Origin of the sequence: Erwinia sp. PsM31, assembly GCF_030433775.1 — a bacterium.
GTDB classification, from domain to species: domain Bacteria; phylum Pseudomonadota; class Gammaproteobacteria; order Enterobacterales; family Enterobacteriaceae; genus Erwinia; species Erwinia aeris.
In genome coordinates, this window is sequence record NZ_JARUWZ010000002.1 from 1 (window position 1) to 230686 (window position 230686).

The window sequence follows — 230686 nt, forward strand, 5'->3', positions numbered from 1 at the left end:
GTGCCTGAAGTGCCTGAAGTGCCTGAAGTGCCTGAAGTGCCTGAAGTGCCTGAAGTGCCTGAAGAACCGGTGGCGCCGGCTCCGCCGCTTTATCCGCTTTGGGAAGCCGGTCGCATATACGTCGGAGGCGACAGGGTGACGCACAAAGGACGAAACTATCTGGCTAAATGGTGGATTGGGCAGGGCACCGAACCCGGCCTGGAGAGCACGACCGGGGCGGCAGACGGCGACGGCCGTCCATGGACAGAGATCTAACCCAGGTCTGAGTCAGGCAGCCTGAAAAGTATTCATTTCGGGCTGCTGTTAAATGGCAACGCAGAGCACATGGGAAGGGTACTCTGCGTTTTTTACCTTTATTGAAAGTAACCAGCGGTTCAACTAAACCGCCGCCATCCTGCAACGGCTTTCTCCCGTGCCTGCTACTTACCTGTCTGCTTCAAAATCTCAGCCAGCTGCGCGCGGTGCTCGCCGTCAATCTCCCGAGCGGCGGAATAACCGGCGTTCAGCAGAATGGTTTCATTCAGCCCCACCAGCCAGTCATAGATATAGTAGGCGGCATGGTTATTAGGCTTCAGCGCCAGCTTTGTCAGCCGCTGGCCCGGCCCCAGGCTGGCGGCCTGGGTTTCCGGACGGGCGAAGATCTTCTGGCCACGATTGATTTTACTGTCGGGGCGCGCCGACTCTGGCAGATGCTGGAAGCCGAGCCAGGCGACGAAATCGCCCAGCACGCTCAGCGCGCGGGAGACCTGGCGATCGGCCAGCATCTCGGCCGGGGTATTCGCCGCATCTTTATCCGTCAGGATTTTCACCAGCGCGCCTTCAATATCCAGACGAATACTGGCCGTGGTCAGCTCTTCGGTCAGCATCTCCAGCGTGGGGCGCGTCACGCCCAGCAGCTCCAGCAGCGCGTCCTGTTCGGGCAGCTGTCCCAGCAGGTTGATCCAGTAACGGTAGACCTGTTGCGCAAAGCCATTTTCCGCTTCGCTCTCCTCGCCCGTTTGCTGCGCATCCAGCGGCAGCGGTAAAGGATCGTTGCTCAACAGATCGATACTCATTCCAATGCCGAAGGGATCCTCTTCCGTCAGGGCATACTCTTCGTTGCTGCGGCGCTCGGCGGGGTGTTGCTGCTGCATAAACAGGTGACGCAGCGTTTCGCGCGTCGGCAGCAGCCGCTCCAGCAGCTCGCCGTGCACGCCGGTTCTGGTTTGCAACGCCTTCAGCAGCGATTCGGCAACGCGCAGGCGGGCCTCCGGCTCCTCTTTTTCCGCCGCCAGATACCAGCGGCCCAGCAGGTTATCGCTCAGCTCGCGACGGATCTCGCTGAGCTGTTCCTGCAAGCGCGTCATTTTGTTTTCGCGGCTGACTTCGCTGGTCAGCCAGCCCGCCATCCGCTTCACGCCCTTATCGTCCATCGTCAGCATGGTGCCCCAGGCATCGCCGGGATTGCCCACGTAGCGCTGTACGGCGGCGTCGTGGTTCTGACCGTGCGTAATACGCTGGTCAAAAGGCGTCAGCGCCCAGATTAGCGCAGGTTTGCGGCCGCTGTGCGGCTGGCCCTGGGTCTGCTTCACCCAGTTGTCCAGCACACGGCCCACGATGCGGGTATCCGCGCGCTGGCTGGAAGCGTTACAGACCATCAGCAAGTCGACATCCTGCCGTTCTGCGGCGCGGGTTAACAGGAAAGGACGCTTGGCGGTGGTAAAGGCCAGCGCCAGTTCGTGCGCGCTGTCATCCGGCAGAACTGACGGTTCTTCAAAACCGGGAAAGTCCAGCAGATCGACCTGTTCAAACAGGTTTTCACGCGGCGCGCTGTAGAACGGCAGCAGCACTTCGCGGCTCAGCAGGTTCAGCTCGCCCAGCGCCAGGTTAACCGGCCTCAGGCTGCGGCCGTTATGCTGCGGCACTACCTGAATAACGCGATCCGATGAGGCGTTAAAATAGCGCAGGCCGCTGCTGTTTAATACGCTCAGGCCGGGATCGTCCACCGTGCTGATGGGCGCCAGCACGCGTCGCGCGCCGGAAAGATGATGCAGCACGTGCGCCAGCTGGCGATAAAGCGCGGAAAGATCGCGGTCTTCATTCCACAGCAGGGAAAAGAGGCGGGCGCGATCGTCCACGCCCAGCATCGGCGCCAGCTCCACGGCCTGCGGCCAGAAATGACTTTCCAGCGCCTTGCTGCGGCAAATCTGGGCGGCGTTCAGACGGTGCCACAGCGCCACCACGTTATTGCTGCTCATGCCTTCCACGCTCTGCGCCTGGCGATAAACGGCGACGCTTTTCATGCGCTCGGCAATCTGCTGCTCATCCAGCGCGATGGTTTCGCTGCCGCTGCGTTTGGCCCAGATTTGCGCCAGCACGCCGGCGATCTCTTCTTCGCTCATCAGCGACAGCTGCACCGGCCATTCGTTATCGGTGCTGGTCTGCCGGCCGCTGAAGCGCATCACCATGGTGGCGCTCTGCTGCTGCGGATTAAGCTGCGCATAGTCAAAGGTGGTATTGCCCAGCGCCAGCTCCATCCGGCCTTTTTCACTGGCGGCCAGCGCGGCGATCAGCCAGGCTTTGCCCGCCTGCGCCAGGCCGAAAAAGCCGACCGCGCACTCATTGCTCGCGGCCTCATTCAGCCGGGTTGCCTTGTTATGCTGATGCCGCAGCCGGACGCCAAGGCGATCCGCTTCCATATTAAGACGTGGGGCGGTGGTACGGGCGCTTTCCAGCCAAATCAGCGCGCGATCGATACCCTTGGTCACGTTTTCCAGTTTTTTGCCGAACTGCCCCGATGGCTTAGGCGTCAACGCTTTCATTTTTTATATACGCTCCCACTGTCAATCCAGTAATGGGTTAATCCTGAGCCGCTGCTGGCCAGCGTATTCAGCCTGAGCCGCAGATGTTCCAGCGGCACGCGGCTGCCGTCGTCCAGCGTTGCCTCGGCAATAGCAAATCTTTCCGGGCCGAATTCGCCTTTGGTTTCCGCCACCGCCAGCTTGATCTTCAGCACCTTGTCGCCTGCCACGCTGCGGGCCAGCTGCGGATCGGCGATCGACAGGGTGTAAAGCGGCGAAGCGGGCCAGCGATCGTTATCCAGCTGCCGGAATCCCAGCGTCAGCGCGCCGCGAACCTGAAAACGCTCGCGTGGGTCGAGCCGGAAATTATCGTCATCCAGATCGATATCGGCATACCAGACGTTCTCGGCGCTCAGGCTGCCGTTACCGTCCAGCATGCCCAGATAGCGAATAGTGGAGTACGGCTGAAAATCACCTGCCTTAAACCAGAAGTTCGCCAGCCTTAAATCCAGCGACAGCAGGCACAGCATAGCGCCGACCGCCGCCGTGGATTTCGGGTTCTCAATCCGGCCCTGTTTGTTAAAGGGATACCAGTCGTTGGTGTGGTAGCCGTCCAGCGACAGAATACGGCTGACCGGCAGCGGCTGGAGATGGCGGAACAGCGCCTGCACGCCAGGGAAGCGCGAAGGGCGACCCGTCAGCAGCAGCACATCGCAGTCATACACGGCGACCACTTCCGACATCGAGCGCAGGCTCTGGGTAATATTCATACGCGGCGACAGGAACTCCGCATGAAGCTTGCTCAGCCTGACCACCAGCGGGACACGCAGCAGATCGAAAGCTTCCGCCTCGTTCGGCAGCTCGCGCTGGATCTCGCGGTTGATATAGTCGAGCAGCTTTTGCGTCGGCGCCTGGGCCAGCAGCTCGCCAAAGCGGGCATCCAGCTCGGCGTTCAGCTCCAGCGGATCGAATTTTTCATAGGCTTCCAGAATCGCCTGGCCTACCGGAATGAAAATTTGCAGCGTAACCTGCTGACGCAGCGTGGAATGTCCGTCCAGACGACCTTCATGGCCGAAAAGCCGCGTCATTACGCCTTCCGGGTTCACCATACCGGCTTCTTTGAACGCGTGCTGCAAGGCGGGCAGCACGTAAAGCTGGATCACATCCAGCAGAATGTCGTCGCCGGCCTGCTTAAAGCCTTCGCGGAACAGCAGGCGCGGCATAATCTTCACGTTGTTACCGACGCCGTCATCCAGGCGATACTGGGTGATCGCCAGATCGGTGGTGCCGCCGCCGATATCAATGGAGGCGATACGCAGCGTTTTGCCCACCGGCTCGTCGGGCGCGCGAACGCGATCGGGGCGCGCCATGCTGACAAAGAACGCCTCGGCGCGACCGCCGAAGTTCACCTGCGTTTCGTTATAGAGATAAACCATCTGGCCGCAGGTCGCTTCGTCCCATTCCATCTGGACTTCCGGTACCGGCACGCTGCTTTTTGCCTTGTCTTTGGCGCTGGTAAAGTCGTCATCCGCCGGATGCCAGCCCATCGCTTTCCAGATCAGCGCGATCGCTTCCTGCATCCGACGACGGAAAATCTCGCGCTCCGGTTTAGGCATAGCGGAAGGCAGCGTCAGGATAATATTACGCAGCTGGCGCGGCGCGCTGCTGTGCAGCATCTTCTGGCGCTGCAGCGCGCTGTTCATTTGCAGCAGCGCCTGCGCCAGCAGTTCGCCAAGCATAAACGTCATTACGGAACTACGGCTGTACTGCGGCGTAAAGACCGGCAGGCGCTCCTCCAGCGGCTGGCTGAACAGCGGCTCGCCTTCGTCATTAACCAGATTAGTCAGCGGCGCGGCGGTTGCCAGCGGCTCCAGCGCGGCGTTGCCCGGCGTGCGGCTGAAGCGCCAGCCTGGCGTGTAGGCATCCTCATCCCAAAGATAGCGGCGCGGGCTGGAAATGCCGGTTGCGCCTTCCGTGCCTAAACGCTGCAGCGCCAGGTTGCTCGCCTCGCGGCCTACGCGGGTAATCGAAGGCCAGATAAAGGCGTCATCGCGTCCGCTTTCCATCGAGAAGTTCTGCTTGCCAAAGCTGGCCTGGGCAAATTCAACGCGGCTCTCGAACAGCTCGTTATAGACGCGGTGCGGCGTGCCCAGATCCCGCAGATGCAGCTCATAGGTGTGCTTGAGGCCGTGATGATCGTCAACGTGATCTTCCACCATAATGCCGCAGGTATGCGAGTTGCCAACATCCAGGATCAAATCGACCGGGATGGCCGGCTCCTGTAGCGTGGCGGCGCTGATCTTCAGCTCCGGCATCGCCAGCTGGTGGCCGAGCATATGCAGAATATTCAGGTAATGGGCCTGGTATTCGAATTCGCGCAGCGCTGTGCGGATATTAACCTGCGGACGCTGCTCGACGGCGGCGGCCTGCTGGCTGAAGACCTCGCGCAGCCAGCCGTCGATCCAGGTATGATCCAGAAACTCGCCCAGCTCGTTGCTGCGATAAGCCAGCGCGAAGCTGACGCCGTTTTTGACGTCGCTCTCCACCAGCGCCAGCGACTCGTCTTCGCCTTCCTGCCAGGTGCGGGTTTCGAAAGCCAGGCAAATACGATGCGTCTTGCCGTTTTGATCGGGCTTATCCAGCGCGACAATCTGCACGCGCGCCCAGTTATCAGGCCCGCCGATAAAAGTGCGGGGCGGATTAAAGCGAAAGAAGGGCAGCGGCAGCCACACGCCGTCCAGCAGCGCCAGCGACTGCGCCAGCGGGAAACTAAACTCGGGCTTCACCACTTCCGGCATGCCGCCCACCGCGATCGGCAGCAAATATTTGCCGCTCTGCGCGTTAAAGTTCAGACGCAGCAGCGGGCCGTTGGCCGTCTGACGGACAAATTTGCCCGGCAAATCGTTTTCCGGATCCGGCGTCAGGGCAAAATCCAGGAACTGGATGCCGCTGTTCTGAATCAGCGTCATGTTCGGTTTAAAATCTGCGGTCGCCAGCATCATTATTTACTCTCGCGCTTCATCGTCATCGGTAATACGGTATCGGCATCATATTGGCCGCTACAGGCGGCGGCGGTGCCTTCGGCGCCCTGTACACAGGTCAGCTCGGGCATGTGGTAGCGCGAACCGTCGCTGCATTTTGCTCGGGTGCGGCTATTAATTACCAGGTTGCCGGATTTCATCACGCCCGCGTAGACCTCCACGCGACAAACCGTGCCGTCGCCCTGGGTCATCTGCGCCTGGCCTTTGCCGTTGCGCAGCTGATAGCGCAGCACGGGCGGCTTGCCGGTGAGCGGGGTTTTAATGCCGACAATCACGCGCCAGTTGCCGTTAAGGAAACGGGTAGAGCCTAGCTTGACCGCGTCCGCAGGCAGCACTAAATCATCTTTACCCGCAGGCACGGCAGGCGGCTGTTCAACCGGGGCTGGCGTGGTCTCAGCAGCGGACTGCGCCGGCGTCACCGTAACGGCCGCGACGCTGGCGGGTGCTACCGGCAGCGCAACGGCAGACTGCTTAACCGCATCAGCAGCAGGCTGCGTTTCGGCAGGTTGTTTAGCCGCATCGGCAGCCGGCTTCGTCTCAGCGGTTTGTTTAGCCGGTTCGGCAGCAGATTGCTTGATATCAGCAGCGGTTTTCTCGGGCGCAACCGCAGGTTTCGGCTCATTTACGTTCGCGGCTTGTGACGCTGTCACTTCCTGACGCATGGCGGAAAAATAGTTTTTCATCTGCACGCCAAACACAACCAGCAGCGCGGCAGCAGGCAGTATCCAGCCATAGCGCAGCAGGTTTTGCTTAGCCGTATTTTTCACAGGCTCGGGTTTAACGGGCGCTGATGCAGCGGGCGGCGGCTCAGGCGCATTTTCCGGCTCGGCGGAGGTCTGATAAGCCGCAATGGCAGGTGTAACGACAGGCGTAACGACAGGCGCGACGGCGGCAGCGACAGGCGGCGCGCTTACCGCAGGCGCGACGGCAACCACCGGCGCGGCCGCCGTCATTTTCGACAGCGTCAACGGCACTTCTTCTTCGACGGCGCGCAGACAATCCAGCGGATCCAGCTGGCCTTTTTTCTCAAGGCTGACAAATCCCCAGAAGGTCAGAACGGGTTTGCCGCCGACCAGATAGACAAAGTTTTGATCGGGAAACTGAATCGCTTTAGCCAGCAGCGCGCCAAAAAGTTTCTGACTGTTTTTATCCGACTGCAGCGCACGCTGGCACAGGTCGGCCACCGTTTGCTGACAGGCAACCAGCTGATTTAACGCGTGCGCGCGTGCGCTGTCGCTGGCCGCAGCCCAGGAGATAACTTTGCCGGAAATGGGCGAATACCAGTCCAGACGGTCACCGGCATCGTTGGGTTGAGGGATAGCCAGGCAGTCAGCTATCTGCTGCTGTTTCCGCAGGCGCAGCGTCTCGCGCAGCTGCAGGGCTGATAAATAAACGGGCTGACCGTTTTCGCCAAGAGGCAGAACCGCGTCCAGGCTTCCGCTGCGTAAAAATAGTTTAGCCACGCAAAGACCTTTTTTAGTCAGGATTCAATAAGTTTTAATCCAAATTTCTATTTACTGTAGTCGAGTGGACTTAAATCAAATGCAGAAATAAGAGGGTAAAGCGTGTTTTACTCAGCTCATGACGCAAAAAAAAGTCAGGAACAGGTTAATTTTTAAGGAAAATAGCTGGAAAAAGCAGCGCCTATCGCAATAACAGGCGCGGCCGAGGTTAATTTTTTACCCAAAGTGCCGATAACGATTTTGTGACGAATACCATAAATATGACAAAAGGTTACAACATGATCGGCTCTACCAAATCGGGGATATTATCCTGGCTGAAATCCAACGCCAGCCATTTACGCGCAACGCTCAGCTCGCTGAACAACGCCATCGCCATGATCGAATTTACGCCACAGGGTCATATCCTGACGGCAAATGCACTTTTTTTAGAGACAATGGGCTACAAACTGAGCGAAATCGTTGGCAAGCATCATCGGCTTTTCTGTACCGACGAGCTGATTCACTCGCCGGAATATGGTCAGTTCTGGCAGCGCCTTGCGCGTGGCGAAAGTTTCAGCGATAAGTTCCTGCGGCTGGCAAAAAATCAGCGCCCGATCTGGCTTGAAGCTAACTATGTGCCGGTACAGGATCGCCACGGCCGGGTGATTAAAATCGTTAAGCTAGCCTCCGATATTACTAGCCATATTCAGGATGCGCAGGAGCAGCGGGCGATGACGACTGCTATCAGCCGCTCAATGGCGGTGATTGCTTTTAACCTGAAGGGTGAAGTATTACGCGCCAACCAGAACTTTTTAAAAACCACCGGCTATAGCCATGAGCAAATTATCGGGCGTCATCACCGCATGTTTTGCGCGCCGGAAGTGTATAACAGCCGTGAATACAGCGAGTTCTGGCACAAGCTGCAAAAGGGCGACTTTGTCGCCGGGCAATTCCCCCGCGTTAACAGCAAGGGCGAAACGATTTGGCTACGCGCCACCTATAACCCGATTTTCGATGCTAACAACGAGCTTTATGAGGTTGTCAAATTCGCTACCGACGTAACGGCACAGGTAGAGAAAAACCAGCAGGAGCGCGAAGCGGTCGATCACGCGTATAAAGCGGCGGTGGAAACCAGTCAAAACACGCGGCTCGGCGTCAGCGTGATTGAAAACAGCGTGGCGCGCATGAACGAAGTCGCCAGCGAGATGCATAAAGTCTCAGGAGACATCAACGGCCTTAGCTCCCAGTCCGCGCAAATTGGCGAGATAGTGGAAACGATCCGTTCTATTGCCAATCAGACCAACCTGCTGGCGTTAAACGCCGCCGTTGAAGCGGCCAGAGCGGGCACGCATGGACGCAGCTTTGCGGTCGTGGCTAACGAGGTGCGCAGCCTGGCGGCCAATATCAATAGCGCCAGCCAGGAGATCGCGAGCGTGGTCGATCGTAACCAGCAGCTGGCACAGCTGGCGCAAAAAAATATTACCGCAAACCTGGCGCGGGCCGACAGCGGCGTGGCGCTGGTAAAAGAAGCGGGCGACGTTATCGTAAATATTCAGAACAACTCCGAGCAGGTGGTTGACGCCATCGGCAACGTGACGCAGCATCTGACCAAATAGCGGCTTCATCTTCCGGCGGGCTGCCGCAATAGTGGACATATTGCGGCGCAGATCGTCAATTTTTACATCCTGATACACTCCCTGCCGCTAATGACTCGTTTCGCTCCCTGACCATCCGGCGAGCTTTGCTAAACTCAGTCCGTTAACGAAACAGAGGAAGAGAGCATGAAAATCAAAAGCTATGCAGCGATGGAAGCCGGTAAGGCCCTGGAGCTGTATGAGTATGATGCGCCGGAGCTGAGCGCCGAGGAAGTGGAAGTCGAAGTGGAATATTGCGGCGTCTGCCATTCCGATCTCTCAATGATCGATAACGAGTGGGGCATCTCACGCTATCCGACTATTGCCGGCCATGAAGTGATTGGTCGCGTGTCCGCCATGGGCGAAGCAGCGAAGTCCAAAGGGCTTTCCGTTGGCCAGCGCGTGGGCATTGGCTGGACGGCGAAAAGCTGTCAGCACTGCGACGCCTGTATTAATGGCGAGCAGGTTAACTGCGAGCAGGGTTCAATCCCTACCATTCTGAACAACGGCGGCTTTGCCGAGAAGCTTCGCGCCGACTGGCAATGGGTTATTCCGCTGCCGGAAAACCTGGACGCGGCGACCGCTGGCCCGCTGCTGTGCGGCGGCATCACCGTCTTTAAACCGCTGCTGATGAGCAACGTCACGGCGACCAGCCGCGTGGGCGTCATCGGCATTGGTGGCCTGGGCCATATCGCTATCAAGATCCTGCGCGCGATGGGCGCGGAAGTGGTGGCGTTCAGCTCCACGCCAGATAAAAAGCAGTCCATCCTGGAAATGGGCGCTGACGAGGTCATCAACAGCCGCGATCCGGAAGCGCTGAAAAGCCAGGCGGGCCGTTTCGATCTGATTATCAGCACTGTAGCAGTGGATCTGGACTGGAAACCTTACTTCGACGCGCTGGCGCCGCAGGGCAAATTCCACACCGTGGGCGCCGTGCTGAAACCGTTTGAAGTCTCCGCTTTCCAGCTAATTATGGGCGATAAAGCGTTGACCGGCTCGTCTACCGGTTCTCCGGGCCAGCTGCGCTCGCTGCTGAAGCTGGCGTCACGCCGCGATATCGCGCCGCGCGTGGAGTATTTCCCGATGTCAAAAATCAATGAAGCGCTGGATCACGTGCGCGCCGGTAAGGCGAACTATCGTGTGGTGCTGAAAGCGGATTTCTGATGCGGTCTTTTAGCTGCTGATATGCTGAACGGCGACCCTGCGGTCGCCGTTTTTTTTAGCCTGCCCTGGCCGGATACAACCATGATGTGTACTTAGCCCTGGCCTGCGTCCGTTTCAGTAAAAGCAGGGGTCTTCAGGCCGGTGGAGTAGGCTACCTTTTTTACTTTTTCCGGCGTGGTGGTCACTTTTACCGCCGGGATAGTGACACGCCCAAAGCCGAGCAGGGTAGGGACATAGCCGCCAACCTGGTGCTCGCCTGCGGGCAAATGCAGTTGCAGGCTCTGACCGCGGATCAGCGCGCCGGCATCTTTACCGTCCACTGTGACATAAACGGCAGAGCCGTCATCGGTACGGCTGGTCACGTGGGAAACGTCAACCTGAGTTGGCCCCGTGGAGAAATCTTCGGCCGAAACCACGGCCGGGCCTTTAAAGAAATCTTTAGCCGATGCCGTTATCGATGTTGTGGCCGGTTCATCTTTCTTGTGGCTGGTGCAGCCGGTCAGGGTTATGGCGGCCATCGCTACGGCCAGGGTGAAACGACAGATCATTATACCTCACTATCCTCTACGGCTTTTAAGGCGCTATTTTAGCGCCTGGCCGCGTCTGAAAACAGTCAGGTCTCTTCTTAAAATGTGCCTTATCGCATTTTTTAACCGGCGCAGACAAAGACCTGACGTGCCTGAGCAGGCAAGATCTCAGTTTTCCGATAATCGTGATGGATAAAAACCGGCTAACGGGAGTCATGATCGCACTTTAGTTACATCATACTAAAGGTGCTGATAATAATCCCATACCTGAACCCCAGAGATAACACGCATTCATACAGGCTAAAACGCAGCTAAATCAGATACAGACTATCAGTAAGAAAGGCATTTTTTGCGGGTAAAGTGCCGCTTCGAATCAGGAACGAAGCGGCAAATGGCTTAACCTATCACCTTATTTCTTCCCGCCAGCGGCGCAATCGCCACCTGTAACAGGCTTAACGCAATCATAAACAGCAGCGGGGCCGACCAGCTGTCAAAATGCTCGTGCAGCACGCCGAAAACCAGCGGGCCCAGCGCGGCCAGACCGTAACCTACGCATTGTGCCATGCCTGATAAGCGCGAAGCCTGATGATGATCGCCCGAACGCAGACCAAACAGAGAAAGGCTTATCACCAAAGAGGCGCCCGCGCCCAGTCCGGCAATAATCAACCAAAACACGGCCAGGGCAGGGAACAGATAAAGGCCGCACAGCCCGGTAAAAATTGCCAGCGAAGCCAGCAGGGCGATAGCGCGCTGATCGGCCAGGCGTTTCAGCGCCCGCATACAGGCAAGATTGGCGACGATTGCCACAATCTGATAGAGAAACAGCAGCCAGCCGGCGGCAAACTGGCTGAATCCTTGCGCCTCAGCCCAGGGCGTAAACCACGCAATCAGCGTGTAAAAGGCCAGCGACTGCAATCCCATAAACAGCGAAACCTGCCAGCCTAATGCGGCACGCCACGGCGAGCGCAGCGTAGAAACCGCCAGCGGTGTGCGCGTCGTTTGTCGTTGCCGGGCGCGTTTCAGCAGCGGTAGCCAGGCCGCCAGCGCGATGGCCGCCGGGATCAGCCAGACGGCCAGCGAAAAAAACCAGCCCGCATTCGTTAACGATGCCAGCGGCACCGCGATACCGGAAGCCAGGCTGGCGGTAATCGACATGACACAGGCATAAAGACCGATATAGCGGGCGGAATGCCGGGCGAAATCACGCTTAATCAGCGGCGGCAGCAGCACGTTGGCGGCGGCAATACCACCGCTCAGGATCGCCGTGCCCAGCCATAGCGCAGCGCTGCTGCCGGCAATGCGCAGAGCGGAACCGGATAAGATCAGCCAGACCGCGAGCCACAGCGTTTTCTCCAGTCCAAAGCGATTGCCTGACCACGCTGCAGGTGGCGCGAGCAGGGCAAACATCATCAGCGGAATAAAATTAAGCAGGCCAGCGTCGGTAGCCGTCAGGCTAAAGGTCAGGCGAATATCTTCCAGCACCGGGCCAATCGACGTCAGGGGGGCGCGCAAACAGGCTGCGGTAAGCAGTAAAACAGTAAGGAAAAAACCGGAACGGGTAAAAATTGGGGACATTATCGACATCGCAAAAAGAGCAGGCGCGGCCCGCTGATTATGCGTTGGTTGACGTTAACGCTTACGCAACCGAGCTGGCCCGGCTGTCTGGGCGCTATGTTAACGGCTAAAAAGCGCCGTTGTAAACCTTTTCAGAATGCCCTTATGTAGCCGGTTTACCCGTCATGGCTTACGTCTTACAAAATCCTGAAAAGTTCATTAATAGTCTTTTACATAAGAAATAAAAAAAATTATAGTTCTCATTCGCATTTGTAGATGGCCGTATCATTCGGCGATCGCCGGGGTAGCAGCGTCGGTAAAAGCGTTCCATAAAACAAAAATCACAGTGGCTAAACGGCTCAGGCCGTTAATGACAAGATCGAGGTAGTGATGTTTTTTGCTCAGCACATTAACAGGGAAATCCGCCGGCACGGCGGCGTAGCCACTTCTTACTCCATCGTCGCCGCGCTGGTCGCCGTGGCGTTACAGATGCCTCAGGCAGCAGCGGCGGAAACCGCAGAACAAACGCTTACGGTGAGCGCCGCGTCAGATAATGTCACCGATACCTCCGCTACCGATTACAGCGTTCCCGTCACCTCTTCGGGCACCAAAATGCCGATGATTGCGCGCGATATTCCCCAGTCAGTCAGTATTATCAGCAAGCAGCGCATGGAAGATCAGCAGCTGCAATCGCTGGGCGATGTGTTGAACAATACAACGGGCGTGATGCAGTCCGTAGCGGATATGGATCGCCGCACCTATTACTCGCGTGGCTTCCTGATCGACAACTATATGGTCGATGGCATCCCGACCGTATTTGAAGGGCGCTGGAATCTGGGCGACGCCCAGTCTGATACGGCACTGTACGAGCGTATCGAAGTCGTACGTGGCGCAACCGGCCTGATGACCGGCGCGGGCAACCCTTCCGCCGCGGTCAATATGGTGCGCAAACATGCGGACAGCAAAACCGCGACGGGCGAGCTTTCCGCCACTTACGGCAGCTGGGACAAGCAGCGTTACGTAGCCGATCTCTCTTCGCCGCTGAGCGAATCCGGCAACGTACGAGGCCGTGTAGTTGCCGGTTATCAGGACAACAACAGCTTCGTTGAGCGCTACGGCGCCGAAAAGAAATTTATCTACGGCGTGGTGGATGCCGATCTGACCGATTACACCACGCTTTCCGTTGGCTATGAATACCAGCAAACCAACGCGGACAGCCCAACCTGGAGCGGCGTGCCTCGCTGGCATAGCGATGGATCGCCCACCGACTATCGTCGCGGCTATAACACGGCGCCAGAGTGGGCCTATAACGATAAAGAAAGCAAAAAGGTTTTTGTTAACCTGAAGCAGCGTTTTGACAATGGCTGGATGCTGACGCTAAACGGCACCCATAACGAAACCTTCCTTGACAGCCGTCAGCTCTATATCGACGGTTTCTTCGATAAGAACACCGGCGCGGGCGTCTCTTCCTATGCGGATTACCCGGTCGTAGGCGGCACCGGTTATAACACCGGTAAACGCAAGGTCGACTCGGTCGATACCTTCGCCAGCGGCCCTTATGAGCTGTTTGGTCGCCAGCACGAGCTGATGGCGGGCGTCAGCTACAGCAAGCAGAAGAACACTTATTACAGCGCTTTTGACAACATTTCCTCAGAGATGCTGGGCGATTTCAACAGTTATAACGGCCAATACCCGGAAACAGAATGGAGCGAGCGAACGCTCGCGCAGGAAGACGTGACGCGTCAGAAATCCGCCTATATGGCAACCCGCATTACCCTGGCCGATCCGCTGCATTTGATCCTCGGCGCGCGCTATACGCGCTGGAGCACCAATACGCTGACCCAGGATATGGAGAAAAACAACATCACGCCGTACGGCGGCCTGGTGTATGACATCAACGAAAACTGGTCAGCCTACGGCAGCTATACCTCGGTATTCCAGCCGCAGACCTATCGTGATATCAACGGCAGCTACCTGTCGCCGGTGGTGGGGAAAAACTACGAGGCAGGCCTGAAGTCTGACTGGATGAACAGCCGCCTCACGACCTCGCTGTCGGTGTTCCGCATCGAACAGGACAACGTAGCCCAGAGCACCGGACAGATCATTGCCGGATCGACCGATACCGCCTACGTAGGCAAATCGGGCACCGTGAGCCGCGGGATTGAATTTGAAGTGAACGGCGCGCTGACCGATAACTGGCAAATGACCGTGGGCGGTACCCGTTATGTAGCGGAAGACAGCGAAGACGAAGCGGTTAACCCTCAGCTGCCGCGCACGTCGCTGAAGCTGTTCACCAGCTATCGTCTGCCGTCGCTCCAGGCGCTGACGGTCGGCGGCGGCGTAAACTGGCAGACGCACGTCTGGAAGGATGTGCCCGCGCCGGAAGGCAACGGCACCTGGCACGCGGAGCAGGGCAGCTATGCGCTGGTGAACCTGTTCAGCCGCTATGAGGTGACTAAGCAGCTGACGCTACAGGCCAATATCAATAACCTGTTTGATAAAGAATATGACACCAGCGTGAACCAATATATCGTTTACGGCGAACCGCGTAATTTCTCATTAACGGCCAGCTATAAGTTCTGATGCGGCACAGATAAAGATAGCTCCTGCGGGAGCTATTTTTTTGCCGGTAAATCAATGCGGGGATCTTTCTCTTTATACTCGGCGGTCATTAATGAACGATCCTCATTACTGCATGCTTAAAACAGTCATTCAACCTTCCTGGCGCCTCTGCTAAAACTAGTTCCCTTTAAAAACCGCTACACGTTAGTCGGGAACGGCTGATCCTTTGCTATCTGAGGCTGCGTGCGCGCTCAGGGAGAAAAACATGAAAATAAATATGGTTATTGATAACGTTATTCTGTTGGCCTCGCTGAATGACAGCGAGGCGGCCAGGGATTTTGCGGCTATGCTGCCGCTAACGCTGGAATTAAACGACTACGCAGCGACTGAAAAAATCAGCGATCTTCCTGCAAAACTCTCAGTAGAGGGATCGCCTGAGGGCACCCGTGCCTTAAAAGGCGATATCGCTTTTTATGCGCCCTGGGGCAATCTGGCTATCTTCTACAAGGATTCTGGCTATGCCGCCGGGCTTGTGACGCTGGGACAGTTGGACAGCATTGAGAAGCTGCCGCTAAACAGATCCTCCTTTATGGCCACCTTTGAGCTGGTCGAAAAAGGGTGAGGGCCGGACAGCGCCACAATTTGTGGGGCATATTATGAAAACCCGGCTTCGCGCCGGGTATATGCCAAAAAATCAGAACGTATAAGAGAGATTAACCTCATAGTTGCGCGGCTGGCCGTAAACGGCGGAGTCGCTTAGCCAGGTATACTCGGTGCGATCAAACAGATTATTGACGTTGGCCTGCACGGCCAGCTGCTTCGTTACCTGGTAGCGGGCAAACAGGTTAGCCAGCGGATAGCTGCCCTGATAAAGCCGTTTGGTTTCGCCGTCCGGGCCGGTTGCGTCCTGGAAAGTGCGGTTCTGCCAGTTTACGCCGCCGCCGACGGTCAGCTGCTGCAGCATCGGCAAACGGTAGCGGGTAAACAGCTTCAGCTGGGTTTGCGGCATCTGGCTGTTGTAGCGCCCGGTGGAGTCCGTCGCGACAAAGCGCGTCGCGCCGAACGTCATTTGCAGATTATCCGTTACCGCGCCGTTCAGCTCGAATTCCGCGCCTCTGCTCACTGCGCCTTTGGTCGCAACATAAGCCTGTTCGCTGGAGCCGTTCACATAATTGTCGCCATCCGCTTCGGCAGCGTTCTCCTGTTCAATACGGAACAGGGCAAAAGTGGCGGTCAGGCGACCATCGTCCCAGGCGGATTTCAGGCCCGCTTCGTAATTTTTACCGGTCACAGGCGAAAGATAGCCGCCGTCTTTGCTGCGATACGTTTGCGGCTGGAAGATCGAGGTATAGCTGGCATAGGCTGACCAGGTATCATTAATGTCATACACCAGCCCGCCGTACGGCGTGATGTTGTTCTTTTTCACATCGCCGCTGCTGCCGGTGGTGCTCCACTGGGTATAGCGCGCGCCGACAATCAGCGACAGCGGATCGGCCAGCGAGAAGCGGGCGGCGCTGTACAGCGCTTTCTGCCTGACCATATCGTCCGCGTTCTGATACCAGTCGCCCCAGGCAGGCTCGTCCGCATCGCCGTTCCAGCCGTCGTGGAAGCTGCCGATCTGGCCTTCGTCGTAAGGGCCGTCGGCGCTGTAGGTCGCATTATGCTGACGGCTGTAGCTTCCGCCCACCACCAGCTCGTGCTGGCGGCCAAACAGCCTGAACGGGCCGCTGGCATAGGTATCGAAAGCATCCAGCTTGCGCTTGCCTCTGTCCTTGCTGCCGAAGCCAGTCGTGCCTTCGCCCGTTTGTTCATCCGGCCACTGCTGCAAATAAAGCAGCTTGTCGTTAAAGGTTTCTTCCGCATGGGTGCCGTCGGCGCGGAAGATCCAGCCGTTGTCGAACTGATGGCTGAGATTAGCGAACACTTTGCGCGAGTCCACGCTATAGCGCGTCCAGTCCGCCGCCGTACTGGTGCTGCGATCGTAATGCGTGCGCGTGCCGTTGCTGTACCAGGTCGGCAGGCCGCCCCAGGTTGGATTGCCGGTATGGGTCTGCTGATAGTCATAGCCGAGCGAAACCGTGGTGCTGTCGGTCACATCGGCATCGATAACCCCGTAGATAAATTTTTTAGTTTTATGGTAGCGATCCAGCCAGCTGTCGCCATCCTGATAGCCCGCCACCACGCGGCCGCGCACGTTGCCGGACTCGCTCAGCGGGCCGGAAGCGTCAACCACGTAGCGCTGCTTGTTCCAGCTGCCGTAGCTGGCCGACACGTTGCCGGTAAAGGTTTTGCTGTCGGCATGTTTGCGCACCATATTAACCGAAGCGGCAGGGCTGCCTGCGCCCGTCATCAGGCCAGTCGCGCCGCGCACCACTTCAATACGCTCATAGATGGCGGTATCTTCCGCCGCATCGCCAAAGTTCCAGGTATCGCTGACGGAGGTCGGAATATCGTCGTAGGTAAAATTAGTGATCTGGAAGCCGCGTGAAAAATAAGCGGAGCGTTCGCTATCGATAACCTCGCTGGCGATGCCGGTGGTGTTATCCAGTACGTCGCCGACCGACTGCAAATTTTGATCCGCCATACGCTGCTTCGTTACCACGCTGAGCGACTGCGGCACGTCGCGCGGCGTCATCAGCATTTTTGTGCCGGCGCGCGTGGTTTTAACGCTGTAATCCTGCTGTTCGCTGGCGCTGCCGTCGTCAGAAGCCGCGTTAACGACCATAGCAGACTCTTCGGCCAGGGCCGGAGTGAGCAGGGCGTGGATAGCCAGCGCCAGCAACGAGACGGTAAATACCGGCGCTCGCGCACCGTTTCCCCTGAGGTTTAAAAACATAAAATTCTCACAATAGGCCACTGCTTTTTATTGTCCGGTGGGACGTGCATTCACGGCGCTCCGGCTGCGCCACGCAGCGGGGAGATCGCAGTGAGAATGTTAATGATAAGTATTTGCTTTTAAGTAGTCTCTAAACAACCTGTCAGCAAAGTGTAACAACTTGTTATTTTTACAGGGAAAACTCATTAGCCGTGCCGCTTCATCCCGTCTGACGCATGGCGCAGATTTACATCTCCTTTGCTAATGCGTATGCTTCTCATTCTTTTTATCGGCTATCAGGCCGTTTATCCATTGATGGAGTCCTGCATGAAATCTTTTAGCCCGCGTAAAGCAGCCCTTGCGGTCGTTGCTGCATTCAGTCTGACCGCCTGTCAGACCCCGGCAAAAAAACCAGAAGCGCCCGTTAATTCTGCCGCGACGGCCAAAGCGCAAGCGCAGCCTGCCGAGCGCGCGCTGGGCGATGGACTGTATGAAATGGCCTGGACGCCGAAAGCGCTTTACGTCGCCAGCGCGCAATCTTTTAAAAACGTTAACGGCGGCATTCTGTATCGTCTGGATCCCGCCACGCTGGCAACCACCGGTGAAACTCACACCGATCTGAAAAACTTTGGTATGGCGGTCGAGCCGGACGGCAGCGTGTTCTACACCACTAACTCGCTCGACGGTACTATTTCTAAGGTGGATGCAGAGAGCGGCAAAGTGCTGAAACGTCTGGCATTCAGCGAGAAGGGCAAAGACGGCTCGCCTTACGGTGCGCGTGAAATTTTCTGGCACGAAGGGAAGCTTTACGTGGGCGGCGTGGGCGATCCGGGCGTCATTTGGGTGGTGGATGCCAAAACGCTGAAGCTGAGCAAGACCATCAGGAACGCCGGCAAGTGGGTGACGGGCATTATTTATTCGCCGGTGACCGATCGTCTTTATGCGGCTAACGGCGGCGGCGAAGTGCTGGTGATCAACCCGCGCACGCAGAAAATTGAAAAACGCTGGACGGCGGGCGATGGCAAAGCTTATCTGCTGCTGAACCTGGCGGAAGATCCGGCCACCGGCCGCCTGTTCGTCACCGACAACTCAAAGGCGAAAACCACGCTGGTGTTCGACGAGCGCAGCGGCAAAGTGATCAAACGCATCGAAGGCGACGCGCTGGGCATCAAGTTCAACGCGAAGCGCAACGAGCTGTATATCAGCCAGCGCGAATCCAGAAAGGTGTTGCAGCTGGACGCCACCAGCTATGCGGTGAAAAACAGCTGGTCGTTCGACAGCAGCCCGAACAGCCTGCTGGTTTCGCCGGACGGGCAGACGCTTTACGTCACGCTCAAGCAGGATTTCAACAAAGATGATTCGACTAAAGGCAAGGACAGCGTAGTCCGTATCGCGCTGAAATAAGAAAGAGGCGGCCTGCGGGCCGCCTGATTATCACACCTGCGCCATACCGCCATCGACAAACAGTTCGCTCGCGTTGATAAAGCTGGCCGCATCGGAAGCCAGAAAAGCGACCGCTTTAGCAATCTCTTCCGCTTCGCCCAGACGCCCCAGCGGCACCTGAGCCGCCAGATAATCAAACAATCCCTGGCGCTCCTCTTCACTGACTAATCCACCCAGGCCAGGCGTTTTTACCGGGCCGGGGCTGATGGCGTTAACCCGAATACCGCGTTCTTTCAGATCCAGCGACCAGGATCGTGCAAAGTTGCGTACCGCCGCTTTGCTGGCGCTGTAGACGCTGAAGCCGGCCGTCCCCTGAACGGAAGTGGTGGAGGCGGTCAGGATCACCGAAGCGCCATCGCTCAGCAGCGGCAGCGCTTTTTGCACGGTAAACAGCACGCCGCGCACGTTGGTGCCAAATATCCGATCAAAATGCGCCTCGGTGATGGCGCCCAGCGGCAGCATATCGCCGCCGCCCGCATTGGCGAACAGAATATCCAGACGGCCCGCTTTTTCCGCGATAGTGGCGTAAACCCTATCCAGATCGGCCAGCACGGCGGCATCGGCGCGAATGCCCGTTGCCGCCGTACCGATGGCGGCGACGGCCGCGTCCAGCTCGGGTTGACGCCTTCCGGTAATAAACACGCGTGCACCCTGAGCTGCCAGTTCATGCGCGGCCGCCAGGCCAATTCCCGATGTGCCGCCGGTAACTAACGCGATCTTGCCATTCAGTGCGTTCATCTTCTTCTCCGCTGTGGACAGATAGTGGCCCGGCTTGTCCGGGTGAGAAGGCACTGTAGCCTTCCGCCTTTTGTTGATAAATCCTGTAAAATGAAAATAACTATCCCTGCACGGAAATAATCAGGACAAAAGAGATGGATCAGCTTATGGCGATACGGGCTTTTGCCCGCGTAGTGGAAACGGGGAATTTTACCCGCGCGGCAGATTCGCTTTCGATGCCCAACGCGACGCTAAGTAAACTGGTGCAGCAGCTGGAGGCACATCTGGGTATCAGGCTGTTACAGCGCACCACCCGTCGCGTTACCGTCACGCCCGAAGGACGCGAGTATTATGAAAAAACCGCCCGGATCCTGAAGGATTTGGAAGATATTGACGGCGCTTTTACCGCTATTCGCGGCCAGCCGCACGGGCAGTTGCGTATTGATATTGGCGGCTCTACGGCCCGTGACGTGCTGATCCCGGCGTTGCCTGAATTTATGGCCCGCTATCCGGATATCCGTATCGATCTGGGGGTATCGGATCGCGCAGTCGATCTCATCGGCGACAGCGTGGACTGCGTTATTCGCGGCGGCCCGCTTGCGGATTCATCGCTGGTTGCCAGGCAGATTGGTTTTGCCACGCTGATTACCTGCGCCACGCCGGGCTATCTGAAGCGCTACGGCGTACCTGCCAGCCCGCAGGAGCTGAACAATGGCCATCGGCTGGTTAGCTATCTCTCGTCGGACAGCGGCAGGGCTTTTCCGTTTCGCTTCGCACGGCAGGGAGAAAAAATGGAAATCAAAGCGCCGTACCGGCTCGGCGTAAACGAAAGCAACGCGCACCTGGCGGCAGCGCTGGCCGGACTGGGTATCGTACAGACGTTTACCTACGCGGCCTGCGAAGCGTTGAGAACCGGCCAGCTCCAGGAAATCCTGCAGGCGTGGCGGCCAGCGCCTTATCCTTTTCATGTGGTTTATCCGCAAAATCGCCACGTCACGCACCGTCTGCGCGTTTTTATCGACTGGTTAACAGAGACGTTTCCGGCTCGTATCAATGTGGGAAGTGAATGAAATACTGATGTTGAGACGGATTAAACGATAAAGCCTCGGGTCAGAAAATTACCGGGGATATATAACGGCACAATTTAATTTTACTCAACAAAGACAAAGATATAGCTTATTAAATAAGCATCGCCTGCCGATTTTACCGGCAGGCAGAAGGAGAAGGATTAGCGTGACGCCGAATCCGGCTCTGAAATAATGCGGTGGCGCTGCGCCTTTTGCGATTCGCTCTGAATGCGGTTCAGCACGTCGCCCTCATGTTCCGCCTCATCGCTGCCGTAAACATACTCATGACCGCTCATCAATGCATACCAGGCGCGTTCGGCCACTTCCGCCGGTTTGGTCGGCTGACTGGCACCGACTTTGGTATTGGCCTGGCCCGCGTTCTTAAAGAAGTTGGTTTCCGTCGCGCCGGGCATCAGCAGCGTCATATTCAGGCCCGAGCCTTTCAGCTCGTTGCGAATGGCCCAGAAGAAGGAATTGACGAAGGCTTTGCTCGCGCCATAAATCGCCTCGAAAGGGATGGGCGAGGTGCCGGAGATGGAAGAGGTCATCAGGACGTGGCCGCTTTGACGTTCGATCATCGCAGGCAGGAAAATTTTAGCCATATGAACGTAAGAATCGACGTTAAGGCGGATTAGCTGTAGCTCTTTTTCCAGCGCCGTGCCGCCAATAAAGCGGCCGCCCAGCCCCTGACCGGCATTGACAACCAGCGCATCCAGCGCCAGCCCGTCGTTATCGACGCGCTGCTTCAGCTTTTCGATCTCATCATAGCGGCTTAAATCCACGCTTAGTGCGTGGATCTTTGTGCCGTAGCCGCGCAGATCCTCGCAGGCCTTGTGCAGTTTTTCCTCATTGCGCGCTACGGCCACAATGTCATAACCATTTTTCGCAAAAATTCTGGCCAGTTCCAGCCCGATCCCGTTGGAAGCCCCGGTAATCAATGCAATTTTATTCATGCCCGATCCTCTTTTTATATTCTGCGTTAGCGGTCTTTTAACCGTAGCAGCAAAAAAGCGGGACGCGGGCAGCCTGCGCACGTTCAATGGCGCGTTGTCGCTGGCTTCTCAAATAAACTATTTCAAATCAACATCTTATTTTGGTTGAATGCGATTCAATGACGCGTTGAGTCAACATTTTCGCCCAAAAACCAGTACCAGAGCGGAATAGCCAGCAGGCCGGTAAAGACCAGCGAATAGACGGCGATCATAAACAGCTGTGGCGCCAGCATGCCCGCTGACCAGTCGTGTAAAGGAATATGGTATTCGTCAATCGCGCCGCCGATCATTACTTTCGACATCACGGTAAGTGCGATAACCAGCACAACAGCCAGCGCGGCGATAAACCGCTTTGTTTCTTTCCGTTTCATAACCCGTTTCCACAAGCAAATAGTGCGCCGCAGTATAACAACTCCCTTTGCAAAACGTTCCTGAAACTCGGCAAAACCGTCCCCTCAATTCAGCCGCGTGCGGTTTTTCGCCGTCGGGCGGAATTATGTACAGTTATAGCGGGGCATTTGCAGTAGAATTGCGGGCTTAACGTCATTTATTTAGCAGGAAACTTATGAGGGAGAGTTCGTTAGCCCGCCATCGGCCTTCGGTATGGTGGGGCGCGATGATCATCTGCGGAACCGTGGTTGGCGCCGGTATGTTTACGCTTCCCGTGGTCATGGCCGGCGCCTGGTACGGCTGGTCATTGCTGATCCTGATGGTCAGCTGGGTCTGCATGTTGTTGACAGGATTACTGTTTGTGCAGGCCAGCCAGCATTATCCGCTGGGCGCCGGTTTTGATACCATCACGCGCGATTTGCTCGGACGCGGCTGGGCGGCCGTAAACGGGCTGAGCATTCTGTTTGTGCTGGGCATTCTTACCTATGCCTATATCTCCGCCAGCGGGCCGGTCTACCAGAGCTCTTTAAATCGCGCGGGTCTGCATCTTTCCGTGGCGGACGCCAAAATCATGCTCACGCTGTGCGTGGCGGCAGTGGTCTGGCTGGGCACCAAAGGCGTCAGCCGACTGATGACCTTCTGCGTGCTGGCGAAAATCCTGCTGCTGGTGACGCTGTTTGGCGGACTGTTGACGCAGCTGGATATTGCCACGCTGGCTAACAGCGGCGCCTCCGGGCAGGCCTACTGGCCTTATACGCTGGCGGTGCTGCCGTTCTGCCTTGCCTCCTTCGGCTATCACGGCAATATCAGCGGCCTGATCGGCTACTATGCGGGCAATAAAAAACAGGTAAATCGAGCGCTGATGCTGGGGACTTTTATGTCGCTGGTGATCTATCTGTTCTGGCTGACCGGCACGATGGGCAATCTTCCGCGCGCCTCTTTCCCTGCCATTATCGATGCGGGCGGGGATATCGAGGCGCTGATGGCGGCCTTACGGCGCTATCTGCACGTCAGCGCGCTGGCGCTGCTGATGGATGTCTTCTCGCACTTCGCGGTGATCTGCTCGTTTCTTGGCGTGACGGCAGGGCTGTTTGATTTTATTGCCGACCGATTGCAGATGGCGGATACGCGGCTGGGCCGATTAAAAACGGCCTGTCTGACGTTTTTACCGGCGCTGTGCGCTTCCCTGTGGTTTCCGAACGGCTTTATCGCCGCGATTGGCTTTGCCGGTCTGTTCGCCACGCTGTGGGCGGTGATTGTGCCTGCGCTGCTGGCGCGAAAAGCGCAGCAGAAGTTTCCGGAAGCGACCACGCACGCCGGCAGGCAAAATGTAGCCATTGTCGTTGTAATGCTGTTTGGCGGGCTGAACGTGCTGGCGTGGACACTGAGCTGGCTTGGCTGGCTGCCTGTTTTTCGCGGTTAACTATTTATCCGGCCCGGTATTAACCGGGCCGTTTTTTTAGTGATGCAGCATCTCATCAACCACCTGAGCGTTGGTCAGCTGCCACGGATAAAAAGTAGGCCAGTTGTCCATTTCCTTCAGCAACGCTTCCTGAGAGGTGTTGCCCATAAAAATATGGAAGTGAGCCGATTGGCGGGGCGCAATGGTGTGATCGCTGAACTGCACGTATTTTGGTGCCTTGCTGTTGGCGTCGCGGCATTCAAACAGATAGCGAACGCCTTTTTTTCCCGAAGCATACGTCAGGATCTGATGACCCTTGTAGTGATAGTGACAGCTGCTGGCCTGGTCGCCGCGACGAAACTCGATAACATCGTTTTCAATCGCCAGCGTATCGATATCGGTGGCATAGCCCTTGCGGTAATACGCTTTAAGCTGCTCAACGGTTTTGCTTTTATCTTTTTCGGCTTTCTTTTGCAGCACGGGATCAAGCTCGCCGCTGTCCAGCAGAGGGTAGACCGACTGCCAGACGCCGTCCCAGTCCGTCAGGCTTCTTTCCTTAACGTCCTGGTTATTAAAAACGCCTTCCGCCGCTTTCTGTTCGGTTTCGCTCAATGGCTTACCGTGCGAGTGGGCACCATGTGCAAAAACCTGTCCGCACATCAGCAGGGCGCCTAGCGCCAGGCCCACGTTTTTTACTTTTGCCGCCAACATACCATCCTCCGTCCCGTAATTTTTAAATGTTATAACATAACATTTGGGCGGACAGCAATGAAGTTGCGCCGCCAGTAACGGAGGCCATAGCTGGCTATTACTCTTTAGCAGAAAGAACCGCGGTCATATGAACGCCGTTGTTATAATTGGCTTCGGTAATGCGGTAAGAGGCGTTGGCCGCTTTTGCCTGAGCTGAAATCTGCGCTTCGGCGGCGTCCAGGGTGGAAGCACAGGCGGTGACGCTTTGGGCGAAGCTCACGGAAGAGATCAGTGAAAGGGCGGTAATAACAACTAATTTTTTGATGGCTTTCATGGAAGGTTCCTTACTTTAATTATCAGATTTAAAGGCATGTCGCCTTGATGTAAGGAATGATAAGCGCGTTGGTGCGGGTTTGAAAGCCGATAGTTTTGCCATTCTTAATCAATAAAACTGAAAAAGAAGAGGGCGCGTACGCCCTGTAAATAAGGGTTATGGCTGTTCTGAAGCGCGGCAAAGATAAAAGATAAGAAAGATACCCGGCGCGCTTTCCACTTCCAGCGCGCTATAGGTGTAATGACTGATTTTTCCCTGGCTATCGATAATAGCCTTGTTGCCCGTGCCGAACTTGCTGACGTCCTGACGATGCCACATCTCCCGGAACGCCTCGCTGCGGGCGGTAAGATCGTCAATCACCCGCCCGAAATCTTCTGCATAGTTGCTGGCAGCGTAATAGGTGCGAAAGGCGGCAATAGTATGCTTCGCGGCCAGCTCCCAGTGATGGATTTTTTGCTTATAGTCGTCGCTGATAAACATCAGCTTCAGCGAGTTACGATCGTCTTCGGGGATAGTCGACCAGTCAAAAATCTGGCTTCTGGCCGCTTCGTTCCAGTAGAGAATATCCATATTGGCGCGCCGGATAAACGCGGGATGCGGCGCCAGCGCGTCCGCCATCACTTTAACCTCATGCGGTATTGCGCCCGGTTTCGGTGCATTTTTCGCGCCGAAAATCAGCCTGTCCAGATAATCCTGTTCGGTGGTGGAAAGCTGCAGCACGTTGCCGATCCGCTTCAGCGCGGCGGGCGAAATACTGATATCGCGTCCCTGCTCAAGCCAGGTATACCAGCTGACGCTGACGGCGGCGAGCTGCGCCACTTCTTCTCGTCGCAGGCCTTTTACCCGCCGCTGTTGCAGCGTAAAACCATAGTCTTCAGGATTAAGCCGTGAACGGTGATGCGTCAGGAAGTTTTTAATATCCTCGTTGCGTTCCCGGGTATGACTGCCTGTCATAGGATAATTCGCCCCATTTTTCATTCAGCGATTGCGAAATAGTATGGCCGCCAGATTAAGATATTTCGCAGGAGCAAAGCAAAAATTATGTCTACTCAGGCCTCGCAATATACCGGCGCGCCCGGCGTCATGCTTACGGGGATCATTACCCTTGTCGCCGTGATGGGCATTGGCCGTTTTTCTTTAACGCCACAAATCCCTTTAATGATTGAGGATGGCTTTCTTACGCTTTCCAGCGCGGGGATCCTGGCGGCGATGAACTACATCGGCTATTTGCTGGGCGCCATCCACGTCAGTAAATTAAAACGCCATCATACCTTTTATTTAAAAACGGGCCTGATGGCGACGGTGCTGGTTACGCTGCTCTCCGCCGCTACCTCCAGCTTTATGCTGCAATGCCTGTTCCGCTTTGTTTCTGGCGTGGGCGGCGCGTGGGCGCTGATTATCGTGACTTCCTGGACACAGCTGGTGCTGGCGGGCAAGCAGGCGCCAAAACTGTCGGCGGCGGTATTTACCGGCCCCGGCGTGGGGATTACCTTAACCGGCGTGCTGGCCTGGGCGATGGCCTGTCTGGGCTTTCATGCCTCACAGGCCTGGCTGGTTTACGGCGTGGTGGCGACTATTGCCGCCCTGATGATTTTTACCCGGCTGCCAAAGACGCTGGCGACCACCAACGGCAAAATAAAACCCGAGCCGCTAAACCGCAACCTGAAGCTTTTGCTGGCGGCCTATAGCCTGGCGGGCTTCGGCTATATTCTGCCGGCAACGTTTTTATCGCAGATGGCGCACGCTATTTTTACGGTCGGCAACCAGGCCGCCTTTTTCTGGCCGCTGTTCGGGCTGGCGGCGGTAGCGGGTGTGCTGCTGGTTATTGCCTTTGCCGCGCGTATCCGTACGCAGCCTGCGCTGGCTACGGCCATGATAGTGCAGGGCGCGGGCGTCGCCAGCGTGGTTTTTTTCCATGACGCGAAAGGGCTGCTTATCGCCACGCTGTTAACCGGGCTGGGTTTTCTTTCCATCATGCAGCTTTCGATGCGGCTGGCGCGTGAAGTTACGCAGGGTGCCTTGGCGCGGACGGTAGCGGTACTGACTTCCGGTTACGCAACGGGGCAGCTGATTGGCCCGCTGATTTCGTCGTTAAGCGTGAAATATGCCTGGGAAAGCCGTATCGTAGAGGCGCAGCCGGGTGAGATTATTGCCTGGCAGTCGCTGGAAGGCGCTGATATCCCTAACGAGGGCAAGCTGGTGCTGACGCCGGCGCCCGGCGAATGGGGAACCGAGCTGGCATTAACTCTGACTTTCACGCCGCCTGGCGGCACCCTGGGTAAAAAAGTGACCACCTTTTTCGATCTGCTGCCTAAAGAGATTGCCAGCATCGCGCTGCATCGCTTTAAAAGCCTCGCCGAAACCGGAGAGATCCCTACGATTAACGGTCAGCCCGCTGGCCGCCATGCCGAACGTCAGGATAAGGAGAAATAAATGCGCGCACTTTGCTGGAATGGCGTTAACGATCTCAGCGTTGAAACAGTGGCGGATCCCGGTCTGCTTAATCCTCACGATGCCATTATTCGCGTTATCCTGACCACCACCTGCGGCTCCGATTTGCATGTTATCGACGGGCTGATCCCCAGCATGCGCGAGGGCGATATCCTTGGTCATGAATTTATGGGCGAGGTGGTTGAAGTAGGCAGCGCGGTGAAAAATATCCGCCGTGGCGATCGGGTGGTGGTTCCTTCCTTTATTTCCTGCGGTTCCTGCTGGTATTGCCAGCATGAGCTGCCTTCCTGCTGCGATAACACCCATCCCCAATGGGAAAAAGGCGAGACGGTGCTGGGCCATCCGACCGGCGGCATTTATGCCTACAGCCACGCTTTTGGCGGCTACGCAGGTTCCCATGCCGAATACGTTCGCGTACCTTTTGCTGATAACGACTGCTTTGTGATCCCGGATGGCGTAACCGATGAGCAGGCGCTGTTTCTGTCCGACGCCGCGCCCACGGGCTATATGGGCGCGGATTTCTGCAATATCCATCCTGGCGACACCGTGGTGGTCTGGGGCTGTGGCGGCGTTGGCCTGATGGCGCAGCAGAGCGCATGGCTGATGGGTGCGCATCAGGTTATCGGCATCGATCGCTATCCGGAGCGGCTGGCGATGGCGCGCGACTATGCCGGCAGCATCACGCTGGATTATACCCAGGTGGATATCAACGAGGCGCTGCTGGAACTTACCGGCGGACGCGGCCCGGACAGCTGCATCGATGCGGTCGGTATGGAGGCGCGAGGTGAAGGTTTAAGCCAGGTATACGACAAAACCAAACAGCTGCTGCATCTGGAAACGGACGTCGGCGCGGCGCTGCGTCAGGCGCTCTATGCCTGTCGCAAAGGCGGCAATATCGCCATTCTTGGCGTATATGGCGTGATGGATAAATTTCCGCTGGGGCTGATGATCAATAAAAGCCTGACTATCCGCACCGCGCAGCAGCATGGCCAGCGCTATATGCATCGGCTGCTGGATCACGTGGCGAAAAACGAGCTGAATCCGGCCTTTATGGCGACGCATCGTTTTTCGCTGGAGGATGCGCCGCGCGGCTATGAAATGTTCAAGCACAAGGAAGACGGCTGCGTCAGAGCGATTTTCGTTCCCTGAGCATTTTCCGTGCGGTATGGCCGGGAATGTTGTTGCGGCTGATGTAGCAGTATACCGGCATGAACGGGGTGATATTAATGAAAGAAAAGGGCGCCGCTAACCGTTTTTGGCGGCGCCTTACATTTTTTTGCAGTGCCTCAGGCGATAAAAGAAGCCCGTGTTGGTGTTTTCAATGATAAAGCGATCGTCATATTTAGCTCGCCTGAAAAATGTCACCCCGTTAACGGTGGCCTGCTGTTTGACCCCGCCCAGAACGCTTGCCAGTTTCGGCGACGCCACTTCGTTACCGAGCATTTTCACCTGATAGTCACTGCCATGATCCTGAACAAGCGCCGCTTCCGGCAATACCAGCGTTTCAGTTCGGGAACTGGTTATGCGGATATCACACACATATGTTCCCGGTCCGGGATCTACAGCAGCGGAACTGCAAAAGGAAAAGCCTAAAGCGAACAGTGGAAGAATTTTATTCATGCAAACACCATCAAGGGTTAAACAGCACTGTAGAGGTTATCGGCAACGATTTGATAGACTTCAGCCGCCAGGGCTGATGCAGCGAGCTAAGCTTTGCGACAAGCTGGTTTTCATCGTATTTTTCCAAAACGTATTGATGAACCGCCGGTAAGTCATAGTTTTCACGTAGCGTTATCCCGGTGCGCATAATGTATATTATGTTAAATATACCTTCTGGCATTTATCTCAAGTCGGCAGATTATTTCGATGATAAATATATTAATTCAACAAGTGATAGTTGGGTATTCGATTATTCAGGCAGCCGCTGCTATGCCCACTTCCGACGGGATAAAATCAGCAACCAATTAACCAAATATATTTGCTTCCGTTATGCATTTGCCAAGTGTCCAGCCCAGATTCCTGGTGTACTCCATGCCTGGTCTTTGGCAACTGATCATTGCATAACCCAATCTGCTTTCTCGTTTACGGTGTTGAAAGATTACCTTGAATCTCAGGAAATTGATCCTCGATATTTCTACTACATCATTTTCGGCCTAAAAATCCTCTGTGCCGAAGCATTCCCCGGTTTCACCCTCGACGATTACGAAGACCTCGAATTTATCCCTCGCCCGCATTCCCACGACTGGGACATCTATCAGGAAATCGACCATGTTCTGGATCCGCTCGAAAAAAGCATGATCAGTAAAGGCTTGTTTGAAATGGCTACGTCGATTCGGCATGGCGAAAACTACAGTCTGAACACCATTCGAGATGCAGCAATTCTGGGACTGACTTATGTCACCGGAGCCCGCCCGGCACAACTGGCCAAGCTGGCAACAAAAGATTTGCGTATTGATACCCGAAACTCCGAAACCGGGTTAATACGCTATAGCTTACTTCTGCCCTACGTCAAACAGCGGCGCGTAACGACTGAACGTCTGTTTTTGGCGATTCCAGCGAAAATCGGCGCATTGATTAGGCACTATATCGAGCGAGCGCAACTAAAACCTGATGGCAAGCTATTTGAATTTAGTCACTCTGCACCATTTTATGTGTCCAAGGCGATTAGCAAGGCCATCCTCAGTTTCAGTCCTCCAGATTATCAGGCTGCCGTAGCGCGTGGCGAAGCGGCTTTGCCAACCATTACGCCGACCGAATTGCGCCACAACGTGGGCCATTCACTGGCTATGCAAGGGGGCAGCGCCGAAGAAATTGCGCATATTCTGGGACATACCTCACTTACTGTTGCCAAGTATTACATTCTGGCGACGCCTGCGCTGGCACTGATTCGAGCCAAAGCATTGGGTACCAATCCGGTAAGGCAAAACATGGTAGCTATGATGTTGACAGGTGAACTGACCTCTTCAACGGAATGGCAAGGCCAGCGCGTGGTCGGCATAGTCGGTGATCAGTTGCATGATGGGATTGGCGGTTGCACCAGAAGTGATGGCGAATGTCCGTTCTGTGAGGTACGCTGCTGCTACGGTTGCCTGTATTACCGCCCCTTTACTGATGGTGACCACCAGGCGGTGCTGGAGAGTGTAGTTAAAGAAGTCGATGAATTGATTTCCATTTCAGACAGTGTTGGCAACGCCCGCAATCCACTTATTTCCATCCATGAAACCACACAATTTGAAATTCAATCCGTGATTGCCCGTTGCCGCTTTCATCAAGAAAAAGGCGGTGTGCGATGAAAAAACATTTTGCGCAGTTTCACGCCTTTATCACCGAGCAGCAAAGCTGGTTTGAACAGCATCTGGCGGCAGACTTCGAGCAGTCATGGGATGACCCTGTTTGGGTCTGCGGCAGCAATGGTAGTGGCTGGTTACGTGGTAATGGCAAAAATAAATTACGCTTTGATGAAATCAGCCGTACCAAAGGTATTGAGGGGCGCCATGCCGTGGAAGAAGACTATGCCCGGTTTATGAAAGCCCTGCTGGTACTGGTGTATCGGAGGCGAAATCGAAGTATATCCCCAGCGGTGGCTGTGGCAACACTGATGATTTTGAAGCGCTGGTACCACTCACTATTTGAGTTGACTGGGCAAACCCACCCAGTGTATCTAACCACAGGGGTAATTCAACGGTCGATGGATAACCTCAGCGCAGCTTCATCTCTAGGGGATCCCAATACCGCCAATTACAAAGGACGTTGTGTCAGTCTGCAAAAACTGGTTAATCACCAGTCATTCACACTGGTGACATTGCAATATGTGTCCGATGGGCAATATACCAATCAAACCAACCTCACCCGCAAAGCCCGGGAAACCATGGCGCTGAAACAGCAGTACACGCTGGCTGATGCCACTACCGATGGTGAAGATGCGTTGATTACCATTCGTGGTTTTCTGAACATAGTTGCATTAATCCAGCGGGTGGAAAGTGATGCTGAGAAAATTGCGTTAAATTGCCTGTTGTTATTGGTTATCACCGGCTTTCGCTCCATTGAAGCGTTTAATCTCAGACAGGATGCGCTGTTTAAACGCCAGATTGATGATCCGGCAATCCGCAAGCGGTTTCAGGACAAGGGATTACCCGATTATTTCCTTGGTATCCGTTATGTTGGTGTCAAAGGTGCTGGGTGCTGGGGAGCGAACGCATTGGGTAGAACCGCTGGCAGCACCTCTGGTCGAGAGTATATTCAGTTCCGTTAAAATATTGACCGCACCAACACGCAGTCATCTGACCTATCTACGGGCGAAATCTTTTACTGATTACCTGCCACAGGCCATCAGCGCCCTGCCCGGTGAACGAGTCGAACTGGATGATGTGGTGACGTACATCACACAAACCACCTCAAGTTTTCGTGGCCGGGCAGGACAACGAGACAAAACATCCAAAGCCCTCAGCAAACGAGGTGTACTGCCCGTTCAAGAAATGCCAGGGCCAAAAAACAGCAAATCTATCTATTATTCCAAGACTGACCTTAATCATTACATCAAGACCGAATTTGGCCTGACGAATGCCAACGAACCCTGTACGCACGCCTGGATGGAAAATGGCAAACGCTACGAAGTTAACTATGAAGACCTGTTATTTCTACATGAGAAGGGTTCGCTGGCATTAAAGCGCACACTGGCTTTGCTGGCTATACCGATACCCTTCACTAACACACTTATGAATAAATTTTTAGGCAATGTTGAGCCTGATGGATCAGTATTCAGCAAATATCAATTACTGGAAGAGAATGGTACCCCCACCCGGATGCGTACCCACATTCCCCGGCACAACATCAATACCTTTCTTGCCATTGCGGATATCTCTGACCACTTACAGGCAATGCTGATGGGGCGAGTGGACATCACGCAGAATCAGCACTATCAACATCTGGCGCTTGCAGAACGGCGAAAAGCAGCCTCGTTGGTACCCTTGCAGCCGATATCGACAGCAGTAACTGCCGCGCCCTCTTCGTCCTCAGTTGCTACGCCACTGGAAATCGTCAAAAGGACCGGCCAACTGGCGGTCACAGAACACATGACTTTGGACAATACCATCAAAGCCAACCTGCATACTTTTGACGATCGGGATGATGTAGCCAGGTTTGTCGAGGCGTCATTTGCTGACGGCCTCTTTGAAGATGTTGCTGCTGCCTTTGAAGAAATCCGCGACGCAGAAGGACCAGAGCAAGCCTCTGCCATGGTGGCAAGACATGCCGTGCTGTATCCGCTGAAATTTGGTTCCTGTATGCGGGAAGTTAACCTCTGGGGATGTCCTTATCGACTGAAATGCCAGAGTGCTACCTTTTGTGAACATTTCACGCTGACAGGCCGGATAGATGAGCTACCTAATCTGATTGCCAAAAAAAAGGCGTTACAGCAAGCACATTCGAAGTTGACCCAACTTACACAACATCAGCTTGACTACCAGACCAGACTGGCCGACATCGAACGACGGTTACAGCAACTCGAGGCAATACAAGCACAATGGCAGCGTCGTGCCAAGACTCAACAACTGGTTACTGCGGAGAGTGTGTTGTCTGGTGGAGTAATCACCGAGGGCAAAGTCCGTACACTGGCCCAGCTTTTTGCACTTGAATACCAACAATTGATGCAGGAGAACGACTGATGCGCGGCAAGGAACTGGACACACTGATCGAGCACGAATTACAGCTGATGCTGGTTGAAGGCTTTGACAAGTCCCCTATTTCCGCTAAGGCCCTGCATATTCGGCTCAAGGCAAAAGGTATCGTTAACGGTGGTTTAAGTACGCTGAGCAGCCTTGAGCGAAAACGCCTAATTGCTGCCTATGTTGATCAGCAACTTGGCCCATTGAATCTACGCCCAAAAGAAAAACAGCAATACGTCAACCGCAAAACCCGTCAGGCCTTGCTGGCCAGAAACCAGCAGTTGCAGGCTGAAGTAAGTGAATTGCGAGACCAATTAGCGCAGAATACCCTTTCGTTGATAGAAATTGTCAAAGCGGTAAAAATCAATTCGGTTATACCGGTGGAAAGTCTGTTGGCCAAACATGTGATTCGGGAACTACATAAGTTATCATAATTCTGACATGGAAGATTTAGCCGACAGCTTCCCGGTTGTCAGCGGAATGCTGGATGTATTGATAAACATATATTCAAGTCTCGTATCCATCACTTTTTCCAGGATAAGACAGTGTGTCTATCTCTGGAAATGGAAATTTTAAGCCTTCATTTCTGTAATGCACGACTGGTATTCGTTCGAGCTCTCGCCCGCGATATTTGAGAATGTATTCGTAAAGGTATGGTTGCTCAATACCAGTCGTTGACCACCAGTGCTGTCCTCCGTGTTCTCTCTCACTATTATCGATATAAATGGAATAACCCGGGTCAAGTCGATAGTAGGCCTCATTGAAGCCATCGTACTCCCAGTTGTCATAGTCAAGAAGTAGTTTGACGATGCGGTCTGTTGGTGCCAAGTCCAGGTCAAAGCGCTCTTTCCACATTGCCATGACATCTCCAGGGCTCGCACAGCCATTTACGGGCGTATTGGCATCTTGTTGCCGGGTGTAAACGACACCGGCTCTGACAGTTTTTCCCTCTTTGCTATAGTCCTGTGTTAGATAGTAAGGTTTCATTCTGACGTTACGAATTTGTAGAATAGCCAGCACCTTATGCTGGAGTGTGATGTGGTGCAGCTGAATATCCGGACAATGGTGCTCTGCAAAACTCACTTTTCTTAACAGATCGATTAAATTTGCCTGGTTAAGTTGCTTACCATCTTCCAGCACGCCGGTAATCAACCCTTCATCAGTCACGCCAAAAATCAGATACCGGTCACCGTCATGCAGGACGTTTGCCATGCAGAGGATATCGTGAACAAGGGCTGCATTGTTTTGGTGGTAGGTTTGTTTAAAGTCCCACCATGGCCCTTCCTTTCCACTGGCAATCAGTTTTTCGATGGTTTCGTTCATAGTCCCCTCTATCCGATATGGCGTGCGTTTGCTTGCACCAAGTATTCCTCCAGTCTGCTCAAATTGGTAGTGTGATATAGGTGGCAAGTCAGCTGAAAAATCGAAAATAGCATTGGATATGAAAATTGCAGACTTTCAAAATGGGCTCGAATAGAAATACTTTCAGGAACCTAACACGTTATCTCAAGGAGTTGTAAGTTGGCAACATCACGTGCAGGCTCTCATGCTGGTCGGGGTTTTCGATATCAAGATGCTGCTGGCGTCTGGCTGGCCATTCGCTGCTGGGCTAACGAACTCCCCTATGGGGCTGTGATTCCCGAAGGGAAAGATGATTACGAACTAAGTAGTACTATAGGCTCTGCTCTCGTGCAGGTGAAGTCACGGCGTGACCATCTTGGACCATTTCCCGTAGCGGTTGCAGCCGGGTTTATACGAGCGCTCTGGGCGCGCGTTGAAAATGCCGCCTTCCATACAAATCTAATTCTTGTTCTTGAGCATCCTGTTGCCGAGGGGCCAGTGGTTGATCATTTGTTGGCTGAGCATCCAGCTCTGGTCAGCACACTTCAGGATGACCCGCAGTGGGCAGCCCTTGCCGCACGTACTCAAATCTGGATTGCACCAAATCCTTTTGAGGCTGCAGTGGCAAGTATTCATTGCACCATGCCCTGCTCAGATTTGGCGGCTCAGATTCATTATGGTGAGTTGTTGAAACAGATTGCCGCGCTGGCGGACAAAAATGGTCTGGTGAGGGATGGTCGCTTTGAAGGGCTGGGTATATCTGATGTGGAAACCACTCTTCGTCGAATAGAGCCAGCGCTGGACATGGTGGGAATGGAATCAGCTTTACGCGACGGTTACTGTGATGTAGTCGATTTTCTGACACCATTCAATGACCCGTCCTTCTACCAGGGTGTGAACACACGGCCCGGCCATCTGGCTGCAGGTCTTGTTGCCGAGCGTCCGAATGCACGTCATGAGGTACTCTCCGCATTAGAATCTGCTGGTGCGGCTTTAATTGTTGGTCTGTCAGGGGCTGGTAAGTCTGCTTTGATGTGGGAAACCGCGCGGGCGAGTCGACATACTACTCGATGGTTTGAGATGAGAAGAGGTGATGCGGCTGATGTTCATCTTCTCATTCAGTTTACCCGTGCATTAAGGGCTTCTCCTGACGCGCCTGTCGGGTTTGTGTTCGATGACGTTGGTGGACGTTTTAGTCAGCTTTGGAATGCGCTGCTTAAAGAAGTTACCGTTGGCAGTGGCATACTACTGTTGGGTTCAATCAGGGAGGAAGACACTCTTATGTTGGCCTCGCGTTCCCGGGCTCGCGAAGTACGTCCGCTCATGGAAGAGGCTGTTGCAGAAAAGATTTGGCGCCAATTAGTGGAACAAGGTCAGACAAATTGGGCGGGATGGCGCGAGCCATGGGCTAAAAGTGGCGGACTTCTTCTGGAATATACGCATATTTTGACCCGTGGGGAACGACTGAAGTCTATCCTCGCTGAACAGATAGATCAGCGGCTCCGCGAGTCCAGGGATGAAGAACTGGCGGTTCTCAGTGTTACTGCCCTTGCCGGGGCGGCAGGCGCGGCGGTTGATGTCAGCCGATTGCCGAAGGTTCTTGGCATTGAACAAGGCGCACTTACGCGAGCGTTACGTCGACTCATTGATGAACATCTGGTTTCCACACCAGTGGATGGTCAGCTAAAAGGACTTCATCAACTCCGTTCAAAGACGCTTTTTGAACTCTGTCATACGCATTTATTGCAAACACCGTCACATGCGGCCATTAGTTCCGCACTTACTGTCAACGATGACAGCCTGAGCAGCTTTGTAAGCTATGTTTCTGTTCATATTCCAGATGCAGCAACGTCTCTGATTGAGACACTGGTGACTCGACTTGAAAAAGAACTTTCCCCTGTCGCATTGAACGGTTGTCTCTTCGGTTTGGGACAGGCTCATATCGAAACAACGCTGAGTGCCTGGATACCCCAGGCACGGGTGATTGGCGTGGAGCCAACATTGATTACCCTAGCCGTCATGTTTTTTGTGGCGGGGCAAAATACATCAATAATTCCCTTTCCTGAGCGCCTGCAAAAAGCCATGGGTGAGTTACGGGTACGTTCGGCCACAGATCCGCGACAAGTGTTACTGTCCGCACTTTCCCCGGACACAATAAACGCATTAGTCGTACGCGCTGATACGCCACGCTTATGTACCTTCATGGGTACTTTGGTCGGCATGGATATTCCTGACAGTATCAGGGCGGCGCTAAGCAATTTAAGGCCTGATTTTGATGCGATCAACCTCAGCAACGCCGCAGAATTACTGGGCGCTGCGCGACTTATCGATCCACAAATTGCCATATTCTGGGGAGCGGATGATGTTCGTGAACGGTTATTGGCACGCCTCACAGCTGAAATTCCGTGGACGGATAAAATTGAGGTTGAAGCGCCCACCGAAGGTCGTTTGCTGCGTAGTCGCATTTTTCACGTCGCACCTTCTGTCCAGAGCAATGTGCATGAAGAAGTCGTGCAACTTTGTGAGCTATTGCTTGGGCTAGATCCTACTGCAGCAGTAGTCGCCGTTGATGCCATTGCTGCCGATAACCTTCCGTCAGGTCTGTCGGAATACGCTGTTGCTACCAAACGCATACATCGAGAAAACCTACCCACCAAGGCTCTGCCAGAATGGAATAAGCGCTGGATTGCCGCAGCGGCAAAACTGGTTGGAATAGAAAGTTACTCCGCTTACCTGCAGCGTGCGTACGCTTTGCTGGAACAGCTTATGCCAGTATTGGAGCGTATTGTAGACTGTGTACTACGGGGCAAGGTACCACCACCAAAAATTCTTGATCGTTTCGGTGAGGTTTTTGAGGGGGCTTGTAACCTGACTTCACCACAGGAAGGTCTTTCAACTGGCGAGGCGCCGGAGCAGCATGTTAAACCGTTACAAAATTTACTACATTCCTGCTCGGCTGATTTGGTCAGGCGCTTTAACCGATTACCAGAAGGTTATGGTGCATTCGTCATATGGACAGGGGATCTGCTAAAAAATGTCTGGGAAGCACGCAGCGAACCGTGGTCAATCGTGGGGATGGACCCTGAGCCATTATTGATGCGGTTGGAAAATATCCTTGCCTCTTTGCGGCTGTTAGCCGCCGAGGCTGGTATCGAATCTTCCCATCCAACAAAGATGTGGATAGCGAAAACCCGCAAGGCTCAGCTTGGAAATGCACTGCGTCTGGCTAAAGTTGAAGCTGAACAGCAGTTGAAAACGCGTTCCGGCAGGTACTTACGCCAAACCGAAGCCAGACTGCAGGCAGCCGGCATCGAATTAACGCTTTATACTCGTCCGGATTGGAAGTCCCTCCTGCCTTGGCCAAATGTAGAACTTCTTGCAGTGGTCGACCTGGAAACGCCTGCTGATTGGCTGATCTGGTTCAATGAGCATGCAGCGCAGATTCGTGCTGACGTTGGTGAAAGTCGCCAGATGTGGATTATCCCACGCATCGCTGGATTTGCGATTTCAAAATTAACAGTCGGTGGTATTTCCAGTTTCTTTTCCTCGCCACATAGTGTTGATGATTGGCTTGATACGCTATCCATTCCTCAGCTAGACGATGCCTTGGTGCGTGCAGCACAACCCATTATCGACCTGATCATAGAGCTTGATGGATTACGTTATTTCAGACTGGGTGGTGACAAGCGCCCTATTCTTGAACAGACCGTGCGACAAACCGATGAACACAAACTTGAAATGGCTCTACTGGCCTTCGATGCCAGTTCAGCGGGCACCTCTGTTCATAATCTTCTTCGAATGTTGAGCGACGACGTTGCATCTAGAGCTGTTAATCTTGCTCGAGATGTCGCAGCACTTACACATGGCAGGTCAGCTCCCGGCGCTGAGATACTGGTGAACATTCAAAACGCATTACTGGCGCAAGATATTGCCAATGCAATATCTAATCAATGAAACTGTCTTCTCAGCAGAGCCCAATGATTCAACAGACACTGTCTGTTGAATCATTTATGCCAGGGCATTCAGCTGATTACTTAATAAATATCGTTGTCAGCAGTTAAACGGCAGTTCCTCTTCTCGTAAAACTACTGGCGCCTTGTCTGCCCGGTACTGGAGCCAAGTTTTCAGGTCTATTTGCGAGCCGTTACGGCCAGCTAAATCAAAATATCCCCTGTTAGCAAAACGGCGATATATAAGTTCTTCACCTGTTATGGACAGGTAGGCGTTCAACGCCGAACGATGAATGAAAAGTCCGCTTTGTCTTACACCTTTATGATGGAAGGCGATAAGTTTGCCAGAACGATCAACCCAACCGTTTTGACAATCCCATAAAAGTTCGAGTTTTTGAATGATTCCCTGGCATGGCGCAATGAGGTTATCCTGGCGCTCGGGCGTGGTATATGAGTAGTCATATTCCCATTCGCTTCCGCGTATTAAACTGACTTCTGTAAAATTAAATGCTTCACTATCTTCCTCATTATTAAGAAGTTGTTTGTACACTGGGATGTCAGGATATTCAGCAAGATAACCGCGATAACAGCTATTCCCCTGATTATATTGGAAAATATCGCGCGCACTTTTCTGTTTAAAGTTCTGGATGCTTTCATTTATGAGTGCGCTTGAATAATAAGCACGCACTGCCAGGTAAGGTGAATTCCAGCTATTTTCATTCGGCGCTTTATCATCGTCCCAATAGCTGTGTGAAAGCGCTACCCACTGTTCCCCTTCCTTGTCAGTTCGAATCAGACAGGTTTCATAAGGTGACAAATCATCGGTCCGAACCCAACCTTTGATATCTGAATTGCGGTCAGGGAATGCGTAATTTGTTTCTTCCATCAGTACTGGATACACACTTTCTGCGGCGATGTCGCGTACATCGGTCAGGTCGACTTTACGGACGTCGACTGACCATAGATGATCGCTTGTGGGTTCGTAGTCGGAATATGGGTCTTCCACGGCAGGAACATTACTGGCCAGAATGCCCAGTAGTCGATGTAGGGCGATCCAGTAATATTTTTTACCGAGCCGATCAGCATACCCTTTTCTACCCCGTCCCGCGCCATACAGACTTCCGATATGGCGATCATAATTGAGCGCGCAGTGGTTATAACCGGGATATCCTAAATTAAGTGCTTCTCGCATTAACCAACAGGCAATATTTTCATGACTGATATTGGCACTCTTCAGGTCAAAGCCGGAAATCTTCGACTCCACCTGATAACGCCAGAAGTCCGGGGCCATGGACTCCCCCCAGAGCACCATGTTTGATGGTAAATGTTCCAGATCCAAGAGGGGTTTGACATCCGCCAGTACAGGCCATCGTGATGGTAATGATACGTTTGTCTGGTAATGCTGTAATTGACTTGTTACGGCTGTGGGAAATTCTCCTGTTTTCAACAAGTTTACTAATAGCTGAACCGTATCCCGGAGCAGAATATTCTCGCTATCGGACGCAATGCTTAATAGACCAGGGAGCGCTGGCATAAACGCATTTCTGCGTTGGCGTGACAATAAGCATGCACTGTAGATAGCAAGGCTAATACGCTCTAATACGTAATCATCATCACAATATGCAAATTCACTGATTACTGTTTGGCAGTTTTCCGGGTAGTTTGCCAGGATTCTGCTTAGCCCTTTTGAGGATAAATCCCTGATTCGGCGGTCAGCACACGAAGTGAGCCAGGCAAGTGTTAGACTGGCCAGCCTCCGGCTTTCAGCAGGCCAATGGGTTATGTCAGCAAATAGTGCTGCATGGATGAGTGAATAGACAGCAGTCTTGTTATCAAAGGATCCCAGCGCAGCTAATGACAAGTAGGTGTCACGTTCAGCTAAGGATGACTGCCGTAAAAATGGCCCCAGCCAGTTAGTTGCGTTTAGACGATGGTCAGGAACCAGACTAAGTGAAAACAGCGCTTCATAAACCGACTCCCATAATCCAGGTGTATGCAGTGCTGCATGGATGTGTTCATCAATTTCTTCCACTACACTTTGTCGGGAGCGCCAAACCAATGACTGGATGAACAGCTTATGGGCTTGTTCGGATGGTAATCCTACTTCTTCAGCAGTAATTTCAAGAGCAGTTTTCTCTGGCAGCACGGCGGCAAGAGCTTCCAGCAATCCAGCATCTTCTTCTGTTAACGCTGCAATTTTCTCCGCTAGTTTTGCTGTATCCGAATCAAGAGCTTCCACAAGGCTGATAGCACGGAGTATGTCACCGTAGCGTTGATAACCCAGACGGATCAGGAAGGTATCCTCATCTACAACAGAAAGGATAATGAGGCCTTCATGTGCCAATGCATTTAAAAAGGATTCAGGTGTGGTCTCAGTTCCCACTATTTTGCTCAGTGCTTCGCAACAGGTTTCCCAGGTTCGGTTCTGCGGCAACTCATGTGTCAGGGTATTCGAGAGTGCCATCATTGCAGCCCTTACCAGATTGCGAGGGTTTGCGTAGTGGAGGCGTTCTCGAATTAAAACATCGCTATGTTTGAGATGTCCTTGAAACAGAGAGGTAAAACCCGGCAAAGAAATATCCAGACTGTCACGGCCTTCGCCCTTTAGCGTTTTACAGGCCAAGTGTAAAAATAAAGGATTACTGAGTTCGGGTGAAAAAAGTGGTGTAATCTCTGCATCCAGCCCATAGTAGGCTGCGAAAGCTTGTACCGCTTCGAATTGATGTCCTGAAAAACCGATGTGTTCGAAAGCAAACCCTGGAAAGCGTGAATCGACCACAAGATTGCGATAGGTATCTCGGGTTGAAACGCAGATTTTGATGTCTGGATAGGACTTGCATTGAGCGAGCAATTCGGGAAGCTTGTCCTTCCAGCGCACTTCTCGCGGGCTTTCGTTCAAGGCATCGATATAAATGACAAATGGTAAGCCACTATGTTCGGCGCAGGCCTGTATGCATTCAAATAATGTCGAACGATCGATGGCGGCACCCAGCCCTATTTTACTGCGTAGCACTTCCCAAGGCTCTGCTTTGCCAAAGTCGTCTCCAAAGACGACCAGGGAAAAACCACCATGTTCCAGTCGACGCAATGCTGCGCTGACAATCGCGTGGGTTTTGCCGATACCCGCTGGCCCAACCAGCAGTAAGGAATGTGCTGTTGCGGCACCAATGACCTGAGAAATCAGCAAATTTTGCAGTTGCTGCGCCTGCTCTTCCCATTTTCTCGCCGCATCCATATCTCCGGCAGGAAATGCACACATATACTCTGCGTGGAACTGTCGGAACGATTCTGTATCACTATGCTTGCCATGCTTTTCATAAAATTTATCTTCTTGAGCATGGCGGGCATCAGCGAAAAGTGTCAATAGGGATGACAGAGCGACGCAAAGATCTGTAACCGATGTGGCCGTGACATTGTTATCTCTCATGCTCTCACAGTAGGCAATTATTTCTTCAATCAATGCCGTGGCAGATGTAGCACGGGTTTCGCCGAGTATATCCAGCGATTTGCGTCCGTATCCATTCAGTGAATGGAACTCTCGAACGATTGGTGTTAATGATGTTTCGTACCACTCGCAAAAGTCACCAGTCCCACCAAAGAAATCCAGGCCGACATGAGCATTCGTCACCACATCTAGCATTGAAGTATATCTTGGCCCGGCAAAAGCAATGGCGTCATCCAGACATTGTTGAATTTGAGCTGCTGTCAGCAACGTGTCATCAAACCAATACCTGCGCATCCCTCCGTAAGGATCTATCTCAAGTAATTGATTGCAGATAACTGCAGCGGTACAAAGGACAATAGAAAGTGACTTCCCTTGCTCTGACGCTTCCGATTCGACTTTACTTTTCCATTCTTCAAAGCGTTCCGCTTGGCTTTTTCCTCGCTTTCCCGCAGCAACACGCCCGGTCAGGTCAAACGGTATATAAATCCAGTATTCGGTTAGTGTGGGATGGTTGCTTAGTGCGGCTTTAAGGGAACTATCAATCTGTGTAAGTTCTGCGGAAGCAAGCTGGAAAAAGTATTTTGCCTGAACACCGAATACGGTACCGTCCGGTGAGCGGAAATATGCCTCAACGCCACCGTCTCCACCATCTCCACGCAGACTAATAAATGTTGAGTCCGCCGATGCACGGCAGAATTTCCGAAACAATTGTACGGCAAGCGCTTCAAAACTATCGTTACGACTTTTTGGGGCACTTCGAATTAACCCGAAATCAATATTCATAACCAAATCCCTGTTCCAGCCACTTATGAATTAAAAGTAATGGCATATTATACCCAGTTAAATTTCGATAGCATCAAAGCGGCGATCTGAATGGCGCTACGTCCGGTTAGCAGTTACGAATACTGAACTCTAAATCTGAGGTGATATGGGAAAAGCGACTAAAGATGCTTTGTTAGTTCATGAAGTGAACATGGGAAAAATGCGTGATAGACGTAAAAAAATTGCAGAACAACCTGTAAGTAAATTTTTAGTTTGTGAACTAAGTTTTTACCCAACATAGGTTAAATAACCTACAATATTGACCATTTGGTGGACAGACCCCTCCCCGGTAGACAAATTCTGTCCTCGCAACGAGGCCTGTTCAAAGGCCTCTGGCCTGACGCCGCCGAGATGAATGTGGCGCCTGGCCCGGTTATTTGTGCTCTTCCCCTCCGGATTTGACAACCCTTAAGTCAATTTAATAAGCGACAGTCCAATATCACGGGTTAAAGCTACAGAAAGTTCAATGCAAATTAATAACACGGAATATGCGCTTCCAGCATTAAACTCTGCGCCATTCTGATGCTGGCCGAAGTTGCCAAACTCATGTGCTGCATCCATAAGGACACATGTTTCTTTTGTGATATACTTGGCACACGCCCTGCTTTTCTCTGTGCCCGTCATCAGCCTGAGCAACATAACTCGCCGGCCCCCCTGAGGAAATCCATTTTTAAATTTATCGATGTCGTACTCATTGTTAGATTCCCATACCTGTATCCATCTGGCAGGAATCTGTCTGTCAGGAATTTCCACCGACCAGATGAGGTCAAAAACACAATCCACTATTCCTCTAACATTCGTCAAAAACATCTTTGGCTCTACAGGCAAATCATTCAATGCGCGGACAAGATAACGTTTGAGTGAAGTATCTATACCTGAGATTTGATCAATACGACGTTCGAGTACCGTTTTAAAATGCAGCATCCAGCTATCCTGAGAGCTGAACAACCGATTCATAGCGTTCCCTTCGTCAGGCTGCTGAGTAAGATAACGTTCAAGTAGGCGGCATGGCCTCTGTATTTTTCTGGTTGCTACCTGGATAAAACCCCGTTCATGTAATCGCTCATAATCATGCAGTGCCGCTTCTACTTGTGGAATGGTTCCCTTCTCCAGCACCAGGCGGAACAGATCCTGTGATGTCACTGGACAATCACTCCACAGAACATCCAGTTGATCCCTGATGGCGTAAAATACAGCCTGAGCAGCAGCAATCGTCATGTCTGGGCTTATCATTTTACTGGTTGTATCCTGGCTAACATGATTCAGGATCGGTAGCATAAGCACTGGGAAACCATTACTTTCATTCCAGAGCTCTGTCAACGCCCCACGCTGAAATTCTTTATCAGGCATTCTTTGCTGTAGGCAGGACAAATCATGTTCATCAAAGCAGCCTACATGTACCGGAGTGGGGTCGAAAATATTCCAGAAATCACTGGTCTGTGCTTCAGGGTGTCGGATAAGCTCACGAAGCCTCAATCGGCTGGCGACAACCAGACGGAGTGCCGGACTTAATGCAAGTTCACGCAATTGATCCCATAAATTCCGGGTAAGTTGACCATTTCCGAGAGGCTTATCGAATCCATCCATAATAAGAAGAATGCTCCTCCCCTCAATCCTGATAAGCTCAAGTACCTCAGCAATATCCTGATAGGCATTGTCTTTAATATTTTTTAAATGTTCAGCATAATCGGGATATTTTTCATCTAGTGCTGATGACAGCTTTTGAGCCAGCATAAGCATAAAGCTATCATCTGTTACCGGTGTTCGATGACCAAGATCCCATAAAGAAACCGCACTATAACGGCTATCGGGAAGGCGCATTCGCGCAGCCAGTTCATGTAAAATTACCGTTTTTCCGGCGTAACGAGGCCCCGTCATTTGTATATGGTCAGGAAGCGCTTTTGTGAGCGAAGCAATCATTTTTTTTATAATGGCCTGTCTTCCCATCATCGGGGGAACGGAGGTACCAAGTACAGGGAAAGGGAACTCAGACATTTTCTTCCTCAGATTCAGTTCTGGCCTGACTTACAATCACATCCGCATCCTGATGTTGTTCTATCCAGTCAGCCATTAGCGGTATCGTTAATGCGTATTCACTGTCATAGAGATCACCTGAAAACTCAATCAGCTCCAGCTCGCGCAAATAAGTTAAATCTATATCCAGCGCTTCATCAGTAATCTCAATACCGGACTGAATCAACAGTTCCTGTAAGGATGTAAAATTCAGGTGTTCTCTATGTTTAACAGCCTGTGCACAGCGCAAGAGTATTAAGTGCCTTCGGTGTCTGCCAGTTATAGGCCCCTGGCTGGAGTAATCCCACAGGCTGGCAAAATGCTCATTATCCCTGACCAGTTCACGGGCAGCCTCATCCACAACTGTTACACCAACTGAACGGCTTCGCATTTGTACTGCAAAATCGAAAATTCGGTTACACAAACATTGCATCAGATAAGGATGGCGGGCTGTTAATTCTAGAAGCCGTTCAATAGCTCCCCTGGAAAAAGCCAGTCGTCCTTGAACAGGCTCTGTTACAACTTTACGGGCGCTTTCAACATCCAACGCAGTAACAGGAATACTGGTGCCCAGCCCATAAAGAGCAGACCAGTACTCTTCCCGTAACCTTTTCAGTCTGCGACTCCCGGTCAGAATGGCCGAGAAACGGGCATATGTCTGGATAAGAAAACGTATATTTTCAGGGACCTGTGGTGATGTTACCCCATTATCAATCCCCTCCTGTAACTTATCAAACTCATCTAGCATAAGGAGGATCCCCATATTTTCTAGGACAGGGGCTGTGAGAATGAGCTCAAGATAATCGCGAAAATCAGAAAAAGAGGAATCATTTCTAATCCCCGCAACGCATGCAGCACTAATAATTCTGGCCCTTCCCAGCACAGGTGCGTTTGACAGAATGAGCCCCCCGTCCGGTAGCGGAACATCTATAGCCATTTTATTAAGTGAAGATGCAATACTGTGTGCTATGCACCTGAAAACCTCCACTGTTGGAACCCCGGTTTTTTGGGCATCACCATTCCCCCCCTGTAGACTGCAGTATACCGCCAGCCAGCCTGGAATGGCTTTTAAGCCTTCAAGATGCTTAAGAATGGATGTTTTTCCGGCCCGTCGGTTTCCCTCCAGAAGTACAACATTTCCCTGAGTGGCAACCTGACGGCACACTTTATCAATCAATTCCTCACGGCCATAAAACACACTATGTCCGTGAGCGGGCTCCAGAGGACTCCCTGTCACATAGGGGCTCCCGCCGAGTTCAGACTCAAAAGCCCTGGTGCGATGGGCTGAGTCAGATACAGGTAAAACCAGTTCCTTTTCACCTTTCAGGTTCATACCGGATAATGATACTGCGTGCCATGTGATCCGCCAGGACAATACGCCTTCACGTTTTGGAGTATCTCCATGCATGGGAAGAACAAATGGTTGTTTTTCTGTTAACCATGGGATTGCTAACCCTCCCCAGTCAGGTTCTGTCCTGATCACAACATTGCGTAAAGGCAATACTCCCCGATTCTGAAGTTCAACTGAAAACTCTTCGAAACTGCCGGTATTCAGGTATTCTGGATGAGTGACCAACTGGATACAGTCTTTATCAACCATGTCACTGATCGCCGCTCTTAGCCAGATACGCATACGCTCACTAATCATTCGGGCTCTGGATTCATGAGGGAAATGCCCTGTAGCACTGTCCATTACCTGTTTAAAAGAACGTTCGGCATCCATCAGGACTGTCATTAACCCGGCTCCGGGGGGGATTTTACTTACTCCTGCCAGTGAGTCCAGGCTGCGAATCATCAAGGGTAGCCAGCGAACAGTCGTTCCTCGTTCATGTAATTCTGAAAGTGCACCTCCAACAACCAGCGTCTCCATATGATTTAGAGAAGGCGTGTCATCAATACCCACAATATACTTTGGCAATCGTCCCTCTGTGTCAGACAGCCATTGAGTGAGCTGTTCCGATGAACTGTTGCCTGCCATGTGCAAAATAAAGGCCTGCGCACTGGTTCCAAAATCATGGAACTGTGCAGCCGCGTGATTTTGTAGTTCATGAGGCAGAACAGGGATCGGCAACATTTTGAGGGCTTCCCTGTGTATATGCTGAATCGCAGTACCACGGGAACGGGATAACAACCACGTCTGACATACCGGACTGTGCAGATATGCCAAGAGATATCCGGGTTCAATTTTACCGGAATTTACGCGCAGAACATAAAATCCGTGTGACGCAACAGAACCTGCTGAGGCACCATCAACCATTGCGGCTTTTCCAATCGTACCTGAACGGGAAAAAAGGATATCACCTTCCCTGAGCCTTTCATCAGCACTCAAACTGGACGCTGAGATCCAACTTGAGGGGCGGGTAATTTTACCCTGGAATAAATTTTTTATTCGTATATATCCAACAGCATCAGTTTTATTTAAGGGACTGTCGAATAGCTCAGTTGATTTATGTACACGCCCCGGGAAGACTTCAGAAATTGAAACAAGTGAGGCTATTTTACTCGTTTCGTCCAGTGTATCGTTAAAAAACTGATACAGTTCTTTATCGTTTCGCCTCCGGGGGGTCAGATCCCAGCCCGTAAGCGAAAGTTCATCAACAGTAACATCCCACGCAAAGTCCTCAAGACTGCTGAAAATACGCTCCGATGGGGAACTGATGTCAAAGAAGCTATAAGTGCCATCCTGTATAATGTCATAAGTCCGACGAACGTCTCTGTCTGTACTCGCATTTACCAGAATGTCGGTATTTGCCTGTGTTATGGATAAGGTCTTACTACCTGGTGAGCGCTCAAATAAAAGGCTGGCATCAACCATTCTGATTGACTCTGTACGTTTTACCCTATTCTTCCTGAGTATCAACAGGTTGCCACGAAGAGTTGAATGGCGGAAAAGGGTTCCGGCAGGAAGAGCAACAACAGCCTCAACAACACCTTCCTTAAGCAAATATTGTCGGAGTTCTCTGTCTGCGCCTCCCCGAAACAAAAAGCCATCCGGGACAACAATAGCTGCGCGTCCCTCTGTTCTCAGGCTGGAAAATACGTGCTGTATAAACTGACCTGTACTGTCCGTATCAGGAAACAGAAATTCATTTTTTGACGCTTCTGATGATATGTATTTTGCGCCAGTCACTGGCGTGGTCATAACAACATCATACTTATCACGGGAAGTATGAGTACCTTCTGAAGGAAGCTTAGTCATTAAATGGATGTTTGTGGCACCGGCTAATATCAGTCTGGTGATACCATACAAAAATACATCAGCACGAGCTTCACATCCGATAAAAGAGGTCCCGCCATCACTTATTCCTGTATCGGGTCTGCTTCGTCGAACTTTTTCGAACGCGGAAAGCAAAAATCCCCCCGAACCGGAACAGGGGTCATAAACTTTTTCGCCCGCTTCAGGCGACATAATTTCAGTTACCAGATAAGTGGTGACATCCGGAGCTGTAAAATACCCTGCCCTCATGTCTTCGGTTTCATCAAGTACTGTTTCAAAGATCGTGCTCAGCATCTGCCTTTCATCCGGCATTCCACGGGCATATGATGCTATCCAGTTAACAGTTGCAGTAAACTGAGCCAGATGTGTTTCATGTAACTTCTGCACTATTTCATTTAGCGCATTCAGGACAGGGATCTCTTGCCTGTCATGCCGCGCCAGATAAGCGACGAGCGAACTAACAAACGCCGTAAGATCTGTTAAAGTTATGGGATGAGGCCAGTTCTGGAAACGCAGATAAGAAGGTAATAACGGATGATAATCCTTTTCCTCAAAGAGAGCGACAGCCTCTCCCTCGGCATCGTGTATATCAATCCACCTCAGCAATAAAAATGCAGAGAAAAAATCACGAACAAACGTTCTGAATATCACTTCTGGCATACCGGCGGTCAATGCTTTCATGGACATGATGCATTGCATGGTTTCTTCATTAACTCTTTTTTTATCTTTTATGCCGGATTCAGTATTCATAATTCCTCATGAAATATAAATAACCACACTTAATAAACACGTTCAAATATCAGTGCAGCTCGCTGGTATAAAGTAGCTCTTTTATTTTTTCAAAATCTTCCCTAAGTCTTGCTGCCCCACCATAGCGCCTGGCCATTTCCGGAAAACTGCCAAACTGTTGAGTAAAGGGAGGAGTCATATAAATCTGAGCATTCTCAAGGTCATCGATCCCAAACAGACAATAGTGATCAAGCGCAGTTTGCCAGACCTGAAGCTTTATACTGGCTGTACTACCTTCATTTTCCAGCCAGGACATCCCTTTGTCCCAGAGTGATTCAACCCGTTCAACACGATTTGGTACCCAGTCGAGCTGGAAACCTACTTTTGCATAAATATCTACATCATCAATATCAGGCAGATTAAGTATTACCCTTAAAACTTCCGCAGAAATATTATTGAATCTGAGATTCTCCCGAAGGTATTGACGTTGAACTCTGTTGACCCATTGAGCATATAATGTCCCTTTGTTGTTCTGACAAAGACTCAGGATCCCTCTCCGGCAATCATTAACATAAATATCTGAAGGGAGCTTTTGGCCGTCCGGTAAGTGAACATGCCCTTTTCCGTCCAGATCCGTTTCCACTGAGAATCCCGCCCCAACAGACAAAAATGAACGAAAGTGCCTTTCATCGGTCTGAAGTGTCCAGTTCTCACCACTTTCCAGCGCAGTGCCACGCTCATCAAGCCTGTGGACACCAGTGTAATCATATATTGTGTAAAAACGTTTATCAGATGCAATGCTGAGATGCGCACCACATGCTTTCATCTTTTGATAAAGCGTTTCGCTATGAACAGGTCGCATGAACACAAGATTTCTGACATCAGGAACAGGCGGACCCGACGTCAGAAAGTCAACAGTAACAGCAGCTCTGGGAGAATGTGAGTCAGCCACGATGAACTTTTGCACCAGTTGATTTCTATTTTCATCATACCCGGTTATGCGTACAGCATATCCGGGATCTCCGGACAAATGCCCGAGTTCCCTCACCATAAACTCAGCCTGAGTACTGTCAGCACAGAATATGATTGTTTTTTCTTTCGTTCGGCCTTCCTGACTTAATAAAGTCCAGAAATCATCAGCAATAATTCGGATGTAGTCAGGCGAACGAACATTATAAGATTGTTGATTAGTGAACGGGTTATTGGAGGAGCGGCCATAAACTGTATCCAGATGCCTTATTACCATTCGGTATGGAGCAAGGAATCCCTCATCTATAGCCTGCATACCACCGTAAATAAATACGGGATTTCCAAACCATTCCGCCTGCGTAGTACTGGCACCACTCTCAGCCAAACTACGCATATAAGATCCCGAGAATGAACTGACGCCAAGCTGCATGGCATTCGCAAAATGCTTAAGCACCGGGAGACCACGGCTAAATCCAGGCCCTGTACTGTCATCAATGATAATCAATCCAAAAGTGTCAGGCGGGAGATCTCTGAAATATTCCCTTCCTTCATACTGATTTACTAGCATCTGCACCGTTGCAAGGTGAACAGCTTCCTCATCTGCTGAAATCATCATTTCCCGATTAAGTACAACAGAATTTATATCCGGAAACTGTTCAAAAATAAACCGTAATTCTTCCAGTCGGGCTGCTCTATCTGTAATGAAAAGAACTCTGTTGCTAGAAATTACCTTGCCAATTAACATTTTTCTGACCAGGTGGAGAATCACCTGGGTCTTACCTGTACCAGTGGCCATAATGATACCCGCACGTCTGTGCCCCAGAGCGAAGTGCTGAAGTACCTTGTTAACCGCAATTTCCTGATAGGGTCGCATCTGACGAACTAAAGGATAATCAGCTTGGAAAACTTGATCCCAGCGTTCCTGGTTCAGGGGAAACTCCATACGCCTCAGTAATGTTTCAGGTTCAGGAGGTGAAGTCAGGATTTCCAGCCCTCCCGTTTCGTTGTCTTTTAACACCCAGTCAATACCGTTAGTTGCAACAGAATATCGAAGCGAGAGCCTGCTCGCATATCTTGATGCCTGTTGTATACCGTCTGCAGCACTTTTTACTTTATTTTTAACATTGACAACAGCCAGAGGTATTCCCTGAAATCTCAGCAGATAATCTACGGTAATGGCACGCATATCATCATAGGCAGTGGAGCCAGAGATGCTGATTTGACCTGGAGCAATCTGCACCTTTGCCTGCCATGCCCAGCCAGCAGTAGTGAGTGCATCTTCAATATTGCTATTCCTGAGCAAATGCTCGTTACGCGTCATAATCAGCCCTTTCGCACATCTCTCATCGATTCTTTGCCTTATATTAACATCAATGTTTATACCTTAAACAGGCGTTACTAATCAGATTTCGAGCCACCGACAAAGATATGGGTACAGCCACAGTTTTACGGCATTGCCCACCAATTACGGGGATTCACCAACAGTGCAGAAGGATGCTGTCCCCTGCAGGAATAGAACAAAAAACCCAAATAGCGAGCATTCAGGATGGGCGGTATCAGTACACCAAACTAAAACAGTAAGCAGAAGGGCCGCTCAGAGCTGTGAGTTCAACGAGTCGAGGCAACGCAGTCATGAATGAACTCACGGCGCAGAGTGGACTCCCAGCATTCATTCTCTTCGAATATTAAAACAGTCTAAAAAGCGGTTATGTGGGATTGGTTCATGAAGTAAATTTTTAATGAAATGACTATTGGTTAATACAAATTACGGCAAAATCAATGCATTATAAAAGCTAGCGCCTGTGAACTAGATTTTAGCTCGACATAAGTTAAATTAACGACGTACCAGACAGTCCGGCTACCTTTCCTCGCGTAATCAATTCCCTGCTTTATCCAAAACTGGTCATGTGGATCGTCGCCGTAAGGCGGCTCTTTGTACCCTGTTCCCCAGTTGACGTTCCCGCGCGCCTTTGAGCAAATCCGCCGCCCGTATGCAGCGTTTCATCATGGGGCAACACGGGCTACGTTACCGGGCAAGGCGCTTCACGCTGACTCGTTTTAATTCAATGCTCACTCTTCTCGCCACGGCACGACTTCCCCAAGAAAAGTATGCGTGCAGCAACGGCACGTTACCGGGATATCCTCTGCTGAAATTTGCGGATTAACCTGTTGGAGCATTCCCTGTTCATCAATAAACAAGCCAGGGAAAAAGCTAAACTCGCCGCAGCAAACATACTCGCGCTGCTGGTGCTCATGCTGCGCCACCATCCAGAATATGGGCTCGGGTTTATCTAAGCGGCTTTTTGCCTCGCTGTACACCTCATCCCAGCATTGCCCAAGCTTGCTGAGCAGAAAGTAAAACAACGGGGAATAATCCAGCCCGCGCTGATGCCTGCCGTGCATAGATTCGCGCTGCGGCAGCATTTCAGCAGGCAGCTTTTTTTTATTCCTTTCGTGGCGATACTCGGCGCCTGGGTGGTTCGAGCGATGCCGCGTGGTCGTGTTGACCCGGCGGTAAAGTCTTTGGGCTTTATTGTCGTGATGAATTCTCAATGTGCGCTCCTTGCTATTAGTCCATGCAAACCGGCTCACCGGTTTTAAGTGAAAGCCGGAACGGCTGCCAGCCTCCCGGCGGATCCCAGTCGCCCTCGCCTTCAATCACATCATTTTCAATTGCTGACAGCGTCACGCCATCAATTGCGCATCGTGCGGATTGCCAGAGAATGCCTTCAGTCAGGTGAACCAGAAAAACATAGCTGTAGGTAGCGACAAGGAAATGCTCATGCAGCCTGACAGAATTAATATCAGGAACAGCATAAATGTGTCCAACGTAGTCATCAAGCGGGAAACTACGGAAATGGCCTGGGATAATGTGTAGATGGTCGCCGCAGATTATCGCTATAGAGTGGTCATTACACAGAAAGTCGCAGAACGCGCTGGAAACCAAAAATCCTTCTTCATCAGCGCGGATATAAAGCTGTAAAACCAGGACTGGCACGCCATTATCACTAATAAGCACCCTTCTGTCTTTTTTTCCCTGTCCGGCAAACGGATTGATATGAACTATGTTAACTTCACCGGCCGTTATCGCTTGCTCCATAAAGCGGGCTTGATATCTCATTATTTATCCATAAAAACGCTTATTTGCCCATTGAATCGCTCGCGCTACGTAAAATCTACAGGGCCAGAGCCTTGCAGAATTCACGTAGCTGGCTTTGATACCGTCTTTTTCAGGCGCCGATATCCCGCAGCGCTTTGCCTTTCATCAGGTTACGTTCAATATGCTCCAGCGTAACGTGTTTGGTTTCCGGCACCAGCCATATCGTCAGCAGGATAAACGCCAGGTTAAGCGCGGCGTAGAACCAGAACGTATTGGCATTACCAAACTTCTCCAGCATGGTCAGAAACGTCGCGCCGACGATCATATTACCTACCCAGTTAGTGGTCGTGGAGGCGGTAATGCCAAAGTCGCGGCCTTTCAGCGGCTGGATTTCCGAACACAGCAGCCACACCACCGGGCCGGCTGCCATCGCAAAGCCGACGATAAAGATCAGCAGCATCGCAATTGCAAAGTACTTACGAAAATCGGTTTCAACGCCCAGATGCAGCAGCGTGCCCAGCACGCCCATACCGATGGCCATCACCAGGAAGCTGGTCGTAAGCATCGGCTTGCGTCCCCAACGGTCGACCAGACCAATAGCGATTAAGGTTGCCAGCACGTTGACCATGCCGACGATCACCGTTCCCCACATTTGCTCGCCGGTGCTGGAAAAACCGGCGATGCCGAAAATTTTCGGCGCGTAGTACATCACCACGTTCATGCCGGTAAATTGCTGCATCAGCTGCAACAGCATCCCCAGCCATACTGCACGGCGAAAATTGCCGTTGTTTCTGAACAACGACCAGCCGTGCTGTTTAACCTTCAGGCTTTCCCGGATGTCGTCCAGCTCCTGCTTCGCCTGCTCGCTGGTATTACGCAGACGATCCAGCACGCGCTGCGCCTCGTTAAAACGCCCGTGCGAAGCCAGCCAGCGTGGGCTGTTAGGCAGAAACAGCACGCCGATAAACAGGATCACCGCCGGGATAGCGATAACGCCCAGCATCCAGCGCCAGCTGCCGCTATAGCTAAAGGCGGTATCGGAAAGATAAGCCACCACGATGCCGGTGGTCAGCATTAGTTGATACATGGAGATCATAGAGCCGCGAATGCGTTCCGGCGCAATTTCAGCAAGATACAGAGGCGCGGTATAAGATGCCACGCCCACTGCCAGCCCAAGCAGAACGCGGGAAAATATCAGCGATTCCACATCCGGCGAAAGCGCCGACCATAGCGAGCCGATAATAAACAGCGTGGCCCCGGCCAGCATGCTTTTTTTGCGTCCCAGCTTCGAGGACATCCAGCCGGCGGCCAGCGCGCCAATGGCTGCGCCAAACATCATCGAGCTGACCACCCATTCCTGCTCGTGATTGCTGATATGCAGATCTTTCGCTAAAAAAGGCAGCGCGCCTGCAATAACGCCGATATCAAGCCCGAACAGCAGGCCCGATAGCGCCGCCATCATGCAGACAAACCAGGTAAACCGATTCCCTGAAACTTTACTGGCCTTCATGCCGTACCCCCTCGCTTAAGTCAATTTACATCAAGAATGTTAACTTTATGTAAATAAGCGGGGTGTCGATGCGTTACCGGTCACATTTTCAGATACGACCGGCGGCAGGATAATGCGGAAGGCAAAACAAGGCAGCCGCTGCCTACTCTTCTTTTTTGCTTTTCCAGTTGGCCCACGGGCTGTCGGCAGGCGGTTCAGGTTCGGCAGAATCGCTTAGCGATTCAATATATAACGCCTCAACCTCTGCCCGCGCCCACGGCGTACGACGCAGAAACTTCAGGCTGGATTTAACGCTGGGGTCGCTTTTAAAGCAGTTGATATTAACGCGTTTGCCCATTTCGTCCCAACCGTAGCGTGCGACAAGCGCATTGATAATGGCTTCCAGCGTCATGCCATGCAGCGGATCTTTTGAAGTGTGGTTAGTCATAGCGTTCTCTCAGCGAAAATAATGCCGCTACCATACTGACTGTCATAGTCAGGTGCAAACCGGGCGTGTTTATTACGCGGCGCTGCTTTATGCAAATCTTGCTCAAAGCGCACATTTTGAAACATCTTACTCAAATTTTTCTCCAGCCTGCCGATAGTGGTTTATAGACAGGCTTATTGGCCCGTTACTACACATCAGGAAATTTACCAAGACAGAATCCCGGCCTCCGCACCGAAGTGCGAGAAGAGACACGGTTCTTTGCTCTGTAGAGTCAAAGGATAAAACGTTCCACCCGGGAAAATCATGCGTCACCGCGCTGGCGGTCGGCGCACAGTATTCATTGGCGAGGATAAAAGGCCCGCAATGGATCATTGAGATCATGAAAACTTCCTGGGGTTGTCTATGTTTGGTGTAAAAAAATCGAGTTTTTCCCTGTCTTTATCTAAAGGCAGCGCCGTTGTTAAGGACATTAACGCGATTAAGCAGCATGTGGCGTGGATTGAGTTTTTGCCCGATGGAGAAATTCTCAGCGCCAATCAGCAGTTTCTGGAGATGACCGGCTATTCGCTAAGCGAAATCCAGGGCAAGCATCACCGTATTTTTTGCGATACGGACTATGTCCGCTCATCGGAATATCATCATTTCTGGCAAACGCTGGCATCAGGCGAGTCGGTCACGGGTATCTTTGAACGTTTCAGTAAACAGCATCAGCGCTTTTACCTTAGCGCCACCTATTTCCCCGTTTGTGATGATAAGGGTGAGGTTTATAAGGTCATCAAGATAGCCTCTGATATTACCGCTCGCCATCAGGAGCTGGAGCAGAAAGAAGCGGTGATCACCGCGCTGGATCGTTCTATGGCGGTGATAGAATTTACCACTGACGGCAAGATAATCACCGCTAACAGCAATTTCCTTACCCATATGGGCTATGCGCTGTCGGACATCGTTGACCAGCACCATCGTATTTTTTGTTATGACAGCTTTTACCGGGAAAACCCCGATTTCTGGCAAAAAATCAGCAAAGGCCAGCATTTTGTCGGCCGCTTTGAGCGTAAAACCGCCAGCGGCGAACGTATCTGGCTTGAGGCAAGCTACAACCCCATCTATGACGCCGACGGCAAAGTCTGCAAGGTTATCAAGCTGGCTTCAGATATTACGGCCCGCGTTGAGGCGGCGAAGCGCGTGGCAGATATAGCGGTCACCACGTCGGAACAAACCTCGCAAATCACCCATAACGCTAATGAAGTGCTGGACGAAACCGTGCGGAACTCCGGCCAGGTCGCGTTGCAGGTAAGCGCCGCCACGGAAATTGGCACCCAGCTGAACGCATCGGCAAAAAGCATCAGCGAAGTGGTCGATACGATTAACGTTATCGCCTCGCAGACCAATATCCTCGCGCTGAACGCCGCGATAGAATCCGCTCGTGCCGGTGAAGCTGGCCGCGGGTTTAGCGTGGTAGCGGCGGAAGTTCGCCGTCTTGCCGCTTCAACCGCCAGCGCCACGCAAAAAATTACCGCCGTGGTGGACGTTAATACGCAGCTGATTAAGCAGATGTACCAGGAGCTGGATTCAGTCAAACAGTTTATGGTCACCGAGCAGGATAAAATCAGCGAGCTTTCGCGCAGCCTGCGGGAGATCAACAGCGGCGTGCACCAGTTTGTCAGCGTTATTCATCGGCTGGATGTGTAGGCACAGGAAAAGGGAGCAAGGCGGCTCCCTGCTCTTCTTATTCTGCTGCTTTCACGGGCAGTGATAACCTTTGGTGCGTAAGCGCACCATTAAAGCGCTAACGGGCGTGATAAATAAACCTGCCTTATGATTGCAATCTTTAGGCTTCGGGCTTAGCAAACTTCCTCCTGCGCCGGAAAACAGGCTTCTGCAGCTATTACATGATGTTAACAAATGGCGCTTGGTCATCTGCCGCGGAAACTGGCATAATTACTGCATTCTCCTTTTCGTCATCGATTAAAAAGGAGAATGTATGATGAATGTAATGGTGAATGATCACGAGGCCGTGGATGCAAAACGCAGATCCTTACTGAAGCTTTCCGGCATCATGGCGGGCGGCGCGGCGCTAACCGCCGGATTTAATGCTGCGACCTTTGCCGCCGCACCGCTCAGCAAATCAGTCTTTACCCCGCCCACGCCGGATCGTCCTGTCCGCATTAATTTCAACGAAAACCCGCTTGGCATGTCGCCCAAAGCGCAGGCTGCCGCACGTGATGCCGTCTTAAAAGCAAATCGCTACGCTAAAGCGGAAATTATCGGGCTGCGTCAAAAAGTTGCTGAACATCACCAGGTTTCTCCGTCAGCCATATTGCTTACCGCCGGCTCATCAGAAGGGATTCGGGCGGCGGTGGAAGCCTGGTCACCACAGGGATCGCAGCTGGTTATCCCGGAATTGACCTATGGCGATGGCGAACATTTCGCAAAGATTGCCGGTATGAAGATCGCTAAAGTTAAGATGCTTGATAACTGGGCATTTGATATTGCGGCAATGAAGGCGGTCGTAGCCAATCATCGTGGCCCGTCGCTGGTTTATCTGGTAAACCCTAATAATCCGACGGCGACTATTACCCCAGCCGACTTGATTGAACCATGGATAACCAGCAAGCCTGCCGATACGATGTTTATTGTTGATGAAGCCTACGCCGAGTTTGTTAACGACCAACGTTTCCGCTCCGTCTCGCCGCTGATTGCGCAAGGCATGGATAATATTATTCTGCTGAAGACCTTTTCTAAAATTCACGCTATGGCCGGAATGCGCGTCGGCTATGCGGTGGCGCACCCGGATGCAATTGCGCGGCTCGAAAAGCATGTTGCCGGAGAAAAGATAAATTTCTGCGGCGTTGATGCGGCGTTGGCTTCTATGGATGACCATGCGTTTATCGCATACAGCAAAAAGAGCAACGATCTTTCCCGTCAGATTTTAGTGAAAGCGCTGGACGAGCTACAGCTCCCTTACCTGCCGTCTGAGGGAAACTTTGTTTTCCACCAGCTCAGAACGCCGCTGCAAACGTATCAAAAGCGGATGGCAGAGTCTGGCGTACTGGTCGGCCGCGCTTTTCCACCAGCCGACAGCTGGTGCCGGATTTCGCTTGGCACACCGGAAGAAATGCAGTGGGTCGCCGATAAGCTGCGTGAATTCCGTAAGAAGGACTGGGTATAGTTTTTGGCTATTCTTGTATAGTTCAGGGGAGCGATGAGGCTCCCCCTGTGCTATTTATATCGCAACGCAGTTTCAACAAGCGTTTCAGTAAAATCATAAATTTCATCAAGCGTAGTAATCGGATGTCGGGTTTCAACTTTGTTTGCGTCAAACAGGCTAAGATATTTTTGGCTGCGATTCAGGTGCAAACGACATATCGGCTTTCTGTTATTATCATCTATCAGAATGCCAAAATAGCTTCGTGTATCCCTGTAAGATATCCTTTCTGAAGAGATATGTTTTCTGATAATAGATTTAACTATATGGAACCCCTCAATTTCCTCCGCTGTTGTGATAATACCGTCATCATCTTCAGGCTGAGGAGTATCGCCTTCATTAAGTAGACCATTAGAATCCTTTTCAGACTTCGTTGTTACACTACCGCTAATGGCAGATTTAAGTCTCTCATTAACCTGGTCATTCAGCCATTGGCTTGCCGCTTTTTTTGTCAAGACAAAGAAAAGTTCTTTAACCTTTTGCGTAAAAACGCCTTCGTACACGCGAGATCCTACAAGTTTAACAAAATCGTCTTCAGGATTTTGAAACTGGGCTGAGATTATCTTTTTGATTTGGCTTACATACTTAAGTTCCCCAGCGGCATTCACTATAGATTCGACATCGAAAGCGCTTCTGGTTAGCTTTAATAGCTCGGGAACAACATGTTCGTCAATGTTAAGGAGATCCAACTCAAGGAAAGGTTTCTCATCCATCTTATTAGGCGCATCCAGGTCAGTAAAAAACTTGTAGACTTGCCCATTGGTGAGGATGGATATCCTTGCAGTAGTAACATGGAAATATCTAAAAAGTTGGGAAGCATGTTTAATGTTAAGCGAGTCGCCTATTTTCTTACACTCAACAAGCATCTGAATTTCATCATCCCTGACAATTGCATAGTCAATTTTCTCCCCTTTTTTTGTGCCTACATCGCAAATAAATTCTGGAATGACCTCTGTTGGATTAAACACGTCATACCCTAATATCTTGCTTATAAAGGGCATAACTAATGCACTTTTGGTTGCCTCTTCTGTTTGGATTAAAAGTGATTGCTGCTTTATTTTTGCTGCGAGTGCGTTCAATTCATCTAAAATTTCCATTCATCACCATTAGCGTTTTAAGCCTGGACCCAGCCCCGGCTGATACTGTATTGAGATATGGTTTGATGTTAATTAAATATAAATGGCGTTTTTGACTAAAAAATTTTAAAAATGCTAAATTTTATCTTCAGCAGAAACATAAAGCTGAATATTGCTTATGATATAAGCGATGGCGCAATCTTTGTCAACAGATATAAGCGAGACGATTACCACTTATTGCGCATGACGTTAAGAGTTTGGCCGAAGATCATTACTCAATTTTTTTACACTAAGGGGAGTGCCGGCCCCGATCAGGAACCGTGCACTGGGCTGATGATTTATGTAAAGCCGTCATATTTAACAGATACCGCTGGTTACCAAATATTTTATAAATGCAGCTTCAGTGAGTACAGGAAAAAATTATCTATATAAATTGAATCCATTCCCTGTCTCTATGGTGTCCTGTCATTAATCCAGCCGGATCCAGCGCCTTCCCGCCAGCACGGTCACGGCGATAATCGTGATGCCCGCGGCCAGGTGCATAATGAAATCCAGCATATGCAGATGCGTTTGATGGCACAGCGACAGCAGCATGGATGACATAAAGGCGATGCCGCCGCCCGCCAGCGCCAGACTTTTGCCCGGATAAAGCGAGCGGGAACGATGCAGCGCCGCTACGGCAATCACCATCATCGGCAGGCTGGCCGACAGCATAAACAGATAACAGTGTACGCCCTCGCCAAACTGTCCGCCGCCCGGCGGTAAGGTGGCCGTCATATTACCTAAATTAAGCGCCAGCCAGATGAGCGCCAGCAGGCCCAGCCATTTCAGACGAACAGGTGGTCGCCCGGCCAGGCTGAGCGTAAACGCGCCCGCCATAGCGCCGCTGCCAAGAATAAAAGACAGCAGCAGGCTTAGCAGCGCAGGCAGCGCATCGGGCCGTGACCAGTCGGTGAATCTGCTGTGCAGCGCCCAGCTGCTTACCATGCCGCAGGGCAAGGCCAGCGCTATCCAGGCAGCCACGCGCCAGCCCGTAGGCCAGAGGCGTTTAACCGGCCGCGCCGAGTCGCTAAGTTGATCGATAAACCGATCATGATTTCTCATGATTGCTTTTTCCTGATTTGCGAAGGTTAAGCATTGCGCGATGCAAAAGCGACTTTACGGCGGCTATCGACAGATTGCTTTCCGCCGCGGCCTGAGCAAGGCTCTGTTCGCGCAGATGAACGGATTCCACAATTTCCCGCTGCCTTACCGGCAGGCTGTCCAGATAGCCATTCAGTTCATGACCATCGGTATCCGTTTCCGGCAGGACAGCAGCCTGGCGGTTTACCGCCTCCTCGTCCTGAACTTCCTGACTTCTGCCGCGCTGCCGCAGAGCGTCAATCGCCCTGGCCGAGGTAATCGCCGCTACCCAGGGCAGAACGGGACGCTGCGGATCGTAGGTATGGCGGACGCGATGGATCGCCAGCAGCGTTTCCTGAATAACATCTTCAAGCAGCGCTTCATCACTGATTTTTTGACGCGCAAAGGCGCGGATGGCAGGTACCATCGCTTTCAGCAGCCGGTTATAGGCTTCGCGGTCGCCGGCCTGCGCGCGCGCCATCAGCGCAGGCCAGTGCTGCGTCTCAGTGATGGGCATTGCCCGCCTGCAAAACGTTATCTGCCGGGCTTGTAGTCACTACGCTTGCTCACGATTTTTTCCCGTGTTCAGTGGCGCGATCCAGCGCCGAGATAACAATATTGGGCGTCAGCACCTGCGGCAGCACGACCGGTTTGCCACCGTCTGCCGGATAAACCACATAAAGCGGCAGTCCGCCCCGACCGAAATCGCTCAGCGCCTGTTCCACATCCGGATTGTACTTAGTGGAATCCGCAACCATATAGATGGTATCGGTACGCGCCATTGCTGCTTTAACAGCCTGGGTAGAAAGCGACGTGCGATCGTTTACCTGGCAGGTAATACACCAGGACGCCGTAAAGTTTACCAGAATCGGTTTGCCCTGCCCTTTAATCGCCTCGACATTCTGCGGCGTCCAGGCAACGGCTGCCGCAGCCTGTGCGGTTTCGGCGCTGTTTTGCGGCGTGGCGGTGGCGTTAAGGTTAAGCAGCGGCACCGCCACCAGCAGCAGAAATACCACGGTTGCGCTATGCAGCGCCCAGTGACGCCTGCCCATCATCTGACGTTTTTGCGCCATGCCATACAGCCAGGCGGCAAAGCTCAGCAGCAGACAGCAGGCCAGGATAGCCGCCAGCGCCGCCGAGCCGACCTGCCGCTCCAGCACCCAAATCAGCCAGCCGACCGCGCCCAGCATCGGAAACGCCAGCCCCTGTTTCAGCGTCGACATCCAGGCGCCGGGCGCAGGCAGCACTTTCGCCAGCACCGGAAAAAAAGAAATCAGCGTAAAAGGTGCAGCAAATCCCAGCGCCAGCGAGATAAAGATAATCAGGCTGACCACCGGTGGCTGAGTCAGTGCATAGCCGACCGCGCTGGCCATAAAGGGCGCGCTACAGGGCGTCGCCACAATAATTGCCAGCGCGCCGGTCAGCGCAGAGCCGGTCAGACCACCGCGATCGCCGCCTATTCCCCCTACCCGCTGCACCGAAAGCCCGACCTCAAAAAGCCCAAAAAGATTGAGGGCCGAGCCAAGCATCACCAGGATCAGCAGCGCGATCACCAGCGGCGACTGAAGCTGAAATCCCCAGCCGACCGACGATCCGCCCGCCCGCGCCAGCAGCAGCACGCCCACCAGCGCCACCATGGTCACCACCACGCCGAGCAGAAACGCCAGGCCTTCGGCACGAGTCTGTGCAGGCCTGTCATGATGGCGCAGCAGGCTCAGCGCCTTCAGCGAAATCACCGGAAACACGCACGGCATTAAATTCAGGATAAGGCCGCCCAGGAAGGCGGCAGCGATAGCAGTCAGCATGATAAACCTACTCCGTTATGCCGGGTTGGCCTGGCGATATTTTTTCACCGCGTCCATCGCTTTTTGAATATGCGCGTCCGGATTTTTGTCGGTATAGCTGAGCAGGATCTTGCCGTCCGGCGCAATCACATAGGAAGTGCGGTCGGAATAGGTTTTCCCTTTCATCTCCAGCGTATTTTTATATTCCGTCGCGACTTTCGCACCCGGATCGGCGGCTACGGTAAATTTATCGCGGCATTCCAGCTGGGAAAATTTAGCAATCTGATCGGTATTGCCTGCCGTCACGCCAATCACCGTCGCGCCCTGCTTGTTAAACTCATCGGTCGCTTCGGCAAAGTCATGCGCTTCCAGTGTACAGCCTGCGCTAAACGCGGCCGGGAAGAAATAGAGCACCACCGGGCCTTTTTGCAGCGCCTGATGCAGCGAGAACGTGGTCGATTTACCGGCCAAAGCGGCATCAAGCTTAAAGTCCGGCGCTTTTTCACCGACCTGCAGGGCGGCAAAGGCGCTGGTCATGGGTAAGGTAAGCGCCAGCAGCGTGGCGGCGGTCAGGGCTTTCAGGTTCATACGCATAAACATCTCTCCATTATTCGACAGGTGAAAGGAAACCATCTCCTTAACCAGAGGTTCGTCGAACAACAGGGAAAAGTTTCGCTGAGATAAAAAAAATTTTAGCAATTCGCCTGACTGAGGCGAATTGTGTGATCGCCTTAACAGAACTACCCTTTCCTGCACGCCATTCAGGATCGGGCCTGCTTTGAACGCCCCGATACTGTCAGCCACATCAATTTTTACAGGGATACTATGACGCCGACCAGAACTGAACGCGCCGCTCAACAGAAAGTCGACAGCACTGACGTAAGCGTACACGGAGCGAGAACACACAATCTGAAAGATGTCTCACTCTCTTTCCCTCGCGATGCCATCGTCATCTTTACTGGCGTCTCCGGCTCGGGCAAATCCTCACTGGCTTTCGATACGCTCTATGCGGAAGCGCAGCGAAGGTATCTGGAATCCGTCGCGCCACACGTGCGCCACCTGATTGAGCAGGCTCCGGTGCCGGACGTGGACAACATCGACGGGTTGCCGCCGGCCGTCGCGCTCCAGCAGAGTCGCGCAGGCGCTCAGGAGCGCTCCACGGTAGGCAGCCTGACCCGTATTTCGGTCACGCTCCGCCTGCTTTTTTCCCGTGCCGGGCATTACCCTGAGGGGATCCCGTTTATGCCTGCCGAGGCGTTCTCGCCCAATAATCCGCAGGGTGCCTGTACGCTGTGCCAGGGCACGGGCAGGACGCATGAAGTGAAAGCCGATGCGCTGGTGCCTGATGAGTCGTTAAGTATTCGCGAAGGCGCGATAGCCGCGTGGCCAAACGGCTGGGGAGCAAAAAACCTGCGCACCATTCTTGAAATGCTCGACTACGACGTGGATGCGCCGTGGAAAACCTTATCGGCAAAGGATCGGCAGTGGATACTGTTTACCGATGAGCAACCCTCCGTGCCCGTGTTTCCGGATATGAATGCGAAGCAGCAAAAAGCGGCGATCGCGGCCGGGATGAAACCTGACTATACCGGCACCTACACCAGCGCCAAAAGATATCTGCTGCAAAGCTATGCCGGCGGAAAAGAGTCTGTTAAAAAGCGGCTTTCCCCCTTTATCGCCACGGCGCCTTGTCCCGCCTGTCAGGGGAAAAAGCTTAACCCAAACGCCCTGGCCGTCACCTTTGCCGGCTACGATATCGCCGGGATAGGCGAGCTGACCCTGACACAGCTGAAAATGCTGTTGCTGCCGTTTGCCGAGGGCGAGGCTGCTTCTTTGCCAAAGGAAACGGCGCTGCGGGAAGCCACCACAAGAATGGCGTCGGACATCTGCGGCCGTCTTGATCAGCTTGAGAAGCTGGGGCTGGGCCACCTTGCTCTGGGACGGCAGACCACCATGCTCTCTTCCGGAGAGCTTCAGCGGATACGGCTGGCGACCCAGCTTATTTCACAGCTTTTCGGGGTGCTGTACGTGCTGGATGAGCCTTCCGCCGGGCTGCATCCGGACGATGTGCAGGCGCTGCTGCATTCCCTGCGTTCGCTGCTGGAGGCCGGCAACTCGCTGGCGATTGTAGAACACAATCTTGATGTGATTGCCGAAGCCGACTGGCTGATTGAGGTGGGGCCAGGGCCGGGCCGCCAGGGAGGCGAAATCGTCTATAACGGTGTGCCGGACGGGCTGGAGAAAGTGACAGTGTCACGTACAGCGCCTTATTTGTTCAGCCAGCAGCAGCCGGGTTTACGCCAGCGTAACACCCCGGCCAGCTGGCTCAGGCTGGAACAGGTTAGCTGCAACAATATTTCCGCGCTTGATGTGGCCATTCCCCTTGAAAGCATGACCGTGATCACCGGCGTATCGGGTTCGGGGAAATCAACGTTGCTGACCCGCGTCCTGCCGGGCTTGCTGGCACGGCTGGATAACACGCCGGGGGATGAAGAGGCCGGGGAAGAAGACGAGACGTCAGATGTGCAGGGGAACATTGTTGCCGGAGGCGACAGCCTTAAAAGGCTGATCCGCATCGATCAGCGCCCTATCGGACGCACGCCTCGTTCCAACCTGGCAACGTACACCGGCTTTTTTGACACTGTGCGTAAGCTGTTTGCAGAAACCGACGAGGCAAAACGGCGAGGCTTTACCGCGAGCCGGTTCTCTTTCAATCTGCCCGAGGGGCGCTGTCCGGTCTGCGAAGGCCAGGGGCAAATCACCATTGAACTGATGTTTATGCCGGGCGTAAGCGCGCCCTGTTCCGCCTGCGGCGGCGCCCGCTACAACGAGGAAACGCTGAAGATACGGTGGCAAAACCGAACAGTTGCTGACGTCCTCGATCTGACCGTGGATGAGGCCGTTACCGTTTTTGAAGGCAATGACACCATTCAGCGTTCTTTAACGGCGCTTACCGCCCTGGGGCTGGGATACCTGAAATTAGGCCAGCCCGCCACGGAATTATCCGGCGGCGAATGCCAGCGCATCAAGCTGGCCTGGGAGCTTCAGCGCGCGCAGCGGGGGAAAACGCTTTATCTGCTGGACGAGCCATCTTCGGGCCTCCATCCTTCCGATACGGATAAACTGCTGGGCGTGCTGGATCGGCTGGTGCAGCGTGGCGATACCGTTATCATGGCCGAACATGATATGCGCATCGCCGCCGAGGCGGACTGGGTGATCGATTTAGGGCCGGGTTCCGGGAGTAACGGCGGCCGCGTCGTGGCGGCTGGAACACCTGAAACGGTCAGCCAGGCGGCTGAGAGCCTGACCGCGCCTTATCTGGCCAGCAAGCTGGAAAAAAGAACCGCCGATCCGCAGTAAGCCTTAAAGGAGGAAGGAAAGTACCCCTTCCTCCTTTATCACTCCGGTCAGACCAGCGCCCACACCAGCCACGTCAGCGCAAAGCCGCTCAGGCCCATCACCGTGGTTAACACCGTCCAGGTTTTCAGACCGTCGACCACGGACAGCCCCAGATAGCGCGTTACCACCCAGAAGCCCGCATCGTTCACGTGCGACAGGCCCAGCCCGCCAAAGCAGGCGGCCAGCGTCACCAGCACCCTGTCCATCTCGTTTGCGCCGCCCACCGCCGACGTCAGCAAGCCGCTGGTGGTCAGGATCGCTACCGTGGCCGATCCCTGCGAGGCGCGCAGCGCCAGCGACAGGATAAACGCCGCCGGCACCAGCGGCAGATGCAGCGTTTCCAGCGTTAACGCCAGCGCTTTACCTACGCCCGACTCTACCAGCACTTTGCCAAATGCGCCGCCGGCGCCCGCTACCAGAATTACGCTGGCCGATCCCGGAATGGCGCGGCCGGTCAGATCTTCCAGCTTGTCTTTGCTCCAGCCGCGACGCAATCCCAGCAGCCACGCGGCCAGCGCCAGCGCGATAAGTAACGCTATCGGCGGCGTGCCGATCACCGTCATCACCTTACGCAGCAGGCTCTCTTCCGCCAGCAGCGAATGCGCCAGCGTACCCAGCACGATCAGCGCAATAGGCACCACGATCAGGCCAGAAATCATCAGCGCGCCCGGCGTCTCGCTCTTTTTCTCTGCGCCTTCCGGCTTCGCCATTTGCAGGCTTTCCAGTACCTCCACCGACAGCTGGAAGCGCTGGCGATTCATCGCCTTCGCCACCAGGTAGCCGACAATGCCCACCGGGATCGAAATTACCAGGCCCAGCAGCATCAGCCAGCCCATATCAGTGTGCAGGATCCCGGCCGCCGCCGCCGGGCCAGGATGCGTAGGCAGCGCCACGTGCACCGTCAGCATGACGCCCGCCATCGGCAAACCGAACTTGATCGGTGAGACGCGCGCAACTTTGCTGAAGCCGTAGATCAGCGGGATCACGATAATAAAGCCGACTTCAAAAAACACCGGGATCCCCAGGATAAACGCCGCCATGGTCAGCGCCGCTACGGTGCGCCGGATGCCCAGCGTCTTGCTGAAACGCTGCGCAAGCGACTCTGCGCCGCCCGATGCCTCAATAATCGCGCCGAGCATCGCGCCCAGTACGATGATAATAGCGATATGACCGAGCAGCCCGCCCATGCCGCTCATAATGATTTCCATGATTTTTTCAGACGGAATGCCGGTGGCGATAGCGACCAGCAGGCTCACAATCAACAGCGCAACGAAGGGATGGACTTTGGCTTTAATGACCAGCAGCAGCAGAACAACGACGCTGGCGGTCGCGATGGCTAACAGCATAGCGGTGGACATGGTAATCCTTCTATTCTTATCGTTTTAACAGACCCGGTGCAGGTAAAGGGTGAGGTAAACCGGCGCGAAGGCGCCGGGTAACACAGGCTTAGCGTTTTTTCGCCCAGGGTTTAAACCAGCCAAGCCCGGCGAGCGTGCCGTTGCGTGGAATATATTCGCAGCCTACCCAGCCGTCGTAGCCCACGTCATCCAGCAGGGTAAACAGCCACGGGTAGTTGATTTCGCCCTCGTCCGGCTCGTGGCGATCCGGTGCAGAGGCGATCTGCACGTGACGATAGCGCCCAGCGTTTTCCCGGATCAGGTGGCTCAGGTTGCCGTCCACCATCTGCGCGTGAAACAGGTCGAGCTGGGTGAAGACGTTTGGCCGATCGATACGCGCCATCATCGCCAGCGTCTGATACTGGCTGGCATAGAGATAGTTGGGCTTGATTTTGGGGCCGAGCGCCTCCAGCAGGATGGTGATGCCGTGCGGCGCAAAACGGTCGGCCGCATAGTGAATATTGCTGATAAACGTCTGCTCGCAGGCCGCGCGATCCATGCCTTCCTGCACCACGCCAGCCATGATATGCACCTGCGAGACGTTCAGCGCCAGCGCATACTCCAGCGCGCTGTCGATATCGGCGCGGGCATCGGCTTCGCGCCCCGGGATCGCCGTTACGCCCCATTCTCCTGACTGCACGTCGCGCGGCGCGGTGTTAAACAGCACCAGCTTAAGGTTATGTTCATCCAGCCGCGCTTTTAGCTGTTGCGCCGGGTAGTCATAGGGAAACAGAAATTCCACGGCCTCGAAACCGGCGTCGGCCGCCGCGGCAAAGCGATCCAGGAAAGGCACTTCGGTAAACTGGGTGGAAATATTGGCTGCAAACTTCGGCATTATCGGCTCCTTAACTCGTCAACTTCGGCCTCGCTGAGGTAGCGGATCGCGCGGTCGCCCAGCGTGAAAATCAGGCGCGCCGTCTCTTCCAGCTCTTCCGTATTATCCGCCGCCTCGCGCAGCGAGCTGCCTACCACTACCGAGCCGTGGTTCGCCAGTAGAAAGCCGCGATAGCGCCCCGCCAGCGCGGCGAGATCGTCTGCCAGCCGCGTATCGCCCGGCCGGTAATAAGGCACGACAGGCACATCGCCGACGCGCATCACCACATAAGGCGTAAACGGTCGGATACAGTTCTGCCGATCCAGATCTTCCAGACAGGAGAGCGCGGTCAGATAGTGGCTGTGCAGGTGCACCACCGCTTTGCAGTCGGGATCGTTCAGATAAAGCGCCCGGTGAAAGGCGATCTCTTTGGAGGGCTTGTCGCCGGCGATCCATTCGCCCTGCGGCGTCACTTTAGACAGGCGATCGCCGTCCAGTTCGCCCAGACAGGAGCCGGTCGGCGTCGCCAGCAGATTACCGTCCTCCAGCAGCACAGAAAGGTTGCCGGCAGAGCCGGTAGCGTAGCCGCGCTGAAAAAAAGAGGCGCCCAGCTTCACCATCTCCTGGCGAGCCTGTTGTTCTGTCATGATGAAAACTCCGTTTGCGCGCGGCGGAAAAACTGCTCGTCGCCAAAATTGCCTGACTTCAGCGCCAGCGACAGCGGCTGATGAATATCCCTTACCCAGGGCACGCCGGGGGAAATGGTCGGGCCGATATGGAAAGCGGTCACGTCCAGGCTCTGCGCCACCACGCCGGAAGTTTCGCCGCCCGCTACGATAAAGCGTTGCCAGCCGCGCGCCTTCAGGTTGCGGGTCACGGCGGCGAACAGGGTTTCTACCGCCTCGCTGCTGCGCTGTGCACCGTATTGCTGCTGAATAAGCTGTAGCTGTTGCGCATCCGCCGTGGCGTAAAGCATCGGCGCCAGCGGCCGGGCGTTTTGATCGGCAACCCAGTCGGCAAGCTCGCGGGCATAGTCGTCTACATTGTCCAGACAGCGGCTGACCTCTACTTCACGCGCGGGCGCCTGCTGACGATAGGCGTTGACCTGCCGGTTGGTCATCTGCGAGCAGGAGCCGGAAATCACCACCGCGCGCTCGCCGCGTGGACGCCCTGCCGTTTCGGCCTCGTTACCAAGGTTTTGCGTCGTGGCCCAATGGCGCGCCAGCCCGATAGCCAGGCCGGAGCCGCCGGTGACCAGGCGCATCTCGCGCAGCGCCTCGCCCTGGGTCAGTAAATGCTGTTTGCTGAGCGCATCCAGCACCACATAATTCACCCCGGCGGCCTTCAGCTCGCTTAGTTTTTCGCGCACCGCTTCGGCACCGAGGTCCAGCGTGGCGGCGGCAATCAGGCCCGCTTTGCCCTTAGCCTGACGCGCCATCAGGCGCAGCAGATTGCTGTCCGTCATCGGCGTGACCGGATGATGACGCATCCCCGACTCCGACAGCAGCTGTTCGCCGACAAACAGATGGCCCTGATAGACGGTGCGGCCGTTCACCGGCAGCGCCGGACAGATAGCCGTCTGCGTTTCGCCAAGCTCATATAGCAGCGCGTCGGTGACCGGGCCGATATTGCCTTTCTCCGTACTGTCGAAGGTGGAGCAGTATTTAAAATAGAAACGATCGCAGCCCTGCTCCCGGAGCCAGCGCAGCGCGGCCAGCGACTGGTCAACCGCCTGCTCAACCGGGCAGGAGCGCGACTTCAGGCTGATAACGATCGCCTGCGCGGCAAGGCTTTCCTGCTGTTCAGGCACGCCGTTAAACTGGATGGTGGCCAGGCCGTTCTGCGTCAGAAAGCTGGCGATATCGGTCGCGCCGGTAAAGTCGTCGGCAATCACTCCTAAACGCGTCATGCCTGCTCCTTGCCCTGAGGCAGCGTGATACCGCTGAAAATCTTGATCACCGCGCTGTCGTCTTCACGGCCATAGCCGGCGTTGCTGGCTTCGGTAAACATGTTCAGCGCGGTAGAGGCCAGCGGCAGCGGAAACTGCAGCGCTTTTGCCGTCTCGGCCACCAGGTTGAGATCTTTCACAAAGATATCGACTGCGGATTTCGGGCTGTAGTCGCCGTCGACCACGTGGCGCATCCGGTTCTCAAACATCCATGAGTTGCCCGCCGCATTGGTGACGACCTCATACATGGTATCCAGTGGGATACCGGCGCGGGCGGCCATCGCCATCGCTTCCGCTCCCACCGCGATATGCACGCCAGCCAGCAGCTGATGAATAATTTTTACGGTGGATCCCAGGCCGATTTCGCTGCCGACGCGGTAGACTTTTGCCGCCACCGCCTCCAGCACCGGCTGCAAACGTTCAAACGCGGCATCGCTGCCGGAGGCCATCACCGTCATCTCACCGGTTGCCGCTTTGGCCGCGCCGCCGGAAACGGGCGCGTCCAGCATCAGCAGCTGATGCTGCGCCAGCCGCTGTTCAATCTGCTGCGCGTCCTGCGCAGAGATAGTGGACGACACCATCACCACCGTGCCCGGCTTCAGCCTGGCGGCCAGGCCGTTATCGCCGAATAAAATAGCGTTAACCTGTTTAGCGTTGACCACCAGCAGCAGCACGGCCTCAAGCTGATCGACGAACCCGTCGGCGGCGGTTTGCGCATCGCGGGCGCCCGTCTGGCGCAGCGTTTCCAGCGCCGCTGGATTAAGATCGACGCCCCAGGTGTTCAGCCCCGCACGAATGCAGGAGGCGGCTGCGCCCATCCCCATCGACCCTAAACCGATTACGCAAACGTTTTGAATTGGCACCGTGGCCTCCGTTGTTAAATTAAGTTATTATTTGTTCAATGTTGTTAATCGTGCCAGCTTATCGGATGAATAAATGTGCCGCGCATCACAAATTGAAGGCGGCGAACAAAAAAGAACATTTCTTCACAAGCGCTGTCAGCACTGAATCCTGAGGCGAAAAGGCGGAACCACACCGCAGAACCGGCAAATTTTCTATTCGCGCGGCCATCCCTTTCCATTACAATGTGAAAAATTGATAATTTCACAGGAGCAGACGTGATCCCGGTTGAACGACATCAGCAGATCCTGGCGATGGTGGCCGAACGCGGCGTGGTGAGCTTTTCGGAACTGAGCGAACGGCTGGGCGTATCGCATATGACCATTCGACGCGACGTGCAGAAGCTGGAGGAACAAGGCGCGCTGCTGGCGGTATCCGGCGGCGTGCGTTCGGCCGAACGGCTGGCGGCGGAACCGTCGCACCAGACCAAAACCTCGCTCTATAACGCGGAGAAAAATGCGATTGGCCGCCGCGCCGCGCAGCATATTCCCCGCAACAGCTGTATTTATATTGATGCGGGCACCACCACGCTGGCGCTGGCCGGCGAGCTGCTGGATCGCGACGACCTGCTGGTGGTGACCAACGATTTTATGGTGGCGGCCTTGCTGATGGAGAAAAGCCGCTGTCGGCTGATCCACACCGGCGGCACGGTATGCCGCGAAAACCGTTCCTGCGTCGGGGAAAGCGCGGCGCGCAGCCTGCGCCATCTCGCTATTGATATCGCTTTTATCTCTGCATCCTGCTGGGGGCCGCGAGGCCTCTTTACCCCGGACGAGGACAAGGTCACGGTAAAGCAGGCGGTGTGCGACGTCAGCAGCAAGCGCGTACTGCTCAGCGACAGCTCCAAATACAATAAAATCGCCACGTTTATGGCGCTGCCGCTGGAGATCTTCGACACCATCGTCACCGATAGCCGCCTGAGTGCTCAGGCGCGCGAAGCGCTGGGCGAAGGAAACTGGAAGCTGGCTCTCGCGGATTAACCTGCGTGGCGGTCAGGCGGCGGCTGGTGCGCTATAGTGCGGCCAAAGGAAAGCCGGACAACAGTGGAGGCTGGTATGCCCGCCAGAAAAAGGAAAAAAATCACCCGCACGCCGCACGATGCGGTTTTTAAGCAATTTCTGACCGATCCCGCTGTCGCGAAAGATTTTATGGCGCAGCATCTGTCCGAGTCGGTGCGGGCCGCCTGCGATTTTTCGACTCTGCGGCTGGCGTCCGGCAGCTTTGTTGAAGAGAGCCTGCGCGCCTGCTTCAGCGATGTGCTTTATAGCCTGAAAACCGCCGGCGGCGACGGCTATATTTATGTGCTGATTGAACACCAGTCGACGCCCGATCGTCATATGGCCTTCCGGCTGCTGCGCTACGCGGTTGCCGTGATGCAGCGCCATCTGGACGCCGGTCACACTAAGCTGCCGCTGGTGATCCCGGTGCTGTTTTATAACGGCAAACGGTCGCCCTATCCTTTTTCGACCCACTGGCTTCATGGATTTACCGATCCCGATATGGCGGGCAGGATCTATGGCACCCATTTCCCCCTGGTCGACGTCACGGCGATCCCCGATGACGAGATTGTGCATCACCGGAAGATGGCGGCGCTGACGCTGGTACAAAAGCATATTAACCAGCGCGATATGACGGACCTGTTGGACAGGCTGACCGCGTTGATTTTAGCGGGAGATCTCACAGAACAGCATTTGATTTCACTGGTAAACTATTTATTGCTTGCAGGTGAAGCTTCAGACGCAAAGGTATTTGTACAGCAGCTGGCACAGCGCGTGCCGCAACACGAGGAGAAACTGATGACTATCGCACAGCAGCTCAAGCAAACAGGCGTTCAGGAAGGGATGAAAATGGGCGTCGAAAAAGGAATGCGGCTCGGTCGAAAAGCGGAGGCGCGCAATATCGCTCGGGCGATGCTGCGGCAGGGATTTGACCTTCAGGCCGTGGCAACGCTAACCGGGCTGAGCAAGGTTGAACTGGCGCAGCTTTACCCGTGATTTTTCCACCAGGCCTGCAATAAGCACGTCCGGGCCGTCGCCAGGCCCGGCAAAACCCAACCCCATCCTGCTTTTTGCGCCCTGCCGCATACCCTTCACTTTCTACGCAATAGTCTATGATTTCTTCAAAGCTTACATCGCACTCCTTGCGATGTCGTCTATCGCTCACCGCTGTGCTTAAAGAGGCTATTGAATGGGATCCGGAACATTTAGTAAGAGCTGGGGGGCCGAGTATGTGGCCGACGGTAAGGTTCGTTTTCGCCTTTGGGCTACGGGGCAAAAAAGCGTCACGCTCAGGCTGGCCGGAAAAGATATTGCCATGTCCGCCAGCGGCGACGGCTGGTTTGAAGCGGAGGTCAGCGAGGTAGCGCCCGGCGCGGAATACAACTTTGTGCTTGCCGACGGCATGGTGGTGCCGGATCCGGCATCGCGTGCGCAAAAGGCGGACGTTAACGGCCCCTCTGTGGTTATCGATCCCGCAAGCTATAGCTGGCAGCATGAATGGCGCGGTCGTCCGTGGATTGAAACGGTGGTGTACGAAATGCATATCGGCACCTTTACCCCGGAAGGCACCTTTCGGGCCGCCATAGAGAAACTGCCTCACCTGGCGGAGCTGGGTATCACCATGCTGGAAGTGCTGCCCGTTTCGCAGTTTGGCGGCAATCGCGGCTGGGGCTACGACGGCGTGCTGCTTTACGCGCCGCACTCCGCTTACGGCACGCCGGACGATTTCAAAGCCTTTATCGACGCCGCGCACGGTCATGGCCTGTCGGTGGTGCTTGATATCGTCCTGAACCATTTTGGCCCGGAAGGCAACTACCTGCCGCTGCTGGCGCCTGACTTCTTTCATAAAGAGCGCATGACTCCCTGGGGAGCCGGAATCGCTTATGACGTCGCGGCGGCTCGCGACTATATGGTGGAAGCGCCGCTGTACTGGCTACAGGAGTACAATCTGGACGGGCTGCGTTTTGACGCCATCGATCAGATTGAAGACACCTCGGAAAAACATGCGCTGATCGCTATCGCCGAACGTATTCGTGCAGAAATCACCGACCGGCCGGTTCACCTCACCACCGAGGACAGCCGTAACGTCATTTTCCTGCACCCGCGTGAAGAGGACGGCAGCGTGCCGCTGTTTACCGGCGAGTGGAACGATGATTTCCATAACGCCATTCACGTTTTCGCCACCGGCGAAACCCACGCCTACTATCGCGACTTCGCTAACGAGCCGGAAAAGCTTATTGCGCGCATTCTGACGGAAGGCTTCGCTTATCAGGGCGAAGTCTCGGCGCAGTCGGGTGAAAAACGCGGCGTGAAAAGTTCAGGTCAGCCGCCGGTCGCTTTTGTCGATTTTATTCAGAACCATGACCAGACGGGCAACCGCGCCCAGGGCGACAGGCTGATCCAGCTGGCGGGCGCCGATCGCACCAAAGTGCTGCTGGCCACGCTGCTCTGCTCGCCGCATATTCCCCTGCTGTTTATGGGCGAAGAGTACGGCGAAACCAGGCCTTTCCTGTTCTTTACCGATTTCCACGGCGATCTGGCTAAAGCGGTGCGCGAAGGGCGCGCGCGTGAATTCCAGGGCCATGCCGGACATGAAGACGAAAGCGTGCCCGATCCTAATGCCAAAAGCACGTTTGACGCTTCAAAGCTGGACTGGCAAAAAACGCAAAGCCCGCAGGGACAGGCGTGGCTGGCATTGACCAAAGAGCTGCTGGCCGTGCGGCAGCGCTATATCGTGCCGCTGCTCACCACTGCAGGCGGCAACAGCGGCAAAGTGCTGCAAACCGCCGCCGGTTTCGTCGCTGTCAGCTGGACGTTCCCTCAGGGCACGCTGTCGATCGCGCTGAATATCGGCGAGAAAACCCAGCCCGTGCCGGACATGCCGGGCGAGACGATTTTTAGCTGGCCGCAGGCCATCACCGAGCTGCCCCAGCATGCCATCCTTGTTCGCCTTGCTCCGGGAGAAACCGCGTGACTATTCCAGCCTCGACCTACCGTATCCAGTTCCGCAGCGGCATGACTTTCGATCGGGCCGCCGCGCTTGTTCCCTATCTGAAACAGCTGGGCATTAGTCATCTCTACGCGTCGCCCATTTTTACCGCGCTTTCCGGCTCTACCCACGGTTACGATGTTATCAACGCCAATGAAATCGATCCGGCGATTGGCGGCCGTGAGGGCTTCGATCGTCTGGTGAAAACGCTGCAACAGGCTGGCCTGGGGCTGATCATCGATATCGTGCCGAACCATATGGCCTCATCGCTGGAAAACGCCTGGTGGCGCGACGTGGTAGAGCACGGCGAAAACAGCCGCTACGCCCACCATTTTGATATCGACTGGTCACGTCGTCTGACGCTGCCTTTCCTTGGCGATGATTTTGAGGTGGAGCTTGAAAACGGCGCTATCGCGGTTAAACCCGATCCGCAAACCGGGAAACCGGCGCTGGCTTACTACGAACATTTCTATCCGCTGACGCCTGCAAGCTGGCAGGATCGGGTGGAGGCGGTGCTGCAACTCACCGACAAAGCCGATATCGCTGCGCTGCACGACAGCCAGCCCTACAGGCTGATGTCCTGGCGGGACGCGCCGCGCGACCTCTCCTTCCGCCGCTTTTTTGAAATCACGGGGCTGGCCGGCGTGCGGGTGGAAGATAAGGCGGTGTTCGATGATGCGCACCAGCTGATCCTCGAGCTGGTGCGCAGCGGCGCGGTGCAGGGCCTGCGCGTTGACCACGTCGACGGGCTGGCCGATCCTAAAAGCTATCTGGAACGGCTGCGTCAGGAAGCCGGACCGGATTGCTATATCACGGTAGAAAAGATCCTGGCTAAGGGCGAGCATCTGCCTGCCGACTGGCCTGTCTCCGGCACCACTGGGTATGAATTTATTGCTTCCCTGTCCGAAGCGCTGGTGGACGGCAAACATATTCGTCAGCTGCGGCAGGCCTATGAAACGCTGCTGGGCAAGCCGGTTGACGTGCAGGCGGAGCTGCGCGCGGCCAAAATGCTGATGGCGACCCGCAACTTCGCCGGTGAAGCGACCAGGCTTTTGCAGCTTGCCACCACTATCGCCGCCGCCGATAACGAGCCGCTGGAAGAGAAAGCGCTGTTGACGGCGCTGCGGGAGCTGCTGGTCGCCTTCCCCGTTTACCGCACTTACGGCACAACAGAGGGGCTGCCGCCCGAAGATGCCGACCTGCTGCTGAAAGTAGCGGACGAGGTGCGCCAGGGCGTTAAGGCACCGGATCCCGAGGCGCTGGGCTTTTTAACGCGGATTATGGCGGGCGAAGTTTCCGCTGCCGCCAGTGACGACGCCGCCAGCTTCCGCACCCGCTTCCAGCAGCTGACCGGGCCGCTGATGGCAAAATCGGTCGAGGACACGCTGTTTTTCCGCCTGCATATGGCGCTGGCGCTGAATGAGGTCGGCGCGGAGCCGATGCCGGATGACTTCTCGCCGGAACGTTTCCACCAGGAGATGCAGGAGCGGCTGGCCCGTCAGCCGGACGCCCTTTCCGGCACCTCTACCCACGACACCAAGCGTGGCGAAGATGCGCGAGCGCGCCTCTATACGCTGAGCGAAGCGCCGGAGCGCTGGGCGGAGTGCGTCTCTCGCTGGCGGCAAGGCAACCAGTCTCAGGTGGTGCAGCTTAAGGACGGCCCTGCGCCAAAACCCGCCGTGGAGTGGATGCTGTACCAGTCGCTGGCGGGCGCATGGCCCACCGATCTGGCGCCTGATGATGCTGAAGGCCTCAAGGCGCTGGAGGAGCGCTTTACCGGCTTTGTAGAAAAAGCGCTGCGTGAGGCGAAGCTGCGCACCGACTGGGCCGACAGCAACGAAACCTATGAAAATGCCGTGCTCGACTATGTGCGTCATCTGCTGTCGCCCGATAATCAGGCTTTTTTGCAGGACTTCACCGCGTCGCTCCAGCCCTTTATCCACGCAGGCCTTGTTAACAGCCTGACCCAGACGGCCATCAAGCTGACCGCACCGGGCGTGCCGGATATTTATCAGGGCAGCGAAACGCTGGATCTGAGCCTGGTGGATCCCGACAACCGTCGCGAGCCGGATTTCGCCGCGCTGGAGCAGCTGTTAAATCAGGTTGAGCAGGTCGATCCCGCTAATGAAGCGCACTGGCTGGACGGTCGCCTGAAGCAGCAGCTGATTGCTAAAGTGCTGCCCCTGCGTCAGCAGCTGCCGGATCTGTTTCGTAAAGGCGACTATCTGCCGCTGAGCGCCACGGGTCAGCAGGCGGAGAACGTGCTGGCTTTTGGTCGAGCCAACGACGAGGCGGCGCTGATTGTGATCCTGCCCCGCCTTGTGTTTAACCGATTGCAGGAGGCGCACTGGGCGCCGGCGGAAATCGCCCTGCCGGAGGCGCTGGCTGGCCGACGCTATATCAATCTGATCAGTGGCGCAGAATCTGCGCTGGAGACAAGCTTTAGCCTGGCGGGAGGCGATCGGCGGATGCCGGTTATTCTGCTTAGCCGGTAAAGCTGACTCTACAGCACAAGGACGTGCTGCTGTAACTTATCCCTATAGTTAACGCTGGTATTACGGAAGCTGCCGCTAATTTGCATTAACGCTTGCCGAAAGCGGCATGTCTGAACCATCTCGTAACAGATGCTCCGCTTTTTCCTGCCCATTTGTAACTAAATTAACTAAAATATGACATTTTTTAGTTTTGTAACTAAAAACACATACAATCTGCCATAACAATATTTTAATATTTATGGACACTTTTTAACTAATGTCAAATCCCGACTATCGACACCTGCCATGATTAAATCAAAAAAACTGATTACCTCAGTTTCGCTGTCTGCGTTACTGATTTCTACAGCGATCCATGCTGAAACTGCACCAGAGAAAACCGACGTTCTGCTGATCGGCGGCGGCATCATGAGCGCCTCGCTGGGCACGATGCTGGAAGACGTTCAGCCAGACTGGAAACAGATTATGGTTGAGAAGCTCGACGGCGTCGCCCTTGAGTCTTCCAACGGCTGGAACAACGCCGGTACCGGCCACTCCGCCAATATGGAGCTGAACTATACGCCTGAGCGTGCCGACGGCACCATCGACGTCAGCAAGGCGCTGGAGATCAACGAAGCCTTTATGATCTCTCGCCAGTTCTGGACTTCTCAGGTGAAAAACGGCGTGCTGAACAACCCGCACTCCTTTATCAACTCTACGCCGCACATGAGCTTTGTCTGGGGCGACGACAACGTTGAGTTCCTGAGCAAGCGCTATGCTGCGCTGCAGAAAACCACCCTGTTCCAGGGCATGAAGTTCTCTACCGATCAGGATCAGATCAAACAGTGGGCGCCGCTGGTTATTGAAGGCCGCGATCCTAAGCAGAAAGTCGCGGCCACCTGGACGCCGGTAGGCACCGACGTTAACTACGGTGAGATCACTCGTCAGCTGACCGCCAGCCTGAAGAAAAACAGCAACTTTAAGCTGGAAACCTCTTCAGAAGTGACCGACTTTAAGCGTAACAGCGACAACTCCTGGCACGTGACCATCAAAGACGTGAAAAACGGCGGCGAACGCGCGATTGACGCGAAATATGTCTTTATCGGTGCTGGCGGCGGCGCGCTGAAGCTGCTGCAAAAAACCGGCATTCCGGAAGCGGACAACTATGCAGGCTTCCCGGTTGGCGGCTCTTTCCTGGTCACCGAGAATCCGGCCATTACCAGCCGTCACCTGCAAAAAGTGTACGGTCAGGCTTCCGTAGGCGCACCGCCAATGTCCGTTCCGCATATCGATGCGCGTAACCTGGACGGTAAGCGTGTGGTACTGTTTGGGCCGTTCGCGACCTTCTCTACCAAGTTCCTGAAAAACGGTTCGCTGTTCGATCTGCTGAGCACCACCACCACCAGCAACTTTATGCCGATGACCCACGTGGGCATGGATAACTTTGACCTGGTGAAATACCTGATTGGTCAGGTCATGCTGAGCGACGACGACCGTTTTGCCGCGCTGAAAGAGTACTATCCGGACGCGAAGAAAGAAGACTGGAAACTGATCCAGGCGGGTCAACGCGTGCAGATCATCAAGAAAGATGCGGATAAAGGCGGCGTGCTGAAGCTGGGTACAGAAATTGTGACCGATCAGCAGAAAACCGTGGCGGCCCTGCTGGGCGCATCGCCAGGCGCTTCGACTGCGGCACCTATCGCTATCAACGTGATGAAGAAGCTGTTCCCGGAGCAGTTCAACTCGCCGGAATGGCAGGAAAAGATCCATAAAGTGGTGCCAACCTACGGCCAGACGCTGAACGGTAACACCGAGCTGACGCAGCATGTCTGGGATGACACCGCGGCCACGCTGCAGCTGACCAAGCCACCGGTTATCAAGATGCCTGCTCAGGAGCCTGCGCAGTCCACCATTACTGGCCAGGCTGAGAAAACGCCAGCCCAGCACGATATGGCGCTGTAAATCCTGTTTCCCGCGCCGGATGGCGCGGGGATCTTTTCAATGATGTGTTTAGAAAAAATGCTGATTGATCGCCTCCTTAAACTATTCTGATTATTTTGCCGAACGTCCCTGAATCCCATTTTCAATAGTATCGATTAAACACCTGGATTTTCTCTTTTAACTCCACCAGCCTAATGATTTTCCCAAAACGTACAGCGCGTTTCCTAACGCTGCGCCTATCGCACCGCTTTGCCAGCCATCATAATCTTTAATTCCGCCGCGGGTTGTTAGCGTTGTTTCGGTTTCAGTCAGGCCACTGGTAATGCTATCGCTTCCTCCGTTTACGTAAATTAACTCTGAAGCATCAAGTTCTCTCATAGAAGTATCCTTCAGGCTGATGGCAACCAGCAGGTATAATGTTCGAAAGAGACACTATCCCTGCGTCTGCGCGCAAAAGCGCCTGTAGCACAGGCTATCGTGAAATTAAGAAAGCCTGTTGAAAGAAAAAGTAGTGGTGAAAAATCAGTTTGTGAAGCAAGCGAAAGTAAAAATTTTAGTTAAGGAAATATTTAACAGATAATTTTGATTTTAATCAAAAATAAGGGGGCTCACATCCTAATAAACCGGGCTAGCGGCCGGGCAGGCCGCTAAATAAGCCCCTTGCGGGCAAATGTGATACGAGTCGCTTCATTCAGATCCATAGCTTTCAAGGTTTCAGGGGGGACCCATGCGATTTCCTGAAACTCCTCGTTAAAAGTAATATTTCGATTAGTACTGATGCAGTCAAATATAAGATAAATCATATAAATTTCTTCAGTTGTGCCATCCGGGTACGTTTTGGTTCGGATGTCATCACGAAAAGTCCAGGGCTGAATATCTGTGATGCATAGCTCCTCGCCTAACTCTTCATTTATTTCGCGCCTCAGGGCTTCTTCCAGTGTTTCGCCCGCCTCCATCCCTCCACCAGGCAAGGCCCACTGCCCCGGAAAAACACCACGATCCGCAGCCATTTTACAAAGCAAATACTCACCTTCGTTTTGAATCACAGGACATACGATTATCCTCTGCCGCATTTTATTTCCTTAATATCGTTATTTATCCATTAAAGTATCAGGAGGTTTTAATATGTTATTGACCTCAACTGAGGTCAATTTTCCGGAAAGCTATCCGTAATTTCCCGTTTTGATATCTATGCGATTTTATCCGAGTTATGTTCTTTATTACTCTGTGCTGATTACTCGTTTTATTACTGCGGATATTCGGGAAGCTCAGTAACCTCGCAGGAGAAAGGATTGCGTGCTCAGGGTACGCTCAGCTGAAGCAATTTTAAAGCCATTACGTTTATTTTTGCGGGGTCAGGAAGAAAAGGAGAGGTCGCCCCCTCCTTCCCATTTTTAGCGCAGCGTGCCCGACGTTTCGGTCGCTTCTGCGTGCTCCAGCGCGACAGGAATGCTTTTATAAGCCGGAATACCGCTTTCGGTATCGAAGCTGTCCAGCGGCACCAGCACGTTGGCTTCCGGATAGTAGGCCGCGACCGAGCCAGGCGCCATGTCGTAAACCACTATCGTCAGATTATCCAGGCGTCGCGAGGTCTGCTTGCCGTCCGGATCGAGCGCCACCATATGCACCTTGTCGCCGACCCGCAGGCGGCGTTTTTCTGCCTCATCTGCCGAGATAAACAGCACGTCCCGCCTTCCCGTCACGCCGCGATAGCGATCGTTCAGCCCGTACAGCGTGGTGTTGTACTGATCGTGACTGCGCAGCGTCGTCAGCACCAAATCGTGGCACTTCAGCGAACGCGGATCCTCGTTAATGCCCTGCATGATCTTAAACTGCGCTTTACCCGACGGCGTCAGCCATTTGCGTTCCGACGCGGCGTTGTAAAGACGGAAGCCGCCCGGCTGTAGGATCTTGCGGTTAAAATCCTCAAAGGCCGGGAAAACGGCTTCGATAGCCTGGCGGATAAAGCTGTAGTCGCCGATCATTCTGTCCCAGTTCACCTTAGTGTTGGGCAGCGTGGCTTTCGCCAGACCCGCTACGATGGCCGGCTCCGACTTCAGCCATTCCGAAGCGGGCTTCAGCGAGCCGCGCGAGGCGTGCACCATCGACATGGAATCTTCCACGGTCACGCTCTGCTCGCCCGATGCCTGCCTGTCGATTTCGGTTCGGCCAAGCACCGGCAGCAGATAGTTATGTTTGCCCAACAGCAGATGCGAGCGGTTCAGCTTGGTCGCCATATGCACCACCAGATCCAGCTTGCGCATCGCCTCGAAGGTTTGCTGCGGATCGGAGATCGCCTCCGCCAGGTTGCCGCCCAGGCAAAGCAGTGCTTTGGAGTGGCCGTCGCGGATCGCCTGAATAGCCTGCACCGCACCGTGTCCATGTTTCTGCGGCGGCTTAAAGCCAAACACTTTTTCCAGGTTGTCCAGCAGCGACTGCGGCGGGATTTCAGTAATGCCGACGGTACGATCGCCCTGTACGTTAGAGTGGCCGCGCAGTGGGCAGATGCCCGCGCCTTTCTTGCCGATATTGCCACGCATCAACAGCAGGTTAGCGATTTGCTGTACATTTTGCGTGCCGTACTGGTGCTGGGTGATACCCATGCCGTAACAGATAATGGTTCTTTCTGCTTTGGCATACAGGTGGGCAATATTCTGGATCTCTTCAAACGTCATACCGGAGACTTTCAGAATATGCGGCCAGTCGGTGGCATCCAGGTCCGCCTTCAGGGCGTCAAAACCTTCGGTATGTTCGCTGATAAAGCTTTCGTCCAGCACGCCGGGCTCTCCGGCCGCCAGCGCCCGCTCGTGCATCACCAGCAGACACTTCATCACGCCTTTCAGCATGGCGGCATCGCCGCCAACGCGCACTTTGTAATAGGTAGAAGCGAGCGTGGTGGAGCTGAGCGACAGCATTTCTACCGGGCTTTGCGGAGAGGTAAAGCGTTCAAGCCCTCTTTCCCGCAGCGGATTGATCGCCACGATGGTTGCGCCGCGTTTGGAGACTTCACGTAGCGTACCCAGCATGCGTGGATGATTAGTGCCGGGGTTATGGCCGATACACAGCACCAGATCGCAGTGATCGAAATCTTCCAGTTCGATGGTGCCTTTGCCTATGCCGATGGACTGCGGCAGGCCGACGCTGGTCGGCTCATGGCACATATTGGAGCAATCCGGGAAATTATTAGTGCCGTATTCGCGCGCGAACAGCTGCCAGAGAAACGCTGCTTCGTTAGAAGCGCGGCCTGAGGTATAGAACTCCACGCTATCCGGATCTTCGTAGCTTTGCAGCTTTTCGCCGATTTCACGGAAGGCGGTTTCCCATTCTATAGGCTGCCAGGTATCGGTGGCCGCATCGTATTTCATCGGGTGAGTCAGACGGCCTTCGCCTTCCAGCTCAAAAGCGTTGCGTTGCCAAAGCTCACTGACGGTATGGGCAGAGAAAAATTCCGGCGTGGTGCGCTTGCTGGTGGCTTCCCAGGAAACGGCCTTGGCGCCATTTTCGCAAAATTCAAAGGAGGAACCGTGCTGAGGATCGGGCCACGCGCAGCCGGGACAATCGAAGCCCTGCGGCTGGTTGACTTTAAACAACGCGATCACGTCCTGTTTGACCGACATCTGGCCGCGGATCGCGTCGGCAACGGCCTTTAACGCTCCCCAACCCCCCGCTGAACCACCGTAAGGCGCTATTCCAATAGTCTTATTTTGTTGTTTCATACGACTCCGCATCACATTACAAACCAATTTTTAGCTTAGAACAGCATGCGGCTTCCGACCGGTTTTTTGCTTTCAGAATGTTACCGAATGGCGCTATTAATAACCCATAGCGGCCAGCGACCTGAATCCACAATGGTGCTGAGCCTGCGCATTGTAAACAGAAAGTAAATACCGTATAACAATACGCACCGAGGGGTGTCCTGTTACGGGCTGAGATGGCGCAAGCCGAACCCTTTGAACCTGATCTGGGTCATGCCAGCGAAGGGACGGCTGAGCCAGATAACGCACGTTCCCGCGCCTGACCGGATCTCAAGTATTGAGGAGGTTCCGTGTTTGACGGTTTCTACGGACGGCTGCGTCAACAGACCGGCGATCGCTGGCTGCACTATATCCATCACCCTTTTGTTCGCCAGCTGGCTGACGGCACCCTGCCTGCGTCGGCTTTTCGCCGTTACCTTATCCAGGACTATCTGTTCCTTATCCATTTTGCCCGCGCCTACGCGCTGCTGGTCAGCAAATTTCAAACGCTGCCGGAGATGCGTGCGGCAATCCGCTCGCTGAACGCCATCGTCGACGAACTGCCGCTCCACGTGCGCTACTGCGCGCAGTGGGGCCTGACCGGGAAGGCGATGGCGGCGGAAACCGAGGCGCCAGAAACGCTAAATTATACCCGCTATGTGCTGGATATTGGTCACGCGGGCGACGCGCTCGATCTGTTGACCGCCCTGATGCCCTGCGTGGCTGGCTATGCCGAGATCGGCGTCGGCTTGCTGAACGATACGCAAACCGTATTGACCGGCAATCCCTACGCGCCGTGGATTGAAAACTATGGCGCTCCGCTTTACCTGAGCGGCGTGCAGGCTTCGCTGACGCTGTTTGAAAACCTGGCCGCCCAGCGCGGCGGCGCGAGCCGCTTTGAGGCGCTGGCGGGAATATTCGCCACCGCGACACGGCTGGAAACGGCATTCTGGCAGATGGGGCTTGATGCTGCCTGCGCTACGCCGGAAGCGCGATGACGCCGGGTATAGAGGTGAAGGCGGTCAGCCTGCATTTTAGCGATCGTACGTTATTTAAGCAGCTAAGCTTTACGCTGGCAGGTGGCCGCTTTACTTCTCTGCTTGGCCCCAGCGGCGTCGGTAAAAGCAGCCTGCTGAAGATCATTGCGGGGCTGCTTGCACCCTCGACAGGATCGGTGCTGGGTAGCGATGGGCTGCCGGTTGCCGGACGCATCGCCTGGATGGGACAGCGGGATCTGCTCTATCCGTGGCTTAGCGCGATCGACAATGTCGCGCTGGGTGCGCGTTTACGCGGCGAGAAAGCTGACAGACAATGGGCAGAACATCTGCTTGAACGCGTGGGCCTGGCTGGCAATGCCGGCGCGCTGCCCGCCACGCTGTCGGGCGGGATGCGTCAGCGTGTCGCGCTCGCCCGGACCTTGTACGAGCGACGGCCCATTGTGCTAATGGATGAACCCTTTTCCGCTCTTGATGCCATTACCCGCGCCCAAATTCAGGCGCTGGCCGCAGAGCTGCTGGCCGACTGCACCGTGCTGCTGATTACGCACGATCCAGTAGAAGCCTGTCGCCTCAGTCATCGCCTGCTGATCCTTTCTGCTGCCGGGCTTAGCGAGCTTCCTGAGCTGGCTGGTCAGCCGCCGCGAGCGCCCGACGATCCCAATTTATTGCGTAGCCAGGCGCAGCTTATGCGCCAGCTGACAGAGGACATGGCATGAATGCAGCAACGATACGCCGTGGCGTCACGGTATTTGTCGGGCTGATGGCGCTGTGGCAGCTGGCCACGCCTGGCAGCATCCCGGCTTTTCTGTTGCCCTCGCCCATCGCCGTGGCTGCGGCTATGCGGGATAACGCTGGCTATCTCGCTTACCACACGCTTATTACCGCTACTGAAATCGCCGGCGGGCTTATCGCGGGCGTGCTGCTCGGCGCCCTGCTGGCGCTGCTGATGACCTTTTCGCCCGGCCTGCAACGCTGGCTGATGCCGCTGGTATTGACCAGCCAGGCGATCCCCGTGTTTGCGCTGGCGCCGCTGCTGGTGCTCTGGTTTGGCTTCGGCATCAGCGCCAAAATTGTGATGGCGATCCTGGTGATTTTTTTCCCGGTTGCCTCCGCTTTTTTTGATGGCTTACGGCGGGTCGAACAGGACTATCTGGATCTGGCGCGCACGATGGGTGCCTCTTCCGCTTCGCAGCTGCGGCATGTGCGGCTGATGGCGGCGCTGCCGGCCTTTGGCTCAGGGCTGCGGATGGCGGTCGCCGTCGCGCCCATTGGTGCGATTGTCGGCGAATGGGTGGGCTCCGCCGAAGGATTGGGGTTTGTAATGCTGAATGCTAACGCGCGAATGCAGAGCGATCTCTGCTTCGCCGCCCTGTTTGTGCTGGTAGCCATGACGATTGCGCTCTGGCTGAGTACCGATATCCTGCTGCGCCGCCTGATCCGCTGGTCGCCGGAGCGTTAATCACCGTAAGGACAAGATAATGAAAAAAGCTTTAGTTTGTGGGCTGGTGGTAGCAACGTTATCTCCTTTCGCCAGCGCGGCGCAAAAGCTGACGCTGATGCTGGACTGGTATGTTAATCCCGATCACGCGCCGATTATGGTGGCGCAGCAGACTGGCGCGTTTAAGGCTCAGGGGCTGGATGTGACGATTATTCCGCCTTCCGATCCGGCGTTGCCGCCACGTCTGGTCGCGGCCGGTAAGGTGGATCTGGCGGTGACCTATCAGCCACAGCTGCACTTTTTTGCCGACCAGGGCTTACCGCTGGTACGCGTCGGCACGCTGATTGATTCCCCGCTCAACACGCTGATTACGCTTGATAAAAGCGTGCATTCTCCGGCAGACCTGCAAGGGAAAACGGTGGGGTATTCCGTCAGCGGCATCGAACAGGCCACGCTCGCCGCTATGCTGCAGCACGACCAGCGGCAACTCAGCGACGTTAAGCTGGTTAACGTCAATTTTCAGCTGACCAGCGCGTTGCTGACCGGCAAAGTTGATGCGGTCATCGGCGGCTACCGTAATATTGAAGCGCTGGAAGTGAAGCTTCAGGGCAAAGATCCCGTGGTGTTCAACGTCGAGGACTACGGCGTGCCGGCCTATGATGAGCTAATTCTGGTGGCGAATCGCGATAGCCTGAACAAACCCGCTATCAAAAAGTTCCTGATAGCGCTCAAGCAGGGCAACGACTACTTGCAGGCCCATCCTGAAGAAAGCTGGCGGGCATTCGCTAAATTGCATCCTGAGCTGAACACCGGGCTGAACAGACAGGCATGGGTAAAAACGCTGCCGCTGTTTGCCCGCGACCCGGCCCGCCTGGATCGCCAGCGCTATCGGCAGTATGAAACTTTTCTTTTTAACCATGGGCTGATTAAAAAAATTACGCCGGTTAACGACTACGTCGTCGAAATCCAGTAAGCTCGCGGACTGACGCCACAAGCTGAATTTTAATCGATTTCAAATTGCGCTGGACAACACCGCAAAGGCATCTGGTAAGGTATGCATAAAATAGCGAAAAATCTGGAAGCCCCCATGCTGTCAACCATCATCTATCGTAGCCATATTTCCGATGACGTCGCGTATAAGACGTTGGGGAAACTGGCCGAACAAGCCAATCAGGTCAACGAATCACACAGCGTGACGGGCATTTTATTGTTCAACGGCACCCACTTTTTCCAGGTGCTGGAGGGCCCGGAGGACGCTGTGACCGCTATCTATGAGGAGATCTGCAACGATCCCCGGCACCATAATCTGGTAGAACTGATGCGCGATTACGCGCCCGCCAGACGTTTTGGCAATGTCGGCATGGAACTGTTCGACCTGCGTGAATACGACCCGGAAAACGTGCTGCAGGCCGTGCTCGATAAAGGCACCTCTAAATATCAGCTGACTTACGACGATCGCGCATTGCAGTTCCTGCGCGTGTTTGTCGACGCCACCGAACGGGAAAACTATTTTGAGATCCCGCCGGGCGACTCCTGGGAGTTCGTTGTCGATCGCGAGGAAGCGCTGCCCCGCGAGGCTGTTCCCTCGGCCACGGCCGACTACAGCTTCGCTTTTCAGCCGATTATCGATCCGCTTTCCCGCCAGATCGTGTCGCTTGAGGCCGTTATGCGCCCAACGTCGGGCATGTCGGCGGCCGATTATCTCGCCGGGCTGCCGCGCAGTGAAAGGTATAGCGTCGATCTTAAATCCAAACAGCACGTTTTTGCGATGGCGAAGCAGCTGGGCATTAATGGCCTGACGCTGTCGATCAACCTGCTGCCGATGTCGCTGGCGATTGTGCCGGATGCGGTCGATTTCCTGCTGGAGGCGATCCATGCTAACGGGCTGGTGCCTGAGCAAATCGTTGTTGAGGTCACGGAGAACGGCACGGTATTCCGCGCGGACGAATTCGAGGCGGCGATTAAAAAACTCAAGGCTTCCGGTATCAGCCTGGCGATTGATGGCTTTGGCGCCGGTTCTGCCGGGCTGGTGCTGCTGACCCAGTTTCAGCCTGACAAAATCAAAATCGATCGCAACATCATTGCCGACGTGCATAAAAGCGGCCCGAAACAGGCTATCGTGCAGGCGATTTTGAAATTTTGCTCCTCTTTGCAGATCGCCGTGATTGCCGAAGGCGTTAACAAGCCCGAAGAGTGGATGTGGTTGGAGTCGGCAGGCATTTGCAACTTCCAGGGCGCGCTGTTCGCGCCGTCCACGCTGAACGCTTTCCCTGTCGTGGCCTGGCCGGAAAAACTCGAAAACGATTAACCTTCGGCCTGCGAACCGGCAGCCCATGCCGCCGGTTCGTTCACCCTCAGGCAAATTTTTTTGCGCCCGCCACGCAGCCCAGCGCGGCCAAAGCGCATGCCAGCATTACGCCGCTGATGCTTTCGTGCAGAAACAGTGCCGCAAAACCAAAGCCGATAAAAGGTTGCAGCAGCTGCAGTTGCCCTACCGCCGCCGTGCCGCCCTTCGCCAGGCCGTGATACCAAAAAATAAAGCCGATCAGCATGCTGAACAGCGAGACGTAGCCTAATCCCATCCATGCGGAAAACGTCACCGCCTGGAACGAAGCCGGCCAGGTCAGCGCAGCAATGGGCAGCGCTACCGGAAGAGCCAGTGCTAACGCCCAGGCAATAGTTTGCCAACCGCCCAGTCCGCGCGCCACACGAGCGCCTTCCGCATAGCCCGCGCCGCAGACGATCACGGCCGCTATGGTCAGTAAATCCTGCCATGAAGCATGACTTTCTTTAGCGGCCAGCGCGTAGCTCGCCACAACAGCGCCGCCAGCCAGCGAAAATAGCCAGAAAGCGGGCTGCGGCCTGCGCTCGCCGCGAACCACGCCAAAGGCGGCAGTACAGAGCGGCAACAGCCCAAGGTACATAAGCGAATGAGCGGCGGAAACGTCCTGCAGCGCAAAAGCCGTCAGCAGCGGAAAACCTATCACTACGCCCATAGCAACCACCATAAGCGAAAACAGATCCGCACGCTGCGGCATTCGTTGACGACCGAGCGCCAGCAGCAGCAGTGCCGCCACCGCCGCAAGGCTGGCGCGCGCAGAAGTTAAAAACAGCGGCGTGAAGTCCGCCACCGCCAGCCGCGTTGCCGGTAGCGATCCGGCAAAAATCATTACACCCGCCAGCCCGCTAAGCCAGCCGTTCGCTTTATTTTTCATGCTTTCTCCCGTTGGACTTCGCTCAGTTAAGCATTGGCAGGATCGCTTACGCCAGATACAATCCAGTACAATTAATCTGAACTGTACTGGCTGTGAATGCAGTACAGGCGTGAGGAACGCCATGCCGCGTAGCCAGACACGTATCGCTTCGGTAATGGAGCAGGTGCGCAAACAGATAGCCGCCCGCGCTTATCTTCCCGGCGCGCGCTTGCCCTCCGTGCGCCAGCAGGCGCGCCTTTCTGGCGTATCGGTTTCTACCGTAGTGGAAGCTTATGAACGGCTGGCCGCTGAAAACCTCATTGCGGCCCGGCCCGGCGCCGGTTTTTTTGTATCAGGCCCGGCGGCTCCGCTTGATTTAACGCAGCTGACGGCCGATAAAGAGCGCGATATCGATCCTTTATGGATATCGCGCCAGGCGCTGGAGGCGGATCCACAGCTGCTTAAGCCCGGCTGCGGCTGGCTGCCACCCTCATGGCTGTACGAAGAAGGCGTACGCAAAGCGATGCGCATGGCGGCACGAGCGCAGAGCGCGCTACTGACCGACTACGCCTCGCCCTATGGGCACGCAGAGCTACGCCAGTTTTTAGGCCGCAAGCTGGCGAAAACGGGGATTACCGCGACGGCAGATCAGATCATGCTGACCGAATCAGGCACCCAGGCCGTAGATTTGATCTGCCGTTTTTTACTCCAGCCGGGAGACTGCGTGCTGGTTGACGATCCCTGCTATTTCAATTTTCACGCGCTGCTTCGCGCTCACCCGGTAAAGATCGTCGGCGTGCCGTTCACGCCGCAGGGGCCAGATCTGACGGCGTTTGCCCAAATCCTGCAAAACCACGCTCCCCGGCTTTATATCACTAATGCAGGTATCCATAATCCTACTGGCGTATCGCTTACGCCAGTGGTTGCCCATCAGATGCTTAAGCTTGCGGAAGCGGCCGGGCTGATTATTGTGGAAGATGATATCTTTGCCGATTTTGAAACCCATCCCGCGCCAAGACTGGCGGCGTATGACGGTTTACATAACGTTATTCAAATCGGCAGCTTTTCCAAAACGGTTTCGGCGGCGGTGCGCTGCGGCTATATTGTCGCCCGGCGAGACTGGACGGACAGCCTTGTCGATTTGAAAATTGCTACCAGCTTCGGCGGCGGTCAGCTTGCCTCAATGCTGCTGCACAGCGCGCTGACAGGCAGCGGCTATCGACGCCATATGGAATCGGTACGGTTACGGCTGGCGGTAGCGATGCAAACCACGCTGGAAAAGCTGGCGGCGCTGGATATCCTGCCCTGGCATACGCCACAGGCCGGTATGTTCCTCTGGTGCCGTCTACCTGAAGGTGCCGATGCCGCACGGGCGTCACGCGCCTGCTTAAAAGAAGGCGTCGTGCTGGCGCCCGGTAACGCGTTCAGTCAATCCGGTTCGGCAGCGGATTTTTTGCGCTTTAATGTCTCACAGTGTAATGATCCTGCCATCTTCTCCGCGCTGAAACGTGCGCTTAAGCAGGGTTGATTGACTTTCCTTCGCGGCGCAACTTTTCCTTTTAACGCTATGAATAACCAGGATACTTTGTTTCTGTTGAGCAATCATGCTTTACACCGTCTGATGACGGCCGCGGATCGGCTATAAGGAACGCTTTCGTGATGCAATTTTCCAGCGGTTTTTTTCTCAGCCTGTCGCTCTGCCTGGATATCGGCATCGCCAATATCGCTATGATCACGCTGGCCATGCAGCGCGGCTATTTTCATGGCTTCTGGCTTGGGATCGGCACCTGTGTGGGCGACCTGGCGTACGCGCTGCTGGCGCTGGCCGGTATGACGGTGCTGTTACAGTTTGCCGCGGTGCGCTGGGTACTGTGGATTGGCGGCGGCGCGATGCTGCTGTGGTTCGCGCTGAAAATGGCGCTGGCCGCGTTTCGTCGTCAGGGTGAACTGCGTACTGACGAGCCGCAGCAGGCCAGGCCGCTACGCAACGAGTTTGGCCGCGGCGTGCTGCTGGCTATGTCCTCCCCCACGGCAATCCTGTGGTTCGCAACCGTCGGCGGCGCGCTGATTTCTCGTATGGGGCAGCACAGCACAACGGATTCGGGCTGGTTTCTGAGCGGTTTTTTCCTGGCGGGCGTCTTCTGGACCTGCGTTTTATGTCTGGTAGGCAGCTTCGGCGGCAGGCTGCTGGGTGCTCGTCTGCTGAAATATTCCTATATGGCCTCTGCCATAATCTTCAGCTATTTCGCGGTTTACGTGATTATTTCGGGCTATCGCGAGTTTATTATTGTCTGAACAGTACAACGCCGCCGGTAAGCTGCCGGCGGCGGAGCTGGAAGCAGGAAAGTTAGTGCTTAATTTGCCGAAGATCGTCCTCTGACAGTCCGGTCACTTCCATCACGGCTGCGCGATCGAATCCTTTTTCCAGCATGGTGCGGGCGATTTTCAGGCTGGCTTCGCGCTCGCCGTCCTGATGGCCCAGACTGCGGCCCTGTTCGAGTCCCACCTGTAATCCCTGTTCCCTGCCCATCTCTTCAAGTCTTTTTGCTATGGTCATCAGTTCATCCTTATGCTGCGGCAGCGCCTGTGCCAGTTCGTGGAGAAATCCTTTTACATCGGGCGTCTCTCCTGCCTGAATCATATAGTTTATCAGTGCGGCCTGCTGTTGTCCGCTCAGTTCGTCGCTCTGCATCAGCTGGGTTATTTCATTAAACAAATCGTGCAGGTCGCGAATGCGAATATGTTTTTGCAGCAGCGTCAGCAGCGCCACCCGGCGGTGCTTTAAAATTTCATCATCCGGGATAACGGTAATATCCACTAGCGGAAAACGGCCGCCGTAGAGTTTTGCTGCCAGCCTGGGTTCACTAAAGAGATCCAGCCAGCTCATGCTGTAAGGATAAGGCGAGCGGCCGCCCTGGTAAAACAGCTCCGGTATTACCAGCGGCAACATTTTATGACCGGCGTCCATATGCCGCTGCATAGCCGCAATGGCGTAGCGAAGCAGACGAAAAGGCATCATTCTGTCCGGCGAGCTTTGATGTTCGATTAATATATAGGCGTAGCCGTCGCCACGGGTGGTTTTAAGTGAGTAAAGGATATCGCTGTAGCAGGCTCGCAGATCGTCTTCAACAAAACTGCCCGACTCCAGCCTGAGCGTGTCCAGATCGCAGATTTCACGCAGTTCCTCAGGCAGATGCAGCTCCAGAAAATCCTGAGCGTGGAGCGTGTTGGACAGAAACGTTTTAAAGATTGCGTCGTGCGGTGTAGGCGTACTGTTTTGCATTGGGGCCATCCTGTGCCGTTATGATGAAAATTCAGGCAAATGCTGGCACAGGATAAAAACAAAATAAAGATATTTTTATTATAATTTTCAATACGTTACGATAACGCGTTACGGATTTCAGCGCTAAATTAGCGGTTAACCTTAGCGGGATGCCTGGCCGCACCCTTCAGGATGCGGCTTCAGATATTATTTTAAGGCATTTTTAAAGAATGAGGTCAGCTTAGCAAATGGGATAAGATCGGTACGGTCATACAGATCGACATGGCCCGCGCCCGGTACAATATATAATTCTTTCGGTTTTCCGGCACGCTGGTAGGCATCTTCGCTAAATTCTTTGGAATGCGCTTTATCGCCGGTAATAAACAGCATCGGACGTGGCGAAATGGTGTCAATATCATTGAACGGATAGAAGTTCATAAACTTTCCGATACTGCTCAGCATCGGTTTTGTCGTCAGCGCTTCTTTCTCGCCCTGCGGCGTATAACCACCGCGTGATGTGCGGTAGAAATCGAAGAATTCCCGTTGGATAGCAGATGTTGTATCGTCAAGCTTGTTCACCGTACCTGGAATATAGACCGTTTCTCCGCCTTTAAATTCAGCAAGACGCTGTTCCGCTGCCGTTTTGATAAATGCCTGGCGCTGTTCAGGCGTTACGGAATGCTGCAATCCATTACGGAAAGCGGCCCCCATGTCATACATGCTGACCGTCGCGATGGCCTTCATACGCGGGTCTATTTTGGCCGCGCTGATAACAAAGCTGCCGCTGCCGCAAATCCCCAGCACGCCAATTTTTTCTGCATCAATATAGGGTTGCGTACTCAAATAATCGACGGCGGCGCTAAAATCATCCGAATAGATTTCCGGAGAAATCAGATGGCCGGGTTTCCCCTCGCTTTCGCCCCAAAAAGAGAGGTCTATCGCCAGCGTGACGAATCCCTGCTCCGCCAGTTTTTGGGCGTAAAGAGTTGAGCTTTGTTCTTTTACCGCGCCCATAGGATGACCAATAACGATAGCCGGATTTTTACTTGCCTGCTTCATCCCTTTCGGCATAAATAAATTACCGACCACGTTCATTTGATACTGATTTTTAAAAATCACCTTTTGACGGGTAACCTTATCGCTTTTATAAAAGTTATCTGCGCCGTCAGACATATCGGCTCCGGTTGCAGCAAACGAGCTGATTGCCAGCCCTAATAACAAGGTTAATATTCTCACTGTAGAGTCCTCAATAGCTTTTATTAATATTTACATGAAGCAAGCCGCTATCGCCAAAACGCTTTATAGTCATCAGGATTAAAAACGACTCGCGGGAATAGCACAGAAAAACGCGGCGTTGATTCATTCTCAATGCTGGCCTGAGGAAATTTTACAGGTGGCGCACAGCATTACTAGCTAATGAATGCTTAATAGGTTTATAACTACAGCTTATCAATGATTGAGATCTGCACCTGGTGAAACGCAACCTGAACGACCTACTCTATTTTGTTACCGTCGCGCGTGAAAAGAGCTTTACCCGCGCCGCCGCGAGACTGGGCGTGACTCAGCCTGCTCTCAGCCAGGCGATTTCCGCACTTGAGGAGCGTATGCAAATTCGCCTGCTTACGCGTACGACCCGTAGCGTCTCGCCAACGGTGGCCGGCGAGCGTTTACTGCTGACCATAGGTAACCGTATCGATGAAATCGAAGCCGAACTGGATATGCTTACCGAGATGCGCGATAAGCCAGCAGGCACGGTTCGCATTACCTGCGGTCCCAACGTTTTGCACAGTACGCTACTGCCAAAGCTGACGCCGCTGCTGCGCCAGTATCCTGACATCACCCTCGAATTTGATGCCAATCACGGATTTCGTGACATTGTCACAGATCGGTTCGATGCGGGCGTGCGGCTTGGCGATACCATAGATAAAGATATGATCGCGGTACCCATCGGCCCTGAGCTACGCATGGCCGCAGTGGCAACGCCGGAGTATTTTACACGTTACCCTCTTCCCGAAACGCCTCATGATCTCACGCAGCACGCCTGCATTAACCAGCGTATGGTTCGCTCTGGCGGGCTATACGTCTGGGACTTCGATCAGGACGGCGGCGATTTGAACGTACGCGTCAGCGGCCAGCTTATTTTCAATACTTCTGAACACATTGTTGCCGCAGCGCTGGCAGGACTTGGCATCGCTTTTTTACCCGAAGAAGAGTTCGGCAATCATATTGAAGAGGGACGGTTGATCCGTGTGCTGGAGCAGTGGTGCAGGCCTTTTCCCGGCTACTACCTCTATTATCCCAGCCGGAAACAGCCTTCACCCGCCTTCTCTCTGGTAGTCGATGCACTTCGGGTAAGCCGAAAGCGTAGACCTGCCAGCGGGTCGCCTCAGGGTTAGCGCAGCCCCTTCCCCGGCAGCGTCAGCCCTTCTCCGCCCTGGCACATGTAATGGAATGCAAATAACTTCCTGCGGATCGCCTTTAAATGTGAACGAAGATTTCTCCACGCCTGATTAGCAGCAATAGCTAAATACAACGTGGCGGAAAGGCGTTGTATAGCTCCTGAGGTTTACTTTTTATTAACAATAAATCCAAATGCGTAACACTGTGCGCCACGGGCGACCTTAATGAGGAGTGAAGTTATGAAAGCGTTAGTTCAGGATGTGCTCTCTATTTTTTCAGCGAAATCGATCGAGCCGGTGCTGGTTCGCTCAGGCCTGTCTCAGCGGGAAAAAGCCTCGATCGCGCCTTTCGGCGTAACGGAAGTCAGCTGGGCAACCTCGCTGGAAGATCTCCACGACGCGCTGGTGCAAAAGGCGCTGGCCGCAGGCGCGGTCGGTTACCATATTACCCATGTGGAATCCCATAAGCCGGGCCAGGAGACGCAGTCGGTGCTGGCTGCCACCGCCACGCTGTATAACATCAGCGACAGACAGATCGTTGATAACGCGGCGCTTTAAACGGATCGTGCCGAGGTCTGCATTTTCTGAATAGCGAGTGTGCTTTACCGGAATCCAACTATGGCAATCTCCTGAAGGCTGGTAGGCTTTCTGGCCAGCCTGACGGGGCGGCTGTTATCTCAGCCGGCGCGGCGCATTTTTAGCCGCTAAATAAGCGGCGCCGCAGCCTGGCGCGCCAGGGGCAACGCCATAAATGAAGTCCCGTCCTACAGAGTCGCTGGCTAACCGGGAGAGCATTATGACGCAACTTGTAAATTATCTGCACCAGGTACGCCACCATCTGCATCGATTCCCTGAACTTTCGGGTCAGGAAGTCGCCACCACGGCTTATCTGCGCGAGCAGCTGGCTAACCACGATATTACCGCGCTGGATCTGCCGCTGGCGACAGGCCTGGTTGCGGAAATTCGCGGCGATCGGCCAGGCCCGCTGGTGGTGGTACGCGGCGATATCGATGCTTTGCCGATTGAGGAACAGACCGACCTGGCTTTCCGCTCGCAAACGCCGGGCGTGATGCATGCCTGCGGCCATGATTTCCACGCTTCGGCAGTGCTGGGCGCGGCGATCCTGCTGCAGCAACAGTGCGACCAGCTGGCAGGAAGCGTGCGTATTCTGTTTCAGCCCGCCGAGGAAACCGGCCAGGGCGCGCCAGCCGTACTGGCGAGCGGCGCGCTGGATAAAGCCAGCGTCATTTTCGGCCTGCACAACGACCCAGGCCTGCCGGTCGGCGTGGTGGGTTGCAAAGCGGGCGCGCTGACCGCAGGCGTTGACCGTTTCGCCATCCGCATTACCGGCACGGGCAGCCACGCCGCGCGCCCGCATGAAGGCAACGATCCGATCGTGATTGCCGGCCAGCTGATTACCGCTCTGCAAACGCTGATCGCCCGCAATCTCCCCTCCGAGCAAAACGCCGTGGTTTCCGTAACGCAGATCCACAGCGGCACGACCTGGAACGTGATCCCGGCAGAGGCATGGCTGGAGGGCACGGTGCGCACCTTTAACGCCGAAAGCCGCGCCCTGCTCGAACGCCGCTTGCGCCAGCTGCTTAGCGGCCTGGCCGTCTCGTTTAATGCAGAACTCAGCCTGGACTGGCAGCCGGGGCCGCCTTCGGTTAGCAACGACGCGCGCTGGGCGGCTTTCGCGCTTGAACAGGCCAGCGCCAGCGGGCTGGAAGCGCGTACCGTTGCGGCCAGCCCGATAGGCGAAGATTTTGCTTTCTATCAGCAGCGGATCCCTGGCGCCTTTGTGATGGTCGGCTCCGGCGGCCCCTGGCCACTGCATCATCCTGAATTTCGCGTTGATGATAACGCCCTCTTTCCGGCGGCTCGTTATCTGGCCAGGCTGGCGTTTACGGCCGGCAAAACGCTGGCGGCAGAAGCGGGAGTGACAGCCTGAGAATTCAGCTCAGCCTGTCAAACAAAGAGGATGGCCGATGCTTAGCTTTTTCTTTCTGAAGCAGCCTGGTGGATCACCATTTTTCCTGCCTGGCGAGCTAACGCAATGTTTTCGGCCTGTTGTAACACCTGCTGTAGATCCTCTTCATCTATATCAAGGAACTCCCCTTTCATTAACGCTTCGTGCAGATCCTGCCGTGAAATGGCCACATCCATCTGTACGGGTTTTGGCAAGGTTTCAGCGGCAGAAAGCGTATGCGGGTAACGACGACCGATCAGATTATTGAAAAGGATGGCCACAAACGTCAGCGAGACTGAATTAAGCAGCACCGGGACAAAAGCGAAATGGTAGCCACTCATTCCTGCCGCGTGGCTGCCCATCACTGCAGTCAACGCTATTGCGCCGCCCGGGGGATGAAGACAGCGCAGCTTAAACATCAGCACCACGGACAGGCCAGCAGCGAGTGCAGCCCCAATCACGGGCTGTTCAATATAGTGCGCGACGGTCAGGCCGGTTAATGCTGATACAAAATTACCACCTATTACTGACCATGGCTGAGCCAGCGGGCTGTTAGATGCAGCAAACAGCAGAACGGCGGAGGCACCCATTGGCGCAATAAACCAGACGTTAACTTCGCCCAGCGTCCAGTGGCTGAACAGGCTGGCGAACAGCAAACCGGTGAAAGCCCCCAGGCTGGAAAGGATTATCTGGCGGGGTGCCACTACCACCGGGCGCGGCCAGAATCTTTTTATAAAATGCTTTATTTGAGAAATAGTTATCATGCAGGCGATATCTTATCTGATAAAAACGGCGCGCGAATAGTCTCTGAATTTACGGCGAAACACAATGCCCGATCTTTTGCCAATCCTCTGGCGTTCAGGGCCCTTGCTGGCCGCAGCGTAGGCGTCGCTGGGATCGACACTGGTCCCAAAACGATAACGATGTAATCAGAATTTGGCCTTATACTCCCAGCCTGGCCGGTTATTGATTAGCCTGATTGATAAAATTCCCTTTTTCCTTGGTTATTGTACGCATCTGCTATGCCTGACTTAGCGTGCCCTAAGGCCTGCCGGATGTACCCACAAAAAATAGAAAAATTACCCAGCCGGAGTCGCGGTGTTAAAAATGAATTTTATTGCCGGTAATGTTAAAACCACGGTAATTCTGGCATTTCCCAGAGCAAAAGCGCCTGCCTCAGATTTTAAATCAAACGGCATCTCTTTTTTTTCAATTGCCCGAGAAAAAAAGGAAAAGACACCTGTGATTCAATTGTTATATCGATAAGGCGTGATTTTTTCATTAAAGAAATTAAAAGTGACACACACCCCCTGTCAGGGCTATGATTTAAAGTAGATCTATTTTTTTGCGGCAATATACTTCTAAGTCGTTATATTTTCCCCGCTTTATTTTAATGCTTAATTTGCACCAGAGTCAGGCTGGCGCTGAGGCCCCAATGATTATAAACAGTGACAGCAATAACGGCCCTCGTCTCCGTGCATTACAGGCTCTCCTTAGCGCTGATGAAAGCAGGGATGAGGTGCTCAGGAAATTTGTTCAGCTTTCCAGCCAGACGCTGGGCATTCCGGGTAGCTTTATCTCCGTACTGGATGATGATACTCAGTACGTTCGCGCTTCCCACAATTTTTCCCTGTCACACTCTTCTCGTGAAGAGTCGCTGTGTCGTCACGTGGTAGACAGCGATAATCCGGTTGTGGTGCCTGATACCCTGCTCGATATTCGGTTTGCCACTCATTCTCTGGTCATCGGGGCGCCATATATCCGCTTTTACGCTGGCGTGCCGCTAAAAAATAGCGAAGGGATTGTGGTCGGCACGCTGTGCGTAACCGACACGAAGCCCCATCCTTTTAGCGCCAGCCAAATTACCACGCTCAGAATGCTGGCTGCCCTGGTGATCTCTTTCCTTGAAGCATTAAATTCCGCCAGTTTTACCGATCCGGTTACCGCTCTGCCTAATCGTCAGCGCCTTATCCAGGATCTGCAAAACCTGACCGCAGCAGAGAATCAGACGTCGCGTCGGTTAATCATTATTGACTGTATTGATATGCCTCGCGCCTGCGAACTTGCACGCTCAATGGGCATGGGGCCGGTAGAAAATCTGCTTAAAGATGTGGCGACGCTGCTGCCACTCCGTCTGAGGCTGGCAGCAGGTGACAGGCTTTATACGGTTGCCACCGGCCGTATTGCCCTGTTGACACGTCAGGGCAGCCACCTCAGCGCTGAGCGGGTCGTCGAAAAGCTGGAGGGAATTAGCGTCGATCTGGGCGACGGTCTTGCTATCGCGCTAACAATTTTTACGGGCGAGACGGACTTTATTCCAGGGGAGGTCGCTGCTCAGGAGATACTCCGCCGCGCAGTCAGCGCGCTGCATGAAGCTATCGCACGCGGTTTGTCATCGCTCCATTTTGTTGAGGTGGTCAATGAACGGCATACGCAGGATCCTGCGCTGATCAGCGATCTGGCTTCTGCGCTGCGGGAAGGCCAGGGGCTATGGCTGGCCTGGCAGCCCAGAATTTGTCTGCACAGCGGTAAGCCTGTCGGGCTGGAGGCGCTTATCCGCTGGCGCCACCCCACTCGGGGCGAGCTCTCTCCTGCTTTTTTTGTCCCACAGGCTGAACAGGGGCAGTTATTATCCGTCCTGACGAACTGGATGACAGATCGCGTGATTAGCCGGCTGGCAAGACTGAAAAACAGCCATATTCAGTTACCGATAATCATTAATGTCAGCGCACGCGACTTCTCGCATAAAGGCTTTGCTACCATGCTGGAAAATAAAATGCTGAAAGAGAAACTGCCTAATGCCCTGCTCGGCATTGAATGCCTCGAAACCGAACGTATGCTTGAGAACCCGGCGGCACTGAGTGGGATGGAAATGTTAAAACTCAGGGGGTTTGGTATTTCACTGGATGATTTTGTCACAGGCTACCGCAATATCAGCTATCTGCGACGTATGCCACGTGATGCAATAAAAATCGATCGATCTTTGATCCGAAATATTTCCTCGGATACCTCTTCACGGATCATTTCCCGCAGTATTGTAACCATGCTGAAGGAGCTGGATTACACCGTACTGGTGGAGAATGGGGAGGCGGATACGGCGTTAACAGAATATGGCAGTAACCAGGAACAGGACTATTTTTATGCCAGGCCGTTGCCAGAGGCAGAGCTGGATCAGTGGCTGGAATGGCGGCTACGCGATCTGGGCAAGTCGTCTTAACCGGTAAAAGCGGATGAAAAAATGAAAGTATTTAAAGGCAATAAAAAAACGTTGCCGGTGCGTTTCTGCAAATATTGTAATAAGCCAATGACATGGCGTAAAAAATGGGAGAAGTGCTGGGACGAGGTGCAATATTGTTCTGAACGCTGCCGCCAACACGCGAAGCGCCCCCTCTCCCGCAAAGATGAACATTCCTGAACTCAGCTCAGCGGCTGCGAACGCGCTGACCGACTTCGTATCACCCGCTGGTTTTTTCCGTTTTCGCCCGATCGTTTAACACGCCGTTTTGCCTGGTGTATTTCGACAGTACCAGGCCGCGTTTGTCGCATGCTCTGTGCACTTATGCCCGAATTGTTCAAAACGGCCTTATCCCTCACCGTCCTTCCGGCCCTTTCCCTTCAGATTATTCCTAAGAAAATTCGTCTTTTGCCGCCGCTTAATGTGATTTGCATCACACTTTTAGCATCAGATAGTGAGACGGGTGATTTGTACCGCCAAAAATGTTGAATGATAATGATTGTTATTTATAATCGCATTCAAACAAAATCTGTTAACAGTAATTTAACCTATGGGTTGCACGCGGGATATTGTCTTTACAACGAGTAAGCATGACTCCCTGTTTTTTAAGGTGTTTCTCCTTTTTGCATCTCTTGATTTTTATTGGAATTTTCGAGCTGGTAATCCTGCCTGGTTAACCCAGGCAGAGTCTTTGCGTCTTAAAGTACAGGAACTAAATATGGTCTTACGCTCATTCGCTCAATCAGTCCCCTCTTCTGCTGTCGGTGATGTTAGCAGCCCTGAAAAATACATTTTCAATAACCAGCAGCTGCCTGCCTGGAATCAGCAAACCCAGGACGTGCTGGCGCTAATGTCCAGAACACTGGAGGCCGTTGAGAAGCCATTTAGCGGCATCCTTCCCCATGAGCTGGCCACAGCGTTCAGCGAGGTCGATTTGGATCGCCCGCTGGGCAGTAACGAAGAGGCGCTGGCAGAGCTTAGCCAGCTCTACCTCCGTGACGCTGTCTGGTTCCATCATCCTAAATACCTGGCGCATCTCAACTGTCCGCTGGTCATGCCTTCTCTTATGGCTGAGCAGATCATGGCCGCCGTAAACAGCTCGGTAGATACCTGGGATCAAAGCGCAGGCGGCACGCTGATTGAGCAAAAAGTTATTGACTGGACTTTGGGCCGTATTGGCCTGCCTGCTGAATCGGATGGGATTTTTACCAGCGGCGGCACCCAGTCTAATTTGATGGCCATGCTACTGGCACGAGACAGCTGGTGTGAAGCCCATCATCCCGGCCACCTTATTAAACAGCGGGGGCTGCCTGAAGATGCTGCTAAGTGGCGAGTATTCACTTCAAAACTCAGCCATTTCAGCATTCAAAAGTCGATGGCGATCCTTGGATTGGGTTATGACGCCGTTATCCCCGTTGATTACGATGCACATTACCGCATGGACGCGAAACAGCTTGAACAGGAGATCCTGCGCTGCCATGAACAGGGATTAATCCCGATCGCCGTTGTTGCCACCAGCGGCACCACCGATTTTGGCAGTATCGATCCGCTTCAGCAGATAGCGGGCCTTTGCCAACATCACGGCTTATGGATGCATGTTGACGCTGCCTATGGCTGCGGCCTGCTGGTATCAGAAAATCATCGCCACCGCCTGAACGGTATTGAACAGGCCGACTCGGTGACCGTCGACTATCACAAATCGTTCTTTCAAAGCGTCAGCTGCGGCGCTTTCTTCGTGCGTAACCGCAAACATCTGAAGCACGTTACCCACCATGCTGACTACCTTAATCCGTTAAGCGCCCAGCAGGAAGGCACGCCAAACCTGGTCAATAAAAGCATTCAGACTACGCGTCGTTTCGATGCCCTGAAGATGTGGCTGACGCTGCGCATCATGGGGCCGCGCATGCTGGGCGAAGCTTTCGACAGCATTATCAACCTGACGCAAATCGCCCATCAGCTGCTGAACCAACATCCCGCTATCGAGGTGCTCCATGCGCCTGAGTTGACCACGCAGATTTTCCGCTACGTTCCCGAGTCAGCGATGAGCGAGGCACAAATTGATGACATTAATGTAGCGATTCGTAAGGCGCTGTTCCGTTCCGGAAATGCCGTCGTTGCCGGTACCAAAGTAGAAGGACGTCAGTATCTGAAATTTACCCTGTTAAATCCCACCACCACCCCTGCTGACCTCGAAGACGTGGTCAGCCTGATTGCGTATTACGGGCGGGAGCAGATGCGGCTTTCTCTATTGACCCCGGCAAACCAGTGAGAGCGTTAAAATGAATAAGACTGTTTACGATTTTATCGGTATTGGTATTGGCCCTTTCAACCTGGGGCTGGCCTGTCTTAGTGAACCGGTTGAAGGCCTGAACGGCTTCTTCCTCGATCGGAATCCTGGATTTGACTGGCACACCGGCATGATGCTGGAAAACGCGCATTTGCAAACGCCCTTTATGGCCGATCTGGTGACCCTGGCCGATCCTACCAGCCCTTACAGTTTGCTTAACTACATGAAGGAAAAAGGAAAGATATACTCATTCTATATTCGGGAAGACTTCTTCCTGATGCGCAAAGAGTATAATCAGTACTGCCAGTGGGCCTGTTCGCGACTCAGCAATCTGCGCTGGAATACGCATGTTGATTATGTCAGCTACGACGAAGAAACGGGCGCCTACCGTATTTCCGCCACCGATACCCGCAGCGGCACACGGCATGAATGGTTCGCGCGCCGTCTGATCCTTGGCACGGGCCCTACCGCCTGGTTACCCGAATGCAGTATTCCGCACCGCCAGCGCCTTACGCATTCCAGCGAATATCTGCTGAACAAAGCAGAGCTGCAGAAAAAACGTTCGATAACCGTGTTGGGCAGCGGACAGAGCGCCGCAGAAATTTATTACGATCTGCTCACTGAAATCGATCGCTTTGGTTACCAGCTCAACTGGATCACCCGCGCGCCGCGTTTTTATCCGCTGGAATATACCAAACTGACGCTGGAGATGACCTCGCCTGAATGGGTGGACTATTTCCATGATTTGCCGCCGGGCAAGCGCGACGAACTGAATGCCCGCCATAAGAACCTCTATAAAGGTATCAACAGCAGTCTTATCAACGACATTTACGATCTGCTGTACATCAAGCAGCTTGACGGCGAACTGGACGTGAATCTGTTTACCCACTCGGCGCTGACGGATATGCGCTGGCTGCCGCAGGGAGAATTCGAACTATCGCTGCATCAGCAGGAGCAGGATTGCACATTTACCCGGCGCACCGAAGGGTTGGTTGTGGCTACCGGCTATCAGTATCGTCCGCCGGCGTTTCTTGAAGGCGTGACTCAGCGTCTGCGCTGGGATGAAAAGGGTCGTTATGATGTTCAGCGCAACTACAGTATCGATAAGCATAACCAGATCTTTGTGCAGAACGCCGAGCTTCATACCCATGGGTTCGTAACGCCCGATCTGGGTATGGCCTGCTATCGCAACTCGGTTTTGCTGCGTGAGCTGACCGGGCGAGAAGTCTATCCGATCGAACGGCAAATTGCCTTCCAGACCTTTCCTGCACAAACGGAGCGATAACATGTCATCGCCTACAATTTTTAGCGCCGACCGTCCGGCCGGCACGTTCAGCCTCCGGCCTATGCGCGCAGAAGACGCTGTGTTGATCCATAGCTGGGTTACGCGTGAATATGCGCGCTTCTGGGGGATGCAGACACATAGCCCTGAGCAGGTTGCCGCTTTTTACCAGGATTTAACGTCCTCCGATCCGCACGCAGCGCTGATCGGCTGTTGCGACGATCGGCCTGTGTTCCTGATCGAATGCTACCGCGCCAGCGACGATGAGGTAGGTAAGTTTTATCCTGCCGCGCCGGACGACTATGGCATGCATATTTTGATCGCCCCTGCCAGCCAGCCGGTCAGGGATTTCAGCTGGCAGGTTTTCACCCTGGTGATGGATTACATGTTCAGCCGACCGGAAGTGAACCGCGTAGTGGTTGAGCCAGACGTACGTAACGACAAAATTCATGTGCTAAACAAGCGTGCGGGTTTTCGTTATCAGCAAACCATTGATATGGCACACAAAACAGCCTGGCTGGCCTTTTGCCAGCGGGAAGATTACCAACACGCTCTACTGCAGGAACAGCTGAATATGACCACTGAAACGACCTCACTGCTGAACGGCGCTCATCTGACGTGCGATAACTGGACCCAGGCTAACCGTTTGCTGATCCGCAAAGCTATTGCCGAATTTGCTCATGAAAAAATCGTAACGCCTGTTGAAACGGGTGATTGCCGCTATATGTTGTCCGTACCGGGAAGCGAATTAACTTATCATTTCCGGGCGATGCGCCTTGCGCTGGATCATTGGGAAATTGAGGTTGAGTCGCTGAGCAAACAGGAGAATGGTCGTGCTCTGCCGCTGGATGCGCTGCAGTTTATCGTTGAGTTTAACCAACAGATTGGCATCCCACAGGCGCTGCTGGCAACATATATGGAAGAGATTAGCAGCACGCTGTGCAGCAGCGTTTTCAAGCTACAAAAAAACCAGCCTGACAGTCAGGCGCTGGTAAAAGCGGATTTCCAGACTGTTGAAGCCTCCATGACCGAAGGTCATCCCTGCTTTGTTGCCAACAATGGCCGTATTGGCTTTGATGCCCGTGACTATCTTGCTTTTGCGCCAGAGGCCGCTACGCCTGTCAGGCTCATCTGGGTAGCGGTTCACCAACGCAATGCCCATTTCTCCAGCCTGAGCAACCTGAGCTACGAGCAGCTGATGCGCGATGAGCTGGGGGAAAAAACCGTGGAGCACTTTACCCAGCAACTGATTAAAAAAGGGCTGTCGGCTGATGAATACATTTTCATGCCCGTTCATCCATGGCAGTGGCAAAACAAGTTGCTGACCGTTTTTGCGGCAGATATTGCGAATAACGATATTGTCTATCTGGGCAGCGGCGACGATAGCTATCAGGCCCAGCAGTCTATTCGCACTTTCTTTAATCGTAGCCAGCCCGGCAAACGTTATGTTAAAACGGCTTTGTCCGTGCTTAATATGGGTTTTATGCGCGGCCTGTCGCCTTACTATATGGCTACCACGCCAGCGATTAACGAGTGGCTGGAAAAGCTGGTTGTCGGTGATGCATGGCTGCAACGCTGCGATTTTCGCATCCTGCGTGAAGTGGCGGCAGTGGGTTATCACAACCGCTATTACGAGCAGGCTATCAAGGGCGATTCCGCTTATAAAAAGATGTTTGCCGCGCTGTGGAGGGATAACCCGGCCGCCAGCCTGAAGCCCGGCCAGCGTCTGATGACTATGGCGTCTTTCCTGCACAGAGACCATCATCAGCAAGCCCTGCTGCCGGCACTGATAGCCGATTCCGGTTTACCGGCTAAAGAGTGGGTATCACGCTATCTGACCTGCTATCTCAGCCCCCTTCTGCACTGCTTTTATCAGTACGATTTGGTATTTATGCCGCACGGCGAAAACCTGATTATGCTGTTAGAAAACAATGTTCCGGTTAGCGCCTGTATGAAAGATATCGGCGAAGAAATTGCCGTAATGGATCCCGATGCGGTTCTCCCTGACAAGGTACAGCGACTGGCGGTGGACGTGCCGGAAAACCTCAAACTGTTATCGATCTTTACGGATGTTTTTGACTGCATCTTCCGCTTTATCAGTGCGATCCTGCATGAATCGGGCACCTTGCCGGAGGAAGAATTCTGGCAGGCAGTGGCACAGTGCGTTAAAGACTATCAACAGGCACATCCTCAATTCGCAGAGAAATTTTCTCGCTACGACATGTTTGCGCCGGAGTTTACCCGCTCCTGTCTGAATCGTCTGCAGTTGGCAAATAATCAACAGATGATCAATCTCTCCGATCCGGCTGAAAATCTTAAATTTGCCGGAACGCTGATCAACCCGATAGCGCGCTGGCGTTAACGACCCCATTGTTTGCCTTAACAAAAACTTTACTGACGCGACCGCTCTGGCGGCCGCGTTTTCCTTTTTTTATTCCGGGACAGTATACAGATGGCTCTTTATCACCCCCTATCGCAGTTGACTCGCCGACACCTGATTTTCCCGCTGTCGCTGGTGTTATTTGAGTTTGCAACCTATATAGCCCACGACATGATCCAGCCCGGCATGCTGCTGGTCACCCAGGAATTTGCCGTCGGCCCTGAGTGGGTCTCCACCTCACTGACTGCCTATCTTATCGGAGGCCTGATGCTGCAATGGCTGCTCGGGCCGCTTTCCGATCGGGTTGGGCGCCGTCCGGTATTACTCTCCGGCGTGGCTTTTTTTATGCTCACCTGTGTGGCTACGCATTGGGTACAAAGCATTGAACAATTTGTGTTACTGCGCTTTCTGCAGGGAATTAGCCTGTGTTTTATCGGCTCGGTCGGCTACGCCGCCGTACAGGAAGCGTTTAATGAATCACTCAGCGTGAAGATAATGGCATTGATGGCAAACGTCGCTTTACTGGCGCCGTTAGCCGGGCCGCTGGCAGGCGCTGCTTTTCTCTCGGTGGGCGACTGGCGCACTATGTTCTGGCTGTTTGGCGGCCTGTCGGCGATTGCGCTGGTCGGACTGTGGCAGGCTATGCCTGAAACCGCTGGCGACAAAGGAACACCGCTCTCGCTGAAGTCGATTGGTAAAGGCTATTTTGCGCTTCTGCAAGATCGTCAGGTGATGAGCGGATCCCTGGCAATAGGGTTAGTGACTATCCCTTGTCTTTCGTGGGTGGCTTTATCACCAGTGATCCTTATTCATGATAGCGGGCTTAGCCGCATGGGGTATGCGCTGCTGCAACTGCCGGTCTTTATGGCCATGATTGCCGGCAATTTCACGCTAAGCCGACTTGCCAGCCGTGTATCTATTGCGCAGCCGCTGCGCCTGGGTGCCTGGCCTGTCGTCAGCGGGTTAGCCATGGCGGCGGTCGCCACCACCCTTAACGAGCACAGCTACCTGTGGCTGACGGCCGGGCTAAGCATTTACGGTTTCGGGACTGGTCTGGTCAGCGCCGGGCTTTACCGCATGACGCTGTTTTCCAGCAGCGCCGGAAAAGGGAGCGTGGCGGCAATGGTTGGCATGGTCACTATCCTGGTTTTTGCTCTGGGAATTGAAGCCGCAAAGGCCTCTTACTTCAGCGTCGGCAGCCGAGGATTCAGTCTGGTAAACCTTACCTGCGGCCTGCTGTGGCTGGGGCTGGTACTGGCATTTCTCCGCGAAAATCAGCGTCGACAGTCGGTGGTTCGCCCGTAATAAATACCGGCAACGGCGCGGCTTTCTCAACCTTCCCGCCGGTTGCCAGGACGAATCGATCGGCGCTTTGTTCGGGATCGACCAGAGCAAAGTGCCGATCGACTGGGCATCGCCGCATAAAATAAAATCGCTTTTCACGTGTAGCCAAAGCGTTGCGATATTCGTTAACGGCGTCATTCTGAACACATACAGCTGCGATCCTTTCTTACTAAATTCATATAATGGGCATTATATAAACCCAGGAAAGCAGGCGATCCGCCTGAAGAAGAATAATGGGATCCAGGGCGATCGGGATCGGGCTATTTTATAAGCATCAGGATCGATAAAAACGATCGCGCTATGTAAATTCTGCAGCATATTACCCCTGCACATCCCACAGAATTCACGTAGCGCAACCAGATTAGAATTGCCGGAAAAATGTACGGTTCAGGACAGATCCGTCATCGAAACGCCGATAATTTAATCAGGGCAACAAAGCTTCCCCGCCGGTGTCGTTTGAACAGGACGGCTGGGAAAGCATTTTCAGGAAGGCGATTTTTGATGAGCCGTTCGCGAGTACGGCCTGACAGAGGAAAATAAATGAGGCTCAGCCGGGCAAAAATGCTGGGGGAACGCGATGCGCCCTGTCGCCTGGATTTGGCGGAAAGGCGCAATCACGTTTCCCTCACCCACGCCGCTATATCTGTTCCCATTCAGGCAGGTGGTTAGCTTTCTTTCGCCACAGCTGAAAAACGGACATCACAAGGCTAAACAACAGGCCTGCGCTCAGTATGGTTATGGAAGCAGAGAGTAAATCCACATACTGTGCTTTCCAGAACACAAACCACATCACGATCCCCCAGAATGGCGTATAGACAATCGTAAAGCTGAATAAATTAGTCATGAAAGGCGATAAAGGCGGCGGCGCCACCTTGAAGCCAAGGTTCCACAAAAGACGATGGCACGGCGGAGCGTAAGTGCTGTGCCACATCCCTTTCGCCCTCATCATTGCAAAGGCACGCCTTTTTTTTCCATCGAAAATCGGGGAGCTTTTCATAATAAATCCCTGGAATTTTTGTTGTTATTTGAGTGTAACAGTTTCCGAAAGGAATGATTTCTTATTAGCACCGTTTTACTGAAACAGACAGTTAAACCATGTCAAAAGGCATAACGCCGGAGAATATCGCGTACTCAGCGGGCTGGCAGCCGACACAATGTGCATCAGGGAGGATGATTTACCGCGGATGACAGGAATTTATCAGTATAAGCGTGAAACCATTAAAGCGCCCGTTCAGGCACTATGATTATTACGCTGTTTACTGCTCCGCACCATGCCACGGCAGAAGTAAGCACCGGCCGAAAAATATCGGCAAGCTTAACGCTGACCGGCCTCTACGGTTATGCCCCGATAAAAGGTCGGCTCAACCCGTAGCGGCCTGGCGATCAGCCCCTGCTGCTGATAAAAATCGGCCGTTGCCTGCTGCTGAGCCACCGTTTGGGGATCGATAGCCTGCCAGTGTGCTTTCCTGCGGCTGAATGAGAGTTTTACCGCCTGCTGAGGAAAACCGATAATATGGGCCAGCGTTGCCGAATAGCCGTCAATATTGTTGTAGGCCAGCTGCTCAGCATGGGCCAGAAGATTCACATACTGCTGTAATGCCTGGCGTTTTTCCGCATTGCCGAGCGCGCTGTCGGTAGCAGCCAGAAAACTGTTACCTGCGATCAATCCCTGGCCATTAACCAGTACGCGGCCGATGCCGGAGGTTTCCGCCAGCGCGGTATAAGGATCCCACGTTGCCCAGGCATCTATCGCGCCGCTGGCCAGGGCGATTTTCGCGTCGCCAGGCGTAAGATAACGAAAGCGCACGTCTTCTGCCTTAATCCCTGCCTGTGCCAGCGCTTTCAACGCCACGAAATGGCCAATAGAGCCTCGCCCCGTTCCGATACTTTTTCCTTTAAGATCGGCCGCGCTGTGCAGCGTAGAATCCTTATTAACCACGATAGCTGTTCCAATTGGGTCAGATTTATCTACGGCGATAGCCTTTACCTGCGAGCCAGCCGCTATGGAAAATAACAGCGGCGCGTCGCCGATAATACCTGCATCTACCGCGCCGGCATTAAGCGCTTCCGCCAGCGGCGCGGCGGCCGGGAATTCCGCCCATTCAATATGGAAAGGCAGGTTTTTAAGCAAGCCGGAGGCCTCAAGCTGCGCGCGCATATTGCCTTTCTGATCGGCAATTCTTAATGTAGTCACGCCATCAGCATAAACCGACCCGCTTACGGCCAATGCCAGCAATACTATTAAATTTTTCATCTCATCTTTTTCCCTGTCAGAAATCGTTCTAAGTATTTACCTAAGCCAAAATAAGATTAATCCCGCAGAGTACCGATACGCCGCGCAAAAAATCTTATTCTCACTGCCAGATTCAGATGAAAGCATCTTATTGTTTTTTGCCTGATAAATCCGACCGAAACTTATAACAATACTTCCATTACATTACTGAATAATAACTTTTATCAAAATTTACCTACGATAAGGTGCCGCTCCCCAGGCTTATCCTGGGCGTATGCACAAATCGTAAAAAGTCAGCCATAGCTATTTTATCCATATACGGGTGTTTTGGAGTAGTAAAGCTTTCTCAAGAAGGCTTTAAGCGTATTTAGCCATTAAATTCAAAAAGATACTATAAGCCTGGCCATACTTATCAACTGGTCGAATTTTCGACCACACCATACGCTTGCTGGCCACTTTTATCCACAGAAAATGGGGATTACCTGTGCATAAAAAAGTATAAATCGCTCTGAAAAGCGCTACCGTTGCGGTGAAACGCCCTAATTCTGTTGATAATTTTTGCGAAACGCCGCCTCAGGCGTAAAAAATGAGCATCGCCAGGCAGCAAAAGTTCAGGGAGAAAGAGAAAGCGGCCATGCAGGCGCTGTGCCTGACGCTCGGGCGATTTATCTACAGCAATAAAAAACGCTGTAGCCAGCGGCCATCCAGTAGTTCGTCTTGAAGTTGTCCCTGGCTCAGCCTGATAAAAACGCAGCATACGGCTAAAAATGGCCCCCTTTGTTTTATTAGCCAACCGGCCGCAGGCTGTAAAACTACCATTACTTACCAATAAATGATCATTCCGTTTTTTTACGGACTATGTTACAGCAAGAATTATCTTTAAATAAAAGGTGTTAATATTTTATTTTACTGAGAAAGGCTAATGAAAATAAAATTTGAAAAGTCTCTTATAAACACAGATAAAATAAGCGCAGCAGGAAAATTCTTTTGATTTTAATCAAATGCAACGCTGTTTCTTATTTACCACCTACGTGGCGATCTTCATTGCAGCGTCTTTAAATTCCACCGCTTTATCAATCAGCATGGTTTATGCATGAGGTGATATGTTTTTCACTACGAAAATTTTTCTCATAATTAAAATACTCCGCTAAGATAGTTTTCTTTTACGGTAGCCGCTCTCTTTCTTATAGAAATTATTTCCCGTGAATGACGCTAAATGATTTTTCCGATGATTTACGATCCCCTGTCAGACAGCCTCTTTTGCTGGATGGCATGCCCTCCGATCACCTACCTAAACCTGGTTAACATCTCGCTGTCGCGCGCGTTCTCTCCCCTGCCCTGTCCTTAAGGATCCTTCAGGCTTGTCTGCCCGGAAGGCTTATGGGTAAGCAAAAGAAGCGCATTAAGCCTCTGCTAAGCGCCAGCTGCTCGGTGTCTATTTGGGGTTATTGATATTGAAAATAAATGTATGTTGTAACTATTTTAGGTAACTCAGCCAGCTTACAAACCATAAGATGAACCGGCAAAGCAGAAAGGCACGCTCTGTAGCGGCTAAAAGCCGTACGACGGGATTGCCAGTTTTCGATGGAAAAAAGCGTGCCTTTGCAAGGATGAGAGCGAAAAGGATGCGGCACAGCACTTAGCAACAAGGTTGTATTGCGCGTAATAAGGTAGAGAAGTGCCATACAGGCGAGACAAAAGGGAAAACGTTATGGCCCATCGTTTACTGAGAAAGTTCGGCATTGGGTTGATTTTATTTTGCCCGGCTCATGTGCCACCGGCTATTTATTATTCTTTGGATATCTGTCTTTAACTATTACCTTCCCTGCCAGGTTTAAGCGAAAAATTTTTGTGATACAGCCATTGGCATAGCTGAAATACGTTTAAATGGAGGTGCTGACCGTCGCCACAGCCAGCACCTTTTCTGCGCTTAAAAGGATTACTTTTCCGTCGCTAACAGCGCTGCCTTTAACCGGCCAGGTTGCCCTGGCTCAATGCTACCGCCAACCCAGCTCCGGGGCGACATATTTAAGGATTGCTTCCAGCACGTGCGTGCAATATGCCACGCCAAGCTGATTAGGGATGGTCAGCAGCAACGTATCCGCCTCGGCAATCGCTTCATCCTTCGCCAGCTGGGCAATCAGCTTCTCCGGTTCGGCGGCATAGCTGCGCCCGAAGATGGCACGCGTTTTTTCATCCAGGTAGCCAATCTGATCGCCACCCTGCCCGCTGCTGCCAAACCAGGCACGATCCTGTTCGCTGACCAACGCAAAAATACTGCGGCTGACCGAAACGCGCGGTTCGCGCTGATGACCCGCTTCCCGCCAGGCGGCGCGATAGGCACGGATCTGTTTTGCCTGCTGAATATGGAAAGGCTCGCCGGTTTCGTCATCTTTTAGCGTCGAGCTTTGCAGGTTCATCCCCAGCTTCGCGGCCCAAACCGCCGTGGCGTCCGAACCCGACCCCCACCAGATCCGTTCACGCAGCCCGGAGGAAAAAGGTTCAGGCCGCAGCAGTCCCGGCGGATTAGGAAACATCGGCTGCGGATTAGGTTTTGCAAACCCTTCGCCCTTCAACACTTCCAGCAGCGCCTCGGTATGGCGCCGCCCCATATCAGCATCGCTTTCGCCCTCCTGCGGGCCATAGCCGAAGTAGCGCCAGCCTTCAATGACCTGTTCCGGTGAGCCGCGGCTGAGGCCCAACTGCAAACGCCCGCCGCTGATTAAATCGGCCACGCCGGCGTCTTCCGCCATATAAAGCGGGTTCTCGTAGCGCATATCAATAACGCCGGTACCAATTTCAATTTTATTGGTACGGGCCGCAACGGCCGCCAGCAGCGGAAACGGCGCGCTAAGCTGGCGGGCAAAGTGGTGCACGCGAAAATAGGCGCCGTCGGCGCCCAGCTCTTCTGCGGCTACCGCCAGATCGATAGATTGCAGCAGCGCATCTGCTGCCGATCGGGTGGCCGACTGTGCAGAGGGCGTCCAGTGACCGAAAGAGAGAAACCCAATTTTTTTCATAGCATAATGACCTTTAGCGGCGCGCATCTGGCGCGTTGAAACCGTCATACTAACGCTGAAGCCTGGGCTTGTCTGCCGTCAACCGGTTAAAACTCCGCAGGCTCGCCGGGCAACGGCTCCGACAGCGGCTGTCCCTCTGCGCCCGCGTAGAAGATCACCAGCTCAGCGGCTTCGTCGGTGGTATAGCCGCGATGAATATCGCCCGTTGCCTCATTCAGCGCTTCGCCAGCCTTTACCTGATGCGTTCTGCCGCTCTCTTTATCTTCAATGGTCAGCTGGCCAGAGAGCAAATAAGCCATATTTGGCATCGGATGCGAATGCCAGGGCAGCGACGTATGCGGCGGAATAGTCATCTTCATTACCGTAAGCTGGGGTTTACCGGCGGGATAAGCGGTATAGGGCGTACCGTTCCAGGCTTCGCTGGTTTGAAGCAGTTCGGTCGTCTGGATCGTTGCTGAATCATTCTTTTGGTCAGTCAAGGTGGCCTCCTTTATAAAATAGCGTCCTCCTGTTTAACTTAGTAGAAGATCGGCCGCCGTGTCACAAAGGAGATGCCGCGAGCTGATTTCAGGCAGAAAAGTGGCGGGTAAAGGACGCCGGGCCTCACGCTGGTGAAGAAACATTGCCGGAACAACGACGTTGCGAAATGACCGTTACCTGCCAGGCTTTTACTGACATTTTGTATCAGCATTAAACAATTTCAGACACTTTCAAGTTACGGAGACAAAATGAAAGGAACCCTGCCTCTGATCGCCCTGCTGCTGTGCGGCTGCGGCGCGCACAATTCGCCCTCGCAAGTTACCAGCCCTGGCGCCCCGACCTCGACGGAAAAAAAGCTGCTGGATACCGGCGCGGCAGCGATGCAGTCCCGCCCGCCCATTGACGCTATTAACGCTTATCTGGACGGCTTTCATTTCTATAACGGCGACCACAATGGACAGATGGAGGCGCACCATTACGTCACCATTCTCAACGACGACGTGATGCAGGCGGTAATTTACGATGGCAACACGCGCGACGCCAAGCTGATGGGCGTGGAATATATTATCAGCGAAAGACTGTTTAAAACGCTGCCGCCGGAAGAGAAAAAGTATTGGCACAGCCATCAGTATGAGGTGAAATCCGGCACGCTGATCGCGCCTGGCCTGCCGCCGCTGGCGGAAAAAGCGCTGATGTCGCGTATCGTTAATACCTACGGCAAAACCTGGCATACCTGGCATACCGATCGTGATAAAACGCTGCCGTTGGGCATTCCGGCGCTGATGATGGGCTTTACCGCCGACGGCCAGATGGATCCGCGTTTGCTGATCGATCGCGACAAAAGATTCGACGTGGACACGAAGAAAATCAGAGAGTCACGCAAAGATATCATTGCGCATCCGGCAGCGGCAGGCGCCAACGCCTGGGAACATGGCGATACCGTCCAGCTGAAAAGCGTCAAGGGCGGCGGCGATATTGCTCATGGCGAAACCCATTTTACCACCTCAGAGCAGACCCGCAGCGGCAAGCTCTAGGCAAGGCGGGAAACGGAACATGTGCGCCATCGCGCATGTTCCGCGCTCGCTAATCCTGTTCTTTGTCCTGCCCTGCGTAGTTAAACAGCCGATCCCTCGCCAGGTTCTTCATTTTTACTTCGCACATGATATCGAACTCTTTGAACGATAAAGCCCAGTCGTTCAGCGTATCGTTAAAATAATAGTCGGAGTGCGCCCGCAGCTTAGTTCTTGCCACGCCTAACTCTTCCTGATTTGGCCAGCCGTGTGGCGGAATGATACCTTCCTGCGAAATCGAATAGTGCAGCACCGGCCTGACGCCGCGCCAGGAGGCTTTAATCTGCGCGATACGCGGATCGTCGGGCTGGATAAATTCGTTCTCTTTTACCCAATGGTGATGAATATCCAGCACGATGGGACAGAGCTCTTTCGCCTGAAGCACGTCATCCAGCGAACAGGAAATCTCATCGTTTTCCACCGTCAGCATGTTTTTCGCTTCCGGGCTGAGGCGGTGAAACGCGGTTTGAAATCCCTCAAAACCGCCCTTGCCGTTCATATGGATATTGATTTTAAAATCCTGGAAGGTTTTGCCATAGCCCATCAGCTTCGCGCACAGCGTGTGATATTCCACGTCTTCAATGGCGCGTTCCACCACCAGTGGATTATCTGACGCCAGCACGGAATATTGTCCCGGATGAAAAGAGAGGCGGATATGATGGGCCCGGGCGAAATCGCCGCATTTCGCCAGCGCCGAATGCAGTTCCGGTAAATAGTCCTGATACAGCTCGTTCGCTTCCGGCACCGTAAACAGAGGCAGCAGATCGCTTCCCAGCCGCATCATACGTAGCGCTTCCGGCTCTTTCGCCAGCGCTTCCAGCGTCAGGTAAAGATTGCTGAGATTATGCTGCGATATTTCGCTGATTAGCGCCAGCCGCGCTGCTTTATCCAGGCTCAAAAATCGGGTGCGCGTGGTGGCTCTTAATGGAAAAGGCTGTTTTGCCTCAGCATTAAAATATTTACAAGCAAAGCCCAGTTTCATGATTACTCCTGTTGAGACACCAGAACTGAGTGTAACAACTCAGGAAGAATTGTGGGGCGGCAGGCTGCCAGCCGCGCGGTTTTTCAACAATATTAGGAAAGCAGGAACGCCAGAAGGAGCATTAATAAGCAAGTCGCTGCCCAACCTGCCGTCTGATTCACTGTTACGGCATTCTGAAACCGACTGTCAGCCGGATCTCGACCGCAATGGCAAGCAGCATTAAAAATTATCAAGGCGGAGAACAGGCAATAGTAGCGGCCCGGCCAGGCAGATGGCGAACACCAGGAATAGTCTTAAATGAAATTTAATGCTGTTAAATCAGAATGTTATTATATAGATTCAGGATGGATCCCAGCCTGAATTTGCCGGAGAAAACACTTTGCATGACGGTCTGTTAATTAGCGTCGGCGAACGGGTACGTCTGTTCCGCAAACGCAAGCAGCTAAGTCAGATTGCCCTGAGCGAGCGTAGCGGCATCGATCGTACTTATCTTAGCGATATTGAAAACGGCAAGCGTAATATCAGTTTGCTTACCCTGAATAATCTGGCTCTGGCGCTCGATGTGCCGATTGAAATGCTGGTTTCTCGCCCGCCAGTGACGCTTTAATAACCAACACGCCTGCGTCATGCTATTTGCGGCCGCGCTTATTACGCTATTTTCCCCAATGTTGCCGCCCGGGCGCCGTCATGCCGGGCGCTTTGCCTGCGCAAGCTGAAAACTTATCTATACTTTTCAATCCAGAGCCTGATGTCATTCGGTGAGCCATCATCGTTTTATGGCTCAGGCCGTCTATATATTCTGAACAAGGGACGTCGAGTGAAAAATAAAACCTACCGCTCTCCCGTGCGTAAAGAGGGTTTTGCCGGTCTCGGCGACTATGCGGCTATCGGCGAGGGGCGCTCCGTGGCGCTGATCGCGCCCGATGGCGCCATCGACTGGTGGTGCGCGCCCAATCTGGACTCGCCGCCGCTGTTCGATCGCATCCTCGATCCCGGTATCGGCGGTTTTTTCCAGCTGGAGCCTGAAGGCAGCTACCGCGTCGAGCGGCGTTATCGCGAGGAGAGCAACGTCCTTGAAACGCTATACAGCACAGAAAGCGGATCGGTTCGCCTTACCGAATCGCTGAACAGCTCGCTGGCGGGCCGTCTGCCGTGGAGCGAGCTGGCGCGACGTGTGGAAGGCGTTGAAGGCGAAGTCGTGCTGAACCTGCGCCTTAAGCTGGGCACGATGGCGGAAAGCCGCTCGCCGTGGGTAGCGGATACCCATCACGGCGCGGTTTTTCATATCGGCGATCTGATGACCATGCTGCGCACCAGCGAAGACGTAACGATTAGCTGGCTGTGCGATGAAGCGGTCGAAGGACGCCTGGTCACCTCTCCCGGTTCGCATTCGCTGATAGCGCTGCTGGCGAGTGAAAAAGAGCCGTTAGCCGTGCCGGATCTCGCGGCGATCGACGACAGGATTGAAACCAGTCATACCGCCTGGCGCGACTGGGTCAACCACCTTTCTTATCAGGGGCTGTTCTCACCGCACGTTAAGCGTTCCGCGCTGTCGCTAAAATTTCTCTGGTACTCGCCAACTGGCGCGCTGGCGGCTGCGGCGACGTCATCCTTACCCGAAGGCTTTGGCGGCGAGAAGAACTACGACTATCGCTACGCCTGGGTGCGCGACGCCTGCCTGATCATTAAATCCTTCGTCTACCTGGGGGCGCTGGAAGATTGTAAGGCCGCTTTCTCCTGGCTGACGCACACCATTATTCGCCACGGCGTTAAGCTGCGCGCCTGCTATACCCTGGACGGTAGTCTGGTGCCGGAAGAGCGTTACCTGCCGCTCAGGGGCTATGAAGATTCACAACCCGTGCGCGTGGGTAATAATGCCCGCGATCAGGTACAGCTCAGCATGTATGGCGATATGCTCTCTACCGCCCGGCTGTTTATCCAGGCGGGCCACGTGCTGGATATTGCTACCTCACGAATGCTTGGCGAACTGGCCAACTGCTGTGCCGACAGCTGGCGGCAAAAGGATTCGGGGATCTGGGAGCTGCCCGACGAACAGCACTACACCCACTCCAAAATGGCCTGCTGGCTGGCGCTGGATCAGGCCGTCGCGATGGCCGAAGGCAAACATATCGAACCTACCTGGGTCGGCCGCTGGGAGCGCGAGCGCGATCGTATTCGCGACTGGATCGAAGAGCACTGCTGGTCGGAGAGCCGCCAGGCCTATCTGTTCTATGTCGGCTGCGAAGACAGGCTGGACGCCTCGCTGGCGCTGATGCACCATTATGGCAACAGCGTCAATCCCGAACGCATGCTGAAAACTTATGACGCCATCCGCCGTGAGCTGGGCCACAACAGCGCCATGCTGTATCGCTACAGCGGCGTGGAGCAGGAAGAAAGCACCTTTGTGGCCTGCTCTTTCTGGCTGGTGGAAGCCTGCGCTTCAATGGGGGATACAAAACGCGCGGAGGCTTCCATGCATGAAATTCTGGAAAGCCTGTGCGACAGAGGCAACGTAGAAATCTTTAACGAGATGTTTGACGTCAGAACCGCCAGCTGGCGCGGCAACCTGCCGCAGGGGCTGAGCCATCTGGCGCTGGTCTGCGCGGCCCAGGCATTAACCGAAGCCAAAGGCGAATAAAAAAAGGTTAAGGCAAGGATGGCTCGCCCGTGGCCATCCTTGCCGCCATGCGCTGGCTTACCTGATTGACGCAGCGCTAAGGCCTCCCTTCATAGCCATCCCGATAGGTCGCTGCCAGCGCATCCGCCAGGATCTTACGCTCTTTTTCTGGCCGATCGGCCAGGTAGGTCTGACCAAGAAAAGTATGGGTAACGGCCTCATCCGGCAGGTTTTCAGGCTTGAGCAGACAGGCGGCTTTTTCTTCCATTTGCGCTTTACTTAAGCCGGCAGCCCTGTCCTTTACGCCTGCCTGATAAACAGCCTGAAAGCCGGGCCGCATCACGCGGATGGAGTCGGCCAGCAGCATACGCGTATTAGGATCGAAATTGGCGTCCGCAATTTGATGGACGGCATGGGTGGTATGGCGTTCTACGCTGCCCTGAGGCGCGCAGGCACAAAGCAGCAGCGCCAGCGCGCTGACTAATCTTTTCATCTTTTTCATCCCTGTTTTAACTGATTGCTATTTCCCTGAATATTGCCGGGTAAATTTTGCACAATCCGTGTCTGGCATGCAAGCCATCACGATCGAAAGCTGTGACCTGTTTCCATTTTTTACCCCAGCCGCCTTCAATGCCAATATGTTTTTTCATGCTAAGGACAGTAGATTTACTCGCTAAGCGCTGCGTAACCAATTTGCTATGGTGCGCTGATGACTTTTACGGGGAAAACCATGAAAAATTATCTTGTTAGCAGCCTTGCCGCGCTGGTTCTGGCGGCCACTTCACAGCAGGCGCTGGCGGCAAGCCAGCCGGAAACGGTCAATATCGGCTATCAGAAAGCGAATATTTTCGCGCTGCTGAAATATCGCGGCACGCTGGACGACGAATTTAAAAAACAGGGCATTCAGGTACGCTGGGTGGAATTTCCGGCCGGGCCGCAAATGCTGGAAGGACTGAACGTCGGCAGCATCGATCTGGCCGCAACGGGCGACGCGCCGCCCGCCTTTGCTCAGGCCGCACAGGCCGAACTGGTCTATCTGGGCCACTCGCTCGCTAACCCTAAAACCGAAGCCATTGTGGTGCCGCAGGCTTCTTCCATTAAAAATGTCGCCGATCTGAAAGGCAAACGCGTGGCGCTGAACAAGGGCTCGGACGTTAACTATCTGCTGATTACCGCGCTGGAAAAAGCCGGGCTGAGCTATAAGGATATCAAGCCGGTTTACCTGCCGCCTGCCGATGCCCGCGCCGCCTTCCAGCGTGGCGCAGTGGACGCCTGGGTTATCTGGGATCCTTACCTGGCGGAAGTAGAGACTAACGCCAGCGCCAGAATAGTGCAAAACGCGGAAGGACTGGTGCCGCATTACACCTTCTATCTGGCCAGCCGTAAATTTGCGGAAGCGCACCCGCAAACGGCGGAAAAAGTGCTGGGCGAATTGGGCAAGCTCAGCGACTGGGCTAACGGCCATCCCGAAGAAACGGCGAAGATCCTCTCATCCTCAACCGGCCTGCCGCAGCCGATCTGGCAAAAAGCCCTCGCCAGAATGCCTTTTGGCGCGCAAAGGATGACGCCGGAAGTGTTCAGTCAGCAGCAGGCGCTGGCCGATAAATTCACGCAGATTGGCCTGCTGCCGGTGAAGGTGGAAGTCAGCAGCGCCACCTGGACGCTGGATAAGAAACCACAGTAGGCCCGGACACGGGCGGCACGACGCCGCCCGTCATCAATCTTATTGGTTTTCAACCAGCTCCGGCACCGGCTCAGCGTAACGATTGACTTTAAACGGCAGCCCCAGCCTGCCGCGCAGCGTGGTTTCGTCAGAAGGCTGCCAGTAGCCGCGCGCCGCCAGTATCGGCAGCACATCACGCGTGATATCGCGTAGCGACTCCACCAGCACCGGGCCGCTGAGGATAAAACCGCTCGCGCCGCCCTTTTCTACCCATGCAATCAGCGCGTCGGCCACCTGCTGCGGCGTACCGAAGAATTCGCCGCGCGGCAGCGTGGTTTCATAAGCTACCTGACGCAGCGTCAGTTGCTCTTCCCGTGCCCGATGCTTGATGCTGTCGGTAGTGGAACGGAAGCTGTTCTGCCCCAGCTCGCCAACGTCCGGGAAAGGCCCGTCCGGATCGTACTGGCTGAAATCATGATGCTCAAAGAAGCGACCCAGATAGGCCAGCGCATCGTCGAGGGAAAGCAGCGACAGCAAATGCTGATATTTCGCTTCGGCCTCTTCCGGCGTTTTGCCAATAATGGGGCTGATGCCGGGAAAGATAGCTACCGGATCGCGCCCGTTAGCGGCAACGCTGGCCTGTAGCTTCCGCGAATAGCTCTGCGCTTCCGCAAGCGTGCGCGCGTTGGTGAATACCGCATCGGCGGATTTTCCGGCCAGGCCGATGCCGGTATCGGACGCGCCCGCCTGGAAAATCACCGGCTGCCCCTGCGGCGAACGCTGAATATTCAGCGGCCCGGCTACCGAGAAAAATTTGCCCTGGTGATTCAGCCTGTGCAGTTTGGCCGCGTCAAAAAAAACGCCGCTGTCGCGATCGCGCACGAAGGCGTCGTCCTCCCAGGAGTCCCATAATCCCTGCACTACGTTGATATATTCCTCGGCAATCTCGTAGCGCAGCGAGTGCGCCGGATGCGCTTTACCGAAGTTCTGCGCCGAGCCTTCCAGCGGCGAGGTCACCACGTTCCAGCCGGCCCGGCCGCCGCTGATATTATCCAGCGTCGCCAGCTGACGGGCAACGGTGAAAGGATCGCTGTACGAAGTAGAAATCGTGCCCGCCAGCCCAATTCGCTGCGTGACCGCGGCCAGCGCCGACAGCAGCGCCACGGGCTCGAAGCGATTAAGGAAATGCGGCAGCGACTTCTCGTTGATGTGCAGCCCGTCGGCGACGAAAAGGAAATCGAACCCTGCCGCCTCCGCCTGCTGTGCCAGATCGGTAAAGTAGCGGAAGTTTACGCTGGCATCGGCCGGCGCGCTGGCATGACGCCATGCATTCATATGGCCGCCCGCGCCGTGCAGCATCAGGCCGAATTTGATGTGGGTGCTCATACGATCTCCTTAATGCTGGCCCGCCAGCAGAGTAATGGAACGCAGACGCCGCGCGGGATTGCTTAGCGGCGTATGCAGAATAAATTCGTCGACCTTAAGGCTTTGCTGTAACGCGGCCAGCCGCTGGTGGATAACGTCGGCGGTGCCGTGCAGCACGTTCAGCGCCTGCTTTTCAATACGGTAATCCGCCGCGCCCGCCTGCTGGACAAAAGCCAGCGCCTGCGCTTCGCTGCCGACGGTCACGTGCCGTTCGCCAAGCGTGACGCGATAGTTATGCTGTTCGGCCAGTAGCGAAGCCGCTTCCTCAGTGGTGTCGGCCGCCAGCGCCGCCAGGCTGATCAGCGCCTTACCCTGCTGCGCGTACTCGTGAAAGGTCAGCACCGCTTCCCGCATCGCCTGCTCAGAGGCGTTAATAAAACCGGCATAGACAAAGTTCCATCCCAGATGCGCGGCCAGCCGGGCGCTTTCCGCACTGGCACCCAGCAGAAAGCGCGACGGCGAGTGTGATGGCGCCGGCAGCGCTCTGGCGGCTTCACCGCTGGCCGGTTCGGTCACGGCGTCAAGATAGCGGGTTAACTGCGCCAGCAGCGCGGGAAAATCCTTTTGCCCTGCCAGTTCACCCTGCAAAGCTTTGGTGGAAAGCGGCAACCCGCCCGGCGCTTTGCCAACGCCTAAATCGACGCGCCCGGTTGCCAGCGAAGCCAGCAAATGAAAATTTTCCGCCACCTTGTAAGGACTGTAGTGTTGCAGCATCACGCCGCCGGAGCCGATGCGTAACCGGCTGGTGTGGGCCAGAAGCCAGGCTATCAGCACTTCCGGCGAGCTGCCCGCCAGGCGCTCGTTGTCGTGATGTTCAGACACCCACAGCCGGTGGTAGCCCAGCCGCTCCGCCGTGCGGGCAAAGGCAAGCGTCGCCGCCAGCGCGGCCTGCGGCGTTTGCCCTTCGTCCACCGGGCTTTGATCTAAAAGACTTAACTGATAAGACATAATTTATTCTCTCTGAATACTTTCAGCGAGAATTCCATATAAAAACGGCGACGCTAAATATTAATTACAGCTTAGCTTTTGCATAATAATGAAATTATTACGGCTCACGGGAAAAGATTATTTCCCGCTATCTTTATTTGTTTTTGTTGTTTTACTTGCCCTGCCGCATCCTGAATAGTGCAGAAAAACAAAACGCAGGGATAAAATGATGAATAGCAACCGCTTAAGCGCGCTGGCGCTGCTGCTGGGCCTGAGCCTGAGCGCCCAGGCCGCGCCGGGAATAGATTTAATCGCTAATGAAAAGCCGGTGCATACGCCGTTAAACCCTCAGGCGGCTTCGCTGATCCCGGCTAATTATAAATTTGTTACGCCCGGCACATTGACGGTGGCTACGGCAGTGTTGGGCAGCGCGCCGCCGTTCGGCCTGTTTGCCCGCGATAATAAAACGGTTATCGGCAGCGAAGCGGATATAGCACGACTGGTTGCCGATGGGCTGGGATTAAAATTAAAAATCGTTCCGGCTTCCTGGGAAGACTGGCCGCTGGGCGTCGCCTCCGGGAAATATGACGCGGCGATTTACAATATAACCGTGACTAAAGAACGCAAAGCGCGGTTTGACTTCGCGACCTATCGTCAGGACACGCTGGGCTTCTACGTCAAAAGCAGCAGTAAAATCAGCAAAATTGACGCCGCGCCGGATATTGCCGGCAAACGTATTATCGTGGGCTCCGGCACCAATCAGGAAGCCATCCTGCTGCAGTGGGATAAAGAAAATCAGGCGAAAGGCCTGCCCGCTATGCAGCCGCTTTACGTGACCGACGATGCCGCCGCCACGCTGGCGATCCAGTCCGGCCGCGCCGACGCCACTTTCGGCCCTAACGTTACCGGCGCCTATAAAGCCAAACTGACCGGCACCACCAGGCTGGTCGGCGTGGTGGCCGGCGGCTGGCCTAAAACCGCCAATATCGCCGTGACGCTGAAAAAAGGCAGCGGGCTGGTGGAAGCCGTACAGGCTTCACTCAACGGCGCCATCGCCAGCGGCAGCTATTTACAGGTGCTGGATCGCTGGGGCGAGAGCATCGAAAAAATCGACCATTCCGAGATTAACCCGCCGGGTTTAGGCGACTGAGTACGGGAGCACGCCATGATTGAAGAAACCTTTATCCATACCACGCCGGACGATCCGCGAATTGAGCCGATTATCGACGGGCTGTTCGCCGAATACCGCGCCCGCTACGGCGACTATTTTGGCGAGCAGGAAGAAGAGCCGCCGGGAATTTATGCACCGCCCGACGGGGCGTTTATCGTACTGCTGCGCCATGAAACGCCGATAGCGATGGGGGCCTTCAAGCGTTACAACGTCACGACTGCAGAGCTGAAGCGTATCTGGACGCACAGCAGTATGCGGCGTCAGGGCCTGGCGCAGAAGGTTCTGCTGGAGCTGGAGCGGCTGGCGGCGCTGCAGGGATATGACGCGCTGTATCTGACCACCGGCTTTCGTCAGCCGGAAGCGGTCAGGCTCTATCTGTCGCAGGGTTATCAGCCGCAGTTCGATCCGGCGGTCGATCCCGAACGCTATGCGCTGCCGCCCTTTGACGGCCGCCTGCCCTTTACCAAAACGCTGCTCAGCCAGCCTGTCCGACGCAGCGCCTGAGGAGTGACCATGAAAAACCCGGATGCTGGCTGGCGTGACAACGCCGACGCGCCGAACGATGTCGTCCTGAAAGTTGTGCCTGCCCGCTACCCGTGGCGCATGGCGGGCGCAGCGTTCGCGCTCTTTATTATTACCGGCGTGGTGCAGTCCATTGCCACCAATCCGCGCTGGGAGTGGGGAGTATTTGCGCAGTGGTTTTTCGATCCGGCCATTTTAAACGGGCTGGGGAAAACGCTGCTGCTGACCCTGCTGGGCACGCTGTTCGGCTCGATTCTCGGCACCGGCCTGGCGCTGGCGCGGCTCGCCAGGTCCTGGCTGCTGAACGCGCTGGCGTGGAGCTATATCTGGCTGTTCCGCTCGCTGCCCCTGCTGCTGGTGCTGATTATTCTTTATAACTTCGCTTATTTGTATGACAGCCTGTCGCTGGGCGTGCCTTTCACCTCCATCACCTTCTTTACCCACGCCACCACCGATCTGCTGGATCAGTTTTCGGTAGCGGTGCTGGGGCTGTCGCTGGTGCAGGCCGCCTATACCGCCGAGATCATTCGCGGCGGCATCGTCGGCGTCGATCAGGGCCAGCACGAAGCCGCCGCCGCGCTGGGCCTGCCGCCGTATCGCCGCACCTTCCGTATTATTTTGCCACAGGCGCTGCGCGCTATTCTGCCAACCGGCTTCAACGAGGTGATTAGCCTGGCGAAAGGCACCTCTATCGTTTACGTGCTGTCGATGCCGGAACTGTTTTATACCGTGCAGGTTATTTATAACCGCACGCAGCAGGTCATCCCGCTGCTAATGGTGGCGAGCGTCTGGTATCTGTGCATCACCACCGTCCTGTCGGTGTTGCAACACTTTGTCGAAAACTATTTTGCGCGCGGCGTGGTGCGGCAGAGGCGCCCCGCCCGCTTAACGCTGTTCCGTCGTTCGGCAACGCTTAAGGAGAGTTCTGATGTCAGAAGCGCTTGAACTAAATCGCGACGAGAATGCCGCCAGCTGGCGCGATCGCCCGCAAACCCAGGCCGGAAAAATTGAGATCGCCAATATCAGTAAAAGCTACGGCGCCTTTAAAGCGTTGGATGATGTCAGCCTGACTATCGAACCCGGCACCGTCACCGTGATCCTCGGGCCATCCGGCTCCGGCAAGTCGACGCTTTTGCGCACCATTAACCATCTGGAACGCGTCGATAAAGGCTTTATTCAGATCGACGGCGACTACGTAGGCTATCGCCGCAGGGGCGATAAGCTGTACGAGCTGAAGGAAAAAGCGATTCTGAAACAACGCATTCAGGTCGGTTACGTATTCCAGAACTTTAACCTGTTTCCGCATATGACCGTGCTGGACAACATTATTGAAGCGCCCATCGTGCATGGTTTGCTGAAGCGCCGCGAGGCAATTGAGCGGGCTTACGAGCTGCTGGATACGGTCGGCCTGCGCGAAAAGGCGCACGCCTGGCCCCGACAGCTTTCCGGCGGCCAGCAGCAGCGCATCGCCATTGCCCGCGCGCTGGCGCTGAACCCAAAGGTGATGCTGTTTGACGAGCCGACCTCCGCGCTGGATCCTGAGCTGGTGGGCGAAGTGCTGGAAGTGATTAACAGGCTGGCACGCTCGGGCGTTACCCTGGTAGTGGTAACGCATGAGATAGGCTTTGCGCGGCAGGTCGCCGATCGCGTGGTGTTTATGGTGGATGGCAAAATTGTCGAAAGTGGCAGCGCCGAGCGGGTGCTGAATCGCCCTGTTCATCAGCGTACCCGCCGCTTTCTGGAAAAAGTACTGTAGGCGAAAGGCAAATATCCTTTTTCTTTTAGCCCCGATGCAGCTCGGCCACGGTCATCGTAAAGATCAGCAGGCTCTGAGTCTCGTTGGCATAGCGGTGCGCCATATCCGTTCTGGCGACGGCCGAGCAGCCCGCGTTAACCGTCAGCGCGGCGCTTTCGGTTTGCAGGTTTAGCGTGCCTTCTTCGACATGCAGCAGCTCCAGCGTGCCCGCCGGATGACCCGTAGAGGAAAAGCTTTCGCCCGGATGCATTTCCCAGCGCCACAGCTCAATCATATCCGGCCCACGCGTGCCGGCCAGCAGCCGCGCGGAACCGCCCTTTTCGCCCTGCCATAGCGTAGGGATCTCCTCGCGAGTGATAAGCCATGCAGAAGGCGAATCGGTAACGTTGACGATATCCGCCACCGACAAGCCAAGCGCGGCGGCGATTTTACATAAAATACCGATACTGGGGTTCGCCGTGCCCTTTTCGGTTTCCACCAGCATCCCTTTACTGACCCCCGCGCGGCGGGCCAGCTCGTCCAGCGAAAGCTTTTGCGCCTTGCGATGGGTTTTAATACTGCGCGAGACGGCAGCGCTGACGCTGTCGATATCGGCCCCTGCCTCGGTCGTTTTATTGACTTTTTTGGTCATCGGTCATTACTATAGGATAAATTAGTCACCGAAGGATTATGGAATGATTTCAGTCACCCCGTCAATCGCCCCGGCTATTGCCGACCTTGCACCGGGCTTTCGCGCCCTGAGTATCACCGTAAAAGCCGCGCCGCTGGCCGATCCCTCGATCGCACAAGCGTTTGTTACCCAGGCCTGCGAGGCGGTGCTTGCCGATTCGCCTGCCTGGGCGGCAGCGCACCTGGCCGACTGGGCGGAAACGTTTAAAAAGTTCGGTGCCAAACCCAAGCGCACACCCTGTTCGGCGGAAGCGCTGAGGAAACGCGTGCAGCGCGACGGCACGCTGCCGGGCATCGATCCAGTGGTCGATCTGTATAACGCTATCAGCCTTCGCTACGCCATTCCGGTCGGCGGCGAGAATATTGCCGCCTATGTGGGCCAGCCGCGCCTGGTAATAGCCGACGGCAGCGAGCTGTTTGATACGGTTAAAGAAGGCAGCGCGGCCGTGGAATCACCGGAGGTCGGTGAAGTTATCTGGCGTGACGACCAGGGCGTGACCTGTCGCCGCTGGAACTGGCGTCAGGGCGTGCGTACCCGGCTGGATGCCCAGGCCACGCAAATGTGGTTTGTACTGGAAAGCCTGCCGTCAATGCCGTATGAGGCGCTGCTGGAAGCGGGTGATGAGCTGATCCGCGGCCTGACGCTGATGATGCCGGGCGTGCAGACGGAGGTAAAAACGATTGGGTCGGGCTGTTTGAATAGCGGCATCTGATTTTGTTGCCGGCAGCGCCAGATTATTATGGCGCTGCGCTTTCATATAAAAGCCGCCGACGATACTTTTCATAATTATCAAAAAATAAGTCGTAAACCAGTGCATAAAAAAGAGAGATCGCCCTCCCGAAAAGAAAGATTCTGCTTTTGCTGTAAAAGCAGGGAATGATAGAGTTCTTCAGCTTATATCAGATACTGGATCCCCATTGACAGTGACACTGGCGCATCAAACTCCAGCCAGAAGCCGTCCGAGTTCAGCCGAGCCAGAACCCGCCGCCGGTTTCTTAATTGCTCTCTTTGCCGCCCACGCTGCACCCTTGTAAGAACTGTTTTTATACACAGCAGTTTTGCCATCGCAATCTGACAAGCAAAACAGTAATGCCGCTGAGTTCCATGTTTACATAATGACCAAAAAACCACATAGTAACTGAGGCATTCAAAGGAGATAACGCACAGGAGTGAGCATGAGTTATAACGCAGCAATAATAAAGAAACTGGAAGCCGAGAACTATCTGGCTTTAGTTCTGGAAAAAGGAGTCAAGGAAGTAGGTAGAGAAGCGTTAAAACAAGGCGAATTGATATACAACGGAGTCGAACGTCTAAGTTGGTATTCATCATGTTTAACAGAAAATTATCAGGATGTTTGTGAGAAAATCAGAAAAGAAGATGTAAGGTTTATTAGGTCCATCTTGAAAATTATTCCGACCTTTCATTTTAAATTACCGCATATTGGCTTTGAATTCGGAGAAAAGAAAAATAATTACTCCGACGTACAGGTCAAAGATAATGTTATAAAATACATGCTAAAAATATTTACTGAAGACGTATTTAGCGAGATTCATTATGAGAGGAGATTAAATTTAAACAGAATCCTGACAAAGCTTAGCGCCGATTATGCAACTGTGAATTTCACAAATCGCTCTATTGCTTACTCTATTGCGTCTGCAATTTATATGAGCGCAGGACTAAGGGCAACGCTGGAAAGCACATTGACCAGCATATCCAGGAAAAGCATCACCGTTTTAGGTGGTTATGGTTACGTAAAAATTGCTATTGACGCTGCAGACCGGCTAAAATTAATCAACCCTATCCTGTACACAAAATTTTATAATGCTGAAGTAGAAATGCTCTATTTTCTGATAGAGCCCGTCGTCACAAAAATAGATCATAAATTTCGGCACGCATTAACTGACGAACAAATCGCATCGGATATAGTGAGGCTCATAAAATGAAAAAGGCATTTAAATTCCTATGGAAGGATATTTTATGGGATATTTTCTGCTTTCGCTTACCGTTACTTTTGACTTTTATATTTTCATTTATCGTTTTTAATTTTTGGGATGGTTATGAACTAATTAAAATAATTATTTTCTTCATCACCTCAAATATAATATGTGATATATTTTTTAATAAAATCATAAAATAAACCCCGTCGTTTTCCGGGTCTGGTGTAGTCGCAAACGCTATAACCCCATCAGAAAAAAGGAGATAAAAGAAAAAGCAGTGACATCCAAAAAATCAATACAGACCACAAAACTGCTCGCCCCAGGTTGCGAGTATTTTGCCTGAAACGGTGTTTTTATGCTGTTCCTTTATTCTTGCCTCGCCACCGCCAATACTCTTGAGTTCAGGTTAGAAGCTCAGGCCTGCATCATTGCCGACTATTTCTGGCTAATAACATTTGGCCGATCGAATTTTGAAGCGGTAGCTAACTTCGAGGGTCTTATCGGGCCCGATCTTCTTGCTAAGTATGAATGGGTAATGCGGGGATTTCTGAGCGATCCTTCAGCTAAAAGGAATTTACCATGATAAAAATAACGCTAGCCTGCGTGCTGCTGGTAAGCGGCTGTCACCTTGAAAAGCCTTACTTTTACCCGCTGGATGTCGTGCTAAAAGAAAACATGCCTTGCTTTTCCCCGCCTTATAATATTCAAAAAAAAAGCGCCTGCTCCAAAACAGAGGCGTATCCGTAACAAAAATCACCGGAAAAAAAGGGCAAACCTTCTGGCAGTCTGAACCTCAGTCTACCTTGCCTGTGATTCCGGCAGGCGAATGCGTTTCTTATCCTGACATTAACTGGCAGGAGGGCGATTACGCCATACTTATGGGAATATCCACGAATAACGATGCTGAAAGATACAGGTTAAGCAAGAGTATCCGGCTGCAAAAAGATAAAGCAGGCAATTTTATGCTGCAGGAGATCCGGCAGCCTGATTTATAATATCGTCGTTCCTTTAGCCATATACAACAAAGGCACTGCCCGTTTTCTGTGCTGACTGATGGAGGTTCTGTAAGTGTGCGAGCGCCAAAAAAAGGCCGGTTTCCCGGCCTTTTTTATTAAACAGCAATCAGTTATTAACAGGAATAACCGCGCCTTTATATTTGGTGCGGATCCAGTCCTGGATTTGCTTAGAATGCAGCACCGTCACCAGCGCTTTAATATCCGGCTTGTTTTCGTCGCCGCGATGCACGGTAATAATATTGGCGTAAGGGTTATTTTCGCCGCTCTCAACTGCAATCGGATCTTTTACCGGATCCAGGCCTGCGTCGATAGCGTAGTTAGCGTTAATTACTACCGCATCGCCTTCGTCGTTATTATACATTTGCGGCAGCAGTGCGCCTTCCACGTTAGCCAGGAACTTCAGATGTTTCGGGTTTTCCACGATATCGCTGATGCGCGCGTCAACTTTGCTCACGCCCGGCTTCAGTTTGATGACGCCTTCTTTCTCAAAGATAGAAAGGATACGCCCTTCTTCCGATACCGCGTCGCGCATAATAACTTTGCCGTTCTGCGGCAGGTCTTTCAGCGATTTGTACTTTTTAGAGTAGATGCCAATCGGCTCGATATGGATTGCGCCCGCGCTGACAAAATCATAGCTCTTGTCGTCGGCATGATCTTTCAGCACGCTGTTCAGATAAGGTACGTGCTGGAAATAGTTCGCATCGATATCGCGGCTGGCCAGCGCGGTGTTCGGCAGGATGTAGTCCTGGAAAGGTTTGATTTCCAGATCGATGCCCTGCTTCGCCAGAATCGGCTTAGCCTGCTCCAGGATTTCCGCGTGCGGCACGTTGGATGCGCCGATGGTCAGGGTGTCTGCCCATGCGCTCAGGCTCAGCGCCCCCAGGGTTGCCGCAGCCAGCAGCGTCAGTGTCTTTTTCATTATTACTTCCTTCGTGAGTTAGCGTTTGTCGAGCCGTGTTGTGATGAAATCGCCAATAAACTGAATAATAAAAACGATAATCAGGATCATAACCGTCGCCACCAGCGTGACATCGCTGTGGTTGCGCTGGAAGCCCTCCAGATAGGCCAGGTTACCCAAACCGCCCGCGCCGATCACCCCGGCCATCGCGCTGTAGCTGACCAGCGCAATCAGCGTTACCGTCATACCGGAAACCAGCGCCGGTGAAGATTCCGGCAGCAGTACGCGAAAGATCAGCGTGCTCAGCCGCGCGCCCATTGAGCGGGAAGCCTCAATCACGCCTTTATCCACTTCGCGCAGGCCAATTTCGACCAGTCGGGCATAGAACGGTGCCGCGCCGACAATCAGCGCGGGCAAAGCCGCATCCGCGCCCAGAATGGTGCCGATTAACGTTTTGGTGAACGGGATCAGCAAAACAATCAGGATAATAAAAGGAATGGAGCGGAAGACGTTAACCAGTACCGAAATCACCGAATAAACGGCGCGGTTCTGAAACAGGCCGCCGCGCGCGGTCAGAAACAGCGCCAGACCGAATAAAATGCCCAGCACAAAGGTCGCCAGACCGGACAGCGAGGTCATATACAGGGTTTCACAGGTTGCCGCCCAAAGCTGATCAAGCTTCAGATGGGGAAAAAGAGTCTCAGTCATGAACCACCTCGGTCGTAATGGCGTGGGCGTGTAAATCGGCCAGGATGTTTTCCAGCGCGCTGCCGGTGGCGGCAACCTGTAACCACAGCTCGCCGAAAGTGCCGTTGGTGGTTTGCGTCATCTTGCCGTGCAAAATATTAAAAGGCGTGCCGTATTTCAGCGTCAGTTCGCCTACGATCGGCTGCTGCGTGTTCTGGCCGACAAAGGTCAGCTTCAGCACGCTGCCCGCCGTGCGGTCAATCAGTTCAGGGTTAAACGGCGTCTCGGCGCTGCTGTACTCTGCCGTTTGCTTGACGAACTGTCGGGTAATCGGCTGCTGCGGATGAGTAAATACCGACAGCACTTCGCCTTCTTCCACGATTCTGCCCGCTTCCATCACCGCCACGCGGTGACAGATTTTACGCACTACGTGCATTTCATGCGTAATCAGCACGATAGTCAGCTTTAGCTTGCGGTTGATATCCAGCAGCAGATCGAGAATGGCGTCGGTTGTCTGTGGATCCAGCGCCGAAGTCGCCTCATCGCACAGCAATACTTCCGGATTATTGGCCAGTGCGCGAGCGATACCTACGCGCTGCTTCTGCCCGCCGCTCAGCTGAGCAGGATAGGCGTGCTCTTTACCCTTCAGGCCGACCAGTTCGATCAGCTCCTGCACGCGCGTTTTGATGGCGGCTTTGGGCGCGCCGGCGATTTGCAGCGAAAAGGCAATATTTTCGCTGACGGTACGCGACCAGAGCAGGTTGAAGTGCTGAAACACCATGCTGATTTTCAGACGCGCCTGACGCAGCGCCTCGCCCTTCGCCTGCGCGATATCTTTACCTGCAATAGTGACGCTGCCGGAAGTCGGTTTTTCCAGTCCGTTCAGCAGGCGGATCAGCGTACTTTTCCCCGCGCCGCTGTAGCCGATAATGCCGTAAATCTGCCCCTGTTCGACGTTGAGATTCACATCATCAACCGCCGTCACCGGGCCAGCCGCGGCGTGAAAGGTTTTGGAAACATTACGCAAAACTATCATTTGTCGCCTGTTTTATCCCGTGTTGTGTAGCCCGCAGGCTGGTCAATAAACTGACTATTTTTAATATGTTATTGGTGATGCTTATGATACGGGATAGCGTCAGGCCGGTCGCGGGTCAGCAAAGACCCAAATACCATGATATATAGCCAAAAGGCATAACGTGGCGGCCTGCCCGTTTCATCATCATTGTTACAGCTACCTTACCGTCAGGGCGTTTTCCAGCGGTTTTATTCAACAAACGAGCCGGTTATTAACAGTATTAACTGGAGCGTAATGTTACCAGCTATTAATGCAATTTGCCGGTATTGCCGTCTGGATGGCTATCAACCGCGCAATAAACAACCGCCTCTTAAGGGAAACGCAGATCAAAAAGCAGCCTCCCTGGCTGCCAATAGCCAACGGTAAGATTTTGAGACAATAATCTTTACATGCTAATCAATTGAAAAATAGAACTATTAAAGACAAGCACACCGTTCTCTCCACCCGCTATCTTTGCAAAACTTTGCATCCTCTATGCTTGCCTTACCTGTTACTCACTTATCAAGACCTTATGCAGAAAAAATTTTGGTTCACCCTACCTACCATCACTGGGATCGTCGTTAGCCTGTTCGGCCTGGCTTTCCTGGTGCTCGGCGGCTGGCTGGCAACGCTGGGCGGCACGCCCTGGTACCTGATTTTCGGCGCCGGTTTCTTCCTTAGCGGCATTTTTATCGTTAAACGCCGTCCGGCCGGTCTTTGGCTTTACCTGCTCTCCTTTCTGATTTGCGTAGCCTGGTCGCTGTATGAAGTCGGTCTGGACGGCTGGAAGCTGATGCCGCGCCTTTTCGCGCTGGCCGTACTGGGCGTCTGGTGCAGCCTGCCGTGGATCGTCCGACCGGTGATGCACACGCAGCGCCGCGCGGGCACGCTGGTTGGCGTGGTCTATCTGGCCGCTATCGTGCTGGTCTTCTGGTCAGGCTGGCACGTAACGGCAACGCGCTTTGTGCATCATCAGCCCGTGCCGGCAGCTCAGGCCGCGATCGCAACCGATAACGATAATGACTGGCAGCATTATGGCCGTACGCGCGATGGCCAGCGCTTTTCGCCACTGACGCAGATTACGCCCGCCAATGTCAGCCAGCTGCAGCCCGCCTGGCAGTTCCATACCGGCGATACCCTGCGTAAAGGGGAAGATAAAGCGGGACGCGAGTTCAGCTTTGAAGTGACGCCGATTAAGGTTGGCAACACGCTCTTTATCTGTACGCCGCATCGCCAGGTGATTGCGCTTGACGCCACCAGCGGCAAACAGCGCTGGAAGTTTGATCCCAAAGTAGACACCTCGGCCAATGAATATCTGGCCTGCCGCGGCGTGGCTTACAGCAAGGCGGTGGATGACAGCACCTGCCCGGAAAAAATCATCACCACCACCAGCGATGCCCGCATGGTGGCGCTGAATGCGCAAACCGGCGAACCTTGCGCCTCGTTTGGCAACAAGGGCTATGTCAGCCTGACCGACCATATGGGCCAGGTGCCGCCGGGCTTCCATTTTATTACCTCGCAGCCGATGGTGATGGAAGGCCGCATCGTGCTGGGCGGCTGGATATACGATAACCAGACCACCGGCGAACCTTCCGGCGTGGTACGCGCTTATGACGTAAAAACCGGCCAGCTCTCCTGGACCTGGGACCTGGGCAGAACGCCGCAGAACGCGCCGCTGAAGCCTGGCGAAGAGTATACGCACGGCACGCCTAACGGCTGGGGAACCTATACGGCGGACGAAAAGCTGGGCCTGATTTATATTCCGCTGGGCAACGCGACGCCGGATTATTACGGCGGCAAACGGCGACCTTTTGACGAGAAGTATTCCAGCGCGCTGGTGGCACTGGATATTCATACGGGTGAAGAGCGCTGGCATTTCCAGACCGTGCATCATGACGTCTGGGATTTCGACGTGCCGGTTGGCCCAACGCTGGTTGACCTGCCGGGCAAAAATGGCGAAACCGTGCCTGCGCTGGTGCAGACCACCAAAATGGGCAAGCTGTTCCTGCTGGATCGCCGCAACGGCAAACCGCTGGCGCAGGTGGATGAGAAGCCGGTGCCGACCTCGCCCTCGCTGCCGGGCGAGCATTTGTCACCTACGCAGCCGGATCCGGTCGGCATGCCGAGCCTTGCACCGCCAAATCTGAAAGAAACCGATATGTGGGGCGCGACGCCGATCGATCAGCTGATCTGCCGCATTCAGTTCCACCGCTATCGTTATCAGGGCCAGTACACGCCGCCTGCGGAAGGCACCTCTATCGCCTATCCTGCGTTTGACGGCGTGATGGACTGGTACGGCGCTTCGGTGGATCCGCAGCGGCATTTACTGATTGCCAACACCAGCTACATCCCTTTCACCATGGAGCTGATGAAGCATGACGAGGCGATCAAACAGGGCCTGATGAAGCCGTGGGCAGGCTGGGCCAGCGGGCAATCCTATCCAAAACCGAAAGAGTTCGCCGTAGGGCCGCAGTATGGCACCGGCTGGGCGGCCGTGGTGAAACCCTGGCTGACGGCACTGGGCGCACCTTGCAGCGCGCCGCCGTGGGGCAAGCTGATCGCCATCGATCTTAACACCCGTAAAATCGCCTGGGAAAGACCGGCGGGCACCACGCGTAATATGAATATTTTCGGCACTCATACCAACGCGCCGTTGCCAACCGGCATTTTTATGATGGGCGGCAACATCATTACCCGCAGCGGGCTGATATTTATGGGCGCTACGGCGGATAACTACCTGCGCGCTTTTGACGAAGCCACGGGCCACGAGCTGTGGAAAGCCAAACTGCCAGCGGGCGGCCAGGCGACGCCGATGACCTATACCGGTAAGGACGGTCGTCAGTATGTGGTGATTGCGGCAGGCGGGCACGGCGGGCTGGGTACCACTTCCGGCGATGCGCTGGTCGCGTACGCGCTACCGAAAGAGTAAGCATAAAAAACCCCACGGCATCGTGGGGTTTCGTTCAGTTCGTCCCTGCATCCAGGCGTTTTAGCGGTCAGGATATCTCTTCCGGAAGCAGCACATGTCTTTGCTTTTTCTTGCGTTCTTCCTCGTCCGGCGGCGTTTTGCGCGTGTGTTTGAGCATGGCAACGTGGCGGGCGAAATCCTCATGGACCTCTTTGCTTTGTAAATTCACCGACGCCGCACCGTCTTCATCGATCAAAATACGTTCGCCGTCATCTTTAGCTTCCTGCATATCATTGCGGGACATGGCGTTAAGCAACCTTTCCGGGCTGGTAAATACGCTGGCGATCATTTTTAACACGGGCTCTCCTTTTCTGAGCGGGCATTAGCAGATAGCGCTTATTGCAAGCTTTACTGCCGATAGCGGTTATTCTTCTTCTTAAACCAGTATAGAGGAATATTCAGGGCTGAGTTATCAGGAGACGGAAGTATCAGAGGGAGTGAAAAAGAGGGGAAGCACAACCGCCACCGCCCGGAGGGCCGATGGCGGCGAGCCTGCGCGCGGCAGGCGCATTACTTTTTAGCTGCGGCGGCTCTTCTCGCCACCTTTTTTACCGGCTTCAGAGGCTTTTTCACGGTCGTTTTTAAAGCTGCCGCTGCCGCTACTGCTCTGTCCGCCTTTTTTGCCTGCTTCTGACGCCTTTTCACGATCTTCTGCGAAATTACCCGAATTTGAATTACCACGATGCTGAGTCATACAAATGTCCTCTTCGTGTTAAATAATACTCAATGGTTTTTTCTCAATTATTTAATCCCGGGGGGAATTAAAAATCAGTGAAGGTGCTACGTAGTTAAATCTAGCAGCCACGCTTATAATTGCAAGGAAACGGCGGCATAAAAATAAGTAAAAATTATGGCTAGTTATCTCATTGATTAATAACAACAATCAGGAAAAATCTTAATCAATTTTAATTTTATATTTAAAAAATACTTATCCCGTTTCAGGAATTATTAGCTTACCCACTGAGCAAATAAATAAATATTAATCGTTCATCAATTTCTGCCGCTTCGTTATAAGCCACTGCCGCTTCGTTCTTTTTTTACTTTCTTCTGCGTAACAGCTTTGCTGATGCTTCTGCCTGGATACTGACCAGGCGCATTCCTGATAATGCCAATAACCACACAAAGAGCTGGACTTAATTAACGAATTTTTACAAAATCGGTTGAACCGCCAGTGGCTCCGCGCCAGTAAAGAGCGGACACCATTTTTTTCTTCGGCCACGGCCGGACGGCTTCAGGGAATAGCGATTCTGGTTCAGCGCGCAGCACGACTGCCGCACAATCAGCCCCTTAACTGTGCATAGTACGGTGGAGCATGGAAAAACAACATTTTCTGACCCGTGTGGGACAATGGCCGAAGATCCAGTTTTCCGAAGTGTGTATCACCGCCTGCGGCGGCAGCATCCAGCCTGAACTCTACGTGCGTGACCGCGCCGATCCACCACGCTGGCTGTTTATCCGCCGCCTTGGCGGCAGCGAGAACCATGACGGCTTACTGACCATTTACAGCCAATGGCTGGCGGAATTTCATCAACAGCGTGGCACCGATTTCTGTTTGCCGCCGCCCTTTGACAGGGCTTTTGAGAACGAGCTGCCAGCGGAAATTTCGGACGCGCCGCATAGCGCTGCATTGCGGCCATCGCTTATCGCCGAACGTTAAACGCCTGTGGCCGCCTTCTTCCCGTAAAAATTTATCTATACTTTTCAGCGGACGCCTGACGCTCAGGCCCGGTAGATAAAAAAGGGAGAGCCTATGAAAGCACTAGTCTGGCATGCTGTCGGCGACATTCGTCTTGATGACGTCCCGGAGCCAGCGATAGAAAAACCAACCGATGCGGTGATCCGCCTGACGGCTTCCGCTATCTGCGGCACCGATCTGCATTTTGTTCGCGGCACCTTCAGTAAAATGCAGCCCGGCACCATTCTGGGACACGAAGGCGTCGGCGTGATTGAAGCGCTCGGCGACGATGTTCGCAATTTCGCTGTCGGCGACCGCGTGGTGGTTTGCTCGACCGTTTCCTGCGGCACCTGTCCGCCCTGTCGGGAAGGCAATACCGCCCAGTGCGACAACGCCAACCCCAACGGGCCTGCCGCCGGCACCTGCTTCTTCGGCGGCCCGGCCGCAACCGGCCCGGTAAACGGGCTTCAGGCGGAAAAAGCGCGCATTCCCTATGCCGCCAATACGCTGGTAAAAATTCCCGATAACGTCAGCGACGAGCAGGCGCTGATGGTTAGCGATATTTTCCCCACCGCCTGGTTTGGCGCGGAAGCGGGCGAAATCAAAAAAGGCGATGTTGTGGCGGTCTTCGGCTGCGGGCCGGTCGGCCAGTTCGCTATCGCCAGCGCTTTCCTCAAGGGCGCCGCCCGCGTGATTGCGGTGGACGGCCATGCCGATCGCCTGGCTATGGCGCGTCGTCAGGGTGCATTCACGGTAAATTTTGAAGAAGAAGATCCGGTAGAAACCCTTAATCGCCTGACGGGCGGCGTCGGCGCGGACTGCGCTATTGATGCAGTCGGCGTAGACAGCCAACATGCGCACCACGGCCCGGCAGCGGAAGAGGCGCAGCAAAAAGCAGAAAAATTTGCGGCGGAAGTGGATCAGGTGGCACCGGAAACGCACCCGCAGGCAGGCAACTGGGTGCCGGGCGACGCGCCCACTCAGGCGCTGGAATGGGCTATCGCCACGCTGAAAAAGGCCGGTCGTTTAAGCATTATCGGCGTTTATCCGCCGGAAGCGGAAACTTTCCCTATCGGCAAGGCGATGAATAAGAATCTGACCCTTAAGATGGGCAACTGCAACCATCACACTATTATTCCGGGCTTGCTGGAACTGGTACGCACCGGCGCCATCGATCCGGTCAAGGTATTAACGAAAGTAGAGCCGCTTAGCGACGTACTTGACGCTTATAAAGTCTTCGACAAGCGCCAGCCAGGCTGGATTAAAACCGAACTCGTGCCACAAAGCTGACAACTCTGCCCCGTCATCGCGGCGGGGCCACTAGCAACTGGAGTCTCTCAATGGATAAGGAATTACTTAATACCGCCGAAAGACTCGGCAAAGTTTTACTACAGGCCGGGGCCAAAGTGGCTGCCGCCGAATCCTGCACGTCAGGTCTGGTCAGCTCTGCACTGGGCGCGGCAAGCGACAGCAGCAGCTATTTCACCAGCGGGTTTGTAACCTATACCGACAGCGCCAAACAACGCATTCTGCACGTCAGTGAAAAAACGCTCCAGGAACACACGGCGGTAAGCGAGGCGACCGCGCGCGAAATGGCAGCCGGCGCGAAAGAAGTATCGGGCGAAAAAGCCAGCATTGCGGTTACCGGCTATGCCGGGCCGGACGGCGGCGAAGATGGCACGCCTGCGGGTACGGTGTGGTTTGGCTGGGGCCTGCCAGATGGCGAGGTACGCGCGCTGAAGCAGCATTTTTCAGGGGATTGCGAAGAGGTAGTAAGAAAAGCCGCCCTGTTTGCTCTGCAACACCTTACTGAACTGCTGCAAAGCCAACGCTGAACGGCATTGGGCGAACCTTAGCGTTCGCCCTTAGAGTGTTACGGATCGCCAATCTGTTTTACTGCGATTTCCGTTTGCTTATTTTTATGTTTTACAAAACCGCTCACCCGTACCAGATCTTTGGCATCGTACTTCTCTCCGCCCCAGGCTGATTCGGGAATAACCAGATTAATATTGCCTGATTTATCCTGGAAGGTATAAATATTGCCAGAAACCTTTTTGATGATATTCCCTTCCATCGTCACCCAGGAACCTTCCTTCAGCGTACGGACCGACTTCACCTGGCTCTCGTTGGTATCTTCCGAGCCTTTGTAGCCTGCATCCTGCTTGTGCGGCGGTGGCGGCGTTTCTCCCGCTTTAAATCCCCCTTTGTCCTCGGCCATCACGTTCAGGCTAAGGGCAAGCAGCGCGGCCAGCGTAAGCACTTTTTTCATAAACACTCCTTTCGTTTAAAAAGTCCGATCTTGATTCTGCATAACTTAAGCCTGGCAGAAAGCCGCTACTTTTCAGGTACAAAGTGTAAAAAAACCTGAATTAATCAGGTTTTATCAGACGAATCGCGTGTTCCAGCACCTTCTGCTCGTCCCGATCCGCATCCGTTCGCTCATGGCGCGTTCTGACCAGCAGGTTTGCCAGGATATCCCGGCTGGTATTGTGTCCGCTTTCAGCCAGCACAATGGCCGCGTCGCCAATCACCCGACAGACTTCGTCATAATATTCTTCGCTCAATACATCACGTTTCATAAGACCTCACTTTTTAAACCGGCTTGAAGGAAAAGCCGACCAAAAGTATTAATCCTGAAACGTTGTATCGCCATTGGGCCGCCTGGCGCGGGCGACTTATTGTGATGCCGATCACAATAAATCGCCGACGTGTCCGGAGGGTTAGCGGCTGTAGAACGGGAAGGCGCCAAACAGCAGGCCGCCTACCAGCAGCGCCATACTGACCAGGATCCCCCACTTAATGGCAAAGCGCTGATGGTCGCCGATATCCACTTTCGCCAGTCCAACCAGCAGATACACCGAAGGCACCAACGGGCTGAGCAGATGGAAAGGCTGGCCGATGATTGACGCCCTGGCGATTTCTTCTGCGCTGATACCATAGTTCAGCGCCGTCTGGGCAATCACCGGCAGGATGCCGAAATAGAACGCATCGTTAGACATAAAGAAAGTGAATGGCAGGCTGACCAGCGCGGTGAAGATCGCCAGATAAGGCCCAAAGCTATGCGGGATCACCGCCAGCAGGCTTTTCGCCATTGCATCGACCATGCCGGTGCCGGACAGAATGCCGGTAAATACCCCGGCGGCGAAAATCAACGAGGTGACCGCCAGCACGTTGCCTGCATGGGTATTGATACGCGCTTTCTGCTGTTCCAGCGAAGGGTAATTCAGCATTACCGCAATGGCAAAAGCCAGCATAAACAGGATCTGAATAGGCATCAGCCCGGTCACCAGCAGCACCAGCAGCACGGTAGTGAGGATAAAGTTAGGCCAGAACATTTTTGGCCGCCGGTTCGCTGCGCACTCCTGCGCGTCGCCCAGACCCAGCTCGATATTATCCAGATGATCGTTATCGAGCTTCATCACGCCCAGCCTTCTGCGCTCGCGGATGCCGAACAGCACCGCCATACCAACGAGCGTGACGCAACCCAGAAACATGGCGGGCAGCATAGGAATAAAGATGTCCAGCGCATCGATATGCAAGGCCGCCGCCGCGCGCGCCGTTGGGCCGCCCCACGGCGACAGATTCATAATACCGCTGGCAAGGTTGACCAGACAGGTCATTGCCAGCACGTTCATGCCCAGCTTGCGGTAGAGCGGCAAAAACGCCGCCACGGCAATCATATAGGTGGTGGAGCTGTCGCCGTCCAGTGAAACCAGCAGCGTCAGTACCGCCGTGCCTACCAGCACCTTAAGCGGGTCGCCGCGCACGATTTTCAGGATAAAGCGTACCAGCGGGTCAAACAGCCCGGCGTCGATCATCAGGCCAAAATAGAGAATGGAAAAGGTCAGCATTACGCCCGTCGGCGCCAGCGCTTTTACGCCATTCAACATCATTTCGCCAAGCCCATGATAATAACCCGCCGCCAGCGCAAAGACCGTCGGCACGATAATCAGCGCGATCAGCGCCGACATCCTTTTGGTCATAATCAGGTACATGAAACAGGTCACCATCGAAAAACCCAGTATGGTCAGCACATTACTTCCCCTCTTTCGGATGCATATCGCAGGCTGCGGCACGACGGCCATCAGCAAAAGTTATCGTTCAGGTCCGGGCGGGTATAAAAAGTAAGACGGGCGTTTCCGCCTGTCGCGTTAAGCTATTGTTTTATGGCTGTACCACCCGAATATTGATAATAATATGTAATAAAAAATCATCATTTTTTTAACAAAGAAGAGTGACGGCGATCGGCTTTACCGGCCGTGAAAACGGGTTATTGTGATTGCGATCAAACTAACCGTGGCCCTGAAAGAGTGGAAGAGAAGAAAGGGTAAACCGTTGGTGTTGCGTAGCGCCTGGATGCCTGTTCCTTTTTTGTGACAACGTAACAGATGGCTGTGAATATAGCATTGCATCCAAACCTGAAAGGTGACAACGTAACGAGCAGCATTAGCACTACTTTTAATGTTGTCCTGTAATAACCCTGCTTTTTGAAGGCTATGGATGCCCCCCTACGAATACGAAAGCCTCGCGTTACAGCGTCACGCATAGATAAATCCTTGATTTGCATAATAGCCGACATATTCCTCTACCCTACCGGCCATAAAACTAAATCTTTACCGCAATTTGCCGATACAGAAAGCATCCTATTTCCTTTAAGGCTAATCAGATGTCCCTGAAAAGATCGTCGCTTTTGGTTCTGCTGTTCCTGTTTATTATTTTTTTCACCAGCATGATCGCTAACGTCTGGCTGCTGACCCGCAGCAATACGTCGCTGGATGCGGTGAATAGAGAGATCCGTGTAGTGCTGTCTATTATCGATCCTATTAACCACAGCCGTACCCTGCGCGTGCGCCTGATGGAATATATGAAAACGATGGAAAACAGCGGCGGCCTGCAGTCTGAGCAGACGATTAGCGGGCTGAATGAAGTGCTGGGCAAAGCGGACAAGGCTTTCCAGGCCTATCTGGCCGCGCCGAAGCTGGATGGCGAAGCCAGCCTGGCCGATGAGTATCGCACCACCTATGAAACTTACCGCCGTCAGGGTATCGACCCGCTGCTGGACGCGGCTAAAACCAATGACCAGGCGCGCTTTAAGGCGCAGCTGCCGACCGTCATCAGTCTGGATCACCAGTACGAAGTGGTGCTGGACAAAGTGCTTGCGCTGCACGAGCAGTACGCGAAACGCCTGAACAGCGACGCGCAGGATCACTTCACCTTTGGTATCGGCCTGATTGTCGCCTTCGGCGTGCTGTTCCTGGTTGTTATCGCAGGCGTGTTGATGTTCCTGAAGCGCTACGTGCTTAGCCCGCTGGACAGCGCCAAAGCGCATTGCAGCCAGATTGCTCAGGGTATTCTGGATACGCCGGTGCCGGTGGTGGCCTCTTCCCGCAGCGAAATACAGGATCTGATGGGCACCATGGAGCAGATGCGCCGCTCGCTGACCGATATCATCAGCCAGGTGCGTAACTCCACGCAAACCGTGTCGCACGCCTCGCAGGAAATTGCCGCCGGTAACGTCGACCTGGCTTCGCGTACCGAACAGCAGGCCGCCGCGCTGACGCAGACTGCCGCCAGCATGGAAGAGCTGGGCGCCACGGTGAAACAGAATACCGAAAACGTCTTTGAAGCCAGCCGTCTGACCAGCGAAGCGGTGAAGAACGCGAAAACCGGCGAAAAAGTCTCGCAGGAAGTCATCGTCACCATGGGCAAAATCAACAGCAGCTCAAAGAAGATTGAAGACATTACCGGCGTGATTAACAGCATCGCTTTCCAGACCAATATCCTGGCGCTGAACGCCGCGGTGGAAGCGGCGCGCGCGGGTGAACAGGGGCGCGGCTTCGCGGTCGTGGCGGGCGAAGTTCGCAACCTGGCGCAGCGCAGCGCGGTAGCGGCAAAAGAGATTGAAAGTCTGATTGCCGAATCGGTCGCCAATATCAAAGCCGGTTCCGATCAGGTCAGCCGTACCGGCGACGCTATCGGCGCGATTATTGCCTCGGTCAGCCAGGTCGATGTACTGATGGATCATATATCGACCGCGTCTGACGAGCAGAGCCGCGGCATCAGCCAGATTGAACAGGCGGTAACCGAGATGGACAGCGTGACCCAGCAGAACTCCGCGCTGGTGCAGGAGTCGGCAGCGGCTTCCGCCTCGCTGGAAGAGCAGGTGCACTTCCTTAACCACTCCGTTTCTACCTTCCGCCTGTCCGACGCGTAATTTTCTTACCCCCGGCATCCCGCCGGGGTTTCACTATAACAATAAGCATTAATGCGCCCACGCAGGCGCTCTACTTTTATGAGAACACCATGGCAAAATTATCTGCATTCTGGAACGCACTTATTCCAAAAAAACTTAATCCGCTGGCCGGTCGTCCGGTCAGCAACACTTATGACTGTCGCGCCCTGCCGACCGCTTTCGGCAGCCTGGGTACCGGCGGCGGCAAAGGCCTGCTGATGGTCTTTGTACCGCCGGAAGCCGATTTCGCCCGCGTGAACGACGCGTGGCAAAAGATGAGCGCGCCGGGCCGTACCGTCTTCGCTATCTCCTCTACCGGCGCGCTGTGCGCGCAGAAAGGCCGCTCCGCCTACTGTGCCACCAACGGCCCTCAGGGCAGCTGGCTGTGGCTGCCCGAGCAGACGGTCGCCCGTCATGAGGTGCACACTATCGATCTGCAGGTGCCACGCGGCGCTACCGTTGCCGATCGTATCGACAGCATTCGCGCCCAGCTTGATCGCCTTCAGGTCAATATGTCGCTCTCTGCCGAAGAAACCTTCGCGATGATCTACTGCGACGGCCTCTCCTCTGCCGAAGGCTTTATGATGCAGGCCTGGTATGACAGCGGACGCTTCCCCTGCCTGGCTATCGGCGGCTCGGCGGGCGGCCGCACCGATTTTCAGAACACCTGGATGGCCACCAGCGGCCAGCTGCTGCAAAACAAAGCGGTGATCGTGTTCTGCCGCATGGCGAAAGGGAAATCCTTTGCGCCGTTTAAAAGCCAGAACTTCCAGCCCACGCAGCAAAGCTGGCTGGTGGCGGAAGCCGATCCCGTCGCGCGCACCGTAAGTTCGCTGTTTGACGCAACGGGTCGCCAGCAGCCTGCGGTAAAAGTGCTGGCCGACGCGCTGCACTGTAAGCCTGAGCAGCTGGAGCAAAAGCTGAAGGGCAAAACGTTCGGCGTGAAGGTGGCGGATGAGTACTTTATTCGCTCCGTAGCCAAAATCGACGCGGAAAGCCTGACGTTCTTCTGCGATCTGGAGTTTGGCGACCGTCTTTATCTGCTGGAGGCGGGCGATTTCGTTTCCGCCACGCGTAAGGACTGGGACAGATTCGTCGCCACGCATGGCAAACCGGCCGGACTGCTGCTGAACGACTGCCTGCTGCGCCGCCTTAACAACCCGGAAAGCCTGCCTGCGGCGGAGCTGTTCGACGGCGTGCCGGCCGCTGGCTTCTCCAGCTTTGGCGAAATATTCGGCGTGCCGATCAACCAGACGCTGTCCGCCCTCGCCTTTTTCGATCGCGACGTCAAAGCCATGAGCCGCTTCCCGATTGAATATGCCGACTACGCTGGCCACTATGCCCAGCGCTCGCTGCGTCGTTGGGAAGCGCTGCACACGCTGCAAACGGACGTTATTGATAAAGTGATCGACTATCAGCAGCAGATCGGGCCGGTAGTACAAACTTTCCCGCTGCTGGAAAAAGCCACCAGCCGCCAGAGCGCAGCGCTGGATGTGGCTGGCGTGAATATCGGCGAGATCGGCGAGGCGGCAACCGTCACGCTGCAGGCGCAGGATGAGCTGGGCCTTGAAATCGGCGAGCTGGAAAGAATTTCGCAGGGCATTACGCAAATCACCAGCGGCATCAGCACCATTGCCGACCAGACCAACCTGCTGGCGCTGAATGCGGCGGTGGAAGCCGCCCGCGCCGGATCGGCCGGTCGCGGCTTTGCCGTGGTAGCAGAAGAGGTACGCCGCCTGGCCCGCTCTTCTAAAGAACAGGCCGACGCCACGCGTGAAAGCATCAACGAGACGGTAGCGACCATCGCGCGGATTAAAAAGACGGCTTCTAAAACCGTTGCCACCACGGAAGATATGGCGCAAAAAAGCCACGCGGCACGTGGGCAGATCGCCAGCCTCAGCGAGCAAAACAGCGCCGAGCGCAGCGGGATGGTCGAAAATATCGACCGACTGAAAAACGCTGCCGACGGCCTGGACGCCATGCATAAAGCGGTGGCGCAGCTGACGGTGCTCCAGGAACTGGTGCGTTCCTGATCCTGTGCGCGGGGCCCGCTGCGGCCTCGCGCATTTTTATACTTTTTTTATATTTTCCCGCCGCATTTTTGCAAAATCTTTGCGGCCCACTTTTTACACTCATGGCGAAATGACTCTCTTAATGAGGTGAACCGTGAGTGTTGCAGTAATAACCGGCGTGCTGCTGGTAGCGTTGTTGCTGGGCTATCTGATTTATGCCCTGATTAACGCGGAGGCCTTCTGATGGCGGCTTCCGCATTGTTAGTAGCGAGCTATCTGGCGGCGCTGCTGCTACTGGCCTGGCCGCTGGGTCGGCTGATAGCCCGCCTGATCGATCCCCGTCCCTTACCTTTTGTCGGCGGTGTTGAAACCTCCCTCTGGCGCCTGGCCGGTCTGCGCGGTGAAATGCGCTGGCAAACCTATCTGCTGGCTATATTGCTGTTTAATGCGATGGGCTTTGCCCTGCTGCTGGCGATCCTGCTGTTACAAGGCTCGCTGCCTTTAAATCCGCAGCATTTTCCCGGCCTGAGCTGGGATTTGGCGTTAAACACCGCCGTCTCTTTTGTCACCAATACCGACTGGCAGGCCTATGCCGGCGAATCGTCGCTGAGCTATTTCAGCCAGATGGCCGGGCTGACGGTGCAAAACTTTCTCTCGGCCGCCAGCGGCCTGGCCGTCGCTTTCGCTCTAATCCGTGCGTTTGCACGTCGCTCCTCGGCCACGTTGGGCAACGCCTGGCAGGATCTCGGCCGTATCGTCCTCTGGCTGCTGCTGCCGCTTTCGCTGCTGTTTGCGCTGCTGCTGATCCAACAGGGCGTGGTGCAAAGCTTCTCCGCCTATCTGCCTTTCACCAGCCTTGAAGGCGCGAAGCAGCTGCTGCCGATGGGACCGGTCGCCTCGCAGGAAGCGATCAAGCTGCTGGGCACCAACGGCGGCGGTTTCTTTAACGCCAACTCGGCACATCCGTTTGAAAACCCTACCGATATCAGCAATTTTGCGCAGATGTTGGCTATTTTCCTGATCCCGGCGGCGCTCTGTTTCGCCTTTGGCGAAGCGGTCGGCGACGCCCGTCAGGGACGGGTGATCCTGGCGGCGATGACGCTGATTTTTGTGCTTTGCGCCAGCGCGATGTTCTGGGCGGAGCTACAGGGCAACCCGACGCTGCGGGCGCTGGGCGTTGACGGAACCAACCTGGAAGGTAAAGAGAGCCGTTTCGGCGTGTTGGCAAGCGGCCTGTATGCGGTGGTCACCACGGCGGCCTCATGCGGCGCGGTCAACGCCATGCACGACTCTTTCACCGCGCTGGGCGGCATGATCCCGATGTGGCTGATGCAGATTGGCGAAGTAATCTTCGGCGGCGTGGGTTCGGGGCTTTACGGCATGCTGCTGTTCGTGCTGCTGGCGGTGTTTATCGCCGGGCTGATGATTGGCCGCACGCCGGAATACCTGGGCAAAAAGATCGACGTGCGCGAAATGAAAATGACGGCGCTGGCGATCCTGGTAACGCCCGCGCTGGTACTGCTCGGCAGCGCGCTGGCGATGATGAGCGACGCCGGACGCGCGGCGATGCTGAACCCCGGCGCGCACGGCTTCAGCGAAGTGCTTTACGCCCTTTCGTCCGCCGCCAACAACAACGGCAGCGCCTTTGCCGGTCTGTCAGCCAATACGCCGTTCTGGAACCTGCTGCTGGCCTTCTGCATGTTGGCGGGCCGCTTTATGGTGATTGTGCCGGTCATGGCCATTGCCGGATCGCTGGTAGCTAAAAAAATCCAGCCGGTCAGCAGCGGCACCCTGCCCACGCACGGCCCGCTGTTTGTCGGCCTGCTGATCGGCACCGTGCTGCTGACCGGCGCGCTTACCTTTATCCCCGCTCTGGCTTCCGGCCCGATAGCGGACCACCTGATGCACATGGAGCGTACCCGATGAACCGTAAACAATTGGCTCTGTTTGAGCCTTCGCTGCTGCGCCAGGCGCTGGTTGACGCGGTGAAAAAGCTGTCGCCGCAGGCTCAGTGGCGCAATCCGGTGATGTTTGTGGTCTGGATCGGCAGCGTGCTGACCACGCTGCTGGCGATAGCGATGGCCTGCGGCCTGGCGGGCGACGCCAGATTTACCGCCGCCGTCAGCCTGTGGCTCTGGTTTACCGTGCTGTTCGCCTGTTTTGCCGAGGCGCTGGCGGAAGGCCGCAGCAAGGCGCAGGCCAGCAGCCTGAAAAGCGTGCAGAAAACCGCTTTTGCTCTGCGGCTGAAAGAGGCCCGCCACGATGCGCCAACGGAAAAAATCGCCGCCAGCGAACTGCGCAAAGGCGACATCGTGCTGGCCAGCGCGGGCGATATCATCCCCTGCGATGGCGAAGTTATCGAGGGCGGCGCGTCGGTGGATGAAAGCGCCATTACCGGCGAGTCGGCGCCGGTTATCCGTGAGTCGGGCGGCGATTTCGCTTCGGTCACCGGCGGCACCCGTCTGCTTTCCGACTGGCTGGTGATCCGCTGTACCGCCAATCCCGGCGAAACCTTTCTCGACAGCATGATCGCCATGGTCGAAGGCGCCAGCCGCCGCAAAACGCCTAACGAGGTCGCGCTGACCATTCTGCTGATTGCGCTGACGCTGGTCTTTCTGCTGGCGACCGCTACCCTTTGGCCCTTCTCGGCCTGGAGCGGCACGCCGGTCAGCGTGACCGTGCTGATTGCGCTGCTGGTCTGCCTGATCCCCACCACCATCGGCGGCCTGCTCTCCGCCATTGGCGTTGCCGGGATGAGCCGAATGCTGGCGGCCAACGTGATCGCCACCAGCGGCCGCGCCGTAGAGGCAGCGGGCGACGTCGATATCCTGCTGCTGGACAAAACCGGCACTATTACGCTCGGCAACCGTCAGGCTTCCGACTTTCTGCCCGCCAGCGGCATTGCGGAGCAGCGGCTGGCGGATGCGGCGCAGCTGGCTTCGCTGGCCGATGAAACGCCGGAAGGCCGCAGCATCGTGGTGCTCGCCAAGCAGCGTTTTAACCTGCGTGAACGCGATTTGCAGCAGCTACAGGCGACGTTTATCCCCTTTACCGCCCAGACGCGAATGAGCGGTATTAACCTGCCGGAACGCAGCATTCGCAAAGGCTCGGCCGACGCGATCCGTCGCCATGTGGTCGCCAGCGGCGGTCAGTTCCCGGCGGAGATGGATGAAAAGGTCAACGAAGTCGCGCGCCAGGGCGGCACGCCGCTGGTAGTGGCGGAAAACCTTGAGGTGCTGGGCGTGATCGCGCTGCGGGATATCGTTAAAGGCGGCATCAAAGAGCGCTTCGGCGAGTTACGCAAAATGGGCATCCGCACCGTGATGATCACCGGCGATAACCCGCTGACCGCCGCCGCTATCGCCGCTGAGGCGGGCGTGGACGACTTTCTTGCCGAAGCGACGCCGGAAGCGAAGCTGGCGCTGATCCGCCAGTATCAGGCCGAGGGCAGACTGGTGGCGATGACCGGCGACGGCACCAACGACGCGCCCGCGCTGGCGCAGGCCGACGTGGCAGTGGCGATGAACTCCGGCACCCAGGCGGCGAAAGAGGCGGGCAACATGGTGGATCTGGATTCCAGCCCGACCAAGCTGATTGAGGTCGTACATATCGGCAAACAGATGCTGATGACGCGCGGCTCGCTGACTACCTTCAGCCTCGCCAACGACGTGGCGAAATACTTTGCCATTATCCCGGCGGCGTTTGCGGCCAGCTACCCGCAGTTCGGCGCGCTGAACGTGATGCATCTGCATTCGCCTTCGTCGGCCATTTTAAGCGCGGTGATCTTTAACGCACTGATCATTATCTTCCTGATCCCGCTGGCCCTGCGCGGCGTCAGCTATAAGCCGCTCAGCGCCGCCGCGCTGCTGCGCCGCAACCTGGGGCTGTATGGCCTGGGCGGGCTGGCTCTGCCGTTTATCGGCATCAAACTTATCGATTTGCTTCTTCAGCTGTAGGAGGTTTACCGTGTCGCAACTGCGTCCCGCGCTTTTTATGATGGCTTTTTTACTGCTGCTGACCGGCGGCGTTTACCCGATGGTCACCACCCTGCTGGGCCAGTGGCTCTTTCCGCAGCAGGCGGGCGGCTCGCTGCTGTTGCTTGACGGCGAGGTTCGCGGCTCACGGCTGCTGGGCCAGGCGTTCAGCCAGGCAAAATATTTTCAGGGACGACCGTCGGCGACGGCGGAAACCCCTTATAATCCGCTGGCGAGCGGCGGCAGCAACCTCGCGCCCGGCAATCCCGCGCTGGATAAGCTGTTTGCCGATCGGCTGGCGGCTGCCCGCGCAGAAAACCCGGACGCCAGCGGTCGGGTGCCGGTCGATCTGCTGACCGCCTCCGCCAGCGGACTGGATAACGGCATCTCACCGGAGGCGGCGCGCTGGCAGACGCCGCGCGTGGCGAAAGCGCGCCAGCTGTCGCCCGAAACGATTAGCCGCCTTATCGCCGCGCACACCCGCTATCCGCTGTTCAGCTTCAGCGGCCAGCCGTATGTTAACGTGCCCGAACTGAATCTTGCTCTGGATGCGCTCCGCACAAAATAAGGAACCGGCATGGCCGATATGCTTCGCCCCGATCCCGATCGCTTACTGCAACAGACCCGCGAGCGGCCGCGCGGGAAACTGAAAATTTTCTTCGGCGCCTGCGCGGGGGTAGGCAAAACCTGGGCGATGCTTCAGGAGGCGCGGCGGCTGCATGCGCGCCAGCTGGACGTGCTGATAGGCGTGGTGGAAACGCACGGCAGGCAGGAGACGGCGGCGCTGCTGCAGGGCCTGCCGCGCCTGCCGCCGCAGCAGCGCCAGCATCGGGGCCGTCAGGTTGAAGAGTTCGATCTGGACGCCGCGCTTGCGCGTCATCCCGCCGTGATTTTGATTGACGAGCTGGCGCACAGTAACGCGCCCGGCTCCCGTCATCCCAAACGCTGGCAGGATGTGAAAGAGCTGCTGGCGGCCGGGATCGACGTGCTGACCACCGTCAACGTGCAGCATCTGGAAAGCCTGAACGACGTGGTCAACGGCGTTACCGGCATTCAGGTGCGCGAGACGCTGCCAGACCCGTTTTTCGACGCCGCCGATGAGATAATCCTGGTGGATTTGCCGCCGGACGATCTGCTGCTGCGCCTTAAACAGGGCAAGGTGTATACCGGCGACCGCGCTGACCGGGCGGCCGAGCACTTTTTCCGCAAGGGCAACCTGATTGCTTTACGCGAGCTGGCGCTGCGGCGCACCGCCGATCGGGTAGATAACCAGATGCAGGCCTGGCGGGACGGGCGCGGGCGGGACAAAGTGTGGCACACGCGGGATGCGGTGCTGCTTTGCGTGGGCTACGACGAAGGCAGCGAAAAGCTGGTGCGCACCGCCGCGCGGCTGGCGGCCAGGCTGGGCAGCGAATGGCACGCGGTCTGCGTGGAAACGCCTGGCTGGCTGCGGCTGACGCAGCAGCAGCGCCGCACCGCGCTGGCTTCGCTGCGGCTGGCGCGTCAGCTCGGTGCGGAAAGCGCCGTATTGGCCGACGCCTCTGCGGATAAGGCGATTGCGCGCTACGCTCGCGATCACGATCTGGGCAAAGTGGTGCTGGGACGCGGCAGGGGTCGTCATCTGTTCCGCTCGTCTTCGCTGGCCGATCGCCTTGCCGCCCGCGCGCCAGAACTCGACCTGGTGATCGTTGCGCCCGGCGACAGGCCAGCCGCCGCCGCGCCGCCGCAAAGACAGGCTCGACGCTGGCGTCAGGGCATACGCGGCTGTCTGCTCGCCACGGCGCTCTGCGCGCTGATTACCTTTATCGCCAGCCACTGGCTGCTGGCTTTCGATCCCGCCAACCTGGTGATGCTCTATCTGCTGGGCGTAGTGGTAGTGGCGCTCCAGGCCGGACGCTGGCCCTCGGTGTTCGCCACAATAATCAACGTTGTCAGCTTCGATCTCTTTTTTGTCGCGCCGCGCGGTACGCTGGCGGTTTCTGACGCGCAATATCTGTTAACCTTTGGCGTGATGCTCAGTGTCGGGCTGCTGGTTGGCAACCTGACGGCGGGCGTGCGCTATCAGGCGCGCATTGCTCGCTATCGTGAAAGACGCACCGGCCAGCTTTACGCCCTTTCCAGCACGCTGGCGAAGGCCCGCAGCGCGCAGGAAGTAGCGGCGGCAAGCCAGCACGCCGTTTATACTATTTTTCATGCCGACAGCGCGCTGCTGCTGCCTGACGAAAACGACAGGCTGGTGCGGCAGCTGCACGCACCAAACGTAATGAGCTGGGACGAAGGCATTGCCCGCTGGAGTTTCGTGCAGGGTGAACCGGCGGGCGCCGGAACCGATACGCTGCCCGGCGTGCCTTATCAGATCCTGCCGCTGCGCGCCGCAGAGAAAAGTCTTGGCGTGATGGTAATCGCGCAGCAAACGCCGCCCGCGCTGCCTGAACAGCAGCAGCTGCTGGAAACGGTGCTGCTACTGACCGCCAGCGCGCTGGAGCGTTTACAGCTGACGGCCAGCGAAGAGCAGGCGCGCGTAATCGGCGAGCGTGAGCAGCTGCGCCATTCGCTGCTGGCCGCCCTTTCTCACGATCTGCGCACGCCGCTTACCGTGCTTTTCGGCCAGGTGGAGATCCTGACGCTGGATCTGGCCTCGGCTAAACTGCCTCAGGCTCGCCAGGCAAGCGAAATCCGCCAGCACGTGCTGCGGCTGACGCGGCTGGTGAATAATCTGCTGGATATGGCCCGTCTACAGACCGGCGGCTTTCATCTGAAGCGTGAATGGCTGACGCTGGAAGAGGTAATCGGCAGCGCGCTGGCGACGCTGGATCCGGGCGGCAGGCAGCCCGTTACGCTGGAGATGGCCGATCCGCTGGCACTGGTTCACGTTGACGGCCCGCTGTTTGAACGGGTGCTGATCAACCTGCTGGAAAACGCCATGAAATATGCAGGCGCAGCGGCGCAAATCGGCATCAGGGCGCAGACGCGTCCGGGCGAGCTGACGATCGAAGTCTGGGACAGCGGCCCCGGCTTGCCCGCTGGTCAGGAGCAGGCGCTTTTTGCTAAATTCACTCGTGGCGATCGGGAATCGGCCATTCCCGGCGTGGGGCTGGGTCTGGCAATCTGTCAGGCGATCGTCGAGGTGCATAACGGCGTGATTACCGCCCATCAACGTCCGCAGGGCGGCGCGAGCTTCAGAATTAGCCTGCCGCAGGCGCCGCTGCCGGACATAGCAGAAACAGGTGAAGCGCTGTGACAACCGTATTGATTATTGAAGATGAAAAAGAGATAAGCCGCTTTCTGCGCATCGCGCTGGAAGGCAGCGCCCTGCGCGTCTTCGATGCCGGCACGCTACAGCGCGGCCTGCTGGAGGCCGCTACCCGCAAACCGGATCTGGTGATCCTGGATTTAGGGCTGCCGGACGGCGACGGCCTGACCTTTCTTAAAGAGTTCCGCCAGTGGAGTCAGAAGCCGGTAATTGTGCTCTCCGCCCGCAGCGAAGAGGAAGATAAAATTGCCGCGCTGGATGCGGGAGCCGATGACTATCTTACCAAGCCTTTCGGCATCGGCGAGCTGGAGGCGCGCCTGCGGGTAGCGCTGCGACGCACGACGCACGATACGCAAAGCGATCCGGTTTTCGCCTTTTCCGATGTGCAGGTCGACCTGGCAGCAAGGCGCATTACGCGCGCGGGCGAGGAACTCCATCTGACGCCAACCGAATTCAGGCTACTTGCCGTACTGCTTAACAATCACGGCAAGGTGATGACGCAGCGGCAGCTGCTGGTACAGGTTTGGGGGCCTAACGCCTCGGAGCACAGTCACTATCTGCGCATCTATATGGGCCACCTTCGGCAGAAGCTGGAAGAAGATCCGGCCCGGCCTCGCCATCTGCGCACGGAAACCGGCGTCGGCTACCGATTTATGCTCTGAGCATAATTTGTTACATTCCTTTATGCGGCGGAAAATTAATATCCGTCCTGCCTCACAGTTTATTATCCGTAGGAAGGTTAGCCTGCAAAAGCAATTCGCTTAAATGATGTTATGCATTGTTAAGGATAATGATGAAAAAGATATTTACTACGGCGGTTACCCTCGCCGGATGGCTGGCTGCTTTTATGCTTCCGGCCGACGCGGCACTTTCTGTGACCCAGCGCACCGATATCAGGACCGCAAAATTTAAATCCGCCCGCATTATTTTTAACGGCGATATTACGGCAAATAAATCGCTGGAGTTTATCGACGCGCTGGACAAGCTGCATTACGCCTCGCCAGGGCTGAAAGAGATTACGCTGTATATCAACAGCTATGGCGGTGATATGGACAGCGGCTACCTGCTTTATCAGGCGATAAAAAATGCGGCCATTCCCATTACGGCCGTTAATATTTCGATGACCGCTTCTTCGGCTACGCTGATGTATTGCGCAGCAAAAAAAAGGCTGGCTATGCCTTTAGCGACTTTCCTGTTACATCCGGCTGCGGTAGAAAACCTGAATCGCCAGTATATCAAGCCTGACGAGCTGGCATCGTTAAAACAGTTAAGCAACAAGGGCAATGTTATTTTTGAGCAAATTTATCGTCAATGTACCAATTTAAACGACGATGAAATCGCTTCTTTGCTGGCCAGTGAATCTACAAGGCTGCTACTGAATGCCGGCCAGGCGATCGAGCGCAAAATGGCGGAAGGCATAAGCGAAGGACTGGCGCAGGCCGATATTTCTGTAATCGTCACTGATGACAAAGCGTAAAATTAAACAGGGAATGGTAAATGAGAAAGCTATTAATATCGTTGACACTGGTTACTCTTTTTATTTCTGGCTGCGCCATCGAAAACTTAAATCCTGACGGGGTAAACCCCTCGTCTGCACCGACTATGCCTTCACCACTGGCGAAACCGACTAAACAACAGCGTGGCGCGATTATGTCGGGTGAAAACCCGGACTGGCGTGAAGCACCCGGCCCGGTTGTACCCCGTAGTCAAAAAAACAGGCATGGTTTTTAGCAGCAAAAGAAGCACAGGTCGTGCTGGTTTTGCTCGCTTTTTGGCGCTTATATCGGCAATTTCATTTTTGGGCAGGTCATCAGCTTACGCTGCGCCACAGGTCGTCAGAGCATTTCAGGGACACTGGCCGCAGCGTCGCTGACTTGCCTGTTACCATTGAACAGGCTGACGCTGAGCGGAGTATTTTCATTGGCCTGTGCGTTTTTATTGGGCAGACTGCTGCCAGTGGCTTATTCGTTTTCGTTGCACGGGTTATTGACGCTGGCCCGATGGCTGGCGTTGGATGGGCCATTCACCGTTGGCGTTGATTGCGCCCTGCTCTTGCCCGCATGTCTATCCTTTAATTCCGAAAATCCAGCACTACCATAACCAGTTTTATATTTACCGTTCAGCACACTTAGATTATATAAACCTCTACCAGCTTAACAGGTTGTTTCTATAAATAAACACCATCACTTGCTACAGTTAACATTGCCAGACGAAATAAAAATTTTTACCCTAACGAGACATCATTACTTGCCATGGTTAACATCATCACGCGAAATATAATATCCAGTTGACACCCTGGCTCATAATAAAAAAGAGGAACATAGCTACAACCAGCACGGAAGGCGTGATGGCCAGGATAACGCCCCATGCTTTTACCGGCCTTATCATATCGGTCAGGCAGAATATCAGTAGCGTCAGCGCAACGGCAACAGTAATGTTAATAATTGTAAATGGCAGGATAAAATATTCTGCCCTCTGTAGTTTTTATAAAAATCAAATGCAACAAGAATAAATACAGTTAGATTACCCCACCCTATTGCAATATTCAGCCAACAGGATGACGCAATATTAACCATATAATAACCTTTTCTTAAACGATAAAGCTTTAGCCTGGTACTTTCGCTTCCGCTGGCTATGCTTATGCCAAAAAAACGCAGATTTTAAGGGATGAATTAAAGGAGATATTAAAAATACAATCGTGAACCATCGTTAATTAGTGACATATCTTACCAGAAAAGATTAACTTCAGACGTAATTCATCTTAATAAAATCCAAAAATCGCGTGCTTTTACCATTATTTTTGCAGCTTAACGTGACAACCATCACATTTGTGCCAGGCTTATGGTTTCGAATCAACACCGATGAAGGAGTACATCATGAGCGAACAAACTAAAAAGTCCTTGCTGACCGTTGACTATCCGACCCCGCCATTCCCGGAACAGCCTCAGCAGGCGCCAGGCCTTGCCAGCAAAATGATCCCACAACCCGATCACGGTGAAAAAACCTATCGCGGCTCTGGCCGTTTGCAGGGACGTAAAGCGCTTATTACCGGCGGTGATTCCGGTATCGGTCGTGCCGTTGCTATTGCCTATGCCCGTGAAGGCGCAGACGTGGCCATCGGTTACCTGCCGGAAGAAGAATCCGACGCGGCGGAAGTGATTAAGCTTATCGAGGCGGAAGGCCGTAAAGCGGTTGCACTGCCGGGCGATATTCGTTCCGAAGAGTTTTGTAAAAAGCTGGTCAGCGACGCGGTAAGCCAGCTGGGCGGCCTGGATATTCTGGTGAACAATGCCGGACGCCAGCAGTATAACGAGTCTATCCGCACGCTGAGCACCGAAGATTTTGATGCGACGTTCAAAACCAACGTCTACGCCATGTTCTGGATCACCAAAGCGGCGGTGGATCATATTCCACGCGGTGGCGCCATCATTAACACCTCTTCCGTGCAGGCCTATAGCCCAAGCGCTATCCTGCTGGACTATGCGCAGACCAAAGCCTCTATCGCCGCCTTTACCAAAGCGCTGGCGCAGCAGCTGGGCGAAGAAGGCATCCGCGTTAATGCGGTTGCGCCTGGTCCATACTGGACGCCGTTGCAGTCCAGCGGCGGTCAGCCGCAGGAAAAAGTGAAGCAGTTTGGCGGCAGCGCGCCGCTGGGCCGTCCGGGACAGCCTGCGGAGATCGCCCCGCTTTATGTGACGCTGGCCTCAACGGAAACCAGCTACACGTCCGGCCAGGTCTGGTGCTCCGACGGCGGTACCGGCACGCTGTAATAGTCATAGCTAATATAATGGCCGCCTGCGGGCGGCTTTTTTGTGCCCTTCTCCGGGCATTTAGTAAAACGCCTATAAAAACGAATGCCCTTCGCAATTCACTAAAATCCCTTCAGGAAGGTTCTTAACAAGCGTATCTTCATTCATATCTTGCAACGAGTGAGGGATACACCGATGGAAGTAAATATCAAAGACATTGCAGGCAACTGGGATCGTGGTGTGGTACTGGATAAGCACAGCAAGTACAGCGTAATGACAGGTCAAAATGAGTGGGGTCACAACATTTACGACACTACACGTACTGAAGTGGGCGAAGCTCTTTATCAGCTTAAGTACAAGTCTGACTGGAACCAGGTTCAGCCGCTGGCCCAGTGCCTTTATGAAGAAGCCTACCCACTATTTGACAGAGTGGGGTTTATTCTTCCTATGGCCGCTTCTAACATTCGGGCACGACAGCCTGTAACTGAGATTGCTCAGGCGTTAGGGCAATTAGCCAGCGTTCCCTGTTTCGACAATCTTTTGTTGAAAGCGCCTGGCGGTGGTTCACTTAAAAATCTGAATACAAAAGAGGAAAAAGTAGCAGCCATTGCGAATAGCTTTTCCGTAAGCCCCGTTATCACCAATCATGGACGATGGAACGTTTTAGTGATAGATGATCTGTACCATACGGGAGCATTAATGGAGGCTGCTTGTGCGGCGTTACGCGGCTATAATAAGATCAATAATATTTACGTTGCGGCTCTGACCTGGAGATAACCATGACGACGATTTTCGTTGCTGGCTCTATAACCATCAAAGAACTTGATCCGCTCATTATTGAGCGGTTGAAGAAGATTGTAGACAAAAAATATCGTGTGGTTGTTGGTGACGCTAACGGCGTTGACTCATCAGTTCAACGGGTGCTTATGACGTTAAAATGCGAAACCACCACCGTTTTCAGCAGTTCGCTAAAACCGCGAAACAACTTAGGAGCGTGGCCCGTGAATGTTGTCAAAACAGATCACCAGCGCGGAACACGTGAGTTTTACACAGCAAAAGATCTCCAGATGGCAGAAAAGGCTGACTGCGGTCTGATGGTTTGGGACTGCAAAAGCCCTGGTACGCTTAATAACGTGGTAGAGCTGCTTATGCGAAATAAGTATTCGGTGGTTTTCGTTAACAAAATGCGGGACTTTGTTAAAGTAAAAACACCCGACGACATTGATACGTTGATAAAAATGATGAAAACGACTGATTTGGAAAAAGTAGAAGACAAAATCAGTTTAAGCGGCAAGCTGGCACGTTTAAAAAACAATCAGATGGCTTTGTTATAATAATAGACTTCTGCTCACTAAACCACCGCCATAAAGTAAACCCCGAAAGTTGGACACCCAACAATTAGGGGTTCACTTCATGCGGGCGGCTTTTTTGTGCGCGTCGGCCGATCATAAGGCCTGTTATTCACTCATGCAGATACCATTACCGGCTTCTTCGCCAGCGCCAGCGTTATCCGCCAATATTTACATAGCAAATCTGTCTCTAATCATCGCCCCGCAGCGCATCGACGGCTCGGGCAAAGAAGTCTCTGCCGCCAAAATTACCCGACTTCAGCGCCAGCGCTACAGGCTGCCTGCCGCGCGACACCATCGATGGAACGCCGGTATCTATTTCTGCGCCGATAGTCAGCGCGCCCAGCCCTAATGCGCTGACCACCGCCCCGGACGTCTCGCCACCGCCGACCACAATCCGTCGCGTGCCGGCCGCCACCAGCTGCTGCGCGGTCTCGCCGAACAGGCTGTCCAGCGCGGCCGCTACCCGCTCACGACCATACTGCTGCTGTACGCGTTTTACGGCCTCGGGATCGCCGGAGGAATAGACCAACGGCGCGCGGCCCTGATGCTCGGTGATAAAGGCCACCAGCTGCGCCGGCCCTGTTTCGCCGCTCAGCACGTCTTTGACCTCAATCATCATTACAGGATGGTTTTTCTGATGTTCGGCTATCTGTAGACGCGTCGCGCCGGAACAGCTGCCGACCAGGATAGCTTCCGGCCCGTCGATAAGGGGAGCCTGCGCCTGTTTCCCTTTTGCCCGCCCCTGAGCGATGAAATTATGCGGCAAGGCCAGCGCAATCCCCGATCCGCCCGTAACGAGTTTCGCGCCCTGGCAGGCGCGGCCAAGGGTAGTCAGATCGTGCTCGCTAATCGCGTCCACAATCAGCAGGGTGCGCGTCTGCGGCTCGTTGATGGCCTGCTGTAAAACCTGGCTGCCCTGCACTACGGTCTGCCACGCAATATGTGCAACCGGGTTGGCGCTTTGACGACGCAGCACGCGCCGCAGATCCGCATCCGTCATCGGCGTCAGCGGATGATGCTCCATGCCGGACTCGCTCAGCAGCTTATCCTGTACAAAAAGATGCCCCTGATAAACCGTACGTCCCAGCGCCGGGAAAGCCGGGCACATTACCACGCTGCGGACTTCCAGCAGCGCCGCCAGCGCGTCCGTTACCGGCCCGATGTTGCCGCTATCCGTAGAATCGAAAGTAGAGCAATATTTGAAAACGATCTGTTCGCAGCCCTGATCCAGCAGCCAGCGGCAGGCCGCCAGCGACTGCTCCACGGCCTCGCTGGCGGCAACGGAGCGGCTTTTTAACGCCACCACGCCCGCTTCTACATCCGCGTCGGCGGGCATCGTCGGTACGCCGGAATACTGCGTGGTGTTAAGTCCGCCCTCGCCAACCAGGCCTTTCGCCAGCGTCACCGCGATATCGCTGGCGCCGGTAAAATCATCTGCAATTACGCCAATTAGCATCCTTTACCCCTTAGCCGCAGCAAGTACGCTGGCCTTCATGCGTTTAACGGCGGCGTGCGGTGCGGTCAGCACCGGGATCGTGACCTGCTGACGCACGCTCTCGGCCGCGCGGGAAGTAGAAAAATGCGCCAGCATAATCACGTCGCAGTGCGCCAGCTCTTTCGCCCGCGCCGCCACCAGGCGATTATGACTCTCCGCATCGCCTCTTTTCAGCAGATCGATGGCGTCCTCCACCAGCACCGTGGTCAGCTTCGCTTTCGAGCCCTGCTGCGCCACGTAGTCATCGAATTCCTCGGTCATGGTTTTCACCGCCGGGCCAAAAGTCGCCAGCATGCCGATATGGTTACCCTGAGCCACCGCCTCCATAAACATTGCTTCATTCGGTTTATGCACCGGCACCGGCAGTTCTTCGCTTAAACGGTCGATGGCCGGGCCAAACGCGGAACAGGTAATTAAAATGCCCTGCGCCTGCTGGGCAAAGCCATATTTTCCCAGCTGCACAAAGCGGTCGATCATCCCGGCGGAAAGCTCGCTTTCTCTGGCGCGATCGAGAGAAAGCCCGTCATCAAGCAGGTTGACCGTTTCCGCCTCCGGCCAGACCTCGCTGAATGCGGTATGAATAGGCGCCATCGCTACCGGTGTGGCGTGCAGTAAAACAATTCTGTTCATGAGCTTCTCCTGGAAGGCGTCGGCCGAGCGCACGGCGATGACTTAATGTAAGGGCTTACAAATGTCGCTGTAAAGTGAACTCCGTCACATAAATCGGCGATGATGCAGCCAGACTGTTATTGAAATGTTAGAGATGATTAGCCAGAATTGAAAGCGCTTACAAAATAAATTGTCTTTATCCGTTTATGACGCTGTGCGTCTAACCCCTGGATCCGAGAACGCTTATGACTTCATCTGCTAATACTCCTTCTGCCGCCATCGTCCCGCCAGGTGCGGCGCCTACCGTCGGCAATCCGGCGCTGAAGAAGGTGCCCCGTCATTTTCGTGATTTGCTGGCGCTGGATGATTTTGAACGACACGCCCGGCGCCGCCTGCCGGATATGATTTATCAATACGTGGCGGGCGGTGTCGAAACGGGCCGTGGAATTGCCGGTAATTTCGAGGCCTACCGTCAATACACTTTTGTGCCGCGCATGTTCCGTGATGTCTCCGGCCGCGATCAGCGCACCACCCTGTTTGGCCACACCTACCACCATCCTTTCGGCGTTGCGCCCCTTGGCGGCGCCTCTTTTGTCGCTTACCAGGCGGATATCGCGCTGGCGAAAGCGGCCAGGGCAATGAACGTGCCGATGATCCTTAGCGCCTCGTCGCTAATCAAGCTGGAGGATGTCCACGCTGCCAACCCGGACGCCTGGTTTCAGGCCTATCTGGCGGGCGATCAGCCGCGTATCGACAGGCTGCTGGATCGCGTGGCCGCGGCGGGCTACCAGACACTGGTGGTCACTGGCGATACGCCGATGCTGGGCAATCGCGAGCACAACACGCGCAGCGGCTTCAGTATGCCGATTAAAATTACGCCGAAGGTCGCGCTGCAAAGCGCCATGAACCCACGCTGGCTGCTGGGCACGGTTGCGCAAACCTTTCTGCGCCACGGCGCGCCGCATTTTGAAAATACCGATGCCGAGCGCGGGCCGCCGATGATGTCCAGCAAGGTACGCAATACCCACGCCCGCGACAAACTCAACTGGAAAAACGTCGAGGCAATACGCAAAAAATGGCGCGGCAACCTGGTAATCAAAGGCCTGATGTCGCCGGAAGACGCCTTTATCGCCCGCGATCTGGGCGCGGATGCGGTGATCCTGTCCAATCACGGCGGTCGCCAGCTGGATCATACCGTGCCGCCGCTGCTGACTCTGCCGGAGATTGCGGCGAAAAAAGGCGCGATGAAGGTCATTATCGACAGCGGGATCCGGCGCGGCACCGACGTAATGAAAGCGATGGCGCTGGGCGCGGATTTTGTCTTCCTGGGCAGACCGTTCCTTTACGGCGCCGTCATCGGCGGCCAGGCGGGCGTGGAGCACGCCATGCATATTCTGCGTGATGAAATTGATCGCGATCTGGCGCTGATCGGCGTCCGCACGCCCGGCGAGCTGGACAGCAGCTATCTGCGTAAAACAGGCTAAGGAGCAGGTTATGAGCAACGGAACACTTCGTCTTTTCAGCGTACTGGCTATTCGCGCGCCCTTCGCCGCCGTGGAACAGGCCTGGCTGCGTAGCCACGGCGACCCGCTGACTATTGACTGGAAGCCAACCTCGGTTATTGAAAAAAATATTGCCGACGGCGCAACGGCGGACGCGGTCATCGTGACCAAAGAGGCGATGGACAGGCTTATCGACCAGGGCGTGGTGGCGGCCGACAGCCGGGTGGAGCTGGTGGATTCGCCGCTTGGCCTGGCGATGCTGCCCGATGCCGTTGCGCCCGATATCAGCAGCGTGGCGTCGTTTACCCGGGCGCTGCTGGCGGCGAAATCGGTGGCTTATTCGCTGGGCGGCGCAAGCGGCATCTATTTTCAGGCGCTGTTAAAACAATTAGGGATTGAAGAGGCGATCAACGCGCGCGCCACCACTATCGCAGAAGGTTTTACCGCCGCGCAGCTGCTGGAGGGCACGGCGGATATCGCCGTTCAGCAAATCAGCGAGCTGCTGATGGTGAAAGGGATCAAGGTCATTGGCCCGCTGCCGCCGGGCGCGCAGAAGGTGCTCTCCTTTTCCGGCGGCGTTTTTAACCGGGCGGCCAGGCCAGAGGCCGCCGCCGCCCTGCTCAATTTTTTACGAGAAAAAGAGGCAATGCAGGCCTTTGCGGACTACGGGCTGACGGCGCGGAACTAAGCGGCGCCTGGCAGTCTTTAGCGGTCTACGCACTAACGGCACGAGGCTGAGCGGCGCCCGGCAGACTTTTTCGGCCTGCGCACCGACGGCGCGGAACTAAGCGGCGCACGGTTTAGCCTTTGGCGGCGCGCGGTGCGGAGCCGGTGCTGCCGCGCACGATCAGCTCGGGTTTAAGCAGGGTCTGCACGGGCGCGGTTTCGCCATTCAGCGTGGCGAGCAGATAGTCTGCCGCGACCTCACCGATGCGATCCAGCTCCACGCGCATGGTGGTCAGCGGATGCTCCAGATGCTCGGCATATTCATAGTCATTGAAGCCGGTAATCGAAATATCGTTCGGGATGCGCAGATAGCGCTCGCTGGCCGCCCGCATCGCGCCAAAGGCCAGCAGATCGTTACCGCAGATCACCGCCGTCGGCGGATTTGGCCCGTCCAGCAGGCGGAACATCGCCTCGCGCGCTTCGTTCATGGTAAAGGCGCTGTTGATCAGATTGGCCTCGTCCAGCGTCAGCCCCGCCGCTGCCAGCGCCTGCCGCGTGCCGGTAATACGATCGGAAACGCGATCGTTGGACGGCGGCGTCCCGACGATCACGGCAAAGACTTTATGCCCCAGCGCCAGCAGGTGCGCGGTCAGCTCGCCTGCCGCCAGCTCGTTGTCGTAGCCCACGCTGGGATAGCGCGCGTCCACGGAAAAGGTCTGGATACAGGGAATATTCTGTTGAGCGATGCGCTCCCACAGGCGCGGGTGGTGGCTGTTGCCCACCAGCATCAGCGCGTCGATGCCGTATTCCACCAGCTTGTTGACCTCTTTCAGCTCGGTATCGGGATCGAAATCGGAGCTGGCCAGCAACATGGTATAGCCGGACTGGTGGATCTGCTGCTGGAAAGCCGCCAGCGGCCGGGAAAAGGTTTCCGTCGCCAGCGTCGGCACTACCGCACCAATGGTCATGCTGCGGCGAGAAGCCAGCGTGCGGGCGGCGCGGTTAATGACATAGCCCAGCTCTTCGCAGGCGCGCTCAACCGCCTCCCGGCGCGACGGACGGACGGAGGCGCTGCCGTTCAGCACTCGTGAAACGGTAGCGGTGGATACCCCCGCACGCAGGGCGACATCGTCCAGCGAAACGCGGGCGGATGGCGATGGCTTATCGGACATCTTCAGACTCCAGAGCGAAATTAGTGACGTTGCCCACAAAATTTACAGACAACCAATACCTCTATTTGAAAGCGCTTACTTTTTGCTTGACTGAATTTTGTAATCGCTTACTTTTAACATCATATTATCAAATACTGAAAGAACTTTACTTAACCATAACATTAAGGCGGGCGCGCTCGTGCATTACGGCCCCGAAATCATAAAGGAATTCACCATGCGTAGATACCCGCAGATCCGCTGGCTGATGATCGCGTTCTGCTTTTTCGCCATCGCCATCAACTACATAGATCGCATTAATTTAGCCATCGCCGCCCCACATATCAAAAAAGATCTCGGGCTGGACGACACCAGCATGGGGCTGATCCTTGGCGCTTTTTTCTGGACCTATGCGCTGATGCAGATCCCGGCTGGTCGACTGATTGACCGCCTGGGCGCGCGCACCGGCCTGGCTATCGCCGTAGGCTGGTGGTCGCTGTTTACCGTGTTTACCGCTTTTGGCCGCGGCTTTACCTCCATTTTCGCCTCGCGTCTGATGCTGGGCCTGGGCGAATCGGGCGGCTATCCGGGCTGCGCCAAGGTGGTTTACTCCTGGTTCGCCAAAAAGGAGCGCGCCACCGCCAGCGGTATCTTCGATGCTGGCCCGCGCGCGGGCAGCGCCATCGCCCTGCCGCTGGTCGCCTGGCTGATCAGCACCTGGGACTGGGAAACCTCGTTTATTGTCACCGGCGCGCTAGGGCTGATCTGGGTAGCTATCTGGCTGGTTTTCTACCGTGAACCGGAGGAGATGAAAGGCCTGAAGGAGCAAGAGCGCCAGAATCTGCTGGCCGACCGCAGCGTACAGACGCTGGGGAAAAACGAAAAAGTGCATATCGCCGGTCTGTTCCGCTACCGCACCGTCTGGGGAATGATGATCGGTTTCTTCTGCATGAACTTTGCTACCTACTTCTTCGTCACCTGGTTTCCGACCTACCTGACCATGGCGCACGGCTTTTCGCTGAAGGAGCTGGGCACGCTGGGCGCGATCCCGGCGCTGATGGGCATCCCCGGCAGCCTGCTGGGCGGCCTGACCTCCGACTGGCTCTATCGCCGGGGCTTTTCGCTGACCACCGCCCGTAAATCCTGCCTGATTGGCGGCATGCTGCTTTCTTCGGTGATCGCCTTCGCCGCTTTCACCAACAGTATCCCGGTGATCCTGACGCTGTTCTCACTGACCTACGCAGGCCTGGCCTTTACCGCCGCCAATATCTGGACCCTGCCCGCCGACGTCGCGCCCAGCGCGGGCTATGTCGGCACCCTGGGCGGCATTCAAAACTTTGCCGGCAATCTGGCCGGGATCGTCACCGCCTCCTTTACCGGACTGATGCTGACCCTCAGCCACGGCTCTTTCGTGGTGCCGCTGCTGGTGGCGGGCGGTATCTGCCTGTTCGGCGCGCTTAACTTTATGTTCATCATGGGCAAAGTGGAGCCGCTGGCGATAAAAAAAGACGAAACGGCCGGTAAGGTAATGACGGCCGATCACAAAATTTAACCCGGATGCGGAGAGAAGCAATGACTACTGAACAGCAGCTGCGCGAAGAGATCTGCCAGGCAGGCAGAAGCCTTTACGAGCGCGGCTATACCGTCGGCACCGCAGGAAATATTAGCGCTCGTCTGGAAGATGGCTGGCTGATCACCCCTACCGATGCCTGCCTGGGTCGCCTGGTGCCGCAGCAGATCGCTAAGGTCAGTCGTGAAGGCGAATGGCTGTCGGGCGATAAGCCTTCGAAAACGCTGCTGCTGCACCGTCAGGTTTACGACCATAACCCGGAGGTTCAGGGCGTGGTGCATACGCATTCCACTAACCTGGTCGGGCTGACGCTGGAAGGGGTCTGGCAGCCGGAATGCATTCTGCCGCCGATCACGCCTTACCAGGTGATGAAGGTTGGCCGCATTCCGCTGATCCGCTACTGCCGTCCCGGCGCGCCGCAGGTGGCGGAACAGGTGGCTCAACTCGCCTGCGAAGTGCGCGGCGTGATGCTGGAACGGCTTGGCCCGGTCGTCTGGGGCCGTTCGGTGCTCTCCGCCTGTTTCGCGCTGGAAGAGCTGGAAGAAACCGCCCGCCTGTGGCGGCAGGCAGCGGTGAAACCCCAGCCGCTCGGCGACAGCGACGTCGCGGAACTGTGCGAAGTTTTCGCCGCGCGCTGGTAAGGCTTTTTACCCTACAAGGAAATAATAATGAAAAAAATTTACGCAGGCGTGCTGCTTTCTCTGGCAGCCCTGACGGGCGCGGCTCAGGCGCAAAGCCTGGTGTATGTTTCCAATGCCGAAAGCGGCACCGTTACCGGCTACCAGCTGGATAAAGCGAAAAAAGCGCTGGTGCCGATCGGCAGTTTCCCGGCGGGCGCAAAGGCGATGTCTTCCGTTGTCTCACCCGATAAGAAAATGCTTTATGTCTCGGTACGCAGCAAGCCTTACAGCGTGGTGGCTTATCATATCCAGCCCGATGGCCAGCTGGTTAAGGCCAGCCAGTCGCCGCTGCCGGAGAGCATGGCCTATATCTCGCTGGATAAGCAGGGGCGCTTTTTGCTGAGCGCCTCTTACGGCGGCGACTTGTTCAGCATTAATCGCATCGACAGCAACGGTCAGGTGCAGGCGCAGCCGGTACAGGTCGTGCACACCGGCAAGCGCGCGCACGCTATTCAGGTCGATCCCGGCAACCATTTCCTGTTCGTCACGCTGCTGGGTGCCGATCAGCTGTTGCAATACCGCTTTGACGCCGCCAGCGGCAAGGTAACGCCCAACGATCCGCCCTTCGTCAATATTCAGAGCGAGGCGGCAACCGGCCCAAGGCATTTTGTTATTGCGCCCAACGTGGACAAACAGGGCAAGCGCAGCCTCTACGTGCTGACCGAAATGGCGGGCAATATCAGCCAGCTGACGCTGAACGCCGACGGCACCACGACGCCGGTTGCAACGGTAAATTCCGTCTCGCCCAAAGAAGATATGCAGCGCGGTGAAGCGCGACCGCTAACGGGTGACGACGATCTGCCGCCTTCGCATAAGCCACGCATCTGGCAGGCGGATATCCATATCACGCCGGACGGCCGCTTTCTTTATTCCACCGAGCGCACCAGCAGCACCCTTTCCTCTTTTTCCGTCGATCCCCATGACGGGCATCTGACTTACCTCACCAGCATTAAAACCGAGCAGCAGCCGCGCGGCTTCGCTATCGACAGCAGCGGGCGCTTTCTGATCGAGTCCGGACAAAAATCGACCCAGCTTTCGCTCTACTCTATCGATCCGACCTCCGGCGCGCTGACGCTGAACGGCCGTTATGCCACGGGCAAAGGCGCCAACTGGGTATCGCTGGTCGAAGAGTAATTACTACGGGCCCGGACGGGCCTGAATGGCAGTCATAACAGGAGAGAATATGAAACGCAGACATCCCTTCCTTTCCGCCCTGTGCGCTACGGGCCTGTTCGCCCTGACGGTACCAGCCGGACACGCCGCGGAAAAAGTGGTCGCCACCGATCTGGAGCCGCTGCATCACGTGATCCTGGAAAATCAGTACGTCACCGTGATGCGCGTCATGATCCGGCCCGGCCAGTCCACGCTGTTTCATGAGCAGCACCTGGATTATGTGAACACCCATATCAACGGCAGCCTGGTGCATATTTCCTATCCCAACGAGCCGGCTAAAGATACCGAGATGAAAACCGGCAATGTGAAGTTCGGCGCGCATCAGGGCAAATCCGATACCGATAAGGTCACCAACACCGGCACCACGCTGAACCATCAGGTGGCTTTTGAGATTAAACAGAACGGCCCGCAAAACTTTGGCGGCGCGACCCGGCCTGAGCTGCCCGAATTCCAGCAGGTGCTGGATAAAAAAACGGTCAAGGGCTGGAAAGTCACTCTGCAACCGGGCGAAAGCACCACGCTCTATAGCCAACACGGGCCGGGCGTCCGCGTCTTTTTTACCGAAGGCCGCCTGCTGGAGTCGGTGCCCGGTCAGCCTAACCACAATAAAGAAGTCTGGCTGCATCGCGGCGACGCCATCCTGACCCAGCCAGGCCAGGTAGAACTGATCAACGGCGGAGAAACGCCGCTGATCTTTAACGATTACGAGCTGCTTTAACCCGATTGAGGGCATGCGGCACGGCCGTTTGCCCCTGTCCATGATGACGAACCGCCCGGCTACAGGGCGGCAGCATTTTTCTTTTTACAGGAGCATGTCAGGTGAGACGATTAAGTCTGCCTTTGGCGATGAGCCTGATCCTTTTCACCGGGATAACGTCTGCCGCCGTGCAGCCTTCGGGTGATCAAGATCTTATCGCTAAGGGAAAATATCTTGCGCTGGCCGCCGACTGCGGCGCCTGCCACACGTCGCCACAGCAGGGCGCGCCGATGGCGGGCGGCTATGCGATCCACTCACCGCTGGGTGATATCTATGCCAGTAATATTACGCCTTCAACCCGTTACGGCATCGGCGAATACAGCGAGGCGGAGTTTGCGCGGGCAGTGCGTGAAGGCATCGATAAACAGGGGCGCCATCTCTATCCCGCTATGCCTTATACCGCCTACAACAAAATCAGCGACGAGGATATCCACGCGCTGTATCACTATTTTATGCACGGCGTTGCGCCGGTAGATCGCGCCGCGCCGCAGACGCACCTGCCTTTTCCCTTCAGCATCCGCGCGTCAATGCTGGTCTGGAACTGGCTGTTTGCGGAGAACCAACGCTTTGTGCCGCAGCCGGATAAGTCGCCGGAGATCAATCGCGGCGACTATCTGGTCAACGCGCTGGCCCACTGCGATACCTGCCATACGCCGCGTAATTTTTTGCTGGCGCAGGACAACGATCGCGCCTTTTCCGGCAGCAGCCTGGGTAGCTGGTATGCGCCCAATATCACGCCTGATGCGCAGTCCGGCATCGGCAGCTGGAGCCACGACGAGCTGGCGCGCTACCTGAAAACCGGCCATATCGCCAAAGCCCAGGCCGCCGGGCCAATGGCGGAAGCGGTTGAGCACGGTCTGGCGCATCTTAGCGATGGGGACATCCAGGCGATTACCGCCTGGTTGCGCCAGGTTCCGGCGGTCAACAGCGGCACCGGCCGCGCGCGCGACAGCTATGGTCAGGCTTCGGATGCCGAACAGCGGCTGCGCGGCCAGAGCGGGCAAAGCGATGCCGGCTGGCAGGTTTTCAGCGGCAGCTGTGCCAACTGTCATCAGGCCCAGGGTCAGGGTAACGATCGCTACCCTTCCCTGTTTCACAACACGGCCACCGGCGCGCCTCAGCCCGATAATCTGGTTTCCGCCATCCTGTTTGGCGTTCGGCGGGATGATATCGCTATGCCCGCTTTCGGCCCTGATGCCGAATTTACCAATCGCCTCAGCGATCGGCAGATTGCTGACGTCAGCAACTACGTACTGAAAAACTTCGGCAATCCGGCGGTAGTCGTTACGCCTGAACGGGTGAAGCAGCTGCGTGAAGGCGGCGATACGCCTTTACTGGTCAAATTAACCCGTCCCGCCGCGCTACTGGGGTTACTGCTTGTGGTGGTACTTATCGTCGCGGGCCTTGTATTACGCCGTCGAAACAGGAGGCAACATGCAGCCCACTAATCCCGGCCGCCGCCGGCTGCTGAAAGGCATGGCCGCGCTCTCCCTCAGCGCCTGCTGCGCCACTCTTTTTCCGCGTCAGCTTGCCGCGCAGCCCGCTGCCGCCGATTTTAACGCGCTGTCCGCTTTTCTGGTCAGCCGCCCGGTCAGCGCCATTCTCAGCCAGCGTTATTATGCCGCGTTGGAGCGTCACTATGCGGATTTCCCGTCCCGCTTCGCCGCGCTGGCGGATTATCTCGCCGAACGGCGCTTTGCCCACGTTGATGACTTTTTGCAGGCCACGGCCAGCGATACGCCGCTTTTTCGCACCGCCTCGCTGATTATTGGCAGCTGGTACACCGGCGTGGTCGGCGAAGGTGCGAAAAGCGAACTTATCGCCTACGCCGACGCCATGATGTATCAGCCAACGCAGGGCATTCTGGTGGTGCCGACCTATGGCAGCGGCCCGGATTCCTGGGGCAGCAATCCCGAAACGGTTAAAATGGAAGGTCAGCAATGAAAAATATCGATGCCGATGTGATCGTCATTGGCTCCGGCGTCATGGGCGGTCTGGTCGCGACCCAACTGGCAAAGGCGGGAAAATCGGTGATTATCGTCGAAGCCGGCCCGCGCGTTAAGCGTCAGGAAATCGTCGAGCGCTTTCGCAATTCGCCTTTTAAGATGTCCCTCACCAATATGAAACTCCAGGGCGTGGGTTCACCCTATCCCGATTTGCCCCACGTCCCTTCAACCTATAGCGACTACTTACAGCAGGCCGGCCCGGTAAAATACCCGACCAAATACCTGCGCGTGGTTGGCGGCACCACCTGGCATTTTGGCTCCGCGCTGTGGCGCATGATCCCGAACGATTTCAAACTGCAAAGCCTGTATGGCCGCGGTCGCGACTGGCCCATCGCCTATCAGGATCTGGAGCCCTGGTACGGCGAGGCCGAACGAGAGCTGGGCGTGTCGGGCATGGACGGCCAGGATGAGAGCGGACACGGCGGCGAAGCCTGGCCGCCGCGCTCCACGCCTTTTCCGATGAAGGGGCTGGAGCCCAGCTATCTTTTTAAACGGCTTTCCGTCCTGCTGGGCAAAGGCGGCTATCATCCGGTGATGGAGCCGAACGGTCGCGCCACGCGGCCTTATGGTCAGCGCCCGGCCTGCGCGGGCAACAATAACTGCAATCCGGTTTGCCCGATCGCGGCAAAATATGACGGCTCAATGCATATTGATGAGGCAGAGCGTCACGGCGCGAAGCTGCTGGATAACTCGGTGGTTTATAAAATAGAAGCCGATGAGCAAGGTAACATCAGCGGCATCTGGTATCGCCGTCCCGATGGCAGCAACCACCACCTGACCGCTAACTACTTTGTGCTGGCCGCCTACGGGATTGAGTCGCCCAAGCTGCTGCTGATGTCCGCTTCCGAACGCTATCCGCACGGCATTGCCAACAGCTCCGACCAGGTGGGTCGCAATCTGATGGGCCATACCGGCATCAGCATGAACGTAATGATGAATGAGGATGTCTGGCCAGGCCAGGGGCCAACGGAACTGCTGGTTTACCTCAACAATCGCGACGGTGATTTTCGCAAGGATTTCCCCAGCTATAAAATAAAAGTACGTAATACGGTGCCAACGGCGGACTATGCGGCCTCGCTGATTAAGAAAGGCGTGCTCGGCTCAAAGCTGGATGAGGAATTAAAAAGGATGTCGGCGCGTTCGCTTAATTTCGCTATCGACTTTGAGACGCTGCCGCTGGCGGAAAATCGTATCGTCCCCAGCAAAACCAAAAAGGACGCAATAGGGATACCTGTACCAGAAATATATTACAGCGTCACCGACTACTGGCACGCAGGAAAAGAACAGGGCCTGAAGGATTTTGATAAATTTGCTCAGCTACTAAATGCGGATATATCAAAAATTGATATGGGTTATCAGGATCGCCAGCATATTATGGGCACCACAATTATGGGTGATAATCCGGCTGATTCCGTGGTTAACAGACAGTGCCAGAGCCACGACCACCCTAACCTGTTTATCGCCGGCACCAGCGTGATGCCCTCTGCCTCCTGCATGAACCCGACGCTGACCGGCGCCGCGCTGAGTCTGCGCCTGGCCGACTATATGCTGAATACCGTTAAGGTTTAAATTAACGGGTTAGCGTTATTATACGGGCAGCATTAATACCGGCTGCCCGTTATTTCCTGTGCTGCCCATTTGGGCATTTGGGCATTAATATGAAGCTGCTTCAGAAAAAAATGTAAATCTCATGGCAGTGTTGCAAAAAGCTGAAGCCATCTCGAATATCCAGTGTTAAACTCCCTGGCAGCAGTAAATTCCTTTTTCATTCTTCTCTCGCCGCAATAATATAGCGGCGGGACAGAAAAAGGAGTTCTGCTATGTTTTACGATCGCGTTGCGTTAAGGAAATCGCCGCTCGTGTCCGGGAAGGAAAAACGAGCGCGCGCAAGGGCAAAATCACAGGGAGGAGAGTCGATGAGCAGGCAGGTTAACCGTTTTGACCGGCTGGAACAGGATACGCATCAGATAAAGCTCAATTTAGCGATATTAACCGAGCGGGCCGAAACTTTCGTTACTAAAAACGATTTTAACGCGCTGGCCTCGCGTGCTGATACCTTCGCTACTAAAAGCGATATTCACGAGCTGGCTTCGCAAGCCGAAACGAATACGATTAAAAGCGACCTACAGACGCTGATTGCGCGTGCCGACACCTTTGCGACTAAAAGCGATATTCGCGAGCTGGCTACGCGAGCCGAAATGCACGCTGTCAAAAGCGATCTGCAGGTGCTGACTGAACGCGCCGACACCTTTGCCACTAAAAGCGATCTGCAGATGCTGGCTGAACGCGCCGACACCTTCGCCACCAAAAGCGCTCTGCAGGTGATGGCTGAACGTATGGAAACCTTTGCCACTAAAAGCGATATCCTCGGACTGGCTACGCGTGAAGAGCTGGCTGAGGTCAGGAACGATCTGAACCTGTTGCGGGTCGAGATGTATAAAGCGCTAACCGGACAGACTAAGTGGCTGACGGCCTGCATGTTTACGGTAGCGATCCTTAGCCTGACTGCTGCAAAGCTGATTTTTGTCTGACGGAGCGGACGTAAAGCTGCGGTTTTTTGCTGGTGTGACGGTGATGTCGACATCGTTATGAACAAATGAATAACGGACGGCATCCTGCCGTCCGTGTTTTTATTACGCCACTATTGCTTCAGGCGCCAGGCGACAACGCTGTCCCCTGCTTTGGTGCCCAGCGAACCGTGACCGCCTGCGGCGATAATCACATACTGCTTGTTATCCGCGCCCATATAGGTGGCTGGCGTCGCCTGACCACCTGCCGGCAGCTCGGTTTGCCACAGCAGCTCGCCCGTATTGATGTCGTAAGCGCGGAAGAAGTTATCCGCCGTTGCGCCATGGAACACCAGATCGCCCGCCGTAGTCAGCGGCCCGCCGTGCGCCACCATGCCCATAGGGAAGCCAATCGGGAAGCGGCCCGGCAGGAAGGTGGTTTTCAGGTTTTTGGTAGTGCCCACGCGGCGCAGCCATTCGGTTTTACCGGTAGTCAGATCGACACCGACCATACGGCCCCAAGGCGGAGCAATGCACGGGATCCCCAGGCTGGAGGCGAACTGCTGAATATGGATCGCGTAATCCCCTTCAAAGTTCTCGTTCCAGTATGGCGTGCCGTCTTTAGTAAACAGACGTTTGTTTTCCGTTTCCGGGGTACGCTTGATCAGGTTGTACTTGTAAGCCAGACGTACCGGCGAAGCGATCAGAATTTGACGTTCCGGATCGATGGCCACCGAGCCCCAGTTAAATACGCCGATATTGCCGGGGAAGACAATGGTGCCCGCTTCGGTAGAAGGCGTCCACGGGTTGCCGTCATAGCGCATAGATTTAAATTCGATGCGGCAGGCCATCTGATCGAACGGCGTCAGCCCCCACATCGACTTCTCTTTCAGCGGATCCGGGATAAAGTTCAGCGCCGAAACGGGCTGAGTCGGCGAAAACTTCTCGCCCTGCACGCCGCCTGTAGTAGAAACATCTACCTGATTAACAGGATAGACAGCCTGACCGGTCAACCGGTTCAGTACAAACAGGTTGCCGGTTTTGGTTGGCAGGATCACCACTGGCTGACGGCTGCCCTGATAGTCGATATCCAGCAGCGAAGGCTGGGAAGGATTATCACGATCCCACAGGTCGTTTTTGGATGACTGGAAGCGCCACTTAAAGGCACCGGTTTTTAAATCCAGCGCTACCAGGGTATCGCGGAACTTCTCTGTATTGCTGTTAGCGTCGCGGCGATTGCCCAGCTCGTCTGGCGATGCGTTGCCGAACGGCACGTACACCAGGCCATTTTTCAAATCGGCGCTCAGCGTAGCCCACGCAACCGGCGTGTCCTGAGGATAGGTCTGGCCTGCCGGCAGCGGCTGCGTCTGCTGCGGATTAGCCGGATCGAAGTTCCAGACCAGGCGACCACTGGTGACGTCATAAGCCCGAATAACGCCGGATGGGTTACCGCTGTTAAAGCCGTTATCCATCACCGAGCCGCCAACGATCACCAGGTTACCTGCAACCAGCGGTGCAGCGGTCTGCATCAGCGCGTGTGGACGAATGTTGCCCATATTCGCACGCAAATCAACGATGCCGTTTTCGCCAAAGTCAGCGCATGGCTTGCCGCTGTCCGCATCCAGCGCGATCAGCTTAGCGTCGGTCGTCGCGTTAAAAATGCGCTTGCGGCACATGGCCGGCGCTTCTGCTGCTGACGCTGGCTGCGCTTCTGGCGCATAATAGCTGACGCCGCGACAGGTCTGGTGCTGCTGCAGATAAGAACGATCTTTCGCAGGCTGATATTTCCACTTCAGCTCGCCGGTTTCCGGATTCAGCGCGTGAACTTCATTATGCGGCGTACAGAAATAAACGGTGTTGTTCACCTTCAGCGGCGTGGCTTCAAAAGTGTACTCCGTCGCATCCTTTTCGGTGCGCAGATCGCCGGTGTGATAGGTCCAGGCCACTTCCAGATTACTGACGTTATCCTTAGTGATCTGCTTCAGATCGGAGAAGCGCAGGCCGTTGCTGGTGCCGCCGTAGGCCGTCCAGTCATTGCTCGCCACGGCGGTATCAACCGGGGTGCGTTTGTTGGTCAGCTTGCCTGCCTGCGGATAAGGGTCATAGAAAGCCAGACCGATAACGAGAGCGATAATAACGATAACTGTCGTGCCGAGAAAAGGATGGAAGCCGGCAGGTTTAGCTGCGCCCTGCGCTTTTGACAACGGGCGTACAATCCAGGGTAAAGCCAGCCAGACGCCGAGCAGGCCAATAATGTCGCCGCGCGGGATCCACTGCCACTTATCAAAACCAACCTCATAAATGGTCCAGGCGACCACCAGCCACATTAAAATTGCATAAATCGACAGCGCAATTTTTTTATTTTTGAACAGCGCAATAGCCGTCAGCAACAGGCCAATCGCTATCACCACATAGAATGGCGACCCGCCCAACAGCAGCAATTTCCCACCCATGTAAAGCATAGCAATACCGACGATTGCTATAACAATACTCGTTAGCTTTATCATTTTCGTCTCTCGAATTAACCACAGGGATAGTTGATTTCAAATTACAATTACGCAACGTAAAATTAACCAAATTCAGTCAAAAAGAAAATACCATTTAATTAATGTATTTTAGGTGATAATTCAGGAGCGGAAGGATTATGTCGCGTACGCATTGCTGTCTGCATAAAGCGGGTAGTTCAGTTATGCGTTGTTGAGTGCATAAAGCGGGCATAACGGGTACGCATTACTCAGTGCATAAAGCAGGCATTTCAGGTATGCGTTGCTGAGTGCATAAAGCAGGCATTTAAGGTAGGCATAACTGAGTGCATAAAGCAGGCATTCCGGGTACGCATCACTGAGTGCATAAAGCAGGCATTCCGGATACGCATTACTGAGTGCATAAAGCAGGCATTTAAAGCGCGGAAATCGTCAGCGTTTGTTTATTGCGCATGCTGAAAAGGGATAAGGCGGCGTTGTACAGACCGGGAGACTGAGCATGCTCCCGGCGTTGTTTAAGCGTGGTGAGGTTATTTGCTGTAAAGCTTCTTCAGCCTGGCCTGATACGCTTCTACGTTATGCTCAGACTGGATCCTGGCGATAGCCGCATTGGCTTTATCGTGGATCTGTTCAGGATGGCGAATAATATCCTCAATAATGTTTTTCATGCGGTCGACCGTTTTACGACGCAGGGCATCGCGGTCTTGCAGAGAAGTAATGGCATAGTCGCAATCGTCGTTCAGCGGATGACTAATCAACCAGCCCGCCTCTTGCGGATTGATTTCCGGCAGCGCACGCACGTTAGTGGTGATCACCGGACAGCCGCAGGACTGCATCTCCAGCACGGAAAACCCATAGGTTTCAGCCCAGGTTGGCAGCAGGCCGACATCCGCTTTTTGCAACAGCCGCATCACTTTATCATTCGGCATGGCGCTGTGATGCTCGAAAAGATCGTAGCGGGCAATGGTCGCTTCCGTCTCACGGGCAAACGCCGGATCGTCCTGATAAGGGCCGAACGCGTAGTTGTTCGTTTTCTCAAGATCGCCTATCAGCGTAACTTTGATTTGTTCCGGATGGATAGCGTTGGTGGCCAGCAGTTCGCCGAAGGCCTGCACGATTTCGCCGCCGCCTTTGCGATAAAAGTCTTTGCCAATAAAAACAAAATGAACCGGGTCGGCGGCATTACGCGCCGGTCGCTCGGTCATATAGAGCTTTTGCGGCGGATGCATAACCACCATCTTGTCGCGCAGCACGCGCGACAGCTCCGGGCTGTCGTTGAACAGCTTCATTTCCATCTTATAGGCCGCGCCGGAAAGCGCGATCAGCGCTAAACAATTATTGGCTGTCAGCGCTGAAGAGAGCCGTTGCAGCTTTGCGCGATTGTCCTCTTTGCTGCCGTTTTTAGGCGGCAGGATGCGTGGCAGCTCGGTTTCAAACGTCGCCACCCATTTACGGTCGGTTATTGCTATCTCGTTGAAAACGTGAAAGACATCAATGTTTTTTTTCTGCGAACCGACCAGCGGTCGAAACAGGAAAATTTTGTCTTTTTTAAGAAACTTCATGTTCAGAAGATTTATATAAGAATAAATATTCTTGTTTTTGAAGTTCACATATTCCACGTCAGCATCAACAATTATCGTCCGTTTCTCCGGGTAGTTATCGTTAGATACGCCGACTCTCATACCGCCACCTCATAGAAAATAATGCTAACCGCACTGAGTAATGTTATTAGAATTCAAATTTGCCCTGGTATTCATTCCATGACGCCCCGGTACTCCATCACATCGGCCGTCGCAAGTAAATACAGGCATATTCTTAATATCAAAACTGGCAAAATAGTTGCTGCTAAAAGCGGTGATGCTTACGCAGGCAATAGTTAATATTTAGTTAAAATTTGTCGTCAATCTGGCGAAGCACCCCGGTTAATACTGGCTGCAACAATATACACAGAAAGACACCAGATGAAATAAAATATTACATTTACCATCTCATATTTTTTTCTGAAAAGTAAGAAGCCAGGCATCACGGGCCTGTTGGCGCATTGCGGCCTCCTTCTCTGACACAACAACTCTATCCGACACGTAAAATAGAGGCCAGCCTTAATCAGAAAAAAGTAAACAAAAGGTTAACAAAATTGAGTGAGATCAATAAAAATATAACAGCCGCTTATATAAGATTTGGTCGACCCGAACCGGACCAGGACTTTTCTTCTGCCCTACATTTAAAGTATTAGTATTTGTAAAAATGATGTCCGGTTAATATCTGCGCCACTGCCGCTTTTATTTGCTCACCTGAGATAGCTTGTAGCGATTTTGTAATTAAGATAGTTCTGTTTTCATCGAGAGCACTTTCTGGATTGCGCCGAATTTCCCGGGCAAAAAGAGAGGTAAAAAACAAGGTAACTGAATAAGAAATTTCTGATTAAAAAAACGCCGGGGCAACATTCAGATTAGCGGAAAAAAGCGCTTAAAAAGTACCAATAATGACCAGAATAAAGCGAAAATGCCGCACGCGCGACGGATTCAAAAACCTGGCCCGCTTTTGCCGTAAAGATAAGCCTGCCTTTTTTGCAGTGCTTTGATTTAATTTAGAATTACTCAGGTGAATGGCAGGAAGCCGTCGCACCCCGGCCCCAGCCAGGTTACACTTGGTTCCCTGCCTTGTTCACCTCTGAGATAGCCATGCTGAAAGAAAATTTTAACGACCTTATCTCGCTGATGGTGATCGCTCGCGAGAGAAGCTTTACCCGCGCGGCGGCCAGGCTGGGCGTTTCCCAGTCCGCTTTAAGCCATGCCATACGCGGGCTGGAGGAGCGGCTGCAGCTGCGTCTGTTAACCCGAACCACGCGCAGCGTCGCCCCTACCGAAGCGGGCGAACGCCTGATAAAAACCATTGGCCCGCACCTTGAAGAGATTGAAAACGAGCTGGCTGCCCTGCATGAACTGCGCGACAGGCCGTCAGGCAATATTCGCCTTAACGTGGGCGAGCACGCCCTTACCTTCGCCCTGTGGCCCGCAGTAGAACAGTTTTTACAGGCGTGGCCGGAAGTGAATATCGAAATTATGTCCGATAATTCCCTGACGGATATCGTCAGCGGCCGTTTTGACGCGGGCGTACGGCTGGGCGAACAGGTTGCAAAGGATATGATTGCCGTCAGGATCGGGCCGGACTGGCGGATGGTTGTAGTGGGCTCGCCCGCTTATTTCGCTCGCTACGGCAGGCCCGCTACGCCACAGGATCTGCAGCAGCACAACTGCATCAATATGCGCCTGCCGACCATGGGCAGCATCTATGCCTGGGAGTTTGCCAAAGCGCAGCGCGAAATCCGCGTGAAGGTGGACGGCCAGCTGACGCTGAATAATCTGCAAACCCGAATTAAAGCTGCCGTGGCAGGGATTGGCCTGGCGATGGTGCCTGAGGATACCGTTGAGGAAGCGGTTAAGGCAGGCCAGCTGGAAAAGGTGCTGGAAGAGTGGTGCGCGCCTTTTCCGGGCTATTACCTGTACTACCCCAGCCGCCGCCAGCATACCTCCGCCTTTGCGAAGTTTGTTGAGGCGGTTCGCTACAGCGAGATCTGACGGCAAACGCAAAGGCCCGAAGACAGATCGGGCCTTTGATTAATAACGTTTAAACGCCGGTCAGAAGGCTTCCCAGTTATCCGTTGAGGCGGTCGCCAGCACCGGCGATTTCAGCGCTGTCACGCCAGAACGACGGGCTACCTCTTTCCTGCCGGCCAGGCGAAACACGGCTACCGCTTCGTTCAGGCGAGCGGCCTGCTCTTCCAGCGAGGCGGCGGCTGAAGAAGATTGCTCTACCAGCGCGGCGTTCTGCTGCGTCACCTGATCGAGTTCCGACACCGCGATGCCGACCTGACTGATGCCGCGGCTCTGCTCCTCAGAGGCGGAGGAAATTTCATCCATGATATCGCGTACCTGCTGTACCGAGCTAAGGATACCGCTCATTGACTCTTCCGCCTGTCCGGCCAGCCGGGAACCGTTGTCAACGCGGGCCGAGGATTCAGCGATCAGCGCGTTGATATCTTTCGCCGCTACGGCGCTGCGCTGCGCCAGGTTGCGCACTTCTCCCGCCACCACCGCAAAGCCACGGCCGTTTTCGCCAGCGCGGGCGGCTTCTACCGCCGCGTTCAGCGCCAGAATATTGGTCTGGAAAGCGATGCTTTCAATTACGCCGGTGATTTCCGCGATTTTTTTAGAGCTTTCCTGCAGCCCAAAGATGCTTTTTATCACGCCGTCCACGATAGCGCCGCCCTTCTCCGCCGTTTGCGCGGCAGAAAGCGCCAGCTTCGCCGCCTGATGCGAATTGTCCGCGTTCTGCTTCACCGTGGCGGTGATCTGTTCCATGCTGGCGGCGGTTTGCTCCAGCGAGGCTGCCTGCTCTTCCGTACGGGATGAGAGATCGTTGTTGCCCGCCGCAATTTCGCTGACGCCGGTTAAAATCGTATCCGCGCCGTTGCGCACGTTACCCACGGTTTTCACCAGCGACTGTTGCATTACCGCCAGGCCGGAAAGCAGATGGCCCATCTCGTTACGGGCGCGCGGATCGACCGCTATCTGCTCCGTCAGATCGCCCTGTTCAATAGCGTTGATATGCCCCAGCGCGCGCGCCAGCGGCTGGATCAGCACGCGTTTGATCACCGACCAGCTGACGATCACAGCGCTCAGCACCACCAGCAAAATAGCGCCCATCAGCCACAGCATCTGCGTGAATACCTGCTTGCTTTCAGCGGAGGTGGTCTTCGACAGCTGGCCAACGGCGGCGCGCCAGCGATCGTAATCGCCCTGCATAATCTTCTGGTTGCCCGCAACGTTAATGCTGAACAGGCCGGTTAAATCGCGGCGTGAAGCGATTTCCATCAGCTGATTAAGCTGTCCGGCGTACGCCTGGTAGCTTTGCGCCAGCCTGCTGTTAAGCGTGGCATCGAGTCCGGGAATAACCGGCCCGTTCTGGTAGTTTTTAAAATCGCGATCGGCCAGCGCCAGCTGCGCTTTGCCGTGCGCGACCATACCGCCCACTACGCTGCTGGTCGGCCCCTCTTTTTGCAGCCAGATCACCACGCGGTTAACGTCCGCACGCGCCGCGTTAAGTTCATACCAGGCATTGGTCAGCGCGGTCACCTGATCGCTGGCCGTCGAGGCGGTTTCGAAGCTCTCTTTATTGTGATCCAGCGCGCTGAGGAAGAGGATGCCAGCGACAAGCTGTAGGGTGCCGAAGGCAATGATCGTGCTGAGCAAGAACGAGGAGGTTTTGATTCGGGAAAAAACGGACATAGCCACACCTGATTATTGTTTCAGAAGCGACTTATATCGGCAAAGTTACCGGTAACATTAGAAAAAAAACGTGATTATTTATGTTGATAGGCAAATGGCCCTGCATCAGCTGCGCTCGATTTTACGCGCGGCTTCATCCAGCGCATCAATGATGTCGTGCAGCGTCTGCTGCGGCAGCGCCGACTGGGAAAGGCGCATATTCAGCGCCATACGCATATTGTTGATGGCCCGCTCCACTTCCGGAATGCTGCGGTTATTGACGAGGATCGCCATCGAGCTGAGTCGGTTAATGATGTCATGCAGCGTTTCCTGCCCTTCTGCCAGCTGGCGCTCTCCTTCCCGGGTCAGGCTATAGGCCTTGCGCGCCGCCTGCGGATCGCGGGATTCGATGCATTCCATTTCCTCCAGCAGCGTCAGGTTGGGATAAATAATGCCGGGGCTGGGGCTGTATTCGCCTTTGGATAGCTCTTCAATCGTCTTGATTAGCTCGTAGCCGTGTGCGGCGCCCTGTGCGATAAAGTGCAGAAGCAGCAGGCGAACGTCGCTGGCGTCCAGCATCTTTTCGCGCCGTTTTCTCCGCGCGGCGCTGGCCGGGCCGCCGGATAAGTCATATTGAGAACTGCGCTGTGATTTCATCGCCTGCCCGAGCCTGTTTGAAGGGGATTGATAGTAAGTTAGCCCCCTGAAAAATACAACAACCCTACTTATCGTGCCAGTAAGCCACCGCACGGACGAAATCGGCGTCGCGCTCGCGCTTGCCGATAAAGTAGTCGCTGAGCTGCTTCACCGCCGCGCCTTCGCCCGTCAGCCAGATAAAGTAGTCGTCCGTCGGTAAGGCAACCTTATCCAGGTCGGCGATAAGCGATCCGACGCCAGCCTGCATTTTGCCGCTACCCAGCCAGACGATTTCCACGTTTGGCGGATCGCCAAGATAGGCTTTGCCCTGCGCTGCGTCGACAAAGGCATAAAGCCTTACCGGCCTGTCGCCAAGCGAGGTCAGCCGTCGTTTGAACGCGGGCAGCCCCGTTTCATCGCAGACGTAAAGCTGGAAAGCGTAATCCTCCGGCACGATCAGCGAGCCGCGCGGGCCGCCGATAGCCAGCCTGTCGCCAGGGTGCGCCGTAACGGCCCAGTCGCTGGCTACGCCCGACTCGTGCAGATAAAAATCCAGCGTCAGCCTGTTTTTCTGCGCGTTAAAGTACAGCGGCGTGTAGTCGCGCGCCAGCGGACGAATGCCGTCTTTCCAGACGATGCCCTCTTCCGTGACCTGGGGCAGATAAAGCTCGCCGGTGGCGGGATCCGGGAAAAAGACCTTAACGTGATCGTCGAAGCCCGCCGAATTAAAACCGGCCAGCGCTTCGCCGCCGAACTCAATGCGGTAGAAGCTGTTGGCGACGAAAGTTTTCGCAATCACTTCTACCGGACGAAAACGCAGTTCATTTCTTACGCGACGGGGAGCGCGACCTGTTTTTTCGGTCAAAATAATTCTCCTGACGGGGGCTGGCCCGTAATAGTAAACCGTAATTATTCTCAATAGCGGAGGAAAATATATCTATGATATATCTTAACCGCAAGCGGATATTTGCTCAGCGTCTGACCACCCGCACAAATAGTCCCTGGAAAACCGCGCAAAAAAAGCCGCCGGGCAGAATGCCGGGCGGCTTGATAGTGATGACAAATTTAAAAGGACGCGCCGCCGTTTTTACAGCGCCACCACGGCGGCAGAGGTTGATAATAAAGTTAAGGCGCAGTCGCGCCGGTGACGCGCCAGACCACGTTTCCGGCATCGTCGGCAATCATCAGGCCGCCCTGTTTATCCATGGTCAGGCCTACCGGCAGGCCGCGAACCGATTTTTGATCGTCAGTGAGGAAGCCGGTGACCACCGGCTCTGGCTGACCCTGCGGCATACCGTTGCGGAAGGCGACCCACACCACCTGATAGCCGTTCAGCGGCTTGCGGTTCCAGCTGCCGTGCTCGCTGACAAAAGCGCCGCCACGGTATTTCTCCGGCAGGTTGGTGCCGGTATAGAACCACAGTCCCAGCGGCGCCACGTGCGAGCTGAGCGCATAGTCAGGCTTAATCGCTTTTTTCACCAGATCCGGGCGCGGCGGCTGCACGCGTTCGTCCACGTGCTGGCCGAAATAGCTGTAAGGCCAGCCGTAAAAGCCACCTTCCTGTACCGAAGTCAGGTAGTCCGGCACCAGATCGGCACCGATTTCATCGCGCTCGTTAACGATGGCCCACAGCTTGCCGGTTTGCGGCTCCCACTGCATCCCGGTGGGGTTGCGCAGCCCGCTGGCGTAGATCCGGCTGGCGCCGCTAGCCGCATCGACTTCCAGGATGTCGGCCCGACGATACTCCGCGCCGATGCCGTTTTCAGTGATATTACTGTTGGAGCCGACGCCAACATAGAGTTTGCTGCCGTCCGGGCTGGCCAGCAGCGACTTGGTCCAGTGATGGTTAATAGGCCCGCCCGGCAGCTCGGTCAGCTCGGTGCCGGGATCGGTAATCTTCGTCGCGCCGCTCTCATACCGATATTTCATCAGCGAGTCGGCATTCGCCACATATAGCGTGTCGCCGATCAGCTGCACGCCAAACGGCGAACGCAGGTTTTCCAGGAAAGGATATTTTTGCCAGCTTTTGCCGTCGCTGCTGCGCAGCAGCGTAATGCGATTGCCGCCGGCGCCGCCCTTGCCGGAGGCCTTTTGAACCAGACCGGTCACCAGCTGCTTCGGCTGGCTGGTCGGCGCTGCCGGAGCGCTGCCTTCCACCACCAGGATATCGCCGTTTGGCAACGTGTAGAGCTGGCGCGGATGCTGAAAACCGTCCGCAACTTTCTCTATCTTCAGGCCATCCGCGACTTTGGGCTTTTCACCCTCTTTCCATGGCGTACCGTTCGGAACCTTCATGGGTGGGACAAGGAAGTTTTTTGCCGCCGGCAGCTCCGGATTTGCACCGGTTTGCTTTGCAGGATCGATTTTAGCGCCGTCGTCACAGCCGGCGAGCAGCAGCGAAACCGATACGGCCAGCAGTGAGAGTGTGGTTGACGTTTTCATAACTCCTCCTTAAGCGGTGCGATCGCGCACGGCGAGCTGCACGTTGGCGAACAGCATCAGAACCACCGCCAGGGTGGAGAGAATAACGCCGGCAGGCACCACGGCCCACGCGTCGCGGCTGTGTATAAAGGCGTTAAAGATTTCCAGGATAATAGCCAGCAGATAAGCCCAAAAATGCACTTTTATCGCCGATCCCTGCGGATAAGAGACGCCCACCCAAACCTGCACAAGGTTAATCAGGCGAGGAATAATCGCGATTATCAACCCGATAGCGATCAGCCAGCTCGCCGCCTGCGTCCAGAAGATTTCGGTACTGTAGAGATAAATAATGTCGAAGATCCAGCCCGCCACAAAAAAGCCGAGCGGGACAGGATGAAACAGCGAATAAACGGCCACCGCAAAAGTCGAATGGCGGGATGTTACCTGGGAAGTCATTTACCGGCTCCTTAAACAGGGAAAATGCGCGCGGCCCGAAAGCAATGCGGCAGCGCAGACTGTAAAAGGTTAGTAAAGTTAATGACTTCTTGTTTAATAATATGAAGAAAATTAGGATTATGCCCGCTGCTGGCGTAAATCGGCCAGCGAATGCCGCTGCACGCCTGCAGCGTCAAAATTGCTGACGTCCAGCCAACGCTCAAAGGCTTCGCGCAGCGCGGGCCATTCTTTATCAATAATGGAAAACCAGGCGGTATTGCGGCTGCGACCCTTATAGACCATGGCCTGACGGAACAGCCCTTCATAGCGAAAGCCGAGGCGCTCCGCTGCCCGCCGCGAAGGCGCGTTGAGGCTGTCGCACTTCCATTCGTATCGACGATAGCCCAGCCGATCGAAGGCGTAACGCATCAGCAGAAAATGGCTTTCGGTAGAGAGCGGCGTGCGCTTCAGCGCGGGCGAAAAGGTCACGTACCCCACCTCCATCACGCCGTGCGCTGGCTCAATTCTCATCAGCGCCAGCGTGCCGACCGCGCGGCCGCTTTGTCGATCGATCACCGCGAAATGCAGCGGATCGCGGCTGGCTTCGGCCCGGGCAAGATAGTCGCGAAGCTCCTCCGCGTTAAAAGGGCCGGCAGGCAAATAAGTCCAGTCCCGATCGTCTTCGGCGCTGCGCCACGCGGCCAGCAGATCCTCATAGTGACGGGCGCTTTCCAGCGGCTCCAGCACGCAGAAGCGCCCCGCCAGCGCCATGCGTTCAGGCAAAGGGCGCGGCGTCCATTCGGGAAGCGGTTCACCAACCGGCTGTTGAAATTCATTTAATCGCACGGACAATTTTCACCTCAGGCAATAACTACGTTGATTTTCCAGCATAACCTGCCGCACAACGAAAGCCAGTAGTGTTTGTTACCTGTCGATAAACCGGCCCGGATAGTCCGCCGGCGGTTTTTGTCGCTCATTAAATCGGCCAAACAGCCGATAACGGTTTTGTGCGATCAGATTGTAGCAGCGGTCGCTGATGAACTTTGGACAGAAGCGCAGTACCGAAAGCGCTCGCCACGGCCACGGCAGCCCAAGCATAACGCGGAAAATAGCGTCGGCGCGCAGATAAACCTGCCCCCGTTCAAGCAGCACAATGGTATTGATTTCGTCAGGCGACATACCGGCGGCTTTCAGCAGGGATTTGCCTTTTTCAGTCTGAACCGCGGCCAGGCGTACGGTGCGGCGCCTGTCATAGCGCAGCAAAAAATTGACCCAGCCGTTACAGAGTTTGCACACGCCGTCATAGAGCACAATGCGCTCCTGCGACGGCAGAGTTTCAGCAGTATCGGACATAGCATCACCAAAGTCAGATAAAAATAAAAAGCCGCTTGTATGCGACCAGACCTTAAGCCTGGCCTGAAAAGCGGCATACATCCATTTTGAATCGTTTCAGGAACACCAGAATGCCGACTCCTCAAGGCGAAACCCGCTACCAGCTGGCGTTAGAGATGCTGACAGCAGACGACGCGGGACGGGATGAAATTCTCAGCAAGTTCACCCGGCTCACCAGCGAGCTGCTGAATATTCCCGGTAGCTTCGTGTCGATTATGAACGAGCACCAGCAATACATTAAGGCGGCGCGGAATTTCTCGCTACAGCAAAGCTCGCTGGAAGACGCGCTCTGTCGGCACACGCTCGCCAGCGGCGAGGTCATGGTCTGTCCCGACACCCATCTGGACGAACGGTTTAAGGCGCACCCGCTGATTAAAGACTCGCCCTATATCCGTTTTTACGCGGGCGCGCCGCTGAAAATGCGCGACGGCGCCATTGTCGGCACCCTGTGTGTTACGGACGTGCTGCCGCATATTTTCACTGAGGAACAGGTGAAGCTGCTGGAGCTGCTGGCGGAGATCATGACCGCCTGGCTGGACGCCTGGTATCACACCAGCCTGCGTGACGCTGTCACTCTTTTGCCCAATCGTCAGAGCCTGCTGCGTGATTTGGAGCAGCTGGAGGATGGCGGCATTATTCAGCCCTACAGCCTGGTACTGATTGACTGCATTGATATGGCACGCGCCTACGACATCGCCCGCGCGCTGGGGATGTATGCGCTGGAAGCTCTGCTGCAAAACATCGCCGCCCTGCTGCGTACGCGCCTGCAGCTCAGAGACGATGACCGGCTTTATACCGTGTCGAAAGGCCGGTTTGCGCTGCTTTCCGCCGGTAAAACGTCCGGCTGGCCAAAACAGCTGAGCGAAAAGCTGGGTCAGGTACGCGCGCGTATAGGCGAAGAGATTGCTATCGATCTGACTCTTCACCTGGGCGAAGTCTCTTTTGCGCCTGCGCTCTGCCCGCCGGTTGAAGCGCTGCGGCGCGGCGTCAGCGCGCTGCATGAGGCTATCGGCCAGGGCCTGCCCTACGCCGCTTTCGATCTGGAGAGCGATAACCGCCGCAAGCTGGATTTTCTGCTGCTGCACGATCTGGCGGAAGCGCTGCGCAGCGAAGGCGGGCTTTATCTGGTTTATCAGCCGCAGATCTCGTTGCACAGCGGCCTGCCGGTAGGCATGGAGGCGCTGCTGCGCTGGCAGCATCCCCGCCTCGGCAACCTGCCGCCGTTACAGTTTCTGCCGCTGGCGGAGCAAACCAACCTGATGGCTGGCGTCACCGACTGGGTGATCGTCAGCGTGCTGGCGCAGCTTAAGCTCTGGCGGGCAAAAGGCATTAACCTGCCCGTGTCGGTCAACGTCAGCGTCAGCGATCTGGCCCGTGAAGGCTTTGCCGACTGGCTGGAAAGGATGCTGCTGCGGGCGGGCCTCTCCAGCGATTTGCTGAGTATCGAGTGCCTGGAAACGGAAAAGCTGCTGGAAAGCCCGGATGCGATGCGCGGCCTGAATCAGCTCAAGCTGCGCGGCTTCACGCTGGCACTGGACGATTTCGGCAGCGGCTACAGCAATATTAACTATCTGAAGCGCATTCCAATGGACGTCATCAAGCTGGATCGTTCGCTGATCGCGCCGCTTGCTGCCGACGGCGGCAGCCAGATTGTGGCGCGCCACGTGATAACCATGCTTAAGGAGCTGAACTATATTGTGCTGGCGGAGGGCGTGGAGGATGAGGAAACGCTGCTGATGCTGCGCGGATTCGGCTGTGATGAAATTCAGGGCTACTTTTGCAGTAAACCCCTTCCGGCGGAAGGGGTTGAGCAATGGCTTAAGAGCGGGAAAACGCCTTAGATCAGGCGCCTGCGCAGACGATCGGCTCAGGATGCAGCCCAAAGGGTCAAATCAGGAGCCTGCGCAGACGGTCAGCTCAGCATCCTGCTCAAAGGATCCAATCAGGATTCTGCCCAGACGGTCTGCGCGTTGGTAAATTCCCGAATACCAAAGTGGGACAGCTCGCGACCGTAGCCGCTGTGCTTCACGCCGCCAATCGGCACGCGCGGGTCGGAGAAGCTCGGCGTATTGATAAACATACCGCCGGTTTCCACCTTCGCGGCCAGCCTGCGGGCTTTCGCCACGTCGCGGCTCCACAGGCTGCCGCCCAGGCCGAACTCGGAGTCGTTAGCCAGCGCAATCGCGTCGTCCGCGTCCTTCGCCACAATCAGCGAAGCAACCGGGCCAAACAGCTCCTGCTTAAAGCTGGTCATGCCGGGTTTGACGTTGCTCAGCACGGTAGGCGCATAGAAGTTCGCCTTGCCCTGCATCACGTGGCCACCCAGCAGGCACTCCGCGCCTTCGGCGATGGTAGCCTGAACCTGAGAATCCAGCTCGTCGCGCAGATCGAAACGGGCCATCGGGCCGATATAGGTCGCCTCGTCACGCGGATCGCCCACCACCAGCTCTTTTACCGCCGCCACGAATTTGTCGCGGAACTCGGCAAAAACGGCCTCCTCCACGATAATCCGCTTAGCAGCCATACAGACCTGGCCGCCGTTCATAAAGCGACCCGCCACCGCGCCTTTCACCGCCGCATCGATATCGGCGTCGGCCAGCACGATAAAGGCATCGGAACCGCCCAGCTCCAGCACGCTTTTCTTCACCGCCGCGCCCGCCAGCGCCGCAATAGCCGCGCCTGCGCGCACGCTGCCGGTCAGGGTCACGGCCGCGATGCGTGAGTCTTTGATAATAGTAGCGACGGCGTCGTTATCGGCATTCAGGACGCTAAACAGTCCCTGCTGCACGCCCGCTTCCGCCAGCACGGATTGCAGCAGCAGCGCGCTGCCCATAATGCTTGGGGCCGGTTTCAGCAGATAGCTGTTGCCCGCCATAATAATCGGCACCGCGCCGCGCAGCACCTGCCATACCGGGAAGTTCCACGGCATCACGGCCAGGATCGGGCCAATCGGCAGATAGTTGACGTGCGCTTTTTCGTTTTCAACCAGCGTGGCTTCCGGCGCCAGGATTGTTGGCCCCTGTTCCGCATACCATTCACACAGGCGCGCGCATTTTTCCACTTCGGCCAGGCTCTGGGTAATCGGCTTGCCCATTTCGTCGGTCATCATTTCCGCCAGCGCGCGAGCATGTTTACGCAGGCTGGCCGCCATGTTCAGCAACAGCTGGCTGCGTTCCGCCACCTCGCTGTGACGCCAGTGCTGAAACGCGCCGTGGGCCTGCGCCAGCGCGGTTTCCACCTCGGCGGCGGTAGCGAAAGGCGTCTGGCGAATGATGTCGCCGGTAAAAGGGTTACGGGATACGGCGCCCGCCTGAACTGCTGATGAAGTCGTCATAAGATCCTCCGTCGGCCTCTCAGGCCGGTTGGTGATAGTGACGCTATCTTAGCCTTGCGCATCCTTCCTGAAAAATGAATAATAATGAAAATATCCTGCTCAAAATGAGAATGTTTATGGATCTGACTCAGCTGGAAGTGTTCCGCGCCATCGCGGAAGAAGGCAGCGTGACGGCGGCAGCGGGTAAACTGCACCGCGTTCCTTCTAATATTTCTACCCGCCTGCGCCAGCTGGAGGACGAGCTGGGCACGGCGCTGTTCAGCCGCGAAAAACTGCGCCTGCATATTACCGACGCGGGCCGCACGCTGCTGGATTACGCCAACCGCATCCTGGCACTGACTGAGGAGGCGCGCCTTCAGGTTTCCAGCCAGCATCCTGCCGGCGTCTTTACCCTTGGCGCGATTGAGAGCACCGCCGCGGTGCGGCTGCCGCCGCTGATTGCCCGCTATCATCAGGCCTGGCCGGAGGTAGAGCTGGATCTCTCTACCGGGCCGTCCGGCGCGATGACCGACGGGCTGCTGGCGGGCGAGTTCAGCGCGGTATTTATCGACGGGCCGCCGAAGCATCCGCAGCTGGAAGGCATCCCGGTTTTTAACGAGGAGATGGTGCTGATCTCTTCGCTGAACCATCCGCCGGTCACCTGCGCCAGGGAAATTTCAGGCGCCACTATTTACGCTTTCCGCGCCAACTGCTCCTATCGCCGTCTGTTCGAGAACTGGTTCGCCCGTGAAAACGCGTCGCCCGGCAAGATTTTCGAGATGGAGTCCTATCACGGCATTCTGGCCTGCGTCAGCGCGGGCGCCGGGCTGGCGCTGATCCCGAAAAGTATGCTGGAGAGTATGCCCGGCAGAGACAGCGTCAGCGCCTGGCCGCTGAGCGACAGCATGGGCGAGCTGGCGATCTGGCTGGTGTGGCGCAAAGGCAGCGGCTCCGCCAATCTGCGGGCGATGGTGAAGATGTTAGAAGCCGTGCAGGAGTAATAGCGCTGAACTACGCTTAACCCACCTGATACCGGATGGAAAAAACTATGTTGTGGCTGTACAACACATTGATTGTGCTGGCGACTATCGCCGCGATGGAGATTATCGCGGCGCTGGCGCACAAATATATTATGCACGGCTGGGGTTGGGGCTGGCACCTTTCCCACCACGAGCCGCGCAAGGGCTGGTTTGAAGTAAACGATCTGTACGCCGTGGTGTTCGCCGTGCTCTCTATCGTGCTGATCTATCTGGGCAGCATCGGCTACTGGCCGCTGCAATGGATCGGCGCAGGTATGACCGCCTATGGCCTGCTCTATTTTATGGTGCACGACGGTCTGGTGCACCAGCGCTGGCCTTTCCGCTACGTGCCCCGCCGTGGCTATCTGAAACGCCTGTATATGGCGCATCGTCTGCATCACGCGGTGCGCGGCCGGGAAGGCTGCGTCTCTTTCGGTTTTCTCTATGCGCCGCCGGTAGATAAACTTCAGGCTACGCTGCGCCAGCGGCACGGTCGCCGCCGCCGCCGGGACGCTGCCACAGGGCCGCAGAACGAGGCGGCGCAGCCTGCTTCCCGCGAGAAGCCAGCGCCCTGACCGCCCCGCCCGCCAGCAGGCCCAGCTTTTCCGCCTTGCTGGTGCCCTGGCGGCGATCCCAGGCTTTGCTGCCGGCGCGATCGACCTTCACGCCGATTTCCCGATAGACGCCGCGCGCGGTGGCGATAGCCCAGGCGGAGCGCAGCGGCAAACCGGCCAGGCCCGCCTCGGCCGACGCATAGTAAGGTTCAGCCGCCGCCACCAGCCGCTGCGCCACTTTCGCCAGCCGGTCGCGACTGGCCGGTTGCGCATAGTTTTCCAGCGTGAGTCCTTCTTCAGCCAGCCAGTTAATTGGCAGATAGCAGCGGCCGTTTCCGGCGTCCTCAACGATATCGCGGGCGATATTGGTCAGCTGAAAAGCCAGCCCCAGATCGCAGGCCCGATCCAGCACCGCTTCATCACGCACGCCCATCACTCGCGCCATCATCAGGCCAACCACGCCCGCTACGTGATAGCAGTAGCGCAGCGTATCGTCCAGCGTGGGGTAAAGATCGCCACGCACGTCCATAGCGTAGCCTTCCAGATGATCGAACGCCTGCTGCTGCGGAATGGCATGGGCCAGCGCCACCTCCTGAAACGCGGCGAAAGCGGGATCGCTCATCGGCTCGCCCGCGCAGGCGCGCAGCGTTAACGCCTTCAGCGTTTCCAGCCTTTGCAGCGGCGTGCTTTGCGCGGCGGCGGCCTGAAAGCCCAGCTGCTGATCGTCGATCACGTCGTCGCAGTGGCGGCACCACGCGTAAAGCATCAGCGCGCTGCGCCGGGTGGCCGGATCGAACAGTTTGGCGGCGGTGTCGAAGCTTTTCGATCCCGCCGCCATGGTTTCCGTGGCATGGCTGAGCAGCGCCTCATTCATCGTGCCCTGTCCTCCAGCATCAGGCTGGCGGTCACTTTCGCAGAAGCGATCACGCCGGGAATGCCCGCGCCGGGATGGGTGCCCGCGCCGACCACATAGAGGTTATCGATTTTGCTGTCGCGATTGTGCGGCCGGAACCAGGCGCTCTGCGTCAGCAGCGGCTCTACGGAGAAGGCGGAGCCCAGATGCGCGTCCAGCTGGTCGCGGAAATCAAACGGCGTAAAGATGCGCTGCGTCACCAGCTGCTCGCGCAGGCCTGGCATGTAGTGCTCCTCCAGATAGGCGAAGATGCGATCGCGCAGGCGCGGCCCCTCCACGTCCCAGTCCAGGTTCGCCGTTCCTAAGTTAGGCACCGGCGCCAGCACATAGAAGCTGCCGCAGCCCGGCGGCGCCAGCGAGGGATCGGTTACGCACGGCGAGTGCAGGTAAAGAGAGAAGTCATCCGCCAGCTTGTCATGATGGAAAATCTCCTCAATCAGCTCTTTGTAGCGCGGCCCGAAGCAGACCGTATGGTGCGCCAGCTGGCTGTGCGGATTGTTCAGGCCAAAATAGATCACAAACAGCGAGTTGCTCATACTTTTTTTCTTCAGCGCGGCGGCCTGCGCAGCGCCATGAGGATGATGACCAAGCAGTTTGGCGTAGGTTTGCACCACATCGGCATTGGAAGCGACGGCCGCGACTTCAATCCGTCGACCGTCGGCGGTGATCGCCGCCGTAATATGGTCGCCTTCCGTTTCCAGCTTTTTAACCGGCGTGTTCAGTTCAAGTTGACCGCCCAGCTCGCAAAAAAGTCGGGTCAGGCCCTGGATCATCGCGCCGGTGCCGCCGCGCGCAAACCAGACGCCCCACTCGCGCTCCAGCGCGTGGATCAGCGTATAAATGGACGAGGCCGCAAAAGGATTGCCGCCCACCAGCAGCGAGTGAAAAGAGAACGCCTGGCGCAGATGTTCGTTTTTAATAAACTTCGACACCATGCTGTAAACGCTGCGCCACGCCTGTAAGCGGATTAGCTGCGGCGAGACTTTAACCATGTCGCCGACCGAGAGAAAAGGCACGCTGCCGAGCTTAAGGTAGCCTTCTTTGAAGACCTCGCGCGAGTAGGCATGAAAGCGGCGATAGCCTTCTACATCGTCAGGATTGAACCGTGCGATCGCCTCTTCCAGCTGCTGCTGATCGTTGTCGTAATCCATCACCTCGCCCGACTCCCAGCAGAGGCGGTAAAAAGGCTTGACCGGCAGCATATCGATAAAGTCTGCGGTGCGCCGTCCGGCCAGCGTAAACAGCTCTTCAATCGCCGAAGGATCGGTGATCACCGTTGGCCCGGCGTCAAAAGTAAATCCTTGATCTTCGTAAACATAAGCGCGGCCGCCGGGCTTATCACGCGCTTCCAGCAGCAGCACGGGCACGCCCGCCGCCTGTAAACGGATAGCCAAAGCCAGGCCGCCAATACCGGCGCCAATTACAAGTGTTTTTTTCATCAGAAAGCTCGCAGCCGGGGAGATTTTTTTAACACGGCCAGCAACGCCTCGCCGACCGGTACCGGGGGCTTGCCTGTAAGGATCCGTGCCATATCTAAAGGTTTGAGACGACCGGCGTAAAATCTGGCGATCAGCCCATCGTCTAACTGATAGAAGCGCTGCATAACCTGCCAACGCCGCTCCGGCCGTCCGGCCAGAAACAGCATCCGGTTGAGGATGCGAAAGAAGCGCTGACGCCGCCACTGCCGGGCCATAAACTGCCCGATTAGCGGGTGCAGCCGCTCGTGCGTCGGCCTGCCGTTGTCGGCAATCAGGTCGGCCAGCGTCGCCGCCAGCGGCAGCGAGTAGCCGGTAGTAGCATGAAAGAGGCCCGCGCGCAGACCGCTGCAAAGCTGTTCCCGTTCCTGACGGAAAGCCCGTGGCTGCCCCTGGAGCGTGATCGGCAGAACGCCCTGCTCTTCGCGCTGGAGATGTTGCAGCGTCCAGCCCTGATCCTGCGCATAGTCGGCGATCCGCTGCCGCGCCTCGTTGGCGTCCAGCGCCGTACTGTCCTGATAGTGTGTGTCCTCGATCAGCAGCGTGTCTGCCGACAGCGGCAGCGTATAGACGAAACGGTAGCTCTGCTGCTGATCCACGGTGGCATCCATCAGCACAGGCCGCGTCAGCCCGTGCGGCGCCGCCAGCCGCCATTCCTGTCCCAGAAAGGCCTGTAGCCCTACCGTCAGCCAGGGGCTGGGCTGATAGCCGCGCCCGTCAATCACCGCGGCGGCGTGCAGCGTGCTGCCGTCCGCCAGCGTGACGCCGTGTGGCGTGATGTCGCTTACCTCGCACGACGTTAAGAGATTTTCGCCCAGCGCCGTTTCCAGCGCCTGCGCAAAGCTTTCCGCCGTCACGCTAAGGTAGTCGCCCGGCAGCGTGCGCGTGTAGCGAGGAAAACGCACCTCGTAGCCCTGCCAGCGGTGCGCCACCAGCGGACGCAGCCATTCATGCTGCGCGGGCGTTAAGTCATCTTCATGAAAAGACCAGGTGTGATTGCCGCCCGCGCGCGCGCCCGCCTCCAGCATCAGCACCTTCAGCCCTGGCTGCCGCTGGCGCAGCCGCAAGGCTATCAGCCCGTTGGCCAGCCCGCCGCCCACCAGAATTACATCCCATTTCGTCATCCTGTCGCCTTAATCCTTTCCGAACGCGAACCCAGCGCCTGTTCTACGATATCCGCCGCCCTTTGCGCGCCGCCTGCCTGACTTAGCTGGCGCTGCGCCTCTTTCATCCTGCTGTGACAGCCTTTGTCCTGAAGCAGCGCGGCCAGCTGTTTCGCCATCGTTTTGCTGCTGGCGAAGCGGGAAACGCGACGGCCCAGGCCATTCCAGACAACGCGAGACGCAACGCCGGGCTGATCGAAAGCGACAGGCACAGCCAGGATCGGCGTCGAGCTGCTGACGGCGTCCGCCACGGTATTCAGGCCGCCGTGAGTGATCACCGCCTGCGCCTGCTGCAACACGCTCAGCTGATCGGCAAAATCCGTTACCCAGTAGGCGCCGCAGGCTTCCAGCTCCGCCTCCTGGCCGGGCGTCAGGCCGCCGCAGTGGGCGATCAGCAGCTGGACATGCAGACGACGGCAGGCGCGAGCGATGGTCCTGAACAGGCGGAAGCGGTGCCCCTGTAACGTGCCCAGCGAGGCGAAAACAAAGGGGCGCGAAGAGAGCAACGGCCAGAAGCGCCGTTCCGTGGTGGTCGGACGCAGCGGCCCGACCTGGTAAAAATGCGCCGGCAGCGCGTGGCGCGGAAAATCCAGCGCGGGCACGGTCTGGCTGATTTGCGCCAGCGGCGACAGACATTCATGCAGCCCCGTGCGCGGCGCCAGGCCAAAGCGCTCGGCGTGGCGCGCAATCACGCGGCCGTGGCTGCGCATCATCCAGTCATAGATGCGTTGGCTGGTGCGAAACAGCTTTTGCGCCCGCGGGTCGGTGCCGTAGCCAAACGACATTACCGGCAGCGGAATGCCCGGCTCGCGGTTGACCGGCAGCGCGCAGGCGACGGAAACAAAAGGCAGCGCCATGCCTTCCGCTACCAGTCCGCCAGCCGCCTCCATCTGATCGACGATCAGCCCGTCGACCCGCAGCTGCTTTAACACGCGCGGCAGCTCGCGGCACAGCATATCCGTGGCGCGGGACATATCTTTAATCAACGCGAACAGCGACATGCCGGCAGGCGAAGCGGCCAGCCTGAGCGTGCGGGCCAGGCTGCCGGGCGGATGGGAATCCTCACCGACGGGCTGAAAAGCGATGCGCGGATCGTTGAGCAGCGCGCCCGCCTCCGCCTGATGAATAAACGTAACCTGATGACCCCGGTCAATCAGCGCCTGCGCCAGCGCCTGTAAAGCCTGCCAGTGGCTGTACAGCGGCGGCGCAACCACGGCGTAATGACTCATGCTTCGCTCCTGTTGCGGGAAAGCTTTGCCTGCCGCAGTTCGCTCAGGCTGGCGCTGCCGGTACAGAAGCAGGCGATCCTGAGCTGGGCGATAACGGTCTGGAAGTGCGTGACGGTCGCCTCATAAGAGGCATTGGCGCTGGCGAGCACCGCCGCCGCCTGCCCCACCAGATCGGCGCCCAGCGCCAGCGCTTTTGCGACGTCGATACCGTTGGCGATACCGCCGGAGGCGATCAGCGGCAGGGTCGGCAGCGCGGCGTGAACGCTGCACAGCGCGTCGGCCGTTGGAATGCCCCAGTCGGCAAACGCCATCGCCATGGCGCGCATTTCAGGGCGCGACGCTCTTTCCGCCTCTACCGCTGCCCAGCTGGTGCCGCCAGCGCCCGCGACGTCAATCATCGCGACGCCCGCCTCGCTCAGACGGCGCGCCACCGCGGGTGAAATACCTGCACCGACCTCTTTCACCACGACCGGCACCTCAAGCTGCTTCACCAGCAGCGCGATGGCGTCCAGCACGCCGCGCCAGTCGCGGTCGCCGCCTTCCTGTAGGGCTTCCTGCAAGGGGTTAAGATGCACGATCAGCGCATCCGCCTGGATCATATCCACCGCGCGACGGGCATAGTCCAGCCCGCGCTGGCCGTGGATCTGCGCCGCGCCAAGATTAGCCAATAGCGGCACATCCGGCGCTATCGCACGCAGCTCGCTGGTCAGGCCAAAGCTGACGTCGCTTTCCAGCGCCACGCGCTGCGAGCCGACGCCCATCGCCAGGCCCAGCGTCTGCGCGGTACGAGCCAGATTAAGATTGATGTCGCGGGCGCGGGCCGCGCCGCCGGTCATCGAGCTGATCAGCAGCGGCGCGCGTAGCTGACGGCCAAACAGCGTAGTGCTGAGATCGATGTTGTCCAGATCCAGCTCGGGCAGCGCGCAGTGCTCAAAGTGCCAGTGTTCAAATCCGGTGCGGCTTTTACGGGCGTCGGCAGCCGGGTTGAGTACGATATCAAGATGATCGTTCTTACGCTGTATAAGGTTCGCGTCCTTCATTCACGCTCCGTTTGTGAATACTTAGCTAAAGGTCGCCAGCTGCTGGCTGAACCAGCTATGCATAAAACGCCGCGTCGCCAGGCCGTGCTGGCAGACGGAGAGATGCTGATCGGCGCTGTGCAGATGCTCGTGCAGGCGTGAGCGCACCGCCTCGGCGCCCAGCAGCGCCACCAGCGTCGATTTTCCGGCGTCCTTGTTAATATCTTTTCCCGTGCCGCTACAGCCGTCCGCCAGATCGTCGAGCAGCTGAAAAGCCTGGCCCAGATCGCGTGCGAAACAGCCCAGCTTCTGGCGCACGGCTGGCGTTGCATCCGCCGCCAGCGCCGCTATTTGCAGCGTGGCGCTAAATAGCATACTGGTTTTCAGGTCGTTGGTATCGGCTATCGCTTCTTCGCTGCGCGCCGTCGCGCCTTCGTTAAGATCGCGGAACTGTCCCTGCACCAGCCCTTGCAGACCCACGGCGGCGGAAAGCTCCGCCACGGCCTGGGCACGACAGGCATCCGACAGCCCTTCGGCGCCAGCCACCACGCCAAAAGCGTTGCTGAGCAGCGCAACTGCCGCGAGGATCGCCACGTCCTGGCCGAACTGACGATGGATAGTGGGCCGTCCGCGCCGCAGCGCCGCGTTATCCATACAGGGAATATCGTCCAGCATCAGCGAAGCGGCATGAACCATCTCCACCGCGCAGGCGAGATCGAGCAGTCCCGGATGATTTTTGTCGCAGCCCAGGTCGTATGCCGCCAACAGCAGCAGCAAAGGACGAATACGTTTGCCTGGCGCCAGTGCGCCTTCACGCATCGCCGCGCCAACCCGGTCGCGTTCGCCACCCGCGGGCAGGAGCTGGTCAAGACGCTGATGCAGCGCGTCGCGCAGCGCCCGCAGCTCGCTTTCCTGACTCAGTGATTCTTTCGCGTTGGTTATAGTTGCCGTCACTGGTTTTCCCGTCATAACGAGTGAATTAAGAGACCGTCGTGGCCCGCTCGCCCTTTTTTCGTCGTCGGGGCGACGACGGTCATGCTCATAAGAGCTAACGCTATTTCCGTTAAGCCTGGATGATGCTTAGCGAAAAAACAAAAACATTGCATTAATACTTGTAAAAACAAGTAATTAATCAGCAAGGCCCGCTATTTTTGGCTTTTATGTCTACAAAATAGCTAAACAGACAGCCTCTTTACTGCCTGTTGACATAAAAAAACCCGCCTGGCGGGCTTTTTTAGTGTAGTTCAATTAACAGGATAGCGAAGGCTATTGTTCTTTATGGGTAAAAATTGGAACCCCGTGCTCAGGGCTGGCGGAAAATCCATCTGCACGGAGCTCGTTATATGTGCTGTACGTACAGGTTTAGCGGCGGCCGAGCCGTAAAGTTCTGTTAAGTGCATAGCGGTATGGATCGTGGGCTTGAACCTGCGGGCTATAAATGGGATGAACCGCCGGTTAATACTGGCGGCCGTTTTATTGGCTGTATAAGCCGCTTTAGTGGTCATCACCACCTGATTAAAGCGCGCATGTCATCGTCAGCTTTATATCAATCCCAGGCGCAAGCTTCACACATATGATCCACATCCAGTCCCAGCTGCGTAAGAAATGCCCCCATGATGACTATTTCTGCCACAAATGCTAACCCATCGCTTAAGAAAAGCGCGGCCAGCTGCGCTGAAATAACAGTGCCCATAATGACCCAGTTATACCAGGCGAAATTTGTTTCAAGCGCGCCGAGAAATTGTCGAATACCCGTCAATTTCCAGATAGCGCTGAGCAGGTTGAAAACCGCCTGACCTGTCGCGCGCGCGCCCTGCGCATTACGGAACGCCTGAAGTAACAGCTGCAAGCCATTTAGCTGCGCTGCATTCAACTGACTGGCAATCTGTGCCGCCGCCCGTTGAGCCGGTGCTCCCGCTATGCCGCAATACTGTAGCCCAACAGACAGGACGTCACAGATGACGGTAATTTCCCACATAGTGCATTCACTAACGCCCGTCTTATTTGGTGCAGAGTCAAGTTCCAACTCTGCGGCGGCGGCGGGTTCTGCTGATTCAATGTCATAGCGGCCATTTACCAGATCGTACATGTCATGCACCGCTTTATCCCTGTCAAAAGTCTGCCCTGGGGGAGGCGGATTATCTGCAAGAAGTTGATCGAGATGGGGTAATACGGTTGCCCTGAAAGTATCAAAGTCCTGATTTTTCAATTGATCGGATGCGGTTGGCTCAGTCATGGCTGGCTATCCTCTGATGAGATATAAACAATTGATAAGTATTAAATAATTAATTGTTATACGGAAAATATTTGAATGAAAATTAATCAGACGAATGTACTTTAAAAGGAATCATTAATAATTCTATAGGATGGTCGTTGGTGTGCAAGTCAAGGGGCCGCTTTAAGTGATAGTCGTCCTCACCTGGCCAAGGGTCGCATGAAAGCAGACAAAGAAAACTCGCTATGTCTTTATCAGCAGGCTAACGGGAGCCGCACCGCAAATGCGGCTTCCCGCGAGGCTATATAAGCGCAACGGCTTTCGGCGACATACGCCTGTCAGAGGTCACCGCTATTTCAGCCTTGCGCGAATCTGCCTCTGCCGTTAATCAGTACCAGATCACCCACATCCCCTTCCCTCCGGCGTCATTTTTTTGTCATCACTCCCTCACCCTGATGTCAGCGCCGGTTTCCTATCCTGTAGACGAACTTTCCTAATCAGGAGCACGATCATGAAACTGAAAAAAGTTGTTCTTGCAGTGAGTATGCTGGTGGCAATCGCAGGCGGCACGGCGCAGGCTCAGGCGCAGCCGGTCAAGAATATTGTGCTGGTTCACGGCGCTTTCGTCGGCGGCGCGGGCTGGCGCGCGGTGTACGATCGGCTGACGCATGATGGTTATAACGTGACGCTGGTGCAGGAACCCCTGACCAGCTTTGCGCAAGACGTGGCCGCGACGCGTCGCGTTCTCGATCGACAAAACGGCCCGGTGATTTTAGTGGGCCACAGCTACGGCGGCGCGATTATCAGTGAAGTGGGCAACGACAATAAAGTGGCTGGTCTTGTGTATATTGCCGCGCACGTGCCGGAAAATGGCGAAACCGAAGCCGATAACGGCAAAAAAATCCCCAATAGCGCGCATCCGTTTGTAAAATCGAGCGATGGCTATCTCTCTATTGCCCCGGAATATTATCATGGCGATTTCGCTGCCGACCTGCCTGCCGCCCAGGCCGATTTCGAAGCCCATGCGCAGATGCCGACCAACGCAGCAGTGTTCACCGCCAACATTCCCCATCCGGCATGGAAAACGCGACCCAGCTGGTACATGGTGGCGAAAGCTGACAAAATTATCAGCCCCGATCTGGAACGTCTGTACGCCAAACGCGCACACAGCCATACGGTGGAAATTGCCGGTGCCAGCCACTCGGTGTATCAGTCGCATCCTGATGAGGTTGCGCGGTTGATCGAGCAAGCCGCGCAGCACGCACTGCCTTAACAGGGTTCACAGGGAGAAGCGCATGAAAATTTTAGTGATTGAAGATGAAGTCAAGGCACGCGAATACATGCGCAAAGGATTGACGGAAGCGGGGTTTATCGTCGACGTGGCGGAAAACGGCCAGGACGGCCTGTTTTACGCGCAGGAGCATCATTACGATTTGATTTTACTCGACGTAATGATGCCCTGTATGGATGGCTGGCAGGTGATGACGGCGCTCGATAAACAGATCCATACGCCGGTGATCTTCCTGACGGCCAAAGGCACGCTGGAAGACCGTATTAAAGGGCTGGAGCTGGGCGCGGATGATTATCTGGTCAAGCCCTTTTCGTTCGCCGAGCTGCTGGCGCGCGTCCGCACGCAGCTGCGACGCGGCAGCCTGCAAAAGCTGCCGGATGTGCTGACGCTGGCCGATTTGCAGCTCGATATTGTTAAACGCCGCGTCGAGCGCGACGGTCAGCGAATCGACCTGACCAACAAAGAGTTCAACCTGCTGCATCTGTTTCTGCTGCATCCTGGCGAAGTGCTGACCCGCACCCTGATTGCTTCCCGCGTGTGGGATATGAATTTTGACAGCGACACCAACGTGGTGGATGTGGCGGTGAAACGCCTCCGGCAGAAAATTGATGGCCCCTTTGCCCAACCGTTGATCCATACCGTGCACGGCGTGGGCTATCGCTGCGAAGCAGAACCGTGAAAAAATACTCTCTCGCGGCGCGTCTGTCGCTTATGTTAAGCGCCACGGTGATGGCGATTTTTGCACTCATTGGCCTTGCGCTTTATCACTCGCTGGCCATACAAATTGGGCTACGCGACGATGGCGCATTGCTGACACGTATCGATCAGATCCGCACGCTGTTACGCGATGAAGATGCCATTACGCTTATCCAGCAGAAGCCGCGTTTGTTTGCCAATATGCTGGGTAACACCGAGTCTTTACTGGTGCTGCGTTTTCCCGGCCAGCCACCGCTGATTGCGGTCAATCCCGGCCGGCGCCCTCTTCCCGTTATTACGCCTGTCGCCGCTGACCAGCCGCTGACGCTGTCGTCCGTTCATCACTTTGCCAGCGACGACGGCACGCCTTTTATCGCGGCGTCGGCACTCACGCCCACGCGCGACGGCAGCGGACAGATTGAGATCGTCACCGGTCGCCTGATGAGCAATCGCACGCAAACGCTGCACGGCTACCGTAATCAAATTATCCTGGCGACTTCCCTGGCTGCCTTACTGGTGGCAGCCATAAGCGTCTGGCTGGTGCGGCGCGGTTTATCCCCACTCCGCCGCCTGACAACCGAGGCGAACGCGATCGATGTGCGTCATTTATCACGCCGCATGCCCGATCAGGCTCAGGCTGAACTGCAGCCGCTTATCGCTGCTTTTAACCAAATGCTCGGTCGCCTTGAAGGCGGCTACCAACAGCTGAGCCAGGTTGCTGCGGATATGGCGCACGAGCTGCGCACGCCGATCGGTACGCTGATCGGCCAGACCGAAGTGGCGCTGAGCCAGACGCGCAGCCTTAGCGATTATCAGGCGTTATTAGGCTCCAATTATGAAGAGCTGGAGCGTCTCGCCAGGATGATCGACAACATGCTGTTTCTTGCCAGGGCGGAAGACGCCAGCCAGTCGATAGCTATTCAGCGCATCGATCTGGCGCAGCCTGGTGAGAAATTGCAGAGCTATTTTGACAATATGGCGGAAGAAAAGGCGATGCGGCTTGAGATAAGGCTGGATGGCGAACTGTCTGCCGACCCGCTGCTGGTGCAACGCGCGCTGGCGAATCTGATAGCGAATGCGCTGAGCTATGGCGAGCGTAACACCACAATCCACGTCTATAGCAAGGCGCAGCCGCACGCCATCGAACTGGTAGTGGAAAACAATGGCCCGGTGCTGAGCGCCGAGTACCAGTCGCGCATTTTTGACCGTTTCTGGCGCGCTGACACCTCACGTCATCAGGGCAGCAGCGGGCTGGGATTGTCTATCGTGCGCAGTATTATGCGATTACATCAGGGAAGCTGTGAGGTAAACAGCGAGCACGGCGTCAATCGGTTTACGCTGCGCTTTCCCGCTAACGCTGCGAATGCCGTCGTCGACGTTTCTCCCGGCCATAGTGGTAAGAACAGCGAACGGGCAAAAAGCCCGGCTTCAGCTGCATCAGGATCCTGAACGGTGGCGCGTACGTCATGCACAGGCTGCGATAAGCCAAATTCGCCATCGGGTTTCGGGCATTACCCGATGTCAGTTGCAGACCCTGAAGAGCGCTGTTTCCCGGAAAGCGCCGTTCTGAAAGCTGGCCTCCGTCCGTAAAGAGAAGCCCGGACAGGGCCAGCTTTTATCTATCCTGCTTCAGCGCCAGAAGATTTTTTCCGGCTGGCCCGGCGCGCTTCCGTCTGCATCACCAGACTCAGGGCCGCCGGCAAAACGGTGAGCGTCACCAGCGTCGCCACGATCAGCCCGCCGATAATCGCCAGCGCCATTGGCCCCCAAAAAATCTGGCGGGAAATGGGGATCATGCCCAGGATGGCTGCGCTGGCCGTCAGAAGGATTGGGCGGGCGCGGTGAGAGGCAGCGGCCTGAATGGCGGCGTTATAGTGCATACCTGAGCGTCGGTTATTGTCCGCCTCAGTGATGAGTATGACCGCATTGCGGATAATCATGCCCGCAAGCGCAATGATGCCCAGCAGCGCCACAAAGCCCATCGGCGTGCCTGTCGGCAGCATAGCCAGCACGATTCCGGGCAGGCCAAAAGGTGCCATCAGCAGCGCCAGAAGCATACGGGAAACGCGCTGTAGCTGAACCATCAGCAGCACCAGCATACAGAGCAGCGTGACCGGCAGAATAGCAAATACAGAGCTGTTGCCCTTGTCGGACTCGGCTACGGCTCCGTCCTCGCTGAGGCTGTAACCCAGCGGCAGTCCGGCCCTGAAGCGGTCAATAACCGGCTTCAGCCCGGCCGATACCCTTTCGGCGCGCAGACCAGGTGCAAGATCCGTCTGCACGGTGATAAACGGCAGGCGCTGACGCCGCCAGATTACGGGATCCTCAAGCCCCCACTGCGGCGTGGCCACCTGCGCCAGCGGGATTTTCGCGCCCGTTTGCGCTGTCAGAAGCAGCCCGGACAGGCTGTCAAGACGGCGCCCTTCATCGTTGCCCTTGAGAACGACATCAACCAGCCTGTTCCCGTCACGCACGGTGGTAATCAGCATTCCCGACCACAGCGTGTTCAGATAACGGGCAATCAGCTCGGAAGAGAGGCCCGCTGCCCGCGCGGCCGACTGATCCACCTTCAGCGTGACAACCCGTTCAGGCTCGCCCGCCGTCTGGTTGACCTCACGCGTCAGCGGAGAGGCGCCAAGCGTTGCTGCCAGTCGCTCTGCCTGCGCCCTGACCTGCTGGTAGTCAGGCCCGCTGACGCGGTAGCGAACGGGCCAGCCTACGGGCGGCCCCAGCTCAAGAGGAGCAACCCGCGTGGTGATGTCGCTAAAATCCCGCGCAAGCACGCCATCAAGATAGCGCCGCAGTCTTTCTCTGGCCGCCAGGCTTTTGGCCACCACCACCAGCTGAGCGGTATTTTCATCATCAAGTAAAACGTCCATCGGCAGATAAAAGCGCACTGCTCCGGTGCCGACGTAAGACGAGTAGTGGTCAACGTCGCGGCTGGCTGATACGGCTTGTTCCAGCCGCTCTGTCTGACGTAGGGTCGCCTCCTGAGAGGCATTCGCTGGCAAAGACAGGCTGACCAGAAGCTCGGGCCGATCCGAGGCCGGGAAAAACTCGCCCTGCATCCGGGTCATACCCGCACCTGCCAGCAGCAGCGCCAGTAGCGCGAGGCCAAGCGTCAGAAGCCGGTATCGCAGAACGCGGGCGAGCAGGCGGCGATAAAGCCCGCCGAGGCGACCAGGACCGGCGGCGTGTTTCTGCAGGGTGCCCGGCAGCAGCCAGCTGCCGGTCAACGGTGAAAACAGCACGGCCACTATCCATGAGCTGATAAGCGCAATCAGCACCACGGCAAACAGGGTATAGCAGTATTCTCCCGCGCTTGAGGCGGCAAAGCCGACCGGAATAAAACCGGCAATCATGACCAGCGTACCGGTCAGCATCGGAAACGCCGTAGAGGTGAACGCATAGGTTGCCGCGCTGGCGCGTGAATCGCCGGCTTCAAGCCTGGCCACCATGGTTTCCACCGTTATCATTGCATCGTCAACCAGCAGCCCCAGGGCGATAATCAGCGCGCCGAGCGAGATCCGCTGTAGCCCAATACCGGCAAGGTGCATACAGATAAATGTCATAGCCAGCACCAGCGGGATTGCTGCCGCCACCACCAGGCCGGCACGCAGGCCCAGTGAAACAAAAGACACGGCCAGCACGATGATCACTGCCTCTACGAGCACGTGCATAAATCCGCTGACGGCCTCATCCACCACGGCGGACTGATCGGCAATACGCGTCATCTCAATACCATGCGGCAGCCGTTCGGCCTCGCCTGCCATGCGCGCGCGCAGCGCCTGGCCGAAAGCAAGCATATTCCCGGTCTGCGCCATCGAGACGGCGAGCCCGATCGCAGGCTGTCCGTTGACGCGATAAAGCGGCGCAGGCGGCTCTGTAGGTCTGCGCACGACGGCGGCAATCGCTGTAAGAGGGATATAGCGTCCGTTTACCCGCAGCGTCACCGTGCGCAGGCTCTCTTCGTTTTTGAAAGCCCCGCTGACTCGCAGCGCTATAGTGTCATCGGCCGTACGCACGGTACCCGCTGGCTCTACCACGTTCTGCGCGCGAAGCGCCTCAGCGACCTGCTGTAAATCCAGCCCCATCGATGACAGCTTACGCGGTGAAAAGGCCACCACCAGCTGCTCTTCCTGCTCGCCCAGCAGCTGAATTTTACCCACGTCCGGCAGGCTCATCAGATCCCGGCGAATGTTGTCCACCCGATCTCTTAATTCCCGCATGGAAAAACCCTCTGCGGTAAACCCGTAAATAGTGCCGAAGGTGTCTTCAAAATCATCGTTGACGGCAGGCCCCTGCACGCCCTGCGGTAAAGAAGGGGCGGCATCCTGCATTTTTTTACGTACCTGATACCAGATGTCGGCAACCTGCGCAGGGGGCGTATCATCGCGAAGGTTTATAAAGATAACGCTGCGCCCGGCGTGCGTCTCGCTCTGGACGTAGTCAAGCCGGGGGATCTCCTGCAGTTTTTTCTCCAGCGTGTCGGTCACCAGCCTGACCGTATCGCTGAGGTTCGCGCCCGGCCATTGGGCAGAAACCACCGCCGTTTTGATGGTAAATGCGGGATCTTCAGTCCGCGAAAGCTGCTCATAGCTTATGATGCCCGCAGCCATAATGAGCAGCATCAGGAAGGCAATTAACTGCTGCTGCTTCAGCGCCCAGGCGGAAAGGTTAAAGCTCTGCTTCATCCTGATCCTCCTTGCTCCAGGCCACGCGCTCGCCGTCACGCAGGCTTCTGACGCCCGCCGTAACGACCCGCTCCCCGGGCGCGATCCCGGCGCGTATAAATACGGAATCTGCCGAATAGCCTGCGATATGCACGGCTCTCCGACGGACCCGGTTGTTAACCGCATCCAGTACAAATACGGCGGGATCGCCTGCCTGGCGCGTCAGGGCCGACGCCGGAAGCACCATAACCGCCTCAGCTGCCGTTTCTGCGGCCGGCAGCGTGACCGTGACGCTGGCGCCCATCGCCATATCGGGCGGTGGATTATCCAGCGTGACCTGCACTCGCCAGCTTCGCGTTTGCGGATCGGCCTGCGGACTGATATCGCGCAGATGTCCCAGCGCGCTTACGGTCGGATCCCGCAGCAGTGCAAGGTGAAAAACGGCACCGGGCTGGCGGGATACCATTGCGGGACTGGCAACGTCAAACACGACGTCGCGGCCATTGCCAGCGGCAACGGTAAATACCGTCTCTCCGGCGCTGACAACCTGCCCTGCTGATGCGCTGACGCCCGTCACTACGCCGCTGGCAGGCGCGGTAAGGGCCGTCCAGCGCAGGTTTTCCTTCGCATTTTTCAGCGCCGCCTCGCTGCTCTGCGTGCGCGAAAGCGCCGCCTGCCAGTCAGCCGTGGCCGTATCCAGCTGAGCACGAGCGATAGCACCGGACGGCATCAGAAGACGCATTCGATGCAGATTAAGCAGCGCCACTTTTTCTGCGGCCCGGCTGCTGCTGACATCAGCCTGCGCGCTGATAACCTGGTTCAGCGCCGCCGGACTGTCCAGCACGGCCAGCGTGTCGCCCTGGCTGAACCGGCTCCCGACGTCGGCACTGCGCGTCAGTATGCGGCCCTCCAGCCTGAAACTCAGGGAGGTTTCATCATGCGCGCGGACTTCACCGGTCAGCGTCTGCTGAGCAGGAGCCGTGCGCGGGCCGATCGTCATCCATTCAACCGGACGCGGTGCGGGTGGATTTTGTTGTTTTTGCCGATCGCAGCCGGTCAGCATAACAGCCATCAGCACAAGGCCGAGCAGCAGTAAGACACTATGATGTCGCAGATCCAGCAGTTGCCAGGCCCCCTGTTTTATCAGGCCTGGAAGGTTGTCTGACATGGCGCAGTTCCTCAATTGAGTTTTGCGCCATTAAACCTCGCCATTATCAAGAACCCGGCCACATTCCATCAAGGGAGTGTCAAGACCCTCAGCAACCGTTATGCATCGTGAGGCAGCACGATCCGCATTCTTAATCCGCCCTCAGGCGGCAGCGTGGCGTCCAGCGTTCCGCCGTGCGCCTGACAGATAGCGCGTGCAATTGAAAGGCCCAGCCCGCTCCCGCCAGAATGCCGTGCCCGTGAGGCCTCTCCGCGCGTAAAGCGCTCAAACATGACTTCAAGAAACGCCGGCGGCACGCCGGGCCCTTTGTCCTGAAAAATAATCTCATAATGCCCGTCTGTGCTGCGGCTGCTCAGATACAGGCTGGTGCCGGAACCCGCATAGCGCAGCGCATTTTCCAGCAGGACGGTAAAAACCTGCCCCAGACGAAACGGATCGACGTTAAGCAGCGTTTTTTCAGCCAGTTCGGCAACCGGATAAATGCCTGCTTCATCAAGCTGGGATTTTATCCACTGCAGGCGATAGCGCAGGATCTCGGACGGACAGCAGCGAACCCTTTCCAGGCTAAGCTGCCCGGCGTCCGCCAGTGAAAGCAGCTGCAGTTCATCAATCAGCCTGCGCAGGCAGTTCAGCTGGCCCATGATCATGGCAAGCTGTCGCCCATCCGCGCTGAACACGCCGTCAAGCAGCGCCTGTAGCCGAACCATGGCTGCGGTCAGCGGGGAGCGCAGCTCATGCGCCATAGCGACATGTGAGGCGCGAAGCTCTTTTTCATAACGCGCAAGCTGGCGCGTCATGGCGTTGAAGTTTTGTGCGAACTGCACCAGTTCTGCTGGTGCCGACGGCGTCAGCGCAGCCTGCGCACCGAAGTCACCTTCCGTTACCTGTTCAGCTGCGCCTCTGAGCTGGCTGAACTGAGCCGACAACGGGCGGGCATGGCGCAGCCCGAACCAGGCAATGAATGGAATCGTCACCAGCACCAGGACGCCGACGGTGATCCAGTCCGAAGAGGCGATGGAGGGATCGGAATAGCCGATACCCCACCAGCTATCAATGATCTGATGAAAACGCGCCGGATTAAGATTAGGGTTTTCACGCAGAACCAGGAATTCCTGCAGTATCGCGTGAGGCATATGCCAGGTGATCCAGAGATACTGAAGCGTAAAGCGCAGCCACATGCACAGCGCTATCAGGACAACGGTACCGATGGCAAGCGTCAGAATGCGAACGCAGATCCAACGCCACAGGGTTTGCAGCTGTGGATTTTTCATGGCTGCCGGAACCTGTAGCCGACGCTGCGTACGTTAAGAAGAACCTCTTTCATGCCGGCCGCCTCAAGTTTTTTGCGCAAGTTGTAGATATGTGTATCGACCACGCGTTCAAGCGCGTCGCTTTCAGGCAGGCACCGCTCCAGTAAAAACTGACGGCTGAGCGCACGAACCGGGGCGCGCATCATCGTCACCAGTAATAAAAACTCGGTTGGGGTCACGTCCACGTTGATTAGATCATCAATACCGCGCGTAACGGTTACGGTCATGGCCGAAGTATGAACCTCCAGCGCCTGCCAGCGCAGCACCTCCTCTTGCTGAACGGCTGGCTGACTTCGCCGCAGCACGGCCTGCACGCGCGCCACAACCTCTCCGGGATGGTAGGGCTTGACCACGTAGTCGTCGGCACCGTAGCGCAGCGCGCCGATGCGATCGGGCATGTCGCCGATGGCCGTTACCATAATCACAGGAACGTCACTGCTGCGCCTGATTTTTGCCAATACCTCCGTACCGTTAAGACCCGGCAGCATCACGTCCAGCAGGATCAGATCAGGGTGCCAGCGCCCGGCTATTTCCAGGCCCGACACCCCGTCCCCGGCCGCGCGAACTTCGTAGTTTTCGCGGCGTAAATAGGCTTCAAGCACCTCAACCGCATCTGCGTCGTCCTCAATAATAAGAATTTTTTTGTTTTGCATGGTTCACCTTGACACTTTCTTCACAATTCCCTGGCCGTTTATTGACACACCCACAGGATACTCCGGGTTGTCGATACGGGTGTATCGGCAAAGTGGAACGAACCCATAAGAGGTAAGGTGATGATAACCAGAAAAGCACTGCTGTATATGGCCGGTCTGGCCCTGACAACTTCAGCGACGGCCCGCGCGGACAGCGGTGATGCCCAAAATAGCGTGACCGTCGGCGTCGGCGCACAGTCTGCGCCCCGCTACAGCGGCTCGGATCAAACCCGCCTTCAGCCGGTTCCGGTTTTCCAGGCCCGACACGGTGCCTTCTTTGCGGATGCTCAAAAAGGCATTGGCTACGATTTACAAAGCAACAGTGGACTCTACCTGGAACATACGCTGGGCTACAACCTCGGACGAGATGACAAAAATTCAGACTGGCGTGACGGCGGTAAGAGGCTGAAGGGCATGGGCAAAATCGATCCCACGGTCAATACAGCGCTGGCCATCGGCTGGCAGGTCACGCCATGGCTCAGCGCCGAGGGCAAAGCGGTTCTGCCGTTCAGTGACGATCAGGGCGTCAATTATCAGGCATCCCTGACCCTTCTGCCGGTGCAGAGTGAAAGCGATACCGTCGCGCTGCAAACCGCGGCATTATTTGGCGATGCCCGCTATATGAATACCTGGTACGGCGCAGTCAGGCGCAGAGCCAGCGCAGCAGGTTTACGCGCTACCGCGCGCCGGGCGGTTTTTACGGTATTGCAACCTCTCTGATCTGGAACCACCAGTTTGATCCTCACTGGGGAACGCTTATCAGCGCGGGCTATACCTGGCTTGGCGATCGCGTAGCCGACAGCCCTGTTGTTTCCCGGCGCAATGAAGCAACGGGCACGGTCGGCTTTACCTATACATTCTGATGCTTTCTGCGCATAAGCGTTTCCAGGCCGCGCCTCATTGCGTACCTGCCCGTGCAGGCTCGTATCGATATTTATCAAACCTGGGCAGCCAGCGGGAATAACAATATGCTGTCGGACGACGTATTTTTTACGGGGCTGGTATGTTGGATAAGAGAAAACTTAACCAGAAAAGTCACCGTTCAGGAGGTGGCGGCCCGCTACGGTTATTCAAAGTGGTATCTGAACCGGTGCTTTGTGCGCTACGCCGGTATCAGCCTGGGTGCTTTTATTCGTCTGGAAAGGATGAAGGCCGCCGCTGATGAGCTTATCAGCGGCGACCAGCGAATTATAACTATCGCCCTGCGCTATGATTTTGAGTCGCAGCAGACGTTTACGCGGGCATTCAGCCGACAGTACGGTATGCCGCCCGGCGCGTTCAGGCAGGTTATGCGCAAAGCGAAGCCTGAACATTCAGAGAACGCTCACGCCCGAACATGCTAGCGGCTGATTATCATTCCCTTTCATCGCTTTCAGTATTGCCCGGACATACCTGCTCTTCCTTCTCTACGGCTGCCACGCTCGTCTGAATTATCGCGAAGGCTGGTTTTGCTTATCGAATCCGGCGGCGATCTGACGCTATGCTTCTGGTGAGCCTCCTTCCGTCAGGCCACCGCTCAAGATCTATACGATACAGGCATGGTCGCCCGGCTTACTGGCTGATAAATAAAAATTATTATAAATTTCAATTAATTAAATAAAAAACTCATCTGAATTATCGGTTTTGTCCGATTTTTTTACGTTTACTGCGTCAGTTAACAGAATTTTTCATAAACTCATCTGCGTAAACCATTTACGCTGCAGATAACCGTGAAGACAGCGGTTACTGGATGTTTATGACTTCGCTGACAGCCTGTGGTTGTTGCTGGATATAAGGGAAAAGAATGCCATTACTATTCGATGAGTTATCTGGCGCGCCATCGTGGGTGCCTGCTTTATTGCTCGTCACGCTCTCTTTCGCTGCGGGGGCCGTTGCGCGATTTATCATTCTCAGGTTCATCCGCTACTGGCAGAATCGTGACAGGAAATTATTTAAATCCCTTGAAAAGCATCTTCGCGGATCAATTTTTCTTTTCATCCCGCTGATGTTAATCAACGTCGGGCTTAATTATATTAATATTCACCCGCACTATCTTGATCTTATTACAACGATTATTAATACCTTCATTATACTTTCGCTTTGTTCTATCCTGATTCGTTTGACTAATGTCGTGCAGGATATGCTTTTTATCCGCTATGACATTAATCTTTCTAATAATCTTCGTGCCCGTAAAATCCGTACGCAGATAATATATGTAAAAAAGGTCGCTATCGTCCTGCTCGTGACGCTGTGTGTTTCACTGATCCTGCTCAGCTTCCCCGGCGTGCGAAAATTCGGCACCACAATTCTGGCCGGTGCCGGGGTGGCCGGAATAATAATTGGCTTTGCCCTGCAAAAGTCGCTCGTTAACCTGTTTGCCGGTATTCAGATAGCCTTCACCCAACCGATTAAAATTGATGATGCTGTAGTGGTTGAAAAAGAATGGGGCTGGATTGAGGAGATAAACCTGACGTATGTGGTGGTGCGTATCTGGGATCTGCGCCGGCTGGTTCTGCCCATCACCTACTTTACAGAAAACGCCTTCCAGAACTGGACGCGTAATAACGCCCAAATATTAGGCACCGTTTTCCTTTACCTTGACTACTCCATGCCGTTAGAACCTCTGCGTCAGCATTTCGAAAAAATCCTCAGTGAAACAAAGCTCTGGGATCAGGAAACTCAGGTGCTGCAGGTAACGGATACTGATGACAGAACCATGACCATCAGATTATTGATGACGGCACAAAACTCCCCCATGGCCTTTGATTTACGCTGCCACGTGCGGGAAAAGATGATTGAGTTTATTCAGCAAAACTATCCGCAGTGCCTGCCTAAAACCAGGGCTACACTGGCCGATCCGCTGCTTGACGGCCCGGGAAGTCGATAACTAATCGCGTTTTTTTCTGAAAACAGAGAGTGGGACGTACAGTGCCCGTCAGGGCGCGGCACAAGCATTCGGGCAGCTGTGCTTCCGCTTCTCGCTTTCAGGCGCCGGCTTTATGCCAGGCAGACACCACAAGAGATCGCAGAACAGAGCCAACGCTATGCTAATGACGTAACGGCTGCGCCGCAGGCTCGAAAAACTGATATGACCCATCCTGTCGTGCTTTCGCCTGGTACATCGCTTTATCGGCATTTTCAAACAGCATGTTGGCCGATGCCGCCCCGAACCGTGCGAGGCTAATGCCAACAGACGCCCCAATGCGTACTTCTGTGCTATTGATAGCAAATGGCTCTTTCAGGCTGTTAATAATGCGCCGGGCGATGGCAGATGCCGCCTTGCGGTTGGTACACTTCGCGGCTACCACAAACTCATCCCCGCCCAGACGCGCCACCGCATCGCCAGGGCGCATACAGCGTCGTAGCCGCTCGCTTACCAGCTGTAGCAAAACATCCCCTACTGCATGCCCCATCGAATCATTGACCGCCTTGAACCCGTTCAAATCGATAAACAGGACGGTGGTATAGGCCAGATCTTTTTCCTGCGCAAGCATGTGGCTCACCCGGTCGTTGATCCAGGCCCGATTAGGCAACCCGGTTAACGTGTCGCGGGTGGCCAGTTTTTCGAGCTTGCGGAGCCGCTCTTTATCATGAGTAATATCCCGCGAAACCAGCACGGCACCGATGTTCTTGCCGGTGGAAGGGTCGCTGACGCCGCAGGCCTTGGTGCCAAGCGTAATGTAGTGACCGTCGCGATGCCGCTTACGCACCTCGACCACATCCGACCGCACGCCACCGTTGAAAAGGAATACCAGTGCATCCGTAGCGGATGCCCGGTCATCGGGGTGCAGGAAATCCACCACCGGTTGACCTTTCATCTCATCGGCTGACCAACCGATCATTTTGCTGTAAGAAGGCGAGATTGAAACGTACCTGCCGTCTGCGTCGCAATGGGCGATCAGGTCAGTGCTGTTTTCAATTAACAGACGGTATTCCGCCGCCGTGCGCAGCGCTTCCTCCAGGGCTTTGCGCTGCCCTGTTATATCAAAAATGAAGCCGCTATATTGCAGGCAAGGAACATTGGGTGGACAGTCAGGCAGGCCTGAAACAATCACACAGCGTGTCGTGCCATCCAGACAACGGATTGGCACTTCGATATGAAAAGGCGTGACGCATTCCAACGCCGCAGTCAGTTGCAGCGCGATCTGCGCATCATCATCAGCCTGTGCGAGCCTCAGCCATGCACTTAGCGTTACGCCTTCCAGTGTGGGTATAAGGCCAGCAGGGCTTTCCTGACTGGTGATGCAAATGCCCTGGGCGTCTGTGGACCAAACGGCGGAAAGAGTAGGTTTGATCACAGTGTTCATGGTGGTCGGGTCCGTTGTTGGCTGATGCCGCAGTTTCTACGGTGCCATTTCACCTGCCGGAGCGGGAAATTATCTATGGCAAAACTCAAGGGTCAGAAGCAGTAGACTGCGTTTATCGGCCAATTCGCCCATAACCTTTAATGAATATTGCTTGATTAAACGGCTGTACAGCCTGCAACTGTCGCGTTATGCCTGAATTATACAATGCGTAGGGATTTTCGACTTTTCCCGGCATCGTTACGTTATGTAAGGCAGCCTGAGGTTCTGCGTCACCTGCGAAAACTAATGCGGCAGTACATTAGCTGTTGGGGGGATGGTCAGCACATTCAGATGCTTTTCTGTCTCTGGCGTACTGCCGTTTTCACGGACGAATTTATAGAGGTTGTCGACAGATCCTGGCTCAGTTTTTTCCTTATGGGTTTCGCCGCGCCTGGCGGACAGACACGACGAATGTGGAAGATTGGTTGAGATCAGGAAACTGCGTGGGTATGGTAAATTTTGCTCACCACCGTCCAGCGTCCGTTGACCTTCAGCAGGTTGAAAAAGTCCGTGAAGCGAAAGCCTGAAATATCGTCGGTATCGATACGCGCGCTTGCCGCCGTGCCCACGATGTCAACGCGTACGATGACGGCCTTCGCCTCCGGTGAGGGGCGGAACGCGCTATCGATGGTGTCGAAAAGGCCCTGAATCGGCCCGCCTGTAAGATTTGCATCGCCGTCAACGCCAAAAATCGTGGCCCGCTCGCTGAAGGCGGGCTTCATGATCTCACTTTTTGCCTGCTTTCCGCCTTCGTTGTACTGGCTGAGTACGTCCACAATGGCGTTATATTCCTGCACGTAGGTTGCGTCGGTCATAGCATCTGTCTCCGGTAGTGTTGTGTCGGTCATCCGTACGGATACCCGTGATTCGGTTCAATCGCTTTTTTATGACGAACAGCAGCAATGATAGCTATGCCAGTCAGCACATCGCCGCGCTGTAAAAAGTCTTCGGCGCTGAAGCTGCCCTGCCCGTCACCCGGGAAGCCGGGAAGCCGGGAAGCCGGGAAGCCGGGAAGCCGGGAAAAAATCAGCGTCGCTGCAAAAGCGAGTTCTGACATGGGTCCTACACAATTATGTAGTGACCACTATATAATATTCCTATTGTATAGTGACCGCTATGTAATATGTCAAGAGAATGGCTATATGCCCGACGTGAAAACGAAAAACGCAGGGGTCAGTGGAGAAAAGCCCAAAGGCCGCCCGCGCAGCTTCGATCGTGACAGGGCCCTGCTCAGGGCGCTGGACATCTTCTGGCGTAAAGGGTTTGAGCCGGCCTCGGTTGCCGAGCTCTGCGCTGCCATGGAAATCAATCCGCCCAGCCTTTACTCCGCCTTTGGTAACAAGGCGAAACTTTTTCTGGAGGCCGTAAGCTATTATGAAAAGGTTTACTGGAAGGCAACCTGGGAGCGGCTTGAAGAGGAGCCGGATATCACGCAGGCAATTGATAAATTCTTCAGCGAAGCGGCTGACATTCTGCTTTCGCCTTCCGCTCCCTGCGGCTGCATGGTCGTTCTTGCGGCCATCAACGTCTCTCAGGAATCCTCTGACGTTGTAGAGGCCGTGAGCGTGCTCAGGCAGGAAGGGAAAGACCTGTTTGAAAAGCGACTGCGCAGGGCCGTACGTGAGCAACAGCTGCCGACCGATACCGCCACCGCTGCACTGGCTACCGTCCTGAATACGCTCCTGGAAGGCATGTCGATCGAGGCGAAAGACGGTGCCACACCGGCAAGCCTCAGGGCGACCGGGCAATATGCGTCGCGTTTGTTGCCATGCCAAAAATAGCGATCGCACAAAATGTACCCTGCCGCACTAGACGACCGGTCAATTTTAACGTTATGCTGATCGGACTATGAAAAAACAAGCGACAAACGTGCGTCAGCACATCATTGATGTTGCCCGGACGCTTATCACACATAAAGGCTACAGCGCCGTCGGCCTGGCTGAGATCGTCAAAGCCGCCGGCATTCCTAAAGGCTCGTTCTATTACTACTTCCGGTCCAAGGAAGAGTTTGCTGAAGCCCTGCTGGAACATTACTTCACCCATTATCTCGTTCAGGTTGAAGAGCAGCTACGCGGCAGCGAACCCGCCAGAGAACGGCTGCTGCGCTACTTTGCGTTCTGGAAGGCGACCCAGGGGGCTGACCTGCCGGAAAGCAAATGTCTTGTCGTCAAGCTTGGAGCAGAAGTCTGCGATCAATACGACAGCATGCGAAGCGTTCTGGCAAAAGGAACCCTTGAAATTATCGGCAGGATTACGGCGTGCATACAACAGGGGCAAAACGATGGCTCCCTCTCAGCCAACAGGGATGCAGAGGCCCTTGCTGAAGAGCTTTACCAGCTCTGGCTGGGCGCTTCGCTGATGGCAAAAATTCACGTGCCCGAACAGGCGTTCGACAAAGCAATGAGTGCAACAAAGCGGCTGCTCGCGTAGCCGCCTTTTTTTCTGCCAATTTACTAGACGACCGGTCAATTATTCAGGAGTAACCATGACTGACAACAGTACCCGAACCGATCTTTTCTCTCCCGTGACTATGGGGAAACTTCAGCTGGCTAACCGTATTATTATGGCGCCGGTAACCCGCAGCCGCTACGGTGAAGATGGCGTACCGAATGCGTTACATGCAACCTACTACGCCCAGCGCGCCAGTGCAGGACTGATTATTTCAGAAGCCACAAACATCTCAGCTCAGGGCCGCGGCTATGCAGCAACGCCAGGGATCTGGAGCGAAGAACAGGTGGCTGGCTGGAAAAAAGTCACTGACGCCGTTCATGCAGAAGGTGGAAAAATTGTCTGCCAGCTCTGGCACGTAGGCCGCTTTTCCAGCGTTGAGCTGCAACCCAACGGCGAGCGTCCGGTTGCGCCTTCTGCTATCAAGGCTGAAGGCCAGACGTATACCGTCAATGGCTTCGTGCCGGTTTCGACGCCGCGCGCGCTCGAAACCAGCGAAATTCCGGGGATTATTGAGCAATACAAACACGCCGCAAAAAACGCCCTTCGCGCAGGGTTTGACGGCGTGGAAGTGCATTCTGCAAACAGCTACCTGCTCGATCAGTTCCTGCGTGATTCAACTAATCATCGCACCGACGCCTGGGGCGGCTCGATTGAAAACCGCGCGCGCCTGACGCTGGAAGTCACTGAAGCGATTGTTAATATCTGGGGCAACGATCGCGTGGGCATTCGCCTGTCACCGGTTACCCCTGACGCAGGCAACACGCCGCCGGACAGTAACGTAATGGCAATGTATGGCTATCTGATCCAGCAGCTGAACCGCTTTAAGCTGGCCTATCTGCACTTTGTTGAAGGTGCAACGGCAACCTCCCGCGAGGTGCCTTCTGACGTGGATATGGATGCACTGAGCGCGCAGTTCGACGGTCTGTTTATCGGAAACAATAACTATGACCTGGAGATGGCCATCAGCCGCCGCAATGCCGGGCTTATCGATGCCGTCGCTTTCGGTCGCCTGTTCATTTCTAACCCGGACCTGGTTAAGCGACTGCGTTATGGCGCCGGGCTGACCATCGCGCCAAAAGAAGCCTATTACGGCGGCGGCGCGAAAGGTTACACCGACTGGCCGCAAGGAAATTACTGATCAATAAAAGCGGCGGGATCTTCCCGCTGCCTGTTCCTGACAGGGAAGGATAAGAAAATGAATTATTTGCAGAACAAAACGGCTGTTATTACTGGCGCGTCATCGGGCATTGGCGCCGCAACCGCGATGGAACTTGCGCGTCATGGCGTGAATATTGTTGCGGCCGCGCTGGATCAAAGCGGCCTTGATAAGCTGGTAAAGGATATTGAGTCCGCTGGCGGCCATGCTTCCGGTCTGGTGACGGATGTGACACATCTGGAAGATACAAAGGCGCTGGTCAAGCATGCTACTGAAACCTTCGGTACTGTTGATATCCTGATTAACAACGCCGGACTGATGCTGTTTTCAGCCTGGAGCGACATCGCGTGGGACGACTGGAACAAGATGGTCGACGTGAACATCAAAGGGTATCTGAACGCGATTGCGTCCGTCCTCCCGGTTATGCTCGACAAAAGTGACGGACAGATCCTGAACATGGCTTCTGTCGCGGGCCACCAGGTTGACGCCGGCGCGGGCGTGTACAGTTCGACCAAATTCTTTGTTCACGCCATGACGGAATCTATGCGTAAGGATCTGGGCGTGAATAAGGGCATCAGGGTAAATACCATCAGCCCGGGCGTTATTAACACGGGATGGGCTGACAAGGTGAGCGATCCGCAGGGGCGTAAGGCGGCACAGGAACTGACCAAAATTGCTATCAGCCCGCAGGATGTAGCAAATGCGGTTGTCTACGCCCTCAACCAGCCTGAGAATGTCACGGTCAACGATCTTATTGTCTCCCCTACGAAGCAGAACTGGTAAATCAATACTGGCAGCCTGCTGGCTGCCACTTCTGCTCTGACGTAACCGGGCCTGTATTGCCGACAGGCTCTGTCACCGGGCAGCATGATATCAATGCGGATAGTGTCGCCCAGCGTTCACTATATGCATATCCGATGCGGGCCTTGCGTCCCCTGCGTGGCGGAAACAGACATGAAAAATATGCCATTCTGCTCGACAGGCAACTATCCTGTCTTACACAAGCCATCTGCAATATGAGAATTCTGAGGGCGTCGATATGACCACGTTTTACCAACTTACCGCCACCAGCCTGAGTGGCCAGCCGATCCCTATGGCCGACTACGCTGGCAAGCTGGTGCTCGTGGTCAATACCGCCAGCCATTGTGGCTTTACGCCACAGTACGCGGGCCTTGAATCGCTCTATAAGCGGTACGCCGCCCAAGGGCTGGTGGTGCTGGGTTTTCCCTGCAATCAGTTTGGTAAGCAGGAACCCGGCAGTGCTGACGACATCGCGCAGACCTGCCACATCAACTATGGCGTGAGCTTTCCGATGTTTGAGAAAGTGGCGGTCAACGGCGCCCTGGCGCACCCGGTGTTTCGTTACCTGAAAGCCGAATTGCCCGGCGTGCTGGGTGGGCGAATCAAATGGAACTTTACTAAGTTCCTGATCGGACGCGACGGCAAACCACTTAAGCGTTTTGCACCGATCTCTACCCCAGAGAAAATGGAAGCCGCGATCCTTGCTGCACTGGAATAAGCGCTTCAGTTAAATTATAAAGGCTGTGCGGCAGCCTTTATAAGGTAGCGTAGCGATAATAGAAATGATAAGTGTGAGTTCAACGGGTCGATGCAACGCTATCCTTAATCAAGGGGCGGCATTACTGAAACCCCATGTTGTGAATTAACAACAAGAGAAATGTTATATTTTTTCCTGATTAACGCGAGATGAAAGCTCCTGATGGCTTTCTTTTCGTTCGCTGTAGCGATCGGCAAGGTAACCCATTTGCCCCTTGAGCAGCAGCGTGATTTTAAACAGCTCCTCTGCAACATCAACAATACGATCGTACCAGGACGAGGGTTTCATCCGCCCGTCCTCATCGAATTCCTGCCAGGCTTTGGCCACTGAAGACTGGTTAGGGATGGTGAACATCCGCATCCAGCGCCCCAAAATGCGCATCTGGTTCACGGCATTGAAGGACTGAGAACCGCCGCAGACTTGCATAACCGCAAGGGTTTTTCCCTGGGAAGGACGAACGGCTCCTTCGCTTAAGGGTATCCAGTCGATCTGCGCTTTCATTACTGCGCTCATTGCCCCATGCCGCTCCGGGGAACTCCACACCATCCCATCACACCATCTGACCAGCCCGCGCAACTCGACGACTTTAGGGTGCGTATCCGGAACATCATCCGGTAGGGGTAGCCCTGATGGGTTAAACAGTCTGACCTCCGCCCCCATTGCAGTCAGAAGGCGGCCCGCCTCTTCTGCTGCAAAACGGCTGTAGGAACGCTCTCTTACTGATCCATAGAGAATCAGAATGCGTGGCGGCTCCTGTAGCTGCAGGTGTTCAGCGATGTGCTGATCAAAGCAATCAGCATTCAGGGCAGGAAATTGTTCCATTTTTTCTCCTTTGGAAGGATGTGGCGATTTTAAACTTAACACATATGGTTTAGCATATGTGCATGCTAAAGGAAACGGAGTAAAAAATGCTACAGCCTGTTCAGCTTTTTAAAATCCTGTCGGATGAAACCCGCCTTGCCATTGTTATGCTGCTCAGGGAATCAGGCGAACTGTGCGTCTGCGATATCTGCGCGGCAACCATCGAATCACAGCCTAAAATATCGCGCCATATGGCTATTCTGCGCGAGGCAGAACTTGTTCTTGACCGTAGAGAAGGCAAATGGGTTCACTACCGCCTGTCACCGCACATACCGGCATGGGCGGCTGAAACGATAACGGCATCCTGGCAGTGTATGCGGGAAGATGTGCGTGAATGGCTGACAAAATCAGCTGACACCTCCTGCTGATATAATCAATCACATACATATAAACATATATAAAGGAGTCTAAAATGCTTCTGGCAGGGGGTATCTTTTTACTGACGCTGATACTGGTCATCTGGCAACCTAAAGGGCTAAGTATTGGCTGGAGCGCAAGTATCGGAGCCGTGCTGGCGTTGCTAACGGGGGTTATCCACATTGATGATATCCCTGTTGTCTGGAATATTGTCTGGAATGCGACGGCGGCATTCATTGCTGTGATCATTATCAGCCTGCTGCTCGATGAGTCCGGCTTCTTTGAATGGGCTGCGCTGCATGTCTCACGCTGGGGCAATGGACGTGGCCGACTGCTGTTTACGTGGATACTATTGCTCGGTGCTGCTGTTGCAGCGTTGTTTGCCAACGATGGCGCAGCGCTAATCCTGACCCCGATTGTGATTGCGATGTTGCTCGCGCTGGGGTTCAGCAAAGGCACGACATTGGCCTTCGTCATGGCTGCGGGGTTTATCGCGGACATCGCCAGTTTGCCGCTGATCGTCTCTAACCTGGTGAATATTGTCTCAGCGGACTTCTTCGGCCTCGGTTTTACGCAGTACGCCTCTATTATGGTACCCGTTGACCTGGTAGCCATTGCAGCCACGCTAATCATGCTGCATCTTTTTTTTCGCAGAGATATCCCGGCGACATATGACATTTCACTGTTAAAGACACCAGCCAGTGCAATTAGGGATCCGGCGACGTTCAGGGCTGGCTGGGTAGTACTACTATTCCTTCTGGCGGGGTTCTTTGTACTGGAGCCGCTAGGCATCCCCGTTAGTGCGATAGCTTCAGCTGGCGCAGCAGCGCTGTTTATTGTGGCTAAGCGAGGGCATGCGATTAATACCGGGAAAGTGCTGCGAGGCGCGCCCTGGCAAATCGTGATTTTCTCACTGGGCATGTATCTGGTGGTCTATGGCCTGCGCAATGCGGGGCTCACGGGGCATCTTTCAGGCGTGCTGAATGTGCTGGCAGATAAGGGCTTATGGGCGGCCACGTTTGGTACTGGCTTTCTGACTGCGTTCCTGTCATCGATCATGAACAATATGCCGACAGTGCTTATTGGTGCGCTGTCGATTGACGAAAGTGCAGCGACCGGCATCGTCAAAGAGGCGATGATTTATGCCAACGTGATTGGCTGCGATTTAGGCCCTAAAATAACACCAATAGGCAGCCTGGCCACCCTGCTATGGCTTCATGTGCTGGCACAGAAAGATATGACCATCACCTGGGGATATTACTTCCGCACCGGCGTTATCATGACCCTGCCTGTGCTGTTTGTCACTCTGGCCGCGCTGGCGTGGCGACTCTCTGTCACTTTGTAATGAGATAATGATATGAGCAATATTACCATCTATCACAACCCGGCCTGTGGCACCTCACGTAATACGTTGGAAATGATCCGTAATAGCGGTAACGAACCGACCATTATTTATTACCTCGACACCCCACCGACCCGTGATGAGATTATTAAACTTATTTCAGATATGGGGATTACGGTACGCGCATTGCTGCGAAAGAACGTAGAACCTTATGAGACACTGGGGCTTGAAGATGAGTCATTTACTGATGAACATTTGCTCGATTATATTCTTCAATATCCGATCCTGATTAACCGTCCGATAGTGGTGACACCACTAGGAACACGGTTGTGCCGTCCATCAGAAGTAGTGCTGGATATTCTCCCCGATGCGCAAAAAGGCACGTTCGTAAAGGAAGATGGCGAGAAAGTCGTAGATGATGCCGGTAAGCGACTGAAATAAACACCAAGGGGGTGAATGCCCCCTAACTCCTGCCTCAGGGCAAAATACCTGAATCCCCTGGCAGTGTGCTGCTCCCTTCGCCCAGGTTCCGTTGCATTAATACCGTGTCGAGCCAACGGCCATGCTTAAAGCCTATATCTTTCAGCGTGCCGATTTCAGTAAAACCAACCTGCTGATGGACTTTTAGCGAACCTTGGTTATTACTGTCGCCGACAATGGCAATCATCTGCCGGTAGTCGTGAGCTTCTGCCCAGGCAATGACATGCCGCAGCAACGCTTTTCCCACGCCCTGACGCTGCGCAGCCGGATCAATATAAATTGAATCTTCGAGGGTGTGGCGGTAGGCATAGCGTTCACGGTAGTGGGTGAGATAACAATAACCTATGACCTTTTCTTCATGTAGCGCGACCACATACGGCAGCCCCTGACTGCGGATTTTGCTCAGTCGGGCAAACATTTCATTGATATCTGGTGGTTCAGTTTCAAAGCTAGCGGTACCGTGAGTAACATGATAAGCATAAATTTCGCATATGGCGGAAATATGCTTTTCTTCTGCATTAACGATTTTCATTGGCCTGTTCCTGTAGGCAATTTTTTCAAGACTATCTGAAGAGCCAGAGATAAGGTAAACGTAAAAGCTTATGGCCCGGTAAAATAGGTCAAGGGAAGATAAAAAATTATCAGGAGAAAATTCTCCCGAATTTCGAGACGATATGGCTGTCCTGAGGGTTTAATAGCGGGCCTTTAAACGTACAAGCCAGATATGCTGTCAGATCAGACGTGGTCAGACAGACTTTATGACCACATTTTATCAGTGATACTGCGACTGATGCTACAACGATAATCTGCCAGCCCATTGTTGGAACAGTTATTATTTATGAGCAGATATGTACCCTCCTCGCTCATAGTGCACTAAGCATTATGCAATAATGCCTGGCAGCGGGCATTGTTTACGCCGTGCAACGTTAATCTATAAAATCACGACATTACTCACGACGCTATATGAGGTAGTAACCTGAGCAGGCGCTTGTTACTGCCGCAACCGGCCAATACGCCTTTCTGCTGCAAGGCTAAATAGACGCGGAAAATTCACAACCTTTCCACCAGCGTTTTTAATTGGGCAATCACTGCCCCCTTCTCATCCTCGTTTTCTCCGCCGCAGGGCCAGGTTGACTGCCGGACAATCAAACGCGTCGGCAGCAGCTCACGGATGCGCATCTGCGGTGCGGCCATCTTCTGAACTAACAGCTCAACGGCTTTTTTCCCTAACTTATCGAAATCCTGCGCAACGGTTGTTAACGGCGGCTGGAAATAGAGGCTGTCCGCCGTATCGTCATAGCCGGTAACGGAAACCGCCCTGCTGCCGGTGCGATTAAGCTGTGCCAGCGCGCTCAGCACCCCGAGCGCCATTTGATCGTTCGCGACGACGATCGCGCTAATGCGCGGCTGCTGATGCAACAGCTCAAAGGCTTTGTGCCAGCCGCTGGCCGCGCTCCAGTCGCCAAAGACCGTCACCGCGTTGCTCACCCCAAGCCGGTGCAAGGCTTCGCGCCAGCTGCTTAACCGCATTCGCGCCGAGACGGAACTCTCTGGCCCGGCAAGCAGACCGAACTCCCGATGCCCCAGCGTCCAGAGATGGTTGACGCAGGCGCCGCAGCCGTCCAGATGATTAAACCGCACCGAGCAGACATCGGTTTCCGGCGAAATATCTAAAAACAGACAGCTAATATCCGGGTTCTCACTGACCAACTTTTCCGCCAGGCTGCTTTCCAGGGGAAGATTGATGATGGCGCCACGGATATTCTGCGCGCGAAACTCATGCAACCGTGCCTGAAGAGAAGCGTAATCGGCCGTTACCGGCATCGCGATAGCAACCTCCAGCTGATGCGCGCCCGCGTGACTCTTTATCGCGGCGGCGATTTGCGAAGGAGCATGCAGCGTTAACGACGCGGTAATCAACCCAATCGACGGCGCCGATTTCCCCGCCAGCAACTGTGCCGAACGGTTAGGCACGTAGTGCAACGCCTGCATGGCGTGGATGACTTTGTCACGGGTTCGTTCAGAAACCACATCAGGCCTGTTCAGCACGCGCGAAACCGTCTGTTGTGATACACCGGCCTCACGAGCCACATCTTCCAGAGTTGCCATACGCCGCTGCATCTTCTTTTCCTCTGTCCTCTGCCCTGAATGTCTTGCGCTAACATTTACTGTCTAAAATACGACAAAAAATGGCTGTTTCTATCCTGTTTCGTGATCGCCAATGAGTTTCAATCTCAGCAATATTGCGGCTACTAACAAAATATCTGATAACACACTCCATCTTGTCTGGCGAATGACATTTACTTTTAGCTATCAGGTAGACCTATGCGCAATCACGACGGCCATGCCCCCCACAGCGTTTCGTTTCATGACGTGCTTGCACGTGAAGACTGGCAAAACCAGACCATTACGCACCTGAACCGTTTACCGGCCCATGCGCCTTTCTCCAGCTGGCGCGATCTTCGCGCGGCAAGGGAAAATCAGACCTCATCACACCGCCGTCAGCTGGATGGCCAGTGGCAATTCACTTATGCGCGCAGCCCGTTTGAGGTGGACGCCAGCTGGCTGGAAAGCGATCTGGCGGAGAGCCGTCCTACGCCCGTGCCTTCGAACTGGCAAATGGAGGGTTACGACGCGCCAATCTATACCAACGTGCGCTATCCCATCGATACCACGCCGCCGCGCGTGCCGGAAGAGAATCCGACCGGCTGCTACTCGCTGACGTTTAACGTGGAGGAGAGCTGGCGGGACGAAGGTGAAACGCAGATTATCTTCGACGGTGTAAACTCCGCCTTCCATCTTTGGTGCAATGGCAAATGGATCGGTTACTCGCAGGACAGTCGCCTGCCTGCGGCCTTCGATCTCAGCGCCGCGCTTCAGCCGGGCGAGAACCGCCTTTGCGTTATGGTGATGCGCTGGAGCGCGGGCACCTGGCTTGAAGATCAGGATATGTGGCGGATGAGCGGCATCTTCCGTTCAGTATGGTTGCTGAATAAGCCGTCGCTGCACCTGAGCGATGTTCAGCTTACGCCGCAGCTTGATGCGCTTTATCGCGACGCTGAGCTGGAGGTGAATGTCACCGTTGCTGCTCCGGAACGGCTGCTTGAAAAACTGACGGTCAACGTGGAGCTGTGGCATGACGCGCAGCGGGTCGCCAGCCACCAGCAGCAGCCCGGCTCGCCAGCCATTGACGAGCGAGGCAACTATGCAGAACGCGCCATGATGCGCGTTCCCGTGGAGCGTCCGGCGCTGTGGAGCGCGGAAACGCCGAACTGCTATCGGGCCGTCGTCTCGCTGTGGCACGGCGATAAGCTGATCGAGGCCGAGGCCTGGGATATTGGTTTTCGCCGGGTTGAAATCGACAATGGCCTGCTGAAGCTAAACGGTAAACCGCTGTTGATCCGTGGCGTTAACCGTCACGAGCATCACCCTCAGCGCGGCCAGGTCGTTACAGAAGAGGATATGGTGCAGGACATTCTGCTGATGAAGCAGAACAATTTTAACGCCGTTCGCTGCTCGCACTATCCCAACGCGCCGCGCTGGTATGAACTCTGTAATCGCTATGGCCTGTATGTGGTCGACGAGGCCAATATCGAAACCCACGGCATGGTGCCGATGAATCGTCTTTCCGACGATCCGGCCTGGCTGCCGGCCTGGAGCGCCCGCGTCACGCGGATGGTGCAAAGCAATCGCCACCACCCGTCGATCGTTATCTGGTCGCTGGGCAATGAATCCGGCGGCGGCGGCAATCACGAAGCCATGTATCACTGGCTCAAGCGTAACGATCCGTCACGCCCGGTGCAGTATGAAGGCGGCGGCGCGGACAGCACGACCACCGATATTATCTGCCCGATGTACGCCCGCGTGGAAAACGATCAGCTCATTCCGGCCGTGCCGAAATGGGGCATTAAAAAGTGGATCGGTCTGCCCGGCGAGCAGCGCCCGCTAATCCTTTGTGAATACGCTCATGCCATGGGCAACAGCCTGGGCAACTATGCCGACTACTGGCAGGCGTTTCGTGATTACCCACGCCTGCAGGGCGGCTTTGTCTGGGACTGGGCCGATCAGGCGATTAGCAAAACCTTTGACGACGGCAGCATCGGCTGGGCCTACGGCGGTGATTTTGGCGATAAGCCCAACGATCGCCAGTTCTGCATGAACGGGCTGGTGTTCCCTGACCGCCGCCCTCACCCGTCATTAATTGAGGCCAAACACGCGCAGCAATACTTCCAGTTTGCCCTGCTGTCGCAACATCCGCTGCGCATCAGCATTGTCAGCGAGTATCTGTTCCGTCCGACGGATAACGAGGAGCTGCACTGGCAGGTTCAGGCAGCCGGTGAAACCATTAGCAAAGGCAGCACAACGCTTGCACTGCGGCCTGAAGGCCAGAGCGAGCTGACGCTGCTGGAGGAACTGACGTTGCCCGCCGGGGCCGAAGAGGTCTGGCTGACGCTGGAGGTTATCCAGCCGCAGGCCACCGCCTGGTCCGCTGCCGGGCATCGCGTTGCCTGGCAGCAGTTTGCGCTCGCCGCCCCATTGGTGTTGCATGCGCCTCAGCCAGCAGGCGATGCGCCAGAGCTTGAACGCAGCGACAGCGCCTGGACGGTGCGCAGCGGCTTACAGCAGTGGGTAATTGACCGTCAAAGCGGACTGTTGACGCACTGGGAAGTGAACGGCGTGGAGCAGCTGCTGACTCCGCTGCGCGACCAGTTCGTGCGCGCGCCGTTGGATAACGATATTGGCGTAAGCGAAGTGGAGCGTATCGATCCCAACGCCTGGGTTGAACGCTGGAAAAGCGCGGGCCTGTACGACCTCACCGCTCGCTGCGTACAGTGTGACGCGCAGCGTCTGGCCCATGAGGTGGTCATCGACAGCTGCTGGCACTACCTGAGCGGGGAAGAGGTGGTGATTATCAGCCACTGGCGGATGACCTTCGACGCGCAGGGCAAGCTGCATCTGACCATTGACGGCGAACGTGCCGCCACCCTGCCGCCGCTACCGCGCGTCGGGCTGACTTTTCAGGTGCCGGATCAGAATAAACCGGTTTCATGGCTGGGATTCGGCCCGCATGAGAACTACCCGGATCGTCGTACCAGCGCCTGCTTCTCTCGCTGGGAACTGCCGCTGGAGGAGATGAGCACGCCGTACATTTTCCCGACCGAAAACGGACTGCGCTGCGACACCCAAGCCCTGGACTGGGGGCGCTGGCATGTGGCGGGCGATTTTCACTTCTCCGTACAGCCCTACAGCACCGCGCAATTAATGAAGACCGATCACTGGCACCGGATGCAGCCGGAAAACGGCGTCTGGATAACCCTTGACGGCCGGCATATGGGCGTTGGCGGCGATGACTCCTGGACGCCCAGCGTATTGCAGCAGTGGCTGTTGCTTGAAACGAAATGGCACTACCAGTTAACGATGCATTTCCAATAATAATCGGGGGCGCAGGCCCCCGGCTTATCGGCATAACCAGATGGAAAAGTCGCCATGAAACTCTCTGCACTCGCCCCAAGAGAACGTCATAATTTTATTTACTTTATGCTGTTCTTTTTCTTTTACTATTTCATTATGTCCGCGTATTTCCCGTTTTTTCCGGTCTGGCTGGCGGAAGTTAACCATCTGACCAAAACAGAAACGGGGATTGTTTTTTCCTCTATTTCACTGTTTTCGATTGTCTTCCAACCGGTATTTGGGCTGATTTCCGATAAGCTGGGGTTACGTAAACACCTGTTGTGGACAATCACGGTCTTACTGGTGTTGTTTGCGCCCTTCTTTATTTTTGTTTTGTCGCCTCTGCTGCAAATGAATATTTTCGTCGGCGCGCTGGCTGGCGGTATCTATTTGGGGGCCGTTTTCTCCAGTGGCTCCGGGGCGGTAGAAGCCTATATTGAACGCGTCAGCCGCGCTAACCGTTTCGAGTACGGCAAAGTTCGCGTTTCCGGCTGTATCGGCTGGGCGCTGTGTGCCTCCATCACCGGCATTCTTTTTGGCATAGATCCTAATATTACTTTCTGGATCGCCTCCGGTTTTGCCCTGGTGCTTGGCGTACTGCTCTGGGTGTCACGCCCGGAAGGCAGTAACAGCGAGCGGGTTATCGAGGCACTGGGCGCCAACCGCCAGGCCTTCTCGCTGCGCACCGCCGCCGAGCTGCTGCGGATGCCGCGCTTCTGGGGTTTTATTGTTTACGTGGTTGGCGTCGCCAGCGTCTATGACGTTTTCGACCAGCAGTTCGCCAATTTTTTCAAAGGCTTTTTCTCCAGCCCACAACGCGGCACCGAAGTGTTTGGCTTCGTGACTACCGGTGGAGAATTGCTCAACGCCTTGATTATGTTCTTCGCCCCCGCCATTGTGAACCGCATTGGCGCGAAGAATGCCCTGCTGATCGCAGGCGTTATTATGTCGGCACGTATTCTGGGATCGTCTTTTGCTTCATCGGCCGTGGAAGTTGTTATCTTAAAAATGCTGCATATGTTTGAACTGCCGTTCCTGCTGGTGGGCACTTTTAAATATATTTCCTCCGCATTTAACCCAAAGCTTTCGGCAACGTTGTTCCTGATAGGCTTTAATTTATCGAAACAGCTCTCGGGCGTGGTGCTGTCGGCATGGGTAGGCCGGATGTATGACACCGTTGGTTTCCATCAGGCTTACCTTGTGCTGGGCTGTCTCACCTTAAGCTTTACCGTCCTTTCCCTGTTTACGCTGAAAGGAAGTAAAACCCTGCTCCCCTCCACCAGCTATAACAGCGCTGCCTGATAATAAACGCCCGTGTTGTTTAACGGGCTTTTAACTTGTCGATCCGAATAAAGACAGAATCAGATTATGAGAATTTAACTGCAGTGGCTAACCCGCCATGTGGTTCTTCTGACCTGATACTTTTTTTGTATAACCAAAATAACAATTCATTAACCGCAATCAAGGTGGAACAATTAAAAAATTCAGAAAAAGGAGAGATTATGTATACCCGAAATTTATCCCAGGATTTTACAGTCAGCGCTGTCGGCTATGGGGCCATGGGCCTGAGCGAATTTTATGGTCAGACAGATGACAAGGCTTCTCTACAGCTGCTCTATAACCTTATTGACCTGAATATTACGTTAATTGATACCGCTAACCTGTACGGGCGAGGCCACAATGAACGACTTATTGGTCACTTTCTTGCCGGGCTCGATAAGGCCACACGCCAGCAGTTTAAAATTGCCACAAAGTGCGGGATCGATCGCTCCCCTGACGAATCTTATGCCCGCACCATTAACAATCAACCCAATTATATTACCCGCTGCTGTAATGAATCCCTTAAAAGACTTGGCATTGAGCGGATCGATCTGTTTTATCTTCACAGGGTCAGTCAGGCTACACCTGTTGAAGAGAGCATGGAATGCCTGAGCCGTCTCGTCAAAGAAGGTAAGATCAACCATATTGGACTCTGCGAGGTTTCCGCTTTAACCCTGCGCCGCGCCCATGCTGTACATCCTCTCACAGCCCTGCAGACGGAATATTCATTGTGGACACGCGATATTGAAGATGAAATTCTCCCGACAGTGAAAGAGCTGGGTATTGGTCTGGTTCCTTATTCTCCGCTGGGCAGAGGCTTTCTGACCGGGAAATACCGTAAAAACAGCGATTTTGCGGAAGGTGATTTCCGTAAAAATAATGCGCGATTTATTCAGTCCAGCCTCGATCATAACGCCCAGCTTCTTGACGTTATGCAGCCGCTTGCTGAAAAATACAGCTGCACCACAGGTCAGATTGCGCTAGCCTGGCTGCTCGCGCAGTACGATAAGCTGGTACCGATTCCCGGTACCAGGCACATCAATTATCTGAGCGAAAATGCGCTCGCGGCCGACATCGTTCTGGACAACTCAGATATTGCCTTGCTGAACAATATTCACCAGCGTATTGAGATCAAAGGCGAACGGTATTCAGAGGAAGGCATGAAAGGCGTTAACGCCTGAAATCAGCCCTTATAATCAAAAAACCGGATCATGCCGGTTTTTTGTTCTTAACCAGCGCAGCTGCTGTAGAGCTGATATTTTTAGCGATAAACGCTCAGCGCTATGCCTTCACCACCATAAATGCCGTTTTAATTTCTGAGTTAGCAAACACGCCCTGTGAGGCCAGAACCGGCAGTCCTCTTGCCGTAGCAGTAGATCCACAGACCTTCTTTATTAATGGTCAGGCATTGCGTTGTAACAGGCAGTCCGGCATTCAGTGCGGCCTGACGTGCTGGATTCTGGCCGCAGCCAGCCGTCAGGGCCTGCCCCATAATGACCTGAGAAATTTCACCAATTTTCACGTCCAGGTCTTCAAGAAGCGCACGAATGATGCGGCTTCCAGGCTCGGCGGCGGAATGATCCGACAGGGAGCCCAGGAACGTGCCCGTTGCCGTGCGTTTTGCAGAAACAATGACTACTTCGCTTATGAGTTTTCCTCTTTCAGGCCGGGCAAAGTATGGCCTGTCGCCGCCATAGCAGCGCGGTAGGCCGTCAAACCATTCATACAGGCCGGTACGCCGGCATAGACGGCCATCTGTATCACAATTTCAAGTAGCTCTTCAGGGCTGACGCCAGTGTTAAGCGCGGCTCTCATGTGTAACTCAAGCTGCGGCATAGCGTTACCCAGCGTCACAAGCGATGCAACGGTCAGCATTTCCCTTGTTCTAAGTTCCAGACCGGGGCGGCCAACCACAGCGCCAAAAGCGTAATCGGTGATCAAAGCCGGTAAGGTGGCGTCAAGTTCATTCAGTCGTCCGGTGACTTTATCGGCAAGACCGGGCTCAAGGCGGTTCATAATATCTCTGCCATAATGTGTCAGATTACTTATTTGACTCATAAGGTTTCTCCATGATGGTTAGTGCTGACGTAGCGCGCGTTGGGATTGCGGCTACGAGCAAAACAGAAAGCCCGATAGCTGCACCTGCTACGATACAAAGTAGCTGGATTGAAAAAGCGGATACCATCCAGGCACTGGCAGACGCTCCGACACCAATAGCGATATTGAAAAATGATACGTAAATTATCTTTATTATCCCTTACGACATTAAAAATGGTTTCATCACGCCACTGCCGATATTTTTGATAATTATGCGCAGGAACTTCAACATGGCGCAGCTGAATATATTTTGTTTCGGGGAGGTCTTTTTTATTATCGAAAGGAGATTCAACAAACTTGAGAAGCTCCCTACGAATATCTGCAGAAAGAACGTCAGCAAAGCGATAAAACATTGACTCCATTTCTTCTTCTGTCCATGATATTTCTTTAATATCGTTAAACGAACGGAGTTCCAATAGTTCATTCACACCCTGCTCTTCACAAAGAAAATAGCGCGTACTTTTAGTGCTTTTTAATGATGAGAAAAAAATCAGCATAAATATTATTTTTTAACGGGAAGCGCGACACCAGCACATAGTTAGATGACATTCTTATCTCCCTGATGATTTTGATTAATTTAGAGAGGAATCTAACAGCCTTTGACACAAATGGAATTGTTAAATGTGTAATATAATTTTTGTATTGCTGTAAGGCGCGTTTTTGTGATATGAATTTCGTTTTATATCTGGCTGTATCAAAAGGGTGTAGAATAATTTTTTGACTGACAGGATGGAATCTATGGCCACTGCAGGACACCTAATCAACAACAACCTCCCCAGCGTTAAACAGCTCCAGTGCTTTCTTGCTGTTGCTCATGAGCTGAACTTTCGCAGGGCTGCCGAACGGCTCAAAATGACCCAGCCGCCGTTAACCCGACAGATTAAGCGCCTTGAAGCTGTACTGGACAGGCAGCTATTCAGCCGCAGTACACATGATGTCAGCCTGACGGAAGCTGGCCGTGCATTGGTAATAAAAGCAGAAAGGATCCTTCAGGAACTTAATGAACTGAAAACACATTCACCTTCTTCGAAGGAAAGCCTGCGCATTGGCCTTACCCGAACGCTCAATTTTGAATTAATTGATCCCGTCAGCAAGCAGCTTATTAAACTGCATGCTAAAGACGACGTTGAAACGCCTAATCTGACATCTGCGCAGCTGCTTCAGTGCCTGTCGAAAAATACGCTTGACCTCGTGCTTACGGGCGAAAAAGGTATCGGTCATGAAGATACCGTCCAGTATCTCTGGGTTTGCCGTGAACCCCTGCTGATAGCTATGCCAGCCATGCACCCAGCCAGTATGAAACAAAAAGTATCACTCGAAGACGTCAGTGATTTACCGCTCTTCTGGTTTGCAAGAAGCGCGAACCCATCATTTTACGACAAATGTGAAAGTTATTTTGATCTACTGAAAACTCCATTAAAAAGAGTGAAAGAGCCGGACGATTCACTCGTTATGCTCACTCACATCGCAAGGGGAAAAGGGTTTGCTCTGATGCCGCAGTCCAAATGCACCTTTAATCAGGAAGGGCTTTGCTACCGGGCGCTAACAGACTATGAATCGCAGAAACTGAACATCGATATTTATGCTGCAACCAGGCTAAACGATAAGCGGGAGACCGTACTAAATGCCCAGGATATACTATGTGATAATAATCTTGCCGACTGAAATAATATTCGGCCACCCCGAATTGAAGTCACAGGTAAGTTATTTCAAATAAAGCTTAGTTTATCGCGACTGCTCATATTGCGTACTCAACCATAACGGTTAAGTCATGGGGTAATCACCTTAAGCTTTACCGTCCTTTCCCTGTTTACGCTAAAAGGAAGTAAAACCCTGCTCCCCTCCACCAGCTATAACAGCGCCGCCTGATAATAAGCGCCCGTGTTGTTTAACGGGCTTTTATTGGTTTGGCGCTGGCTCGGGCGATCCATTTTCCGACAAAGCGCGTATGCTGAGAAAACCCTGGCGTGCGTAGCGATGGTAATCGGCGCGCCGATCGTTGACGAACAAGGGAGAAGATAAAATGGCTGACCGTCCTGGCATTGCCCTGCTTGGCCCTGGCGCTATCGGTACGACCCTCGCAGCGGTACTACATGAGGCAAACCGCACGCCAGTGCTTTGCGGGCGCAGCGCGCATGCGCAATTAATTCTTCGTGATGATGAAAGAGAAACTGTCGTACCGGGGCCGGTATTAACTGATAGCGCCTCCGTCCATCAGCCGTTCGATTTGGTGTTCGTGGCGGTAAAAACTACCCAGGTAGCCGACTGTGCGGACTGGCTGGCCGCACTCTGTGATGAAAACACGGTGGTGTGCGCATTGCAAAACGGCGTGGAACAGAAAACCCTTCTGGAGCCTTGGGTCAACGGTGCCACCGTAGTGCCTGCGGTAGTATGGTTCCCGGCCCAGCGAGAACCGGATTTCTCCGTCTGGCTGCGAGCCAAACCGCGCCTGACGCTGCCGGATAGCCCGCAGGCAAAAAAAGTAGCGGCCAGCCTGAGCGCAACCCGCTGCGTCGTTGATCTGTCGAGCGATTTTATTTCCATCGCCTGGCGTAAGCTGCTACAGAACGCGGTAGCCGGTCTGATGGTGCTTGCTAATCGTCGTGCCGGGATGTTCTCGCGCAGAGATATCACCGAGCTGGCGCTGGCTTATCTGCGTGAATGTCTGAAGGTAGCTCGCGCGGAAGGAGCTATTCTGAACGACAGCGTTCCCCAGGAAATTGTGGACGGTTTTCATCATGCTCCTGCGGATTTAGGCACCTCAATCCTTGCGGACCGACAGGCTAACCGCCCGCTGGAATGGGAAATCCGCAACGGCGTGATAATGCGCTATGGCCGCACCCATGGTATTCCTACGCCCATCAGCGACGTGCTGGTGCCGCTATTGGCAGCGGGAAGTGAGGGGCCGGGTTGATTCAGGAACAAGCGCAAGTTTCACGCCTGTTGATATCAGGTAGTCTTTGACGTGAGCTAAAGTGCTTCCTGCACGAGGTGGAGCCCGGAACCAGTATTATGACAAGCTGAAATTATGCTTTCGAAAAGCAGGCTATCGTTGGTTTCCATACGGGGAGGCCTGGAGCATGCCTGAGGGCATTCACTTCACGCAGAACAACCTCCTTTTGAACCATCCGCGTTTAACAGAGTTATTAGCCGGATAAAGGCTCTGAATGCTCATCTCTTTACTCATTGATCGGTTCAGGGGATTATTAACAAATGAATAAAAGACAAGTCCCCTGCCTTTAATAATAAAAATCACCAGATAATTATTTTACGTAAAAATATCGAGGTGTTTTTAAAAGCGCAGCACACTATGAAATATGCATCACTGTAAGTTGAGTTAAGGTTCCTTTATTATTTTATCGGAGCCAGTTATGGACATCATCGGAATCATCATGTCAGCGGGAAGAACTTCCGTTGACGTCGCTTTATATACGTTAATACCTGTCATGGTGGTGATGCTTATCATCATGAAGTATCTGGAGCAGAAGGGAGTACTGGACGCAATTGTTCGCCTGATGACTCCCATACTTAAGCCATTTGGTGTAACAGGGCTGGCAATCTTTGCGCTTATTCAGCTTAACTTTGTGAGTTTCGCTGCCCCTCTGGCCGCCCTGGCTATCATGGAAAAACGCGGTACTTCCGACAGGCATCTTGCTGCCACGCTGGCTATGCTTTTTGCTATGGGACAGGGCAACGTATTTTATCCTCTTATCCCGGCAGGATTACACTGGGGTCAAGCACTGATTATTTCGGTAGTCGGGGGCCTTGCTGCTGCTGCCTTTACCTGGCATCTGACTGCCCGCAGGCTATCAGATAAGGAGGTGAAACGTGAAGATGCTGAAACTCAGCATAGAAAATCATCTCAGGGTTTGATTGGCGTGATTAACAGCGCAGGATCAGATGCTATCAGATTGGCACTGGGCTCTGTACCTATGCTTATTCTGTCTTTGACTGTCGTCGGCATACTGAAAGCAAGTGGTGCTATTGAAGGGTTAACTACGCTGGTAGCGCCGGTACTGGCACTTTTCAACATATCTGACATTTATGTTATGCCTGTGCTAACGAAATTCCTTGCTGGCGGAACGGCGTATTACGGTGTAATGACTGACATTATCCATAAGGGGCTGATGACCACACAGCAAATTAATGCTTCTGCCGGATTTCTTATCCAGACATTTGATTTACCGGGTATCGGTATTTTCCTGGGGATTGCCAGCCGGTTTGTGCGGTTATTCCGCTACGCCTTGCCAGGCGCACTGATTGGCATCATGATCCGTGGTGTGATCCATGTAAGCATCAGTTAAAGTCTGTCGCCGGGGCGGAAAACCTGTACGCCTGCCCTGGCGTTTATTGGTACCAGAATGATAATAAAGTGGTTCCTTTAAAGGCATATTTCTGTCCCGCCTGAATCAATAGAATAAAAATCAAACTGCCCGTTGCTCAGAAAGGCACAGTGGCAGGTAAACCTGATTTACTGCTAATTTCAGACGGTGATTAAATGTCCTTACATACTGCAGCTCATTCTGTTAACTACTCATCCTGCATAGGTTCTGACCTTCTGTATTGTGACCCTGACGCATTTTGTACCACGGGTGGCAGAGAGGGCTTAAAGCCCACCGCCAATCCTCACTCCCTTCGTTCCTCTGCCATAATGCGCGGTGTTGTCTGCGATACGCTGAACTGGATTGAAGCCAATCTTGATAATGACCTT

Annotated in this window: 191 protein-coding genes, 4 pseudogenes and 1 riboswitch (1 of these 196 cut by a window edge); of the genes and pseudogenes, 105 read left to right on the forward strand and 90 right to left on the reverse strand. The window is 55.0% G+C overall.

Annotation, left to right across the window (positions count from 1 at the left end):
• The coding region (locus QCD69_RS01625; protein ID WP_367317854.1) for a carbohydrate-binding protein at positions 1–255 on the forward strand (255 nt) is incomplete at its 5' end.
• Positions 256–419: 164 nt separating this feature from the next.
• Here the strand turns inward: QCD69_RS01625 and QCD69_RS01630 are convergent.
• The 3 genes from QCD69_RS01630 to QCD69_RS01640 are packed head-to-tail and all read right to left on the reverse strand — an operon-like array spanning position 420 to position 7284.
• Positions 420–2801, reverse strand: a complete 2382-nt coding sequence (locus QCD69_RS01630) for a virulence factor SrfC family protein (RefSeq protein ID WP_253454033.1) — start codon at positions 2799–2801, stop codon at positions 420–422.
• Positions 2798–5779 carry a virulence factor SrfB gene (locus QCD69_RS01635; protein ID WP_253460964.1) on the reverse strand — a complete coding sequence of 994 codons (2982 nt, stop codon included), beginning with the start codon at positions 5777–5779 and terminating at the stop codon, positions 2798–2800. Before QCD69_RS01635 ends, QCD69_RS01630 begins: the two co-directional genes overlap by 4 nt.
• Positions 5780–5781: 2 nt before the next feature.
• A complete protein-coding gene (locus QCD69_RS01640; RefSeq protein ID WP_301250764.1) occupies positions 5782–7284 on the reverse strand; it encodes an SrfA family protein in 1503 nt (500 codons plus the stop codon).
• Between the two features lie 278 nt (positions 7285–7562).
• Here QCD69_RS01640 and QCD69_RS01645 point away from each other — a divergent pair, with 278 nt between their 5' ends.
• Both QCD69_RS01645 and ahr read left to right on the forward strand, forming a co-directional pair.
• Positions 7563–8879 (forward strand): methyl-accepting chemotaxis protein, encoded by a 1317-nt coding sequence (locus tag QCD69_RS01645; RefSeq protein WP_253460967.1) that lies wholly within the window; start codon positions 7563–7565, stop codon positions 8877–8879.
• Positions 8880–9044: 165 nt separating this feature from the next.
• Positions 9045–10061 carry an NADPH-dependent aldehyde reductase Ahr gene (ahr, locus tag QCD69_RS01650; protein ID WP_253454038.1) on the forward strand — a complete coding sequence of 339 codons (1017 nt, stop codon included), beginning with the start codon at positions 9045–9047 and terminating at the stop codon, positions 10059–10061.
• 92 nt (positions 10062–10153) lie between these two features.
• Here ahr and QCD69_RS01655 read toward each other — a convergent pair whose 3' ends face one another.
• Both QCD69_RS01655 and QCD69_RS01660 read right to left on the reverse strand, forming a co-directional pair.
• Entirely contained in the window at positions 10154–10609 is a 456-nt protein-coding gene (locus QCD69_RS01655; protein WP_253454040.1) for a hypothetical protein, read from the reverse strand.
• Positions 10610–10984: 375 nt separating this feature from the next.
• Positions 10985–12172 (reverse strand): CynX/NimT family MFS transporter, encoded by a 1188-nt coding sequence (locus tag QCD69_RS01660; RefSeq protein WP_253454042.1) that lies wholly within the window; start codon positions 12170–12172, stop codon positions 10985–10987.
• A gap of 360 nt (positions 12173–12532) precedes the next feature.
• On the opposite strand from QCD69_RS01660, the gene fhuE (QCD69_RS01665) reads away from it, so the two are divergent.
• Positions 12533–14725, forward strand: coding sequence for a ferric-rhodotorulic acid/ferric-coprogen receptor FhuE (fhuE, locus tag QCD69_RS01665; RefSeq protein ID WP_301250966.1), 2193 nt, complete (start codon positions 12533–12535; stop codon positions 14723–14725).
• Between the two features lie 244 nt (positions 14726–14969).
• Positions 14970–15326 (forward strand): cyclophilin-like fold protein, encoded by a 357-nt coding sequence (locus QCD69_RS01670; protein WP_301250765.1) that lies wholly within the window; start codon positions 14970–14972, stop codon positions 15324–15326.
• A gap of 72 nt (positions 15327–15398) precedes the next feature.
• On the opposite strand, the gene fhuE (QCD69_RS01675) is transcribed toward QCD69_RS01670, so the two are convergent.
• Complete coding sequence (fhuE, locus tag QCD69_RS01675) at positions 15399–17540, reverse strand: ferric-rhodotorulic acid/ferric-coprogen receptor FhuE (RefSeq protein WP_253454046.1); 2142 nt, start codon at positions 17538–17540, stop codon at positions 15399–15401.
• A gap of 306 nt (positions 17541–17846) precedes the next feature.
• On the opposite strand from fhuE (QCD69_RS01675), the gene QCD69_RS01680 reads away from it, so the two are divergent.
• Positions 17847–18923: a YncE family protein gene (locus tag QCD69_RS01680; protein ID WP_301250766.1), complete on the forward strand. Its 1077-nt coding sequence runs from the start codon at positions 17847–17849 to the stop codon at positions 18921–18923.
• A gap of 30 nt (positions 18924–18953) precedes the next feature.
• On the opposite strand, the gene QCD69_RS01685 is transcribed toward QCD69_RS01680, so the two are convergent.
• A complete protein-coding gene (locus tag QCD69_RS01685) occupies positions 18954–19700 on the reverse strand; it encodes an SDR family oxidoreductase (protein WP_301250767.1) in 747 nt (248 codons plus the stop codon).
• A 134-nt stretch (positions 19701–19834) separates the two neighbouring features.
• On the opposite strand from QCD69_RS01685, the gene QCD69_RS01690 reads away from it, so the two are divergent.
• Complete coding sequence (locus QCD69_RS01690; protein WP_301250768.1) at positions 19835–20749, forward strand: LysR family transcriptional regulator; 915 nt, start codon at positions 19835–19837, stop codon at positions 20747–20749.
• Between the two features lie 158 nt (positions 20750–20907).
• Here QCD69_RS01690 and QCD69_RS01695 read toward each other — a convergent pair whose 3' ends face one another.
• Both QCD69_RS01695 and QCD69_RS01700 read right to left on the reverse strand, forming a co-directional pair.
• A complete protein-coding gene (locus QCD69_RS01695) occupies positions 20908–21699 on the reverse strand; it encodes an SDR family NAD(P)-dependent oxidoreductase (RefSeq protein ID WP_301250769.1) in 792 nt (263 codons plus the stop codon).
• A gap of 155 nt (positions 21700–21854) precedes the next feature.
• Entirely contained in the window at positions 21855–22109 is a 255-nt protein-coding gene (locus QCD69_RS01700) for a DUF2534 family protein (protein ID WP_301250770.1), read from the reverse strand.
• Positions 22110–22303: 194 nt separating this feature from the next.
• Here QCD69_RS01700 and QCD69_RS01705 point away from each other — a divergent pair, with 194 nt between their 5' ends.
• The gene (locus QCD69_RS01705; RefSeq protein ID WP_301250771.1) at positions 22304–23551 is read left to right on the forward strand and encodes an aromatic amino acid transporter; all 1248 of its coding nucleotides are present in this window, start codon (positions 22304–22306) and stop codon (positions 23549–23551) included.
• 36 nt (positions 23552–23587) lie between these two features.
• Here QCD69_RS01705 and zinT read toward each other — a convergent pair whose 3' ends face one another.
• The 3 genes from zinT to QCD69_RS01720 all read right to left on the reverse strand — a co-directional run bounded on the left by zinT (position 23588) and on the right by QCD69_RS01720 (position 25508).
• Entirely contained in the window at positions 23588–24241 is a 654-nt protein-coding gene (gene zinT / locus QCD69_RS01710) for a metal-binding protein ZinT (protein WP_370734059.1), read from the reverse strand.
• A 97-nt stretch (positions 24242–24338) separates the two neighbouring features.
• On the reverse strand, positions 24339–24554 hold the full coding sequence (locus tag QCD69_RS01715; RefSeq protein ID WP_301250772.1) for a DUF1471 domain-containing protein: 216 nt from the start codon (positions 24552–24554) through the stop codon (positions 24339–24341).
• A gap of 156 nt (positions 24555–24710) precedes the next feature.
• Positions 24711–25508, reverse strand: coding sequence for a helix-turn-helix transcriptional regulator (locus tag QCD69_RS01720; RefSeq protein WP_301250773.1), 798 nt, complete (start codon positions 25506–25508; stop codon positions 24711–24713).
• 87 nt (positions 25509–25595) lie between these two features.
• Between QCD69_RS01720 and QCD69_RS01725 the strand changes: the two genes are divergently transcribed.
• On the forward strand, positions 25596–26987 hold the full coding sequence (locus QCD69_RS01725; protein ID WP_301250774.1) for a YbfB/YjiJ family MFS transporter: 1392 nt from the start codon (positions 25596–25598) through the stop codon (positions 26985–26987).
• Complete coding sequence (locus QCD69_RS01730; RefSeq protein WP_301250775.1) at positions 26988–28154, forward strand: zinc-dependent alcohol dehydrogenase; 1167 nt, start codon at positions 26988–26990, stop codon at positions 28152–28154.
• A gap of 117 nt (positions 28155–28271) precedes the next feature.
• Here the strand turns inward: QCD69_RS01730 and QCD69_RS01735 are convergent, their stop codons facing one another.
• On the reverse strand, positions 28272–28625 hold the full coding sequence (locus tag QCD69_RS01735; RefSeq protein ID WP_301250776.1) for a hypothetical protein: 354 nt from the start codon (positions 28623–28625) through the stop codon (positions 28272–28274).
• 179 nt (positions 28626–28804) lie between these two features.
• Between QCD69_RS01735 and QCD69_RS01740 the strand changes: the two genes are divergently transcribed.
• From QCD69_RS01740 to QCD69_RS01750, 3 genes and pseudogenes are all read left to right on the forward strand, one after another.
• Complete coding sequence (locus QCD69_RS01740) at positions 28805–30298, forward strand: site-specific integrase (protein ID WP_441004970.1); 1494 nt, start codon at positions 28805–28807, stop codon at positions 30296–30298.
• Positions 30295–32668: pseudogene (locus QCD69_RS01745) on the forward strand (hypothetical protein). Before QCD69_RS01740 ends, QCD69_RS01745 begins: the two are co-directional and overlap by 4 nt.
• On the forward strand, positions 32668–33102 hold the full coding sequence (locus QCD69_RS01750; protein WP_301250778.1) for a hypothetical protein: 435 nt from the start codon (positions 32668–32670) through the stop codon (positions 33100–33102). The pseudogene QCD69_RS01745 and the gene QCD69_RS01750 overlap by 1 nt, the downstream one beginning before the upstream one ends.
• A gap of 73 nt (positions 33103–33175) precedes the next feature.
• Here the strand turns inward: QCD69_RS01750 and QCD69_RS01755 are convergent, their stop codons facing one another.
• Positions 33176–33991 (reverse strand): AlbA family DNA-binding domain-containing protein, encoded by an 816-nt coding sequence (locus QCD69_RS01755; RefSeq protein WP_301250779.1) that lies wholly within the window; start codon positions 33989–33991, stop codon positions 33176–33178.
• Between the two features lie 198 nt (positions 33992–34189).
• Here QCD69_RS01755 and QCD69_RS01760 point away from each other — a divergent pair, with 198 nt between their 5' ends.
• Entirely contained in the window at positions 34190–37963 is a 3774-nt protein-coding gene (locus QCD69_RS01760; RefSeq protein WP_301250780.1) for a hypothetical protein, read from the forward strand.
• A 96-nt stretch (positions 37964–38059) separates the two neighbouring features.
• Here the strand turns inward: QCD69_RS01760 and QCD69_RS01765 are convergent, their stop codons facing one another.
• The 8 genes from QCD69_RS01765 to QCD69_RS01800 all read right to left on the reverse strand — a co-directional run bounded on the left by QCD69_RS01765 (position 38060) and on the right by QCD69_RS01800 (position 54191).
• Positions 38060–42187, reverse strand: coding sequence for an ATP-binding protein (locus QCD69_RS01765; RefSeq protein WP_301250781.1), 4128 nt, complete (start codon positions 42185–42187; stop codon positions 38060–38062).
• Positions 42188–42634: 447 nt separating this feature from the next.
• Positions 42635–44221 carry a hypothetical protein gene (locus tag QCD69_RS01770; RefSeq protein ID WP_301250782.1) on the reverse strand — a complete coding sequence of 529 codons (1587 nt, stop codon included), beginning with the start codon at positions 44219–44221 and terminating at the stop codon, positions 42635–42637.
• A complete protein-coding gene (locus QCD69_RS01775) occupies positions 44214–48206 on the reverse strand; it encodes an N-6 DNA methylase (RefSeq protein WP_301250783.1) in 3993 nt (1330 codons plus the stop codon). The genes QCD69_RS01770 and QCD69_RS01775 overlap by 8 nt, the downstream gene beginning before the upstream one ends.
• Positions 48207–48255: 49 nt before the next feature.
• A complete protein-coding gene (locus QCD69_RS01780) occupies positions 48256–50475 on the reverse strand; it encodes a DEAD/DEAH box helicase family protein (RefSeq protein ID WP_301250784.1) in 2220 nt (739 codons plus the stop codon).
• A gap of 749 nt (positions 50476–51224) precedes the next feature.
• Entirely contained in the window at positions 51225–51707 is a 483-nt protein-coding gene (locus QCD69_RS01785) for a hypothetical protein (RefSeq protein ID WP_253460976.1), read from the reverse strand.
• A gap of 16 nt (positions 51708–51723) precedes the next feature.
• Positions 51724–52275 carry a hypothetical protein gene (locus QCD69_RS01790; protein ID WP_253454081.1) on the reverse strand — a complete coding sequence of 184 codons (552 nt, stop codon included), beginning with the start codon at positions 52273–52275 and terminating at the stop codon, positions 51724–51726.
• 109 nt (positions 52276–52384) lie between these two features.
• Positions 52385–53764, reverse strand: coding sequence for a sugar porter family MFS transporter (locus QCD69_RS01795; RefSeq protein ID WP_253454083.1), 1380 nt, complete (start codon positions 53762–53764; stop codon positions 52385–52387).
• A gap of 142 nt (positions 53765–53906) precedes the next feature.
• Complete coding sequence (locus QCD69_RS01800) at positions 53907–54191, reverse strand: VF530 family DNA-binding protein (protein WP_253454085.1); 285 nt, start codon at positions 54189–54191, stop codon at positions 53907–53909.
• A 402-nt stretch (positions 54192–54593) separates the two neighbouring features.
• On the opposite strand from QCD69_RS01800, the gene QCD69_RS01805 reads away from it, so the two are divergent.
• Positions 54594–55880 carry a methyl-accepting chemotaxis protein gene (locus QCD69_RS01805; protein WP_301250786.1) on the forward strand — a complete coding sequence of 429 codons (1287 nt, stop codon included), beginning with the start codon at positions 54594–54596 and terminating at the stop codon, positions 55878–55880.
• Between the two features lie 292 nt (positions 55881–56172).
• A complete protein-coding gene (locus QCD69_RS01810; RefSeq protein ID WP_301250788.1) occupies positions 56173–57360 on the forward strand; it encodes a pyridoxal phosphate-dependent aminotransferase in 1188 nt (395 codons plus the stop codon).
• A 50-nt stretch (positions 57361–57410) separates the two neighbouring features.
• Here QCD69_RS01810 and QCD69_RS01815 read toward each other — a convergent pair whose 3' ends face one another.
• The 5 genes from QCD69_RS01815 to QCD69_RS01835 form a co-directional block, all read right to left on the reverse strand.
• Complete coding sequence (locus QCD69_RS01815) at positions 57411–58493, reverse strand: type I restriction endonuclease (protein ID WP_125287582.1); 1083 nt, start codon at positions 58491–58493, stop codon at positions 57411–57413.
• Positions 58494–58940: 447 nt separating this feature from the next.
• Positions 58941–59576 carry a DUF1109 domain-containing protein gene (locus tag QCD69_RS01820; RefSeq protein ID WP_301250791.1) on the reverse strand — a complete coding sequence of 212 codons (636 nt, stop codon included), beginning with the start codon at positions 59574–59576 and terminating at the stop codon, positions 58941–58943.
• Positions 59563–60111 (reverse strand): sigma-70 family RNA polymerase sigma factor, encoded by a 549-nt coding sequence (locus QCD69_RS01825; RefSeq protein WP_125287580.1) that lies wholly within the window; start codon positions 60109–60111, stop codon positions 59563–59565. The genes QCD69_RS01820 and QCD69_RS01825 overlap by 14 nt, the downstream gene beginning before the upstream one ends.
• Before the next feature lie 49 nt (positions 60112–60160).
• Positions 60161–61399, reverse strand: a complete 1239-nt coding sequence (locus QCD69_RS01830; RefSeq protein ID WP_301250793.1) for a protein-disulfide reductase DsbD family protein — start codon at positions 61397–61399, stop codon at positions 60161–60163.
• Between the two features lie 15 nt (positions 61400–61414).
• Positions 61415–61978, reverse strand: a complete 564-nt coding sequence (locus QCD69_RS01835; protein ID WP_301250967.1) for a peroxiredoxin — start codon at positions 61976–61978, stop codon at positions 61415–61417.
• A gap of 225 nt (positions 61979–62203) precedes the next feature.
• Between QCD69_RS01835 and QCD69_RS01840 the strand changes: the two genes are divergently transcribed.
• The gene (locus QCD69_RS01840; protein WP_301250795.1) at positions 62204–64738 is read left to right on the forward strand and encodes an excinuclease ABC subunit UvrA; all 2535 of its coding nucleotides are present in this window, start codon (positions 62204–62206) and stop codon (positions 64736–64738) included.
• A 47-nt stretch (positions 64739–64785) separates the two neighbouring features.
• Here QCD69_RS01840 and QCD69_RS01845 read toward each other — a convergent pair whose 3' ends face one another.
• From QCD69_RS01845 to QCD69_RS01870, 6 genes are all read right to left on the reverse strand, one after another.
• Positions 64786–66135 carry a GntP family transporter gene (locus QCD69_RS01845; RefSeq protein ID WP_253454097.1) on the reverse strand — a complete coding sequence of 450 codons (1350 nt, stop codon included), beginning with the start codon at positions 66133–66135 and terminating at the stop codon, positions 64786–64788.
• A gap of 88 nt (positions 66136–66223) precedes the next feature.
• Positions 66224–67009, reverse strand: coding sequence for an HPr family phosphocarrier protein (locus QCD69_RS01850; protein ID WP_253454099.1), 786 nt, complete (start codon positions 67007–67009; stop codon positions 66224–66226).
• On the reverse strand, positions 67009–67635 hold the full coding sequence (gene otnC, locus QCD69_RS01855; protein WP_253454101.1) for a 3-oxo-tetronate 4-phosphate decarboxylase: 627 nt from the start codon (positions 67633–67635) through the stop codon (positions 67009–67011). The genes QCD69_RS01850 and otnC (QCD69_RS01855) overlap by 1 nt, the downstream gene beginning before the upstream one ends.
• Positions 67632–68897, reverse strand: a complete 1266-nt coding sequence (otnK, locus tag QCD69_RS01860; RefSeq protein WP_301250797.1) for a 3-oxo-tetronate kinase — start codon at positions 68895–68897, stop codon at positions 67632–67634. The genes otnC (QCD69_RS01855) and otnK (QCD69_RS01860) overlap by 4 nt, the downstream gene beginning before the upstream one ends.
• The gene (ltnD, locus tag QCD69_RS01865; protein ID WP_301250798.1) at positions 68894–69799 is read right to left on the reverse strand and encodes an L-threonate dehydrogenase; all 906 of its coding nucleotides are present in this window, start codon (positions 69797–69799) and stop codon (positions 68894–68896) included. Before ltnD ends, otnK (QCD69_RS01860) begins: the two co-directional genes overlap by 4 nt.
• A 44-nt stretch (positions 69800–69843) precedes the next feature.
• Positions 69844–70044 carry a hypothetical protein gene (locus QCD69_RS01870; RefSeq protein ID WP_301250799.1) on the reverse strand — a complete coding sequence of 67 codons (201 nt, stop codon included), beginning with the start codon at positions 70042–70044 and terminating at the stop codon, positions 69844–69846.
• Between the two features lie 10 nt (positions 70045–70054).
• On the opposite strand from QCD69_RS01870, the gene ygbI reads away from it, so the two are divergent.
• The 5 genes from ygbI to mqo all read left to right on the forward strand — a co-directional run bounded on the left by ygbI (position 70055) and on the right by mqo (position 78256).
• Positions 70055–70816, forward strand: a complete 762-nt coding sequence (gene ygbI, locus QCD69_RS01875) for a DNA-binding transcriptional repressor YgbI (protein WP_301250800.1) — start codon at positions 70055–70057, stop codon at positions 70814–70816.
• A 75-nt stretch (positions 70817–70891) separates the two neighbouring features.
• Positions 70892–71830, forward strand: a complete 939-nt coding sequence (locus QCD69_RS01880) for an Rpn family recombination-promoting nuclease/putative transposase (RefSeq protein WP_301250801.1) — start codon at positions 70892–70894, stop codon at positions 71828–71830.
• A 193-nt stretch (positions 71831–72023) separates the two neighbouring features.
• Positions 72024–73808, forward strand: coding sequence for a malto-oligosyltrehalose trehalohydrolase (gene treZ / locus QCD69_RS01885; RefSeq protein WP_301250802.1), 1785 nt, complete (start codon positions 72024–72026; stop codon positions 73806–73808).
• A complete protein-coding gene (gene treY / locus QCD69_RS01890; RefSeq protein WP_301250803.1) occupies positions 73805–76318 on the forward strand; it encodes a malto-oligosyltrehalose synthase in 2514 nt (837 codons plus the stop codon). The genes treZ and treY overlap by 4 nt, the downstream gene beginning before the upstream one ends.
• A 285-nt stretch (positions 76319–76603) precedes the next feature.
• Positions 76604–78256 carry a malate dehydrogenase (quinone) gene (gene mqo, locus QCD69_RS01895; protein WP_253454115.1) on the forward strand — a complete coding sequence of 551 codons (1653 nt, stop codon included), beginning with the start codon at positions 76604–76606 and terminating at the stop codon, positions 78254–78256.
• 156 nt (positions 78257–78412) lie between these two features.
• On the opposite strand, the gene QCD69_RS01900 is transcribed toward mqo, so the two are convergent.
• The 3 genes from QCD69_RS01900 to QCD69_RS01910 all read right to left on the reverse strand — a co-directional run bounded on the left by QCD69_RS01900 (position 78413) and on the right by QCD69_RS01910 (position 81951).
• Complete coding sequence (locus tag QCD69_RS01900) at positions 78413–78613, reverse strand: hypothetical protein (protein ID WP_253454117.1); 201 nt, start codon at positions 78611–78613, stop codon at positions 78413–78415.
• Positions 78614–78882: 269 nt separating this feature from the next.
• The gene (gene nudI, locus QCD69_RS01905) at positions 78883–79308 is read right to left on the reverse strand and encodes a nucleoside triphosphatase NudI (RefSeq protein ID WP_301250805.1); all 426 of its coding nucleotides are present in this window, start codon (positions 79306–79308) and stop codon (positions 78883–78885) included.
• Between the two features lie 321 nt (positions 79309–79629).
• Positions 79630–81951: an FdhF/YdeP family oxidoreductase gene (locus QCD69_RS01910; RefSeq protein ID WP_301250807.1), complete on the reverse strand. Its 2322-nt coding sequence runs from the start codon at positions 81949–81951 to the stop codon at positions 79630–79632.
• A 181-nt stretch (positions 81952–82132) separates the two neighbouring features.
• Positions 82133–82235: riboswitch (TPP riboswitch) on the forward strand.
• 45 nt (positions 82236–82280) lie between these two features.
• Between QCD69_RS01910 and QCD69_RS01915 the strand changes: the two genes are divergently transcribed.
• The 5 genes from QCD69_RS01915 (at position 82281) to QCD69_RS01935 (ending at position 86713) form a co-directional block, all read left to right on the forward strand.
• Positions 82281–82967 (forward strand): TenA family protein, encoded by a 687-nt coding sequence (locus tag QCD69_RS01915; RefSeq protein ID WP_253454123.1) that lies wholly within the window; start codon positions 82281–82283, stop codon positions 82965–82967.
• On the forward strand, positions 82964–83683 hold the full coding sequence (locus tag QCD69_RS01920) for an ABC transporter ATP-binding protein (protein WP_301250808.1): 720 nt from the start codon (positions 82964–82966) through the stop codon (positions 83681–83683). The genes QCD69_RS01915 and QCD69_RS01920 overlap by 4 nt, the downstream gene beginning before the upstream one ends.
• Positions 83680–84426, forward strand: a complete 747-nt coding sequence (locus QCD69_RS01925; protein ID WP_253454127.1) for an ABC transporter permease — start codon at positions 83680–83682, stop codon at positions 84424–84426. Before QCD69_RS01920 ends, QCD69_RS01925 begins: the two co-directional genes overlap by 4 nt.
• A gap of 19 nt (positions 84427–84445) precedes the next feature.
• Positions 84446–85378, forward strand: a complete 933-nt coding sequence (locus tag QCD69_RS01930) for an ABC transporter substrate-binding protein (protein ID WP_301250809.1) — start codon at positions 84446–84448, stop codon at positions 85376–85378.
• Between the two features lie 114 nt (positions 85379–85492).
• Positions 85493–86713 carry a diguanylate phosphodiesterase gene (locus QCD69_RS01935; RefSeq protein ID WP_253454130.1) on the forward strand — a complete coding sequence of 407 codons (1221 nt, stop codon included), beginning with the start codon at positions 85493–85495 and terminating at the stop codon, positions 86711–86713.
• Between the two features lie 46 nt (positions 86714–86759).
• Here the strand turns inward: QCD69_RS01935 and QCD69_RS01940 are convergent, their stop codons facing one another.
• On the reverse strand, positions 86760–87620 hold the full coding sequence (locus QCD69_RS01940) for a DMT family transporter (RefSeq protein WP_301250810.1): 861 nt from the start codon (positions 87618–87620) through the stop codon (positions 86760–86762).
• 121 nt (positions 87621–87741) lie between these two features.
• Between QCD69_RS01940 and QCD69_RS01945 the strand changes: the two genes are divergently transcribed.
• Together QCD69_RS01945 and QCD69_RS01950 are read left to right on the forward strand one after the other, a co-directional pair.
• Entirely contained in the window at positions 87742–89127 is a 1386-nt protein-coding gene (locus tag QCD69_RS01945) for an aminotransferase-like domain-containing protein (RefSeq protein ID WP_253454134.1), read from the forward strand.
• 128 nt (positions 89128–89255) lie between these two features.
• On the forward strand, positions 89256–89894 hold the full coding sequence (locus QCD69_RS01950; protein ID WP_253454136.1) for a LysE family transporter: 639 nt from the start codon (positions 89256–89258) through the stop codon (positions 89892–89894).
• Between the two features lie 52 nt (positions 89895–89946).
• Here QCD69_RS01950 and QCD69_RS01955 read toward each other — a convergent pair whose 3' ends face one another.
• The gene (locus QCD69_RS01955; protein WP_301250813.1) at positions 89947–90882 is read right to left on the reverse strand and encodes an Rpn family recombination-promoting nuclease/putative transposase; all 936 of its coding nucleotides are present in this window, start codon (positions 90880–90882) and stop codon (positions 89947–89949) included.
• Between the two features lie 186 nt (positions 90883–91068).
• Positions 91069–92034 (reverse strand): alpha/beta hydrolase, encoded by a 966-nt coding sequence (locus QCD69_RS01960; protein WP_441004971.1) that lies wholly within the window; start codon positions 92032–92034, stop codon positions 91069–91071.
• A 299-nt stretch (positions 92035–92333) separates the two neighbouring features.
• Here QCD69_RS01960 and QCD69_RS01965 point away from each other — a divergent pair, with 299 nt between their 5' ends.
• From QCD69_RS01965 to QCD69_RS01975, 3 genes are all read left to right on the forward strand, one after another.
• Complete coding sequence (locus tag QCD69_RS01965; RefSeq protein ID WP_253454142.1) at positions 92334–93257, forward strand: LysR family transcriptional regulator; 924 nt, start codon at positions 92334–92336, stop codon at positions 93255–93257.
• 243 nt (positions 93258–93500) lie between these two features.
• Positions 93501–93818: a DUF1471 domain-containing protein gene (locus QCD69_RS01970; RefSeq protein WP_253454144.1), complete on the forward strand. Its 318-nt coding sequence runs from the start codon at positions 93501–93503 to the stop codon at positions 93816–93818.
• Positions 93819–94056: 238 nt separating this feature from the next.
• A complete protein-coding gene (locus QCD69_RS01975; RefSeq protein WP_301250816.1) occupies positions 94057–95211 on the forward strand; it encodes an amidohydrolase in 1155 nt (384 codons plus the stop codon).
• A gap of 41 nt (positions 95212–95252) precedes the next feature.
• Here the strand turns inward: QCD69_RS01975 and QCD69_RS01980 are convergent, their stop codons facing one another.
• Positions 95253–95993 (reverse strand): HPP family protein, encoded by a 741-nt coding sequence (locus QCD69_RS01980; protein ID WP_253454148.1) that lies wholly within the window; start codon positions 95991–95993, stop codon positions 95253–95255.
• 334 nt (positions 95994–96327) lie between these two features.
• On the opposite strand from QCD69_RS01980, the gene QCD69_RS01985 reads away from it, so the two are divergent.
• From QCD69_RS01985 to QCD69_RS02015, 7 genes are all read left to right on the forward strand, one after another.
• Positions 96328–96495, forward strand: coding sequence for a hypothetical protein (locus QCD69_RS01985; protein WP_301250817.1), 168 nt, complete (start codon positions 96328–96330; stop codon positions 96493–96495).
• Positions 96496–96664: 169 nt separating this feature from the next.
• Positions 96665–98446: an EAL domain-containing protein gene (locus QCD69_RS01990; RefSeq protein ID WP_301250818.1), complete on the forward strand. Its 1782-nt coding sequence runs from the start codon at positions 96665–96667 to the stop codon at positions 98444–98446.
• Positions 98447–98467: 21 nt separating this feature from the next.
• Positions 98468–98644: a DUF2256 domain-containing protein gene (locus tag QCD69_RS01995; protein WP_253454153.1), complete on the forward strand. Its 177-nt coding sequence runs from the start codon at positions 98468–98470 to the stop codon at positions 98642–98644.
• A 538-nt stretch (positions 98645–99182) separates the two neighbouring features.
• On the forward strand, positions 99183–100733 hold the full coding sequence (locus QCD69_RS02000) for a pyridoxal phosphate-dependent decarboxylase family protein (protein ID WP_301250819.1): 1551 nt from the start codon (positions 99183–99185) through the stop codon (positions 100731–100733).
• Positions 100734–100743: 10 nt separating this feature from the next.
• A complete protein-coding gene (locus QCD69_RS02005; RefSeq protein ID WP_253454157.1) occupies positions 100744–102036 on the forward strand; it encodes a lysine N(6)-hydroxylase/L-ornithine N(5)-oxygenase family protein in 1293 nt (430 codons plus the stop codon).
• Position 102037: 1 nt separating this feature from the next.
• Positions 102038–104395, forward strand: coding sequence for a GNAT family N-acetyltransferase (locus QCD69_RS02010; RefSeq protein ID WP_301250820.1), 2358 nt, complete (start codon positions 102038–102040; stop codon positions 104393–104395).
• A gap of 90 nt (positions 104396–104485) precedes the next feature.
• Positions 104486–105718 (forward strand): MFS transporter, encoded by a 1233-nt coding sequence (locus QCD69_RS02015; RefSeq protein WP_253454161.1) that lies wholly within the window; start codon positions 104486–104488, stop codon positions 105716–105718.
• 676 nt (positions 105719–106394) lie between these two features.
• On the opposite strand, the gene QCD69_RS02020 is transcribed toward QCD69_RS02015, so the two are convergent.
• Positions 106395–106754 (reverse strand): DUF6404 family protein, encoded by a 360-nt coding sequence (locus QCD69_RS02020; RefSeq protein WP_301250821.1) that lies wholly within the window; start codon positions 106752–106754, stop codon positions 106395–106397.
• A gap of 318 nt (positions 106755–107072) precedes the next feature.
• A complete protein-coding gene (locus QCD69_RS02025) occupies positions 107073–108011 on the reverse strand; it encodes an ABC transporter substrate-binding protein (protein WP_253454164.1) in 939 nt (312 codons plus the stop codon).
• Positions 108012–108576: 565 nt separating this feature from the next.
• Here QCD69_RS02025 and QCD69_RS02030 point away from each other — a divergent pair.
• The gene (locus QCD69_RS02030) at positions 108577–108711 is read left to right on the forward strand and encodes a hypothetical protein (RefSeq protein ID WP_301250822.1); all 135 of its coding nucleotides are present in this window, start codon (positions 108577–108579) and stop codon (positions 108709–108711) included.
• A 1276-nt stretch (positions 108712–109987) separates the two neighbouring features.
• Here QCD69_RS02030 and QCD69_RS02035 read toward each other — a convergent pair.
• Both QCD69_RS02035 and QCD69_RS02040 read right to left on the reverse strand, forming a co-directional pair.
• Positions 109988–111010 (reverse strand): LLM class flavin-dependent oxidoreductase, encoded by a 1023-nt coding sequence (locus tag QCD69_RS02035; RefSeq protein ID WP_301250823.1) that lies wholly within the window; start codon positions 111008–111010, stop codon positions 109988–109990.
• Between the two features lie 86 nt (positions 111011–111096).
• Positions 111097–111489, reverse strand: coding sequence for a cupin domain-containing protein (locus QCD69_RS02040; protein WP_253454168.1), 393 nt, complete (start codon positions 111487–111489; stop codon positions 111097–111099).
• 249 nt (positions 111490–111738) lie between these two features.
• Here QCD69_RS02040 and QCD69_RS02045 point away from each other — a divergent pair, with 249 nt between their 5' ends.
• Positions 111739–112524 carry an OBAP family protein gene (locus tag QCD69_RS02045; protein WP_301250824.1) on the forward strand — a complete coding sequence of 262 codons (786 nt, stop codon included), beginning with the start codon at positions 111739–111741 and terminating at the stop codon, positions 112522–112524.
• A 49-nt stretch (positions 112525–112573) separates the two neighbouring features.
• Here QCD69_RS02045 and QCD69_RS02050 read toward each other — a convergent pair whose 3' ends face one another.
• The gene (locus QCD69_RS02050; RefSeq protein WP_253454171.1) at positions 112574–113542 is read right to left on the reverse strand and encodes a UV damage endonuclease UvsE; all 969 of its coding nucleotides are present in this window, start codon (positions 113540–113542) and stop codon (positions 112574–112576) included.
• Between QCD69_RS02050 and QCD69_RS02055 the strand changes: the two genes are divergently transcribed.
• The 3 genes from QCD69_RS02055 to QCD69_RS02065 all read left to right on the forward strand — a co-directional run bounded on the left by QCD69_RS02055 (position 113475) and on the right by QCD69_RS02065 (position 116180).
• Positions 113475–113765, forward strand: coding sequence for a hypothetical protein (locus QCD69_RS02055; RefSeq protein WP_253461307.1), 291 nt, complete (start codon positions 113475–113477; stop codon positions 113763–113765). The two genes, QCD69_RS02050 and QCD69_RS02055, sit on opposite strands and share 68 nt — an antisense overlap.
• A gap of 156 nt (positions 113766–113921) precedes the next feature.
• Complete coding sequence (locus QCD69_RS02060) at positions 113922–114149, forward strand: helix-turn-helix domain-containing protein (protein ID WP_253454173.1); 228 nt, start codon at positions 113922–113924, stop codon at positions 114147–114149.
• A 210-nt stretch (positions 114150–114359) separates the two neighbouring features.
• Positions 114360–116180 (forward strand): glycoside hydrolase family 15 protein, encoded by a 1821-nt coding sequence (locus QCD69_RS02065; protein WP_253454175.1) that lies wholly within the window; start codon positions 114360–114362, stop codon positions 116178–116180.
• Positions 116181–116256: 76 nt separating this feature from the next.
• On the opposite strand, the gene QCD69_RS02070 is transcribed toward QCD69_RS02065, so the two are convergent.
• Positions 116257–116652, reverse strand: a complete 396-nt coding sequence (locus QCD69_RS02070; protein ID WP_301250826.1) for an Exc2 family lipoprotein — start codon at positions 116650–116652, stop codon at positions 116257–116259.
• Between the two features lie 237 nt (positions 116653–116889).
• Between QCD69_RS02070 and QCD69_RS02075 the strand changes: the two genes are divergently transcribed.
• Positions 116890–117843 (forward strand): aliphatic sulfonate ABC transporter substrate-binding protein, encoded by a 954-nt coding sequence (locus QCD69_RS02075; RefSeq protein WP_253454179.1) that lies wholly within the window; start codon positions 116890–116892, stop codon positions 117841–117843.
• A 39-nt stretch (positions 117844–117882) separates the two neighbouring features.
• Here the strand turns inward: QCD69_RS02075 and QCD69_RS02080 are convergent, their stop codons facing one another.
• Together QCD69_RS02080 and QCD69_RS02085 are read right to left on the reverse strand one after the other, a co-directional pair.
• Entirely contained in the window at positions 117883–119208 is a 1326-nt protein-coding gene (locus tag QCD69_RS02080) for an LLM class flavin-dependent oxidoreductase (RefSeq protein ID WP_301250828.1), read from the reverse strand.
• Positions 119209–119217: 9 nt separating this feature from the next.
• Complete coding sequence (locus QCD69_RS02085) at positions 119218–120195, reverse strand: MsnO8 family LLM class oxidoreductase (RefSeq protein WP_301250830.1); 978 nt, start codon at positions 120193–120195, stop codon at positions 119218–119220.
• A 205-nt stretch (positions 120196–120400) separates the two neighbouring features.
• Between QCD69_RS02085 and QCD69_RS02090 the strand changes: the two genes are divergently transcribed.
• The 4 genes from QCD69_RS02090 to QCD69_RS02105 are packed head-to-tail and all read left to right on the forward strand — an operon-like array spanning position 120401 to position 123623.
• Positions 120401–121324 (forward strand): ABC transporter substrate-binding protein, encoded by a 924-nt coding sequence (locus QCD69_RS02090; protein ID WP_301250832.1) that lies wholly within the window; start codon positions 120401–120403, stop codon positions 121322–121324.
• Between the two features lie 15 nt (positions 121325–121339).
• Complete coding sequence (locus QCD69_RS02095; RefSeq protein ID WP_301250834.1) at positions 121340–121849, forward strand: GNAT family N-acetyltransferase; 510 nt, start codon at positions 121340–121342, stop codon at positions 121847–121849.
• A 9-nt stretch (positions 121850–121858) separates the two neighbouring features.
• Positions 121859–122812 carry an amino acid ABC transporter permease gene (locus tag QCD69_RS02100; RefSeq protein WP_253454189.1) on the forward strand — a complete coding sequence of 318 codons (954 nt, stop codon included), beginning with the start codon at positions 121859–121861 and terminating at the stop codon, positions 122810–122812.
• The gene (locus QCD69_RS02105) at positions 122796–123623 is read left to right on the forward strand and encodes an amino acid ABC transporter ATP-binding protein (protein ID WP_253454190.1); all 828 of its coding nucleotides are present in this window, start codon (positions 122796–122798) and stop codon (positions 123621–123623) included. Before QCD69_RS02100 ends, QCD69_RS02105 begins: the two co-directional genes overlap by 17 nt.
• A gap of 25 nt (positions 123624–123648) precedes the next feature.
• On the opposite strand, the gene QCD69_RS02110 is transcribed toward QCD69_RS02105, so the two are convergent.
• Positions 123649–124254: a helix-turn-helix domain-containing protein gene (locus QCD69_RS02110; protein WP_253454192.1), complete on the reverse strand. Its 606-nt coding sequence runs from the start codon at positions 124252–124254 to the stop codon at positions 123649–123651.
• A gap of 43 nt (positions 124255–124297) precedes the next feature.
• On the opposite strand from QCD69_RS02110, the gene QCD69_RS02115 reads away from it, so the two are divergent.
• The 4 genes from QCD69_RS02115 (at position 124298) to QCD69_RS02130 (ending at position 126977) form a co-directional block, all read left to right on the forward strand.
• On the forward strand, positions 124298–125005 hold the full coding sequence (locus tag QCD69_RS02115; RefSeq protein ID WP_301250836.1) for a B3/B4 domain-containing protein: 708 nt from the start codon (positions 124298–124300) through the stop codon (positions 125003–125005).
• Between the two features lie 463 nt (positions 125006–125468).
• Positions 125469–126236 carry a hypothetical protein gene (locus QCD69_RS02120; RefSeq protein ID WP_301250838.1) on the forward strand — a complete coding sequence of 256 codons (768 nt, stop codon included), beginning with the start codon at positions 125469–125471 and terminating at the stop codon, positions 126234–126236.
• Positions 126237–126585: 349 nt separating this feature from the next.
• On the forward strand, positions 126586–126813 hold the full coding sequence (locus QCD69_RS02125) for a hypothetical protein (protein ID WP_253454201.1): 228 nt from the start codon (positions 126586–126588) through the stop codon (positions 126811–126813).
• Positions 126810–126977, forward strand: a complete 168-nt coding sequence (locus tag QCD69_RS02130; RefSeq protein WP_301250839.1) for a hypothetical protein — start codon at positions 126810–126812, stop codon at positions 126975–126977. Before QCD69_RS02125 ends, QCD69_RS02130 begins: the two co-directional genes overlap by 4 nt.
• A 375-nt stretch (positions 126978–127352) precedes the next feature.
• Here QCD69_RS02130 and QCD69_RS02135 read toward each other — a convergent pair whose 3' ends face one another.
• From QCD69_RS02135 to QCD69_RS02145, 3 genes are read right to left on the reverse strand one after another with little or no spacing between them, the layout of a single operon-like run.
• Positions 127353–128165, reverse strand: a complete 813-nt coding sequence (locus QCD69_RS02135; protein WP_253454205.1) for a MetQ/NlpA family ABC transporter substrate-binding protein — start codon at positions 128163–128165, stop codon at positions 127353–127355.
• 18 nt (positions 128166–128183) lie between these two features.
• Positions 128184–128852 (reverse strand): methionine ABC transporter permease, encoded by a 669-nt coding sequence (locus tag QCD69_RS02140; RefSeq protein WP_301250841.1) that lies wholly within the window; start codon positions 128850–128852, stop codon positions 128184–128186.
• On the reverse strand, positions 128845–129867 hold the full coding sequence (locus QCD69_RS02145) for a methionine ABC transporter ATP-binding protein (RefSeq protein WP_253454209.1): 1023 nt from the start codon (positions 129865–129867) through the stop codon (positions 128845–128847). Before QCD69_RS02145 ends, QCD69_RS02140 begins: the two co-directional genes overlap by 8 nt.
• A gap of 550 nt (positions 129868–130417) precedes the next feature.
• On the opposite strand from QCD69_RS02145, the gene QCD69_RS02150 reads away from it, so the two are divergent.
• Entirely contained in the window at positions 130418–132814 is a 2397-nt protein-coding gene (locus tag QCD69_RS02150; RefSeq protein WP_301250842.1) for a membrane-bound PQQ-dependent dehydrogenase, glucose/quinate/shikimate family, read from the forward strand.
• 148 nt (positions 132815–132962) lie between these two features.
• Here the strand turns inward: QCD69_RS02150 and QCD69_RS02155 are convergent.
• Together QCD69_RS02155 and QCD69_RS02160 are read right to left on the reverse strand one after the other, a co-directional pair.
• Positions 132963–133151 (reverse strand): annotated as a pseudogene (locus tag QCD69_RS02155) (hypothetical protein); the annotation flags it as partial.
• Positions 133152–133370: 219 nt separating this feature from the next.
• A complete protein-coding gene (locus QCD69_RS02160) occupies positions 133371–133547 on the reverse strand; it encodes a general stress protein (protein WP_125287532.1) in 177 nt (58 codons plus the stop codon).
• Positions 133548–134165: 618 nt separating this feature from the next.
• Between QCD69_RS02160 and QCD69_RS02165 the strand changes: the two genes are divergently transcribed.
• The 3 genes from QCD69_RS02165 (at position 134166) to QCD69_RS02175 (ending at position 136363) form a co-directional block, all read left to right on the forward strand.
• Positions 134166–134510 (forward strand): hypothetical protein, encoded by a 345-nt coding sequence (locus QCD69_RS02165; RefSeq protein ID WP_301250843.1) that lies wholly within the window; start codon positions 134166–134168, stop codon positions 134508–134510.
• Between the two features lie 93 nt (positions 134511–134603).
• Complete coding sequence (locus QCD69_RS02170) at positions 134604–135818, forward strand: zinc-dependent alcohol dehydrogenase (RefSeq protein WP_301250844.1); 1215 nt, start codon at positions 134604–134606, stop codon at positions 135816–135818.
• Positions 135819–135868: 50 nt separating this feature from the next.
• Positions 135869–136363 carry a CinA family protein gene (locus tag QCD69_RS02175; protein WP_301250846.1) on the forward strand — a complete coding sequence of 165 codons (495 nt, stop codon included), beginning with the start codon at positions 135869–135871 and terminating at the stop codon, positions 136361–136363.
• A gap of 38 nt (positions 136364–136401) precedes the next feature.
• Here QCD69_RS02175 and QCD69_RS02180 read toward each other — a convergent pair whose 3' ends face one another.
• The 3 genes from QCD69_RS02180 to QCD69_RS02190 form a co-directional block, all read right to left on the reverse strand.
• Positions 136402–136797, reverse strand: a complete 396-nt coding sequence (locus tag QCD69_RS02180) for a YgiW/YdeI family stress tolerance OB fold protein (RefSeq protein WP_253454219.1) — start codon at positions 136795–136797, stop codon at positions 136402–136404.
• Positions 136798–136897: 100 nt separating this feature from the next.
• The gene (locus QCD69_RS02185) at positions 136898–137107 is read right to left on the reverse strand and encodes a DUF2767 family protein (RefSeq protein WP_125287527.1); all 210 of its coding nucleotides are present in this window, start codon (positions 137105–137107) and stop codon (positions 136898–136900) included.
• 141 nt (positions 137108–137248) lie between these two features.
• Positions 137249–138562: a CitMHS family transporter gene (locus QCD69_RS02190; RefSeq protein ID WP_253454220.1), complete on the reverse strand. Its 1314-nt coding sequence runs from the start codon at positions 138560–138562 to the stop codon at positions 137249–137251.
• Positions 138563–139194: 632 nt separating this feature from the next.
• Between QCD69_RS02190 and QCD69_RS02195 the strand changes: the two genes are divergently transcribed.
• The 13 genes from QCD69_RS02195 (at position 139195) to QCD69_RS02255 (ending at position 155082) form a co-directional block, all read left to right on the forward strand.
• A complete protein-coding gene (locus QCD69_RS02195; protein WP_301250847.1) occupies positions 139195–140742 on the forward strand; it encodes a methyl-accepting chemotaxis protein in 1548 nt (515 codons plus the stop codon).
• An 89-nt stretch (positions 140743–140831) separates the two neighbouring features.
• A complete protein-coding gene (locus QCD69_RS02200) occupies positions 140832–142793 on the forward strand; it encodes a methyl-accepting chemotaxis protein (RefSeq protein ID WP_369894735.1) in 1962 nt (653 codons plus the stop codon).
• 133 nt (positions 142794–142926) lie between these two features.
• Positions 142927–143016: a K(+)-transporting ATPase subunit F gene (gene kdpF / locus QCD69_RS02205; protein WP_125287524.1), complete on the forward strand. Its 90-nt coding sequence runs from the start codon at positions 142927–142929 to the stop codon at positions 143014–143016.
• Positions 143016–144698: a potassium-transporting ATPase subunit KdpA gene (kdpA, locus tag QCD69_RS02210; RefSeq protein ID WP_301250848.1), complete on the forward strand. Its 1683-nt coding sequence runs from the start codon at positions 143016–143018 to the stop codon at positions 144696–144698. The genes kdpF and kdpA overlap by 1 nt, the downstream gene beginning before the upstream one ends.
• Complete coding sequence (gene kdpB, locus QCD69_RS02215; protein ID WP_253454226.1) at positions 144695–146728, forward strand: potassium-transporting ATPase subunit KdpB; 2034 nt, start codon at positions 144695–144697, stop codon at positions 146726–146728. The genes kdpA and kdpB overlap by 4 nt, the downstream gene beginning before the upstream one ends.
• A 10-nt stretch (positions 146729–146738) precedes the next feature.
• Complete coding sequence (kdpC, locus tag QCD69_RS02220) at positions 146739–147314, forward strand: potassium-transporting ATPase subunit KdpC (protein WP_301250849.1); 576 nt, start codon at positions 146739–146741, stop codon at positions 147312–147314.
• 9 nt (positions 147315–147323) lie between these two features.
• On the forward strand, positions 147324–149987 hold the full coding sequence (gene kdpD / locus QCD69_RS02225) for a two-component system sensor histidine kinase KdpD (RefSeq protein ID WP_301250851.1): 2664 nt from the start codon (positions 147324–147326) through the stop codon (positions 149985–149987).
• A complete protein-coding gene (kdpE, locus tag QCD69_RS02230) occupies positions 149984–150661 on the forward strand; it encodes a two-component system response regulator KdpE (RefSeq protein ID WP_253454232.1) in 678 nt (225 codons plus the stop codon). The genes kdpD and kdpE overlap by 4 nt, the downstream gene beginning before the upstream one ends.
• A 131-nt stretch (positions 150662–150792) precedes the next feature.
• Entirely contained in the window at positions 150793–151476 is a 684-nt protein-coding gene (locus QCD69_RS02235) for an ATP-dependent Clp protease proteolytic subunit (RefSeq protein WP_301250853.1), read from the forward strand.
• A gap of 20 nt (positions 151477–151496) precedes the next feature.
• The gene (locus tag QCD69_RS02240) at positions 151497–151730 is read left to right on the forward strand and encodes a hypothetical protein (protein ID WP_253454235.1); all 234 of its coding nucleotides are present in this window, start codon (positions 151497–151499) and stop codon (positions 151728–151730) included.
• A gap of 1145 nt (positions 151731–152875) precedes the next feature.
• Positions 152876–153769: an SDR family oxidoreductase gene (locus tag QCD69_RS02245; protein WP_253454237.1), complete on the forward strand. Its 894-nt coding sequence runs from the start codon at positions 152876–152878 to the stop codon at positions 153767–153769.
• Between the two features lie 174 nt (positions 153770–153943).
• Entirely contained in the window at positions 153944–154525 is a 582-nt protein-coding gene (locus tag QCD69_RS02250) for a ComF family protein (RefSeq protein WP_301250855.1), read from the forward strand.
• A 2-nt stretch (positions 154526–154527) separates the two neighbouring features.
• Entirely contained in the window at positions 154528–155082 is a 555-nt protein-coding gene (locus tag QCD69_RS02255; RefSeq protein WP_301250856.1) for a hypothetical protein, read from the forward strand.
• A 205-nt stretch (positions 155083–155287) separates the two neighbouring features.
• Here QCD69_RS02255 and otnK (QCD69_RS02260) read toward each other — a convergent pair whose 3' ends face one another.
• Together otnK (QCD69_RS02260) and QCD69_RS02265 are read right to left on the reverse strand one after the other, a co-directional pair.
• Complete coding sequence (gene otnK, locus QCD69_RS02260) at positions 155288–156556, reverse strand: 3-oxo-tetronate kinase (RefSeq protein WP_301250858.1); 1269 nt, start codon at positions 156554–156556, stop codon at positions 155288–155290.
• A 3-nt stretch (positions 156557–156559) separates the two neighbouring features.
• The gene (locus tag QCD69_RS02265) at positions 156560–157225 is read right to left on the reverse strand and encodes an aspartate/glutamate racemase family protein (RefSeq protein WP_301250860.1); all 666 of its coding nucleotides are present in this window, start codon (positions 157223–157225) and stop codon (positions 156560–156562) included.
• Between the two features lie 224 nt (positions 157226–157449).
• On the opposite strand from QCD69_RS02265, the gene QCD69_RS02270 reads away from it, so the two are divergent.
• Both QCD69_RS02270 and QCD69_RS02275 read left to right on the forward strand, forming a co-directional pair.
• Entirely contained in the window at positions 157450–158688 is a 1239-nt protein-coding gene (locus QCD69_RS02270) for an alpha-hydroxy acid oxidase (RefSeq protein WP_253454243.1), read from the forward strand.
• Positions 158689–158698: 10 nt separating this feature from the next.
• Entirely contained in the window at positions 158699–159394 is a 696-nt protein-coding gene (locus tag QCD69_RS02275) for a molybdate ABC transporter substrate-binding protein (RefSeq protein WP_301250862.1), read from the forward strand.
• A 112-nt stretch (positions 159395–159506) separates the two neighbouring features.
• Here QCD69_RS02275 and QCD69_RS02280 read toward each other — a convergent pair whose 3' ends face one another.
• Positions 159507–160544, reverse strand: coding sequence for a LacI family DNA-binding transcriptional regulator (locus QCD69_RS02280; RefSeq protein ID WP_301250864.1), 1038 nt, complete (start codon positions 160542–160544; stop codon positions 159507–159509).
• A 214-nt stretch (positions 160545–160758) separates the two neighbouring features.
• Between QCD69_RS02280 and QCD69_RS02285 the strand changes: the two genes are divergently transcribed.
• From QCD69_RS02285 to QCD69_RS02320, 8 genes are all read left to right on the forward strand, one after another.
• On the forward strand, positions 160759–162072 hold the full coding sequence (locus tag QCD69_RS02285; protein WP_253454249.1) for an MFS transporter: 1314 nt from the start codon (positions 160759–160761) through the stop codon (positions 162070–162072).
• 20 nt (positions 162073–162092) lie between these two features.
• Positions 162093–162731, forward strand: coding sequence for a 3-oxo-tetronate 4-phosphate decarboxylase (gene otnC / locus QCD69_RS02290; protein ID WP_301250867.1), 639 nt, complete (start codon positions 162093–162095; stop codon positions 162729–162731).
• Positions 162732–162758: 27 nt separating this feature from the next.
• Entirely contained in the window at positions 162759–163904 is a 1146-nt protein-coding gene (locus tag QCD69_RS02295; protein WP_253454253.1) for a lactonase family protein, read from the forward strand.
• A gap of 49 nt (positions 163905–163953) precedes the next feature.
• A complete protein-coding gene (locus QCD69_RS02300; protein ID WP_253454255.1) occupies positions 163954–164661 on the forward strand; it encodes a hypothetical protein in 708 nt (235 codons plus the stop codon).
• A gap of 128 nt (positions 164662–164789) precedes the next feature.
• Entirely contained in the window at positions 164790–166148 is a 1359-nt protein-coding gene (locus tag QCD69_RS02305; RefSeq protein ID WP_436829746.1) for a c-type cytochrome, read from the forward strand.
• The gene (locus QCD69_RS02310; RefSeq protein ID WP_253454258.1) at positions 166135–166644 is read left to right on the forward strand and encodes a sorbitol dehydrogenase family protein; all 510 of its coding nucleotides are present in this window, start codon (positions 166135–166137) and stop codon (positions 166642–166644) included. The genes QCD69_RS02305 and QCD69_RS02310 overlap by 14 nt, the downstream gene beginning before the upstream one ends.
• The gene (locus QCD69_RS02315; protein ID WP_301250869.1) at positions 166641–168275 is read left to right on the forward strand and encodes a GMC family oxidoreductase; all 1635 of its coding nucleotides are present in this window, start codon (positions 166641–166643) and stop codon (positions 168273–168275) included. Before QCD69_RS02310 ends, QCD69_RS02315 begins: the two co-directional genes overlap by 4 nt.
• A gap of 347 nt (positions 168276–168622) precedes the next feature.
• On the forward strand, positions 168623–169237 hold the full coding sequence (locus QCD69_RS02320) for a hypothetical protein (RefSeq protein WP_301250870.1): 615 nt from the start codon (positions 168623–168625) through the stop codon (positions 169235–169237).
• A 110-nt stretch (positions 169238–169347) separates the two neighbouring features.
• Here the strand turns inward: QCD69_RS02320 and QCD69_RS02325 are convergent, their stop codons facing one another.
• Both QCD69_RS02325 and QCD69_RS02330 read right to left on the reverse strand, forming a co-directional pair.
• A complete protein-coding gene (locus tag QCD69_RS02325; protein WP_301250871.1) occupies positions 169348–171720 on the reverse strand; it encodes a membrane-bound PQQ-dependent dehydrogenase, glucose/quinate/shikimate family in 2373 nt (790 codons plus the stop codon).
• Between the two features lie 506 nt (positions 171721–172226).
• Positions 172227–173378, reverse strand: coding sequence for a glycosyltransferase family 4 protein (locus QCD69_RS02330; RefSeq protein WP_301250872.1), 1152 nt, complete (start codon positions 173376–173378; stop codon positions 172227–172229).
• 999 nt (positions 173379–174377) lie between these two features.
• Here QCD69_RS02330 and QCD69_RS02335 point away from each other — a divergent pair.
• Positions 174378–175274, forward strand: coding sequence for a LysR family transcriptional regulator (locus tag QCD69_RS02335; protein ID WP_253454264.1), 897 nt, complete (start codon positions 174378–174380; stop codon positions 175272–175274).
• 60 nt (positions 175275–175334) lie between these two features.
• On the opposite strand, the gene QCD69_RS02340 is transcribed toward QCD69_RS02335, so the two are convergent.
• The 7 genes from QCD69_RS02340 to QCD69_RS02370 form a co-directional block, all read right to left on the reverse strand.
• Positions 175335–176984: a methyl-accepting chemotaxis protein gene (locus tag QCD69_RS02340; RefSeq protein ID WP_253454265.1), complete on the reverse strand. Its 1650-nt coding sequence runs from the start codon at positions 176982–176984 to the stop codon at positions 175335–175337.
• 105 nt (positions 176985–177089) lie between these two features.
• On the reverse strand, positions 177090–177620 hold the full coding sequence (locus QCD69_RS02345) for a PadR family transcriptional regulator (RefSeq protein ID WP_301250873.1): 531 nt from the start codon (positions 177618–177620) through the stop codon (positions 177090–177092).
• A 64-nt stretch (positions 177621–177684) separates the two neighbouring features.
• Complete coding sequence (locus QCD69_RS02350) at positions 177685–178467, reverse strand: siderophore-interacting protein (protein ID WP_253460984.1); 783 nt, start codon at positions 178465–178467, stop codon at positions 177685–177687.
• A 257-nt stretch (positions 178468–178724) separates the two neighbouring features.
• Positions 178725–180041, reverse strand: a complete 1317-nt coding sequence (locus tag QCD69_RS02355; RefSeq protein ID WP_301250874.1) for a PQQ-dependent sugar dehydrogenase — start codon at positions 180039–180041, stop codon at positions 178725–178727.
• 9 nt (positions 180042–180050) lie between these two features.
• Positions 180051–180476 (reverse strand): DUF2231 domain-containing protein, encoded by a 426-nt coding sequence (locus QCD69_RS02360; RefSeq protein WP_253454268.1) that lies wholly within the window; start codon positions 180474–180476, stop codon positions 180051–180053.
• A 117-nt stretch (positions 180477–180593) separates the two neighbouring features.
• On the reverse strand, positions 180594–181307 hold the full coding sequence (locus QCD69_RS02365) for a GNAT family N-acetyltransferase (protein WP_301250875.1): 714 nt from the start codon (positions 181305–181307) through the stop codon (positions 180594–180596).
• Positions 181308–181379: 72 nt separating this feature from the next.
• Positions 181380–181808: a thiol-disulfide oxidoreductase DCC family protein gene (locus tag QCD69_RS02370; protein WP_253454270.1), complete on the reverse strand. Its 429-nt coding sequence runs from the start codon at positions 181806–181808 to the stop codon at positions 181380–181382.
• Positions 181809–181918: 110 nt separating this feature from the next.
• Between QCD69_RS02370 and QCD69_RS02375 the strand changes: the two genes are divergently transcribed.
• Positions 181919–183688, forward strand: coding sequence for a sensor domain-containing diguanylate cyclase (locus QCD69_RS02375; RefSeq protein ID WP_301250877.1), 1770 nt, complete (start codon positions 181919–181921; stop codon positions 183686–183688).
• A gap of 101 nt (positions 183689–183789) precedes the next feature.
• Here QCD69_RS02375 and QCD69_RS02380 read toward each other — a convergent pair whose 3' ends face one another.
• Positions 183790–185181, reverse strand: coding sequence for an NAD-dependent succinate-semialdehyde dehydrogenase (locus tag QCD69_RS02380; protein WP_301250878.1), 1392 nt, complete (start codon positions 185179–185181; stop codon positions 183790–183792).
• A gap of 116 nt (positions 185182–185297) precedes the next feature.
• Here QCD69_RS02380 and ptrR point away from each other — a divergent pair, with 116 nt between their 5' ends.
• Positions 185298–186161, forward strand: a complete 864-nt coding sequence (ptrR, locus tag QCD69_RS02385) for a putrescine utilization regulator PtrR (RefSeq protein ID WP_253454273.1) — start codon at positions 185298–185300, stop codon at positions 186159–186161.
• Between the two features lie 47 nt (positions 186162–186208).
• Positions 186209–186754 (forward strand): sterol desaturase family protein, encoded by a 546-nt coding sequence (locus QCD69_RS02390; RefSeq protein ID WP_253454274.1) that lies wholly within the window; start codon positions 186209–186211, stop codon positions 186752–186754.
• Here the strand turns inward: QCD69_RS02390 and crtB are convergent.
• The 7 genes from crtB to QCD69_RS02425 all read right to left on the reverse strand — a co-directional run bounded on the left by crtB (position 186651) and on the right by QCD69_RS02425 (position 194768).
• On the reverse strand, positions 186651–187607 hold the full coding sequence (gene crtB, locus QCD69_RS02395) for a 15-cis-phytoene synthase CrtB (protein WP_301250879.1): 957 nt from the start codon (positions 187605–187607) through the stop codon (positions 186651–186653). The two genes, QCD69_RS02390 and crtB, sit on opposite strands and share 104 nt — an antisense overlap.
• Positions 187604–189085: a phytoene desaturase gene (locus QCD69_RS02400; RefSeq protein ID WP_301250880.1), complete on the reverse strand. Its 1482-nt coding sequence runs from the start codon at positions 189083–189085 to the stop codon at positions 187604–187606. The genes crtB and QCD69_RS02400 overlap by 4 nt, the downstream gene beginning before the upstream one ends.
• Complete coding sequence (gene crtY / locus QCD69_RS02405) at positions 189085–190245, reverse strand: lycopene beta-cyclase CrtY (RefSeq protein ID WP_301250881.1); 1161 nt, start codon at positions 190243–190245, stop codon at positions 189085–189087. The genes QCD69_RS02400 and crtY overlap by 1 nt, the downstream gene beginning before the upstream one ends.
• Entirely contained in the window at positions 190242–191513 is a 1272-nt protein-coding gene (locus tag QCD69_RS02410; RefSeq protein WP_301250882.1) for a glycosyltransferase, read from the reverse strand. Before QCD69_RS02410 ends, crtY begins: the two co-directional genes overlap by 4 nt.
• Positions 191510–192553, reverse strand: coding sequence for a type 2 isopentenyl-diphosphate Delta-isomerase (gene fni, locus QCD69_RS02415; RefSeq protein WP_301250884.1), 1044 nt, complete (start codon positions 192551–192553; stop codon positions 191510–191512). Before fni ends, QCD69_RS02410 begins: the two co-directional genes overlap by 4 nt.
• Positions 192554–192574: 21 nt before the next feature.
• Positions 192575–193486 (reverse strand): polyprenyl synthetase family protein, encoded by a 912-nt coding sequence (locus tag QCD69_RS02420; protein WP_253454280.1) that lies wholly within the window; start codon positions 193484–193486, stop codon positions 192575–192577.
• Positions 193487–194078: 592 nt separating this feature from the next.
• A complete protein-coding gene (locus QCD69_RS02425; RefSeq protein ID WP_301250886.1) occupies positions 194079–194768 on the reverse strand; it encodes a hypothetical protein in 690 nt (229 codons plus the stop codon).
• 490 nt (positions 194769–195258) lie between these two features.
• Here QCD69_RS02425 and QCD69_RS02430 point away from each other — a divergent pair, with 490 nt between their 5' ends.
• The 3 genes from QCD69_RS02430 to QCD69_RS02440 are packed head-to-tail and all read left to right on the forward strand — an operon-like array spanning position 195259 to position 198183.
• Positions 195259–196020, forward strand: a complete 762-nt coding sequence (locus tag QCD69_RS02430) for an alpha/beta fold hydrolase (RefSeq protein ID WP_301250888.1) — start codon at positions 195259–195261, stop codon at positions 196018–196020.
• A 22-nt stretch (positions 196021–196042) separates the two neighbouring features.
• Positions 196043–196717, forward strand: a complete 675-nt coding sequence (locus QCD69_RS02435; RefSeq protein WP_125290020.1) for a heavy metal response regulator transcription factor — start codon at positions 196043–196045, stop codon at positions 196715–196717.
• On the forward strand, positions 196714–198183 hold the full coding sequence (locus QCD69_RS02440; protein ID WP_301250892.1) for a heavy metal sensor histidine kinase: 1470 nt from the start codon (positions 196714–196716) through the stop codon (positions 198181–198183). Before QCD69_RS02435 ends, QCD69_RS02440 begins: the two co-directional genes overlap by 4 nt.
• A gap of 170 nt (positions 198184–198353) precedes the next feature.
• Here QCD69_RS02440 and QCD69_RS02445 read toward each other — a convergent pair whose 3' ends face one another.
• The 4 genes from QCD69_RS02445 to QCD69_RS02460 all read right to left on the reverse strand — a co-directional run bounded on the left by QCD69_RS02445 (position 198354) and on the right by QCD69_RS02460 (position 204538).
• Complete coding sequence (locus QCD69_RS02445; protein ID WP_301250894.1) at positions 198354–201428, reverse strand: efflux RND transporter permease subunit; 3075 nt, start codon at positions 201426–201428, stop codon at positions 198354–198356.
• Positions 201412–202575, reverse strand: a complete 1164-nt coding sequence (locus QCD69_RS02450; protein ID WP_301250896.1) for an efflux RND transporter periplasmic adaptor subunit — start codon at positions 202573–202575, stop codon at positions 201412–201414. The genes QCD69_RS02445 and QCD69_RS02450 overlap by 17 nt, the downstream gene beginning before the upstream one ends.
• 98 nt (positions 202576–202673) lie before the next feature.
• Complete coding sequence (locus QCD69_RS02455; RefSeq protein ID WP_253454287.1) at positions 202674–203846, reverse strand: sensor histidine kinase; 1173 nt, start codon at positions 203844–203846, stop codon at positions 202674–202676.
• Positions 203843–204538 carry a response regulator gene (locus tag QCD69_RS02460; protein WP_253454288.1) on the reverse strand — a complete coding sequence of 232 codons (696 nt, stop codon included), beginning with the start codon at positions 204536–204538 and terminating at the stop codon, positions 203843–203845. Before QCD69_RS02460 ends, QCD69_RS02455 begins: the two co-directional genes overlap by 4 nt.
• Positions 204539–204658: 120 nt before the next feature.
• On the opposite strand from QCD69_RS02460, the pseudogene QCD69_RS02465 reads away from it, so the two are divergent.
• The 3 genes and pseudogenes from QCD69_RS02465 to QCD69_RS02475 all read left to right on the forward strand — a co-directional run bounded on the left by QCD69_RS02465 (position 204659) and on the right by QCD69_RS02475 (position 207443).
• Positions 204659–205440: pseudogene (locus tag QCD69_RS02465) on the forward strand (MipA/OmpV family protein).
• Between the two features lie 105 nt (positions 205441–205545).
• Positions 205546–205920, forward strand: a complete 375-nt coding sequence (locus tag QCD69_RS02470) for a helix-turn-helix domain-containing protein (protein WP_125290027.1) — start codon at positions 205546–205548, stop codon at positions 205918–205920.
• 440 nt (positions 205921–206360) lie between these two features.
• Positions 206361–207443 (forward strand): mechanosensitive ion channel family protein, encoded by a 1083-nt coding sequence (locus QCD69_RS02475; RefSeq protein ID WP_253454289.1) that lies wholly within the window; start codon positions 206361–206363, stop codon positions 207441–207443.
• A gap of 160 nt (positions 207444–207603) precedes the next feature.
• Here QCD69_RS02475 and QCD69_RS02480 read toward each other — a convergent pair whose 3' ends face one another.
• From QCD69_RS02480 to QCD69_RS02490, 3 genes are all read right to left on the reverse strand, one after another.
• Positions 207604–208863, reverse strand: coding sequence for a sensor domain-containing diguanylate cyclase (locus QCD69_RS02480; protein WP_301250897.1), 1260 nt, complete (start codon positions 208861–208863; stop codon positions 207604–207606).
• Positions 208864–209333: 470 nt separating this feature from the next.
• Positions 209334–209717, reverse strand: coding sequence for a nuclear transport factor 2 family protein (locus tag QCD69_RS02485; RefSeq protein WP_301250898.1), 384 nt, complete (start codon positions 209715–209717; stop codon positions 209334–209336).
• 29 nt (positions 209718–209746) lie between these two features.
• Positions 209747–209959 (reverse strand): hypothetical protein, encoded by a 213-nt coding sequence (locus QCD69_RS02490; RefSeq protein ID WP_301250899.1) that lies wholly within the window; start codon positions 209957–209959, stop codon positions 209747–209749.
• Between the two features lie 85 nt (positions 209960–210044).
• Between QCD69_RS02490 and QCD69_RS02495 the strand changes: the two genes are divergently transcribed.
• From QCD69_RS02495 to QCD69_RS02515, 5 genes are all read left to right on the forward strand, one after another.
• The gene (locus QCD69_RS02495) at positions 210045–210683 is read left to right on the forward strand and encodes a TetR/AcrR family transcriptional regulator (RefSeq protein ID WP_301250900.1); all 639 of its coding nucleotides are present in this window, start codon (positions 210045–210047) and stop codon (positions 210681–210683) included.
• Between the two features lie 67 nt (positions 210684–210750).
• A complete protein-coding gene (locus QCD69_RS02500; RefSeq protein WP_301250901.1) occupies positions 210751–211332 on the forward strand; it encodes a TetR/AcrR family transcriptional regulator in 582 nt (193 codons plus the stop codon).
• Between the two features lie 55 nt (positions 211333–211387).
• Positions 211388–212491, forward strand: coding sequence for an alkene reductase (locus tag QCD69_RS02505; RefSeq protein ID WP_301250903.1), 1104 nt, complete (start codon positions 211388–211390; stop codon positions 212489–212491).
• A gap of 57 nt (positions 212492–212548) precedes the next feature.
• Positions 212549–213292 (forward strand): SDR family oxidoreductase, encoded by a 744-nt coding sequence (locus QCD69_RS02510; protein ID WP_301250904.1) that lies wholly within the window; start codon positions 212549–212551, stop codon positions 213290–213292.
• A 256-nt stretch (positions 213293–213548) separates the two neighbouring features.
• On the forward strand, positions 213549–214028 hold the full coding sequence (locus QCD69_RS02515; protein WP_253454291.1) for a glutathione peroxidase: 480 nt from the start codon (positions 213549–213551) through the stop codon (positions 214026–214028).
• A gap of 162 nt (positions 214029–214190) precedes the next feature.
• Here QCD69_RS02515 and arsH read toward each other — a convergent pair whose 3' ends face one another.
• A complete protein-coding gene (gene arsH, locus QCD69_RS02520) occupies positions 214191–214889 on the reverse strand; it encodes an arsenical resistance protein ArsH (RefSeq protein WP_301250905.1) in 699 nt (232 codons plus the stop codon).
• 86 nt (positions 214890–214975) lie between these two features.
• Here arsH and QCD69_RS02525 point away from each other — a divergent pair, with 86 nt between their 5' ends.
• From QCD69_RS02525 to arsC, 3 genes are read left to right on the forward strand one after another with little or no spacing between them, the layout of a single operon-like run.
• On the forward strand, positions 214976–215296 hold the full coding sequence (locus QCD69_RS02525; RefSeq protein ID WP_301250906.1) for a transcriptional regulator: 321 nt from the start codon (positions 214976–214978) through the stop codon (positions 215294–215296).
• Between the two features lie 44 nt (positions 215297–215340).
• Positions 215341–216630 carry an arsenic transporter gene (locus QCD69_RS02530; RefSeq protein WP_301250907.1) on the forward strand — a complete coding sequence of 430 codons (1290 nt, stop codon included), beginning with the start codon at positions 215341–215343 and terminating at the stop codon, positions 216628–216630.
• A gap of 12 nt (positions 216631–216642) precedes the next feature.
• Positions 216643–217068, forward strand: a complete 426-nt coding sequence (gene arsC / locus QCD69_RS02535) for a glutaredoxin-dependent arsenate reductase (protein WP_301250908.1) — start codon at positions 216643–216645, stop codon at positions 217066–217068.
• A gap of 34 nt (positions 217069–217102) precedes the next feature.
• Here the strand turns inward: arsC and QCD69_RS02540 are convergent, their stop codons facing one another.
• Together QCD69_RS02540 and QCD69_RS02545 are read right to left on the reverse strand one after the other, a co-directional pair.
• The gene (locus QCD69_RS02540; RefSeq protein ID WP_301250909.1) at positions 217103–217639 is read right to left on the reverse strand and encodes a GNAT family N-acetyltransferase; all 537 of its coding nucleotides are present in this window, start codon (positions 217637–217639) and stop codon (positions 217103–217105) included.
• Positions 217640–218157: 518 nt separating this feature from the next.
• Positions 218158–219228 (reverse strand): LacI family DNA-binding transcriptional regulator, encoded by a 1071-nt coding sequence (locus QCD69_RS02545; protein ID WP_253454293.1) that lies wholly within the window; start codon positions 219226–219228, stop codon positions 218158–218160.
• A 204-nt stretch (positions 219229–219432) separates the two neighbouring features.
• Between QCD69_RS02545 and QCD69_RS02550 the strand changes: the two genes are divergently transcribed.
• From QCD69_RS02550 to QCD69_RS02560, 3 genes are all read left to right on the forward strand, one after another.
• Positions 219433–222540: a beta-galactosidase gene (locus QCD69_RS02550; protein WP_301250910.1), complete on the forward strand. Its 3108-nt coding sequence runs from the start codon at positions 219433–219435 to the stop codon at positions 222538–222540.
• Between the two features lie 54 nt (positions 222541–222594).
• Positions 222595–223860, forward strand: a complete 1266-nt coding sequence (locus QCD69_RS02555; protein WP_253454295.1) for an MFS transporter — start codon at positions 222595–222597, stop codon at positions 223858–223860.
• A 200-nt stretch (positions 223861–224060) separates the two neighbouring features.
• On the forward strand, positions 224061–225059 hold the full coding sequence (locus QCD69_RS02560) for an aldo/keto reductase (protein ID WP_301250969.1): 999 nt from the start codon (positions 224061–224063) through the stop codon (positions 225057–225059).
• A gap of 209 nt (positions 225060–225268) precedes the next feature.
• Here the strand turns inward: QCD69_RS02560 and QCD69_RS22945 are convergent.
• From QCD69_RS22945 to QCD69_RS22950, 3 genes and pseudogenes are all read right to left on the reverse strand, one after another.
• Positions 225269–225526 (reverse strand): annotated as a pseudogene (locus QCD69_RS22945) (acetyl-CoA C-acetyltransferase); the annotation flags it as partial.
• The gene (locus QCD69_RS02570) at positions 225523–225936 is read right to left on the reverse strand and encodes a carboxymuconolactone decarboxylase family protein (RefSeq protein WP_253454298.1); all 414 of its coding nucleotides are present in this window, start codon (positions 225934–225936) and stop codon (positions 225523–225525) included. The gene QCD69_RS02570 and the pseudogene QCD69_RS22945, both read right to left, overlap by 4 nt.
• Complete coding sequence (locus tag QCD69_RS22950; protein WP_441004972.1) at positions 225933–226472, reverse strand: hypothetical protein; 540 nt, start codon at positions 226470–226472, stop codon at positions 225933–225935. Before QCD69_RS22950 ends, QCD69_RS02570 begins: the two co-directional genes overlap by 4 nt.
• Positions 226473–226713: 241 nt before the next feature.
• Between QCD69_RS22950 and QCD69_RS02580 the strand changes: the two genes are divergently transcribed.
• The 4 genes from QCD69_RS02580 to QCD69_RS02595 all read left to right on the forward strand — a co-directional run.
• Positions 226714–227640, forward strand: a complete 927-nt coding sequence (locus QCD69_RS02580; RefSeq protein WP_301250911.1) for a LysR family transcriptional regulator — start codon at positions 226714–226716, stop codon at positions 227638–227640.
• Positions 227641–227998: 358 nt separating this feature from the next.
• Positions 227999–228889, forward strand: coding sequence for an oxidoreductase (locus QCD69_RS02585; protein WP_301250912.1), 891 nt, complete (start codon positions 227999–228001; stop codon positions 228887–228889).
• A gap of 457 nt (positions 228890–229346) precedes the next feature.
• Positions 229347–230279, forward strand: a complete 933-nt coding sequence (locus QCD69_RS02590) for a nucleoside recognition domain-containing protein (protein ID WP_301250914.1) — start codon at positions 229347–229349, stop codon at positions 230277–230279.
• 194 nt (positions 230280–230473) lie between these two features.
• A protein-coding gene (locus tag QCD69_RS02595) for a helix-turn-helix domain-containing protein (protein WP_301250915.1) crosses the window boundary here: on the forward strand, positions 230474–230686 show its 5' portion. 324 nt of this gene lie beyond the right edge of the window; only the first 213 of its 537 coding nucleotides appear in the window; the start codon lies at positions 230474–230476; its stop codon lies off the right edge, out of view.

Bases quoted from the DNA above. Each gene is read 5' to 3' on its own strand.
- QCD69_RS01630 (WP_253454033.1), bottom strand. From the start codon at position 2,801: ATGAAAGCGTTGACGCCTAAGCCATCGGGGCAGTTCGGCAAAAAACTG.
- QCD69_RS01635 (WP_253460964.1), bottom strand. From the start codon at position 5,779: ATGCTGGCGACCGCAGATTTTAAACCGAACATGACGCTGATTCAGAAC.
- QCD69_RS01645 (WP_253460967.1), top strand. From the start codon at position 7,563: ATGATCGGCTCTACCAAATCGGGGATATTATCCTGGCTGAAATCCAAC.
- ahr (WP_253454038.1), top strand. From the start codon at position 9,045: ATGAAAATCAAAAGCTATGCAGCGATGGAAGCCGGTAAGGCCCTGGAG.
- QCD69_RS01655 (WP_253454040.1), bottom strand. From the start codon at position 10,609: ATGATCTGTCGTTTCACCCTGGCCGTAGCGATGGCCGCCATAACCCTG.
- QCD69_RS01660 (WP_253454042.1), bottom strand. From the start codon at position 12,172: ATGTCGATAATGTCCCCAATTTTTACCCGTTCCGGTTTTTTCCTTACT.
- fhuE (WP_301250966.1), top strand. From the start codon at position 12,533: ATGTTTTTTGCTCAGCACATTAACAGGGAAATCCGCCGGCACGGCGGC.
- QCD69_RS01670 (WP_301250765.1), top strand. From the start codon at position 14,970: ATGAAAATAAATATGGTTATTGATAACGTTATTCTGTTGGCCTCGCTG.
- fhuE (WP_253454046.1), bottom strand. From the start codon at position 17,540: ATGTTTTTAAACCTCAGGGGAAACGGTGCGCGAGCGCCGGTATTTACC.
- QCD69_RS01680 (WP_301250766.1), top strand. From the start codon at position 17,847: ATGAAATCTTTTAGCCCGCGTAAAGCAGCCCTTGCGGTCGTTGCTGCA.
- QCD69_RS01685 (WP_301250767.1), bottom strand. From the start codon at position 19,700: ATGAACGCACTGAATGGCAAGATCGCGTTAGTTACCGGCGGCACATCG.
- QCD69_RS01690 (WP_301250768.1), top strand. From the start codon at position 19,835: ATGGATCAGCTTATGGCGATACGGGCTTTTGCCCGCGTAGTGGAAACG.
- QCD69_RS01695 (WP_301250769.1), bottom strand. From the start codon at position 21,699: ATGAATAAAATTGCATTGATTACCGGGGCTTCCAACGGGATCGGGCTG.
- QCD69_RS01700 (WP_301250770.1), bottom strand. From the start codon at position 22,109: ATGAAACGGAAAGAAACAAAGCGGTTTATCGCCGCGCTGGCTGTTGTG.
- QCD69_RS01705 (WP_301250771.1), top strand. From the start codon at position 22,304: ATGAGGGAGAGTTCGTTAGCCCGCCATCGGCCTTCGGTATGGTGGGGC.
- zinT (WP_370734059.1), bottom strand. From the start codon at position 24,241: ATGTTGGCGGCAAAAGTAAAAAACGTGGGCCTGGCGCTAGGCGCCCTG.
- QCD69_RS01715 (WP_301250772.1), bottom strand. From the start codon at position 24,554: ATGAAAGCCATCAAAAAATTAGTTGTTATTACCGCCCTTTCACTGATC.
- QCD69_RS01720 (WP_301250773.1), bottom strand. From the start codon at position 25,508: ATGACAGGCAGTCATACCCGGGAACGCAACGAGGATATTAAAAACTTC.
- QCD69_RS01725 (WP_301250774.1), top strand. From the start codon at position 25,596: ATGTCTACTCAGGCCTCGCAATATACCGGCGCGCCCGGCGTCATGCTT.
- QCD69_RS01730 (WP_301250775.1), top strand. From the start codon at position 26,988: ATGCGCGCACTTTGCTGGAATGGCGTTAACGATCTCAGCGTTGAAACA.
- QCD69_RS01735 (WP_301250776.1), bottom strand. From the start codon at position 28,625: ATGAATAAAATTCTTCCACTGTTCGCTTTAGGCTTTTCCTTTTGCAGT.
- QCD69_RS01750 (WP_301250778.1), top strand. From the start codon at position 32,668: ATGCGCGGCAAGGAACTGGACACACTGATCGAGCACGAATTACAGCTG.
- QCD69_RS01755 (WP_301250779.1), bottom strand. From the start codon at position 33,991: ATGAACGAAACCATCGAAAAACTGATTGCCAGTGGAAAGGAAGGGCCA.
- QCD69_RS01765 (WP_301250781.1), bottom strand. From the start codon at position 42,187: ATGAATATTGATTTCGGGTTAATTCGAAGTGCCCCAAAAAGTCGTAAC.
- QCD69_RS01770 (WP_301250782.1), bottom strand. From the start codon at position 44,221: ATGTCTGAGTTCCCTTTCCCTGTACTTGGTACCTCCGTTCCCCCGATG.
- QCD69_RS01775 (WP_301250783.1), bottom strand. From the start codon at position 48,206: ATGAATACTGAATCCGGCATAAAAGATAAAAAAAGAGTTAATGAAGAA.
- QCD69_RS01780 (WP_301250784.1), bottom strand. From the start codon at position 50,475: ATGACGCGTAACGAGCATTTGCTCAGGAATAGCAATATTGAAGATGCA.
- QCD69_RS01790 (WP_253454081.1), bottom strand. From the start codon at position 52,275: ATGAGATATCAAGCCCGCTTTATGGAGCAAGCGATAACGGCCGGTGAA.
- QCD69_RS01795 (WP_253454083.1), bottom strand. From the start codon at position 53,764: ATGAAGGCCAGTAAAGTTTCAGGGAATCGGTTTACCTGGTTTGTCTGC.
- QCD69_RS01800 (WP_253454085.1), bottom strand. From the start codon at position 54,191: ATGACTAACCACACTTCAAAAGATCCGCTGCATGGCATGACGCTGGAA.
- QCD69_RS01805 (WP_301250786.1), top strand. From the start codon at position 54,594: ATGTTTGGTGTAAAAAAATCGAGTTTTTCCCTGTCTTTATCTAAAGGC.
- QCD69_RS01810 (WP_301250788.1), top strand. From the start codon at position 56,173: ATGATGAATGTAATGGTGAATGATCACGAGGCCGTGGATGCAAAACGC.
- QCD69_RS01815 (WP_125287582.1), bottom strand. From the start codon at position 58,493: ATGGAAATTTTAGATGAATTGAACGCACTCGCAGCAAAAATAAAGCAG.
- QCD69_RS01820 (WP_301250791.1), bottom strand. From the start codon at position 59,576: ATGAGAAATCATGATCGGTTTATCGATCAACTTAGCGACTCGGCGCGG.
- QCD69_RS01825 (WP_125287580.1), bottom strand. From the start codon at position 60,111: ATGCCCATCACTGAGACGCAGCACTGGCCTGCGCTGATGGCGCGCGCG.
- QCD69_RS01830 (WP_301250793.1), bottom strand. From the start codon at position 61,399: ATGCTGACTGCTATCGCTGCCGCCTTCCTGGGCGGCCTTATCCTGAAT.
- QCD69_RS01835 (WP_301250967.1), bottom strand. From the start codon at position 61,978: ATGTTTATGCGTATGAACCTGAAAGCCCTGACCGCCGCCACGCTGCTG.
- QCD69_RS01840 (WP_301250795.1), top strand. From the start codon at position 62,204: ATGACGCCGACCAGAACTGAACGCGCCGCTCAACAGAAAGTCGACAGC.
- QCD69_RS01845 (WP_253454097.1), bottom strand. From the start codon at position 66,135: ATGTCCACCGCTATGCTGTTAGCCATCGCGACCGCCAGCGTCGTTGTT.
- QCD69_RS01850 (WP_253454099.1), bottom strand. From the start codon at position 67,009: ATGCCGAAGTTTGCAGCCAATATTTCCACCCAGTTTACCGAAGTGCCT.
- otnC (WP_253454101.1), bottom strand. From the start codon at position 67,635: ATGACAGAACAACAGGCTCGCCAGGAGATGGTGAAGCTGGGCGCCTCT.
- otnK (WP_301250797.1), bottom strand. From the start codon at position 68,897: ATGACGCGTTTAGGAGTGATTGCCGACGACTTTACCGGCGCGACCGAT.
- QCD69_RS01880 (WP_301250801.1), top strand. From the start codon at position 70,892: ATGCCCGCCAGAAAAAGGAAAAAAATCACCCGCACGCCGCACGATGCG.
- treZ (WP_301250802.1), top strand. From the start codon at position 72,024: ATGGGATCCGGAACATTTAGTAAGAGCTGGGGGGCCGAGTATGTGGCC.
- mqo (WP_253454115.1), top strand. From the start codon at position 76,604: ATGATTAAATCAAAAAAACTGATTACCTCAGTTTCGCTGTCTGCGTTA.
- QCD69_RS01900 (WP_253454117.1), bottom strand. From the start codon at position 78,613: ATGAGAGAACTTGATGCTTCAGAGTTAATTTACGTAAACGGAGGAAGC.
- nudI (WP_301250805.1), bottom strand. From the start codon at position 79,308: ATGCGGCAGAGGATAATCGTATGTCCTGTGATTCAAAACGAAGGTGAG.
- QCD69_RS01910 (WP_301250807.1), bottom strand. From the start codon at position 81,951: ATGAAACAACAAAATAAGACTATTGGAATAGCGCCTTACGGTGGTTCA.
- QCD69_RS01920 (WP_301250808.1), top strand. From the start codon at position 82,964: ATGACGCCGGGTATAGAGGTGAAGGCGGTCAGCCTGCATTTTAGCGAT.
- QCD69_RS01925 (WP_253454127.1), top strand. From the start codon at position 83,680: ATGAATGCAGCAACGATACGCCGTGGCGTCACGGTATTTGTCGGGCTG.
- QCD69_RS01930 (WP_301250809.1), top strand. From the start codon at position 84,446: ATGAAAAAAGCTTTAGTTTGTGGGCTGGTGGTAGCAACGTTATCTCCT.
- QCD69_RS01935 (WP_253454130.1), top strand. From the start codon at position 85,493: ATGCTGTCAACCATCATCTATCGTAGCCATATTTCCGATGACGTCGCG.
- QCD69_RS01940 (WP_301250810.1), bottom strand. From the start codon at position 87,620: ATGAAAAATAAAGCGAACGGCTGGCTTAGCGGGCTGGCGGGTGTAATG.
- QCD69_RS01945 (WP_253454134.1), top strand. From the start codon at position 87,742: ATGCCGCGTAGCCAGACACGTATCGCTTCGGTAATGGAGCAGGTGCGC.
- QCD69_RS01955 (WP_301250813.1), bottom strand. From the start codon at position 90,882: ATGCAAAACAGTACGCCTACACCGCACGACGCAATCTTTAAAACGTTT.
- QCD69_RS01960 (WP_441004971.1), bottom strand. From the start codon at position 92,034: ATGTCTGACGGCGCAGATAACTTTTATAAAAGCGATAAGGTTACCCGT.
- QCD69_RS01970 (WP_253454144.1), top strand. From the start codon at position 93,501: ATGAAAGCGTTAGTTCAGGATGTGCTCTCTATTTTTTCAGCGAAATCG.
- QCD69_RS01975 (WP_301250816.1), top strand. From the start codon at position 94,057: ATGACGCAACTTGTAAATTATCTGCACCAGGTACGCCACCATCTGCAT.
- QCD69_RS01980 (WP_253454148.1), bottom strand. From the start codon at position 95,993: ATGATAACTATTTCTCAAATAAAGCATTTTATAAAAAGATTCTGGCCG.
- QCD69_RS01990 (WP_301250818.1), top strand. From the start codon at position 96,665: ATGATTATAAACAGTGACAGCAATAACGGCCCTCGTCTCCGTGCATTA.
- QCD69_RS01995 (WP_253454153.1), top strand. From the start codon at position 98,468: ATGAAAGTATTTAAAGGCAATAAAAAAACGTTGCCGGTGCGTTTCTGC.
- QCD69_RS02000 (WP_301250819.1), top strand. From the start codon at position 99,183: ATGGTCTTACGCTCATTCGCTCAATCAGTCCCCTCTTCTGCTGTCGGT.
- QCD69_RS02005 (WP_253454157.1), top strand. From the start codon at position 100,744: ATGAATAAGACTGTTTACGATTTTATCGGTATTGGTATTGGCCCTTTC.
- QCD69_RS02010 (WP_301250820.1), top strand. From the start codon at position 102,038: ATGTCATCGCCTACAATTTTTAGCGCCGACCGTCCGGCCGGCACGTTC.
- QCD69_RS02015 (WP_253454161.1), top strand. From the start codon at position 104,486: ATGGCTCTTTATCACCCCCTATCGCAGTTGACTCGCCGACACCTGATT.
- QCD69_RS02020 (WP_301250821.1), bottom strand. From the start codon at position 106,754: ATGAAAAGCTCCCCGATTTTCGATGGAAAAAAAAGGCGTGCCTTTGCA.
- QCD69_RS02025 (WP_253454164.1), bottom strand. From the start codon at position 108,011: ATGAAAAATTTAATAGTATTGCTGGCATTGGCCGTAAGCGGGTCGGTT.
- QCD69_RS02030 (WP_301250822.1), top strand. From the start codon at position 108,577: ATGAGCATCGCCAGGCAGCAAAAGTTCAGGGAGAAAGAGAAAGCGGCC.
- QCD69_RS02035 (WP_301250823.1), bottom strand. From the start codon at position 111,010: ATGAAAAAAATTGGGTTTCTCTCTTTCGGTCACTGGACGCCCTCTGCA.
- QCD69_RS02045 (WP_301250824.1), top strand. From the start codon at position 111,739: ATGAAAGGAACCCTGCCTCTGATCGCCCTGCTGCTGTGCGGCTGCGGC.
- QCD69_RS02050 (WP_253454171.1), bottom strand. From the start codon at position 113,542: ATGAAACTGGGCTTTGCTTGTAAATATTTTAATGCTGAGGCAAAACAG.
- QCD69_RS02070 (WP_301250826.1), bottom strand. From the start codon at position 116,652: ATGAAAAGATTAGTCAGCGCGCTGGCGCTGCTGCTTTGTGCCTGCGCG.
- QCD69_RS02075 (WP_253454179.1), top strand. From the start codon at position 116,890: ATGAAAAATTATCTTGTTAGCAGCCTTGCCGCGCTGGTTCTGGCGGCC.
- QCD69_RS02080 (WP_301250828.1), bottom strand. From the start codon at position 119,208: ATGAGCACCCACATCAAATTCGGCCTGATGCTGCACGGCGCGGGCGGC.
- QCD69_RS02085 (WP_301250830.1), bottom strand. From the start codon at position 120,195: ATGTCTTATCAGTTAAGTCTTTTAGATCAAAGCCCGGTGGACGAAGGG.
- QCD69_RS02090 (WP_301250832.1), top strand. From the start codon at position 120,401: ATGATGAATAGCAACCGCTTAAGCGCGCTGGCGCTGCTGCTGGGCCTG.
- QCD69_RS02095 (WP_301250834.1), top strand. From the start codon at position 121,340: ATGATTGAAGAAACCTTTATCCATACCACGCCGGACGATCCGCGAATT.
- QCD69_RS02100 (WP_253454189.1), top strand. From the start codon at position 121,859: ATGAAAAACCCGGATGCTGGCTGGCGTGACAACGCCGACGCGCCGAAC.
- QCD69_RS02105 (WP_253454190.1), top strand. From the start codon at position 122,796: ATGTCAGAAGCGCTTGAACTAAATCGCGACGAGAATGCCGCCAGCTGG.
- QCD69_RS02110 (WP_253454192.1), bottom strand. From the start codon at position 124,254: ATGACCAAAAAAGTCAATAAAACGACCGAGGCAGGGGCCGATATCGAC.
- QCD69_RS02115 (WP_301250836.1), top strand. From the start codon at position 124,298: ATGATTTCAGTCACCCCGTCAATCGCCCCGGCTATTGCCGACCTTGCA.
- QCD69_RS02120 (WP_301250838.1), top strand. From the start codon at position 125,469: ATGAGTTATAACGCAGCAATAATAAAGAAACTGGAAGCCGAGAACTAT.
- QCD69_RS02125 (WP_253454201.1), top strand. From the start codon at position 126,586: ATGCTGTTCCTTTATTCTTGCCTCGCCACCGCCAATACTCTTGAGTTC.
- QCD69_RS02130 (WP_301250839.1), top strand. From the start codon at position 126,810: ATGATAAAAATAACGCTAGCCTGCGTGCTGCTGGTAAGCGGCTGTCAC.
- QCD69_RS02135 (WP_253454205.1), bottom strand. From the start codon at position 128,165: ATGAAAAAGACACTGACGCTGCTGGCTGCGGCAACCCTGGGGGCGCTG.
- QCD69_RS02140 (WP_301250841.1), bottom strand. From the start codon at position 128,852: ATGACTGAGACTCTTTTTCCCCATCTGAAGCTTGATCAGCTTTGGGCG.
- QCD69_RS02145 (WP_253454209.1), bottom strand. From the start codon at position 129,867: ATGATAGTTTTGCGTAATGTTTCCAAAACCTTTCACGCCGCGGCTGGC.
- QCD69_RS02150 (WP_301250842.1), top strand. From the start codon at position 130,418: ATGCAGAAAAAATTTTGGTTCACCCTACCTACCATCACTGGGATCGTC.
- QCD69_RS02160 (WP_125287532.1), bottom strand. From the start codon at position 133,547: ATGACTCAGCATCGTGGTAATTCAAATTCGGGTAATTTCGCAGAAGAT.
- QCD69_RS02165 (WP_301250843.1), top strand. From the start codon at position 134,166: ATGGAAAAACAACATTTTCTGACCCGTGTGGGACAATGGCCGAAGATC.
- QCD69_RS02170 (WP_301250844.1), top strand. From the start codon at position 134,604: ATGAAAGCACTAGTCTGGCATGCTGTCGGCGACATTCGTCTTGATGAC.
- QCD69_RS02175 (WP_301250846.1), top strand. From the start codon at position 135,869: ATGGATAAGGAATTACTTAATACCGCCGAAAGACTCGGCAAAGTTTTA.
- QCD69_RS02180 (WP_253454219.1), bottom strand. From the start codon at position 136,797: ATGAAAAAAGTGCTTACGCTGGCCGCGCTGCTTGCCCTTAGCCTGAAC.
- QCD69_RS02185 (WP_125287527.1), bottom strand. From the start codon at position 137,107: ATGAAACGTGATGTATTGAGCGAAGAATATTATGACGAAGTCTGTCGG.
- QCD69_RS02195 (WP_301250847.1), top strand. From the start codon at position 139,195: ATGTCCCTGAAAAGATCGTCGCTTTTGGTTCTGCTGTTCCTGTTTATT.
- QCD69_RS02200 (WP_369894735.1), top strand. From the start codon at position 140,832: ATGGCAAAATTATCTGCATTCTGGAACGCACTTATTCCAAAAAAACTT.
- kdpA (WP_301250848.1), top strand. From the start codon at position 143,016: ATGGCGGCTTCCGCATTGTTAGTAGCGAGCTATCTGGCGGCGCTGCTG.
- kdpB (WP_253454226.1), top strand. From the start codon at position 144,695: ATGAACCGTAAACAATTGGCTCTGTTTGAGCCTTCGCTGCTGCGCCAG.
- kdpD (WP_301250851.1), top strand. From the start codon at position 147,324: ATGGCCGATATGCTTCGCCCCGATCCCGATCGCTTACTGCAACAGACC.
- QCD69_RS02235 (WP_301250853.1), top strand. From the start codon at position 150,793: ATGAAAAAGATATTTACTACGGCGGTTACCCTCGCCGGATGGCTGGCT.
- QCD69_RS02240 (WP_253454235.1), top strand. From the start codon at position 151,497: ATGAGAAAGCTATTAATATCGTTGACACTGGTTACTCTTTTTATTTCT.
- QCD69_RS02245 (WP_253454237.1), top strand. From the start codon at position 152,876: ATGAGCGAACAAACTAAAAAGTCCTTGCTGACCGTTGACTATCCGACC.
- QCD69_RS02250 (WP_301250855.1), top strand. From the start codon at position 153,944: ATGGAAGTAAATATCAAAGACATTGCAGGCAACTGGGATCGTGGTGTG.
- QCD69_RS02255 (WP_301250856.1), top strand. From the start codon at position 154,528: ATGACGACGATTTTCGTTGCTGGCTCTATAACCATCAAAGAACTTGAT.
- otnK (WP_301250858.1), bottom strand. From the start codon at position 156,556: ATGCTAATTGGCGTAATTGCAGATGATTTTACCGGCGCCAGCGATATC.
- QCD69_RS02265 (WP_301250860.1), bottom strand. From the start codon at position 157,225: ATGAACAGAATTGTTTTACTGCACGCCACACCGGTAGCGATGGCGCCT.
- QCD69_RS02270 (WP_253454243.1), top strand. From the start codon at position 157,450: ATGACTTCATCTGCTAATACTCCTTCTGCCGCCATCGTCCCGCCAGGT.
- QCD69_RS02275 (WP_301250862.1), top strand. From the start codon at position 158,699: ATGAGCAACGGAACACTTCGTCTTTTCAGCGTACTGGCTATTCGCGCG.
- QCD69_RS02280 (WP_301250864.1), bottom strand. From the start codon at position 160,544: ATGTCCGATAAGCCATCGCCATCCGCCCGCGTTTCGCTGGACGATGTC.
- QCD69_RS02285 (WP_253454249.1), top strand. From the start codon at position 160,759: ATGCGTAGATACCCGCAGATCCGCTGGCTGATGATCGCGTTCTGCTTT.
- otnC (WP_301250867.1), top strand. From the start codon at position 162,093: ATGACTACTGAACAGCAGCTGCGCGAAGAGATCTGCCAGGCAGGCAGA.
- QCD69_RS02295 (WP_253454253.1), top strand. From the start codon at position 162,759: ATGAAAAAAATTTACGCAGGCGTGCTGCTTTCTCTGGCAGCCCTGACG.
- QCD69_RS02300 (WP_253454255.1), top strand. From the start codon at position 163,954: ATGAAACGCAGACATCCCTTCCTTTCCGCCCTGTGCGCTACGGGCCTG.
- QCD69_RS02305 (WP_436829746.1), top strand. From the start codon at position 164,790: ATGAGCCTGATCCTTTTCACCGGGATAACGTCTGCCGCCGTGCAGCCT.
- QCD69_RS02310 (WP_253454258.1), top strand. From the start codon at position 166,135: ATGCAGCCCACTAATCCCGGCCGCCGCCGGCTGCTGAAAGGCATGGCC.
- QCD69_RS02315 (WP_301250869.1), top strand. From the start codon at position 166,641: ATGAAAAATATCGATGCCGATGTGATCGTCATTGGCTCCGGCGTCATG.
- QCD69_RS02320 (WP_301250870.1), top strand. From the start codon at position 168,623: ATGAGCAGGCAGGTTAACCGTTTTGACCGGCTGGAACAGGATACGCAT.
- QCD69_RS02325 (WP_301250871.1), bottom strand. From the start codon at position 171,720: ATGATAAAGCTAACGAGTATTGTTATAGCAATCGTCGGTATTGCTATG.
- QCD69_RS02330 (WP_301250872.1), bottom strand. From the start codon at position 173,378: ATGAGAGTCGGCGTATCTAACGATAACTACCCGGAGAAACGGACGATA.
- QCD69_RS02335 (WP_253454264.1), top strand. From the start codon at position 174,378: ATGCTGAAAGAAAATTTTAACGACCTTATCTCGCTGATGGTGATCGCT.
- QCD69_RS02340 (WP_253454265.1), bottom strand. From the start codon at position 176,984: ATGTCCGTTTTTTCCCGAATCAAAACCTCCTCGTTCTTGCTCAGCACG.
- QCD69_RS02345 (WP_301250873.1), bottom strand. From the start codon at position 177,620: ATGAAATCACAGCGCAGTTCTCAATATGACTTATCCGGCGGCCCGGCC.
- QCD69_RS02355 (WP_301250874.1), bottom strand. From the start codon at position 180,041: ATGAAAACGTCAACCACACTCTCACTGCTGGCCGTATCGGTTTCGCTG.
- QCD69_RS02360 (WP_253454268.1), bottom strand. From the start codon at position 180,476: ATGACTTCCCAGGTAACATCCCGCCATTCGACTTTTGCGGTGGCCGTT.
- QCD69_RS02370 (WP_253454270.1), bottom strand. From the start codon at position 181,808: ATGTCCGATACTGCTGAAACTCTGCCGTCGCAGGAGCGCATTGTGCTC.
- QCD69_RS02375 (WP_301250877.1), top strand. From the start codon at position 181,919: ATGCCGACTCCTCAAGGCGAAACCCGCTACCAGCTGGCGTTAGAGATG.
- QCD69_RS02380 (WP_301250878.1), bottom strand. From the start codon at position 185,181: ATGACGACTTCATCAGCAGTTCAGGCGGGCGCCGTATCCCGTAACCCT.
- ptrR (WP_253454273.1), top strand. From the start codon at position 185,298: ATGGATCTGACTCAGCTGGAAGTGTTCCGCGCCATCGCGGAAGAAGGC.
- QCD69_RS02390 (WP_253454274.1), top strand. From the start codon at position 186,209: ATGTTGTGGCTGTACAACACATTGATTGTGCTGGCGACTATCGCCGCG.
- crtB (WP_301250879.1), bottom strand. From the start codon at position 187,607: ATGAATGAGGCGCTGCTCAGCCATGCCACGGAAACCATGGCGGCGGGA.
- QCD69_RS02400 (WP_301250880.1), bottom strand. From the start codon at position 189,085: ATGAAAAAAACACTTGTAATTGGCGCCGGTATTGGCGGCCTGGCTTTG.
- crtY (WP_301250881.1), bottom strand. From the start codon at position 190,245: ATGACGAAATGGGATGTAATTCTGGTGGGCGGCGGGCTGGCCAACGGG.
- QCD69_RS02410 (WP_301250882.1), bottom strand. From the start codon at position 191,513: ATGAGTCATTACGCCGTGGTTGCGCCGCCGCTGTACAGCCACTGGCAG.
- fni (WP_301250884.1), bottom strand. From the start codon at position 192,553: ATGAAGGACGCGAACCTTATACAGCGTAAGAACGATCATCTTGATATC.
- QCD69_RS02425 (WP_301250886.1), bottom strand. From the start codon at position 194,768: ATGACTGAGCCAACCGCATCCGATCAATTGAAAAATCAGGACTTTGAT.
- QCD69_RS02430 (WP_301250888.1), top strand. From the start codon at position 195,259: ATGAAACTGAAAAAAGTTGTTCTTGCAGTGAGTATGCTGGTGGCAATC.
- QCD69_RS02435 (WP_125290020.1), top strand. From the start codon at position 196,043: ATGAAAATTTTAGTGATTGAAGATGAAGTCAAGGCACGCGAATACATG.
- QCD69_RS02445 (WP_301250894.1), bottom strand. From the start codon at position 201,428: ATGAAGCAGAGCTTTAACCTTTCCGCCTGGGCGCTGAAGCAGCAGCAG.
- QCD69_RS02450 (WP_301250896.1), bottom strand. From the start codon at position 202,575: ATGTCAGACAACCTTCCAGGCCTGATAAAACAGGGGGCCTGGCAACTG.
- QCD69_RS02455 (WP_253454287.1), bottom strand. From the start codon at position 203,846: ATGAAAAATCCACAGCTGCAAACCCTGTGGCGTTGGATCTGCGTTCGC.
- QCD69_RS02460 (WP_253454288.1), bottom strand. From the start codon at position 204,538: ATGCAAAACAAAAAAATTCTTATTATTGAGGACGACGCAGATGCGGTT.
- QCD69_RS02470 (WP_125290027.1), top strand. From the start codon at position 205,546: ATGCTGTCGGACGACGTATTTTTTACGGGGCTGGTATGTTGGATAAGA.
- QCD69_RS02475 (WP_253454289.1), top strand. From the start codon at position 206,361: ATGCCATTACTATTCGATGAGTTATCTGGCGCGCCATCGTGGGTGCCT.
- QCD69_RS02480 (WP_301250897.1), bottom strand. From the start codon at position 208,863: ATGAACACTGTGATCAAACCTACTCTTTCCGCCGTTTGGTCCACAGAC.
- QCD69_RS02485 (WP_301250898.1), bottom strand. From the start codon at position 209,717: ATGACCGACGCAACCTACGTGCAGGAATATAACGCCATTGTGGACGTA.
- QCD69_RS02490 (WP_301250899.1), bottom strand. From the start codon at position 209,959: ATGTCAGAACTCGCTTTTGCAGCGACGCTGATTTTTTCCCGGCTTCCC.
- QCD69_RS02495 (WP_301250900.1), top strand. From the start codon at position 210,045: ATGCCCGACGTGAAAACGAAAAACGCAGGGGTCAGTGGAGAAAAGCCC.
- QCD69_RS02500 (WP_301250901.1), top strand. From the start codon at position 210,751: ATGAAAAAACAAGCGACAAACGTGCGTCAGCACATCATTGATGTTGCC.
- QCD69_RS02505 (WP_301250903.1), top strand. From the start codon at position 211,388: ATGACTGACAACAGTACCCGAACCGATCTTTTCTCTCCCGTGACTATG.
- QCD69_RS02510 (WP_301250904.1), top strand. From the start codon at position 212,549: ATGAATTATTTGCAGAACAAAACGGCTGTTATTACTGGCGCGTCATCG.
- QCD69_RS02515 (WP_253454291.1), top strand. From the start codon at position 213,549: ATGACCACGTTTTACCAACTTACCGCCACCAGCCTGAGTGGCCAGCCG.
- arsH (WP_301250905.1), bottom strand. From the start codon at position 214,889: ATGGAACAATTTCCTGCCCTGAATGCTGATTGCTTTGATCAGCACATC.
- QCD69_RS02525 (WP_301250906.1), top strand. From the start codon at position 214,976: ATGCTACAGCCTGTTCAGCTTTTTAAAATCCTGTCGGATGAAACCCGC.
- QCD69_RS02530 (WP_301250907.1), top strand. From the start codon at position 215,341: ATGCTTCTGGCAGGGGGTATCTTTTTACTGACGCTGATACTGGTCATC.
- arsC (WP_301250908.1), top strand. From the start codon at position 216,643: ATGAGCAATATTACCATCTATCACAACCCGGCCTGTGGCACCTCACGT.
- QCD69_RS02540 (WP_301250909.1), bottom strand. From the start codon at position 217,639: ATGAAAATCGTTAATGCAGAAGAAAAGCATATTTCCGCCATATGCGAA.
- QCD69_RS02545 (WP_253454293.1), bottom strand. From the start codon at position 219,228: ATGCAGCGGCGTATGGCAACTCTGGAAGATGTGGCTCGTGAGGCCGGT.
- QCD69_RS02550 (WP_301250910.1), top strand. From the start codon at position 219,433: ATGCGCAATCACGACGGCCATGCCCCCCACAGCGTTTCGTTTCATGAC.
- QCD69_RS02555 (WP_253454295.1), top strand. From the start codon at position 222,595: ATGAAACTCTCTGCACTCGCCCCAAGAGAACGTCATAATTTTATTTAC.
- QCD69_RS02560 (WP_301250969.1), top strand. From the start codon at position 224,061: ATGTATACCCGAAATTTATCCCAGGATTTTACAGTCAGCGCTGTCGGC.
- QCD69_RS02570 (WP_253454298.1), bottom strand. From the start codon at position 225,936: ATGAGTCAAATAAGTAATCTGACACATTATGGCAGAGATATTATGAAC.
- QCD69_RS22950 (WP_441004972.1), bottom strand. From the start codon at position 226,472: ATGCTGATTTTTTTCTCATCATTAAAAAGCACTAAAAGTACGCGCTAT.
- QCD69_RS02580 (WP_301250911.1), top strand. From the start codon at position 226,714: ATGGCCACTGCAGGACACCTAATCAACAACAACCTCCCCAGCGTTAAA.
- QCD69_RS02585 (WP_301250912.1), top strand. From the start codon at position 227,999: ATGGCTGACCGTCCTGGCATTGCCCTGCTTGGCCCTGGCGCTATCGGT.
- QCD69_RS02590 (WP_301250914.1), top strand. From the start codon at position 229,347: ATGGACATCATCGGAATCATCATGTCAGCGGGAAGAACTTCCGTTGAC.